The 230,686-nt window shown below is 70.6% G+C and carries 178 protein-coding genes, 3 tRNA genes and 2 pseudogenes (1 of these 183 only partly in view); 95 read left to right on the top strand and 88 right to left on the bottom strand.

The features are described from left to right. The first annotated feature begins 549 nt into the window (after positions 1 to 549). The 3 genes from ACG83_RS26395 to ACG83_RS26385 all read left to right on the top strand — a co-directional run bounded on the left by ACG83_RS26395 (position 550) and on the right by ACG83_RS26385 (position 4,138). Entirely contained in the window at positions 550 to 1,419 is an 870-nt protein-coding gene (locus tag ACG83_RS26395; protein WP_235498191.1) for a LuxR C-terminal-related transcriptional regulator, read from the top strand. Between the two features lie 334 nt (positions 1,420 to 1,753). Beyond that, a complete protein-coding gene (gene groL / locus ACG83_RS26390; RefSeq protein ID WP_054568931.1) occupies positions 1,754 to 3,376 on the top strand; it encodes a chaperonin GroEL in 1,623 nt (540 codons plus the stop codon). Positions 3,377 to 3,544: 168 nt separating this feature from the next. Next, a complete protein-coding gene (locus tag ACG83_RS26385; RefSeq protein WP_054568930.1) occupies positions 3,545 to 4,138 on the top strand; it encodes a Uma2 family endonuclease in 594 nt (197 codons plus the stop codon). A 98-nt stretch (positions 4,139 to 4,236) separates the two neighbouring features. On the opposite strand, the gene ACG83_RS26380 is transcribed toward ACG83_RS26385, so the two are convergent. The 7 genes from ACG83_RS26380 to ACG83_RS26345 form a co-directional block, all read right to left on the bottom strand. Beyond that, on the bottom strand, positions 4,237 to 5,874 hold the full coding sequence (locus ACG83_RS26380) for a DNA repair helicase XPB (RefSeq protein ID WP_054568929.1): 1,638 nt from the start codon (positions 5,872 to 5,874) through the stop codon (positions 4,237 to 4,239). A 162-nt stretch (positions 5,875 to 6,036) separates the two neighbouring features. Next, positions 6,037 to 8,595: a helicase C-terminal domain-containing protein gene (locus ACG83_RS26375; protein WP_054568928.1), complete on the bottom strand. Its 2,559-nt coding sequence runs from the start codon at positions 8,593 to 8,595 to the stop codon at positions 6,037 to 6,039. A gap of 44 nt (positions 8,596 to 8,639) precedes the next feature. Beyond that, positions 8,640 to 8,870 carry a hypothetical protein gene (locus ACG83_RS26370; protein ID WP_076828926.1) on the bottom strand — a complete coding sequence of 77 codons (231 nt, stop codon included), beginning with the start codon at positions 8,868 to 8,870 and terminating at the stop codon, positions 8,640 to 8,642. A gap of 755 nt (positions 8,871 to 9,625) precedes the next feature. Next, positions 9,626 to 10,063, bottom strand: a complete 438-nt coding sequence (locus tag ACG83_RS26360) for a DUF3180 domain-containing protein (protein ID WP_035953157.1) — start codon at positions 10,061 to 10,063, stop codon at positions 9,626 to 9,628. Next, a complete protein-coding gene (gene folK / locus ACG83_RS41660; RefSeq protein WP_063793220.1) occupies positions 10,060 to 11,109 on the bottom strand; it encodes a 2-amino-4-hydroxy-6-hydroxymethyldihydropteridine diphosphokinase in 1,050 nt (349 codons plus the stop codon). The genes ACG83_RS26360 and folK overlap by 4 nt, the downstream gene beginning before the upstream one ends. Before the next feature lie 37 nt (positions 11,110 to 11,146). Beyond that, positions 11,147 to 12,046 carry a dihydropteroate synthase gene (gene folP, locus ACG83_RS26350; protein WP_054568925.1) on the bottom strand — a complete coding sequence of 300 codons (900 nt, stop codon included), beginning with the start codon at positions 12,044 to 12,046 and terminating at the stop codon, positions 11,147 to 11,149. Beyond that, positions 12,043 to 12,966: a GNAT family N-acetyltransferase gene (locus ACG83_RS26345; RefSeq protein ID WP_054568924.1), complete on the bottom strand. Its 924-nt coding sequence runs from the start codon at positions 12,964 to 12,966 to the stop codon at positions 12,043 to 12,045. The genes folP and ACG83_RS26345 overlap by 4 nt, the downstream gene beginning before the upstream one ends. Positions 12,967 to 13,597: 631 nt before the next feature. On the opposite strand from ACG83_RS26345, the gene ACG83_RS26340 reads away from it, so the two are divergent. The 4 genes from ACG83_RS26340 (at position 13,598) to ACG83_RS26325 (ending at position 19,145) form a co-directional block, all read left to right on the top strand. Continuing rightward, the gene (locus ACG83_RS26340) at positions 13,598 to 14,836 is read left to right on the top strand and encodes a hypothetical protein (RefSeq protein ID WP_054568923.1); all 1,239 of its coding nucleotides are present in this window, start codon (positions 13,598 to 13,600) and stop codon (positions 14,834 to 14,836) included. 40 nt (positions 14,837 to 14,876) lie between these two features. Then, a complete protein-coding gene (locus ACG83_RS26335; RefSeq protein WP_054568922.1) occupies positions 14,877 to 15,860 on the top strand; it encodes an aminoglycoside phosphotransferase family protein in 984 nt (327 codons plus the stop codon). Positions 15,861 to 15,955: 95 nt separating this feature from the next. Next, a complete protein-coding gene (gene larB, locus ACG83_RS26330; RefSeq protein WP_054568921.1) occupies positions 15,956 to 16,807 on the top strand; it encodes a nickel pincer cofactor biosynthesis protein LarB in 852 nt (283 codons plus the stop codon). A 190-nt stretch (positions 16,808 to 16,997) separates the two neighbouring features. Beyond that, positions 16,998 to 19,145, top strand: coding sequence for a MinD/ParA family protein (locus ACG83_RS26325; RefSeq protein ID WP_054568920.1), 2,148 nt, complete (start codon positions 16,998 to 17,000; stop codon positions 19,143 to 19,145). Positions 19,146 to 19,203: 58 nt separating this feature from the next. Here ACG83_RS26325 and ACG83_RS26320 read toward each other — a convergent pair whose 3' ends face one another. Beyond that, the gene (locus ACG83_RS26320; protein WP_054568919.1) at positions 19,204 to 20,397 is read right to left on the bottom strand and encodes a geranylgeranyl reductase family protein; all 1,194 of its coding nucleotides are present in this window, start codon (positions 20,395 to 20,397) and stop codon (positions 19,204 to 19,206) included. A gap of 7 nt (positions 20,398 to 20,404) precedes the next feature. After that, entirely contained in the window at positions 20,405 to 21,472 is a 1,068-nt protein-coding gene (locus ACG83_RS26315) for a DUF5926 family protein (RefSeq protein WP_369812923.1), read from the bottom strand. Positions 21,473 to 21,892: 420 nt separating this feature from the next. On the opposite strand from ACG83_RS26315, the gene ACG83_RS26310 reads away from it, so the two are divergent. The 5 genes from ACG83_RS26310 to purL all read left to right on the top strand — a co-directional run bounded on the left by ACG83_RS26310 (position 21,893) and on the right by purL (position 27,757). Further along, entirely contained in the window at positions 21,893 to 22,852 is a 960-nt protein-coding gene (locus ACG83_RS26310) for an NAD(P)/FAD-dependent oxidoreductase (RefSeq protein WP_054568917.1), read from the top strand. Between the two features lie 145 nt (positions 22,853 to 22,997). Then, complete coding sequence (locus ACG83_RS26305) at positions 22,998 to 23,543, top strand: ATP-binding protein (protein ID WP_054568916.1); 546 nt, start codon at positions 22,998 to 23,000, stop codon at positions 23,541 to 23,543. A 186-nt stretch (positions 23,544 to 23,729) separates the two neighbouring features. Further along, positions 23,730 to 24,449, top strand: coding sequence for a phosphoribosylformylglycinamidine synthase subunit PurQ (gene purQ / locus ACG83_RS26300; RefSeq protein ID WP_054568915.1), 720 nt, complete (start codon positions 23,730 to 23,732; stop codon positions 24,447 to 24,449). A 5-nt stretch (positions 24,450 to 24,454) separates the two neighbouring features. Then, the gene (locus ACG83_RS26295) at positions 24,455 to 25,426 is read left to right on the top strand and encodes an ABC transporter substrate-binding protein (protein WP_200931379.1); all 972 of its coding nucleotides are present in this window, start codon (positions 24,455 to 24,457) and stop codon (positions 25,424 to 25,426) included. A gap of 72 nt (positions 25,427 to 25,498) precedes the next feature. Further along, the gene (gene purL / locus ACG83_RS26290) at positions 25,499 to 27,757 is read left to right on the top strand and encodes a phosphoribosylformylglycinamidine synthase subunit PurL (RefSeq protein ID WP_054568913.1); all 2,259 of its coding nucleotides are present in this window, start codon (positions 25,499 to 25,501) and stop codon (positions 27,755 to 27,757) included. Between the two features lie 180 nt (positions 27,758 to 27,937). Here purL and ACG83_RS26285 read toward each other — a convergent pair whose 3' ends face one another. Next, complete coding sequence (locus ACG83_RS26285) at positions 27,938 to 28,918, bottom strand: DUF3027 domain-containing protein (RefSeq protein ID WP_369812912.1); 981 nt, start codon at positions 28,916 to 28,918, stop codon at positions 27,938 to 27,940. A gap of 486 nt (positions 28,919 to 29,404) precedes the next feature. On the opposite strand from ACG83_RS26285, the gene ACG83_RS26280 reads away from it, so the two are divergent. The 5 genes from ACG83_RS26280 (at position 29,405) to ACG83_RS26260 (ending at position 34,811) form a co-directional block, all read left to right on the top strand. Then, positions 29,405 to 31,219 carry an MFS transporter gene (locus tag ACG83_RS26280; RefSeq protein ID WP_235498190.1) on the top strand — a complete coding sequence of 605 codons (1,815 nt, stop codon included), beginning with the start codon at positions 29,405 to 29,407 and terminating at the stop codon, positions 31,217 to 31,219. Between the two features lie 339 nt (positions 31,220 to 31,558). Then, positions 31,559 to 32,479: a futalosine hydrolase gene (gene mqnB / locus ACG83_RS26275; RefSeq protein ID WP_054568911.1), complete on the top strand. Its 921-nt coding sequence runs from the start codon at positions 31,559 to 31,561 to the stop codon at positions 32,477 to 32,479. 132 nt (positions 32,480 to 32,611) lie between these two features. Next, positions 32,612 to 33,499: a 1,4-dihydroxy-6-naphthoate synthase gene (locus ACG83_RS26270; protein ID WP_076828936.1), complete on the top strand. Its 888-nt coding sequence runs from the start codon at positions 32,612 to 32,614 to the stop codon at positions 33,497 to 33,499. Positions 33,500 to 33,533: 34 nt separating this feature from the next. Further along, positions 33,534 to 34,412, top strand: a complete 879-nt coding sequence (locus tag ACG83_RS26265) for an Fpg/Nei family DNA glycosylase (RefSeq protein ID WP_054568910.1) — start codon at positions 33,534 to 33,536, stop codon at positions 34,410 to 34,412. Positions 34,413 to 34,460: 48 nt separating this feature from the next. After that, positions 34,461 to 34,811, top strand: a complete 351-nt coding sequence (locus tag ACG83_RS26260) for a rhodanese-like domain-containing protein (protein ID WP_054568909.1) — start codon at positions 34,461 to 34,463, stop codon at positions 34,809 to 34,811. Positions 34,812 to 34,955: 144 nt separating this feature from the next. Here the strand turns inward: ACG83_RS26260 and purS are convergent, their stop codons facing one another. Next, on the bottom strand, positions 34,956 to 35,207 hold the full coding sequence (gene purS / locus ACG83_RS26255; RefSeq protein ID WP_035954139.1) for a phosphoribosylformylglycinamidine synthase subunit PurS: 252 nt from the start codon (positions 35,205 to 35,207) through the stop codon (positions 34,956 to 34,958). Between the two features lie 58 nt (positions 35,208 to 35,265). Here purS and larE point away from each other — a divergent pair, with 58 nt between their 5' ends. Continuing rightward, the gene (larE, locus tag ACG83_RS26250; protein ID WP_255354777.1) at positions 35,266 to 36,708 is read left to right on the top strand and encodes an ATP-dependent sacrificial sulfur transferase LarE; all 1,443 of its coding nucleotides are present in this window, start codon (positions 35,266 to 35,268) and stop codon (positions 36,706 to 36,708) included. 89 nt (positions 36,709 to 36,797) lie between these two features. Here larE and ACG83_RS26245 read toward each other — a convergent pair whose 3' ends face one another. Next, entirely contained in the window at positions 36,798 to 37,025 is a 228-nt protein-coding gene (locus ACG83_RS26245) for a hypothetical protein (protein WP_006543786.1), read from the bottom strand. A 316-nt stretch (positions 37,026 to 37,341) separates the two neighbouring features. On the opposite strand from ACG83_RS26245, the gene ACG83_RS26240 reads away from it, so the two are divergent. Further along, positions 37,342 to 37,737 (top strand): cold-shock protein, encoded by a 396-nt coding sequence (locus tag ACG83_RS26240; RefSeq protein ID WP_006543787.1) that lies wholly within the window; start codon positions 37,342 to 37,344, stop codon positions 37,735 to 37,737. A 246-nt stretch (positions 37,738 to 37,983) separates the two neighbouring features. On the opposite strand, the gene ACG83_RS46180 is transcribed toward ACG83_RS26240, so the two are convergent. Next, positions 37,984 to 38,157: a hypothetical protein gene (locus ACG83_RS46180; protein ID WP_006543788.1), complete on the bottom strand. Its 174-nt coding sequence runs from the start codon at positions 38,155 to 38,157 to the stop codon at positions 37,984 to 37,986. Between the two features lie 493 nt (positions 38,158 to 38,650). On the opposite strand from ACG83_RS46180, the gene ACG83_RS26235 reads away from it, so the two are divergent. Beyond that, the gene (locus tag ACG83_RS26235) at positions 38,651 to 40,582 is read left to right on the top strand and encodes a DUF4352 domain-containing protein (RefSeq protein WP_054568908.1); all 1,932 of its coding nucleotides are present in this window, start codon (positions 38,651 to 38,653) and stop codon (positions 40,580 to 40,582) included. Positions 40,583 to 40,756: 174 nt separating this feature from the next. Next, on the top strand, positions 40,757 to 41,554 hold the full coding sequence (locus tag ACG83_RS26230) for an HNH endonuclease family protein (protein WP_054568907.1): 798 nt from the start codon (positions 40,757 to 40,759) through the stop codon (positions 41,552 to 41,554). Between the two features lie 1,054 nt (positions 41,555 to 42,608). On the opposite strand, the gene ACG83_RS26220 is transcribed toward ACG83_RS26230, so the two are convergent. Then, positions 42,609 to 42,691, bottom strand: a tRNA-Leu gene (locus ACG83_RS26220). 160 nt (positions 42,692 to 42,851) lie between these two features. Between ACG83_RS26220 and ACG83_RS26215 the strand changes: the two genes are divergently transcribed. The 7 genes from ACG83_RS26215 to pknB are packed head-to-tail and all read left to right on the top strand — an operon-like array spanning position 42,852 to position 52,981. After that, positions 42,852 to 44,348: an FhaA domain-containing protein gene (locus ACG83_RS26215; protein WP_054568905.1), complete on the top strand. Its 1,497-nt coding sequence runs from the start codon at positions 42,852 to 42,854 to the stop codon at positions 44,346 to 44,348. A 2-nt stretch (positions 44,349 to 44,350) separates the two neighbouring features. Then, positions 44,351 to 44,893 (top strand): FHA domain-containing protein, encoded by a 543-nt coding sequence (locus ACG83_RS26210; protein ID WP_054568904.1) that lies wholly within the window; start codon positions 44,351 to 44,353, stop codon positions 44,891 to 44,893. After that, positions 44,890 to 46,296, top strand: coding sequence for a PP2C family serine/threonine-protein phosphatase (locus tag ACG83_RS26205; protein WP_054568903.1), 1,407 nt, complete (start codon positions 44,890 to 44,892; stop codon positions 46,294 to 46,296). The genes ACG83_RS26210 and ACG83_RS26205 overlap by 4 nt, the downstream gene beginning before the upstream one ends. A 13-nt stretch (positions 46,297 to 46,309) precedes the next feature. Next, entirely contained in the window at positions 46,310 to 47,791 is a 1,482-nt protein-coding gene (locus ACG83_RS26200) for an FtsW/RodA/SpoVE family cell cycle protein (RefSeq protein ID WP_054568902.1), read from the top strand. Between the two features lie 32 nt (positions 47,792 to 47,823). Beyond that, on the top strand, positions 47,824 to 49,239 hold the full coding sequence (locus ACG83_RS26195) for a peptidoglycan D,D-transpeptidase FtsI family protein (RefSeq protein ID WP_369812922.1): 1,416 nt from the start codon (positions 47,824 to 47,826) through the stop codon (positions 49,237 to 49,239). Next, entirely contained in the window at positions 49,236 to 50,897 is a 1,662-nt protein-coding gene (locus ACG83_RS26190) for a serine/threonine-protein kinase (RefSeq protein ID WP_054568900.1), read from the top strand. The genes ACG83_RS26195 and ACG83_RS26190 overlap by 4 nt, the downstream gene beginning before the upstream one ends. Continuing rightward, positions 50,894 to 52,981 carry a Stk1 family PASTA domain-containing Ser/Thr kinase gene (pknB, locus tag ACG83_RS26185; RefSeq protein ID WP_054568899.1) on the top strand — a complete coding sequence of 696 codons (2,088 nt, stop codon included), beginning with the start codon at positions 50,894 to 50,896 and terminating at the stop codon, positions 52,979 to 52,981. The genes ACG83_RS26190 and pknB overlap by 4 nt, the downstream gene beginning before the upstream one ends. Before the next feature lie 63 nt (positions 52,982 to 53,044). On the opposite strand, the gene ACG83_RS26180 is transcribed toward pknB, so the two are convergent. After that, the gene (locus tag ACG83_RS26180; protein ID WP_054568898.1) at positions 53,045 to 53,713 is read right to left on the bottom strand and encodes an aminodeoxychorismate/anthranilate synthase component II; all 669 of its coding nucleotides are present in this window, start codon (positions 53,711 to 53,713) and stop codon (positions 53,045 to 53,047) included. A 115-nt stretch (positions 53,714 to 53,828) separates the two neighbouring features. Further along, positions 53,829 to 54,848, bottom strand: a complete 1,020-nt coding sequence (locus tag ACG83_RS26175; RefSeq protein WP_054568897.1) for a DUF881 domain-containing protein — start codon at positions 54,846 to 54,848, stop codon at positions 53,829 to 53,831. Between the two features lie 333 nt (positions 54,849 to 55,181). On the opposite strand from ACG83_RS26175, the gene ACG83_RS26170 reads away from it, so the two are divergent. Then, complete coding sequence (locus ACG83_RS26170) at positions 55,182 to 55,448, top strand: cell division protein CrgA (RefSeq protein WP_006538545.1); 267 nt, start codon at positions 55,182 to 55,184, stop codon at positions 55,446 to 55,448. Between the two features lie 161 nt (positions 55,449 to 55,609). Here ACG83_RS26170 and ACG83_RS26165 read toward each other — a convergent pair whose 3' ends face one another. Further along, positions 55,610 to 57,532, bottom strand: a complete 1,923-nt coding sequence (locus ACG83_RS26165; protein WP_054568896.1) for a glycoside hydrolase family 15 protein — start codon at positions 57,530 to 57,532, stop codon at positions 55,610 to 55,612. Positions 57,533 to 57,732: 200 nt separating this feature from the next. Here ACG83_RS26165 and ACG83_RS26160 point away from each other — a divergent pair, with 200 nt between their 5' ends. Continuing rightward, positions 57,733 to 58,179 carry a PH domain-containing protein gene (locus ACG83_RS26160; RefSeq protein WP_054568895.1) on the top strand — a complete coding sequence of 149 codons (447 nt, stop codon included), beginning with the start codon at positions 57,733 to 57,735 and terminating at the stop codon, positions 58,177 to 58,179. A gap of 46 nt (positions 58,180 to 58,225) precedes the next feature. On the opposite strand, the gene ACG83_RS26155 is transcribed toward ACG83_RS26160, so the two are convergent. Continuing rightward, positions 58,226 to 58,999: a rhomboid family intramembrane serine protease gene (locus ACG83_RS26155; protein WP_054568894.1), complete on the bottom strand. Its 774-nt coding sequence runs from the start codon at positions 58,997 to 58,999 to the stop codon at positions 58,226 to 58,228. A gap of 60 nt (positions 59,000 to 59,059) precedes the next feature. Between ACG83_RS26155 and ACG83_RS26150 the strand changes: the two genes are divergently transcribed. Continuing rightward, complete coding sequence (locus ACG83_RS26150) at positions 59,060 to 59,500, top strand: hypothetical protein (RefSeq protein WP_152991523.1); 441 nt, start codon at positions 59,060 to 59,062, stop codon at positions 59,498 to 59,500. Here the strand turns inward: ACG83_RS26150 and ACG83_RS26145 are convergent. Next, positions 59,478 to 60,005: a peptidylprolyl isomerase gene (locus tag ACG83_RS26145; RefSeq protein WP_054568892.1), complete on the bottom strand. Its 528-nt coding sequence runs from the start codon at positions 60,003 to 60,005 to the stop codon at positions 59,478 to 59,480. The two genes, ACG83_RS26150 and ACG83_RS26145, sit on opposite strands and share 23 nt — an antisense overlap. Before the next feature lie 347 nt (positions 60,006 to 60,352). Here ACG83_RS26145 and ACG83_RS26140 point away from each other — a divergent pair, with 347 nt between their 5' ends. Then, a complete protein-coding gene (locus tag ACG83_RS26140) occupies positions 60,353 to 61,063 on the top strand; it encodes a hypothetical protein (RefSeq protein ID WP_054568891.1) in 711 nt (236 codons plus the stop codon). A gap of 71 nt (positions 61,064 to 61,134) precedes the next feature. Here ACG83_RS26140 and ACG83_RS26135 read toward each other — a convergent pair whose 3' ends face one another. Together ACG83_RS26135 and ACG83_RS26130 are read right to left on the bottom strand one after the other, a co-directional pair. Then, positions 61,135 to 62,889: an FAD-dependent oxidoreductase gene (locus ACG83_RS26135; RefSeq protein ID WP_235498189.1), complete on the bottom strand. Its 1,755-nt coding sequence runs from the start codon at positions 62,887 to 62,889 to the stop codon at positions 61,135 to 61,137. Positions 62,890 to 63,019: 130 nt separating this feature from the next. Further along, the gene (locus ACG83_RS26130) at positions 63,020 to 65,239 is read right to left on the bottom strand and encodes a hypothetical protein (RefSeq protein WP_054568890.1); all 2,220 of its coding nucleotides are present in this window, start codon (positions 65,237 to 65,239) and stop codon (positions 63,020 to 63,022) included. A gap of 1,004 nt (positions 65,240 to 66,243) precedes the next feature. Here ACG83_RS26130 and ACG83_RS26125 point away from each other — a divergent pair. Further along, positions 66,244 to 67,317, top strand: a complete 1,074-nt coding sequence (locus ACG83_RS26125) for a universal stress protein (RefSeq protein ID WP_054568889.1) — start codon at positions 66,244 to 66,246, stop codon at positions 67,315 to 67,317. 1 nt (position 67,318) lies between these two features. On the opposite strand, the gene ACG83_RS26120 is transcribed toward ACG83_RS26125, so the two are convergent. The 3 genes from ACG83_RS26120 to ACG83_RS26110 all read right to left on the bottom strand — a co-directional run bounded on the left by ACG83_RS26120 (position 67,319) and on the right by ACG83_RS26110 (position 71,654). After that, positions 67,319 to 69,058 (bottom strand): C2 family cysteine protease, encoded by a 1,740-nt coding sequence (locus ACG83_RS26120; protein ID WP_054568888.1) that lies wholly within the window; start codon positions 69,056 to 69,058, stop codon positions 67,319 to 67,321. Between the two features lie 110 nt (positions 69,059 to 69,168). Next, positions 69,169 to 70,359 carry a phosphotransferase family protein gene (locus ACG83_RS26115; protein ID WP_235498188.1) on the bottom strand — a complete coding sequence of 397 codons (1,191 nt, stop codon included), beginning with the start codon at positions 70,357 to 70,359 and terminating at the stop codon, positions 69,169 to 69,171. Between the two features lie 107 nt (positions 70,360 to 70,466). Further along, complete coding sequence (locus ACG83_RS26110) at positions 70,467 to 71,654, bottom strand: phosphatase PAP2 family protein (protein WP_054568887.1); 1,188 nt, start codon at positions 71,652 to 71,654, stop codon at positions 70,467 to 70,469. 790 nt (positions 71,655 to 72,444) lie between these two features. Here ACG83_RS26110 and ACG83_RS26105 point away from each other — a divergent pair. The 3 genes from ACG83_RS26105 (at position 72,445) to ahcY (ending at position 77,444) form a co-directional block, all read left to right on the top strand. Further along, the gene (locus ACG83_RS26105) at positions 72,445 to 72,651 is read left to right on the top strand and encodes a DUF1918 domain-containing protein (protein ID WP_054568886.1); all 207 of its coding nucleotides are present in this window, start codon (positions 72,445 to 72,447) and stop codon (positions 72,649 to 72,651) included. 406 nt (positions 72,652 to 73,057) lie between these two features. Then, on the top strand, positions 73,058 to 75,766 hold the full coding sequence (locus tag ACG83_RS26100) for an RND family transporter (protein ID WP_054568885.1): 2,709 nt from the start codon (positions 73,058 to 73,060) through the stop codon (positions 75,764 to 75,766). Between the two features lie 241 nt (positions 75,767 to 76,007). Continuing rightward, positions 76,008 to 77,444, top strand: coding sequence for an adenosylhomocysteinase (gene ahcY / locus ACG83_RS26095; RefSeq protein WP_054568884.1), 1,437 nt, complete (start codon positions 76,008 to 76,010; stop codon positions 77,442 to 77,444). A 142-nt stretch (positions 77,445 to 77,586) separates the two neighbouring features. Here the strand turns inward: ahcY and ACG83_RS26090 are convergent, their stop codons facing one another. Next, positions 77,587 to 78,171 (bottom strand): hypothetical protein, encoded by a 585-nt coding sequence (locus ACG83_RS26090; protein ID WP_152991521.1) that lies wholly within the window; start codon positions 78,169 to 78,171, stop codon positions 77,587 to 77,589. Positions 78,172 to 78,622: 451 nt separating this feature from the next. On the opposite strand from ACG83_RS26090, the gene ACG83_RS26085 reads away from it, so the two are divergent. Next, positions 78,623 to 79,417: an N-acetylmuramoyl-L-alanine amidase gene (locus ACG83_RS26085; protein WP_054568883.1), complete on the top strand. Its 795-nt coding sequence runs from the start codon at positions 78,623 to 78,625 to the stop codon at positions 79,415 to 79,417. A gap of 85 nt (positions 79,418 to 79,502) precedes the next feature. Here the strand turns inward: ACG83_RS26085 and ACG83_RS26080 are convergent, their stop codons facing one another. From ACG83_RS26080 to ACG83_RS26070, 3 genes are all read right to left on the bottom strand, one after another. Next, a complete protein-coding gene (locus ACG83_RS26080) occupies positions 79,503 to 80,864 on the bottom strand; it encodes an ABC transporter permease (RefSeq protein WP_083473571.1) in 1,362 nt (453 codons plus the stop codon). After that, on the bottom strand, positions 80,861 to 81,949 hold the full coding sequence (locus ACG83_RS26075; protein WP_054568882.1) for an ABC transporter ATP-binding protein: 1,089 nt from the start codon (positions 81,947 to 81,949) through the stop codon (positions 80,861 to 80,863). Before ACG83_RS26075 ends, ACG83_RS26080 begins: the two co-directional genes overlap by 4 nt. A gap of 405 nt (positions 81,950 to 82,354) precedes the next feature. After that, positions 82,355 to 83,191 (bottom strand): undecaprenyl-diphosphate phosphatase, encoded by an 837-nt coding sequence (locus ACG83_RS26070; RefSeq protein WP_054568881.1) that lies wholly within the window; start codon positions 83,189 to 83,191, stop codon positions 82,355 to 82,357. Between the two features lie 348 nt (positions 83,192 to 83,539). Between ACG83_RS26070 and ACG83_RS26065 the strand changes: the two genes are divergently transcribed. Then, positions 83,540 to 84,202: a TetR/AcrR family transcriptional regulator gene (locus ACG83_RS26065; RefSeq protein ID WP_054568880.1), complete on the top strand. Its 663-nt coding sequence runs from the start codon at positions 83,540 to 83,542 to the stop codon at positions 84,200 to 84,202. A 79-nt stretch (positions 84,203 to 84,281) separates the two neighbouring features. Here ACG83_RS26065 and ACG83_RS26060 read toward each other — a convergent pair whose 3' ends face one another. From ACG83_RS26060 to ACG83_RS26040, 5 genes are all read right to left on the bottom strand, one after another. Continuing rightward, the gene (locus ACG83_RS26060) at positions 84,282 to 85,274 is read right to left on the bottom strand and encodes an NADPH:quinone oxidoreductase family protein (RefSeq protein WP_054568879.1); all 993 of its coding nucleotides are present in this window, start codon (positions 85,272 to 85,274) and stop codon (positions 84,282 to 84,284) included. Between the two features lie 123 nt (positions 85,275 to 85,397). Beyond that, positions 85,398 to 86,189 carry an enoyl-CoA hydratase-related protein gene (locus tag ACG83_RS26055; RefSeq protein ID WP_054568878.1) on the bottom strand — a complete coding sequence of 264 codons (792 nt, stop codon included), beginning with the start codon at positions 86,187 to 86,189 and terminating at the stop codon, positions 85,398 to 85,400. After that, positions 86,186 to 87,208 carry a phosphotransferase family protein gene (locus tag ACG83_RS26050; RefSeq protein ID WP_054568877.1) on the bottom strand — a complete coding sequence of 341 codons (1,023 nt, stop codon included), beginning with the start codon at positions 87,206 to 87,208 and terminating at the stop codon, positions 86,186 to 86,188. The genes ACG83_RS26055 and ACG83_RS26050 overlap by 4 nt, the downstream gene beginning before the upstream one ends. Beyond that, complete coding sequence (locus ACG83_RS26045) at positions 87,205 to 88,506, bottom strand: acyl-CoA dehydrogenase family protein (RefSeq protein ID WP_054568876.1); 1,302 nt, start codon at positions 88,504 to 88,506, stop codon at positions 87,205 to 87,207. Before ACG83_RS26045 ends, ACG83_RS26050 begins: the two co-directional genes overlap by 4 nt. A 305-nt stretch (positions 88,507 to 88,811) precedes the next feature. Next, positions 88,812 to 90,074, bottom strand: coding sequence for an amidohydrolase family protein (locus ACG83_RS26040; RefSeq protein ID WP_054568875.1), 1,263 nt, complete (start codon positions 90,072 to 90,074; stop codon positions 88,812 to 88,814). Between the two features lie 436 nt (positions 90,075 to 90,510). Between ACG83_RS26040 and ACG83_RS26035 the strand changes: the two genes are divergently transcribed. From ACG83_RS26035 to ACG83_RS26025, 3 genes are all read left to right on the top strand, one after another. Then, a complete protein-coding gene (locus ACG83_RS26035) occupies positions 90,511 to 90,942 on the top strand; it encodes a nitroreductase/quinone reductase family protein (protein WP_054568874.1) in 432 nt (143 codons plus the stop codon). 252 nt (positions 90,943 to 91,194) lie between these two features. Next, on the top strand, positions 91,195 to 92,676 hold the full coding sequence (locus tag ACG83_RS26030) for an MFS transporter (RefSeq protein ID WP_235498187.1): 1,482 nt from the start codon (positions 91,195 to 91,197) through the stop codon (positions 92,674 to 92,676). Positions 92,677 to 92,769: 93 nt separating this feature from the next. Then, complete coding sequence (locus ACG83_RS26025) at positions 92,770 to 93,249, top strand: MarR family winged helix-turn-helix transcriptional regulator (RefSeq protein WP_054568872.1); 480 nt, start codon at positions 92,770 to 92,772, stop codon at positions 93,247 to 93,249. Positions 93,250 to 93,316: 67 nt separating this feature from the next. On the opposite strand, the gene ACG83_RS26020 is transcribed toward ACG83_RS26025, so the two are convergent. Genes ACG83_RS26020 through ACG83_RS26005 form a run of 4 tightly spaced genes read right to left on the bottom strand, consistent with a single transcriptional unit; the run spans position 93,317 to position 97,038 of the window. Next, positions 93,317 to 94,618: an ABC transporter permease gene (locus ACG83_RS26020; RefSeq protein WP_369812911.1), complete on the bottom strand. Its 1,302-nt coding sequence runs from the start codon at positions 94,616 to 94,618 to the stop codon at positions 93,317 to 93,319. Beyond that, positions 94,615 to 95,322, bottom strand: coding sequence for an ABC transporter ATP-binding protein (locus ACG83_RS26015; protein ID WP_083473570.1), 708 nt, complete (start codon positions 95,320 to 95,322; stop codon positions 94,615 to 94,617). The genes ACG83_RS26020 and ACG83_RS26015 overlap by 4 nt, the downstream gene beginning before the upstream one ends. Further along, a complete protein-coding gene (locus tag ACG83_RS26010) occupies positions 95,319 to 96,488 on the bottom strand; it encodes a peptidoglycan-binding protein (RefSeq protein ID WP_235498186.1) in 1,170 nt (389 codons plus the stop codon). The genes ACG83_RS26015 and ACG83_RS26010 overlap by 4 nt, the downstream gene beginning before the upstream one ends. A gap of 46 nt (positions 96,489 to 96,534) precedes the next feature. Then, positions 96,535 to 97,038, bottom strand: a complete 504-nt coding sequence (locus ACG83_RS26005) for a hypothetical protein (protein ID WP_054568870.1) — start codon at positions 97,036 to 97,038, stop codon at positions 96,535 to 96,537. A 170-nt stretch (positions 97,039 to 97,208) separates the two neighbouring features. Between ACG83_RS26005 and ACG83_RS26000 the strand changes: the two genes are divergently transcribed. After that, a complete protein-coding gene (locus tag ACG83_RS26000; protein WP_116437496.1) occupies positions 97,209 to 97,868 on the top strand; it encodes a response regulator transcription factor in 660 nt (219 codons plus the stop codon). Then, complete coding sequence (locus tag ACG83_RS25995) at positions 97,865 to 99,118, top strand: cell wall metabolism sensor histidine kinase WalK (RefSeq protein ID WP_054568869.1); 1,254 nt, start codon at positions 97,865 to 97,867, stop codon at positions 99,116 to 99,118. Before ACG83_RS26000 ends, ACG83_RS25995 begins: the two co-directional genes overlap by 4 nt. 340 nt (positions 99,119 to 99,458) lie before the next feature. Here the strand turns inward: ACG83_RS25995 and ACG83_RS25990 are convergent, their stop codons facing one another. Continuing rightward, positions 99,459 to 100,013 carry an NYN domain-containing protein gene (locus ACG83_RS25990; protein WP_235498185.1) on the bottom strand — a complete coding sequence of 185 codons (555 nt, stop codon included), beginning with the start codon at positions 100,011 to 100,013 and terminating at the stop codon, positions 99,459 to 99,461. A gap of 2 nt (positions 100,014 to 100,015) precedes the next feature. Here ACG83_RS25990 and ACG83_RS42905 point away from each other — a divergent pair, with 2 nt between their 5' ends. The 11 genes from ACG83_RS42905 (at position 100,016) to ACG83_RS25965 (ending at position 108,825) form a co-directional block, all read left to right on the top strand. After that, on the top strand, positions 100,016 to 100,408 hold the full coding sequence (locus ACG83_RS42905; protein WP_083473569.1) for a tyrosine-type recombinase/integrase: 393 nt from the start codon (positions 100,016 to 100,018) through the stop codon (positions 100,406 to 100,408). A 492-nt stretch (positions 100,409 to 100,900) separates the two neighbouring features. Continuing rightward, the gene (locus ACG83_RS42900; protein ID WP_083473568.1) at positions 100,901 to 101,641 is read left to right on the top strand and encodes a GntR family transcriptional regulator; all 741 of its coding nucleotides are present in this window, start codon (positions 100,901 to 100,903) and stop codon (positions 101,639 to 101,641) included. Between the two features lie 118 nt (positions 101,642 to 101,759). After that, on the top strand, positions 101,760 to 102,167 hold the full coding sequence (locus tag ACG83_RS25985) for a hypothetical protein (protein WP_054568067.1): 408 nt from the start codon (positions 101,760 to 101,762) through the stop codon (positions 102,165 to 102,167). A gap of 100 nt (positions 102,168 to 102,267) precedes the next feature. Next, entirely contained in the window at positions 102,268 to 102,432 is a 165-nt protein-coding gene (locus tag ACG83_RS45525; protein ID WP_161934795.1) for a hypothetical protein, read from the top strand. Between the two features lie 235 nt (positions 102,433 to 102,667). Further along, entirely contained in the window at positions 102,668 to 102,838 is a 171-nt protein-coding gene (locus ACG83_RS45520) for a hypothetical protein (RefSeq protein WP_161934794.1), read from the top strand. A gap of 47 nt (positions 102,839 to 102,885) precedes the next feature. After that, complete coding sequence (locus ACG83_RS44550; RefSeq protein WP_152991520.1) at positions 102,886 to 103,089, top strand: hypothetical protein; 204 nt, start codon at positions 102,886 to 102,888, stop codon at positions 103,087 to 103,089. 372 nt (positions 103,090 to 103,461) lie between these two features. After that, positions 103,462 to 103,698: a hypothetical protein gene (locus ACG83_RS25980; RefSeq protein ID WP_054568066.1), complete on the top strand. Its 237-nt coding sequence runs from the start codon at positions 103,462 to 103,464 to the stop codon at positions 103,696 to 103,698. After that, positions 103,695 to 105,332, top strand: coding sequence for an FtsK/SpoIIIE domain-containing protein (locus ACG83_RS25975; protein ID WP_054568867.1), 1,638 nt, complete (start codon positions 103,695 to 103,697; stop codon positions 105,330 to 105,332). Before ACG83_RS25980 ends, ACG83_RS25975 begins: the two co-directional genes overlap by 4 nt. A gap of 692 nt (positions 105,333 to 106,024) precedes the next feature. Next, positions 106,025 to 107,533, top strand: a complete 1,509-nt coding sequence (locus ACG83_RS25970) for a replication initiator (RefSeq protein WP_054568866.1) — start codon at positions 106,025 to 106,027, stop codon at positions 107,531 to 107,533. Positions 107,534 to 107,557: 24 nt separating this feature from the next. Then, positions 107,558 to 107,755, top strand: a complete 198-nt coding sequence (locus tag ACG83_RS47640) for a helix-turn-helix domain-containing protein (RefSeq protein ID WP_083473566.1) — start codon at positions 107,558 to 107,560, stop codon at positions 107,753 to 107,755. After that, positions 107,755 to 108,825 (top strand): site-specific integrase, encoded by a 1,071-nt coding sequence (locus ACG83_RS25965; protein ID WP_054568865.1) that lies wholly within the window; start codon positions 107,755 to 107,757, stop codon positions 108,823 to 108,825. The genes ACG83_RS47640 and ACG83_RS25965 overlap by 1 nt, the downstream gene beginning before the upstream one ends. A gap of 52 nt (positions 108,826 to 108,877) precedes the next feature. Here ACG83_RS25965 and ACG83_RS25960 read toward each other — a convergent pair. The 4 genes from ACG83_RS25960 to ACG83_RS25945 all read right to left on the bottom strand — a co-directional run bounded on the left by ACG83_RS25960 (position 108,878) and on the right by ACG83_RS25945 (position 113,069). Then, a tRNA-Ala gene (locus ACG83_RS25960) sits at positions 108,878 to 108,953 on the bottom strand. A 2,262-nt stretch (positions 108,954 to 111,215) separates the two neighbouring features. Next, on the bottom strand, positions 111,216 to 112,022 hold the full coding sequence (locus tag ACG83_RS25955; RefSeq protein WP_083473565.1) for a maleylpyruvate isomerase N-terminal domain-containing protein: 807 nt from the start codon (positions 112,020 to 112,022) through the stop codon (positions 111,216 to 111,218). Positions 112,023 to 112,121: 99 nt separating this feature from the next. After that, positions 112,122 to 112,250, bottom strand: a complete 129-nt coding sequence (locus tag ACG83_RS25950) for a DLW-39 family protein (RefSeq protein WP_006538600.1) — start codon at positions 112,248 to 112,250, stop codon at positions 112,122 to 112,124. 276 nt (positions 112,251 to 112,526) lie between these two features. Continuing rightward, a complete protein-coding gene (locus tag ACG83_RS25945) occupies positions 112,527 to 113,069 on the bottom strand; it encodes a YbhB/YbcL family Raf kinase inhibitor-like protein (RefSeq protein WP_006538601.1) in 543 nt (180 codons plus the stop codon). A gap of 149 nt (positions 113,070 to 113,218) precedes the next feature. Between ACG83_RS25945 and ACG83_RS25940 the strand changes: the two genes are divergently transcribed. Beyond that, positions 113,219 to 113,557: a P-II family nitrogen regulator gene (locus ACG83_RS25940; RefSeq protein WP_054568864.1), complete on the top strand. Its 339-nt coding sequence runs from the start codon at positions 113,219 to 113,221 to the stop codon at positions 113,555 to 113,557. Between the two features lie 340 nt (positions 113,558 to 113,897). Here ACG83_RS25940 and ACG83_RS25935 read toward each other — a convergent pair whose 3' ends face one another. Beyond that, positions 113,898 to 114,737, bottom strand: coding sequence for a DedA family protein (locus ACG83_RS25935; RefSeq protein ID WP_054568863.1), 840 nt, complete (start codon positions 114,735 to 114,737; stop codon positions 113,898 to 113,900). Positions 114,738 to 114,974: 237 nt separating this feature from the next. Between ACG83_RS25935 and ACG83_RS25930 the strand changes: the two genes are divergently transcribed. After that, positions 114,975 to 116,318 (top strand): lipase family protein, encoded by a 1,344-nt coding sequence (locus tag ACG83_RS25930; protein ID WP_054568862.1) that lies wholly within the window; start codon positions 114,975 to 114,977, stop codon positions 116,316 to 116,318. 71 nt (positions 116,319 to 116,389) lie between these two features. Here the strand turns inward: ACG83_RS25930 and ACG83_RS25925 are convergent, their stop codons facing one another. Beyond that, positions 116,390 to 117,229, bottom strand: a complete 840-nt coding sequence (locus ACG83_RS25925; RefSeq protein ID WP_054568861.1) for a TetR/AcrR family transcriptional regulator — start codon at positions 117,227 to 117,229, stop codon at positions 116,390 to 116,392. Between the two features lie 345 nt (positions 117,230 to 117,574). On the opposite strand from ACG83_RS25925, the gene ACG83_RS25920 reads away from it, so the two are divergent. The 3 genes from ACG83_RS25920 to ACG83_RS25910 are packed head-to-tail and all read left to right on the top strand — an operon-like array spanning position 117,575 to position 120,892. Continuing rightward, positions 117,575 to 118,936 carry a glycosyltransferase family 4 protein gene (locus ACG83_RS25920; protein WP_054568860.1) on the top strand — a complete coding sequence of 454 codons (1,362 nt, stop codon included), beginning with the start codon at positions 117,575 to 117,577 and terminating at the stop codon, positions 118,934 to 118,936. Next, the gene (locus ACG83_RS25915; RefSeq protein ID WP_054568859.1) at positions 118,930 to 119,718 is read left to right on the top strand and encodes a class I SAM-dependent methyltransferase; all 789 of its coding nucleotides are present in this window, start codon (positions 118,930 to 118,932) and stop codon (positions 119,716 to 119,718) included. The genes ACG83_RS25920 and ACG83_RS25915 overlap by 7 nt, the downstream gene beginning before the upstream one ends. After that, positions 119,705 to 120,892 (top strand): hypothetical protein, encoded by a 1,188-nt coding sequence (locus tag ACG83_RS25910; protein ID WP_083473564.1) that lies wholly within the window; start codon positions 119,705 to 119,707, stop codon positions 120,890 to 120,892. Before ACG83_RS25915 ends, ACG83_RS25910 begins: the two co-directional genes overlap by 14 nt. Before the next feature lie 74 nt (positions 120,893 to 120,966). Here ACG83_RS25910 and ACG83_RS25905 read toward each other — a convergent pair whose 3' ends face one another. From ACG83_RS25905 to ACG83_RS46980, 4 genes are all read right to left on the bottom strand, one after another. Further along, positions 120,967 to 121,584, bottom strand: a complete 618-nt coding sequence (locus tag ACG83_RS25905; RefSeq protein ID WP_054568858.1) for a class I SAM-dependent methyltransferase — start codon at positions 121,582 to 121,584, stop codon at positions 120,967 to 120,969. 332 nt (positions 121,585 to 121,916) lie between these two features. After that, positions 121,917 to 122,405 (bottom strand): NUDIX hydrolase, encoded by a 489-nt coding sequence (locus ACG83_RS25900; protein WP_235498184.1) that lies wholly within the window; start codon positions 122,403 to 122,405, stop codon positions 121,917 to 121,919. A gap of 1,090 nt (positions 122,406 to 123,495) precedes the next feature. After that, positions 123,496 to 123,969: an NUDIX domain-containing protein gene (locus tag ACG83_RS25895; protein ID WP_054568857.1), complete on the bottom strand. Its 474-nt coding sequence runs from the start codon at positions 123,967 to 123,969 to the stop codon at positions 123,496 to 123,498. Next, on the bottom strand, positions 123,969 to 124,724 hold the full coding sequence (locus ACG83_RS46980) for a hypothetical protein (protein WP_054568856.1): 756 nt from the start codon (positions 124,722 to 124,724) through the stop codon (positions 123,969 to 123,971). Before ACG83_RS46980 ends, ACG83_RS25895 begins: the two co-directional genes overlap by 1 nt. Before the next feature lie 259 nt (positions 124,725 to 124,983). Here ACG83_RS46980 and ACG83_RS25885 point away from each other — a divergent pair, with 259 nt between their 5' ends. The 4 genes from ACG83_RS25885 (at position 124,984) to ACG83_RS25865 (ending at position 128,188) form a co-directional block, all read left to right on the top strand. After that, the gene (locus ACG83_RS25885; RefSeq protein ID WP_054568855.1) at positions 124,984 to 125,232 is read left to right on the top strand and encodes a hypothetical protein; all 249 of its coding nucleotides are present in this window, start codon (positions 124,984 to 124,986) and stop codon (positions 125,230 to 125,232) included. A gap of 720 nt (positions 125,233 to 125,952) precedes the next feature. Then, positions 125,953 to 126,096, top strand: a complete 144-nt coding sequence (locus ACG83_RS46170) for a hypothetical protein (protein WP_200931378.1) — start codon at positions 125,953 to 125,955, stop codon at positions 126,094 to 126,096. Positions 126,097 to 126,152: 56 nt separating this feature from the next. Beyond that, a complete protein-coding gene (locus tag ACG83_RS25870; RefSeq protein ID WP_054568852.1) occupies positions 126,153 to 127,367 on the top strand; it encodes a JmjC domain-containing protein in 1,215 nt (404 codons plus the stop codon). After that, positions 127,301 to 128,188, top strand: a complete 888-nt coding sequence (locus tag ACG83_RS25865) for an aldo/keto reductase (protein WP_054568851.1) — start codon at positions 127,301 to 127,303, stop codon at positions 128,186 to 128,188. Before ACG83_RS25870 ends, ACG83_RS25865 begins: the two co-directional genes overlap by 67 nt. Here ACG83_RS25865 and ACG83_RS25860 read toward each other — a convergent pair. The 4 genes from ACG83_RS25860 to ACG83_RS42880 all read right to left on the bottom strand — a co-directional run bounded on the left by ACG83_RS25860 (position 128,174) and on the right by ACG83_RS42880 (position 131,406). Continuing rightward, positions 128,174 to 129,274, bottom strand: coding sequence for a hypothetical protein (locus ACG83_RS25860; RefSeq protein WP_152991519.1), 1,101 nt, complete (start codon positions 129,272 to 129,274; stop codon positions 128,174 to 128,176). The two genes, ACG83_RS25865 and ACG83_RS25860, sit on opposite strands and share 15 nt — an antisense overlap. Before the next feature lie 428 nt (positions 129,275 to 129,702). Continuing rightward, complete coding sequence (locus ACG83_RS48070; RefSeq protein ID WP_083473563.1) at positions 129,703 to 130,050, bottom strand: HNH endonuclease; 348 nt, start codon at positions 130,048 to 130,050, stop codon at positions 129,703 to 129,705. A gap of 724 nt (positions 130,051 to 130,774) precedes the next feature. After that, positions 130,775 to 131,233, bottom strand: coding sequence for a hypothetical protein (locus ACG83_RS25855; RefSeq protein ID WP_054568849.1), 459 nt, complete (start codon positions 131,231 to 131,233; stop codon positions 130,775 to 130,777). Then, positions 131,230 to 131,406: a helix-turn-helix domain-containing protein gene (locus ACG83_RS42880; RefSeq protein WP_161934792.1), complete on the bottom strand. Its 177-nt coding sequence runs from the start codon at positions 131,404 to 131,406 to the stop codon at positions 131,230 to 131,232. Before ACG83_RS42880 ends, ACG83_RS25855 begins: the two co-directional genes overlap by 4 nt. A gap of 139 nt (positions 131,407 to 131,545) precedes the next feature. On the opposite strand from ACG83_RS42880, the gene ACG83_RS25850 reads away from it, so the two are divergent. Further along, on the top strand, positions 131,546 to 132,142 hold the full coding sequence (locus ACG83_RS25850) for a hypothetical protein (RefSeq protein WP_054568848.1): 597 nt from the start codon (positions 131,546 to 131,548) through the stop codon (positions 132,140 to 132,142). Next, a complete protein-coding gene (locus tag ACG83_RS25845; RefSeq protein WP_054568847.1) occupies positions 132,126 to 133,319 on the top strand; it encodes a site-specific integrase in 1,194 nt (397 codons plus the stop codon). Before ACG83_RS25850 ends, ACG83_RS25845 begins: the two co-directional genes overlap by 17 nt. A gap of 87 nt (positions 133,320 to 133,406) precedes the next feature. Here the strand turns inward: ACG83_RS25845 and ACG83_RS25840 are convergent. The 8 genes from ACG83_RS25840 to dnaA form a co-directional block, all read right to left on the bottom strand. Next, a tRNA-Ile gene (locus tag ACG83_RS25840) sits at positions 133,407 to 133,480 on the bottom strand. A gap of 73 nt (positions 133,481 to 133,553) precedes the next feature. Then, the gene (locus ACG83_RS47785; protein WP_304438444.1) at positions 133,554 to 135,245 is read right to left on the bottom strand and encodes a DUF3566 domain-containing protein; all 1,692 of its coding nucleotides are present in this window, start codon (positions 135,243 to 135,245) and stop codon (positions 133,554 to 133,556) included. A 106-nt stretch (positions 135,246 to 135,351) separates the two neighbouring features. Next, positions 135,352 to 137,865 (bottom strand): DNA gyrase subunit A, encoded by a 2,514-nt coding sequence (gene gyrA / locus ACG83_RS25830; protein ID WP_054568846.1) that lies wholly within the window; start codon positions 137,863 to 137,865, stop codon positions 135,352 to 135,354. Positions 137,866 to 138,111: 246 nt separating this feature from the next. Next, positions 138,112 to 140,190 (bottom strand): DNA topoisomerase (ATP-hydrolyzing) subunit B, encoded by a 2,079-nt coding sequence (gyrB, locus tag ACG83_RS25825; RefSeq protein ID WP_054568845.1) that lies wholly within the window; start codon positions 140,188 to 140,190, stop codon positions 138,112 to 138,114. A gap of 323 nt (positions 140,191 to 140,513) precedes the next feature. Continuing rightward, entirely contained in the window at positions 140,514 to 141,083 is a 570-nt protein-coding gene (locus ACG83_RS48065; RefSeq protein WP_054568844.1) for a DUF721 domain-containing protein, read from the bottom strand. Positions 141,084 to 141,237: 154 nt separating this feature from the next. Further along, a complete protein-coding gene (gene recF, locus ACG83_RS25815) occupies positions 141,238 to 142,539 on the bottom strand; it encodes a DNA replication/repair protein RecF (RefSeq protein ID WP_054568843.1) in 1,302 nt (433 codons plus the stop codon). 1 nt (position 142,540) lies between these two features. Continuing rightward, the gene (gene dnaN, locus ACG83_RS25810) at positions 142,541 to 143,701 is read right to left on the bottom strand and encodes a DNA polymerase III subunit beta (RefSeq protein WP_054568842.1); all 1,161 of its coding nucleotides are present in this window, start codon (positions 143,699 to 143,701) and stop codon (positions 142,541 to 142,543) included. Positions 143,702 to 145,568: 1,867 nt separating this feature from the next. After that, a complete protein-coding gene (gene dnaA, locus ACG83_RS25800; RefSeq protein ID WP_054568840.1) occupies positions 145,569 to 147,116 on the bottom strand; it encodes a chromosomal replication initiator protein DnaA in 1,548 nt (515 codons plus the stop codon). Positions 147,117 to 147,996: 880 nt separating this feature from the next. Here dnaA and rpmH point away from each other — a divergent pair. From rpmH to ACG83_RS25760, 9 genes and pseudogenes are all read left to right on the top strand, one after another. Continuing rightward, positions 147,997 to 148,134, top strand: a complete 138-nt coding sequence (gene rpmH, locus ACG83_RS25795) for a 50S ribosomal protein L34 (protein ID WP_006538619.1) — start codon at positions 147,997 to 147,999, stop codon at positions 148,132 to 148,134. A 33-nt stretch (positions 148,135 to 148,167) separates the two neighbouring features. Then, positions 148,168 to 148,533, top strand: coding sequence for a ribonuclease P protein component (rnpA, locus tag ACG83_RS42875; RefSeq protein ID WP_076829903.1), 366 nt, complete (start codon positions 148,168 to 148,170; stop codon positions 148,531 to 148,533). After that, positions 148,530 to 149,063, top strand: coding sequence for a membrane protein insertion efficiency factor YidD (yidD, locus tag ACG83_RS25790; RefSeq protein WP_054568839.1), 534 nt, complete (start codon positions 148,530 to 148,532; stop codon positions 149,061 to 149,063). Before rnpA ends, yidD begins: the two co-directional genes overlap by 4 nt. 12 nt (positions 149,064 to 149,075) lie before the next feature. Next, on the top strand, positions 149,076 to 150,518 hold the full coding sequence (gene yidC, locus ACG83_RS25785; protein ID WP_054568838.1) for a membrane protein insertase YidC: 1,443 nt from the start codon (positions 149,076 to 149,078) through the stop codon (positions 150,516 to 150,518). A 228-nt stretch (positions 150,519 to 150,746) separates the two neighbouring features. Then, entirely contained in the window at positions 150,747 to 151,346 is a 600-nt protein-coding gene (locus ACG83_RS25780) for a R3H domain-containing nucleic acid-binding protein (protein WP_054568837.1), read from the top strand. A gap of 398 nt (positions 151,347 to 151,744) precedes the next feature. Beyond that, positions 151,745 to 153,646, top strand: coding sequence for a hypothetical protein (locus tag ACG83_RS25775; RefSeq protein ID WP_235498182.1), 1,902 nt, complete (start codon positions 151,745 to 151,747; stop codon positions 153,644 to 153,646). A 454-nt stretch (positions 153,647 to 154,100) separates the two neighbouring features. Continuing rightward, positions 154,101 to 154,916 (top strand): 16S rRNA (guanine(527)-N(7))-methyltransferase RsmG, encoded by an 816-nt coding sequence (gene rsmG, locus ACG83_RS25770; RefSeq protein ID WP_054569148.1) that lies wholly within the window; start codon positions 154,101 to 154,103, stop codon positions 154,914 to 154,916. 7 nt (positions 154,917 to 154,923) lie between these two features. Further along, a pseudogene (locus ACG83_RS25765) lies at positions 154,924 to 155,883 on the top strand (ParA family protein); the annotation flags it as partial. A 341-nt stretch (positions 155,884 to 156,224) separates the two neighbouring features. Continuing rightward, positions 156,225 to 157,148: a ParB/RepB/Spo0J family partition protein gene (locus tag ACG83_RS25760; RefSeq protein WP_054568834.1), complete on the top strand. Its 924-nt coding sequence runs from the start codon at positions 156,225 to 156,227 to the stop codon at positions 157,146 to 157,148. Between the two features lie 161 nt (positions 157,149 to 157,309). On the opposite strand, the gene ACG83_RS25755 is transcribed toward ACG83_RS25760, so the two are convergent. The 10 genes from ACG83_RS25755 to ACG83_RS25710 all read right to left on the bottom strand — a co-directional run bounded on the left by ACG83_RS25755 (position 157,310) and on the right by ACG83_RS25710 (position 174,536). Continuing rightward, a complete protein-coding gene (locus ACG83_RS25755) occupies positions 157,310 to 157,951 on the bottom strand; it encodes a GNAT family N-acetyltransferase (protein ID WP_054568833.1) in 642 nt (213 codons plus the stop codon). Between the two features lie 696 nt (positions 157,952 to 158,647). Continuing rightward, positions 158,648 to 159,916: an N-acetylmuramoyl-L-alanine amidase gene (locus tag ACG83_RS25750; RefSeq protein ID WP_054568832.1), complete on the bottom strand. Its 1,269-nt coding sequence runs from the start codon at positions 159,914 to 159,916 to the stop codon at positions 158,648 to 158,650. Between the two features lie 534 nt (positions 159,917 to 160,450). Then, positions 160,451 to 160,777, bottom strand: coding sequence for a thioredoxin (trxA, locus tag ACG83_RS25745; protein ID WP_054568831.1), 327 nt, complete (start codon positions 160,775 to 160,777; stop codon positions 160,451 to 160,453). Between the two features lie 234 nt (positions 160,778 to 161,011). Continuing rightward, positions 161,012 to 162,052, bottom strand: a complete 1,041-nt coding sequence (trxB, locus tag ACG83_RS25740) for a thioredoxin-disulfide reductase (RefSeq protein WP_054568830.1) — start codon at positions 162,050 to 162,052, stop codon at positions 161,012 to 161,014. Positions 162,053 to 162,326: 274 nt separating this feature from the next. Continuing rightward, on the bottom strand, positions 162,327 to 163,742 hold the full coding sequence (locus ACG83_RS25735; RefSeq protein ID WP_054568829.1) for a hypothetical protein: 1,416 nt from the start codon (positions 163,740 to 163,742) through the stop codon (positions 162,327 to 162,329). 9 nt (positions 163,743 to 163,751) lie between these two features. Continuing rightward, on the bottom strand, positions 163,752 to 164,576 hold the full coding sequence (gene sigM / locus ACG83_RS25730; protein ID WP_054568828.1) for an RNA polymerase sigma factor SigM: 825 nt from the start codon (positions 164,574 to 164,576) through the stop codon (positions 163,752 to 163,754). Between the two features lie 30 nt (positions 164,577 to 164,606). Then, positions 164,607 to 166,793: a protein kinase family protein gene (locus tag ACG83_RS25725; protein ID WP_054568827.1), complete on the bottom strand. Its 2,187-nt coding sequence runs from the start codon at positions 166,791 to 166,793 to the stop codon at positions 164,607 to 164,609. 863 nt (positions 166,794 to 167,656) lie between these two features. Then, on the bottom strand, positions 167,657 to 171,256 hold the full coding sequence (gene murJ, locus ACG83_RS42870; protein WP_083473610.1) for a murein biosynthesis integral membrane protein MurJ: 3,600 nt from the start codon (positions 171,254 to 171,256) through the stop codon (positions 167,657 to 167,659). After that, positions 171,256 to 174,021: a DUF6049 family protein gene (locus ACG83_RS25715; RefSeq protein WP_369812921.1), complete on the bottom strand. Its 2,766-nt coding sequence runs from the start codon at positions 174,019 to 174,021 to the stop codon at positions 171,256 to 171,258. Before ACG83_RS25715 ends, murJ begins: the two co-directional genes overlap by 1 nt. 41 nt (positions 174,022 to 174,062) lie before the next feature. Continuing rightward, positions 174,063 to 174,536 carry an NUDIX hydrolase gene (locus ACG83_RS25710; protein ID WP_006543049.1) on the bottom strand — a complete coding sequence of 158 codons (474 nt, stop codon included), beginning with the start codon at positions 174,534 to 174,536 and terminating at the stop codon, positions 174,063 to 174,065. 162 nt (positions 174,537 to 174,698) lie between these two features. Here ACG83_RS25710 and ACG83_RS25705 point away from each other — a divergent pair, with 162 nt between their 5' ends. Further along, positions 174,699 to 176,180: a CCA tRNA nucleotidyltransferase gene (locus ACG83_RS25705; RefSeq protein WP_054568825.1), complete on the top strand. Its 1,482-nt coding sequence runs from the start codon at positions 174,699 to 174,701 to the stop codon at positions 176,178 to 176,180. 1,228 nt (positions 176,181 to 177,408) lie between these two features. Here ACG83_RS25705 and ACG83_RS25700 read toward each other — a convergent pair. Continuing rightward, positions 177,409 to 178,937: pseudogene (locus tag ACG83_RS25700) on the bottom strand (MFS transporter). Between the two features lie 247 nt (positions 178,938 to 179,184). On the opposite strand from ACG83_RS25700, the gene ACG83_RS25695 reads away from it, so the two are divergent. Then, positions 179,185 to 181,053: a substrate-binding and VWA domain-containing protein gene (locus ACG83_RS25695; RefSeq protein WP_054568824.1), complete on the top strand. Its 1,869-nt coding sequence runs from the start codon at positions 179,185 to 179,187 to the stop codon at positions 181,051 to 181,053. A 168-nt stretch (positions 181,054 to 181,221) separates the two neighbouring features. Here ACG83_RS25695 and ACG83_RS25690 read toward each other — a convergent pair whose 3' ends face one another. After that, entirely contained in the window at positions 181,222 to 182,295 is a 1,074-nt protein-coding gene (locus ACG83_RS25690) for an inositol-3-phosphate synthase (protein WP_054568823.1), read from the bottom strand. Positions 182,296 to 182,496: 201 nt separating this feature from the next. Continuing rightward, positions 182,497 to 183,192, bottom strand: coding sequence for a PadR family transcriptional regulator (locus ACG83_RS25685; RefSeq protein WP_054568822.1), 696 nt, complete (start codon positions 183,190 to 183,192; stop codon positions 182,497 to 182,499). A gap of 433 nt (positions 183,193 to 183,625) precedes the next feature. Between ACG83_RS25685 and ACG83_RS25680 the strand changes: the two genes are divergently transcribed. From ACG83_RS25680 to ilvD, 13 genes are all read left to right on the top strand, one after another. Then, on the top strand, positions 183,626 to 184,033 hold the full coding sequence (locus ACG83_RS25680) for a DUF5318 family protein (protein WP_054569146.1): 408 nt from the start codon (positions 183,626 to 183,628) through the stop codon (positions 184,031 to 184,033). Positions 184,034 to 184,426: 393 nt separating this feature from the next. Beyond that, complete coding sequence (locus tag ACG83_RS25675; protein WP_369812910.1) at positions 184,427 to 187,672, top strand: transglycosylase domain-containing protein; 3,246 nt, start codon at positions 184,427 to 184,429, stop codon at positions 187,670 to 187,672. A 138-nt stretch (positions 187,673 to 187,810) separates the two neighbouring features. Continuing rightward, the gene (locus ACG83_RS25670; protein WP_054568820.1) at positions 187,811 to 189,871 is read left to right on the top strand and encodes a glycosyltransferase family 87 protein; all 2,061 of its coding nucleotides are present in this window, start codon (positions 187,811 to 187,813) and stop codon (positions 189,869 to 189,871) included. Continuing rightward, positions 189,868 to 191,070: a hypothetical protein gene (locus ACG83_RS25665; RefSeq protein ID WP_054568819.1), complete on the top strand. Its 1,203-nt coding sequence runs from the start codon at positions 189,868 to 189,870 to the stop codon at positions 191,068 to 191,070. Before ACG83_RS25670 ends, ACG83_RS25665 begins: the two co-directional genes overlap by 4 nt. 125 nt (positions 191,071 to 191,195) lie before the next feature. Further along, entirely contained in the window at positions 191,196 to 191,468 is a 273-nt protein-coding gene (locus ACG83_RS25660; RefSeq protein WP_054568818.1) for a hypothetical protein, read from the top strand. Positions 191,469 to 191,597: 129 nt separating this feature from the next. After that, positions 191,598 to 191,924, top strand: a complete 327-nt coding sequence (rpsF, locus tag ACG83_RS25655; protein ID WP_255354775.1) for a 30S ribosomal protein S6 — start codon at positions 191,598 to 191,600, stop codon at positions 191,922 to 191,924. A 63-nt stretch (positions 191,925 to 191,987) separates the two neighbouring features. Beyond that, positions 191,988 to 192,590, top strand: a complete 603-nt coding sequence (locus ACG83_RS25650; protein ID WP_054568816.1) for a single-stranded DNA-binding protein — start codon at positions 191,988 to 191,990, stop codon at positions 192,588 to 192,590. Positions 192,591 to 192,653: 63 nt separating this feature from the next. Continuing rightward, the gene (rpsR, locus tag ACG83_RS25645; protein WP_006543269.1) at positions 192,654 to 192,890 is read left to right on the top strand and encodes a 30S ribosomal protein S18; all 237 of its coding nucleotides are present in this window, start codon (positions 192,654 to 192,656) and stop codon (positions 192,888 to 192,890) included. 10 nt (positions 192,891 to 192,900) lie between these two features. Beyond that, positions 192,901 to 193,347: a 50S ribosomal protein L9 gene (rplI, locus tag ACG83_RS25640; RefSeq protein ID WP_006543270.1), complete on the top strand. Its 447-nt coding sequence runs from the start codon at positions 192,901 to 192,903 to the stop codon at positions 193,345 to 193,347. 749 nt (positions 193,348 to 194,096) lie between these two features. After that, complete coding sequence (gene dnaB, locus ACG83_RS25635; protein ID WP_054568815.1) at positions 194,097 to 195,455, top strand: replicative DNA helicase; 1,359 nt, start codon at positions 194,097 to 194,099, stop codon at positions 195,453 to 195,455. Between the two features lie 108 nt (positions 195,456 to 195,563). Then, positions 195,564 to 195,923: an antibiotic biosynthesis monooxygenase gene (locus ACG83_RS25630; RefSeq protein ID WP_054569145.1), complete on the top strand. Its 360-nt coding sequence runs from the start codon at positions 195,564 to 195,566 to the stop codon at positions 195,921 to 195,923. A 24-nt stretch (positions 195,924 to 195,947) separates the two neighbouring features. Next, a complete protein-coding gene (locus tag ACG83_RS45505) occupies positions 195,948 to 197,153 on the top strand; it encodes a hypothetical protein (protein ID WP_054568814.1) in 1,206 nt (401 codons plus the stop codon). A 249-nt stretch (positions 197,154 to 197,402) separates the two neighbouring features. Beyond that, on the top strand, positions 197,403 to 199,256 hold the full coding sequence (gene ilvD, locus ACG83_RS25620; RefSeq protein WP_054568813.1) for a dihydroxy-acid dehydratase: 1,854 nt from the start codon (positions 197,403 to 197,405) through the stop codon (positions 199,254 to 199,256). 43 nt (positions 199,257 to 199,299) lie between these two features. On the opposite strand, the gene egtD is transcribed toward ilvD, so the two are convergent. Genes egtD through egtA form a run of 4 tightly spaced genes read right to left on the bottom strand, consistent with a single transcriptional unit; the run spans position 199,300 to position 204,453 of the window. Beyond that, complete coding sequence (gene egtD / locus ACG83_RS25615) at positions 199,300 to 200,457, bottom strand: L-histidine N(alpha)-methyltransferase (RefSeq protein WP_054568812.1); 1,158 nt, start codon at positions 200,455 to 200,457, stop codon at positions 199,300 to 199,302. A 41-nt stretch (positions 200,458 to 200,498) separates the two neighbouring features. Beyond that, positions 200,499 to 201,332, bottom strand: a complete 834-nt coding sequence (egtC, locus tag ACG83_RS25610; protein ID WP_054568811.1) for an ergothioneine biosynthesis protein EgtC — start codon at positions 201,330 to 201,332, stop codon at positions 200,499 to 200,501. Positions 201,333 to 201,346: 14 nt separating this feature from the next. Then, positions 201,347 to 202,813, bottom strand: coding sequence for an ergothioneine biosynthesis protein EgtB (gene egtB, locus ACG83_RS25605; RefSeq protein WP_054568810.1), 1,467 nt, complete (start codon positions 202,811 to 202,813; stop codon positions 201,347 to 201,349). Next, positions 202,795 to 204,453 carry an ergothioneine biosynthesis glutamate--cysteine ligase EgtA gene (gene egtA / locus ACG83_RS25600; protein ID WP_054568809.1) on the bottom strand — a complete coding sequence of 553 codons (1,659 nt, stop codon included), beginning with the start codon at positions 204,451 to 204,453 and terminating at the stop codon, positions 202,795 to 202,797. The genes egtB and egtA overlap by 19 nt, the downstream gene beginning before the upstream one ends. 423 nt (positions 204,454 to 204,876) lie before the next feature. Here egtA and ACG83_RS25595 point away from each other — a divergent pair, with 423 nt between their 5' ends. The 3 genes from ACG83_RS25595 to ACG83_RS25585 all read left to right on the top strand — a co-directional run bounded on the left by ACG83_RS25595 (position 204,877) and on the right by ACG83_RS25585 (position 208,374). After that, positions 204,877 to 205,665, top strand: coding sequence for a nuclease-related domain-containing protein (locus ACG83_RS25595; RefSeq protein ID WP_054569144.1), 789 nt, complete (start codon positions 204,877 to 204,879; stop codon positions 205,663 to 205,665). Between the two features lie 93 nt (positions 205,666 to 205,758). Further along, positions 205,759 to 206,598 (top strand): toll/interleukin-1 receptor domain-containing protein, encoded by an 840-nt coding sequence (locus ACG83_RS42860; protein ID WP_076829961.1) that lies wholly within the window; start codon positions 205,759 to 205,761, stop codon positions 206,596 to 206,598. Positions 206,599 to 206,778: 180 nt separating this feature from the next. Further along, the gene (locus ACG83_RS25585; RefSeq protein WP_054568807.1) at positions 206,779 to 208,374 is read left to right on the top strand and encodes a DUF4407 domain-containing protein; all 1,596 of its coding nucleotides are present in this window, start codon (positions 206,779 to 206,781) and stop codon (positions 208,372 to 208,374) included. Here the strand turns inward: ACG83_RS25585 and ACG83_RS25580 are convergent. The 7 genes from ACG83_RS25580 to ACG83_RS42850 form a co-directional block, all read right to left on the bottom strand. Continuing rightward, positions 208,272 to 212,375: a hypothetical protein gene (locus tag ACG83_RS25580; protein ID WP_054568806.1), complete on the bottom strand. Its 4,104-nt coding sequence runs from the start codon at positions 212,373 to 212,375 to the stop codon at positions 208,272 to 208,274. The genes ACG83_RS25585 and ACG83_RS25580 overlap by 103 nt on opposite strands. A 172-nt stretch (positions 212,376 to 212,547) precedes the next feature. Continuing rightward, entirely contained in the window at positions 212,548 to 214,455 is a 1,908-nt protein-coding gene (locus ACG83_RS25575) for a conjugal transfer protein TraC (protein WP_054568805.1), read from the bottom strand. Beyond that, on the bottom strand, positions 214,452 to 215,954 hold the full coding sequence (locus ACG83_RS25570) for a PrgI family protein (RefSeq protein ID WP_054568804.1): 1,503 nt from the start codon (positions 215,952 to 215,954) through the stop codon (positions 214,452 to 214,454). The genes ACG83_RS25575 and ACG83_RS25570 overlap by 4 nt, the downstream gene beginning before the upstream one ends. Positions 215,955 to 215,957: 3 nt before the next feature. Then, the gene (locus ACG83_RS25565) at positions 215,958 to 217,382 is read right to left on the bottom strand and encodes a hypothetical protein (RefSeq protein WP_054568803.1); all 1,425 of its coding nucleotides are present in this window, start codon (positions 217,380 to 217,382) and stop codon (positions 215,958 to 215,960) included. Beyond that, the gene (locus ACG83_RS42855) at positions 217,379 to 218,164 is read right to left on the bottom strand and encodes a hypothetical protein (protein ID WP_083473557.1); all 786 of its coding nucleotides are present in this window, start codon (positions 218,162 to 218,164) and stop codon (positions 217,379 to 217,381) included. The genes ACG83_RS25565 and ACG83_RS42855 overlap by 4 nt, the downstream gene beginning before the upstream one ends. A 69-nt stretch (positions 218,165 to 218,233) precedes the next feature. After that, entirely contained in the window at positions 218,234 to 218,674 is a 441-nt protein-coding gene (locus tag ACG83_RS25560) for a DUF6112 family protein (RefSeq protein ID WP_054568802.1), read from the bottom strand. Continuing rightward, positions 218,671 to 221,685 (bottom strand): hypothetical protein, encoded by a 3,015-nt coding sequence (locus ACG83_RS42850; RefSeq protein WP_152991518.1) that lies wholly within the window; start codon positions 221,683 to 221,685, stop codon positions 218,671 to 218,673. The genes ACG83_RS25560 and ACG83_RS42850 overlap by 4 nt, the downstream gene beginning before the upstream one ends. Positions 221,686 to 222,353: 668 nt before the next feature. Here ACG83_RS42850 and ACG83_RS25550 point away from each other — a divergent pair. From ACG83_RS25550 to ACG83_RS25540, 3 genes are all read left to right on the top strand, one after another. Further along, on the top strand, positions 222,354 to 222,548 hold the full coding sequence (locus tag ACG83_RS25550; RefSeq protein WP_006542858.1) for a helix-turn-helix domain-containing protein: 195 nt from the start codon (positions 222,354 to 222,356) through the stop codon (positions 222,546 to 222,548). A gap of 263 nt (positions 222,549 to 222,811) precedes the next feature. Then, positions 222,812 to 223,255: a hypothetical protein gene (locus ACG83_RS25545; protein WP_235498180.1), complete on the top strand. Its 444-nt coding sequence runs from the start codon at positions 222,812 to 222,814 to the stop codon at positions 223,253 to 223,255. Positions 223,256 to 223,287: 32 nt separating this feature from the next. Further along, a complete protein-coding gene (locus ACG83_RS25540; RefSeq protein ID WP_054568799.1) occupies positions 223,288 to 224,286 on the top strand; it encodes a bifunctional lytic transglycosylase/C40 family peptidase in 999 nt (332 codons plus the stop codon). Between the two features lie 82 nt (positions 224,287 to 224,368). Here ACG83_RS25540 and ACG83_RS46165 read toward each other — a convergent pair whose 3' ends face one another. The 4 genes from ACG83_RS46165 to ACG83_RS25525 form a co-directional block, all read right to left on the bottom strand. Then, entirely contained in the window at positions 224,369 to 224,527 is a 159-nt protein-coding gene (locus ACG83_RS46165; protein WP_165615683.1) for a hypothetical protein, read from the bottom strand. 487 nt (positions 224,528 to 225,014) lie between these two features. Further along, a complete protein-coding gene (locus ACG83_RS25535; protein WP_054568798.1) occupies positions 225,015 to 226,772 on the bottom strand; it encodes an FAD-binding oxidoreductase in 1,758 nt (585 codons plus the stop codon). 31 nt (positions 226,773 to 226,803) lie between these two features. Further along, a complete protein-coding gene (locus ACG83_RS25530) occupies positions 226,804 to 229,209 on the bottom strand; it encodes a serine/threonine-protein kinase (RefSeq protein WP_054568797.1) in 2,406 nt (801 codons plus the stop codon). A 57-nt stretch (positions 229,210 to 229,266) separates the two neighbouring features. Continuing rightward, on the bottom strand, positions 229,267 to 230,686 hold the 3' portion of the coding sequence (locus tag ACG83_RS25525) for a serine/threonine-protein kinase (RefSeq protein ID WP_054568796.1). The gene runs 1,247 nt beyond the window's last position; the window shows 1,420 of its 2,667 coding nt (coding positions 1,248-2,667); the start codon falls outside the window, past its right edge; it ends in the stop codon at positions 229,267 to 229,269.

Genomic DNA, 230,686 nt, shown 5'->3' with positions numbered 1-230,686 from the left:
ACACCCCTTCCGCCGACTATCCGTTCAGTACACTTCTGATATCAGTCGACTGATATCTCTGACATTTCATCGGAGGGATTACCCGACCTCCGCCGGAGTTCGTTCCCTCCACAACCAACGCATCCGCGCAGGCACATCCATCCATCCAGAGTGATTCAGATGCTCGCGCAGGAGGATTCGTAGTCTCGGGAAGTTGAGCCCGTTTTAATACCCCCTTTTTGGGGTACCTGGAGAAGCCCTAAAACACGTAGGTTCTGGCCTCGTTCGTCTTGCTTCCCAACAAAAAGGTTCATGGGTTGACGAGCGGCGAACCGCTCCGCCCCGCAGACCGGTACGACACAGCACAGATCAGGTCACGGTTTTAGCGACGCCAGAAGCGGATTGTTATGCTTTGACCGTTTCTAGATGTTGATCAATCTCGGTTCCGAACACCGTCCGGAACACGGCGTGAGCGAATCCGGCGGCTCCGCACGGTCACTTGTCCCGGTTGTTGGGGCCCTGCGCCACCCGATCGACCAGCCGTCCGATCGACCGAGGAGCAGGTACAAGGTGACCGTCAGGACAGGCAACGAGAGAACCGGCGACGATGGTCGAGACACCCAGAGTGCCCGGCGCGACCAGTTCCTGACCCAGGTCGTCACCAGGCTGCGGGCCCGGACCGGCGTGGACCTGGTGGCAGGCGGACACGTCGAGCCGCATACCCGGAACATCAGCATCCGCTGCGTCAACGGCGCAAGAAGCTGCAGGCTCCCTGCTGCCACGATCCCGCCGAACGAGGGGGTCAGTGGGCGGGCCGTGGCGCTTGGCCGGTACACCCTGGTCGAAGGCGGCAGATGGGTGATGCCGGCTCTCGCCGATGACGTGGACCTCACGGCCTGCGGAGGCATGCGCTCGGTGCTGGCCGTTCCCCTGCGGTTCGACGGCCGTGTGCTGTTCGTGTTCTACCTGGCCCGACGATCCGGTCAGATCGGGGCCGCGACCACCAGAACAGCGCTGTCGTTCATAAGCCGCCTGGCGGCTCTGATCGCCCAGTTCACGCAGACAGACCGGCTCGGTGGGCTGCTCCGCCTGAAGATGGAGATCCAGGCTCTGTGGGAGATCGGCGTCCACCTGGACGAACTCGCCAAGCAGGCCAGCACGCCGCTGGCCCGGGAGCGGATTGCCATCATTCAGCAGCTGCTCGAAGACAGCCTGTTCGAAACGGTGACGGCGGACCAGACCGCGTTCAGCCTCACCCGACGGGAGGTCGAAGTGCTCGACCTGGTGGCGCAGGGCCTTTCCAATGCCGAGATCGCCACCCGGCTGGTCGTCAGCCCGGAAACCGTCAAGGCCTACCTGCGGAGCATCCGTAACAAGCTGGGCGTACGGAATCGGACAGCGGCGGTGGATGTCGGCCGTAGATCAGGGCTGCTGGGCTGACCGCACGGCCAGTCCGAGCGGAGCCCGCCGACGGTCAGAGCGGAGCCGGCGGCGGCCCCGCGCCGAGCCGGACACAGAGCCCGGAAGCGGGCTGGCCGGGCCCCGCCGGCGTGCCCGCGCCACACCGTCACGCGGAGCGGCACGCGCTTGCACTCTCCCATGGCGAGTGCTAAACAGGACCTGGCACTCTCCCCACGGGAGTGCCAAAGGCTGAAACGACGAGGCTTCCTGGTCGTCCTCCCGTTCAGGCGGGGAGCCGGGTCGGGCCGTCCGTCGCGGGCGTCGTTGTGGCCAGGCCATCGAACTGCCATCCCCCTGGGAGGACCCAGACACCATGCCGAAGATCATTGCCTTCGACGAGGAGGCACGGCGCGGCCTGGAGCGCGGCATGAACCAGCTGGCCGACGCTGTCAAGGTCACGCTCGGCCCCAAGGGTCGCAACGTTGTCCTGGAGAAGAAGTGGGGCGTCCCCACGATCACCAACGACGGCGTCAGCATCGCCAAGGAGATCGAGCTCGAGGACCCGTACGAGAAGATCGGCGCGGAACTCGTCAAGGAAGTAGCGAAGAAGACCAACGACGTCGCGGGTGACGGCACCACCACCGCGACGATCCTGGCCCAGGCACTCGTCCGCGAGGGCCTGCGCAACGTCGCCGCCGGCGCGAACCCGATGGGCCTGAAGAAGGGCATCGAGGCCGCCGTCGAGCGCGTCTCCGAGGAGCTCATCAGCGTCGCCAAGGACGTTGAGACCAAGGAGCAGATCGCCTCCACCGCCTCCATCTCCGCCGGTGACCCGGCCATCGGCAGCATGATCGCCGAGGCGATGGACAAGGTCGGCAAGGAAGGCGTCATCACCGTCGAGGAGAGCAACACCTTCGGCCTGGAGCTCGAGCTCACCGAGGGTATGCGCTTCGACAAGGGCTACATCTCGCCGTACTTCGTCACGGACACCGACCGCATGGAAGCTGTCCTCGACGACCCGTACATCCTCATCGCCAACAGCAAGATCTCGGCGGTCAAGGACCTCCTCCCGATCCTGGAGAAGGTCATGCAGGCCGGCAAGCCGCTGGCGATCATCTCCGAGGACGTCGAGGGCGAGGCCCTGGCCACCCTGGTCGTCAACAAGATCCGCGGCACCTTCAAGAGCACCGCGGTGAAGGCCCCCGGCTTCGGTGACCGCCGCAAGGCCATGCTGACCGACATCGCCGTGCTGACCGGCGGCCAGGTCATCTCCGAGGACGTCGGCCTCAAGCTCGAGGGCACCACCGTCGACCTGCTGGGCCGCGCCCGCAAGGTCGTCATCACCAAGGACGAGACCACCATCGTTGAGGGTGCTGGCGACGCGGACCAGATCGCGGGCCGGGTCAACCAGATCCGCAACGAGATCGAGAAGTCCGACTCGGACTACGACCGCGAGAAGCTGCAGGAGCGGCTGGCGAAGCTCGCCGGCGGTGTCGCGGTCATCAAGGTCGGCGCGGCCACCGAGGTCGAGCTCAAGGAGAAGAAGCACCGCATCGAGGACGCTGTCTCGAACGCGAAGGCCGCGGTCGAGGAGGGCATCGTCGCCGGCGGTGGCGTCGCTCTCCTGCAGGCGTCCACCAGCGCCTTCGAGAAGCTCGAGCTCACCGGTGACGAGGCGACCGGGGCGAACATCGTCCGGCTCGCGCTCGAGGCGCCCATCAAGCAGATCGCGTTCAACAGCGGTCTCGAGGGCGGCGTCGTGGTCGAGAAGGTGCGCAACCTCCCGACCGGCCACGGCCTGAACGCGGCCACCGGCGACTACGTCGACATGGTCGCCACCGGCATCATCGACCCGGCGAAGGTCACCCGCTCGGCGCTGCAGAACGCCGCGTCGATCGCCGGCCTCTTCCTCACCACCGAGGCCGTCATCGCCGACAAGCCGGAGAAGGACAAGGCCCCGGCCATGCCGGGCGGCGGCGGCGAGATGGACTTCTGAGTCCAGTTCCCGCGCTCTGACGAGCAGAAGGGGCGGTTCCGGCTTCGGCCGGGCCGCCCCTTTCGCATTCCTCTGAACGGCCTGCCATCAAGTTACCGAACGGTAGTAAGATCGGCGTCCGCGGGTCGCGACCGTAAGACTTCGACAGTGGACGGAGCAACAGGCACGATGAAAAGCGTGGTACAAGCTCCCGCTCCGCTACGAGCCCATCGCCCAGGTCTCGTGCTGCCGTCGCCGCCGGTCACCGTCGCCGACCTCGACAAGATCGTCCACGATGCCGCGCGAGTCGAGATCCTGGACGGGCTCCTGGTCGCCCGGCCGTGGCCGACGCCGCTGCGCGCACGGGTGACGGACCGGCTCAGGACCCTGCTCACCGACACGGCGACCTCCGGCGCGCAGGTGTTCACCAGCGTCCAGGTGGAGCTGTCCCCGCGGTGCCTGCTGGTGCCGGACATCGCCGTCGTCGCGGTCGGCGACCCGGCGCGGCGGCGGATCGCCGAGACACCTTTCGCGGTGGTCGAGATCGCCGACGCGAGCACCCGCCGCTACGACCGAACCCTGAAGCTCGACCTCTACCGCGAGTTCCGGATCCCGGTGTGCTGGCTGGTCGACCCCGACTCGGCGACCATCGAGGCCTTCGAGCTGGTCGGGGCCGACTACGTCCCGGCCGGTGTCGTGCGCGGTGACGACAGGCTGGTCGCCACCCGGCCGTTCCCGGTCACGGTCACACCGGCAGCGCTCATCGACCCGCCGGAAGACTGAGCCGGCGGTCAGCTGAGCCCGCCGGAGAGCTGAGCCCGCCGGAGAGCTGAGCCCGCCGGAGAGCTGAGCCGGCGGGCGGCGCCGAGGGGTCCCGGCCCTCAGCCGATGTCGTCCGCGTCGACGATCGTGTAGGCGTAGCCCTGCTCGGCCAGGAAGCGCTGGCGGTGCGCCGCGTACTCCTGGTCGAGGGTGTCCCGCGAGACCACGGTGTAGAAGTGCGCCGACCGGCCGTCCGACTTCGGGCGGAGCACCCGGCCGAGCCGCTGGGCCTCCTCCTGCCGGGAGCCGAAGGTGCCGCTGACCTGGATCGCCACCCCGGCCTCGGGAAGGTCAATCGACACGTTGGCCACCTTGGAGACCACAAGGGTCGTGATCTCACCGCTGCGGAAGGCGTCGAAGAGCCGCTCCCGCTCCTTGTTGCGGGTCGAGCCCTGGATGACCGGTGCGTCGAGCAGGCGCCCGAGCTCGTCGAGCTGATCCAGGTAGGCGCCGATGATCAGAACCCGGTCATCCGCGTGTCGTTCGGCGAGCCGGCGCACCACCGCGCTCTTGCTGTGCGCGGTGGAGCACATCCGGTACCGCTCCTCCGGCTCGGCGACCGCGTAGGTCATCCGCTCGTCATCGGTGAGCGTGACCCGGACCTCCGTGCACTCGGCGGGCGCGATCCAGCCCTGGGCCTCGATCTCGCGCCACGGCGCGTCGTAGCGCTTCGGGCCGATCAGGGAGAACACGTCGCCCTCCCGGCCGTCCTCACGGATGAGGGTCGCGGTGAGCCCCAGCCTGCGGCGCGACTGGATGTCAGCCGTCATCCGGAACACCGGCGCCGGCAGCAGATGGACCTCGTCGTACACGATGAGACCCCAGTCGCGCGCCCCGAACAGCTCCAGGTGCAGGTACTCGCCCTTCCGGCGGGCCGTCATCACCTGGTAGGTGGCGATGGTGACCGGCCGGATCTCCTTGCGCTCGCCGGAGTACTCGCCGATCTCGTCCTCGGTCAGGGACGTCCGCCGCAGCAGCTCGTTACGCCACTGGCGGCCCGCGACGGTGTTGGTGACCAGGATCAGCGTGGTCGCGCCGACCTGGGCCATCGCGGCGGCGCCGACTACCGTCTTGCCCGCGCCGCTGGGCAGCACCACGACGCCCGAGCCGCCCTCCCAGAAGCCGGCGACCGCGCCCTTCTGGTATTCGCGCAGCTCCCAGCCGTCCTGGCGCAGCTCGATGGGGTGCTTCTCGCCGTCGACATACCCGGCGAGGTCCTCGGCGGGCCAGCCGACCTTCAGCAGGGCCTGCTTGAGCCGGCCGCGCTCGGACGGATGGACCACAACCGTGTCGTCGTCGATGCGCGCGCCGAGCATGGGCGCGACCCGCTTCGCCCTGGTGACCTCGGTCAGGACCGCGCGGTCCAACGCCCGCAGCACCAGGCCGTGCACCGGGTCCTTCTCCAGCCGGAGCCGGCCGTAGCGGTCCATCGTGTCGGCGATGTCGACGAGCACCGCGTTGGGGACGGCATAGCGTGAGTAGCGGACGAGGGCGTCCACCACCTGCTCCGCGTCATGGCCGGCCGCGCGGGCGTTCCACAGCGCGAGCGGCGTGACCCGGTAGGTGTGCACGTGCTCGGGGGAACGCTCCAGCTCGGCGAAGGGCGCGATCGACGCACGGGCCCGCCCGGCGAGCGGGTGATCGACCTCCAGGAGCAGGGTCTTGTCCGACTGGACGATCAGGGGCCCATCCGGCAAAGCCCGCCACCGCCTTCCGCTGTTGTCACATCCACCGCACTCGACGGTACAACCAGCGGCAACCAACACCCACTCCCCGCCCGTCCGCCCGCCGGCGCCGGCGCCGGCGCCGATCCGATCCAGTCCAGTCCGGTCCGGTCCGGTCCAGTCCCGTCGGGAAGGTCAGGCCGGCTCGTCGTCGGCTGGGTCGGCGTCGGCATCGGCATCGGCATCGGCAACCGGCGGAACCACCCAGTCGCCGGTCTCCGGCGCCGGTGGCCTCGGCGGTCCTTCGAACGAGCCGTCGAGGTCCGCGACCCGGGTGATCCGATGCAGTGCGAAGCGGCGGGGGGCCGCGCTGCGTTCGTCCCAGGCGGTCAGCCAGCCGCCGTCCAGCGACGACGGACGGACGATCCGGTCGCTGGGTGTTCCCTGCTGGTCGACGTACCCGAGCAGGACACGCCGGCCATCGCGCACCGCACCCTGCAGTGTCACCAGGATGAGCGGAGCGGAGCGGACCGACGCGAGCTCCTCACCGGCCAGCTCCCGCGCCGCCTGAGCGGCCCGCGCGCTCTCGTCACCGCGCCGCACCAGCCGGACGACGTCCCGCAGCTGGTTGCCCCGGTTCCCGGTCGGCCCGGCGGTGGCGACCCGGATGCGGGCCGGCGTCCGGTGGATTTCGGGGCGGGGCAGCACGATCCGCCCGTCCGGCCCCTCGGCGACCGGGGCGAAACCGGCCGCGCGCAGCCCGTCCAGCAGCTCGGCCACCGGCAGGGCGGAGATGACGATCGTCGGTGCCACCCGGCGCATCGCCAGTGCCTGGGTGTGGCGCGACGCGACCACCTCGGTGAGCAGCGCCGTATCGTCGCAGCGCAGGTAGGACGCCGCCGGCCCGGAACGCAGCCGCCCATGCCGGCGGGCCGTGTCGTCGATGAGGTAGGTCAGCGTCTGCGGGACGCCACCGCGGGCGAGCTGGCCGAGCAGGAAATGCAGGTCCTCGGCGGAGCTTCCGGCGTCCAGCGCCCGGCGCAGCGAGCTCTCGGTGAAGCGGTAGACGGTCGCCGCGCCCGCCGACTCGATGTCGGCCATCCGGGCCAGCTCGGCCGCCACCCGGGGGACCAGCGGGCCGGGCGCGACGGCGGTCAGATCCGCCTGGATGAGCAGCTCCTCCACCGGCTCCGGCAGCAACGGGGCCATCGCGTCCGCGAGCAGGTGGCTGAGGTCGTCCTGGGATGCGTCACGGGTCGCGACCAGCCGCCCGAGCGTGCTCGGCGCACCGCGCCCGGTGAACCCGAACAGCTCCGCCTCGACGAGTGTCCCGTCCACCACGCCGTCGAACAGCGCGCCGGTCCGGCGGGGCGAATGCCAGCCGAGCCGAGCGCGGACCGCCTCGGGGGTCGGCGCGATCCCGTCCGGTGCCGCGAGAACGGCGCGCAGCACCTCGGCGCGCAGCTCGGCGACACCGGGGCGGCGGGTGTCGAACGACATCGCCGCGTACTGGCGACCACGGTCGTCACGCCCGCCCACCAGCCAGGACGCCGACGGCGAACGCAGCCAGCCGTCGGCCAGGATGGCCCAGCGCATCGCGACCGGCTCGGTGCACCACCGGTCGTAGGTGTTCGTCGGTACGAACTGGACGTCGGTTCCGGGCGTGGCGTCCACCAGGCCGGCGGCGGCCGCCGTCTCGATGACGACCGCCGCGTGCGGCTCCGGGAGATCCATCAGCCTCGCGCTGTTGCGCAGGTCACGGACACTGAGACCACCCGAGCGCAGCGGCGTCACCGGTGTGCTTCCCCAGGCCGTCAGCAGGGTCGTCACAGCACGCACCAGGGCGTCGGCGGCCAGCGCCGCGGACGGGTCGACGGAGTCCGCGCTCACGGCCCGGCCGCCCACCTCGGGCGGCGCCGGATGCAGCTCCCCCGCCGGCCGGTCCCCGCGCAGCAGCAGGCCGACCTCCCTGGGAAGCTCGACGGTGCCGGGCTCGACACCGACGATCAGCCCGCGGGCCAGCAGCTCCTCGACCGGGGTGCGGGCGGCGCCGACGTCGAGCAGCCGCTCGGCATCGTTCGTGGCGCCGAGCGCAGGGCCGCCCGCCAGCCGTTCGGCGACGTGGCGGGCCCGCGGGGAGCACTGGTCTAGCAGCGCGGACACCCGAGCGGGATCAGCCAGGACCGCGGAGATCATTTCGATCAGGGCGTCTCGCCGGCTCTGCTCCACGGACTGCCCCAGGTTCCGGCCGTTCGCCCCGGCCGAGACCGCCTCGGGCAGGCCGACCGCGCCGGCGAGCCGCGCGAGCTGCGGCAGCCGGTAGGCGGCCAGGCACCTGCGCGCCGGGTGGCCCAGCCCGAGCGGCCGCCCGCCGAGCAGGTCCACGGCCACCCCGACCAGCCGGATCGCCTCGTCCGGGCCCCACACGACAGCGCGTTCCCGCAGACTGTCGATCGTCTCCCGCAGGTCGAGGCCGCCGCAGAACTCGGTCAGAGCACGGAAGGACACCGGGCTGGGCAGCACCGTCAGCGCCTCGACGACCTCGAGCGTGAACGTGTCCATCCGTTCCAGCGCACGGCTCACGCTGCCACGGATCTCCAGCCGGGCAGCCAGAATGTCGAAGTCGGGCGGCGGGGGCGTGGCAAGATCCGGCCGAAGCCTGAACAGCCAGACCAGGGCCTCGTCCGGCAGTTCGCGAAGCCAGGCGGCCAGCGCTCCGGGCGGGCCCGAAACCCGGCCTGTCGACGGGGACACCCTGATGACGGTAACCGCAGGCGCTACTGGAGGGTCCCAGCTGGTCAACGAAGCTCTTTGACCTTGTCCACCACGACGGAGAGATGGTTGTCCCGAGCCCAGTCGGCCAGCTTGGAGGGAACACCCTGGTCCCCGGGCTGAGCCAGCGCCCGGCCGATCGAGACACCGACCACGAGCACCACGCAGACCAGCACGGCCTTGAAAACGGTCAGCGCCCGCCGGGGTCGGGCCCGAGCCGCGGGACGAGGCCGGTCCACGGGACGATCACGGTCCATGGAGCGATCACGGCCCATGGGGCGTGGCTGGTCCATGGGGCGTGGCTGGTCCACGACGGGTCGGCGGGACCGGGGCCGTTCCGGCTGGCCCGGGTACGGCCATCCCGGAGGCGGCTCATCGGCCACACGATCGTGGTAGCCGGTGGTGCTGACACTTTCCAGCCCGGCCGCTCGGGGTGGCCCCTGGGATGGCCCGGCGGGGCCGGGCCGCGGAGTGGGACCGGGCCGCCCGGCAGGACCCGGCCGCGCAGTGGAGCCGGGACTCGGAGCAGGACCGGGCCGCGGGGCAGGACCCGGACGCGGGGTAGGACCAGGCCGTGCGGCGGAACCCGGCCGCACGGTGGGCTCGTCCTCGTCCTGGCCTGGGTGGTAGGCGCCCGGCGCCGGTTCGGTGACCAGCTCGGCCGGATCGAAGCCCGCCCGCCCCGGGCGCGCACCGCCCGGGGGCTCCCTGACCGGAGCGGTCCGGAGGTTGCCGAAGCTGACCAGGCGCGATCCGGCCTGGCGCGGGCGCCCCACATCCACCGGCTGGCCGGCCCCGTCGCCAGGACCGCCGGCGGTGCCGCCGCGCCCGGAGAACGTGTCCTGGCCTTGAGAGACCACGCCCGTCCCCTTCCGGTCAGGGGCGCCGCCCTCCTGCAGCCGCATCTCCGGCTACACACCATGACCAACGACGCACCATGACCGACGAGACGTCACGGTCAACGAGGCATCATGACCAACGAGGGCACACCCGACCAAAGGGTAGCCTGCCGTCAGCGGTCGCGGATCCGGCAGGCACGTTCGAGGACGAGCCCACCAGCCAGGAGAACGGCCGTGGCCGCCAGGCCGAGACCCGCGGCGAGAGCGTCCCCGCCGGCCGTTCCGAAGTCACCCGTGCGCGGGGCGGTGTAGGCGAGCAGGGCCGTCCAGCCTCCGATCAGCGCCGCGGCGACGACCGAGGTCGCCTTGGCCAGGGCGGCGAGCCGGGCGACGGTCAGCGGCAGGATCGGGCGGGTCCCCGGGCGCCCGGCGAGGCGCCGTTTCGTCAGCGACGCGGTCTGCAGCTCGATCAGCCCGACCAGCAGGACGGACAGCGACGTCGTCGGCGGGATCTGCGGCAGCGACTGGTAGCGCCACCACAACAGCAGGTAGACCGCCGCGCCGACGACGACCGCGACTGAGAGGAGGTCCCACACCCGGGTCGGCCTCACCGCTCCGGTCCCGGCAGGTCGTGGGGTGTGAGCAGGCCGTGGGATGTCCGTCGGGGCGCGACGGCGCCGGGAACCGCGCTCAGCGCCGCCACGAGATCGGCCACCCGGCCGTGCCCGACCAGGGTGGCGCCAGGGTCGACGTCCAGCCAGGGAACGCAGACGAACAGGCGGTCCTGCGCACGCGGGTGCGGCAGCAGGATGTCGGGGTCGTCGCTGCGGAGGTCGCCGCAGGCGATGATGTCCACGTCGAGGGTCCGCGGCCCCCAGCGGACGGTGCGTTCCCGGGCGGCGGCCTGTTCGGCGGCCCGCGCCGCAGCGAGCAGCTCCCCGGGCGGGGCGGCCGCGACCAGCACGACCGCGTTGAGGTAGTCGTCCTGCTCGGGGCCGCCGACCGGGTCGGTCTCGTACACGGGCGACACCGCGAGCACACCGAGCCTGGCGTCGAGCTCCCGCACCGCGCCGCGCAGGAAGCCGAGCCGGTCACCGATGTTGGAACCGATCGCCACCACCGCGTGCCCGTGTGTGTGCTCCTGGATGTGCCTGCCCTCCTGGGCGTGCAGCTCTCGGTCGCGCAGCTCCCGGTCGCGCAGCTCCCGGTCCTGCGACTCCTGGCCGTGCAGCTCCTGGTCGTGCCGGGAGCGCGCGACGGTCACGGCGACGTCCGCGAAGGGAACCGAGATCGGTGCCGCGGGCTTGTGCACGGTGACCTCGGCCGCGCTGACCAGCGGCTGGGCCAGGCAGGCCCGGACCAGCCGGTGCGCCAGGGTCTCCAGCAGGTCGACCGGCTCACCCGCGACGATTCCGGCCAGCGCCTCGGCCAGCTCGCCGTAGTGCACGGTCAGCGAGAGGTCGTCGGTCGCCGCCGCCGGCCCGGTGTCCAGCCAGAGAGTGGCGTCGATGACGAAGAACTGCCCGAGCTCGCGTTCCGCGGGGAGCACCCCGTGGCGGCCGTGCACCCGCAGACCGGCCAGCGTGATCCGGTCGTGGTGGACGCCGCCGCCGGAGCGGTCGCGTCCCGGCGGCCCGCCGGCTGGCTGACCCGTCATCGTGACCCCCACAGTCCTCGTTGAAGACGGAAAAGGCTCAATGGAACGGCGCCGCCGGTCGGCCGACACTCGCTGCCGCCGTCGCTGCGGCGGCGGCGGCGCTACGCCATGCCCGTTCCACCCGAATGCCGTCCACCGCGGGCCGGACCGCGTGCACCCGCACCGCCCAGACCCCCGCGGCGGCCAGCAGAACGGTCGTGGCCTGGGTGGCGTCGTCACGTTCCACCGGCGGGCGCACCGGTTTGCCCGGCTCGTGCAGCACCGCGCCGAGGAAGGTCTTGCGGGAGGTGCCGACCAGCAGGGGCCGGCCGAGGGCGGCCAGCGGTCCGAGATCCGCCAGCAGTGCCCAGTTGTGGGCCGCGGTCTTGGCGAACCCGATGCCGGGATCGATGATCACCTTGTCCTCGGCGATGCCGGCGGCCAGCACGACCTCCAGCCGGGCGGCGAGCTCGCTCACCACGTCGGTGACGACATCGTCGTAGACGGCGAGCTCGCCCATCTGCGCGCTGGACCCGCGCGAGTGCATGAGGACGTAGTGCACGCCCCGGTCCGCGACGATGCGCAACAGCTCGGCGTTCATCCCGCAGGAGACGTCGTTCACCAGCACCGCGCCGGAGTCCACGGCGGCGGCGGCCACCGACGCCCGGCTCGTGTCGATGCTCACCGGAACACCGGCGGCGGCCAGCGTGGCGACCACTGGAAGCACCCGCCGCAGCTCCTCACTGGCGACCACCCGGGGCGCACCCGGGCGGGTCGACTCGCCGCCGACGTCCACGAGATCGGCGCCCTGCTCGACCATGAGCTGGCCGGCACGCACCGCGTCGGTGGGGTCCGGATAGGCCCCACCGTCCGAGAAGGAGTCGGGGGTGACGTTGACGATGCCCATCACCCGGGTCGGCCCGCCGGCGGCGAACAGTTCCGTGAGTGGCTCGCTCATGCTTCGCCACCCGAGCCAGCAGCCGATCCAGCACCTGACCCCGTGCCGGAGCCGACGGCTGATCCGACGCCGTGCCCGGCCGCGGCCGGTACGGGCAGCCGCCGGTAGCTGTACTCGTAGACCGGGCGGAAGCCGCGCCGGGTGTAGAGCCCCCGGGCGTCAGCGCTGTCCCGCTCCACCTGCAGGTACGCCTGGTCGGCCCCACCCTCGCGAGCCCAGCGTGCGAGCTCCGCGAGCACTCGCCCCGCGACGCCGAGGCCTCGCGCGACGGGCAGCGTCGCCATGCTGTAGATGCCCAGCCAGCCGCGGTCGAGCACGCCGCGCCCGACGCCGACCGGGTTGCCGTCAAGGAGCAGCGTGAGGTAGCGCTGCGGCAGCCTCATCGCCGTCAGAACGGCGAGTGAGCCGGTGAGCTGCGCGGCGAAGGTCGTGAGCACCTGGCCGGCCACCCCGATCCATCGCGCGTCGGGACGATCGGCACAGGTGATCTCGAGACGGGCACCCGCCGGATCGGGCCTGGTCACAAGCAGGCCGGTGAGCGGTGCGACGCAGACATCGGTGGGCCCGGCATCGTCGTAGCCGGCGTCGTCGAGTGCGTCCAGCAGGCCGGCGGGGCGAGCAACCGGGGTTACCTGGAACGTGGCCGGCAGGCCCGCGGCCTCGTAGAAGGATCGGACCACACGAAGACCATCCGCGAGGTCGGGAACATCGCCGCGGGCCCACACCGAGTTCCCCCGGCGCGACGAACCGGCGGACTCGCGCAGAACCCAGCCCGCGAAGTTCCGTTCCCGCAGCGGCGGCCACGCCCGATGCGCGAGGCCCTCAAGGTCACGGGCCAGCTCGATGTCACTCGTTGGCAGCGCCCGCCGTGGGGCCACCAGCGCGTCGCCGCCAGCGAGACTCGCCGAATCAGCGACCACGGAGCCCCCGGTGGCACCGCGCGGACAGTTCGACGACCACGGGACTGAGGCTACCGACCCGGCTCCCCCGATCGCCGGCAACGGCGCCACATGTGCAGCTCGCCTCGCCCGGCCGCCAGACCGGGGCCGGGCCCGCCGCAGCGGCATCCCTGGACGACCCACATCCATCCAACCCATCCACCCTCGAATCGGGAGTTTTACCACCCGCAGACTGGCGATATAGAGACCAACGACCTGGTCAAACGTTACATATGCCGCAGAGGGCGAACGGCTCGGAGCGGGCAGGGGATCACCAGGAGATCACCCAAAAACTCCACTCCAACACCATTGACACAACCCCCGACAGGCCACATTGCTGTGACACAAGCCCGTCACTGTCGGACACCTGCGACCCGTAGCATCGAGCCGTGCACGCGACACTCGCACCCGCCGTCCGGCGATGGCGTCCGCACGGGCGTCAGCAACGGCACGGGGAGCGGCCGCCGGCAACAGCGCGGCGACGCGAGCAGGCGATCAACGTGGTCTACCCGGTGGCCGTCCATCGGTGAGCCGGCGGGCAGCCGTTTCTGTCACCTAGCTTGACGGAGCAAGGTCACGAAGGCGCCTCGTGGCACACAGGAAGGACAAGGTCATGCCGCAGTCGGACGGACCCCCGCCGCCGGCAGCGCCGGCACACGACGAGATCTTCATTCCCCCGGCCCGAACTCCCCCCGACGACAGGCCCGAGGACTACCCGGCCCAGCCCCCCGGCCGCCAGGCCCCCGAGGATCTCGCCGCCGGCCCCCCGGCGGGTGACGGCACCAACCCGGACCGCAGACAGCTTCACCTGGGCGCGGGCGCGGCCATCGTGAGCGCGCTGCTGACCCAGAGCCCGATCATGGAGGTGGCGGACGTGCTCGCGGCCAGCCCCGTACAGCTTGCCCTCGAGCGCGCGAACGACGCCCTGGGCGAGCTCATGGACACCCACGAGGTCGTACCGCCCGCCCACGTTCGGGCCCGGACAGCCCGGCTGCGGCGCGGCCTGGAACGCCTCGGCCGGCGCTCGATGGCGACGGAGGACTCCCACCAGCTGCTCGTGCTCGCCGGCCGGGTCGCGGTGCTGGGCGCCGACGCCGCCTTCAAACAGGGCGATGTCGCCTCCGCCCGCGCCCTCGCCAGCGAGGGCTACCTGGCCGGTGTCGAGGCGGGCGACGGCCCGCTGTGCGGCTCCTCCCGTGAGGTCGGTGCCGTGAACGAGTTCTACGGGGGGCGCCCGAACGAGGCGCTGCGCCTGGCCCGGGACGGCCTGCGCCACGTCGGGCCCGGGCCGGTGCGGGCCCGCCTGGTCTGCCAGGAGGCGCGTGCGCTCGCGGCCATGGGCGACCTGCGCGGCGCCGCGGCCAGTCTGGAGCAGGCCTACGACCTCGCGGACACGATCCCGGCGGAGCGCTGGGGCCGCCCAGGGCCCAGCTTCGACACCTTCCACCCGGTGGAGGTCTCCTACAACGCCACGACGGCGCTCTGCCTGCTGGGGCGGCCGCGCGCGGCCCAGGAACACGCCGATATCGCGCTGCCCAGCCTGGACAGCATGGACGCCCCCGGCTTCCGCTCGGTCATCCGGTTCGACCTGGCGCTGGCGCTGGCCCGCCAGGGCAGGCTGGAGCTCGACGGCGTCTGCGAGCTCGCGACCGAGGCGATCCGGATCTCCTGGGGTCGCACGGTCGCCTCGGTCTCCAGCCGGGCGGATCAGCTGCTGGCGGCCACCGCCCCACACGGCGAGGTGCGCCAGGTACGGGAGCTGGCCGCCCTGATCCGGGACTGGCAGCGCTCGGCGGCCAGGCAACGGCCGGAGCCCGGTGTGGTCCCGGCAGCCCCCACACCGGACGTCTGACCCATCGCGGACATCTGACCCCACCACGCCCGCGGCACCGATGCAGCGTCCGGAGCGGTCCGATGGTCGCTTCACCGCGGCGCGCTCCCGGCAGGCGCTGCACCGCGTCTGCGCCAGTGTCGGGATCGATGACCGTGACGCCGAACCGATCAAGCTGACCGTCAACGCGGTCTACCGGCTGCCGCACGCCGGGGCGATCGTGCGGATCGCCACCTCCAGCGCGATGCACCACCGGGTCGAGAAGGTCGTCCAGGTCGCACGCTGGCTGGCCGACCACGGGATGCCCGTCGTGCGGCTGCTGCCCGGCGTGCCCGCACCGGTCCGGGTGGACGACTACGTGGCCACGATCTGGTGCGACGCCGGCGCGGGCGACGCCAATCCGGTCGATGCCGGTCCGCGTGGCGCCGATCGGGTCGACGCCGATCGGGTCGACGCCGATCAGGGTGCGGTGCGCTCCGCCCACGCGCTGGCCACGATCCTGCGCCGCCTGCACGCGCTGGAACCACCCGAGCCGCCGCTGCCGGCCTGGGATCCGCTGGACGACGTCCGCCGGCGCCTGGACGACGCGGAGGGCCTCGCGCCCCGGGACCGGACGTTCCTCGAAGGCCTCGTCAGCCGGGTGGAGGAGGCGCTCGGCGCCGTCAGGTACGAGTTACCGCGGTCCGTCATCCACGGGGACGCGCACCTGGGCAATCTGATCCACTCGGCCTCCGGCGAAATCGTGATCTGCGACTTCGACGCGACCTGCCACGGGCCGGCCGAGTGGGATCTGGTGCCGGTGGCGTTGGGCCCGTTGCGGTTCGGGCGCCCGCCCGCCGCCTCGGCGGAGCTCGCCCGCGCCTACGGCTTCGACGTGACCGCCTGGGACGGATTCCCGGCGCTGCGGGCGGTGCGGGAGCTGAAGCTCGTCACGAGCGTGGTCCCGATGCTCGCCAGCCGCCCGAGCGCCGCGGCCCAGTTCGCGGTCCGGCTCGACAGCCTGCGCTCGGGCGCCGATCACGCGGTATGGACTCTCTACCGCTGAGTCTCGTCCCTCGCTGACTCGTGCCCACGGCCCCCCGACCGCATCGGCTCGAATGATCACTCACCGATCTCGGCAACAGTGGCAGCATCGGCGCCATGGACCCCGAAAGTCTGCGGAACCTGTTGAAGGCCGTCTCCACCGGACAGGTCGACCCCGAGGCCGCGGCGGCCGAGCTGGCCGCCGGCCCGCTGGGCGCCGACGGCTCGGGCTTCCGCGATCTCGGCTACGCCCGCGTCGACACCCACCGGGGGATCCGCACCGGTGATCCTGAAGTGGTCTTCGGGGCGGGCAAGACCGCGGCGGAGACCGTCGGCATCGTCGATGCGCTGCGCCGGGCCTCGGGCGTCACCCGGCCCACCCTGGTGACCCGCGCGGATCATGTCACGGTCGCGGCCCTACGCGAACGCTGGCCGGATGCCCAGGTCAGCTCCGGCGCAGAGCCGCCGACCACGAACCAGCTCGCGGGCAGCCCGCTCGCGGGCGATCGACGTCCGGCGACGGTGGTCGTCGGTCCGCTGCCCGAGCCTCGTGGACTGGTCGTGGTGGTCGCCGCCGGCACCTCGGACGCCCCTGTCGCCGAGGAGGCCGCGATGACCGCCGCCGCCGCGGGAGCCGGCGTCGAGATGGTGCGCGATGTCGGGGTGGCCGGGCTGCACCGCGTACTGGCCGCGCGCCCGGCGCTGGAGCGCGCCGACTGCCTGGTCGTGGTGGCGGGGATGGAAGGCGCACTGCCCAGCGTCATCGGCGGCCTGGTCGGCACTCCGCTGGTCGCTGTGCCGACCAGCGTGGGGTACGGGGCGAGCTTCGGTGGGCTCTCCGCCCTGCTCGGCATGCTCACCTCGTGCGCGCCGGGAATTGTCGTCTGCAACATCGACAATGGCTTCGGCGCGGGCCTCTTCGCCGCCCGGGTCGCCCGCCTGGCGCGCAGCGAGTCCACCCACCGTTGACGCGGCATGGTCCGGTGGCCACGGACCGTGCCGTGTCAGGGCGTGGAGAGTCGTGTCATCCTGGATGAGCGTCCGTTGTTGACCGCCCGAACGGAGGATCAAGGCTGGACAGTGTGCCGAGTCAGGCGCAACCGTGTGATTTCGTCACAGGGCGGCCGTACATCTCAGGCAGGATCATGAGCAGGCGACCATGAACAGGACCGACGACATCGGTGGCGGGAGCCACCCGTCGCCTTCCGGTGGCATGTCCGTGGAGGTGACCGGGGCGTACGACATCCGCATGCCTGACCGGCCCAGGAACGACCGCGACGCGATCGACGTGGGCGGCGTGCAGGTCGGCGGGGTGGACGTCGGCGGGATCGACGTCGGTGGCGTGCATGGTGCCGGCGTGCATGGTGCCGGCGTGAATGGTGCCGGCCTCGGTGTCGGGTCAACCGCGGTAACGGCCGCGGGCAGTGGCCTCGGCGGCATCGAGGTAGGCGGAATCGAGGTTGGTGGCCCGGACCGTCCGAGCGAACCGGGCTGGTCGCAACCGCCCGTCTGGTCGCAGTCCCCGAGCTGGTCGCAGGCCGCGGACCCGCCGCAACCAACCGCCCTCGCCGGGCCGGCCGCTCTGCCGAACCCGAACGCAGCCCAGCCGAACCCGAGCTCCGCCCATCCCAGCCCGACTTCCGCTCTGCCGGCGCCGCCGCAGCCGCTCTACTCGCCACCACCACCACCCGCGCGGCCGGGAGTGGACACCTGGCCGTCGCTGCGGCCCGGATACCACGACACGGCCTACAACGACACGGCGATCCCGCCTGCTCCGCCGGCAAAACCGGCTCGCCTGATCGACGGAGTGCCGACGCGGACGTTCGATCCGCTTCTCGATCACGGCCTGCCGCCGGGAGCCACGGGCGAGTACCGGCCGTCCACGCTCTATCCCGCGCCGCCTCCGCCGCTGTCGCCGCCTCAGTCGTCGCCGCCGCTGTCGCCCCCTCCGCCGCTGTCGCCCCCCGGCTACGCGGCGCCGCCACCGCCTCCACCACTGCTTCCGCCCCCGCCCCCTCCGCTCCCGCCGCCGGGCTATGCCGCCCCACCGCCGCCACCCGGGTCCACCGGGGCCTCGACCGCGCCGAGAACCGATCCCTACCGCTCCGGGCGGGTGGCGTCCTGGCTGCGCGAGCCCCCACCGGCGGAGCCGGCCGGCTCGACGGAGCCGCCCGATCACCAGGCGGATCGACCTGGCTACGCGACCTCGACGGGGCGGCCCGGTTACTCGACAGAGCCACACGACTACCCCATCGTCGCCGCGGGCCGGCATCCCCGCAGCGATCTGCCTCACGACGAGCCGCAGGCGCGGGAGCAGGACTGGGACCAGCCTTCGCCACGTTTCGAGCCGTATGACGAGCCGTACGACGAGCCCTATGGTGATCATCCGGCCGACCCCTACGGCGGGCTGCCCGCGGACGCGCTGCTGCCCGCCGGGCCGGACACCGCGTCCCGTGGGTGGCGCCGGCTGCTTTACCAGGTGTCCGCGGGCACGCTCAATCCAGGCCCGTCCCCCGAGGAGGCTCGCTACCGGCGGCTGATCGGCCGGGTCCGCACGCCCCTGGACGACTGTCACCGCATCGCTGTGCTTTCCCTCAAGGGCGGCGTCGGCAAGACCACGACCACGGCCGCGGTCGGATCCACGCTGGCGAGCCTGCGCGGCGACCGGGTTGTGGCGATCGACGCGAACCCCGACCGCGGAACGCTGGGGACGCGCCTGTCGCGAACGACCCGCCACACCGTCCGCGACCTGCTCGCGGACGCCGATCGACTACACCGTTACGTGGATGTCCGTCGGTATCTTTCGCAGTCCGAGTCGCGGCTGGAGGTGCTGGCCTCGGCCAGCGACCCGGAGATCTCCGACGCCTTCTCCGACGAGGACTACCGGGCGATCGACGATCTGCTCCAGCGGCACTACTCGATCCTGCTCACGGACTGCGGCACCGGCATGGTGCACAGCGCGATGCGCCCGGTCCTGGAGCTCGCCGACACCCTGGTGATCGTCAGCAACGCGAGCGCGGACGGTGGCGCCAGTGCCAGCGGCACCCTCGACTGGCTGGACGCGCATGGGCACCACGCCCACGTGAGCGAGGCCATCACCGTGATCACCATGTTTCCGCAGGCCGGTGAGGCGGTGGACGTCGACGCGCTCGAGGAGCACTTCGCGGCGCGGACCCGCCAGGTGGTCCGGGTGCCGTTCGACCCGCATCTCGCCGCCGGCGGTCCCATCGTTCTCGACCTCCTCCGGCGGGAGACCCGCCGGGCCTACGAGGAGATCGCGGGAGCGGTGGCCGAACGCTTCCACTGACGCGCCCGCCCGGCCATCCCGACCATCCCGACCGTGTCGGCCATCCCGACCATCCCGGTCACCTCGCGAGCGCGGCCACCGCGGCGGCCACACCGGGACGACGCAGCTGGCGCGCCACGGTGGAACGGCCCTCGACGATTCGGCTGAACAGGCCGAAGGTGCCGGGCACGCCGACCATCATCGCGTGCATCAACGCGGGACGCCGGGCGAAGGCAGCCAGCACCGAACGGCCGGCGGTGATCTCGGGGCCGAGGACGTCCCCGATCCGGGCCGGATAGCGCTCGAGCGCGCCCAGGTCGCCGGCGGCGCCCGCGGCGGCGCTGGTACCGGCGAGCCGACCGGAGCGGAGTGCGAAGGAGATGCCCTCCCGCGTCCACGGATCGAGCAGGCCGGCGGCGTCGCCGGCGACGATCACCCGGCCGCGCCGGAGCGGGGAGCTCTCGGACCGCACTCGGGTGAGGTGGCCGGAGTCGTGCAACCTGGGCGCGTCGGTGAGGCCGAGCCGGTCGACGAACGCCTGGTAGTAGCTGCGCAGCGCCGGGCCTTCGTCCCGGCTGCCGATGACGCCGACCGTGAGCACCCGGCCTTTGGGGAAGACCCAGCCGTACGACCCCGGTACCGGCCCCCAGTCGAGCAGCATGCGCCCGGACCATTCGGCGGCCACGGCGGCGGACACCTCGAACTCGCCTTCGAGACCGACATCCACCTGGTCGCAGGTGACGCCGACGAAGGTGCCGGCCCGGCCGGAGGTGCCGTCCGCCCCGACGACGACCCGCCCGTGGATCGCCGGTCCGGAGCGGACCTGCACCGTCACCGCGGGGCTCCCCGGCCCGGTGTCGTCCTCACGCAGGCCGGTGACGTGCGTGCCGGTGCGGACCTCGACACCGGCCGCCTTCGCCGCGTCGAGCAGCGCCGCGTCCAGCTCGGAACGCATCACCATCGACAGCAGCGGCTGGCCGTCACGGCGGCGCCGGGTGAAGGTGCGGTGTCCGTCCAGGGTCATGGTGAGCGCGTCCACCCGCGCGCGGACCAGCGGGGCGAGGTCGATCCGAGCGTGGTCCATCGACAGGCCGACGAGCCCACCACCGCACGTCTTGTAACGCGGGACGTCCATGCGTTCGAGCAGGCAGACGCGGGCGCCCGCCTCGGCGGCCGCCCGCGCGGCGGTCGTGCCCGCCGGTCCGGCGCCCAGCACGACCACGTCGAAGAGGCCGCTCGGCGATTCCCCGCCGAGCGGTTCCGAGAACGCCACCGCCGGCCTAGCGGAGGGTGAGCGTGCGCCCGACCACGCCGGCGCGGACCCGCCGCTCCTGCGGCGTGAGGGCGCGCGCGTCGGCGACGGTCTCCCGCAGCGCCACCCAGAGCGCTGCCGCGGGCTTCTCGCAGGATTCGGCGTCCGCGCCGGGAGCCAGGTCCCAGACCGGCACGACCAGACCGTCCGCGCGGAAGGATCCCACGAAACGTGACCCTTCACCAACGCTGAGCTGGCCGGCGGCGGACAGCCGGGCCAGTGCGTCGAGCAGCGCCTCCTCGGTGAGATCACGCGAGGATGACAGCGCCCGCGACGACTCGCCGCCGCCATCCCCATCGCCACCGCTGCCGAGCGGCAGTGCCCACCGCAGGTGCAGCCGGTCGCCCGGGTTGCACCAGTAGGCCGCCGGCACGGACTCCAGCCGTGTGGTCGGGACGACGGTCGCGTTGGCCCGGTCCAGGCTCGCGGCGACCTCCGCGTTGGGCTCCGCCCCCTCCGACGAGGGAATCCACCAGGTGAAACCTGAGTGGACGGTCACCTCCAGCGGGGCCGGGTCGAGCAGGTCGGCGAGCCGGGGCAGCTCGGCGAGGCCCCCGGGCAGCTGTTCCACAGCCGCCAGCGCGGAGGCCGGCGGGCCCTCCACCACCGTTCCGGGCTTCGCGTCGAGGGCCGCGAGCAGCGCGCCGGCGAGATCGGCCGCCGGGTCCAGACCACTGACCAGGGTCTGCATCGCGAGCAGGATCTCGCCGTCGTCACGGACCACCGCGGGCGCGGCCTGCGGGAGCAGCGTGCCCAGGATGATCCGCCGGTCCGCATGATCGGGGTGGGCGTTGAGGTGCTCCGCCGACAGCGTCAGCGGGGCGGTCGCGCTGGGGACGAACTCCCGCAACGCGACCAGGTCGGGCTCGTCCTGCCGGCCCTGGAACGGGCGCAGCACCGGCGCCGGACGGGTCCGCTCGCCATGGCACGCCTTGTACCGCCGGCCGGAGCCACACGGGCAGGGCTGGCGCGGTCCGACGGCCGGCACCTGGTCGGAACGGGATTCGGGACGGCTGGGCGTCGTACGGCGGGCGATCGGGGAGCCTCCGCGGCCGGGCCCGCGCAGCGCCGGACGCCGCGCGGGCAGATGAGCAAAGATCGGGTTCCGCGGACCGCGAGCGGCTCGGTGGAACGCGACAGGGCTAGGCGGTAAGGCTAGGGCATCAGCGCGTCGGGGCACCTCCCGACATGCGCCACCGCCCGCATGCCGATCGCGGGTCGATCACGGGTCGATGGCGGGCCGATCACGGTCCGACGGGGCGCCGGCCGCGTCGTCGTCACCCGGCACGCGGGGTTCCCCCCTTCCGTACGGGTGTTTTCCCTCCGATCGGCACCCAAGCGCCCGCCGGGGACGTCCCGCGGCTGCCGGTCGGGGCACGATGACGTCGCGGCCCGCCCGCTCCACACCAGCTTCGGGTCGCTTCGGAGAGGAAGATCTACCCAGGACGGTTGGAACGTGTCAAAAGTCGTCGTCGCAGGTGGTGGGATCGCGGGGATCGCCTGTGCGCGGGAGCTTCGGGCCCACGGCATCGAGGTCGAGGTACGTGACCGCGGCCGGGTGGTCGGCGGCCGGATGGCGTCCCGGTGGATCGACGGCCGGATCGTCGACTCCGGCGCGTCGTACTTCACCGCCCGCGGCCCCGACTTCCTGGAGATCGTCGACGACTGGCTCACCCGCGGCCTCGTTCGGCCCTGGACGACGCGATTCCCCGTGATCGACGGCCCGTCCCGCACGATCTCCGCCGCGGTGCCGGGCCCGCTGCGGTACGCGGCCCCTCGCGGCATTCGTTCCCTGGTGGCCGACCTGGCCGCCCGCGGTGGGGTCCGAGTGTCGCACTCGTCCCCGGTCACCACGGTGGAGCCGGGGCCGATGGTGGACGGCGAGCCGGTGGACGCCGTCGTCCTGGCGATGCCCGACCCACAGGCCCTGCGCCATCTCGCTCCCGAGCTACCCGCCGAACGCGCCGCCCTGCTCGGACGGGCCTGGACGCCGGTTCTCGCCCTGCTCGCCGGCTGGTCCACCCGGCGGTGGTCACCGATCGACGGCGCCTTCGTCCACCGGGATCCGACCATCGAGTGGATCGCCGACGACGGACGCCGCCGCGGCGACAACGCGCCCGTGCTGGTCGCGCACTCGACCGCCCAGTTCGCCGCCGGCCGGCTCACTGACCCACCGGCGGCCGCGCCGGCGCTCACCGAGGCGTTGCGGCGGCTGCTCGGCATACCGGCCGAACCCGACTGGACCTACGTGCAGCGCTGGACGTTCGCCCGCCCGGCCGCACCCCGGGAGGAGACGTACTTCTTCGGCGCGGCCCGGGTGGGCCTGGCCGGCGACGGCTGGGGCGAACCCCGGGTGGAGTCGGCCTGGCGCTCGGGGACGGATCTCGCGCGGGCGATCATCAGCGCACTGACCTGACATCCTCGTCCCCGGCGCGCTCGTCGTCAGCGCGCTCGTCGTCAGCGCGCTCGTCGTCAGCGCGCTCGTCGTCGTTGACGTCGATGTGGTCGTCGTCGCAGTCGTCGCTGGTTGCTGACGGACCGCCGGGGGTACACCGAGCGACGTGGAGATCAAGCTGGGTCTGTCGCTGCCCCGGGACGAGATCTCCATTCCGATCGTCCGGAGAATCTGTGCGCAGGCGCTCACCGTGCTCGGTGTCTCGCCGGACTGCATCGCCGATGTCGAGCTCGCGTTGACCGAGGCCTGCGCGAACGTGCTCGCGCACGCGACCGCGGACGACGACTACGAGGTCCGCGTCGGTGTGGACAACGGGCTCGCCGTGATCGAGGTCGTCGACCACGGCGGCGGTTTCGATGTGGCCAAGGCCCTCGAAGGCGGCGGAGCGAGCCCCAACGGCGACGGCCCGGCCGACAGCGACAGCAGCGACGGCGAGGGTGAGGGTGAGGGCGACGGCGACGGCGCGGCCGAGCACCTTTCGGAAGGCGGCCGCGGGATTCTCCTGATGCGCGCGCTCATGGACCGGGTCCGGTTCGACGCCGTCGAGGGACCACACCAGGGCACCAGGGTGCATCTGGAGAAGGTTCTGACCTGGAATGACCGCTCCCCCGGCGCGCAGCTCATCCGGGCTCGTGCTGGCGGGGACCCCTGATCGGCCCCCTCCGGGGTGATTTCGCCCCTGCTCGGGGGACGCCACAGGTCCGAGTCGACGATGGCCACAGGTCCGAGTCGACGATGGAAAAGGCTCAGATCATGGTTCATCCCGTGGCAGGCCGGTAGGTTGAGGCCGGTTACGCCTCGGATCGAGGTCACGGGCGAAGACGGTGGTGGGGACAAGATGCCGGAAGTTCCGCTGGGCGACGCAGGCACGCCAGGGGCGCCCAGGGTCGGCGTGGTGACCTTTCCCGGTTCGCTGGACGACCGGGACGCCGCCGCGGCCGTCCGGCTCGCAGGCGCCGACCCGATCCCGCTCTGGCACGGCGACAGCGATCTGCGCGGCGTCGACGCCGTTGTCCTTCCCGGTGGCTTCTCCTACGGCGACTATCTGCGCGCGGGGGCGATCGCCCGGTTCTCCCCCGTCGTCGGCGCGGTCGTCGCGGCGGCGCGCAACGGTCTGCCGGTGCTCGGGATCTGCAACGGCTTCCAGGTCCTGTGCGAGGCCGGGCTGCTGCCCGGCGCGCTGACCCGCAACTCGGGGCTGCACTTCATCTGCCGGGACCAGCGGCTTCGCGTCGAGACCAGCAGCACCGCCTGGACCAGCGCCTACACCGCCGGCGAGGAGATCCTCATCCCGGTCAAGCACGGGGAGGGCCGGTACGTGGTCGACGCGTCGACCCTGGCCGAGCTGACCGCGCAGGATCGGGTGGTCGTCCGCTATGTGGGTGGGAACCCCAACGGGTCGGTCGACGACATCGCCGGGGTGTGCAGCGAGAACCGGCGGGTGGTCGGCCTGATGCCGCATCCGGAGCATGCGGTGGAGGAGCTGACCGGGCCCGGCACGGACGGGCTGCGGATGTTCACCTCCGTGCTGGGTGACCTGCTTCGCGCGGCGCTCTGACCTTGATGAGAAGGAGCTCGGCGAGGCGAGGCGGAGCGAGGCGGGGCTCGGCACTGCGGGGCTCGGTGGCGGCGACGCTGCTCGCCGTGACTCTGGCGGCGGTCGCCGCCTGCGGTGGCGGTGGGGAGCCCGAAGGCGGTGACCTCGGCTCGCTCACGGTCGCGGACGCCGGGTTCACCGAGAGCACGATCCTCGCCGACATGTACGGCGAACTGCTCGACCAGGCCGGCTACCAGGTCGAACGGACCTCGCTGTCGACCACGGAGGACGGCCAGTCCGCGCTCGAGAGCGGCGAGATCGACGCGATGCCGCAGTATGTCGCCACCTATGCCAACCTCCTCAGCTCCCAGGGCAACGGCGGCGATCTCCAGCCCGGCACGGCGTCCGATCTGGACGCCGCACTGGCCAGGCTCCGCACGCTCGCGGCGGCGCGGGGGCTGAGCGTCCTCGAACCGGCCGACGCCGTCGACCAGAACGCCTTCGCGGTGAGCCGGTCGTTCGCCGACGAGCACAACCTGAGGACGCTGTCCGACCTCGGGGCGAGCGGGCTCGCCGTCGAGCTCGCGGCCGGCGCCGAATGCGTGAACCGCCCGTTCTGCGCGCCCGGCCTGGAGAAGGTGTACGGCATCGAGATCAGCGGAATCCTCGAGACCGGGGTCGCGACCAGGCAGACCAAGGCCGCCGTTCGGGACGACGAAGCGCAGCTCGGGCTGGTGCTCACCACCGACGCGACCGTCACCGACTACGGCCTGGTCGTGCTCACGGATGACAAGAAGCTCCAGAACGCCGACAACCTGGTGCCCGTTGTGAACTCCGCCTCACTCACCCCGCAGATAACGTCCGCGCTGAACGCGCTGGCACCGGTGCTCACCACGGCGGATCTGGCTGAGCTCAACAAGAAGGTGGACGCCGAGCAGCAGAAGACCGAGGACGTCGCCCGCGACTACCTCGCCGACAAGGGCCTGCTCGAGGGCTGACCCCTGCGCACGGAGGCGGACGGCCCGGGCGTCGCCGACACCCTGCGCCCGCGGATCCGCCAGGATGGGGCGGTGACCGGAACACCCTCCGCCCCCACCACCAGCCAGCCCTACCGCGAGCTCGGCCTCACCGACGACGAGTACGAACGGATCGTCGCGACCCTCGGCCGGGTCCCGACCGACGCCGAACTGGCCATGTATTCGGTGATGTGGAGCGAGCACTGCTCCTACAAGTCCTCCAAGGTGCATCTGCGCCAGTTCCGGGACACCCCGGCCACCGACCGGCTCCTGGTCGGGATGGGCGAGAACGCGGGTGTCGTGGACGTCGGCGAAGGCCTGGCCGTCACCTTCAAGGTCGAGTCACACAACCATCCCAGCTTCGTGGAGCCCTACCAGGGAGCGGCCACCGGTGTCGGTGGCATCGTCCGCGACATCCTGACCATGGGGGCCCGGCCGATCGGCGTCCTCGACCCGCTCCGCTTCGGTGCCGCGGACGCCCCCGACACCTCCCGGGTGCTGCCCGGTGTGGTCGCCGGAATCGGTGGCTACGGCAACTGCCTGGGCCTGCCGAACATCGGCGGCGAGGTCGTCTTCGACCCGGTCTACGCGGGTAACCCGCTGGTCAACGCGCTGTGCGTGGGCGTCATGCCGGTCGGCCGGGTGCAGACCTCCGCGGCCACCGGCGTAGGCAACGCCGTGGTCCTGCTCGGCGCGAAGACGGGCCGGGACGGCATCGGCGGGGTGTCCGTCCTGGCATCGGCGACGTTCGACGCGGAAGGCGGCCCGGCCCGGCGCCCGTCGGTGCAGGTCGGCGACCCGTTCATCGAGAAGATCCTCATCGAGTGCTGCCTGGAGCTCTTCGACCGCGGGCTGGTCGTCGGCATCCAGGACCTCGGCGGCGCCGGCCTCACCTGCGCGCTCACCGAGACGACGGCCGCCGGCATCGCGACCGGCCAGCCCGGCGGCATGGACGTCGACCTCGACCTCGTCCCGCTGCGCGAGGCGTCGATGGAGGCCCATGAGGTGCTGGCCAGCGAGTCGCAGGAGCGGATGCTGGCCGTCGTCACCCCCGACGTGCTGCCCGAGGTGCTGGCGCTGGCCGAGCGCTGGGGCGTGCACGCCACCCGGATCGGCACGGTGACCGACAGCGGCCGCCTCATCGTCCGCTGGCACGGCGAGGTCGTGGTGGACGTCCCGCCCGGCTCGCTGGCCGACGACGGGCCCGTCTACGAGCGCCCGCTGCGGCGCCCGGCCGATCTGGACCTGCTGCACGCGGACGCACCGACTGCCCTGGTACGTCCCGGAACAGGTGCCGAGCTGCGGGAGACGCTGCTGCGGATGGTCGCCTCGCCGAACCTGTGCTCACGGGCCTGGGTGACCGAGCAGTACGACCGGTATGTGCAGGCCAACACGGTGCTGGCCCAGCCCGAGGACGCCGGTGTGCTGCGGCTGTCAGCCTCCGGGCTCGGCATCGCGCTGGCCACCGACGGCAACGGCCGCTATGCCCGGCTGGACCCGTTCGCCGGCGCCCAGCTCGCCCTCGCCGAGGCGTGCCGCAACGTCGCCGCCGTCGGCGCCGAGCCGATCGCGGTGACCAACTGCCTGAACTTCGGCTCGCCCGAGGACCCGGAGGTCATGTGGCAGTTCGCCCAGGCCTGCGCGGGCCTCGCCGAGGCGTGCCGGCGTCTGGGCCTGCCGGTCACCGGCGGCAACGTCTCCTTCTACAACCAGACCGGGGCGACTCCGATCCATCCGACCCCGGTCGTCGGCGTGCTCGGGCTGCTGCCGGACGTGGGCCGCCGCACCGCCATGGCCTTCACCGGCGCGGGCGACACCGTCGTCCTGCTGGGTGAGACACGGGACGAGCTCGGCGGCTCCGAGTGGGCCTGGGTCACCCACGGACATCTCGGCGGCACGCCACCGGCCGTCGACCTGGCCCAGGAGAAGGCACTCGCCGAGGTGCTCGTCGCCGGCGGGCGCGACGGCGTGCTCACCGCGGCGCACGACCTCTCCGAGGGCGGGTTGGCGCAGGCCCTGGTCGAGTCCTGCCTGCGAGGCGGGCACGGTGCGCGCCTCGAGCTCCCCGCGGACGCCGACCCGTTCGTCGAGCTGTTCAGCGAGTCAGCCGGGCGCGCGGTGGTGACCGTCGCCGGCGGCGACCTGGATCGGCTCGCGGCCCTGTGCGCCTCACATGGTCTGCCGTGGCGGCCGATCGGCGCCGTGACGGCGGCAGCCGACCTCGAGGTCGCCGGCCAGTTCGGCATTGCGCTGGACGAGCTGCGGACGGCACACGAGGGGACGCTGCCTCGCCTGTTCGGCAGCACCTCCTGACGACGCACGCCTGACGACGCACGCCTGACGGCGGACGCCTGACGACGTCTGCTGGCCGGTGTGCCTGGCGCGCCCGGTGCTGGCCCGGGTCACCCGTGGCCGGCGCCGGGTGACCCGGGCCGGCCGAGCGGTCAGGCGATCTGGTCAGACGTCAGCGGTCATGCGCGGGGCGGTCCGGTGTCAGGAGTGCCCGTACGGCTCGGGGTCCGCGGAGTCGGCGCCAGGTGTCCTCGTGCTGTCCGGCACCGACCCCGGGGCATGCGCGGCCACGCCGACGAGCTCGATGTCCGTCGGCACCAGATCCGAGGGGTCCTCGTCGAACGGCACCGGCTCGGGATGGGCCGACGGCGCCACCAGGGCCTCCGAGTGCGCGCCGCAGCCGTGGTCGATCGCCGTCACGCGGCCGTCGTCGGGCGCGAACTCGTTGGCACAGACACCGAACATCCGGCCCAGCACGCCGGCCAGGCGGACATGGAAACCACAGGTCAGGCAGGACGCCGGCGCGACCTTGGCGATGGAGGCCTCCGGGCCCGCCTCGCCCCCGTACCAGCGCTGTGCCGTGTCCTCACGGCCCGCCGGCGACAGGATCCGCGGGCGGCCGAGCCCCAGTTCCATCCAGACGTCGGCGTCGTCCAGCTCAAGGGCGTCGCCGGCCCGCAGGGTGAGACGGGCGTCGTCCACCGCGGTCGGCAGCAGGTCGCCCACGCCGACATCTCCCGGCCGCAGACGCTCTGACCAGGGAACCCAGGCCGGTGCGAGCAGCGCGCCCTCGCCGGGCATCAGCACGACGTCGTTGACGGTCGGCTTGCGGATCCTGGAGGCGCGCGCGACGGCGACCGTCCAGGCCCAGCCCGCGTAGGCCGGCGAGAGGCACGCGAACCGGTGCAGCACCAGCCGCTCCGCCTCCGCCTCGACCCCGAGGTGCTCGCCGACCGCGCCCGCGTCGCCGGCCTCTTCCTCGGCCGCGGCGCGCGCGAGGTCGACCGCCGTGGCGCACACAGCATCGGGCGCCAGCTCCCGGGCGGTGCGGGACGCCCGACCGGCCCGTGGCTGCGGCGGCGCCGCCTCCGCGCCCGCGTCGCCGACCGCCACAGTCTCACCGGCCGCCACAGCCTCACCGGCCGCTCCGGACTCCACGGCCGCCGGGGATTCGGCCTTCACGGCCGGCTCGCCCTTCGCGGCGGCTTCGGTTTTGGGCTTCTCAGCCGGTTTGGCTTTCACGGCCGGTTTGGGCTTCTCGGCCCGTTTGGGCTTCTCGGCCCGTTTGGGCTTCTCGGCCGGCTCGGCCTCCACAGCCGCGGCGGTAACGCCTGCGGCCGGCTCGACAGCCGGCTCGGTGCCGGCCGCGTCAGACGCCGCACGGGCACGACGGGGCGACCGGCGGCGCGTGGGCCGCGTCGGTGCCGAGTCCGTCGAGCCGGTCGAATCCATCGAGCCCGATGCAGCCGGCCCAGTGGCCTCACTGTGATCCGCCGCGGTGTCGGCTGCCGGCCCGTCGGCGCCTGACGACGGGGCCCGAGATGCACGAGTCCCAGCCGACTCGGAGCGAACGTCGAGTGTTTCCACGCACGTATTCTCACTCACCGACTGCCGCCCCGCCCGATGTGGTCGTGGTCTCGGGCGGTGACGGCGAGCAGACTCGTCAGGGTGAAGTTCGGAAGCACGCTCACCCAGGGAGTGAACCGCCTGCGTGCGACCATTCGCCGCGACGGCGCGCAACAGTCCGGGCTCTCCTCGTTGACCGAGCTGTCGTTCGTCAACGCGGCCGGTGATGCGCTTGTCACAGTCGCACTGGCCGGATCGTTGTTCTTCGCGGTACCGACCGGTGAGGCCCGTTCCAAGGTCGCGCTGTACCTGTTGATCACCATGGTTCCGTTCGCCCTGCTGGCGCCGATCGTGGGTCCGCTGCTGGACCGGGTCGCCTACGGCCGGCGCACCGCGCTCGCGGCCATCTGCCTGGGGCGCTGTCTGCTGGCCTGGCAGCTCGCCGGTGCCCTCGACGGTCTCGCCGTCTACCCGCTCGCGCTGGGTCTTCTCGTGCTCTCCCGGGCCTTCGGTGTCGCTCGCAGCGCTGTTGTTCCGCGCGTCACGCCGTCGGAACTGACCCTGGTGAAAGTCAACTCGCGGATCTCACTGGTCAACATCGTGGCCGGCGCGATCGTCGCCCCGCTGGGCCTTGGCTTGGCCAACATCCCATTCGTCGGCTATCCGTGGGTTCTACGGGTCTGCGCACTGGTCTACATGGCCGGCGTTCTGCTCGCCTTCAACCTGCCCGGTCATGTCGACTCCGCCGCCGGCGAGCGGACGCTGCGCGAGCTGACCGGTCCGCGCCGCCGAGGCAGCCTGCGGAACCGGGTCGTGGCGGTGCTCGGTGCTCTTCCGGTAGCGCTGCGGGCGACGCTCGTGTTGCGCGGCCTGGTGGGCTTTCTCACCTTTTATCTGGCTTTCCTGCTGCGAACGAACGGCGGCAACAACCTCTGGCTCGGCGCCCTGGCGGCGACCGCCGGTGTCGGTAGCGGCATCGGCGTGCTGATCGGTGGCCGGCTCGGCCGCCGCCGCCCGGAGGGCATCCTGGTGCTGAGCCTGCTGCTGCCGACCAGCGGCTGCCTGCTGGCCGCGGTGACCTACACCCGGCTGACTTCGCTGGTGGCGGCGCTGGCGGCGATGACCGCCGGCTCAATGGCCAAGCTCGCCCTGGACGCGATCATCCAGCGCGACATCGTGGAGGACACCCGCGGCTCCGCCTTCGCCCGCTCGGAGACAGCGCTGCAGCTCGGCTGGGTCCTCGGCGGAGCGCTGGGGCTGATCGAGATGCCTGGAGCGCTCGGTTTCGCCCTCGCGGCCGCAGCCGTCGGGCTGACGCTGATCCTGCAGGCCCGTGCCCTGCGCCAGGCCAGGGCGTACGCCCGCGAGCGGCAGGTGCGGACTGCGTCGGCCGCCGCCCCGGCGGGCCCGCCGGCCCCACCAGACCTCCTGGCACCACCGGCCACACCGGACTTCCCTGTCCCACCGGCCGTACCGCGCCCAACGGCCACGCCGCACCCGCCAGCAACCCCATACCCGGCAGGCGCCCCGCACCCGACCGGCGGGCCCCTGCCACCGACCGGCCACGACGGGTACGCCGTGGCGGCCATGGCCGATCCCGGCCCGGTCGGGGTCGCCCCCGACCAGCGCGCCGACGTCCCGGTCGGGTGGCATGATCCGCGGGGCCGGCCGCGGGGCGCACGATCGCCGGCCGGAAACCCGACGCTTCCCGATCTCACCGTGCCTGATCTCACGGTTCCCGATCGCACCGTTCCAGATCTCAGTCTGCCCGACTGCACCGTGCCCGATCACACCGTTCCGGATCTCGGCGTGCCGGCGGCGGACCCGCCCGGCCCCGAACCCGTGGCGCCGGATCCGCCGCGGCCGGTAGGCGACCACCCGGGACGTGGCCGCGCACGCCGTGGTCGCCATCGCTAGGCACCGGGGCCTTCGTTCACGGCGCCGTCGGTATCACCGATACACAGAATGCGATCGACACCCGTGGCGGCCCTGCACCCGCCCGACGGTCCGGCCGACAGCGCGGATCGGCCACCAGCACGTATCGCACACTTTTCGTAATAGGAAAATCACATAACGTACACAGAACCACGGAGGGTCGATCGCGGTGCTAGGGTCCGTCAACTAGTCCGGTTTGCACCACCTCCCAGGCATCGTGGCGTTACTTCGCCGTCCGGCACGGTCGCCTGCCCGCAGCCGGCAGCCCATCGGCACGACGGCACACGAAGGACACATCCACAACATGATCTTGAACGGGTCATGACCCGCACCCTCATCGTCACCGCGGTGAACGCCGAGGCGGACGCGGTGTGCGCCGGTCTGATGGGGAGCTGGTCGCGCAGCCGCGCACGTACCCCGTCCGGCCCCGGGGGGCTCGTCTCTCCGGACTGGGACCGGCAGCTGCTGACCACCTCGACCCTCGGCCCGTATGTCGGCCGGCGGCGTGGCCCGGTGACCGTGCTCGCGGCCGGTCCGGCCGGTGCGGCGGCCGCCGCCGGAACCGCGGTGGCGCTGTCCGTCGCGAGCGCGGCGGGCGAGCCGTTCGGGCTGGTCATCGCGATGGGGGTCGCGGGCGGGTTCCGCGGCTGGGCCGAGATCGGCGACCTGGTCATCGCCGACCAGATGGTCGCGGCCGACCTGGGCGCCGAGTCCGGGCTCGACGAGCCGGCCGAAGTCATCCCCCCGGTCAGGATCAGTGAGATGGACCGCAACCTGGGATTCCATCCCGCCGGAGCACCGGCGGCCCAGCCGGGTCCACCGGCCAGCTCGGCTCCGACCGGCGCCTTCCTGACCATGGATGATCTGGGGCTGGGATCGTCGACGGTGCGGCCCGACCCGGGCCTGGTGCGGCGGATGACATCGGTGCTGGGCGTCACGGGGCGCAGAATTGTCAGCGGCACCGTCATCACCGTGTCGACGGTCACCGGAACCGAGCGGCGAGCCGCCACCTTCACCGCGCGGCTGGATCCGATCGCGGAGGCGATGGAAGGCCACGCTGTGGGCGTCGCGGCCGGGGCCTTCGGAGTGCCGGTGATCGAGATCCGGGCGATCAGCAATCTGGTCGGCCGCCGGGACCGGGCGTCCTGGAACATGCAGGCGGCGCTGGGCAGCCTGCGCACGGCGGCCGCGGCGCTCGTCGCGCACCCGGAGGGCCTGGTGCCCGTCGTGGACGCCGAGTAAGGACGGTCCCAGCAGCGCTGGACCCGTCGGCGACGGGTCCAGCGGCACTACAGGCCCGACGGGCCCGACGGACCCGGCGCGGGCACAACGGGGCAGGGGAACAACGGGCAGGACGGATCGAGGAGGCTCGGCATGGGTACGTCATCCGCCGCGGCAACGGCCAGTTCCGCGGGCGGCTCACCGGCCGCCGACACGCTGGCGCTCGCGATCTCCCCCTGCCCGAACGACACCTTCGCCTTCCACGCGCTGATCCACGGCCTGGTGCCCGCGGCGCCCGCGGTGTCGACGACCTTCGCCGACATCGACGTGCTGAACGCCCGTGCCGCCCAGGGCCTGGACGACCTGGTCAAGGTGTCGTACGCGGCGCTGCCGTGGCTGCTCGACAAGTACAGCCTGCTCCGGGCGGGCAGCGCGCTGGGCCGCGGGTGTGGTCCGCTCGTCCTGACCGCAGGGCGGACGGACCTGCGCGGCGCCTCGGTCGTCATCCCGGGCACCCGCACCACGGCCTACCTGCTGTTCCGGCTGTGGGCGGAGAAGCTCGGCGTCGGCTCGATCGAGGTCCTGCCCTTCGAGCAGATCATGCCCGCGGTGCGCGACGGTCGGTTCGACGCGGGGCTCGTCATCCACGAGTCCCGGTTCACCTACCCGTCCTACGGTCTGACGGCGGTGGCCGATCTCGGCGACTGGTGGGAGGGCCACACCGGGCTGCCGATCCCGCTCGGCGGCATCCTGGGCCGCCGCGGGCTGGACCCGGCCGCGCTCTCCGAGATGGTCCGGGCGAGCGTCGCGGCCGCCTTCGCCGACCGGTCCGCGAGCGCCTCCTTCGTGATCGAACACGCGCAGGAGATGGCACCGGACGTCGTCAACGCGCACATCGAGCTCTATGTGAACGACTTCTCGCTCGATCTCGGCGACGAGGGCATGGCCGCCGTCGGTGAGCTTCTCGGGCGGGCGGTGGCCGCCGGCCTCGTGCCCGCGCTCCCGCCCGGGTCCCTCGACACGTGGCCCCCGCGAATCTGACCCGGCTGTCCGCTCCGGTGCGACACTGGCGTTCATGCCGGAGCTTCCCGAGGTCGAGGCGTTGGCGGCCTTCCTGCGGGAGACCGCTGCCGACCTGACCGTGGCTCGCGTCGAGCCGGTCGCGGTGAACGCCCTGAAGACGTTCGACCCACCCTTCTCCACACTGGTCGGCGCGGCGCTGGTGACCGTGCAGCGGCACGGCAAGTTCCTCGACCTCGTGTTCGCCGCCGCCGACGGCGAGCGGCTCGACCTGATCACCCATCTCGCCCGCGCCGGGTGGCTGCAGTGGAAGGCGAAGCAGCCGCGGACCCCGGCCCGGCCGGGCCGGGGTCCGCTGGCACTGCGCGTGGTCTTCACCGATGGTTCCGGTTTCGACCTCACCGAGGCCGGCACGCAGAAGCGGCTGGCCGTCTATCTGGTGCGCGACCCGGCGCAGGTCGACGGCATCAGCCGGCTCGGCGTCGACCCGCTCTCCCCCGAGTTCACCCGGGACGTCCTCGCCGCGCTGCTCGCCGAGTCGGGGCGGGCGCAGATCAAGGGCGTCATCACCGACCAGTCGAAGATCGCCGGGGTGGGCAACGCCTACTCGGACGAGGCCCTCTGGGTCGCCCGGCTCTCGCCGTTCCGGCCCGCCGCGGCGCTGACCGCCACCGAGGTCGACCAGCTGCACGCGGCCGTCACCGGGGTGCTGCGCGACGCGGCGGACGCCGCCCGCGGCCTCGCCGCCGCCGACCTCAAGGCGGAGAAGAAGCTGGGGCTGAAGGTGCATGGCCAGACCGGGCTACCCTGCCCGCGGTGCGCGGACACCATCCGGGAGGTCTCCTTCTCCGACCGCTCGCTGCAGTACTGCCCGACCTGCCAGACAGATGGACGTCCGCTGGCCGACCGGCGGTTGTCGAAGCTGCTCAAGTAGCGTGACGGCACATCAACTGTTCGCCGCGCCGGGTGGCAGGATGGCGCTGTGAGCCCCCAGCAGATACCAACGGTCACCGTGCCGGAGCTTCCCGTCCAGCTGCCCGCCGAGGGCGGCCCGCTGCTCGTCGACGTGCGTGAGCCGGACGAATGGGCCGCCGGTCACATCGACGGCGCGATCCACATCCCCATGGGCGACTTCCTGGCTCGCATCAACGAGGTCCCCCAGGATCGGGATGTCGTCGTCGTCTGCCGCTCCGGGCGGCGGTCCGCCGAGGTCACCGCCTACCTGGCCCGCGGCGGGTGGCAGGCGCGCAACCTCGAGGACGGAATGCTCGCCTGGCAGGCCGCCGGGCGCCCGATGATCAGTGAGACACCCCTCGCGCCCACCGTTCGCTAGCACCGGGTGCCGGCCACCCCGGACGGGGCGGCCGGCGACCGGCGTGGGCGACGACGTTCGTTCTACGCAAAGCCGTCCGTTCTACGCAAAGCCGTCCGTTCTGCGCAAAGCCGTCCGTTCCCGGCCACGACGTCCATTCCCGGGCTATGACGTCTGTTCCACCCGGACGACGTAGTCCTCGATCACCGGATTGGCGAGCAGCGTCGACGCGAGGTGCTCGATGCGGGCGAGCACCTCGGCGTCGGCCTCACCGTCCAGGTCGAGCTCGAACCGCTTCCCCTGGCGAACCCCGCTGATCCCGCTCACGCCGAGCCGGGGCAGCGCGGTAAGCACCGCCTGGCCCTGCGGGTCAAGGATCTCCGGCTTGAGCATCACATCCACCACAACCCTGGTCACACTCGCGGACCCTACCGGCTTCGGGCGGTGCGCCCATGACGCTGGTTAGGCTCACCGAGTGTCCCCCTGGAGAACATCCACCCTGGTCGTCGGCTTCGACCTGGACATGACGCTGCTGGACGCCCGGCGCGGGATCGTCGCGGCCTTCGCCGCGCTGGCCACCGAGACCGGCGTCACGATCGACGGCGAGGCCGCGGTCCGGCGGCTCGGCCCACCACTTGAAGACGAGCTCGCCCGCTGGTTCCCGGCGGACGAGGTGGCGCGCCAGGCAGTCCGCTATCGCGAGCTCTATCCGGTGCACGCGGTCCCGGTGTCCGTCGCGATGCCGCACGCGGCGGCGGCCGTCGCGGCCGTGCGGGCGGCCGGCGGGCGGGCCGTCGTGGTCACCGCCAAGAGCGGTCCGCTGGCCGAGGCCAGCCTGGCGCACATCGGGCTCACCGTGGACGACGTCGCAGGGTGGCTGTTCGCGGAGGCCAAGGGCGAGGCGATCCGCGAGCACGGAGTCGACATCTTCGTCGGCGACCACGTCGGGGACGTCCGCGGGGCGCACAGCGGCGGTGCGACGGCGGTGGCGGTCGCAACCGGCCCCTGCCCGCCCGACGAGCTCTCCGCGGCCGGCGCGGACGTCGTGCTGGACGACCTGGCCACCTTCCCGGCCTGGCTCGACGGCGAGATCCTGCAGCGACGTCTGGAAGCGCTGCGGACGCGGCTGGAGGAGCTCGGCTCGGTGCTGGTCGCCTTCTCCGGCGGCGCCGACTCGGCGCTGCTGCTGGCCGCGGCGGTGCGTGCGCTGGGGCCCGCCTCGGTGATCGCCGCCACCGCCGTCTCCGCTTCGCTGCCGGCGGACGAGCTGGCTGCGGCCCGCCGGTTCGCCGCCGACCTCGGCGTGCGCCACCTCCTGCCCCGAACCGACGAGATGAGCAACCCGGCGTACCGGGCCAACGACGCCAACCGCTGCTATTTCTGCAAGTCCGAGCTGATCGCCACGCTCGCCCCGCTGGCCACCGAGCTGGGTCTGGCACACGTGGTGACAGGCACGAACGCCGATGACGCGGTCGCCGGGTTCCGTCCCGGTATCAGTGCCGCCGCGAGCCGGGGAGCGCGTACCCCGCTGCTCGACGCCGGCCTCACGAAGGCCCAGGTCCGTGCGGCGTCCCGGCAGTGGGAGCTGCCCACCTGGGACAAGCCGGCGGCGGCCTGCCTGGCGAGCCGGATCGCCTACGGCGTGCAGGTCAGCCCGGCCCGGCTGGCAAGGGTTGAGCGGGCCGAGTCGGCCCTGCGCCTGGCCATCGCCGAGGCGGGCCTGAAGATCCGCGACCTGCGGGTGCGCGATCTGGGTGAGCTGGCCCGGATCGAGGTCGATCCCGAGCGGACCGCCGATCTGGCGGCCCACCCCGAGCTGCTGGCCCTGGTGGTCGACGCCGGGTTCGCTCGTGCGGAGGTGGATCCGCGCGGATTCCGCTCCGGTTCGATGAACGAGGTGCTGTCGCCGGGCGGGTAGTCCGCGCCCGGACTGCCGGGCGCCATGGAGACTGTGCGGTGCTGTGCGCCGGCTGTGCGGCGGCTGTGCGGCGCAGGCCCCTCGTGAGGTCAGAAGATCGGCGCGCCCTCGCCCTGCTGGCGGGCGCCCCGTTCCACGTGCTCCCGGTAGGCGGCCGCCTCCTCGGCGGACACGGTGAGACCGTCGGCGTGCCGCATCGCCTCGGGATCAACGGGACCTCCGCTGGCGTGCGCCTTCGCATCTCGACGACGGCTGTCCTCGGCCTCGGAGAATGCGCCGGCGTCACGGAAGTCGAGGTCGTGGCCAAGCTTCGGCATCACAATCACACTCCTCAAAAAGATCGGACGGATCCGGCCCGCCCTACGCCCGGCGTCCTGCCCCGGGCACGCCTTCCGTAACGTCCACAGGGGCAGGAAGAACCGATTAATAGGGTCAATTCGCCGGTATTCCGCGATCCCACACACGTCGGACCTGCAGGTACGTCCCAGTGCCTCCAGCAGGGGCGGCCCGGCCGCTCCGACCACGCAGTGTCATCGTCCGCGAAGCGACTACACCTGGCGCAGAGGCCCGATAGCCTGGGACTTCGTCACCGCGTGTCAACCCACCGATCCGCAACGCAGAACGAGGTCGCCCGTGCCCACCGGCAAAGTCAAGTGGTTCGACGTTGACAGGGGTTTCGGTTTTCTCAGCCGTGACGACGGCGACGACGTCTTCGTCCACAAGGCGGCCCTGCCAGCCGGCGTCGACCGGCTCAAGCCCGGCGACCGGGTCGAGTTCGGCGTGGCCGCCGGGCGCCGCGGGGACCAGGCCCTGTCGGTACGGATTCTGGCTGCTCCCCCGTCCGTCGCCAAGGCCGCCGCGAACGCGGCTCGGCGCAGCCCGGACGAACTGCACAGCATGGTCGAAGACATGATCAAGATCCTGGACGACGTCCAGCGCGATCTCCGCCGGGGCCGCTATCCGGACCGGAGGGCGGCGCAGAAGGTCGCCAAGGTCGTCCACGCGGTGGCCAACGAGCTCGAACGCTGACGGCCTGCCGACCGGCCGGCCAGGAACGTAACCTGCCGGCTGGCCGGCCAGTCACGCCAGGCCATCCAGTCACGCCAGGCCATCCAGTCACGCCAGGCCATCCAGGCACGCCAGGCCATCCAGGCACGCCAAGACGTCTGGGCACGCCAAGCCGTCTGGGCCGACCTGGCCGCCACGCCGGCTCAGGCTCGGGGGCCTGGCCCAGCCCGAATGCTCCGGCCGGTTCATCGGCTCCGTGCGCGGACGTCAGCGCGCCGGGGCGAAGGGGTCGTCCGGCGGCGTGATGGTCACCCGCCGCCGGCATTCCGTGCAGACCCCGGCAGCGGCGCCGGGCTCCTCGTCCGACGGGGCGAGGTAGGCCAGCGGCACCCGGCCGCCGCACCACGGGCAGTCGAGCCACGGGCCGTGGGTGTCGATCATCCGCACGCTCTCCCACTTCCGGGGCCTGGCCGGCCGCCAACGGCATCGGCTCCCGGGACGGACCGCCCCGAGCAGTCAGCCGCGGTCCGGATCGTCCCGAACCGGACTGCCCATGGTTTCACGCCCGCGCATCGTTGATCGCGCCCTGCCCCGCAGGACACCGTGGTCTCCCGCAGGACACCGCGGTCTGCCACGGCGGACGATCCGTCCCAGCGCGGCCGTGCGGCACGGATACGCCCTGGCAGGCGGCGCGCGCGACGGGGCATCGGCGAACCTGTCGGATCAACGACTACGAGATTCCGGCAGAGCGCCCATCTGGTCGTGTATCGACGACAGTGACGGCAGTTCCGTCCACTCCACCCGGACGGTGCCCCGCCGCGTAGTCGGAAAATCCGGCCATAGCTTCGGGCCGGCCGGAGCCGCCCACGTGTTGGTGCAGACTGCGGACAGACCATAGACGCCGCTACCCCGGCACCGAAGGTGGAACGTCATAGTGGATCACAACGGGGAACACGCCCCGGCGGCGCGCGGACAACCGGAAGGCCTGACGCCTCCCGGCGAGACCCTGCACCCGCACGAGCCCCGAGTGATCGGCCCGTACCGCCTGCTGCGCCGCCTCGGCGCGGGTGGCATGGGCACGGTCTACCTCTCCGAGACCGCGGGCAGGCGGGTCGCCGTCAAGATCGTCCGACCTGACCTCGCGGCCGATGAGGAGTTCCGTCGGCGGTTCCGCCAGGAGGTCGACGCCGCCCGCCGAGTCGCGCCATTCTGCACCGCCGAGGTGCTCGACGCTGATCCCGACGCCGCGGCCCCCTACCTGGTGACCGAGTTCATCGACGGTGTCCGGCTGGACCACGCCGTGGAGAACGGCCCGATCAGCGGGTCGACCCTCACTGGGCTCGCCGTCGGCGTGGCGACGGCGCTCACCGCCATTCACAGCGCCGGCCTCGTGCATCGCGACCTCAAGCCGAGCAACGTCCTGCTGTCGATGTCCGGCCCACGGGTCATCGACTTCGGCATCGCGCAGGCCCTGGAGGGGGCGAAGGCCAAGCCGACCGCCTGGGGCTTCGGCTCCGCCGGCTGGATGGCACCCGAGCAGGTCAACGGTCAGCCGATCGGGCCGGAGGCGGACGTCTTCACCTGGGGCATCCTGGTGGCCTTCGCGGGCACCGGCCGCCATCCGTTCGGCACCGGAACCGACCTCGAGCTGAGCACCCGCATCGTCGGCCGGGAGCCGGATCTCGTCGGGCTGTCACCGAGCCTGAAACCCCTGGTTGCCGCCGCCCTCGCCAAGAACCCCGACGCCCGGCCGAGCGCGCGCGACCTGCTGTTGAGCCTCATCGCGCTACCGCCCACGCAGCCTTCGGAGAGCGGCGAGGACCGGGCGTGGCGGCCGAGTCCCACCGCTGTCGACGAGGCCGAGGAACTGCTGCACCTGACCCAGGGCGTGAGCCTGCCGAACGTGTCGCTGCGCCGGGCCGAACCGTCGGAGTCCATCGACAGGCGGATCGGGGTGGGCCCGGGTGCCCCACCGCCACCGCCGCCGCCACGCGGTCGGGGGGACCGCTGGCGGGCCGCGCGCCCGGGCAGGTGGCAACCACCTGTGGCCCGACCACCCAGCCAGTTGGGACCGCATGGCCGACCGGGCGGCGCGGCCGCCGGCGCCGCCCGTCCGAACGCCGGCCCGGCGCCGGCCGGCCCGCAGCCGGGGGGGCTGCCGGTTCCCGTCCCGGCCGGGGCACCGCCGTTCTCCGGAGCCGCAGGCGCGGGGCAGCCCGCCGGAGGCTGGCCCGCGGCGCGCTCACCGGGCGGTGGCCCACACCATCCCCCCGGCCCTGACGCGTTTCCTGATCAGTCACGTCCGCCGCGCTTCACCCCGCAGCGCCTCCTCGGGTTCGCCGCCGTGGCCCTCGTTGTGGTCCTCGCGGCGTGGTTCATCAGCTCGATCACCGGTGCAGACTCCGACGGCGGGGCGAATGACCTCCGGTCCGGAGACCGGAGCGAGTCCGCCCAGGCGCCGACCGCGCCCAGGACGGCGAAGGTGGGTTCACCGGTCCGCGACGACCAGCTGGAATTTCGCGCAAACAAGATCAAATGCGGTGAGCAGCAGATCGGCGAATCGTTTCTCGCGCGCCGGGCCACCGGGCAGTTCTGTCTGGTGGATATCACGGTCACAAACAGGGGAACGACCGCCCGCCTGTTGGACAGCTCGAAGCAGTATCTGACCACATCGGCCGGTGAACGCCATTCCGCCGATTTTGTTGCGCGGTTCTACCCGAGCCTGAACGGCGGTATCTGGGACACCATCAAACCCGGCGACACGGTCACCGGCACGTTTGTCTTCGACATCCCGGCCGACGAGAAGGCGAAGTCGCTGGAGCTACACGAACGGCCCGAGAGCCTCGGCGTCGTGATCACTCCCTGACGCCACCGCCGCCGGCTGGCCGAAGCACCTCCCTGTCCGGCTCCAGGTCCGTCCGGCCGTGGGGTCTGCCACACCGCAGGTTACGGTGATCTCCACGAGGGAAAGTCGACCATCACGTCCCGCAGACGGGCGCAGCAGGCATACCGCCGGGCCACAGGCAGATCGGGGACATGAGTGGAAACGCAGCCAACCGCTGCTGTGCAGGGCGGCCGATCGGCATCCGGCCTGCTGCCACGGGGAGCCGGCGTCCTGGTCGCGGTTCTCCTCGCGTTTCTGGCCAGCGGCTGCGGCGAGGTACTCGACGTCGCCTCGGGAACACCCACCACCTCCGCCACCCCGGGCACGGCCGGCTTCGGTGACGAAAACGCACCGGGGGCGGGGGCCGGATCGGCGCTGGAACTGCTCGGCACACTGTCCGTCCGAGCGGCCGACAACTCGCCCGCCTATCGGCGCGACAAGTTCGGTACCGCCTGGTCAGACGTCGATCAGAACGGGTGCGACACCCGCAACGACATCCTTCACCGCGATCTTCGCAGCATCACCACCCGCCGGTCGGATGACTGCATCGTCCTGACTGGCGAGCTCAGGGATCCGTATACAACTCGCACGATACGTTTCAACCGCGAACGCAACGCTTCGGCGGTGCAGATCGATCATGTCGTAGCGCTGGCCGACGCCTGGCGGACGGGGGCGCTGGAATGGTCCGACCAGGAACGGCTGGCCTTCGCGAACGACCCGGAGAACCTGTTGGCGGTCGACGGCCCGACCAACCAGGCCAAGAGCGACCAGGACGCATCCGAGTGGCTGCCGCCGAGCCCGGGGGCGCGCTGCGCATATGTGGCCCGCCAGGTCGGGCTGAAGGCCCGTTACGGTCTCTGGGTCGAGCAGCCTGAGGCCATCGCGATGCGCGAGGTCCTGCAGTCCTGCCCCGACCAGCCACCTCTCGGCCTGACCACGACAACCGCCCGCTGACCCGACCGACACCCGCCGATTCGACGGAGGTCTCGAATCGCCCGGTGCACGCGAGAGCTCGGGCCCGAACGGCGTACGGCCACCCGGGTCGTCACGCTATGGGACGGGTGTGTCCAGGACGGCAGCGGCAGCCCGGTCCACGTCGGTGAGATCGCGCGCCCGGACCGGGGTGACAAACGTCCAGTGGTGGCCCACCGGGCAACGCTGGTACCGCAGCCAACCGAGACGAATCGCCTTCAGTGACACTCCGGGGATCCACACGGTTGTGAAGACGTGGCCCTGACGGCAGCGGACGATCGTCCGGCCACCGACGGCATATCCGCGGCGGCGTGCGATCACGGTTCCGCCGACGGAAACGGCAACAGCGAGAGCGACCAGCACGCGACTGCGCGGAGCCACCGATGCTCTCATGACGTTCCCCCCAGGGCCTCCGCCATCATCGCGCAGAAAAGGCCCGCCGGCACACCCACCAAAAATCGCCGATCAACACCAACGAGCCACCGGAGCACCGCACTGCTCGGACGCCTGGGCTGGAAGGTTCTGGTAGGCCTCAGGCAACCAGCCCCCGACAGACATCGCGCCTACCGGCAAACCACCCAAAGACCCGCGACCACAATGACCCCGCAAGACCGTGGGGCCCTCGGGGGCCGCCCCCCGAAAAAATCGCGGCCCGCCGGGAAGCCGAACAAAGTCCGACGACCACGACAGGCCCAGAACCACCGCCGCTCACCCAAACCAGGTGGTCAGCCCCACCACACCGACCCCGAACCGCACACTGGTCGAGCGAAGCGAGACACTCGGGGGGTCTCGGGGGGTCGCCCCCCGAAAAAATCGCGGCCCGCCGGGAAGCCGAACAAAGTCCGACGACCACGACAGGCCCAGAACCACCGCCGCTCACCCAAACCAGGTGGTCAGCCCCACCACACCGACCCCGAACCGCACACTGGTCGAGCGAAGCGAGACACTCGGGGGGTCTCGGGGGGCCGCCCCCCCGAAAAAATCGCGGCCCGCCGGGAAGCCGAACAAAGTTCGACGACCACGACGAGCCAGCTCGTGGGCGAGGGGGGAGTTGAACCCCCACGTCCTTTCGGACACACGGACCTGAACCGTGCGCGTCTGCCATTCCGCCACTCGCCCGAGTGGGACTATCAACTTGTCGTGGCACACGCTATCACGTGGGCGGTGCACTCGGGCAACGCCCCCCGGCTGACCGGGTTGCCATGTCAAGCTGCCGAGCCGTGGGACGGACCCGTCGGTGGGCATACGATCTCACAGACCGGGAGAAGGGAGGTCGGGCATGGGCGTGCTCCAGCGCTTCGAGCGGCGCCTGGGCGGCCTCGTCGAGGGTGCGTTCGCGAAGGTCTTCAAGGGCGGGGTCGAACCTGTCGAGATCGCCAGCGCGCTCGCTCGGGAGACCGACGATCGGCGCGCGCAGAGCTCCAACCGGGTTCTGGTCCCGAACGAGTTCGCCGTCGAGCTGGCGGGGGGCGACTTCGCCCGGCTGGCCCCTTATACCCGCGAGCTTTGCGACGGGCTGGCCGAGATGGTCCGCGAGCACGCCGCGGAGCAGCGCTACACCTTCGTCGGCCCGGTGACCGTTCGGCTCGCGGAGGCCGACGATCTCGACATCGGTGTCTTCCGTATCCGCAGCAGTGTCGCCTCGGCCGATCCGGCGGTGGTCAGTGGTCGCCGGGCAGGTCCCCGCCGCCCGGCCGCGCCGGGCACTCCGCATCTGCTGATCACGACGCGGGCTGCCGGTGGCGCCAGCGGCGAGCGGGAGTATCCGCTGGACGCCGAGATCACAGTGATCGGCCGCAGCGTCGAGTGCGACATCCGGCTCAACGACACCGGGGTGTCCCGCCGGCACGGGGAGATCCGCCGGCTGCCGGACGGGCAGTTCCTCTACGTGGACGCGGGCTCCACCAACGGCAGCCTCGTGAACGGGCGCGCGGCGACCCAGGTGAAGCTGATGAACGGCGACCGCATCGAGCTCGGCACCGCGATCGTGGAGTTCCGCCGGGAGGAGTCCCGCGGCGGCGGTCCACGGGGCGCGCGCACGCCGCCGCCGGCCGCCCGTGCGTCCAACCCGCCGGGCCGCCCCGGGCTCGCGCCGGCCGACCAGCGGACGCCGCCGCCGTTCGATCCGCACCAGCCGACCTCGCCAGGTCGGCGCAGTGCGACTCCACCGCCCGGTGGCCGTGGGCCGGGGTTCGCCGACCGTCCGGGGCGTGGTGGGGACGAGTACCGCGAGGGCCCGTCCGCCCGGTTCCGCGACGACTCCGGCCCTCGACCGGCCCGACGTGACGGCGGCCCACGCCCCGACAGCTACGGAGCCGACGAGTACCGCGAAGGCCCATCGGCCCGGTTCCGCGACGACTCCGGCCCTCGACCGGCCCGACGTGACGGCGGCCCACGCCCCGACAGCTACGGAGCCGACGAGTACCGCGAAGGCCCGTCCGCCCGCTTCCGCGACGACGGTCCGCCGTCGCCGCGTGGCGGTGACCGTGGTGGCTGGCCGGGTGCCGGGCCGGATCGGGGCCCGGGTCATGGGCGTGATCCGCAACGTGAACGCGGCCGCGGCTATCGTGCCGAGTCATCCGTTGGCGGCGCGAGAGACGCGGGTGGTGATGAGATGTACCGCTCCCAGCCGGATCCCCGGCAGCGTCCGGCCGCTCGATCCGACGACGGCCTGGAGGCCCTGGAGCCGGTCGACGACGCCGGTTCCTACGGTTCCCGCCGCGCTGGCGGGCCGGCGGAGCGTTACGGTGACGACGGCCGCCGTGGGGGCTGGTAGCTGTGGATCCCACCGAACCCAGCGAGCTTGTCCTCCTGCTGGTGAAGATCGGCTTCCTGGCTCTGCTCTGGGGCTTCGTCCTGGTCGCGGTTCGTGCTGTGCGGCTGGACATGTTCGGCCCGACGCAACGCCAGCGCCGCCGCCAGCCGGTCGCGGCCCGTGCACCGGCGCCGGCGGGGCGGCCACCGGTCCGCGTCCGGCCGCCCCGGCAGGACCCGCGGCCGCCACCGCCCGCTCCGCCGGCCGCCGATGCGACCCCGACCCGCCTCGTGGTCACAAAGGGACACCTTGCAGGCACAACAATCCCACTGGGTCCCGAGGGAATCACCATCGGACGGGCACCGGACTCGACTCTGGTCCTCGAGGATGACTTCGCGTCAGGACGGCATGCGAGACTCGTTCCTCACGACGGGCAGTGGTTCGTCGAGGATCTTGGCTCCACCAATGGCACATTCCTCAACCGCACGAAGGTGACGAGTCCCATGCCGGTACCTCTCGGCGCGCCGGTCAGGATCGGGAAGACCGTCCTGGAGCTTCACCGGTGAGCCTCAGGCTTCACTTCGCCGTCCGCTCGGACATCGGGCATGTCCGAGAAGGGAACGAGGACTCCGCCTATGCGGGAGTCCGCCTGCTCGCGGTTGCCGACGGCATGGGTGGTCATGCCGCGGGCGAGGTCGCGAGCTCGACCGTCATCTCCCGGCTGGCCGAGCTCGACGGTTACGTCGAGCCCGCGAGCCTGCTCGAGGAGCTGTCCGAGGCGGTCCGGGATGCCAACAGGCGTCTGCGTGACATGGCGATCGAGAACAGTGCGCTCGACGGGATGGGCACGACGGTCACGGCGATGCTCTCCTCCGGAGATCATCTCGGGCTGCTGCACGTCGGCGACTCCCGCGCCTACCTGCTGCGCGACGGAGAGCTCTCACAGATCACCCACGACCACACCCTCGTCCAGGATCTGGTCGACCAGGGCCGCATCACGCCGGAGCAGGCGAACACCCATCCACAGCGGTCCCTGCTGATGCGGGCGCTTGACGGCCGCGAGGTCGACCCGGACCTCTCCATCCGCCAGGCGGTCGCCGGGGACAGGTACCTGCTGTGCACCGACGGGCTCTCCGGTGTGGTCAGCGAGGAGACCATCCTGGAGGCGCTGCTGCTCCCCGAGCCGCAGGACGCGGTGGACCGGCTGGTCGAGCTGGCGCTCAAGGGCGGCGGGCCGGACAACATCACCGTGGTCGTCGCGGACGTCCTGGACGACACGCTGGAGGACGACTCACCGCTCGTGGCGGGCGCGGCGGCGGAGAAGCGGGTGGTGCCCGGCGCCGCGGCGGCCCGGTCCGGCCCGAACCCGCGCAACGCCGACGGTGAGTCGGCGGCGGCGAAGGCCGCCCGCATCGGCCGCACCGGCTTTCACCGGCGTGGTTCCGACGACGGCGGCGACGAGGCCGACGAGGACCCTGAACGAGCCCTGGCGAGCGGTGGGGGCCGGCGCCGGCTCTTCGTGTCGACGGTGGTGCTGGTGCTGGTGGTCGCGGGAGCGGCCGCCGGCTGGACCTATGTGCGGGGCCAGTACTACGTCGGCGTCGATGACGACCGCGTGGCGGTGTTCCAGGGGCTCAAGGGCAGCATCGTCGGCATCTCGCTGTCGACGGTGCGGTCCCACCACCAGCCGCTGTCCGAGGTCTCCGCGCCGTTTCAGGAAGAGCTGCGCCACGGCATAGCCGCCGACGACCTCGACGATGCCGAAAAGATCGTCTCCGAGCTGGCCAGGCCAGCCAGCGCGGAGGACGACGGGAACTCGGCCGTGAAGCCGTCCCCGTCCCCGACCGCGACGCCCGAGACGAAGAACGCCGGGCCCAATCCGTCCCCCACTGTGGTCCTCACCTGCCCGTCCGCGGTTACCCAGGCCCTGGCGAGCTGCCCGTCGCTGGCCGTGCCCACCTCCCCGTGAGCACGCATACGCGATGACCCTCCCCCCACTCCGCAGGCCCAGGTCGGCTGACCTGACAGCCACGTTCGCCGGCTTCCCGCTACCGAGTGGGCTCGAACTTCCGCCGTACCGCCGCCGTGAGCTGTTTCTGCTCGGCTACGCGGGGATCCTCGCCACCGCGGCGTTAGCGGCGCTGACGCTCGCCCGGGACGGGACGATCGGCTTCCAGGTCTTCACCTACGGCCTCGGCTTCTTCTCGCTGTGGGCGCTGGCACACCTCGCCGTCCGCCGCTTCGCGCCCGCCGCCGACCCCGTGTTGCTGCCGGTGGTCGCCGCGCTCAACGGCATCGGCCTGGTCATGATCTATCGGCTCGATCTGGCGAAGGCCGACGCCGCCCGGCGCGCGGGCGGGGAGGTACCCACCGGGGCGGCGCAGACCCAGCTCGTGTGGACACTGCTCGCGGTCGTGGTGTTCATCCTGGTCCTGGCGGTCGTGCGGGACCACCGCAGCCTCGCCCGGTACGGGTACACCGCGGGGCTGGTCGGTCTGGTGTTCCTCGTGCTGCCGATCGCGCCCGGCATCGGCGCCACGATCAACGGCGCCCGGCTGTGGCTGAAGGTCGGCCCGTTCTCGTTCCAGCCCAGCGAGGTCTCGAAGATCATTCTTATGATCTTCTTCGCCGCCTATCTGGTGAACAAGCGGGACGTGCTGTCGGTGGCGTCGCGGTCCTTCCTCGGCATGAAGGTCCCGCGCGCCCGCGATCTGGGGCCCGTCCTCGTCGCCTGGGCGGCCAGCCTCGGCGTCCTGGTCGTCCAGAAGGACCTCGGCTCGTCGCTGCTGTTCTTCGGGATGTTCCTGGTGATCCTGTATGTGGCGACCCAGCGGGCTTCCTGGGTGGCCATCGGGCTCGCGCTGTTCATGCTCGGCGCGGTGGTGGCGCACAGCCTGTTCGGCCATGTCCAGATCCGCGTCGACGGCTGGCTGCACGCCTTCGACGGGGACAACCCGTCCAGCACGTCCTATCAGCTCGTCCAGGGCCTCTACGGCTTCGCGGCGGGTGGCATCACCGGCACCGGTATCGGCCAGGGCAGCCCGCAGCGGGTGCCCTTCGCCAACACCGACTTCATCATGGCCAGCCTGGGCGAGGAGCTCGGGCTGACCGGTGTGATGGCGATCCTGCTGCTGTACGCGCTCGTCGCGGCGCGTGGGATCCGGGCCGCGCTCGGGGCCAAGGACCCGTTCGGCAAGCTGCTCGCCACCGGCCTGTCCGCGACCCTGGCACTTCAGGTGTTCGTGCAGGTCGGCGGCGTGATGCGGCTTATCCCACTGACCGGTCTGACGCTGCCGTTCGTCTCCTACGGTGGATCGTCGATAGTTGCCAACGCCGCGATCATCGCGCTGTTGCTGCGGATCAGCGACGCTGCCCGGCGGCTGGAGGAACCCGTCCCGGATGCCCCGCTGTTCGACCCGAGCGCAGTCTCCGAAAGCCCGACGCAGGTGGTGAAGACCACGTGAGCAGCCCTATTCGCCGGGTCGCCATCGCCTGCATGATCTTGTTTGCCGCCCTGCTGGTGAACGCGAACTGGATTCAGGTCGGTCAGGTCAACCGGCTCAAGAAGGAGCCGACCAACGCCCGCCAGATCACCGAACGGCTCGAACGGCAGCGCGGCGGGATCATCGCCGGCGACGAGGAGCTCGCGATCTCGGTGCCGGTCGACGACGAGTACAAGTACCAGCGCCAGTACCCCGCCGGTCAGCTCTACGCCAACGTCACCGGCTACTACACCCTGTTCACCGCCGCAGGCCTGGAGCGATCCGAGGACGTCTTCCTCTCCGGCGACGACGACCGCCTCCTCGCCAGCCGGGTCACCGACCTGTTCACCGGCGAGGAGCGGCGCGGCGGCACCGTCGTGACCACGATCGTCCCCCGCCTGCAGCAGGTGGCGACCGAGGCACTGGCGGGGCGCAAGGGCGCCGTCGTCGCGCTTGATCCCCGCACCGGCGCCATCCTGGCCATGGTCACCAGCCCGACCTACGACCCCAACACGCTCGCATCCCACGACGAGTCCGCCGCGACCGACTCGTACCAGGGGCTGTCCACCGACAAGAACCAGCCGCTGCTGAACCGGCCGGCACAGCAGACCTATCCACCCGGTTCGACGTTCAAGCTCATCACCGCCGCCGCGGCGTTGTCGTCCGGCCGCTACGAACCGGACACCCGGGTTCCCGCGCCCGATGAGCTCACACTTCCGCAGAGCACCACGGTGCTACCCAACTTCGACGGGGAAACCTGTGGGGACGGCGAGACCGATACTCTGATCCACGCACTGACCATCTCCTGCAACACAGCATTCGGCGAGCTGGGGATCGAACTGGGTGACGACGCGGTGCGGGCCCAGGCCGAGGCCTTCGGCTTCAACTCGACGATCGAGGACTTCCCTCTCCAGCAGGCACGCAGTATCTTCCCGAACGACCTGGACGGGGCCCAGACGGCACAGTCAGCGATCGGCCAGTTCAACGTCCAGGCGACGCCGTTGCAGATGGCGGAGGTGGCCGCGGCGATCGGCAACGGGGGTGTCCGCATGAAGCCGTATCTCGTCTCCGAGCTGCGCGGTCCGGATACGAAACGGATCAGCCGCACCGAGCCGACCGTGCTCAGCAAACCGATCACTCCCGAGGTCGCGGCCAAGCTCACCACGATGATGCAAAGTGTCGTGACCTCCGGCACTGGGCGTAAGGCCCAGATCAGCGGTGTCAATGTCGCGGGTAAGACAGGTACCGCCGAACACGGTGACGGCGAGGATCCGCACGCCTGGTTCGTCGGTTTCGCCCCGGCCAGCGCGCCGGAGGTCGCCGTGGCGGTGATCGTCGAGGACGGAGGCGGGGAGCTCGGAACCGGCGGCGCTGTCGCAGCGCCCGTTGCCCAGAAAGTCATGCAGGCCGCATTGGACACGCAACGATGAGCACATCTGCCAACAGTCCGTCTCCGTCGCAGCCGTTCGCCGGCGCAGCGTCTCCCAACACCGTGCTCGACAACCGCTACCGGCTCGACGGCCGTATCGCGACCGGCGGCATGGGCGAGGTGTGGCGCGGCCTCGACCAGACGCTGGGCCGGCCCGTGGCCGTGAAGCTGCTGCGCCCCGAGTACGCCAGCGACGAGTCCTTCCTGGTCCGCTTCCGGGGCGAGGCCCGGCACGCGGCCCGGCTCTCCCACCCCGGTGTCGCCTCCGTGTACGACTACGGCGAGGTGTCGACAGCCGACGACTACCCCACCGCCTACCTGGTGATGGAGCTGGTCGAGGGCGAGCCGCTCTCCGCCGTGCTGCACCGGGAGAAGCGCCTCACTCCCGACCGGATGCTCGACATCCTCGGGCAGTCCGCCGACGCACTGCAGGCTGCGCACGCGCTCGGCGTCGTCCACCGTGACGTCAAGCCCGGCAACCTGCTGATCCGCCATGACGGCGCGGTCAAGGTGACCGACTTCGGGATCGCCCGCGCGGTCGACGCGGCCCCGCTCACCGCGACCGGGATCATGATGGGGACGGCCTACTACGTCTCCCCCGAGCAGGCGTCCGGCCGCCCCGTCACACCGGCGAGTGACGTCTACTCGCTTGGGGTCGTGGCCTACGAGTGTCTGGCCGGGCGACGGCCCTTCGACGACCGGAACCCGATCGTCGTCGTGATGGCCCACCAGCAGGACACTCCGCCGCCGCTGCCCAACGACATCCCCTACCAGGTAAGGGCGCTGGTCGAGTCGGCGATGTCGAAGGACGCCTCGCGGCGGCCGAGCTCCGCGGGCGCGTTCGCGCGGTCCGCCGCGAGCATCCGGCGCAACCTGTGGAATGCCGAGGCCGGGCGGTGGAACGGTGGCCCGAGCACACCGGACATGACCGCACGCCACCCCGCTCCGTCGGCGCCGCCGGCCTTCGGGCCCGGGCACTCGCGCGCCCCGAGCGTGCCGCGGACACCCTCGTGGAACCGGCCCAACAACGGCGCCGCGTGGCCGCAGCAGCCGCCGATGCCGGACCCCGCGGGCGTCGGCCCCGGCGGCATGCCGGCCACGGCGCTGCACCCGAGCCCCGGCCCGGCCGGCCCCGGCCCCGGATCGGGCCCCGGATCGGGCTATGGACCCGGATCCGGTGGGCCCGGCGGGTCACGCGGAGGCACCGGGCGCCTGTACAGCCCCGGCGAATTCGCCGACTATGCGGCCAACTACTCCTCCGGCGGCGACCGTGGCTCACGGGCTCCGGGCGACCGGGGGGACGGCGGGCGGCCTGACCCGGCGAGCACGCTCTACCAGCCGTCCGCGCCGGCCTGGCAGAACGACCCGGGTGATCCGGTGGGTGGCCGCTCAGGCCGGCGGCGGGGCGCAGCCCCGGCGGGCCGGCGCAGGCTTCCACTGCCCGTCCTCATCGCGCTGCTGATCCTCACCGTGCTGGTGGTCGCCGTTATCACCCGCACCTTCGCGAATGCGGGCAACTCCGATAACGACACGGCGGCAGCCACCCAACATGTGCTATATCTCACACCCGAAGCGGGAAAGATCGCCGCTGCGGGCGGTGAGGCGGCTGGCACCGTGGTGGCCGGCGGTACCCAGCCGACGACGGGTGACAATCTGTGACCGATGTAACTGAGAGATACGACGCTCAGCCGAGACTTGTCGGCGAGCGGTACGAGCTCGGCGGCTGCATCGGTTACGGCGGCATGGCCGAGGTCTACCGGGGGCGCGACATCCGGCTGGGCCGCGAGGTGGCGGTGAAGACGCTGCGCGCCGACCTGGCGCGTGACCCGACCTTCCTCGCCCGCTTCCGCCGCGAGGCCCAGTCGTCGGCCTCACTGAACCACCCGGCGATCGTCTCGGTGTACGACACCGGTGAGGACGTCATCAACGGGACGCAGCTCCCGTACATCGTGATGGAGTACGTCGAGGGCCAGACCCTGCGGGACCTGCTCCAGGCCCGCGGCCCGTTCGATGAGCGCTACGCCCTGCAGGTCACCGCGGAGGTCTGCGCGGCGCTGGACTACAGCCACCGCATGGGCATCATCCACCGCGACATCAAGCCGGCGAACGTGATGGTTGGCGCGGACGGCGCGGCCAAGGTCATGGACTTCGGCATCGCCCGGGCGACCACCGCGACGTCCTCCACCATGACGGCGACGTCCGCTGTGATCGGGACGGCGCAGTACCTCTCCCCGGAGCAGGCCCGTGGCGCGCGGGTGGACTCGCGCAGCGACGTCTACTCCACCGGGGTGCTCCTCTACGAGCTGCTCACCGGAGAGCCACCGTTCCGCGGTGACAACCCGGTGGCGGTCGCCTACCAGCACGTGCGGGAGATCCCGCCGCCGCCGTCCAGCCACGACCCGCGCATCTCCCCCGAGGCCGACGCCATCGTGCTCAAGGCCATGGAGAAGGAGCCCGACGACCGGTACGCCACCGCCGGCGAGATGCGCGACGACCTGGAGCGGGCGCTGAGCGGGCAACGGGTGCACGCCATGCTGATGGGCGGCGCCGACCAGACGATGCTTGGCGCACAGAGCGCGGCGACAGCCGGCACCGCGCTGCTCGGCCGGTCGGGCGGCGGCTACGACGACCGCTACGACGACCGCGGCCGTTACCAGGGCGACGACTACGACGACCGCACGCAGGTGGGCCGCGCGCCCTACGACCGCTACGAGCAGACCGGCCCCTACGACCGCTACGACCAGCCTGGCCGGTTCGACGACGACGACCGCTACGCCGACCCCGGGCAGGGGAACGGACGCGGGCACCGCGACGACGACCGCTCCGGCGGTTCACCCGTCTGGAAGTTCGTGCTCGCCGGGCTCGGCGCCGTCGTGGTGTTCGTGGTGGTGGCGCTGCTCGCCTCGTCCATGTTCAGCGGCGGCGGCGACGACAAGGACACGGTCTCCTCAAAGGAGATCACGATCCCGAGCGGTCTACTCGGCCAGGACTACACCACTGCGGTCAATCGTCTGAAGGCCGGCGGGTGGACGGGGCAGCCCCAGCAGAAGGCCCAGGAGAGCGACCAGGCGGCCAATACCGTCCTGGCGGTCGATCCCACAGAAGGATCGAAGATCGCCTCCGACGCCGCGGTCACCTTCACAGTCGCGGCGGCTCCGAATCAGGTACTCGTCCCCGCCAACCTGATCGGCATGACTGAGCAGAAGGCGAGGGACGCCCTCAGCGCGCTCGGCCTCGAAGCCAGCGTCATGCCCTACTACGAGGCCGCAAAGCAGGACGTGGGCGAGGTCGAGCAGTCCGAGCCGGCGGCCGGGTCCTCCGTTCCCAAGAACTCCACGGTGACGATCTCGGTGGTCAACAAGAACGTCAACGTGCCGGACGTGCGGAACCTGGACGTCCAGACGGCCACCGTGAGGCTCGAGTCGTACGGGCTCAAGGTCGAGAAGACGCTGCGGCCGGATCCGTCCAGGCAGGCCGGCACGGTCGCCAACCAGAACCCGGTCGGCAGCGCTGTCCCCCGCGGCAGCACGGTGCAGATCATCGTCGTGTCGGCGAGCCAACAGACGACCTCACCGACCCCGACCAGCGACTCGGGTGAGCCTGAGGAGACGCCGTCTCCCGAGCACACGACTCCCCCGGCCAGCACCACGCCGCCGACGAGCACCACTCCGACGACAACGGCGACAGCAGGGTCGGGCCTGGGGGGCTTGGGCCTGGGCGGCGGCCGGCCCGGCAACGGCTGACGGCAGCCAACCGTCTGACCTGATCCGAGCCGGCGGCGGCCACCGCCGCCGGCTCGGCCGTTCTCAGGCGAAGGCGGCCAGACGCAGCGTCTCGACCTCCGCCGAAAGGGCCGGGGCGAGCCGCCGGGCCGCCCCGCCGTCACCGCAGGTCTCCAGCCAGCGGGCGAGCATGAGATGACCGCCCTGGGTCAGCACCGACTCGGGATGGAACTGGACGCCTTCCAGCGGCAGCTCGCGGTGCCGCATGGCCATGACCACGCCGCTTTCGGTGCGCGCCGTCACCTGGATCTGCGCGGGCAGGGTGTGCTCCTCCACCGCCAGCGAGTGGTAGCGCGTCGCGGTGAACGGCGAGGGCAGGTCCGCCAGCACACCGACCTGCTCGTGATGTACCACCGAGGTCTTGCCGTGCAGCAGCTCCGGCGCCCGGTCGACCGTGGCGCCGTAGGCCACCGCGAGCGCCTGGTGCCCCAGGCAGACGCCGAGCAGCGGAAGGCGACGCTCGGCACAGGCGCGCACCATCGGGATGCTGACCCCGGCCGCCTCGGGTGTCCCCGGGCCCGGGGAGAGGAGCACGCCGTCGATACCGAGCCCGTCGAGGCCGTCCAGCCCGTCGAGGGCGGCCGGGTCGATCTCGTCGTTGCGGCGCACCACGCACTCCGTCTCCAGCTGGCCCAGGTACTGGACCAGGTTGAACACGAACGAGTCGTAGTTGTCGACGACCAGGATCCGCATCGGACCTCCCACAGGCACCGCACCGCGCAAGACATCGCATCGCACCGCGCCGCCAGCCGGCAGGTGCTGGATCCATCCTGCCGCACGCTCGGCGCGTCCAGCCCCCGCCGGCGGCTCAGGGTCCGGTCAGCGATCCGCCGGTGTACGCGGGCAGCACCAGATCCGCCTCGGAGGTGACGCGGTAGCCCAGGCCGTAGGCAGCTACGTAGTCCCGGTAGAGCGCCACCCCCGGATCCGTGTCCAGCACGTTCCGCAGGGCGCCCGGATCACCGATCGCGCTGATGCGGAACGGGGGTGAATAGACCTGGTCCTCCAGCAGGAGGGTGTTCCCCACGCAGCGCACCGCCGTCCGGGGGGTCACCCGCTGGCCCATGATGGCCATCGCCTCCGCACCGCCCGACCACAGCGCGTTCACCACGGCCTGGACGTCCTGCTGATGCACGACGAGATCGTTCGGGCCGGGGGAGGGAACACCGGCGGGCAGCGGCCCGCCTCGGCTCTCCCGCGGCGCGTCGTCCAGCTCCACGGTCACCGCCGGCCCGCGCACGGCCGTGAGACCGACCTGCGCCGCGAGATCCGCGCGCCGAAGCAGCGGGTCCACCGGCGCGGCCGGGGCGGTACCGGGGACGGGAGCAGGGACGGTGACGGAGGGCTCCGGCTGGCCCCCGACCGGCGCCGGGGACCGCGTCGGTGCCGGCTCGGACGGCGCCGACGCTGGCGACCCCGGCGCGGACTCCAGCGCCTCCCGGTCGGCCCGGACCCGTTCGGACTCCTCGTCCAGGCGACGGCGCTCCGCCGCCACGAAACCCGCGGCGTTCAGCACCCCCGTTCCCCCGGGCCGGCCGCTCCGGGGCGCGCTGACCGCCTCCGCGACCACGACGGCGACCACGACGGCGACCAGCGCCGCCGCCAGGACCCGCCACCCGGCCACGGCGCGCGCGTTCCCACCGCGCTGGCCTGAGCTGCCGCTCTCACCCCCGCCGCCGCTCTCATCCGGGTCTCTGCTCTCATCCGGGTCGCCGTGCTCGCCCGGGTCGCCGTGCTCGCCCGAGCTGTCACTCTCGCCCGAGCTGCTGGCCTCCCCCGGGCTACTGCTCTCGTCCACGCCGCCGCTCTCGTCCGCGCCGCCTGTCATGTCGTCCGTCGCGTTTCGGGCCTTTCTGTGTGGCGCCGCCGGGAACCGGCCGCAGCTGGCAGGACGTCAACCACCGCGATTCCCCGCCGCAGGTTACGCCGCGTGCCACACCTCGCACACCGGCAGGACCACGCCGGGCATGGCGCTGGATGCTGCAGTGCCAGGGCCTGCCGGGCTACGGCGGCGGCATCATGACATCTGGCGCAGACATGTCGGCCGTGCCCACAGCTTCCGCACGGTCACCCTGTCTACCCTGGTGACGAACTTCGGAGATGACGTCGACCAAGCGACCCGGTCGGCGCGCCGTGTGAACCTGGTCACGAGGAGCTCGCAGTGCCCGAATCCCGATCCCGGAAGCCGAAGAAGTCGACGGCGACTGCCCCCGGGGGCAGTACCCGCGCGCCCAAGCGCAAGCCGCCGTCGCCGCCCTGGTTCGGCGCGATGATTCTGGCGTTCTTCCTGATCGGGATCGCCTACCTGCTCGTCTACTACTTCTCCAACGGCGGCGTGCTGGGGATGGAGAGCCTCGGCGGCTGGAACATCCTCATCGGGTTCGGGTTCGTGGTCATCGGCCTCGCCGTGTCGACCCAGTGGCGCTGACCACCCGACGACTGCCCGCTGTGCCAACGGTGTGACTTCCACGCGTGTTGTTCGTCCACAACCGTTGTCCACAATGTGGATATCCAGTGCCTCGAGCCCTTATGCCCGATGTGCCGGCCCCTCCCGGTGCCCGGACCCGCTGCGTCCGGAGCTGCTGATGGTCAGCCGGCGGAGGACGGCCGTGTGTACGAATCGCCGTCCTCCGCCCTGATCACATACATGACAGCGTTGATCAACGCCAGGTGGGTGAAGGCCTGCGGGAAGTTTCCCAGGTGCCGGCCGTCGGCCGGGTCGATCTCCTCGGCGTAGAGATCCAGCGGGCTCGCCAGGCTCAGCAGCCGTTCGCAGAGCTGGCGGGCCCGGGTCACCTCGCCGATCTCCACCAGGGCCGAGACCAACCAGAACGAGCAGATGAGGAACGCGCCTTCCTCGCCTGCGACGCCGTCGTCGGTCTGGTCCGTCCGGTAGCGCAGCACCAGGCCGTCGACGGTCAGCTCGTCCGCGATGGCGAGCACGGTCGCCTTGACCCGGTCGTCCGTCGGCGGCAGGAAGCCAAGCAGGGGCATCAGCAGCACGGAGGCGTCCAGCGCGGCCGAACCGTAGTACTGGGTGAACACACCGCGGTCGTCGACGCCCTTGGCCAGCACGTCCGCGTGGATCTCCGCGGCGATCTCGCTCCAGCGCTCGGCGGTGGTGTAGTCACCGCGCATCTGGGCGAGGCGCCGCCCACGGTCCAATGCCACCCAGCACAGCATCTTGGACACGGTGAAGTGCTGCGGCTTGCCGCGGACCTCCCACATGCCCCGATCGGGCTCCCGCCAGTGCTCCGCGGCAGCCTCGACCAGCCGGACGAGCACCGGCCACAGCCGCTCCGACAGGTAGTCCCGCGAACGTGTGTGCAGGTAGACCGAATCGAGGATGACACCCCACACGTCGTGCTGGCGCTGCTTCGCCGCCTCGTTGCCGATCCGGACGGGCGTGGCACCGTCATACCCGGACAGATGTCCGAGGATCTCCTCGTCGATCCGGGGCTCCCCACCCACCCGGTACATCACCTGGATGTCGTCGGCGTTCTCGGCGACGTCCGCGATGAAGGAGAAGAAGTCGTTGGCCTCGGAGTCGAGGCCGAGGGTGTAGAGACCCCAAAGCGCGAACGTCGAGTCCCGGATCCAGCTGTACCGGTAGTCCCAGTTCCGTTCCCCCTGCGGGGTCTCCGGCAGCGACGTCGTCGCGGCGGCGAGCAGCGCGCCGGTGGGGGCGTAGGTGAGGCCCTTGAGCGCCAGGGCGCTGCGCTGCAGGTGCTGGCGCCACGGGTGGTCCGGGAACGTCCCGCGCGAGAGCCACTGCCGCCAGAACTCGGTGGTGCGCTCGACGGCCGCGCAGGCCTGCTGGTAGCTGTCGGGCAGCATCGGGTCCTCCGCGCGCCAGGTCAGCGCGACGAAGGCGGTGTCCCCCTCCCGCAGGGTCGTCCTGGCCAGGGCCCGCCGGCCGTCGAAGCCCAGCCGCAGGTCGGTGCGCAGCCGCAGGGAGAGCAGCGAGGACGGATCGGGGTCCGAACCGGCGTGGGAGATGACCCCTGTGGAGTAGTCATTTCCTTCGTAGCGCCATGACTCGGGGCTTCTGCCGTAGTCGAAGTTGGGTTCGCAGACGAGGCTCAGATCGACCTCTCCGTGCTCGCAGCGGGCCAGCCGCAGCAGGACGTGGGCGGCGTCCCAGTCACCCGGTGTGCGGCGGTGCGTCTTGGAGCGCCGGTGGGTTCGATGCCACCGATCGACCACCAGGCAGTCCGTGACGATGAGCCAGCCCGTCGGTGTCTGCCATGTGGTCTCCAGGACGTTGGTGCCCGGCAGGTACCGCCGCCCGGCCGGGATGAACGTCCGATCCGGACCGAAGCGAAAACCGCCCGCGGCACGGTCCAGCACGGCACCGAACATGCTCGGCGCGTCCGGTCTGGGCACGCACATCCACTCGACGTTGCCGCTCGGGGCCACCAGGCAGTTCGACTCGCAGTCGGAGAGGAACCCGTACTCGGCGATCGGCGGGAAGGGACTGCCCCCACCTCGTCGCATCGGTATCTTCGCCACCGTTCCCCCTTCACCGGTCCGGACACCCGGAACGACCGTCGCAAAACGGCCGCAACTTTCAGTAAGGCTAAGAACGCGAATGGTAATCACGGCGTCATGCGGCGCAAGCGCACGTGCCGGGACGTCGGCAAACTGACACCGTCACCGGGCACCCTGAGCGAAGGACGCTGAGCGAAGGGCACCGGCGAAGGGAGCGACCGATGACGCCGGCCGAGCTGTCCTGGTCCCCTCCCCTGCTGCGCTGCGCCGGGTACGCCGTGGGAGGCCTCGTGCTGCTCGTCGTGGCGGCGGTGGCCGACCTCGCCTGGCGGGTCGCGTCGCTGGACAACGCGGGGCGCCTGCTCGTCGGCCTGGTAGGCCTGGGCCTGGTGGGCCTGGCCGTGCGCGACGCGGTGGCGCGGCCGGCGCTGCGGCTGACGTCCGGCGGCCTCGACCTCGTGGACGGGCTACGCCGGCGGCACCTGCCCTGGGCGGCGATCACCGGTGTGCACGCGTCGGCCCTGAGTCACGGCCGGCGCCTCGTGCACGTGCGCACGCTGGAGATCGAGACACTTGACGGCCCGGTGTTCCTCAGCCGCCGCCAGCTCGGCACGGACCCCACGCCGATCGCGACCATCATCGAGGAGCACCGCGCGCGCCTCGGCTGACCTCCACCGCGCGCGGCGAGCGTCCCGGGCGCACGCGGCGAGTGCCCTAGACCGGCAGCCCCAGCGAGGACGTCTTCACGACCGCCGCCACGAAGAGAACACCGATGAGTGTCAGCACCGCGGCCGCCTGGGCGCCCCCGCGGCGCGCCGGCAGGTAGGCGTAGATCGCGCCGACGATGGTCCCGGCCACCAGCCCACCGATGTGGCCCCAGCGGTCGATGCTGCTGAGCGAGAACGTGATCGCGAAGTTCAGCACGATCAGGATCAGGATCTGGGTGGTGTCAGCCCGCATCCGGCGGGCGATCACATAGAACGCGCCGAAGAAACCGAAGATCGCGGTCGATGCGCCGAGCGAGCTCGTCTCCAGGCCGTTCACGACATAGCTCAGGACGTTCCCCCCGACCGCGCCGGCGAGAAACAGCCCGATCAGCCGAAGTCGCCCGACGACCGCTTCCAGCTGGTGACCCATGATGAACAGCGCGTACAGGTTCACCAGGATGTGCAGGAAGTTCCCGTGCAGGAAGGCGGCCGTGACAATCCGGTAGTACTGGTCGTAGAAGGCGATGTCGACGCCGCTGAGCAGGAAGTCCTGGCTGAACTGGTTGAGGTTGTTCCCGCTCCGGTCGAGCCCGGGCAGGCCCTGCAGGACGTAGGCGACCGCGCACAGGCCCATGAGCACCTGGGTGACCAGCCCCTGCCGGCCCCGCCCGACCCGGCTCCCGAAACCCGGCCTGCTCCGGCTGCCGGACCGAGCCGTGCCAGCGCGCCCGGAGCCGCCGGATTCCTCCGGGCAGTGAAAGCCGACGGCCGCCGGCCGCATGCAGTCCGGGCAGATCGGTCGCCCGCATCGCTGGCAGGAGACGTACGTTTCGCGCTCCGGATGCCGGTAGCAGTGCGGCTGCTCCAAGGAGCCGGGCTGACCAGCCTGACCCGGCTGACCGGACTGACCGGGCTGGCTCCAGGAGCCGGGCTGACCAGGTTGGCCCGCAGGGCCGGGCTGGCCCCAGGGCCCGGGCTGACCGGACAGACCGGGCTGACCGGGCTGACCGGGCTGACCGGGCTCGTTCGACGGAGTCGGCTGGCCAGGCAGAACGGCGCCCCCGGGCGGGATGGGCCCACCCCACCGACCCGGCTGATCAGGCGCGGGAACAGCGCCGGGCGAGACCTCCCCGGAGGATCCCGCCGTGACCGGGCCCGACTCGACACCGCCACCGCCGGGCGGCGACGGAGTCACATCCCGCGGGCCGGCCGGGGCACGGCCGCCGTCACCCGCCGACGGTTCGGTCACGGCCGGACCCTCAGACGGACCGACGGTCGATGACGATCTCCTGGATCACGACGTCCGTCTTCGGACGGTCCTGCGCGCCCGTCTCCACCTTGCCGATCGCGTCGACGACCTCGGTGCCCCGGGTGACCTCGCCGAAGATCGTGTGCTTGCGGTTCAGCCAGTCGGTGGCAGCCGTCGTGATGAAGAACTGGGAGCCGTTGGTGCCGGGCCCCGCGTTCGCCATCGCGAGCAGGTAGGGCTTGTTGAACTGCAGGTCGGGGTGGAACTCGTCCGCGAACTTGTAGCCGGGGCCGCCACGGCCGCTGCCCAGCGGATCCCCACCCTGGATCATGAAGTTCGGGATCACGCGGTGGAAGATGGTCCCGCTGTACAGCGAAACTCCGTTCTTCTTCTCACCGGTGTTCGGGTCGGTCCACTCCCGGCTTCCGGTGGCGAGCCCGACGAAGTTCTTGACCGTCTTCGGCGCGTGATCGGGGAACAACCTGATCTCGATGTCGCCCTGAGTCGTGCGCAGCGTCGCGTACAGCTCCTCGGCCATGGCCTGCCTTCTCTCCGTCTTCGTCTTTCATCACGTACCGCTTGTCTCGCCCGATCGTATGCCGCCCCACCGAGCCGCATCGGGCACGTGGCGTGCCAGCTCCGGGCAGTGAGGCACCATCCGCCCGACGGGTCCACCGGGGACAGCACCGGGCATGTGTCGCAAGCGTAGGTGACACGGCACGGTGGGCCGCCGCGGTTGTAAGAGCCGGCGCACGGGGTACGGGAGACTGCACAGATCTTGACGGAGCGCTTCACCCGGTGGGGCTCCCACCACGCGCACGCCCTCACCTCCGATCGCGACACCCGACGACGCAGTCAGACGACGCAGTCAGCGGAAGGGAACCCATGAGCACAACACTCAAGGACAGACTGGCGCACGTGACGGACAGTGCGCCGGTGAGCGGGCTCCCGGGCGCCGCGCGCACCGTGGCCGACCGCGCCGGTGTCGCCGCGACGAAGGCCGCTTACAAGGCAGGCAGTACGGCCGGTTCCGCGGCGCATGCGACACGCGGTGTGGGCAGCACCCTCGCGCACCGGGTCACCGACGTCTCCTCCACCGGCGGCGCCGCGGCCAGCAAGGCGGCGGGGCTCGCGGCCGGCAAGGCCTCCGACGTCTCGGGGCGGACCTCGCGGCGCATCGAGAAGGCACGTACCAGCGCGGAGATCTCCGCGGAGCGCGCCCGGATGGCCACCGAGCTGCGGCTCGAGAAGTCGCGCTCACGACGCGCGATCCGCTCGGAGTCGAAGGCCCGCGAGCGGGCCGACCGTGCGCAGGAGCTGCTCGAGAAGCGGCTGGAGAAGGCGGAGGCACGGCTCGCGCGGGTGCACCGGCGGCGGCGGCGCGAGTTCGTCGCCCTGTTCCTGCTCGCCGGGGGTGCGGTCGCCGCTGTCGCGGCGCGCCGCTACCTTTCGTCCGGCGACGAGGCGACGATCACCGCCGAGCCCGTTCCGCCGGTGCGCAGCAACATCACGGACGGGGTCGGGCCGGAGGCGACCTCCGGGCTGGAGGAGATGCCGGGTGTGGACGCGATGACCGAAGCCGGCCGCCGCGTCTGAGCCTTTTCCATCTCACGGTCAACGGCACAGAAGCCGCAGGTCCCGAGTCGACGATGGAAAAAGCTCGCTGATCACCCGACGTCGTAGCGTCCTGGCGCGCCCGCCGGGACAGCCGGGTGGGCCGGTGCGACCGGGGCGATCCGCCGATATGGTGCGCCCAGCTCCGGGCGCGGGTCGGGTTCGCCCCGGTTCGGCCAGCAGGCCACGGCCCGCTCGGCCATGGCCGTGATGGTCAGGGACGGGTTGACCCCCAGGTTCGCCGGCACCGCGGCACCGTCCACCACGTGCAGGCCCGGATAGCCGAACACTCGATGATACGGATCGACCACGCCACGCGAGGGATCGGTGGAAAGTACCGCGCCGCCGAGAATGTGCGCGGTGATGGGGATGTCCGCGAGCTCGGTGATCGCGGTGCCGGGCTGGCCGCCCATCCGCTCAGCGACCAGCCGGGTGGCGCGGTTGCCCTCCGGAATCCAGGTCGGGCTCGGCTCGCCGTGCCCCGGCCGGCTGGTCAGCCATGAGATCCCGAACGGACCACGGCGCCGGCGGACCGTCAACGAGTTGTCCCGGGACTGCATGACGAGAGCGATCATGGTTCGCTCCGACCAGCGCCAGGGCAGGGTGAGCAGGAGCCGCTGGGGGCGGCGGGCCACGGTCAGCAGGAACTTCACCCAGCGGGGCGTCCGCCCACCGCCGTCGGTCATGGCGGTGGACAGCAGCGCCATGAGGTTGCTGCCCCGGCCGTAGCGCACCGGCTCCACATGAGTGTGATCGTTGGGATAGAAGGACGAGGTGATCGCGACACCGCGGGGAATCCGGCTGTCCGGCCGCATCTTGCTCGCGCCCAGGATCGCCTCGGAGTTCGTCCTGGTCAGATAGCCCAGCCGCGCGGAGAGCGCAGGCAGTTGCCCCTCGTCCCGCATGGCCAGCAGCAGGCGTTGGGTACCCAGGGCGCCGGCGGCGAACACCACCTGCCGCGCTCTGAATCGGCGGACGTCGTCCCGGCGGCGACGACCGCCGCCGGTGCGCACGGCCTCGATCTCGTAGCCACCGTGGCCGTCCGGACGAACAGCGCGCACGGTGGTGTCGGGCACGATCCGAGCGCCGAGACGCTCGGCCAGGTACAGGTAGTTGTGGTCCAAGGTGTTCTTGGCGCCGCGGCGGCACCCGGTCATGCACTCGCCGCACTCGACGCAGCCTGTGCGGCTGGGCCCGGCGCCACCGAAGTAGGGATCGGGGACTGTCACCCCCGGCTCACGCCGGCCATCTCGCCCGAAGAACACACCGACGTCGGTCAGACGGAAGGTGTCCGCGACGCCCAGATCACCCGCGACCGCCTGGAACACCTCGTCCGCCAGGGTCGTCGACGGGTTCCGGGTGGCACCGAGCATCCGCTCGGCCTGGTCGTAGAACGGCGCGAGCTCTGACCGCCAGTCAGTGACGTCGGCCCACTGTGGATCGCGGTAGAAGGCCTCCAGCGGGCGGTAGAGCGTGTTCGCGTAGACGACGGAACCGCCGCCGACAGCCGCCCCGGACAGCACCAGCACCTTGCCGAGCAGGGTGATCCGCTGGATGCCGCGGCATCCGAGCCGGGGCATCCACAGGTAGCTACGGAGGTCCCAGCTCGTCTTCGGCAGGGTCGCGGGGCTGAACCGCTGACCGGCCTCGACCACGGTGACCTGGTAGCCCTTTTCCGCGAGCCGAAGTGCGGCGACGCTGCCCCCGAAGCCGCTGCCGATCACCAGGACATCGCAGTCAGCCGAATCCGGGACGCCGCCCGGCCCCTCGACGGCCGCCCCTGCACGTTCGGTCCCGTCACCGCCCATGTGCCCCATCATGCCGCCGGAGTGCTGAACGTCGCTGGGAACCCGCCGAGGAGGCCCGCGCCGCCCTCAGCGCCGCGCCGCCCTCAGCTGCGCGACGTCATGGGGACCGCCGGCCTCGACAGCCATCCGCTCAGGGTTCCTGAGCGGGGTCCTCCAGCGGCTCCATCGCCGACTCAAGATCGAGCGCCGGTTGTTCCTGCCGCTCCGCTACCTCCCACTTCTCCTGCGCCTGCTGTTGCTCCTGCTGCTCGCGCTGCTCCTGTGCCTGCTGTTTTTCCAGCGCTTCCTGCGCCCCGGCCTCCGCCGCGGCCACGATCGCCGCCAGATCCGGCGGCGGCGGCAACGCCTGCGGCGTCGGTAACGGAAGCGGATCCGCGGGGGCGCTGGAGTTCACCGACGTCGACACGGGTGGGGCACCCGAGCCCCGCGCACCCGTCCTGCGTGTGCCCGCCTGGCCGCCCTGGGCCGAGGGCCGCCGAGGCGGTGCGGCGGAGCCGGGAGAGCCTCCGGCCGGGCTGCCGGCGGACGCCGCCGCCGGCCTGGTGGTCGCCGAGGTCGTGACCGCTCGCACCGGACCAGGCGGTGAGCCCGTACCACTTCCGCTTCCACCCGCCGCGGACGCACCTGCTGAACGTGGCGCGGGCCGAGCGGACGACTTCGGCTTCGATGGCCGGTCCGGCATGGCTCGCCAGCCGAGGCACGACTTGCAACTGCATTCGGTCACGCCCAGCGGCAGGCGGTCCATACGCCACCGAATGTTGTCCACAACCCCGCCGTCGTTCACCCAGACACCGTTGGCGACGAAGTTCACCAGATGGGTGGCCAGCTCGACCGGCGCCCAGTTGCTCTCGCAGAGCACGTCGAACACCTTCTTGTGCAGCTCGGCGAAGTCCTCGGCCGGGCAGCGCAGCATGTTCGCGAGGATGTCGATCACCTGGCGGGTGGCTGTACGGATCTCCTCCATGGCGGGATCCGGTTCGGGTTCGGGCTCGGGCTCGGGCTCGGGCTCGCAATCAGCCTCGGCCTCCGGCTCGCGATCGGTCTCCGGCTCGCGATCGGTCTCCGGCTCGGGCGCGGGAGTCGGCTCCCCGGGGGTCGGCTCGGGGTCCGGTTCCAGCCTGCCTGCCGACCCGGGCGGCTGCCCGCCCGACTCGATCGACGACCCGAGTGCCACCGGGCCGGATACCAGCGCTGCACTGCCGCCGTCTTCGGCTCGCTGGGTCTCCGCCGCTCGCGGCACGTCGGCCAACAGCGACGTCGGACCGGCGAGCGGCGAACCAGCATTGGTTCGTGGCTCGGTGTCTGCTCCCGCGCCGAACGTCACCGCGCCGGCCGACGAACCGCCGGCCGTGACCGCCGGCGTCGTGTCCCCCACGACCGGCGAACCGCCGGTCGACGCCGCATAGCCGGTCAGGCCGGCCGAGCCGGAGACCGCGTGCAGGTGCCCGGCCGCAGCAGGCCCGGGCTGGCTCCCCGGCGCCGGGACCACAGTGGAGCCCGCCGAGCCGAAGGGCACGTAGGCGGTCTCGCCGACAGCGGCGGCGCGCTCGTCGTAGTTGGTCTCGGGCCCCGCCGCCGAACCGGTGGGAGCGGCAGCACCACGCCCCATGGCGGCGGGCGACTGCATGGCCGCCGCACGCGGGTCCGTCACAGCCGCCGGCTCGAGGTTTCGCGGCTTGCGACGGACCCGGACGACCCCACGGCCGGCCGAACTGTACGTCGCACGCTTGCGACGCCGTAGCAGCGCCGGCCGCTCGGCCGCCGTGCCCGTGGGGAAGTCATCTTCCAGGGGCGGCGCAGCCTGGATCGAAGGCCGAGGCGACGCCGCAGCCTGACCCGACGGCGTGGGCGACTCCGCCCGGCCGGGATCCGCGAGGCCCTCAGCCGGACCGGGCTCGCCAGCCGCGCGGAGGTCGGCACCCGAACCGGATCCGACAACCGGACCGGCGAGGGCGATCTCCCCTGCCTGCGCGACCGTGCTCGGAACGCTCAGCAGGTACCGTGCAGGCCGGCCCGCCGCAGGACGGATGATCGTCACCAGCCAGCCCTTGGCACGCAGGGCCGACAGCTGGCGCTGGGAGTGGGTGCGGCTGAAGTTGGTCATCCCGCACAGGTCCGGCAGGCCTGGCGACGCGATGTAGGACCCGCTGGGCGCAGGCGGACCCGCCGGGCTGGCAAGGTTGGCGACCAAGGTGGCGACGAGCCGCATCGCCGGTGTCACGCCCGAGTTGGCGTTGAGGACGGCCTTTTCCCAGGCCTCCACGTCCGCGACGGGTACTCCTCGGTCAGGAGTGCAGACCATCACCAGCGCGCCGGGAATGAGCAACTGGGTCGTGGCGTCGGATTCCACGGTTCCTCCTTCCCTCCTTCCTGGTGGCCTGTGGTCGCCTGGTGCGCGGGGCACTGATGCCCCGCCAACTCCCGTGCCCGCGACCGGGTGGTCACGCAGCGACGACTGCCGGTCGGCGCGTTCGATGGTCTTTGCTATCAGTCGCGGAGGGCCTCCATGGCGGCTAGATCGCGTTGTTCTGAGGTCTCACCGTTGTCCGATCGAATTTTCGAGCAATTGACTGTCGCGTGCGTATGACTCCGGGCACGCAACACCATCACCCGAGAGCGGGTCTCGTCGAATGCAGCATTGTCATCCGTAACCAGCCGGGGCTTCTCAGTCAGCCCCGAGGGAAGAGACAACGATACGCGGGCCCTCGGCCGGACCCGCACGCTACTCCGCCGCACCACGGGACACGCCGGCCGCAGTCACCCCCCGCCCACACGGGGAACACAGTCTGTTCATCACGCTCACGGCCAGCCACGATGCCAGCGCGCCAAAATGCCGGGCCGGCAGCCTGAGAAGGCAACTGGAAGTACACAATGAGCACACAGCCGCCGGCATCCCAATGGACGCGGATGGCCCGGAAAGCTGCACCCCGGATGACTCCCGCGCAGCACACCGGTGCGGAACGCGCAGTGCGCGCGGACACAGAGAGATCACAAAGCGGAGCGCGCACGGCCGCACACGCCCGGCGGCGGTACGCCTGATCCGAGGCGGTTTTCTCCGATAATCGCCACTCGAGAGTACACACGTAACACAACGATGAAGATCTAAATACGCAATCATCGACACACACCCGTGGTGCCACTCACCACAAAAGCGACAACCGATTGACGCTCGGCCCGGTTGCTGCGCCCAGGCCGAAGCGTCACTGGCCACAGCCACCGGCCAGAGCGGCCAGAGCGCAGCATCGCCCGCAGGTTCCACTCAGGCAGGCCGGGTAGGTCCGCCACAGGGACCGTGCCGGCTCGGGGTCAGCCCTGTGTGCCGGCCCCCGTCATGTCATCGCGGGAGGGAGCTCCATGACCGACGACATCCGAAGCAGCCGGCGCGTCGGCGGCGTCGCCTCCACCCGTGACAGCAGCGCTTCCAGCGGTACCGCCAAGACCGACATCGTCGTCGGGATCGACGGTTCACCGGGATCCGAGTCCGCGCTGCGGTGGGCGATCGACGAGGCCGTCCGGCGGGGCGCGCGGATCCGCGCGGTTCTCGGGTCATGCGCCGGGGAGCAGCCACCCACGGTTCGCCGCTCTGCCGAGGCAGTCGCCGGCCCGCATGACAAGGAGGCGCTGGCCTGGGCCGCCAGCCAGATCCTGCATGAGGAACTCGACGCCGTGCCGATCCCGACGGGACTCGACATCGTCGAGGAGGTCGTCGACGCTTCGGGCACCGAGGCGCTGCTCACCTCCGGCCGGGACGCCGCGATGATCGTTGTCGGTACGCGAGGCCGTGGGCTGCTTCATCGCCTCCGGATCGGGTCGGTGAGCGCCTCCGTCGCCGTGCACTCACCGGTGCCTGTCGTCGTCGCCCGCACACGCCGGCCGTCGGATGACGCCGAAGCGGGCCGCGCTGACTCCTCCGACAGCGGGCCCACCGGACCCGCCGGCCCAGCGCCCGCCGGCTCAGCATCCGAGACCGAGGCGGACGCAGTGCACCCGGTGGTCGTCGGGGTCGACGGCTCGCCGAACTCTCTCGCGGCACTGCGTTGGGCGGCGAGCGAGGCAGCGCTGCGCGGCGCACCGCTGCATGTCGTGCACGCCTGGCTCGCGGCGATCCCGCTTCCGTTCGCCGAGAGCTCGGCCGAGATCCTGCCGGCGCTCGAGGATCAGGCTCGGCATGTACTGGACGAATCGATCGAGGCAGCCCTCGGCACCAGCGAGACCACGGACACGCGGAAGGTACGGGAGATCGACGTTCACAAGCTGCTGGTGGCGGCCTCCGCGACTCGAGCCCTGCTTGATGCGAGCCGGGACGCCGATCTGCTGGTCGTCGGGGCACGTGGCAAGGGCGGGTTCGCCGAGCTCCTCCTGGGCTCGGTCAGCCATCAGACGATGCTGCACTCGGCCGCGCCGGTCGCCATCGTCCGGGACGTCTGACCTACCCGCCGGCCTGCCCGCGGCCGGTCGCGCCGAGCTGGACTGTTCGGACGTCCGGGCGCAGGCTCGCCCACTGGCGCCAGACCAGCCGGTCGTCGGAGGCGGTCTGATCCCACGGGCTCCGGACGAGGACCCGCCCCGTGGGAGGGTCCGCGGCGAGGATCGCGTAGGCGTGCCCAGGGACAAGACCCGACGAGCCGGTCGGACGAGCGCGGGTCGACAGGGTCACCACGTCACCTGCCGCAAGCCTGGCGGCTATGCCCTCGACCGAGACCTGGTCTGGATCGACCCGATCCGGCTCCACTCCGGTCAGCTGTCGCATCGCGACCGCCGGATCACCGCCGTCGGTGCCCGCGTAGCTTCCGGCCAGCCGCGCGTACGCCTTCTCGTACAGGGCGACCCACAGCTCCGGATCACCGTCGGCGTTCTCCGCACCCGCGCCGATCTCCCGCCGGGTCTCCGCCTCCTCGGGCAGGCTCCTGGTGATCGTCACCGCGATTGGGCCCGGGGTTGAGCCCGCCCCGCCCGGAAAGGTGACGGTGACCGTGCCGTTCGGGTTCTCGCGAAGATTGCGGCGCAGGAGCCCTGGATCCGCGCGAACGATGCCGATGAGAGCGGCGAGCAGGTAGCAGTCACCCACTCGGCCCTGCCGGACGTCCGACGGGGTCGCGCCCCGGACCCAGACCGGCTCGCCGGTGTGGTCGCGGAGGACGAGCCCGGCGGCGGCGCCGCGGGCCGGGCTCCCCGCCCGGTGCCAAGGCCCGTAGCCGGCACCCGGGGGCGGGTCGAGCCACGGGAACAGCTGCACGATCTCGCCGAGCATCGACGACGGCGCGACCCGAAGGATCACGTCAGCGATCGAGACAACTGTCGGTAGAAGGCTCAGCGTGCCGAGATCGAGCCGGGCAGGGGCCAGGGCCACCGCGGTGGCCAGCACCTGGAGCGGACGCCCCCGCAACCCGCTGATCACCTGCGACGCGACGCCCGCCTCCAGCCGTGCCAGCTGCTCGGCGATGGCCCGCAGCTCACGAACACCCAGTTTCAACGGGTTGGTGCCGATGGACGTGACCAGCTCGGCGACGGCGGAGCTCGCTTCCCCTGCACGCGGCCGGGCCGGCGACGCATGCGGCCGGACCAGGATGCTCCCAGCCCCACCCCAGCCGGGCGACGAGGCCTCCGCAGCAGCGGAGGCGGCGAGTCGGCGGTCGATCGCCGCAGCCATGACCCCGGCCTCGGCACGCACCAGATCGAGGCCCTGGCAGGCTCCGGCGGCCCGCCCCAGCGGGCCCATGTCGCCGGCGAGACGGGCCGCCTGGCGCTCGGCGACCCGTAATCGGCGAGCCAGCTCCGCGAGCCGCTCCGGTTCGAAACAGACGGCGTCATCAACGGCGACAGCCACCCCCGGGCCGCCGCCCAGGCCGGCGGCTGCAGCCACACCAGCCGCGGCGACACCGGCGACACCGGAAGCCTGCTCCCCCACGCCAGCAGGAAAGGGCTCCGGGCGGGAATCCAGCGCGTCGGCCCGCTCCCGGGCCCGGCGGGCACCGATGACCAGTGCCAGCCACCAGGCACCGATACAGGCGTGGCACCGCCGCTGCCAGGGCGACCGCCAGGTGCTGTCGTTGTCGAGAGCGATCACCGGCACAAGCAGCAGAAGGCTCTCCGCTGCCGCGCGACGCAGGGCAGCGGCCAGGCCGCGACGCGACGCGACGTCTCCCTCACCGACAGCAGCCACGTTCATCACGCTAGATGGTCATCAGCCCACCGTGACGGGGCGTTCAGCGAGAGACAACAACGAGTTCCGGTTTGCCCGCCCCGGTCCCGGGCCGGGCCGGAGCCTCCGACCCTGATCTAGAGTCCGGCTGCCGCCATCACCTGAAGGCAGCGGGTCTCCAGGTGGCAGACCATCTTCCAGTAGTCACGGAACGCCGGGTTCGTGGTCTGTCCGTGGTGGTAGCGGAAGTAGATCTGTTGCGCGATCACCGCCAGCCGGAACAGCCCGAACACCTGGTAGAAGGGCCACCGGCCGATGTCGACGCCGCGGCGCGCCCCGTAGTACTCGACTATCTCGGCCCGGGTGGGCATCCCGGGGCTGTGGCTGGGCTGACGCCGGGTGAGGCGGTAGATCTCGTCGTCGTCCGCCTGGACCCAGTAGGCGAGCGCGCCCCCGAGGTCCATCAGTGGATCGCCGATCGTCGCCATCTCCCAGTCCAGCACTCCGCTGATCCGCGGTAGGCCATCTGCGGTCGGATGGGACACGTCGAAGACCACGTTGTCCAGCCGGAAGTCGTTGTGAATCAGACAGGAGGCGACGTCCTCCGGCGCGTACTCGGCGAGCCAGCTCATGATCGCCTCGTAGGACGGGACGTTCGGCGTACGCGCATCCCGGTAGCGACGCGTCCATCCGCGGATCTGCCGGTCCACGTAGCCGACGCCACGCCCGAGGTCCGAGAGCCCGTGGGCGGCCGGGTCGATGTCGTGCAGCTCGACCAGCAGATCCACAACCTTGAAGGCGAGCTGGCGGGTCCGGACAGGATCCAGCGTGAGCGAGCGCGGGAACTCCGATCGGGGGATGACGCCGGGCACCTTCTCCATGACGTAGAAGTCCGAGCCGATCACCGTCGGGTCATCGCAGAAGGCGACCATGCGGGGCACGTAACGGAACGCCGGCCGCAGCCGGGTCTGCACCCGGAACTCACGTGCCATGTCGTGCGCGCCGGTCGCCTTGCGCCCCTGCGGCGGACGACGCAGAACAAGATCCCGATCCTGGTAGCGAAGCAGATAGGTGAGGTTGGAGGCGCCGCCCGAGAACTGCCGGACCTCGGGACGGCCAGCAGGCGGGACAGTCTGGACCTCGCTCGCGGCCTCATAGCCCGCCTGTGTGCCGAGGCCCTCTGCAACGGCGGCCGGCACCGCGGCGCCGGCGGTCTCTGGATCGGTCTGTTTCCGAAGGTACTGGCGCAACCAGTCGTCCACTGCGGGTATGTCGAGCGCGTCCTCGTCCCGCACCGGGCGTGACCCCGCCAGATCATCCACGGCCATCGGTAGAGCCTAGTGCTCAGGCTGGCGTTCGGGGAGCCCGGACGGCCCCGGGAAAAATCCAGAATCCCTTGTACGACAGACGATTGTCGGGTGCGGCGAGCGAGTGGTCAGCCAGCCAGCCCGCTGGCAGGCTCCGCGCCCGGCGGCTCCACCAGGTCGAGGGACGGGCCGCTCAGGTCGCCAGACGGGCTGCCGTCCACGAGCGCTCGCTGATCGGGCAGGCCGATGGACGTCGCCTCGGTTCCGCCAGGCTTGTTCCGAGCGGCCGGAACCGAGAGGGGGCCTTCCGTCGCCACCGCCGCAGCACCCCGGTCGGGCTGTCCCTCCGGCCCTGACTGGGCCCCCACCTGCAGCTGTCCTGCCCCTGCCGGCGCCTGAGCCACGACCGGCACCTGGGCCACGACCGGCACCCGAACCGCCACCGGGACCTGAGCGCCGGACCGTACCCCGGCCCAGGCCGTGCGGGACACGGAGCGCAGCCGGGTCTGCACTTCCGGCCTGGTCATGAAGACCGCGAGCGCGACCAGGCCACCACCGATGACGCCATCCATCCAGTAGTGGTTCGCCGTGATCACGACAACGATGACGGTCAGTACCGGATGCAGGATCATCAACCAGCGCGCCCGGGCCCGCAGGATGGTGACCGTCCCCCACGCAACGATGATCGACCAGCCGACGTGCAGGCTCGGCATCGCGGCGTACTGGTTCGCCACCTTGTCGCCGCCCGAGTAGGGCGACGGGCCGAAGACCGCGCCGGTGTCGACGAGCGACACATGCGGCAGCACCTGCGGCAGGAAACGCGGCGGCGCCAGCGGGTACAGCATGTGGATCACCAGCGCGGCACCCGTCGAGGCGAGGATGACCATCCGCACCCGCGGCCACGCGTCCCGATGCCGGAGCATGACCCACAGCAGGAACGCGACAGAGGCCGGGAAGTGCACGCCGATGTAGAAGCGGTTCGCGAGCTCCAGCAGCTCCGTCGAGTGCAGCGCGAGGCGTTGCAGCGCGGATTCGTCGGGCAGGTCGATGAGCCGCTCGAAGCTCCAGACGTCCCGGGCGTTGGCCAGCGCCTGCGGCTCCCGGCCGACGGCGAGCTGGCGGCCGAGCCGGTAGACCATGAACAACGCGGCCATGAGCAGCACCTGGCCGCCGTAGAACAGCGCCGAGGATGTCGCCCGACCCAGCCGGGTGGCGTGCAGCCAGGACGTCCGCAAGGTCACCGCCAGCGGCGGCACCGCCACCGGCCCGGTCGCGGACCGTGCCTGGTCACGCGAAGGAATCGGAATGCTCACCATGAGCCCTCCCGGCGCGTCTCACGCCCTCCCGACGACATGCCCTGTTAACCCTCCCGTTCCTACCGGCCGATCGGTAAGCAGAGCAAGGATCGAATCCCTGTGATGCCCCACTCATCCCACAACACGGCCGGGTACTGACACTCCGTCACCACCCCCGGCGGATCACCCGGTCAGGGTCACCGCGGTGACTCGCCGACATGTCGCACCGGTCGGCAGTGAAGTGACAGTGAGATAAACCAACAGCGAACAACCCTCGGCTATTTCCACCACATGGGCACGCTTGTCCCGTCGCTCTGTCAGACGGGCGACACCGAACGGTCACCCCCGCGCAAGGCCTGCGCGGTCGCCAGCGGCTGCCAACGTGCCACTCCGCGCCTTCCCTGGCAACAGGCGCACCCCGGCGCAGCCACCGTCGCCCCATCCGAAGCCGCAGGAGACGTCGCTCTCACGACCCACACCAACCGGGCCGATCGTGGCCTATATCACATGGGTTGCCAGCAGCGGGGACGCAGGAACATCCCTCGATCAACCCACACGCCCGGCGAAGCACGCAAAATTGATGAAGCGGACCTTTACGGCATGCGTCCCTTCCGACCTGCCGGTGGCCGCGAACCGTGTTACCCCGGAACTACCGCTCCGCCCGAACGGCCCAGGGTGCCACGTCCCAGGACGCCATGACCCCGGGAGGCCGCGACCGGCGGAGCCGCCGGGCGATGGTGGCGGGACGGCTGCTCCGGGCGTGCCACCTCGATCGCTGGCATCGCGCACCGAGGCCGAAGGGAGAAACATCATGTACGCATCGGTAGGCGACCGCTTCGTCGTCCACGGCCGGACGGTGGGGGACCCCGAGCGTCACGGCGTGATCATCGAGGTCCGCGGGGCAGCCGGCGGGCCGCCGTTCATGGTCCGCTGGGACGACGGCCACGAGGGCCTTTTCTTCCCTGGCGCCGACTCGAACATCGAGCTGCGGCCGGCACGTGAGCATGTGACCGTCTGAGAGCTGGCCCCGGCGCCCCACGGCACACTTCCCCCAGCACCCGCTCATGGCCGCTGGGGCGCCGGCGGCCCGCCCACGCGCAGTCCGTCACGGGCTGGACGTCCGCCCGCCTCCGGGCGGCCCGGACGTCGGTTCAGCCAGATCAATCGCCCGATCGGGGCGCCGGCCCCACCACCGCCACAGGTAATTGTGCCCGCCCGGACCAAACCACCACGGTGCGCGACAGAAACGACTACCTGCTGGCACGTACGGTCTGTCCGGGTCCCGGTTCGACTCCGGTCCGGAAGGATTGCCGTACGCCAGGGGTCGGCTCCTGGATGTGATGTGCGTTATACACCATGGAAACCGTCTCGGGTGTTCCCCTATGGGGGTGCACCGAGCGCAACGCTGATCCCGGAGCAACTTGATGCCAAGTTCGTCAGTGCCGTCTGACAGGTCTTCCCGACCAGGCGGCACGGCCCGTTTCTGGTTCGGCGTCGGGCGGGTGGTCGGCAGCCGTACCGGCCTGGTCGCAGCCGTCACCGCGATCGTCACGGTGGCACTCGGACTTGGCCTGACCAGGCTGGAGTTCACCACCGGTCAGGAGAACTACCTCAACGCGGACTCGCAGGTCGCGAAGGACAACGTCGCCTACCAGGACCTCTTCGGCGGCCAGGCGATGATCACGCTCTTCACGACGAAGCCCGACGCCGACCTGGTCGATCTCTTCACCGCCGCCAATGTCAAGAAGTTCCGGGATCTGTCGGCCACCCTGGAGAAGGACCCTCGCATCGAGAGCGTGATCACGCCGCTCACGGCGCTCCAGTTCACCGCGAATCTCGTGACCAGCTCGGACGGTCAAATCATCAACAGCGCGGCCGGGAAGATCCTCCTGGCGGCGCAGCAGCGTGATCCCGACCCGAAGTCCCAGGCAGTTCGGCTCGCCGACTCGCTGCGGACGCTGGAGCGGGCGAACGCGATTCCCCAGGATCAGCGCACGTTCGACGATCCGGCCTGGGTCGATTTCTTGCTGCACGACAACTCCGGGGCCATCCGCAAGTCACTGCAGTCTTTCTTCCCGACCGACAAGAACGCGCAGATGATCGTGCGGCTGACCGGAAACGCCTCGATCAAGGAGGAGGGCAAGGGCGCCACCGCGGTCGAGAACGCCATGAACGGGCTGGCCTTCGACAACGCCGACGTCATGACCACCGGCGCATCGGTCCTGCTCCGTGACATCAACGACTACCTGCGCGGCGGCTTCCTCACTCTGGGTGGAATTTCGCTCCTCATCATGGCCGCGCTGCTGCTGGTCGCGTTCGCCGTCCGCTGGCGGCTGCTGCCCCTGGCGGTCGTGGGCATCGGGCTGGTGTGGGCCTTCGGGCTGGCCGGCTACCTGGACATCCCGCTCTCGGTGGTCACCATCGCCGGCATGCCCGTCCTGCTCGGCGTCGGCATCGACTTCGCCGTTCAGCTACACAGCCGGGTCCAGGAGGAAGCGCAGCTCGACCGGGCCCGGGAACCCGTCGCGGCGGCGCTGGGCCACCTCATGCCGGCGCTGGCGCTGGCCACCGTCGCCGGTATCGTCGCCTTCCTCGCGCTGGAGTTCAGCGAGGTCCCGATGATCCGTGACTTCGGTGTCCTGCTCGCCATCGGACTGCCGGTCATCGTCCTCGCGACCGTGCTGCTCAGCACCGCCTCGCTCGGCTTCCGGGAGCGCCGCTCCCCCACCGCGCCGAAGGACGCCTCACGCGGCGCGCTCGGCCACACCGTCGTCTGGCTCGGATCCCTGCCCCGGCTGGCCGCGATCCCGCTCGTCGTCATCGCCGCCGGCATCTTCGCCGGCGGGCTCGTCGTCGAAGGTGACCTCAAGGTCCAGACGGACCCGGAGAAGTGGGTCAACCAGAACTCCCAGGTCGTGCACGACATCCAGTACCTCAAGGCGCAGACCGGTTCGAGCAGCGAGCTGGGCATCTTCATCCAGTCGGACGACATCTTCGACGACAGGACCGTCAAGTTCGTCCACGACCTCGCCTACCAGCAGCTCGACGAGCACCCCAACGAGCTGCTGACGGCGTCGAGCCTGGTGACCACGGTCAGCTTCCTCATGGAGGTGCCGAACACCACCCTGCTCGCGCCGACCGGCAAAGACATCCAGCTGGCGTATGACGTCACACCGGAACCGATCAGGAAGAGCACCGTCGACATCGACGGGAAGGCACTCAACCTGATCTTCCGCACCGGGCCGGGAGCGCTGGAGGAACGCGCCGTCGTCGTGAACGACATCCGGGACACGGTCACCCCCCCGGAGGGAATCCGCGCGACACCGTCGGGTCTCGCCGTCGTCGGCACGGGGCTGCTGGAGAACTTCGAGAAGAACCGCGTGGAGCTGACCTACTTCGCGTTGATCGGCGTCTTCATCATCCTGCTGCTGCGCCACCTGAACATCGTCCGCGCGGTGGTGTCGGTGGTTCCGGTGCTGATCGCGGTGGGTCTGACGGCCATCATCTCCCGGCTCGCGGGCTTCGAGCTCAGCCCGCTCACCGCGGTCGGCGGACCACTCGTGATCGCGCTCTGCACCGAGTTCACCACGCTGATCGTCATGCGGCACGTCGAAGAACGACAGCGTGGACGGGACCCGCTGGCAGCCACCGAGGAGGCGGCGGCCCGGACCGGAGTCGCCTTCATGGTCTCGGCGCTCGCCGCCGTGATCGGAATCGTGGTCCTGGCGTTCAGCTCGCTGCCGCTGCTGCGCGACTTCGGCCTCGTGGTGGCTCTCAACGTCGGGGTGGCCCTGCTCTCGGCGCTGATCGTGCTGCCGCCGCTGCTGCTGTGGGCGGACGAACGCGGCTGGGTCTACCGCGGCCCGCAGCTGGTGCCCGCGGGCACCAGCCCCGCCGCGCCGGTGCCGGCCTCCGTGGTGCCGGCCTCCGTGGTGCCGAACGCCCCCGCACCGGCCTCCGCGGCACCGGCGGCCGTGGCACCGGCGGCCGTGGTGCCGGCAGCCGCCGCGCCGGCCGACGACGTGGCCGGCCCCAGTGCCAGCCCCAGTGCCGACGCCAGTGCCGGTGGCACAGCCGAGCCCAATGCTGGTGACACAGCCAGGCCCACGGCTGGTGACACAGCCGAGAGCTGAGACATTCGAGCGCGCGAAACAGTGCGGCGGCTCGCTCCGCGTGACGCGGGACAACGCGCTATCCGGTGAAGACCCGGCCCGATGTGACGCGACCGGGCCGGGTCTTCGCGGTTCCTCACGCCTATGGCACGCTCAAAGCTCACACCGCCGTCTGCCTATGACGGTCACAGAGCCGGCCGGCAGCGGAACGTGACACCGCCACAGAGGCTCGGCAGCCATCCGAGCGCAACGAGGAGAAGGCATGACTTTCGACTTCAAGGTCGCGGATCTCGCGCTGGCCGAGTTCGGCCGCAAGGAGATCCGGCTTGCCGAGCACGAGATGCCCGGGCTGATGGCTACCCGCGCGGAGTACGCCGCCAGCCAGCCCCTGAAGGGCGCCCGGATCATGGGTTCCCTGCACATGACCATCCAGACCGCTGTGCTGATCGAGACGCTGGTCGCGCTTGGCGCCGACGTCCGCTGGGTTTCCTGCAACATCTTCTCCACCCAGGACCACGCGGCCGCCGCGATCGTCGTCGGGCCGAACGGCACCAAGGACGACCCGCAGGGCGTGCCCGTCTTCGCCTGGAAGGGCGAGACCCTCGAGGAGTACTGGTGGTGCACCGACCAGGCGCTGGCCTGGCCGGATGGCGGCGCCCCGAACATGATCCTCGACGACGGCGGTGACGCGACCCTGCTCGTCCACAAGGGCGCCGAGTTCGAGCTGGCGGGCGCCGTGCCGGCGACCGACACCGCGGACTCCGAGGAGTACGCGATCATCCTGGAGACGCTGCGCCAGACGATCGCCGCGAAGCCGGGCCGCTGGACCGAGGCCGCCGCCTCGATCAAGGGCGTCACGGAGGAGACCACGACCGGCGTCCACCGGCTGTACGAGATGGCGAAGGCGGGCACGCTGGCCTTCCCCGCGATCAACGTGAACGACTCGGTCACCAAGTCGAAGTTCGACAACAAGTACGGCTGCCGCCACTCCGTCATCGACGGTCTGAACCGGGCGACCGACGTGCTCATCGGCGGCAAGGTCGCGGTCGTCGCCGGCTACGGCGACGTCGGCAAGGGCTGCGCGGACGCACTGCGCGGCCAGGGTGCCCGCGTCATCGTCACCGAGATCGACCCGATCTGCGCCCTGCAGGCCGCGATGGACGGCTTCCAGGTCGCCACCCTCGAGGACGTCGTCTCGATCGCCGACATCTTCGTGACGACCACCGGAAACTTCAACATCATCATGGCCAGCCACATGGCCGCGATGAAGCACCAGGCGATCGTCTCCAACATCGGCCACTTCGACAACGAGATCGACATGGCCGGCCTGGTGAAGGTCGAAGGCATCGAGAAGGTCAACATCAAGCCGCAGGTCGACGAGTGGGTGTTCCCGGACGGGCACTCGATCATCGTGCTGGCCGAAGGCCGGCTGATGAACCTCGGCTGCGCGACCGGCCACCCGAGCTTCGTGATGTCGAACAGCTTCACCAACCAGGTGATCGCGCAGATCGAGCTGTTCACCAAGACCGACCAGTACCCGGTCGGCGTCTACATCCTGCCCAAGCACCTCGATGAGAAGGTCGCCCGGCTGCACCTGGACGCACTCGGCGTCAAGCTCACGACGCTGACCAAGCAGCAGGCGGACTACATCGGTGTCCCGGTGGAGGGCCCCTACAAGGCGGACCACTACCGCTACTGATCTTCCAGGCTCCACGACGAGGGCCGTCCCCGTTCCCGGGGGGCGGCCCTCGTCGCGTCACCCCACGTCAGGCTGCACGGCGTCAGGCTTCGCCGCCTCCGGCCTCGCTGCCTCCGGCTCCGCCGCCTCCGGCTTCACAGCGTCAGGCTTCGCTGGGGTCAGGCGTAGCGGCGGGCGGGGCCGTGCGGTACCAGCACACCGCCGTCCAGGTGATCTTCGAGTGTCGATGTGACGGTGCGTGCGCCGACCGCGCGGTGCCGGCACTGCCAGCGGCCTGCGCGTCCAGCTCCGACGCGTCCAGCTCTGCGGCAAGCGTGTACCAGCCCGCGGGCAGGTAGGCCCCGGAGCGCGCCACCTCCGCGGACTCGAAGCCGGCCGGAATCTCGTCGGGTACCAGCAGTTCGCGGGCCCCACTGCCGCAGCCCACGTCGTTGGACCCGGCCACCCCCGCGCTCGGCTGGGCCCGGCCCGAGCCCGTCTCGCACAGGATGGCGGACCGCGGCGGCCAGAAGGAGGCCGTCTGCGCGTAGTACCCGGCGGCGAGTTGCACCGGTGCGCCGGCATCCGGCTCATCGCCCGGGGCGCTCACCGTGTACTCCCGCCCGCCGGGGCATTCGGCTGCCGGCGTGCCGCCCGCCTGGGCGGCCGGCTGACCGGCCACCGCGAGCGCGCCCACGACGGTCAGAACAGCGGCGAGCCCCATCCTGCCGATCCGAACTGATCGCATGACTGTCACCGTGAACACCTCTCCCTGCACAGGGAGTCAGACAAACATGTCGGACGGACGTCGACGCCCAGCTGCCCGGCAACACACACGCTGTCGTCTTGACGACAGCAGCCCCGACACCCCGTCACCCGGCTCCGCCGCCGGCACGCGCCGCGGAACCACCTGGCAAGCATGACAATCCTCATAATCTGTCAGAAATAGGATGTCGGTGCTCACTTACGGGCGGCATCCACCTCATGACGTGAATGACCCAGATGCGGCGCGCCTGAAGCGTAGCGGTAGGAATCCCTCAGAGCCATGCAGGCCAGGCCGGGCAGGCGCCACGCGTGCCGGCAGACATCTGGGGAACAAGAGGAAACGTGACTCGCCAAGACCCACGGCAGTTGGAACCGGCAATGCCGACCGGCCCGAGAACCCAGGAAGCGACGCCGACGGACAGCCGGGACTGACGATGGCGACCACCCTTTACCCACCTGCGGCCTACCGCCCGGTCCGGAACACCTCGGGCACCATGACGCAGCCGACCCGCGGCCTGATTCCGCACGTCCAGGTCGGCAACGGATCGTTGTTCGGATGGTTCGACAACCCGGCCAGCGAGGTGAGCGCACATCTGTGGCTGGCGAAGACGGGCGAGTTCGAGCAGTACGTCCCGTTCGACCGCCGGGCCTGGGCGCAGGCCGCGGGAAACTCGTTCTGGATCAGTGTCGAGTGCGAGGGGTACGACACCGAGGACTACACACCGATCCAGATCACCCGGCTCGGCGAGTTCTTCGCGTGGGGAATCCGCGAATTCGGCTGGCGGGCTGAGATCACCGATTCGGTGAACGGCTACGGGCTCGGCACCCACCGCATGGGCGGCGCGGCGTGGGGAGCGCATTCCTGCCCCGGGGAGATCCGGGCCAACCGCAGAGGAGACATCCTGGCGGCCGCGCTGGGCCCCGCAACGCTGGCGGACCCCCGCCAGCGCTACGCGGGCATGCCGACCCTGCGGGAGAAGTCCCGCGGGCCCGAGGTCGTCACCCTCCAGAACGCACTGAACATCATCTTCGGTCACGAGGCGACATCCGGCGACCCTTACCGGCTCGTCCCCGACGGGGTGTACGGCCCACTGACGACCGCGCGGGTGGCGGCCGTGCAGCGCTATGCCACGCCATGGTTCGGACGCATTCCCGACGACGGCGTCTGCGGCCCCAACACCTGGCGCAAGATCGGATATGTGCTCACCGGCATGAACCGCCAGGTTTAGCGGACTGCGGGAAGACGAGAATCCTCTGCTCTTCGAACGGCCTGGGGACCCCGGGGACACGACGGACTCCGGGGACACAGGCCGCTCAGGCCCGGCGCACGGCCTCCTTGAACGCGACGCGGGCACCGGTTCGGAGGACCGCGTTGTGGTAGATCCGGCCGGTGATCCGGATGAGCAGGCCGATCAGGGCCAGGGCCAGGAACACGGACAGGACGAGCTGCCAGAGCGGCGCCACCCCGAGCGCGATACGCATCGGCATGAGCAGCGGAGAGAACAACGGAACCAGGGAGAGGATCTCGACCAGGCCGTTGTCGGGATCACCGGGCACAATCGAGACCCCGACCACCCAGGGGACGATGAGCGCCAGCACGATGGGGCTGGAGATTCCGCCGAGATCCTCCTGCCTGGACACCATCGCGCCGACCGCGGCGAACGGCAGCGCGTACAGGAAGAATCCGATCACGTACCAGGCCACGGACCAGACGACGGTGCCGGTCGCCTCGCTGGACGGCAGCTCGAGCGCGCCGGTGGTCAGCGCGGCGACAAGCCCACCGCCGGCGATCACGACCATCTGGATCAGCGCGACCAGCCCGATGCCCAGGACCTTGCCCGCCATGAGCGTCCACGGCCGGACCGTCGACAACAGCAGCTCCACGACCCGGCTCGACTTCTCCTCGACGACGCCCTGCGAGACCGCCGGTCCGAAGAGCATCAGGCCCATGTAGATCAGGAACGCCGATGCCAGCCCCAGGAAGAGCCGTTCGTCCTGGTCATCCGGTACGGGGTCGAGCTCCGCGACGTCCAGGCCGGCGGCGGCGACGGTCTCGTTGACCCGGGCCGGGTCCCCGCCGAGCACGCTGATCTCGTTGTCGAGCACCTGTTGCCGGGCCAGCACCGCGAGCACCCCGCGCAGGTCTTCGCTCAGCTCCTCCTTGACCGCGACCCGCAGACCGCTCGGAGCGGCGGTCACCAGCACGTCGAGATCACCGTCGGAGACCTCACGCAGACCGGTGGCCTCGTCGGGCACCTCACGGGTCGCGACGTCGACCCCCAGGCCGTCGGCGACGGCCTCAAGCGGATCGGCGAGCACGGACTCCGCCGCGATGAGACCGACCGACTTCGCGGACTCGTGCCCACCCAGCATGCTGATCACCACCGAAGCGCCGACCAGCAGCACGAGGAACGCGGCCGTCGTGATCACGAAGACCTTCGAGCGCAGCCGGATGGCCAGCTCCCGCCCGGCGACGAGGCGCACCACCACCCAGGCGGCCAAGGGCGGGAACCCGCCGTGCTCGGGCGGCTCGGCGGCCGCCCGTCCGGACGCCGAGGCGGCCGGCGGCCCGGTCACCCACGCCCCACGGTCGTCCGGCGGCGTGCCACCCTGCGTCGGGACGCTGGGGAGCTGTCCCCTGTCTCCGCCGGACCCGCCGTCGGCTCCGGTGCTCATACCGCCGTCTCCTCATCCGCCGCCCGCACGTCGTTGCCGGAGCTCGCCAGCCCGGCAGGCCCAGCCCGCCCGGCTGGCCCAGTCAGCCCAGCTGGCCCCGCCCGCCCAGCAGGGCTCGGGACGTCACCCGGCCCGCCGGCGGAGCCACCGGCCGCAGCGGGGACGGTGGCCACGGTGGCCGCGGCGGGGACAGTGGTCACCGAGCGGAACAGCTCCGCCAGCGTCGGCCTGCGGCGGCGGAACTCGCGCACCGGCCCGGCCGCCAGCGCCCGGCGCAACAGATCCTGATCGTCCGCTCCCGGGGCGAGATCGACGGTCGTCCGGTCGCCCTCGGTGTGGCGGACGGTGATCCCTGGCAGGTCGAGCGCCCACCCGGCGGGCGCGCCGGGCACCTCCACCACGATCTGCTCGGTCCCGGCCCTGCGCAGCTCATCCACCGTGCCGCAGGCGACCATGCGGCCCGACGCGACGATGCCGACCCGGTCACAGAGCCGCTCGACGAGCTCCAGCTGGTGGCTGGAGAACACCACGGGGACCCCGGCCGCGCTGCGTTCGCGCAGCACCTGGCTCATCACGTCGACCGCGACCGGGTCCAGGCCGGAGAACGGCTCGTCGAGCACGAGGACCTCCGGGTCGTGGACGAGCGCCGCGGCGAGCTGAACCCGCTGCTGGTTGCCGAGGCTGAGGTTCTGGACCTCGTCGTCGCGCCGTGCCGCCACACCGAGCCGCTCCAGCCACGCCTCGGCGCTGCGTCGGGCGGCCCCGGCCGGCATCCCGTGCAGCCGGGCCAGGTAGACGATCTGGTCCCGGACCTTCATCTTGGGGTAAAGACCCCGCTCTTCCGGCATGTAGCCGATCCGGCGACGGACGGCGAGGTCGACCGGCCGACCGGCCCAGCGGACCTCACCCGCGTCGGCCGCGAGCACCCCGAGCACGATCCGCATCGTCGTCGTCTTGCCAGCGCCGTTACTGCCGACGAAACCGAAAAGCTCCCCGGCGCGCACCTCAAAGGTCATGCCGTCCAGAGCGGTCACCTCGCCGTAGCGTTTGCGAACGCCGTCGATCTCCAGACGTCTGTTCGCCATCAGCCACCTCCGGATCGCCCCCGACGCGCGGTCGATGACATCGTAACGGCAGAAAGTTCTGCCACTTTGATATCGAATCGCCGCTCGACCGGTCGTGCGCCGCAGGCGCGGATGGCCGCCGAGACAGCGTCGAACCAGGCCTATCCGCTCATTCATCCATTCACTGGCCCGAGCTGGGCAGTCGTTCGTGGAATCAGCCCGTGTTTCGTTTGACCGCCCACCAGAACCGATCGAAACGCGGGTGTGCCGGCTGCCCGCCACCGCTGGGCAGGCAGCGGGCGAGCGGTGTCGCGAAGACCTGAGGATTCTCGTCGCACCGGCCACCACGCCCCGCCGGCCTCGCTCGGCGGCAGCGGCAGCGCCCGCCACCCCGCCGCGGGCCGCCCCGCCGTCAGGTGGCCGAGATCAGGTGGCCGAGATGAGGCCGGTTCCCAGCAGGAAGAGCAGCACGCTGCCGAGGGCGAGCCGGTAGATGATGAAGACGCTGTAGCTGTGCCGCGCGACGAACTTGAGCAGCCAGGAGATGGCGAAATAGGCGGTCACGAAACTCACCGCCGTCGCGGTGATGGTCATGGTCCAGCCGACACCGTTCGAGATGTTGGCCGACTCGGTGACGACCTGGAGCAGCGCCGCGGCGAAAAGCGCGGGGATGGAGAGGAAGAACGACAGCCGGGTCACCGTGACGCGGTCGATCCCGCGCAGCAGACCGGCCGACATCGTCGAGCCGGAACGCGAGATCCCGGGAATCAGGGCCATGCACTGGACGACCCCGATGACCAGGGTGTCCTTCCAGGTGACGTCGTCCTCGTGGCGCTTCTGGGTGGCAACGCGGTCGGCATAGGCCATGACCCCGCTCCACCCGACCAGCGCGAGGCTGACGAACCACAGACTCCGCAGAGTCGTCTCGATCTGGTCCTTGAACAGAAGCCCGACGATCCCGATCGGAATTGACCCCACGATCACGGCCACACCGAACCGGAAGTCCGGATGATCCCGGTACGCCGGGCGCGTCGCCCCGCGGCCCAGGGCCGCGATGATGCGCCGGAAATCGTGCCGGAGATACAACAGCGTGGCAAAGACCGCACCAACCTGGATGATCGCGGTGAAGGCGGTGATGTCCGGGCTGTCGATCTCGTAACCGAGCGCCTTCTCCATGATCGTCAGATGACCGGTGCTGGAGATCGGGAGAAACTCGGTCAGCCCTTCGACCGCACCGAAGAAAACCGCTTCGACGATATTCATCCAAGTCCTTCCTCGGTGCCCACCTCCGGCCAGCGGACGGCAGAAGTGTATGCCGGGAAAGATCAGCTATTCGCACCGGGTCCGCCACGGGCTGCTTCCACGGGCTGGTCTCAGCGGACAGCCAGGCCGACGACCAGCCACGACAAGCAGCAGACGCCCGCGAGCAGCGGCATCAGCGCGGACAGCGACCACCACGGCCGGCAGCGCCGCGGCCTGTCGTGCGGCCTGCGCCCACCTGCCGCTCCCAACCCGCGGGAGGCCCTCCGCCGGCGCGGCGCAGAATATACTTCTGCGTGGAACAGAAGAAAATTCCGCGCCTGTTCCATCCCGCATCCAAAGGACGGCGACGTGAGCGACACTACCGGAGTGGAATGGCACGATGTGCCGACGTCGGTGCGTGCCGCGGTCGACCGTGCGCTGAACCGCCACCAGCGGGATGCGTTGAGTGAGGTCGAACAGATCCTCAACGCCGCGCTGCGGGTCGCGGTACGTGTTTCGCCCGCCGAGCCGAAAGTCGCCGACATCGTCGCCGAGGCCGGCACGTCCAACCAGACCTTCTACCGGTACTTCGCCGGCAAGAACGAGCTGATGCACGCCGTGCTGGAGCGCGGGATCATGCTCGTGAACTCCTATCTGCGCCACCAGATGGCGAAGCATTCCGAGCCGGTCGACCAGCTGACCGCCTGGGTCGAAGGCATGATCGCGCAGATCACCCGGCCGACCGTGGCCCAGCAGGGCACCACGGTGAACCGGCTCCTCGCCCGCGCCGGCGAGTCCGCTCCGGGGCGCGCCACCCTGGACGGGCAGCTCGGCGACCTGCTCATCGCTCCGCTGACCGCGGCCGGCCGCCCACGGCCGGACCTCGACGCCCGGGTGATCCAGGACGCGGTGCTCGGCACGATGCAGCGGCATGTGGAGCCCGGCACGATCCCCGACGAGGACGAGCAGCGCCACCTCGTCGACTTCTGCGTCGCGGTCATCGAACACCCACCGGCAGCCCGCGGCGAGTGATGTCCGGCCAGGGCGGTTCCGCTGGCGCTGACCCCGGCCGTTGCCGGGGCCAGCGCAGGTTGGAGTCGGTCAGCCCTGGTCAGCCCTGGCCGTCGTTGCCGGCGATGCGGAGAACCGTCTTTCCGATCGCATGACCGTCGGCCACGTAGCGCAGAGCGGCGGCGCTCTCCTCGAAGGCGAAGGTCGCGCCGATGTGCGGACTGACCTTGCCGGCGGCGAAGAGCTCGATGAGCTCCCGCTCGTTGCGCCGCATCTCCTCCGGGGCGTGGGTTCCGAAGTCGCGCAGCTGCATCCCGGTGACCTGGATGCCCTTGAGCAGCACCAGATTGAGCGGAATCCGCGGAATCGTGCCCGCGGCGAAGCCGACCGTGACGAACCGGCCGCGCCACCGCAGGCAACGCAGCGCCGGCTCGGCCAGGTCGCCTCCGACCGGGTCGATCACGACGTCGGCCCCGTCGGGAAGCGTCTTCTTCAGCGCCGCGCGCAGGTCCGTCGAACGATGATCGATGAGGTTGGTGGCTCCGTTGGCCGCGGCCACCTCCAGCTTCCGCGCCGAGGACGCCACCGCCGTCACCGTCGCTCCCAGCGCCACGCCGAGCTGCACCGCGGCCAGCCCCACACCGCCACCGGCGCCGAGCACGACGAGCTGATCGCCCGGCGCCAGGGCGGCCGCCGACCGGAGCATGTGGTAGGAGGTGCGGTGCGCGACCCCGAAGGCGGCGGCGACGTCGTCGGAGACCGCGTCCGGGGTGCGGGTGACACCCTCGGCGCGGCCGATGGCCACCTCGCCGAACCCGCCGACGATGCCGGTACCGAAGACGCGGTCGCCGACGGCCAGGCCGGTGACGCCCTCCCCGACCGTTTCGACCACCCCGGCGAACTCACTACCCGGCACGAACGGCGGCGGCACCTTGATCTGGTATTCACCGGCGACCAGCAGCACGTCGGAGAAGTTCACGGCCGCCGCGTGCACCCGCACGGCGACCTGGCCCGCCTCGGGAACCGGGGTCGGGAACTCCTCGACCCGTACGACGTCCGGCGGGCCGTACTCACGGCAGACAGCGGCCCGCATCTCAGCGGCCCCAGCCCCAGCCCCGGCCCCGGGCCCGGCCGCGAGCGGCGGCGGGGGCTGGGGCGGGTGCGGGTGCGGGGGCGGCTGGGATGCATGGGATGCGGGCGAAGGCCTCCGGCAAGGTCAGCGTCCCTTCCACTGGGGCTCGCGCTTCTCGATGAACGCCATCGCGCCCTCCTTGGCGTCCTCGCTGGCGAAGACGGCCGGTGAGAGCTGCGCCATCCGCTCCTGGCCACGGGCGGGATCGGCCGCGGCGGCGCGGACGATCTCCTTCGTCGCCGCGACGGCAAGCGGACCGTTGGCGGCGACGCGCCCCGCGAGCGCGAGCGCCGCCTCGAGCACCTGTGCCGGCTCGACCACCGTGTTGACGAGCCCGAGCTGCTGCGCGCGGGCCGCGTCGAACAGGTCCCCGGTGAGGGTCAGCTCGAGCGCGAGCGCCAACGGCAGCCGGCTGCCGATCGCGACGGCGCCGCCACCGGCGGCCAGCAGCCCCCGCTTCACCTCGGGCAGGCCGAACTTCGCCGCGGACGAGGCCACAACCAGGTCACAGGAGAGCAGCAGCTCGAAGCCGCCACCGACCGCTGTGCCGTTCGCCGCGCCGATGAGGGGGACCGTCACCTCCCCCTTCGTCAGCCGGCCGAAGGCCTCCATGCCCTTCTTGTCCTCCTCCGAGCCGCCGCCGTAGCTGGCGCCCTTGGTGAAGGCCTTCAGGTCCATGCCCACGCAGAACGCCCGGTCGCCGGTGGCGGTGAGGATCGCCGCCCGGATCTCGGGGTCGGACTCGGCCTCGATGACCGCCAGGCCGATCGCGCTCAGGAGCGAGGGCGTCAGCGCGTTGCGCGCCTCCGGCCGGTTGAGCCGGATGACCAGGACGGCGCCGACGCGCTCCAGCAGGATCTCGGATGTGTCGCTCATGACCGGTAGTCTGTCGTCTCGGCCAGGTCTGCCGCCTCTTTCATCGCGCCCAGCACGACAGGCCCGAACGACTGCAGCTTCACGTCGTCACCCGCCCGCTGGAAGCCCTGCTCCAGCACGATGGCGATCTTGAACTTGGCGAGGATCAGGTAGTAGTCGAAGTCGTCGACCTGCCGGCCGGAAACCTCCGCGTAGTGCGCGAGAAGCTGCGACCTCGTCGGCATGGCGTAGAGGTCCGCGTAGCCCTTGCCGGTCAGCTCGCGTGAGCTGGTGTCTTCCGGCCAGCTCTGCAGCATCCAGGCCAAGTCGAGCTTGGGGTCGCCGACCGTCCCCATCTCCCAGTCGACGATCGCGGCCAGCTTCGCCGGCGCGCCGTGCCGGAACATGACGTTCGCGAACTGGTAGTCGCCGTGCATGAGCCCGGGGACGAAGTCGATCGGCCGGTGGGTGCGCAGCCAGTTCGCGGCGACGTCGAAGCCGGGCAGCTCCCGCTTCTTGATCCGATCGAGGAAGGCCGTCCAGCGGTCGACCTGCCGCTCGTGGAAACCGTCGGGCCGGCCGAGGTCGTGCAGGCCCTTGGCCCGCCAGTCCACCTTGGACAGCAGCGCGATGCCCTCGGCGAGCTGGTAGGACAGGCCCTTGCGGGCTTCGATGTCGGAGGCGAACGGCTCCGGCCAGGCGCCGCGGGTGTCCATCGGCGACCAGCCGTCGACGAAGCCCATCAGGTAGAAGGTGCGGCCGAGAACCGCGGGATCGTCGCACATGCCGAGGGCCTCGGTGTGCGGGACGTCCGTCCCGTCGAGGGCCTCGATGATGCGCCACTCCCGCAGGATGCCGGCGTCGCGGCTGGCGGGCGCCGTCGCCGGCGGGATCCGCAGCGCGCCGTGCAGCTCACCGCGCCGGATCTCGTAGATCTCGTTCTGGGTGCCGCCGGAGACGTACCGGGCCTCGGTCGGCTCACCCTTGCCGGGCAGGCCGGTCTCGTCGAGCCAGGTCGCGAGGCGGTCGATGTCGATCACAGGTTCCCCACTTCGTGGTCCAGGAACTCGGCGTACTTCTCCTTGGCCGCGGCGAGGCGCTTCGGCAGGTGCTGGGTGGGCCAGATGTCGTCGCTGGGCTTGTAGTCCCGCAGGACCTGCTTGGCGACGGTGACCTTGTGCACCTCGGTCGGCCCGTCGGCGAGGCCCATGACGTACGAGCCCATCACCATCTGGTGGAACGGCATCTCGTTGCTGGCACCCAGCGCGCCGTGGACCTGCAGCGAACGCGACGCGATGTCGTGCAGGACCGCGGGCATCACGACCTTCACGGCGGCGATGTCCTTGCGGACCTTGCGGTAGTCGTTGTGCTTGTCGATCGCCCACGCGGTGTGGATCACGAGCAGCCGGAACTGCTTGAGCTGGGCGTACGAGTCGGCGATGAAGCCCTGGACGAACTGCTTGTCGGCCAGCAGGCTGCCCTGGGTGCGCCGGCTCAGCGCCCGCTCGCACATCATGTCCAGCGCCTTCTGCGCCAGGCCGATCGTGCGCATGGCGTGATGGATCCGCCCGCCACCGAGGCGGGTCTGGGCGATCGCGAACGCCTGGCCCTCGCCGCCGAGCAGCGCGTCGTCGGGAACCCGCACGTTCTCGTAGTGGATGAGAGCGTGATGCCCCTCGCCCAGCGGCTCGCCCGGCAGCCCGACATTGCGGACGATGTTGATGCCCGGCGTGTCCGTCGGGATCAGGAACATCGACATGCCCCGGTAGGCGCCCGCGTCGGGGTTGGTGACCACCATGACGATGACGAACCGGGCCGTGCTGGCGTTCGAGGAGAAGAACTTCCAGCCGTTGATGACCCAGCCGTCGCCGTCCTTCTCCGCCCGGCAGGTGAACTGGGTCGGGTCCGAACCGGCCTGCGGCTCGGTCATCGAGTAGGACGAGAAGCACTCACCGTCCAGCAGGGGCTGCAGGTACTGCTTCTTCTGCGCCTCCGTGCCGTAGTGCGCGATGATCTCGGCGTTACCGGTGTCCGGCGCCTGGCAGCCGAAGATCAGCGGCGCCCAGCTGGAGCGGCCCAGGATCTCGTTGAGCAGCGACAGCTTCAGCTGCCCATGCCCCTGACCGCCCAGCGCGGGGCCGAGATGCGTGGCCCACAGGCCCCGCTCTCTGACCTGCGCCCGCAGTGGATCGATGACCCGCCGCAGGTTCTCGTCCGGCGGTACGAACTGCAGGTTCGGCCAGGCAAGATCCAGGGGCTCGACCTCCTCGCGGACGAACTCGTCCGCCCAGTCGAGCTGGGCCTGGTACTCGGGCTCCGTCTCGAAATCCCACGCCATCGTCGGCACTCCTCTCGGCGCCCTCAGAATAGCGTTCTCGCAGTACAGAACACAACTTCCGAGGTTCTGGAACTTCGATCCTCCACGACGTCCCGCCAGCCGGCCAGCCGGCCCGCCGGCGATCGGGCATGCGGGTGGCCGGGCATGCGGGTGGCCGGGCATGCGGGTGGCCGGGCATGCGGGTGGCCGGGCATGCGGGTGGCCGGGCATGCGAAAGGGGGCCGCCGGTCAACCGGCGACCCCCTGCACTCGCTGCCTCGCCAGGGCGCTGGGCGCTTACCTCGCCCAGGCGCTCTGGCCCTGGCTCAGGCGCTCTGGCCCTGCTTCTCCGCGAAGAGGCGTGCCCACTCCTTGCGGGAGCGGATGGCGGTGTCGACGTCCGTCGCGATGGCGCGCCGGGCACCGACGGTGGCCCGCTCGCGGGGGATCTCGGCGAACGGGTCCCAGTTGAAGAACCGGCAGGCGTTCTCCCAGGTGATCTTGTTGATCTCCTCGTCGGTCGCCCCGGCCCCGTTCAGCTCGTTGAGGACGAACTCGGGCGCGTCCGGCCAGATCGAGTCGGAGTGCGGGTAGTCGCATTCCCAGGCGATGTTGTCGATGCCGATCTCGCGGCGCAGCTTCAGGGAGGTCGGGTCGGTGACGTAGCAGGCCAGTGAGTGCTCGCGGAACACCTCGCTGGGCAGCCGGCCACCGAAGTCGCGGCGCAGCCACTTCTGGTTGGTGTAGTGGCGGTCGCAGCGGTCGAGGTAGAACGGGATCCAGCCGATGCCGCCCTCGGAGAAGGCGAACTTCAGGCCCGGGTAGTTGCGCATCGCCGGGCCCCACAGCAGGTCCTGCACGGCCAGCGAGGAGATCTGGCAGGCCAGGATGATCAGGTTGTCGATCGGGCCGTCGGGTGCCAGCTTCAGCGCACCGAACCCGGTGCCGATGTGCAGGCACATCACCATGTCCGTGTCCACCAGCGCCTTGAACACCGGCGCCCAGAACTCCTCGTTGTGGTAGCTGGGCAGCCCTTCCAGGTGCGGCAGCTCCGGCATGGTGACCGCGCGGCAGCCCTTGGCGGCGACGCGGCGGATCTCGTTCACCATCAGCTGCGGGTCCCAGGTGGGCAGCAGCGCGAGCGGGATGAACCGGCCCGGGTAGGTGCCGGCCCACTCGTCGATGTGCCAGTTGTTGTACGCCTGGATCATGGTGACGGTGGTGTCGGTCTTGTAGTGGTTCAGGTGCCCGGCCGAGAACCCCGCGAAGGTCGGGAAGCACATCGAGGCCAGAATGCCGTTGCGGTCCATGTCCCGCACCCGGTCATGGATGTCGTACACACCCGGGCGCATCTCCGCGAACCCGGCCGGGTCCTTGCCCCACTCCTCGGCGGGCCAGGAGACGACGGCGTTCAGGCCGCTGACACCGGTGACCCGACCCTGGTAGATCCACTGGTCGACGCCCTTGTCGTTGCGCACGACATGCGGCGCCTGGTCGGCGAGCTTCGCCGGAACGTGGTTCTTGAACATGTCGGGCGGCTCGACCACGTGGTCGTCGATGCTCACCAGGATCATGTCGTCGATGTTCATGGGCCTCCTCGACCTCCCGTCCGGGAGTGTGCTCCCGACCACACCATTACTTCTACGCTCCCCGCTCCTGACCGTCTCCGCACAGTCGGCCAGGAAACCCGCGAAACCGGCCAGCACCGGCATGGAATATGCGTCCCGTAGTCGCATTGTGTCGATGCGTCATGCCAGCCCGGCGCGACGGAAAGCCGACCGATTCCCCCGCCGATCCCCGTCCGGCCGGCCGGCCAGGTCGCCATCCATCTCCAACAGTGACCCACCGGCCGCGCGGGCGCCATCGATCAGGCGCCGTAAAGGCACCGCCGAGGCGCCGTGCGCCGCGCCCACCACGTGAAGAACGTCGCACGGTGGTGGCCTGGGTCCGGGACGTAACCAGGGTGCTTTTCTCCGAAGATCCCGACACCGCGTCAGGGATCGGCATCCACGCAGAGGCGGGCTGATGAGCAGGAAGATGTACAGCGCGCAGGAGATCAAGGAATTCATCGAGGAGTTCCGGGCCAACGGGGGCCGACCTGCGGGCCTCTTCGAGGGCGCCACACTGCTGCTCCTGGACAGCGGCCCCGAGCCGGACGGGTCACCGCACGTGTGCCCGCTGAACTTCTACCTCGACAAGGGCCGCTACTACGTCTTCGCCGCCAACGACGGCGCCGACGAGGATCCCAGCTGGCTGGGCCAGTTGCGGGCCAACCCGGCCGCCACCATCGAGGTCGACGGCCAGGTGCTGCAGGTGACCGCCATCGAGCTGCACGGCGGCGAGCGCAGCTCGATCTACAAGCGCCAGGCGGCGCGTAACCCGCAGTTCGAGCACTACCAGGAGCTGACGTCCCGGGTCATACCGGTCGTCGCGCTCGTCCCCACCAAGGGCGCCTGACCGGACGGCGGCCCCACCCAGCCCCACCCCAGAACCAGCTCCACTTCAGAACCGGCTCCACGCCGAACTGAACCCGGTGCCCCGTCAGCTTCGGCGGGGCACCGCACCTGGACTCGACGTCGGCAGCACATGCGTGTCGCACGACACATGCACAATGCACGGCACCTGCACTCTGCGCTACTCATGCATAGTGCACATCCGCGCACAGGCACCGCGTCCATGGTCAGGGTCATACGAACGGAGCTGGTCCCGGTGAGCACTCCTGCCAGCACGCCCCCGGTCGGCCGCGGTGTCGTGGGCGTCCTCGCCGGCGCCGGAATCATGGTCTCGCTGATGCAGACCCTGGTCATACCGCTGATCCCACGGCTGCCGGAGCTGCTCGACACCAGCGTCTCCAACACCTCCTGGGTGATCACCGCGACGCTGCTCACCTCGGCCGTCGCGACCCCGCTGCTCGGCCGGCTCGGCGATCTCTACGGCAAGCGCCGGCTGATGCTGGTCGCCCTGCTGTCCGTGTCGGCGGGCTCCCTGGTGTGCGCGCTGAGCTCGTCACTGGCACCCGTGATCGTCGGACGAGTTCTGCAGGGCCTGGGTATCTCGCTCATCCCGCTCGGCATGAGCATCATGCGGGACGTCCTGCCACCCGAACGGCTCGGGCGAGCGGTCGCGCTGATGAGCTCGTCGCTCGGTGTGGGTGGCGCGCTGGGCCTGCCGCTGTCCGCGGTCATCGCCCAGCATCTGGGCTGGCACGCGCTGTTCTGGTTCGCCGCCGCGCTGTCGGCCCTCGTCGCGGTACTGATCGCCAGGGTGGTGCCCGAGTCCCCCGTCCGCGTTCGGCAGCGGTTCGACGCCAAGGGGGCCGTCGGCCTGTCCGTGGGGCTGGTCGCGTTGCTGCTCGCGATCTCCAAGGGCGCCGAGTGGGGCTGGACGAGCGCAACCGTCCTGTGCCTCTTCGTCGGCTCACTGACCGTACTGGTGCTCTGGGGCACCTGGGAGCTGCGTGCCCCGTCACCCATCGTGGACCTGCGCACCAGCGCCCGCCGCCCGGTGCTGATGACCAACCTCGCGACCATCGTCGTCGGCTTCGCGATGTACTCCACGAGTCTGCTCGGGCCTCAGATGCTTCAGCTGCCCACCGCCACCGGCTACGGGCAGGGGCTGTCCATGCTCGAGGCCGGGCTGCTGATGGCGCCCGGAGGCCTGGCGATGATGACGGTCTCACCGTTCGCCGCGCGGCTGGCGCAGGCCCGCGGGCCCAGGACCTGCCTGCTGCTGGGCACTATGATCATCTGCTTCGGCAACGTCCTGGCGCAGCTTCTCATCGGCACCGCCTGGGGCGTCACGCTGTTCGGCATCGTGAACAGCGCCGGCGTCGGCTTCGCCTACGCCGCCACACCGACCCTGATCATGAGGTCGGTGCCCCGGTCGGCGACGGCCGCGGCCAACGGCCTCAACTCCCTGGCCCGCTCGCTGGGGACGTCCACCGCCAGCACGGTGGTGGGCCTCGTTCTCGGCCAGATGACGATCAGGATCGGCACGACTGCCGTCCCGGCGGAGAACGGCATCCGGGTGTGCCTGGCGATCTGCGCCGGCAGCGCGGCCCTGGCCGCGCTCGTGGAGCTGGCCATCCCGAGGCTGCAAGCCCCCGTCCCCGAAACCCCCGTCCCGGCCGCCGCCGCAGCTTCCGCTCCGGCCGCGGCCCCGGTGGCGGCGCCTGCTCCGATCACCCGTTAAGCGGCGCATTGAATCGCCTGTGAAGCGGCACATTGATAGGAAGGCGGCACACCTGCGGGTGGCCTGTCTGTCGGCCGAAGGAGGAGACGGGAATTGAGTGAACGGGAGATCGCCCAGCTCGAACACGAGCTTGTGCTCCTGACGCGTCACCCGTCGATGGGAGCGTTCGCCGGTGGCTGGGATCCGGGCAGCCAACAGCTGGAACGCAGTGCGTATCTCCTCATGGGCCGGCTCGAGAGCGCGGGCCCACAGTCCATCGGGCAGCTGGCCGAGACCTTCCGGCTCAACGCGTCCACCGTGAACCGGCAGACCGCGGCCATGCTGCGCGCCGGGCTCGTCGAGCGCATCCTCGACCCCGCCGGTGGAATGGCGCGGATGTTCCGGCTCACCCCGCACGGCAGGGAACGGCTTGACCAGCACCGCTCATGGTCGGTACGCGGCCTGGAGCGGGTCCTCACCGACTGGGACCCCACCGAGATCAGCGAACTCGTCCGCTCGTTGAGCCGCCTCAACCGCAGCATCCAGCACCGGATCGAGAATTCGCTGCCCGACCGGGCCGGCGCCACCAGGTAGTCGGCGCCGCCAGGTAGGCGGCCCTGCGACGCGGCGCCGTTCGTCAGCGTCCCGGTGCCCTGGTGTCTCAGGGCGCGGTGAGTGCTTCGGTGGGTTGGAGGCGGGAGGCGCGGGTGGCGGGGTAGATCCCGGCGGCCGCGCCGATGACGATGGTGGCGCTGACGGCGAGGAGCATCGCCCAGGACGGGACGACGGTAGGCCAGGCTTGAATGGTGGCGTAGCACGTGGTGACGCCGGTGCCGAGGATGAGACCCGTGATCCCGCCGAGGGCGGACAGGAGAAGCGCCTCGGCGAGGAACTGGTTTCGGATGTCCCCGCGGGTGGCGCCGAGCGCGCGGCGAAGTCCTATCTCGCCTCGTCGTTCGAGTACTGAGATGACCATGGTGTTCGCGACCCCGATGCCGCCGACGAGCAGTGCGACTGACCCGAGGCCGAGCAGGAGCCCGCCGAGGGTGGAGTCGGCCGCGTGCTGTGCGGCGAGGGCGTCGGAAGGACGTGAGACGTCGACCTCGTTGGGGGCGGTCGGGTTGGCGGTACGGGCGAGCAACGTCTGTACGGCCTCGACGTTCCCGGGGTCTGTGCGGGTGTACAGGGTGGTCGGGAAGCTGTCGAAGCCGAGCAGGTCGGCGGCGACGGGCCAGCCGACGAGGGCGGCGCGGTCGAGTTCGGGGGCGAGGCCGACGGGGGCGAGGATGCCGACGACGGTGAAACACTGGCCACCGAGGTGGATCTGCTGGTCCGGTCCGGTCGAGTCGACGCCCAGGTGGGCTGCTGCGTCCGATCCGAGGACCACGGCGGGATAGTGCTGGGTCGCCTCGTTGAGGTAGGTGCCGGCGACGATGTCGGCCCCGACGGTGTGAGGCAGGTCCAGCCTGGTTGCCAGCACGGCGATACCGCCGGATTCCGCGGCCGGGATGTGGTCGTTGCGATAGACCTTGGCGTCCGGCACCAGGCCGGTGGCACTGATCGACTCGACGTGGCCGATCGCGCCGATCATCGCGACTGCCTCGGTCGGGAGGTGCGCCTGGTCGCCGAAGAGGCTCTGGCCGGGACTGACAGTGAGCAGGTTGGTACCAAGTGCGGCGATCTGGCGGTGGAAGGCCTCCCGGCTCGAGGAGGAGATACCGATTACCGAGATCATGGCCGCGATGCCGATCGCGATGCCCAGGGCGGACAGTGCGACACGCATCGGTCGGGAGCGAAGTCCGGAGGAGCCGACGCGGATGAGGTCCGGCGCGGTGAGCCGGACCGGGCGCAGGACCAGGGTGGCGTCCGGCACCAGCCCCCGGTGGGTCACATGTCCGGTCCTGTCCGTCGCCAGGATGCCGCCCCGGGTAGACGCATCAGTCGTTGATCGGGTGGCGGTCATGCACGGGCTCCCTGAGGTGTCCGGATGTCTCCGCTGTCGCCGACTTTGTGGCCGTCCCGCATCTCGATGCGTCGTGGCAGGGCGGCGGCGATGTCGCGGTCATGCGTGATGATCACGACGGTGGTTCCGGCGGAGCGGAGCTGTTGTAGCAGGGCCATCACCTCTGATCCGGACGAGGAGTCGAGGTTGCCGGTGGGTTCGTCGGCAAGCAGCAGTGCGGGCTCGCCGACGACAGCGCGGGCGATTGCGACACGTTGGCGTTCGCCGCCGGACAGTTGGTGCGGCCGGTGGTGGACCCGGTGGCCGAGACCAACCCGGTCAAGGGCGGCGCGTGCACGTTCGAGCCGTTCCGGACGGCGCACGCCGGTGTACAACAGCCCATCAGCCACGTTGTCCAGCGCCGGCACGCCCGAGGCGAGGTGGAACTGCTGGAAGATGAACCCGATGCGTTGCGCGCGTAGCGCCGAACGCTGGTCGTCACTCAGCGCGTGGACCGGTTGGCCGTCGACGGTCACGGTTCCCGTCGTCGGCCGGTCGAGGGTGCCGAGCAGGTGGAGCATCGTCGACTTGCCCGACCCGGACGGCCCGACGATCCCGACAAGCTCGCCCTCGTTGATCCGCAGGCTGACGTCGGCCAGCGCGCTGACCGTGCCAAAGGACCTGGACACCCGGTCGAGGACGACGATGGCAACCACGGCGCTCACTGGGCGACCCGCACGGTGAGGCCTTCGCTGATCTCGGCTCCGCTGATCTCGACCTTGCCGCCCGCGAACATGCCGATCGTCACTGGCACGAACGTCAGCCGTCCGTCCCGGACCGCCTGGACGGCGTACCCGCCATCGGGGTTCGCCAGGAGCGCGGTAATCGGAACAGTCAGCACGTTCGCCCGCTGCCCGGTGACGATTGCCAATGTCACCGGCGACGAGTCGAAGCCTCCGGCGAGCGCGGAGGGATCGTCGAACGACACGATCACGGTGATGAAGGTCTTGTCCTGCTCCTCGATGGTCTGTGCGACGGCGCCGACGCTTCTGACCGTGCCGTCGAGACGCTGGCCCGTCGGAAGGGTGACGGTCGCCGGATCTCCGGTGTGGACGAGATGTTGCAGCGAAACGTCCAGTGGGATCGATGCCACCTGTGTGGCGCCGCTGTAGGTGATGACCTGCTGATTGGGTTGCAGGCCCAGGCGGCTGCCGGCCGGGATGACCTGGAGGGCGACTCGGATGTCGCCGTCGTGGACGAAGATCTGGTCAGGCGGGACGGTGCCTGTGACAGGCAGACCACTTTTGGCCTGCCACACCCGCACAGCCGAGGCGGTGGCGGCGTCGAAGGTTTCGTCGACGGTGAAACCGGTGTAGCCCAGGTTCTTCAGGCTGGTCTCGAGCTCCTTCACATCCGGGCCCAAGGTGCCCGTGGCCAGTGTCCGGTACGGCGTCGCGGTGCCGTGCAGGAGAATGACCGGCCTGCTGTCGACCGTGTACACGGGTTGGCCGATCTTCACCGTCGTGCCCGGGGCAGCGATCCAGGTGAGGACTCCGGACTGTTGCTGCGCGACGAGTCCGACCGGCTCGCCGTAGGAGATCAGACCACCGACCTGCTGGGTCTGGGTCAGGGTCGTGCGTAGGACCACCGCGGTCGCCGCGGGAAGCGGCCCGGTCGGCGGCGACGAGCTGCCACCGAAGCCCACCGCGGCAGCGGCGATCAGCGTGACGGCCCCCGCCCCCGCCCCTGCCAGGGCGAGCAGGTGCCGGCGGCGCCGCAGGCGCCGTAGCGATCTCCTAGCCAGCGGTGCGACCACCGCCCGTGTCCAAGCCCCGCTGGGCACATCCGGGCCGCCCGCCCTGCGCCCGACAGCCGCCGGCGGGGCGGTCACGGAAGTCTCACTGGTTCTGGTCTCTCCTGGCCCGGTCCCGGCCATGTCACGCGCCTGCGTTGTCGAGGATGTCCTGGCACTGCTGGGCCGCCTGCTGGAACGCCGGGTCGTCGCGGTCGACGTCCGCGCCGGCGAACAGACCGCCGGCCGAGCCGGGCTGGGGGTCGGGGAAGCCCGGCAGGCCGTTGTCGCGCATGCACTGCGCAAAGGCCACATAGGCGCCGAGGTCGGCGTCGTTCGGTTCTCCCCGGCTGCCGGCGGGCAGCCGATCCTGGCAGGCGGCCAGCGCCTGCTTCACGGCCGGACTGTTCGGGTCGACGCCCTCCCCGAACTGCGGAACTCCCGTGGACGGGTCCGGGTCAGCCATGTCGACGTCGTGGTCGCGCATGCACTGTGCATACGTCTGTACCGTCGGTGCCCCAGTGCCACCGGCACCGGACACCGTCCCGACCGGCGCCGCGCCACCGCCGGAGCCGCAACCGGCCAACCCCATGACCACCAGGCTCAGGCCGGTGGCCACCACTGCCAGCGGAAGTGTGGTCCTGATCATCCGTGTCCTCCGTCGTGGTTGAGCGATATCGACTACGGCGCTCAGTGGACGGCATCGCGGATAACCAGGCCGTAACGTCGGCGGCCGCTCGTTATCCGACGGTTATGCCCGCGGCGCCATGCTGAACGGGCACCGCACCGGGGCGCAGACGAGGCGAAGGGGGAAACCAGATGGTTCGGGTGATGGTCGTGGAGGACGAACCAGAGCTCGCCGGTGCGCTCTGCGAGGCGTTGACACGCGAGTCGTTCGCCGTCGACGTGGCCTACGACGGCGAAGAGGCGCTGGAGAAATGCGCCACTCACGACTACGACGTCGTCGTTCTGGACCGGGACCTGCCCGTCGTGCACGGCGATGAGGTCTGCCGCGCGATCGTCGCCGCCCGACGATCAACGCGGGTCCTGATGCTTACCGCCGCCTCGGCGGTCCGCGCCCGGGTCGAAGGGCTCGCGATCGGCGCCGACGACTACCTCGTGAAGCCGTTCGCGCTGGCCGAGTTGTCCGCCCGCGTGCACGCTCTCGCCCGCCGCACCGCGCCGGCCGCCGCTCCGATTCTCGAACGCGCCGGCCTACGTGTGGATCAGGCCAGCCGGACCGTCACTCGAGACGGCCATTTCGTCACTCTGACGAACAAGGAGTACGCGGTCCTGGTCGAACTGCTCCGCGCCGCCGGCGGTGTTCTGTCCGCTGAGCAACTGCTGGAGAAGGTCTGGGACGAGAACATCGATCCCTTCACCAACACCGTCCGCATGACGGTGATGAAACTGCGCCGCAAGCTCGGCACACCACAACTGATCGAAACACTGCCGGCGGCCGGTTACCGCATACCGTGAACAGCCTGAGCCTGCGCGCCCGTCTCACCATTCTCTACGGCGCGCTGTCGATCCTCGCCGGAGCGGTCATCCTCACGCTGCTCTACCTGGTCGTCCAGGCCCGCCTCGACGCCGAGCTCACCGGGGACTCCGACTTCCGCATCGCCGCTCTTCGACAGCGGGCCGGCCAGGCGGGCGAAGCGACCATCACCGCACCCAGCGGGAGCCGAATCAGCCTCGACGACCTCGCCGAGCAGATCAGAGGCAACGAGGAAAGGATCAGGAATGCCGCCCTCGACACACTGCTCGTTCGGGGAAGCGGCATCGTCCTCGCCATAGGCCTCGCCACCGCGGGCACCGGCTGGATCATCGCCGGCCGCGGCCTGCGACCACTCGATGCCATCACCGCCACCGCCGAGCAGATCGCACGGTCCACCGGCCGGCACCGCGACCTTAGCCAGCGGATCGCGCTGACCGGACACAGCGACGACATCAGACGGCTAGCCAATGCCTTCGACGCCATGCTCGAAACCCTCGACCACGCCTTCGATGGCCAGCGCCGCTTCGTCGCAAGCGCCTCCCACGAACTGCGGACCCCGCTCGCGCTGGAACGTGCCGTGATCGAGCTCGAAGCGACCAAGGCGACCGCTCACCCCGACATCGTCCACTTCGCCGACCGCCTGCTGGCCATCAACACCAGGAACACCGATCTCGTCGACCGGCTCCTGACCCTCGCCGACGGAGGCAACGAACTCACCGAACCGATCCCCGTCGATCTAGCCGACGTCGCGGCCGACGTTCTCGCCCACACCAACACGGACACCCTGACCAGCGCCCGGATCACCGCCGACCTGGCTACCGCTCCGGTGCTCGGCGATCCCATCCTGCTCCACCAACTCGTCCGCAATCTGGTCGAGAACGCGGTCAATCACAATGTTCCGGGCGGCTGGATCGAGATCGGCACCGGCACCGGCACCGGCACCGGCACCGGCACCGGCCAGATGTACCTGGCCATCGCGAACAGCGGCCCGCTGCTGCTCGCCCATGACGTGAACGGCCTCTTCGAACCCTTCCGGCGCGGACGGCCCGACCGAACACGGGACGCAGGCCGTCGGGGGTTCGGCCTCGGTCTCACGATCGTCAAGGCCATCGCCGACAGCCATCACGCACGGATCATCGCTCTCCCCAGGCAGGACGGCGGACTGGACCTGCGCATCACATTCCCGGCAGCATCTACATCCGGTGATGGCCCAGCCGGGACAACGCCGTGATCCTCCGATGCACTGAGCACCTAAGCGCCTGGTCACCTCGCCGTGCCCGCACATCCGACCGAGGCAGCACCACATCGGCGCATGCCTGCCGCAGGCGGGCATGCCTGACCTACGCGAGGAGGCGGCCCGGCGGTCAGGTCGTTCGCTCGTTCTCGCACGCGGAGCGATCAATGGGAGGTTGGCTGGGGGACACGTCCTCGGAGGCGACAGTCCAGGCTATGAGGTCGTAGAGCCGGCCCGCGCACGAAAAAACCCGGCCCGCGAGGGGGCCGGGTGGGCTAGACGCCTAGGCTCGCATGCGGTAGGCCCGGTGTCAAAGCCGGGCCCACCATCGCCGTGTCTACCAACCGGGAGGTCGGCTGATCGTGCCGATCTGGACCGGCAGCTGCGCCACGGTGAGGTCGACCGCGCGCAGATTGTACCACCAGTGCCGGCCAACACCGGTGTCCGGCACTCCTCGCAGCGCACCGGCGGTGTAGCCCTTGCTGGGGTTGATGACTCCGACGGGTACGAGGTCGCGGGCCTGCGCCACAGGAAAGGCGAGATCGCTGTCGTTGCTGATCACGATGGCGGCGGCGATCCGCTTGTGCAGCAGGTCGAGCAGGAGGTGGGAGGCAACATTGACGTCGGATCCCTTCTCCTCCCGCTGAGCGACCGAGACCAGGAAGACAGCGTCGCGAACCGGCTGACCAGCCGAGTCCTGGATCATCACCGGCCATCCCGACCTGGTCAGGTTCGCCTGGCCGTTCGGGCCGGCCACCGCCAGCGGCGCCCGGACGACCTTGGTGATGTACCGGCCCTTCGTGATCTCGTCGACGGCGCCGCCGGCGCGCAGCGCCCGCAGGTAGATCTCCTGGTCGCGTCGAACAGTTCCGCGGTCGGGCTGACCTCCCATGGCTGCGGCTTCACGATCTTCGCCACGCCTGCGCGACGTTCCTCCTCGCCGCCGGCGTCGAACCTCGGACCGCAATGGAGATCCTCGGGCACACAACATCCCAGATGACGATGGAGCGCTACGGCCACACGCTCCCCGAACGTCTGCACGCCGCCGCCGAGGCCATAGACGACTTCCTCCGCAGGACGGCTGTGGACACCAGGCGGGGAGCACCGCTGAAGCGGCTTGGCTACACGGTTGGCCACATAACGATCATCCCGGCCCCGCCAGGTCGGGCGAAGCCCGACACTCGGGGGTCCGGGGGTCGCCCCCCGGGCAGACATCCAACCTCGGCGAAGCCGACCAGAGGCCGGCGAGCAGCCAGCGAGTGGAGACGAGGGGACTTGAACCCCTAACCCCTGCCTTGCAAACACTGCGCTTCCGCGACATGTGGGCGTTTTGCGTGACTTCCGGTGTCGCCTGGCGTGGTCTTCATGTGGTCCCGTGTCGACCGGTGACGGCTGGTGCTGACGGTCGTGCTGACGATCGGCTGACTTCGATCATGGCTCGTTCGCGGGTGCCCTGCGACGTGCCGACGCGCCGAATGGGGTCGGCGGTCGACGCGCCACGGGGTGCCGACCGGAGGGAGGCGGGGCCCCGTGTCGCGCGGCGAACCGACTGGGGCCCTGCTCGGCGCGGCGTGCGCGGCGCGGGGCTCCTGCGGGGGGGCGTCAGCCCCCCGCCTTGAACAAGTAAGGAAAGTTGGCACACCCCCCGGTTGACATGTGGGGTGGCGCAGAGTGACATGACGGTGACGTCGCAGGTGATCGCATGGTGATTGGTGTCCTAGGGCACGGTGTAGTATGGGAGGTACTGGGTACTGGTCTAGTCCAAGGGAGGTGGGACGGATGGCTCCGGAAGTTCGGCGTGAGCTGCCGCCTTTTCGTCAAGTGGCAGAAGATATCAAGGCAAGAATCGTGTCCGGCGAACTAGGGGAGGGGGATCCGGTTCCATCTGTTCGGAAGATTTCTCAGGAGTGGCGAATCTCGAACGCGACGGCCACTAAGGTGATTGCCACCCTTCAGTCGGAAGGGCTCGTTCGAACGATTCCCGGGATTGGAACTGTTGTGAGTACACTGGCTGGAAGTGGTCCGCGCGATCGATTTATCGCAATGAGGGTGGCCGGCAAGATCTATCCTCAAAACGAGTATGCGCGCATCGTCGCTGCGACCGTGGTTCCGGCTCCCGCTCGGGTCGCTAGTGCGCTAGGCCTTTCGGAGGGGTCGGACGCCATTAGGCGTGAACGTGTTACGTATCGTGATGACGTTCCAGTGGAGACTTCGGTCTCGTGGTTCGATGGCGGCTTGGCTGCTACCGCTCCGAAGCTTCTTGAGTCGGAGCGTATCCAGGGTGGAACACCTGCCTATATCGAGAGTATGGCAGGACGGACGGTCGTGTCCGGCAAGGAGCTGGTTGACGCTAGGGCGGCCACCTCGGGCGAAGCTGCAGCCCTTGGGGTTGATGGTGGCTCTCCCGTTCGGGCGGGCGAAAACTGGCTGTTTGACCAGAGCGGTGAGGTGATTGAGTACGGAGAGTACGTTTCCGTACCCGGTCGACCGGCTGCGTACGAGTACGATCTTCCTGCATAGGCGGCACGGAGGGTAGTCGAGAGGCTACCCTCCAACTATGTTGACAGTGTACTAGAGCACCGTGTACTATTACGGTACCGAGCGAGACAGTCGCTCTCTTTCGAAGGGTCCTCGGATCATGGCTGTGCCGATGAGGATCCCCGTGAGCTTCGGGGACGTGTTCCCCCACGGGGCGTTCGTGCTGGGCGTGGAAGCGGAGAACGACTTTGACAAGGTCCGCGACAAGGTCCCCAATCCTCAGGTCCGCGACAAGGACACTGGGATGCTGGTGTGGATCGTGCGGGTGTTGGATGCATCGCCGGACCTGCGGGCCGGGCAGGCTGAGGTGAAAGTGAAGATCTCGGCGGAGCATCAGCCGGTCCCGCCTGAGGCGATGCCGGGTACGCCGTTCCGGCCGGTGGAGTTCGACGGGCTGACGGTCACCGCGTACGTCGATCAGTCGCGGAAGACCCCCCGTGTCGGCTTCAGCCTGCGTGCCCGTGAGATGCGTGCTCCGGCTGCGGCGCGATCCGGAAAGGCTGCCTAACCTTCTGGCATTCGGGTGCGTGTATCTGAGTTGCCCGCTCCTGCGCGCACCCGACGTTCGTAAGTCCCGGTAATTCCCTGCGACGAAAGGTGTATTCGGCATGCGCTCGAACAAGGAGATCCAGCGTGCGGCTGCGCTGGCTGCGGCGGACGGCGCTCGGGATCGAGTGTCGACCCTCAAGGTGAACGGTGCCTCGGGTGAGGCGCTCCGCGCGGCGGAAAAGGCGGAGCACGCGGCGTGGTCGCGGTACCGCGACAGTTCCTGACCAGCTGAGCTGAGGTGGCGTCCCGGAACGGGGCTGAGTTTGCCCGCTCCTCCCGTTCCCGGGGCGCCACGTGTCCGGTTTCCCCTGCGACAGAGAAAGGACTCTCCATGTCTACCACACAGGCGTCCAGTCAACCCGGGGCGCGGCGATGCCACTGCGGTCCGGGGATGGCCTGCCGACACCGGGACCCGCTCCCCGGTGACCGTGCCGTACGGCGACCGGCGAGGCTCGGCCGGTGAGCGAGGTGCACTCCTACTCCTGTGACCGGTGTGGCCTGGCCTCGCAGCCGGTGGCCTCGATCGCGGAAATGAGCGGCCTGCGGGACACGCATGACCGGCTCGTGCACGGTCACATGTCCGGCGGCGACTCCGACCGGAAAGGCCGTGCCCGTAAGGCGCGTTCCTGACCCGAAAAAACGATGGCGATATCGCGTCGCCAGTGGAAGGACACGGCATGTCTGCTGAGAACAAGCCCAAGGGTCGCCGCGCGATGGTCGCTCCGGGCGCCGCTTCTACATTCCGCTCGGGAATTCCCGTCACAGTCCTCAAGGTCGATGAGGAAAAGCAGTCGGCGAAGATTCGGCTGGACAACGGTCGGGAGTGCTCGGTCTATTCGAAGCGGATCTATCGCTACCTCGACGATGAAGGCGGGTCATGATGGCTCGTCGGCGTAAGAATCAGGCGGACGGGCAGATGCCGCTGCCGTTCGACGGGGACGGTCCGCCAGCACCGGCACCGTTCGCGATTCCGCTGGTCCCGGCACGTGAGGCGGCGGAACCGATTCCGCTCGAACCACGACGCCGGCGACGGTCACGGGGCTGATGCCCCTTCTGGATTGGGGAACGGGCCCTCCGGGGTCCCGTGGAAGCGTCGGCGATCCTGAGCCGTGCGTGCTCTGCGGGAAACAGGCGATGGTCCGTTCCCCTGCCGGGAAACCGGTTCACAAGGTATGCGCCGAATCCTGGTACGACAGGAATCCGGGCGCCTACACGGAACACGAAGGTACCAATCACGGGAAGGTGAACGGCTGATGCGTAGAGACAGGTTGTCGGGGTGGATGACGGGTGAGGCGGTCGCGCGTATCCGCAGTGCGCAGAAGTCGGCGCGGGATTCCTGGCCACCGCTGGAACGGCTCGCCTCGACGTTCAACGACGTCAACGACGACGATTTCCGTGCGCTGGTGAAGCGGGTCGCCGTGGCCATGGACGACCTGGATCGCTATTTCGTACTGCTGCTGATGGAAGCGAGGAGGAGGGGAGTCGGATGACCTCATCACACCTTCGCTTCCTGCTCGCGGACGCTGATCCGGCGCGGCGGGTCCTGGTCTCACGCCGGGTCCCGCTCGCGGTGTCCTCGGACGACACGATCGGGCAGACCCTCTGGGCGCTGGCGGGGTGGGCGGTGCGTGCCGGCCTGTCGGGTGCGCTGCGGCTGGTCCTGCGGTTCCCCCGGACGATGTTCGCGGTGCTGTCGGCGCTGCTGCTGGTGGATCGGGTCGGCTGGGTCCTGCCGCTGCTGCTGGCCTGTCTGCTGGCGCTGTCGGCGCTGGTCTGGCGGTTGGCGCATCCGGGGTCGTACCGGATGTGGCTGGGCCTGCGGCTGCGGTCGTGGTGGCTGCGCTGGACCCGCTACTCGCCGCGCTGGGGGCGGCTGATGCGCGCGCATGCCCTGACGGTCAAGCCGACAGAGGAAGTGGAGGCGTGGCCTCGGATCCTGCGGGTGCGGTCAACGGGGGCGGCGGATTCGCTGCTGCTGCGCCTGCGGGACGGGCAGGCACCCGAGGATCTGGAAGCGAAGGTGATTCCTCTGGCCCATGCGTTGGGTTCGGAGGATGTGCGGGTCCGCACGGTGGCTCCGGGGCGGCTGTGGCTCGATATCCGCCGTCGTGACCTGCTCGCCGCGACGATTCCCGCTCTGCCGGTCCCCGCGGCTCCGGACCTGTCCCGGTTGGAGATCGGCCGGTGTGACGACGGGTCGCCGTGGCTGCTGCGCCTGCTCGGGACGCATGTCCTGGTGGCGGGTGCGACCGGTGCGGGGAAGGGGTCGGTGCTGCAGAGCATCCTGCGTGCGCTGGCTCCGCTGATCGCGTCGGGGGTGGTGGAGGTGTGGGCGATCGACCCGAAGGGCGGGATGGAGCTGTACCCGGTGCGGTCGCTGTTCACCCGCTACGCGGATGAGAGCACGAAGGAGATGGCGGGCCTGCTGACCGACTTCGCGCGTGTCACCCGTGAGCGCTCGACCGCGTTGAAGGGCCACGGACGGAAGTTCGTGCCGAGTGTCGCCACGCCGTTCCGGCTGTGCGTCGTGGATGAGTTCGCGTTCCTGTCCGCTTACCAGCCCGATCACACCCTCGCGCGGGAGGTGGACTCCGCCGTTCAGATCATCTGCTCGCAAGGTCGTGCTCCGGGCTCGGCGCTGCTCGTCGCGGTCCAGGACCCGAGCAAGGAAGTCGTGCCCTACCGGCAGCTGTTCCCCACCCGTATCGCACTGCGGCTCGACGAACCGACGCAGGTCGGCATGGTGCTGGGGCCTGGCGCGTGGGAACGGGGCGCACGCTGCGAGGAAATCCCGACCTGGGCGCACGGCACCGGCTATGTGAAGCTCGACGGTCGCCGTGAACCGGTCCGGGTCCGCGCCGCCTACCCGGATGACGACGACGTCGCCGCCCTGGCGGCGGCCTACCCCGCTCCGCTCGCTGCCTCGCGAAGCCTGCCGGTGGCGTCGTCCGTGGCGGCAACACGTCCCCTGACCGACTTGTCCTCGGCGATCGACGGGGCATTCACCTCGGAAACCCCTCTCGGTGACGGCGCCTACCTCGACGATGACGAACTCGATGCGGCCTGGGTGGAGTTCTCCCGCGACTTCCAACGGCGAAACCAGACCTCGAACTCCGACCTGTGAAAGGGATGATTCCATGCCTCGACGGAACATCAACTCTGGGAATGCTCGACGCTCCTGCCGTGCCTGTGAAGGGCAGGGTGCAGGTGGGTGCCGTGCGTGCCGTGGACAGGGCACGGTGACCGTGTCTCGCCGTTCCCGGCGCGGATGAGCGGTTTAACGGCGGCGTTGATCTGTCCGGTGTGCCGGGGGCTTGCGGTGCGTAAGCCCCCGGCGTCGCTGACCGACTACGCCCACTCCGGACCGCTCCTCGTGCAGTTCACCCACACCAACGGCGAACCGCTCTGCCTGACCACAGGACCAACCGGATACCGACCCACCCAACCGGTATGGTCCCAACCCCTTTCATTTTTTTCCCGGCTCCGGGCGCCTTTCCAAACTATCGGTCGGTGGTTCTGTCAAGGGCGTTCACGTAGTGCCCTTGATAGGGCCGCTGTCCGATAGACAATTCTGCGCCCCCGGAACGGGAAACCGGTGAGTCGCCGCTGCGACCGTCCACCCACAGCAATCCGAGACGTCACGCACCCAGCATCGTCAGCCTGTTCTTGTCCGGGTTCGGTCCGGGTCTCGTCCGGGTTCTGTCTACCCGGGTCCCACGTGTCCGGGGTTTGTCCGGGAAACCGCACGCTTTCGGACCTGGGAATGTCCGGGTCCAAAGGTCCACGCTGAAAGCGCACCGAGAAAGGAGGGGGGCGATGCTTCCCGACTCATTGACCGCGATGCGGGAACGCATCGAAGATGGCACCCTGCCGGCGTTCCTCACCCAGCTCGACAGGGTGGCGGGCTGCACCAGCCCGATCCGGCTGGTCGGCGCTGTCGATCACGTCGACGTCGCGACCGGTGAGGTTCGCCGTGTCCTCGACAGCGCCACCATGCCGGACGGCACCATTCTCGTTCCCTGCGGGAACCGACGGGCCTCGGTCTGCCCGTCCTGCTCCTACCTTTACCAGGGCGACGCTTGGCAGATCGTCCACGCGGGCCTGTCCGGCGGCCCGGACGTACCCGCCACGGTCGGCTCACACCCGGGCCTGTTCGTCACGCTGACGGCTCCCTCATTCGGTCCGGTGCACTCCCGCCGTTCCAACCACGGACCTGCCCAGGTCTGCCGGCCACGCCGGGGCCGCTGCCCCCACGGCCGTTCCCGCGGCTGCTTCCGCGTACACGGCGACGGTGACCCGCTGCTCGGGCAGGCGCTCTGCCCGGAGTGCTTCGACTACCCGGCGGCGGTCGTGTGGAACGCCTGCGTCTCCAGGCTGTGGAAGCGCACCGTGGATCTCACCTACCGCAAGCTCGCCACCCACCTGAGCACCTCGGAGCGGGCGGTACGCACCGCGCTACGCATCTCGTACGTCAAGGTCGCGGAAATGCAAGCGCGGGGCCTGGTCCATCTGCACGCGATTCTCCGGCTCGACCGTGGCTCCACCCGAGACGGCGAGTGGATCACTCCACCGGACTGGGCGACCGGCGAGCTGGTGGGGCGCTGCCTGCGACAGGCGGCGGAAACGGTGCGGGTGCCCTGCCCTGACCCGCACCTGCACGCCCCGATCACCATGGAACAGGCACTCGCCACCCTCGCTGGCGCTGGCCTGACCGACACCGCTCCGGCGACCGGCCCGACACCGGTCCACGGGGCGGAAGTCCGCTGGGGCGCACAGCTCGACATCCGACGCATCCATGTCGAGACCGGTGACCTCACACCGGCGACGGTCGGGAACTATCTCGCGAAGTACATCACGAAATCGACCACAGATTCCGGCAGGCTCGACCGGCGGATACGCGACGGTGAGGAACTCTCGGCACTGCTGCCGTTCCTCACGGAGCATCAGGCGGCGCTCGTGAAAGCGGCGTGGCGGCTCGGTGTCTGGCCCGAATTCGATGACCTACGCCTGCACACCCATGCTCACGAGTTCGGATTCCGTGGGCATTGGCTCACCAAATCGCGGCGCTACTCGACCACCTTCGGCAAGCGGCGGGAGGCACGCCGAATCTGGCAACGCACCCACACACCGAACGGCCAGGAACGGGTACCACTCGACGCATTCGGCAGGCCAGACGACTCCGACGAAACCGTGATCGTCGCTACCTGGCGGTTCCACTCCGTCGGCTACCGACGCGATGGCGACCGATGGCTCGCACTCCAAGCGGCAGACCAAGCCCGGTCACGACGCGAGGAAGCACACCTGGCTCGGAACGTTGCCGCATGAATTCTGCTGAGGAGGTTTGACGTCGTGGCCGAAAGTGCCGCTCTGAAGCGGCTTACCTACACCGTCGATGAGGTGGCGGTACTTCTGGGGGTGAGTCGTGGCGTGGCTTACGCCATGGCGAGATCGGGTGAAATTCCGGCGATCCGTGCCGGTGAGCGCCGCTGGGTAGTCCCTCGGGCGCGTTTCGAAGCGTGGATTTCCGGGCGAATGGAGGTGGCCTGATGGGGCACGTGGTAAGGACTCCAGCGGGAACCTGGCGGGCAAACTGGCGCGACCCGTCCGGCGCGCAGAAGGCCAAAACCTTCCGCACGAAAAAAGACGCTTCCGGATTCCTGGCGACGGTGGAAGCGGAGAAGTCGCGGGGAACCTACCTCGATCCGTCGGCGGGTCGGGTGCTGTTTCGCGACCACGCCTGCCGGTGGGAGGGAAGTCGTCGGGTGGAGCTGACCACGGCAGATGCCGCGAAGTCGCGGATGCGCTGCCACATCGTTCCGCAGTGGGGAGATTGGCCGTTGAACAAGATCTCATTTCTCGATGTCCAGGCGTGGGTAACTCGCCTGGCGGGCAAGCTTGCGGCACAGACGGTGGTCTCCTGCTTCGGCTTGATGTCCTCGATCATGAAGGCTGCCGTCCGGGACCGACTGATTGCGATCAACCCGTGTGAGGGCGTCCGGCTGCCCGCGCGCCGCAAGGGTGCGTCGTCCGATGAGCTGATCACTCGCGAGGAGTTGACGGGGAAGCTCCTGGTGGAGGTGCCGGAACGGTACCGGGCGCTCGTCCTGGCGGCGGGCTACGCGGGGCTCCGGTGGGGTGAGTGCGTCGGTCTCCACTGGCGGAACGTCGACCTGGCGGCCGGACGGATCGTCGTCGTGGAAACGGCGGTGGAGGTCTCAGGGCGGATCAGTATGAAGCCCTACCCGAAGAGTGAGGCCGGACGGCGGATCGTGCCCGTTCCGTCCCTACTCGGGGCTGCGCTCCGGCGACAAGCTGAGATCGTCACCGCGGGGTCGGATGATCTCGTTTTCCCGGACTCGGTCGGACACCACCTGCGGCGCTCGAACTTCCGGCGGAACGTGTGGGTGCCGGCGCGTGACGCTGCCGGCCTGCCGTCGTCGCTGACCTTCCACAGGCTCCGGCACTGCTACGCGACGTGGCTGGTCTCTGAGGGCGTACCGGTGAACCTGGTCCAGGCGGCGCTGGGGCACGAACACGCGAGTACGACCCTCGACCGGTACACCCACCGGCCGGCGGACTACGAAGATCGGTTGCGGTCGGCGTTCGATGACTGCTGACGATCTGCTGACGATCGTCAGCTAGTGACGATCGTCGATCATGCAAACCTGCTGGTGGAGACGAGGGGACTTGAACCCCTAACCCCTGCCTTGCAAAGGCAGTGCTCTGCCAGTTGAGCTACGCCCCCGTGGGTCTGGCCGCCAGGACGCGAGATCCGGGTGACCAACGTCCCCAGACTACGGCATCGCTCACCGCTGGGACGCCTGCCGCCGAGGTTTCTTCACCCTTGATCTTCGGCGGCGGGGGTCGCGGCGTGGGCGGCAACCACCGCGTTGTCCACAGCCAGTACCCCCAGCCCGCCGAGGCGGCAGCCCCTTCGATCGGCTCCACCGGCCCGCCACCCACGGCTCTCCGTAGATCAGAGTTGTGATCATCTTGGCAGTTCTGCCAGCTCAGGCCGGGTTCAACGATGCAAGGCCGACCAGAGTGCACCCCTCGTGTCAGCGTGGGTCGAGATTGTGGATAACCCGACCCCTCTCGGCGCACGCTGCCCATATATGGAGTGCGTTCAAGTTCTCGGCGCCATTCCGTGCCGAGGTACAGACATAAAGCGAGCAATGTGCCATGATTGCCACAACGCACGTTGTCTGGAAATATGTCTGGAACACGCCACGCCATCGGCGATGAGTCGGCCTGAGTCCCACCGGGCCGCGACGACATCGATGGCGCTTGTGTGTTGGTAGTGACGTCGTCAGGTCGGTCTCGGTCGTGCTGCCGCTCCGCGGCGGGGGGCTCGGTTCGGTTCGACAGCTGTGGAAAGCCCGCCGGAGCTCGGCCTCGCCGTGGGTGAACGAGACCCATGGGTGGAAATCGTTAGCTGTTCTCCGCCTGTGTGGCTGGTTCGCGCGGGATCTTCGTTGCTCCGTCGGCCAGCTGCGAGGGCACGCGCCGCAGCGAACCCGGGTTGGCGGCCTGTGCGCAGGCGCCGGCCGGCAGGCAGAAACGGTCCAGACTTATCCACACGATGCCCACCAGCGGTCATCGTTCCCGCCGTGGACCACCGAACTGTGGACAGCGTGGCCCCGCGCTCCAGCGCACGTTGACCACAGGCCTCGCGCAGCAGGCCTCGGCCCCACGACGACAGGTCCACGCGCAACCCGAATCCGGTGCGGAGGCTTCTCCGTGGCAGTGGCGACACATCCGATTCGCGCGACCGCTCCGGCGGGATGGTCACGTCGTCCGCGTGGGCCGCACGGCCGATGCGGGACGCCCAAGGCACGGCTGCGACTGCGGCTGCGACGACAAGGTGCCTGCGGCGGCAGCCCCTGGGCGATGGGAGTCACTGCAGCTACGGGAGTTCCGCAGGGGCACCGACCCTGCTCGCGGCCAGCACGCGGGTACTCCCGGCGACGATGGCCCGAGCCCAGTTTGGAGTCCGCCATCTTTTGCTAATAAGCAAACGTTCTACACTCACGCCATTGACGAGCGCGACGACAAGGAGCTGGCGTAAGCCATCACGCCCGTAGATCGCCGGGACCATCTCGGAATTCGTTCCCGTCGGCGACACTCTCCGTCGATGGCTTCCAAGCAAAAATTTGACAGAAACCCCACCGGGAGTCAGTCAAATTTTGTCAATCAGCAAACGTTGTAAACTAACTCCCTGGGCGGTCGGCGCGCAAATCGTCCACCGGATTCCCTCGATGGTCAAAGATGCCGGTTGATGCCAAGCAAACTCATCGAACTTCTGCGACAGTCACCGCGGAGGATCAAGGTGCCCTCGTACAGCCAAAACTGCAGGTGGGTACTGTTGAATTTTGCGCATGAGCAAAATAATCCGACAGAAACCCGGGGTGGTAGGGGTTCGCATCACCGACCCTTTTCACGACCGGCGATCGACGACGTTTGCTGACTAGCAAAATGGTTTCACCATGACCACCGCCGGCCGTCGTCAGCGTCGCCAACCATGACCATCCCTGGAGTGTGCGTTATTTTGTTGCAAAGCAAAATAAGTGAACGTTCACCGGATCTGGAAATCGTCGGACGATGTACCGATCGCCACGCAAGGTGAACGACAGATTTTTCTTTGAAGAAAAATGATTCGACAGTCACCGTGGGCAGTTTTCGTACGCGGATTCGGGCAGCCACAGACAGGGGCAACGTCGACCTTTTGCGACAAGCAAATATCGTGCACGGTCACCATCACAGGGATGCCTGCGGGCTGCCGCACAATCGAGTCCCGGCTCCCACGCCGCGGTACCTGAGCCGGGGTGAACGAGGCGCTGCGGTCCGCGCAGAGGGACTGTTGGCCGCGAGCTACCGCTGTTGTCGACGGCGAAGCGGCAGACAGACTGCGCGGGGAAGGACGAAGCGACGAGACACGGACGGACCACAGTGGGCGAAGCCGGGGACGGACGCGGAACAGGCCTGACCGAGGCTGGCCGCCGGTTCCTCAGGTCCAGGCGGCCAAGGTAGGCCAGGCAGGGTCGCCTTCGGCCCGGCCGGCCATCCAGCGCAGCGCTGCCCCGGCGGGGAGATCGACCCGGACGATCCGGGCGCCCCTCCCGGCGGCGAGCGACGGGCGATCCCCTGGTGTGAGGTGGAGCGTGACGTCCGACGGAAGCCGTTCCACCAGGCGGCGGGTGGACCAGGCCCATTCGGCCTCGATGTAGGCCGGGCTCAGGTCGCCCCAGTTCGGGCCGCCGAGATCGGTGAGGCCCAGATCGACCAGGTGGACCTCGATCTCACGCCATCGCAGGAACACGAGATCCGCGAGGCTGGTGCTGCCCTGGGTGCTCGTCCGGCCGAGGCCGCCGCGCCAGGTGTTGACGTGGGTGTCGTCCCAGGCCCGTTCGAGGCGCCGCACCGAATCGGCGACGTCGGCGACCAGCTGCTGCGCCGGGCGGCCGGCGCCGGCCTCGATCGCGGTGTTCCGCTGCTCCGGGCCACCCGGGTACTGATCCTCGACGTACCCGTCGCGCGCCGCGTCGAGCATGTCGGCGTGGCTGTCGGCGTTTCGTGCGAGATGGGTGATCAGATGCCCGACGGTCCAGCCGGGAAGTAGTGAGGGGCGACGCGCGACGGCGTCGTCAACGCGGGCCAGCAGCTCCAGCAGCCGCGCATGGGCCCGTGCGCAGCCCAGCAGCCGGTCGAGCGGCACCGCGGACGGCGTGTACTCGGGAGGCTGCGGCGGCTCCGAGAGGACGACAGAGGAGGACACCGGCTGCGAGTCCGAATGCGGCGCGCTGGGAGTGGCCATGGGGACCAGACTCCCCCCTCGCTCGCCGCGAGCGCCACTTCGCCACCCCGGCAGGGTGCCCGGCGGGATGAGGAAGCGGCACTCGCCGCTACGGATGGGTCAGCGGGTGCCCTGCGCGGCCGTCGCCTCGCGCCAAAGGTCGATCTCGTCCTTGTTGCGGCGGCGGCGGACGGCGGTGAGGAGAGCCCCGGCGCTCGCCGCCACGGCGATGAGAGTGAACTTGCGCATACCGACTCCCCTTGGTCGACTGCCACTACCCGCTCACCGTATCGCGCGTGAAACCGCTGCGCCGACGCCGAACGCTGTCGGATCACCGTCCAGACACAGGCACAGGAAAGTCAGCGCCGACGAACAGGTCGGCGCCGACCGTGGGCGACCAGGTAACCGGCGACCGGGGCGACATCCGCGGGAGCCCGTCCTGCGAGGACGGGCGTCCGGCCACCGTGTTCGGGGTGGCCGGCAGCGGCTGCCGGGGTCGCGCCCTGGGGTGGGGGCGGCTGAGGTTCAGCGCTGGTAGGTCGCCCGCAGGACGCCCCGAGCCAGGGTGTGGAAGGTGAGGTTGAAGCCGACGACGGCCGGGGCCACGCTCGCGTCGATCTCGAGCTTCGGCACGTCGACGGCATGGACCACAAAGACGTAACGGTGCGGGCGGTCGCCCTCGGGGGGAGCGGCACCGCCGTAGTTCGGCGTCCCCCAGTCGCTGCGGACGTGGTACGAGCCCGCGGGAAGACCGGACAGGTCACCGCTGGCGGCACCGGTGGCCAGCTCCGTGACGTCCGCCGGGATGTCGACGAGCACCCAGTGCCAGAAACCGCTGCCGGTGGGCGCGTCGGGGTCGAAGCAGGTTACGGCGAAGCTCTTGGTCTCTGCCGGGAAGCCGCTCCAGGACAGCTGCGGCGACAGGTCCGCGCCGCCCGCACCCCCGTACACCTGGTCCAGGCCGAGCGGGCTGCCATCCGTTATGTCGCTGCTGGTCAGGGCGAACGAGGGCAGGGCGGGCAGCAGGTCGAGCGGGTCCGGTGCGGTGTTCCGGTCCAGCAGGGACATCGGTCGGTCCTCTCGTCGAGATCGGATGACGCCCGCATTGACGGGCATCCGCCGGATTGGATGACAATCGCGAGACCGCGTTGTCATCTGTGGGCTTTACGCTTCTCCGCGATGAAACATCATTACGCCACCAGAGGTGGAGCCGGGTCTTGAAGCTCGTGACGGCGATCCTGCGCCCGCACCGCGTGGATGATGTCCGCGCCGCACTGACGACGTTCGGGGTACAAGGAATGACCCTGAGTCAGGTTACGGGCTTCGGCCTCGAGCTCTGGCGTACACAGGCGTATCGAGGCAACGTCTTCCATGACGAATCCGTGAGCAACGTCCGGCTTGAGCTGATCGTGCCCGACGTCGACGCGACTGATGTGGTGAACGTCATCCGGCGGGCGGCGGCGTCGGCAAGCAGCGGGGCCGGCAAGATCTGGGTCCTGCCGGTGGAGGGTCTTGTCCGGATCCGTACCGGGGAGCGAGGCATGGACGCTCTCTGATCGCCACCCAACGTCACCCAGGGCAACCAGAATGTGGACTTTCAGACACGGAAAGTAACCGCACTATGCCCGTCTTGCGCTAGTTCATCATCTTTTCGGGGATAATTGGGCCGTGGGCGCGACGTAGGGCCGACCGGGCGGATACGGTAGCTGTGTTCCGGCGGGTGTCTCCCACTGAATCCCCCCGTATCAGTGGGTCGCCCGCCGGAACCCTTTTCGTTTCCGGCCTTCGCGCCCGGCTGTCGGCTCGGGTGGCCCCTCGGCACAGCGGCCCGGCACAGTTGCGCGGGCCGATCCCGAGCGAGGCAGGCTCGCCGGCGACCAGCCCGCGCGACGACGCTCAGCGGTTCCGGGGCGCCGAATGCCTGCCGCCACCTCCACGCCGCGGGTTCCGCTCGATTCGCATCGTCTGCTCACTCTCGCCCGGCCCCGCCGGTGTGCCCGCAAGCTGGTCGGCGTAGGTCCGACCGCCCGCGACCGGATCGTGCGCACCACTCGCGCCCGTGCCCGTGGGCTGGCCCCCGGTACTGCCGGTGGCCGCGGTGGCGGCCTTTCTGCGACGAGCCCGCAGATACTCCACGCCGATCGGCAGCACCGAGACCAGCACAAGCAGGATGAGCATCGCCTCGACGTTGTCCCGAACGAAGGCGATCTTCCCGAGGTAATAGCCGAGAACGGTGACGCCGCAGCCCCAGAGCAGCCCGCCGATCACATTGAAGGTCACGAAGGTCCGGTAGTGCATGCGGCCCACGCCGGCGATCACCGGGGTGAACGTCCGCACGATCGGGACGAACCTGGCCAGCACGATCGACCGGGGGCCGTGCTTCTCGAAGAACTCCTGTGCCTGGTCGACGTACTCCTGTTTGAACAACCGCGAGTCCTGGCGCCGGAACAGTGCCGGCCCGACCTTTCGGCCGAAGAGATAGCCGACCTGGTCACCCGCGATGGCGGCGACGGCGATCAGCGCACAGGCCAGCCACAGCGGCGTGGACACCTCATCCCGCGAGATCAGTAGACCCAGCGTGAACAGCATGGAGTCGCCGGGGAGGAAGAACCCCACCAACAGCCCGGATTCGGCGAAGACGATCAGCAGGACCATGACGAGGCCAGCCTTGGCCAGGCTGTCAGCGCTGATTGCGTCCGGCCCGAGGGCCAGGGTGTTCGACGCGAACGTGGTCACTGTCGAGGGCCTCCTGGGGATCGAACGGACCGCGCGCGGCAGCGCCGTAGGTAAATCCAGGGTCTCACGTCCACGGGGCGGCTCCGCTCCGGCCTCGGGCCGGGCCCGAAACCCACCGGGACAGCGGGCGGACGGCAGGTGCACGGCAGACGGGCAGCGGGCGGGCAGCGGGACAGCGGAAACACAGCTGACGCTCAGATGGTGCCGACCCTGGCAAAGCACCCATAACCTTTCGGGGTGACGAGACCCCGGATCCGTCTCCTCTGCCTCACCCTCGGCGTCACCGCTCTGGCCACGCCACTCGCGGCCTGCACCGCGCGCTCGACCTCCGCCACAGCCCTGCGTCCAACAGCACCGACAGTGGCGTCGGCCACCGCGCCGACGAGGACGTCCAAAACGACGAATCAGCCCAGGGCAACCGGAACGGCGCCCTCCACCGCCAGCTACCAGCTGAGCGGCTACGGCCTGAAGGACCTCACCGTCAACGGCCGCACCGGATCCGAGGACCTCGCCGACCTGCCCGCCGGGAAGCCCGGTGAGCTGGTGTCGACCGCCCCGGTGACCGCGCCGGACGGCCTGCGGGCCTGGCGGATGCTGTACCACTCCACCGGTCCGGACGGGGAGGACCGGCTCGTCACGGGTCTCGTGGTGGCCCCGGCGGCAGGCACGCCCGTTCCGCCCGCTGGCCGCCAGCTGGTCGCGTTCGGCCACGGGACCACCGGGATCAACGACAGCTGCGCCCCGTCGAGAGCGGACTCGCCGCTGTCCACCGTCGGCGGGACGCTCCAGCTCGCCAGGGATGGGAACGTCCTGGCCATCACCGACTACACCGGCCTCGGCGGGCCCGGTGAGCATCCGATCTACGTGGCCGACGTCGAGGGGAAGGCAGTTCTGGACGCCGCCCGGGCCGCGCGCTCCCTCACCGCCGCCCAGGTGGGCCGTGATGTCGTCCTCTGGGGGTATTCGCAGGGCGGCCAGGCGGTGCTCGCCGCCAGTGGTCTCGCCGCCGCCTACGCGCCTGACCTGCGGGTTCGTGGGGTAGCGGCGACCGCGCCCCTGGCCGATGTGCGGACGTCCCTGCGTGAGCTGCTGGCGACGCCGGGGGGCGTCGGCTACCTGCTGCTCGCGGTGCTGGGTGTCACCGCCGCCGATCCGGCTGTCAACCCGGCGGGCCTGCTCACCGCCACCGGCCGGAGGCTGAGCGCCGTGGCGCACAACCGGTGCGCGATCGACCTTCTGCAGGCGAGCACCGGTGAGTCCGTCACCAGTGTGTTCACCAGCGATCCACTGCGCACGGAGCCGTTCGCCGGCGCCCTGGAACGTCAGTGGCAGCAGCTGGAGAAGCCTGGGCCGCCGAAGCTCGTGCTCCAGGGCGATCTGGACACCGTGATCCGCCAGCCCACCACGGACAACGTGGTCCGCGCGCTGTGCGCGGCTGGCGGCCCGGTGGAGTACCGCCGCTACCAGCTGGCCGATCACCTCACGGTCGTCAACGCGTCCATGCGGGACCTCTCCGCCTGGATCAACGCGCGCTTCGCCACCGACGGCACGGCCGAGCCGGACAGCTGTTCGCGGCTCTGACCGCGCCGCCCCCCACAACCGTGCAATCGCGACCGCGGCCGTGACCGCAGCCGCTGGCCAGGACGTCCACGTCACCCACCCACGGGCAGGGTGGGGGCGGAATCCCGGGCTGCGGCGAGGGAGTATTCGACGAGCCTGCGGTGGAAGGCGGTCACCGGCCCAGCAGCGTCCGGCCCACCTGCGTCCGGACCACCTGTGCCGTCCGGGCGATCGGGGTCCGGCCCATCGGGGCCCGGGCTGCCGGGGTCCGGGCTGCCGGGGTCCGGGCTGCCGGGGTCCGGGCTGCCGGGGTCCGGGCTGCCGGGGTCCGGGCTGCCGGGGTCCGGGCTGCCGGGGTCCGGGCTGCCGGGTGGGCTGCCGTAGCCGAACGCCTGCCGTCCGAACGCCTGCCGGGTCAGCAGCACGCCCAGGAAGGCACTGGCGGCCAGATCGGTGTCCAGGTCCGGCCGGGTCTCGCCGCGCAGCCGGGCGTCGTGGAAGGCATCCTGGACAGCTGCCGCGCACCGGTCCACCGACTCCCGCCGGAAGGCCGCGTACAGGTCGGGATAACGCGAGAGCTCGGCCAGGCAGCGGGCGAGGATCGACATCCGCGGCTCGGTGAAGACGGCGTCGACCTGCGGTGCCAGTCTGAGCAGGTCCGCGCGCAGCGAGCCGGTCCGGGGTGGCACGAGACCGGCGGCCAACGTGCCCAGGGCGGCGAGCACCAGTCCGTCACGGGTGGGCCAGCGGGCGTAGATGCCGCGTTTCGCCACTCCCGCGCGGGCCGCGACGCTGTTGACGCTGAATCCGCCGACACCCTGGTCGGCCAGCTCCTCGACGGCGGCCCGCAGGACCCGATCGTCGATCGTGGCGTCCCGGGGGCGGCCCCGACGCGGCCGCGAACAGTCCTCGGCCGGATCATCGGGAGCCATCCGTCCAGGGTAGGCGTCTGACCGCAGCCCAGCGGAAACCACACAGCGTAGCCGCAGGACGTGGGAGGTGGACCGGGTCCCGGCCGGGGGCGCGGCCTGGGTCGCCGGACCTGCTCCAGGACGGGACTTGGCAGGTCGCGGATGGTTCGTACCCGAAGGAACCGGCTGCCCAATGTACGGACAACGACGTCCGGACCGGCCGTGGCACCAACTACGCTAAGTAGCCGGATTTGCCCGAAAGCAGCCGAAAGTATCCGGATTCCGTGAAGATCGGCGCCTAATGTCCTAGTGTTCCAGCAACGGCGCTGTCCACGGGCTCGCGGGACCCGCAGGAGGCCGCGAGCGATGGAGGGCGCACCGTTGCGGATTGCGTTGTTGTCGTACCGAAGTCTGCCTACCTGTGGTGGCCAGGGAGTGTACGTACGGCACCTCTCGCGTGAACTGGTTACGCTAGGTCACCAGGTCCACGTTGTGAGTGGGCCGCCCTACCCGGTGCTCGACCCGGGCGTGGAACTCACCGAACTGCCGAGCCTCGACCTCTACCGCGACGGCGATCCGTTCCGCTGGCCGGGGTTCCGGGAGTTCAGGTCCCTGGCGGACGTGGCCGAGTTCGGCATGATGCGCACCGGGCAGTTCTCCGAGCCGCTGGCGTTCTCGATCCGGGCGTTCGAGGCACTGCGCCCGCGGCGCGGGCAAGGCCGGCCGGACTTCGACATCGTCCACGACAACCAGACGCTGGGCTACGGCCTGTTGCCGCTGCGCCGGGCACTGCGCCCCTACGGGATCCCGGTCGTCTCCACGATCCACCACCCGATCACCGTCGACCGCCGTCTGCACCTGGCCGCGACGACCGGCCGACGAGCCCGGCTCGGTGTTCGTCGCTGGTACTCGTTCCTGCCCATGCAGGGACGGGTAGCCCGTGGTCTCGACGGTGTGGTCGTGCCGTCGGAGAGCTCGCGGCACGAGATCGTCGCCGACATGAACGTGCCGCTTGATCTGATGCACACCGTTCCGCTCGGCGTCGAGTCCGACGTGTTCACCCCGAGCCCGGCCGGACCCACTGGCGACCAGGACGGCCAGGGCGACCAGGCCGCCGCTGCCAGCACCCGGGTCCCGGGACGGATCGTGGTGGTCACCAGCGCGGACGTCCCCCTCAAGGGCCTGATGGTGCTGTTGGAGGCGCTGGCGAAGCTGCGGGTCGAGCGCCCGGCGCACCTGGTGTGCATCGGGAAGGTCCGGGAGGGCGGGGCGGCGCAGCGCCGAGTCGTCGAGCTCGGGCTCACCGAGGCGGTCACCTTCCGGTCCAATGTGCCCCAGCCCGAGATGGTCGAGCTGCTGCGCACCGCCGAGGTCGCCGTGGTGCCCTCGCTCTACGAGGGCTTCAGCCTCCCCGCGGTGGAGGAGATGGCCTGCGGGCTGCCGCTGGTCGCGACGACCGCCGGCGCGCTGCCCGAGGTGGCCGGGCCGAGCGGGGAGGCCGCGCTGCTGGTGCCCCCGGGCGACGCCGACGCGCTCGCGGGCGCGATCAGGACACTGCAGGACGACCCCGAGCTGCGCGCGCGGATGGGTGCCGCCGGCCGGCGCCGGGTCGAGGAGCTGTTCTCCTGGAAGGCCGCTGCGGCCGGCACCGCCGCCTGGTACGAGAAGGTGCTCCGCGAGGCCAGGCCGGCCGCCGGCCACGACAACCAGGCATCCGCCGCATGCTGACCGTCGATTTCGACCGCTTTCCCGTCCCGGGGAAGGCCCTCGTCCTCGACCTCGGCTGCGGTGCCGGCCGGCACTCGTTCGAGGCGCTGCGCCGCGGTGCCCGGGTCATCGCACTCGACTACTCGGCCGACGAGGTGGCCGGGGTGAACGCGATGTTCGGCGCGATGGCCGCCGAGGACCAGGTGCCCCCGGGCGGGCAGGCGGGGGCGGTGCGCGGTGACGCGCTGTCGCTGCCCTTCGCGGACGGCACCTTCGACCGGATCATCGCGGCCGAGGTGCTGGAGCACCTCCCCGCGGACGCCGGCGCGATCGCCGAGCTGGCCCGCGTGCTGCGCCCCGGCGGACTCGCCGCGGTCACCGTGCCCGCGCGTTTCCCCGAGCGGATCTGCTGGGCGCTGTCGGACGACTACCACAACGTCGAGGGCGGCCACGTCCGCATCTACCGCCAGGACGACCTCGTCACGAAGCTGCGCGCGGGTGGCCTGGACCTGATCGGCCAGCACCGCGCGCACGCGCTGCACGCCCCGTACTGGTGGCTGCGGTGCCTGGTCGGTGTGCACGACGACAACCATCGGGCCACAAAGCTCTACCACCGGCTGCTGGTCTGGGACATGATGCGCCAGCCGGCGATCACCCGCCGGACGGAACAGCTGCTCGACCCGGTCCTGGGCAAGAGCCTGGTGCTGTACCTGCGCAAACCACGAGTGCAACCACCGGCCCGGACGTCCGATCGCTCGGCAGGTGATCACCTCACCGTGGGGGGCCCGCGTGCCGGCGAGTGACGCCTCGCCTGACGCCTCGCCTGATGCCTCGCCGACCGGACCGATCCTCGACGCCGCGCAGCTACGTGCCACCGCGGACGCCATAGCGGCCGCCCAGGAGCCCGACGGGGCCATCCCGTGGTTCCCGGGCGGGCACACCGACGCCTGGGACCATCTGGAATGCGCGATGGCACTGCTGATCGCCGGGCGCCTCGACGCCGCCGACGCCGCCTGGGACTGGCTGCGCCGCAAGCAGCGCCCGGACGGCTCCTGGCCGGCCAAGACCGTCGGCGGCGTCATCACGGAGGACTTCGCCGACAACAACCAGTGCGCCTACGTGGCGACCGCGCTCTGGCACCGCTGGCTCGCCACCGGCGACCGGGCATTCGTCGACCAGCTGTGGCCGGTCGCCCGGGCCGCGCTCGACTTCGTCGTGGACATGCAGGCGCCCGCCGGCCAGATCTGGTGGGCCCGCGACGCCGCCGGGAACGACTACCCCGAGGCGCTGCTGACGGGATGTTCGTCCACCCTGCACAGCCTGCGCTGCGGGCTCGGGCTGGCAGCGCTCGTCGACGATCCGCAACCTGACTGGGAGCTGGCCGCGGGCCGGCTGTGGCACGCCCTGCGCCACCACCCGGAGAACTTCATCTCCCGGGATCGCTGGTCGATGGACTGGTACTACCCGGTGATCGGCGGCGCGCTGCACGGCACGGAGGCGCGAGCCCGGCTACGCAGCCGCTGGGACGACTTCGTGGTGGACGACCTGGGCATCCGCTGTGTCGACGACGAGCCGTGGGTCACCGGTGCGGAGACCTGCGAGCTGGCCATCGCGCTGCACCTCGCCGGCGAGTCCGACGAGGCCGCCCGGATGGTGCGCAACATGCAGCATCTGCGCACCGCGGACGGCGCCTACTGGACCGGCTGGCAGTTCGTGGCCCAGTGCCACTGGCCGGAGGAGCAGTCGACCTGGACCGCGGCCGCGGTCATCCTCGCCGTCGACACGCTCGCCGGCGGGCCCACCGAGCGGGCCTTCCGCGGCGACGGCCTGCCCGAGGCCCTGCAGCCCGCTTCGGCAGCGCACGGGGCGTCCGCACCGCACGCCGACCTGCCCGGACCCCGCCGGGCCCCCGATTCCCCGGAGCGCGGGTCCCAGAGCCCCCACCAGCAGCCCGCGGACGAGTCGCCGCGGGCCTGATCCGGACCTGACCCGGGCCTGCTGCCCAGGGGCCTAGGGCAGGGGCCTGCTGAGCGGGGCCTGCTGAGCGGGGCTCAGAACAGCCGGCGGAGTACCCGCAGGGATCCCGTCCGCGACATCTCGGTGAATCCGTCCCGGACGGCGCGGAGCAGCACGTGGTACGGCGCCTGGCCGCCATCCGCCGGGTCGGGGAACACGTCGTGGATGACCAGCCGGCCGCCGGGACGCACATGGCGGGCCCAGGCCTCGTAGTCGGCCTGGGCCTGCTTCTCGGTGTGCCCGCCGTCCAGGAAAAGCAGGTCGATCGGCGTCGACCACCAGCGGCCGACCATCTCCGAGCGCCCGATGACGGGTGTGACGACGTCCTCGACGCCGGCGGCCTCCAGCGTGGAGCGCAGGGTCGGCAGCGTGTCCATCCGCCCGCTCCGCTCGTCGACGAGCGTGGTGTCGTGGTACTCCCAGCCCGCCTGGTTCTCCTCCGAGCCGCGGTGGTGGTCGACGGTGACCACCACGGCACCGACGAGCCGGGCCGCCGAGGCGAGGTAGAGGGTGGACTTGCCGCAGTAGGTGCCGATCTCGCAGATGAGCCCACCGCCGGGAAGCTCGGCGGCGGCCGCATGCAGCGCCTGTCCTTCCTCGGGTGGCATGAAGCCCTTGGCAGCCTCGGCCGCCTGCCGCAACGCCACGTCCACGTCGTCGTCTCCTCGTCCCAGGTGGGGGATCCGGGTGGGATCCGGGGTCCGCGACCAGCGGGATGACCCGCTCGGCTCCCCGCCCCGTAGCCGATGCCGCCTGCTCGTCTTACCAGAACTGGCAAAGCGCATGCATGGGATGCGGGCCGGCACTTCGCCCACCGGTGCGCGGCTCGCACCCATCCACCCGTGGCGTTCGTGTCGGCTTCCAGACACCACTCACCACGATTGGCACCCACATAGCGGCCTATCCACAGGATCATCCACAGCTTTATCCACAGCCCTGTGCACAGACCCGTGGACAACCACAGGACCACAAGGACCAGACCACGCTAAGCCCCCCGCACCCCACCGGCGGTACCCGTGCGGATGAACCCGAGGGCGATATCCACAAGACTGAGCCGGTACAGGCCGACGACGTCCGTCAGCGGGATCCAGGCGGCCAGGTCGGTGGTGCCGCCCACCTCGGACCGCAGCTCACCGCCGACGACGTGGCCCGAGTACACGATCCGCAGCCCGTGGAAGTCGGTGTTCCTGTCGGCCCAGAACTCGCGGATGGAGTCGACGCCGAGCAGACCGGTGATCTCGACGTCGAGGCCGGTCTCCTCCTCGACCTCCCGAACGGCGCCCGCCTCCGGCTGCTCACCGTGGTCCAGCCCACCCCCTGGCAGCGTCCACCGCGCCGCGTCCGCGGCCACGCTCGGACCCGTCCGGACCAGCAGCAACCGCTCATCCTGGACGCAGACCACATAGGCGGCGATCCGCTGGTACTTCCGGGCGCCCCCACCACCCCCAGCAAGCCGCACAAGCCCTCCCAGCACCGATTCGTCCACCCAGGCCGATTCTGGTGCCGCCAGGCCCCCACAGACCACCAAACCCCACAACCACCCGACCGCCCCGCCGCCGTGGGCGGCCCCGGCGGACGCCCGGGTGGCTCAGCCCCACATCAGCCGGATCTCGCCCGAACGGCCACCCTTCGGGGATCCCACCCCGCCCCGGCGCACCGACAATTCATCTCAAAAGCGGGCAAAAAGGGGTACGGGTTGCCTGGCAACCCGCAAGAAAGAAGGATTTCGGTCGTCGGAGCGACCAAAATCGTTCACTCTTGCGACTCACCACACCGGGCCACCGGGCGACCGGGTGCTCGGAGGTCCGGCCGCGTTCGTGGGGTGCGGACCTCCCCGCCCACCATCCAGCGATCTTGATCGGCGCCAGCCTGCGCCAGGCTCCCAACGACCAAAATCCTCAGATCGTGCCAGGCACCAATAGCTCCATCGCCCGAAGCCACACCGCAGGACCCGGGAGGAACCGACCAAGCAAACCCAATCAACCAGGCAATGCCGGCTAAGACCCCCCGAAGCCCCAGGCCCCAGGCCCCAGGCCCCCGCTGATCTTCGAGGATTCCCGTGGGGGTTCGGCCCCCCGACCAACATCCCGCGGGCCCCAGGGAGCCCCCGAGCAGAGGGACGAACACACAAAGCCGACCAACCAGGCAAACCCTGCGAACCAGAAAACCCCCGAAGCCCCAGACCCCCACCATCTCCGGGGGGTTCCCGTGGGGGGTCCCGGGGGGCTCGGCCCCCCGACCAACATCCCGCGGGAGCCAGGGAGCCCCCCACCAGGGGGGCGAACACGCAAAGCCGATCGCGTGGACCTAGGTGGACTTGAACCACCGGCCTCTTCCTTATCAGGGCAAACCAGACAGTAGGCACGAAGGGGGACGCATGATCGGCTAGTCGAGGCCCCTGGCGCCCCAGGCGTTCGGATGTCGCCCGGAGTCGGCCGTTCCGGACCGTTCGGACCTCCGGGTGGGCACGTTCCTGGGCACGCCACGGCAGCCAGCCGACAACCACACGCAGCAGCACGAAGGGCACCTCGAAGCCGGGGTGCCCTTCGGTATTTCAGGTCCTGTCAGCCGAGGTGAGGCTCTCCGGGGTGGCCGAGGTAGTGGGTCACCCGTAGCAACATCGACGGGTGGATGTTCAGGCCGTCGAGTTCAGCCACGGTGAAGAACCGGGCGTCCTTCGCTTCGCTCCCGTCCGCCATCAGCGTGCCCCCGACGATCCGGGCCTCGTAGCAGATGGCGAACTGCTGCCGAACCTCTCCGTCGTCGTAGGCGATCACATGGCGCGGGTCGGTGAAGGTGCCGACGATCCCCACCACCTCGACGTCGAGCCCGGTTTCCTCCTTGACCTCCCGCACGGCGGTGCCGGGCAGCGACTCGCCCACGTCCATCGTCCCGCCCGGCAGGGCCCACAGGCCGTTGTCAGACCGGCGAATCAGCAGGACTCGCCGCTCATCGTCCGGAACCACGACGGTCGTAGCCGGGACGAGAGAGTTGGGCTTTGGCGCGGTCGGGTCGTCGTAGAAATCTCGACGGGCCATCAGGCAGCACCTTTCCCGGTCGCGGGAGCCGATTGGCTCCACACCTTTTCAAAACTGGTCAGGTAGTGGTCGAACAGGCGTCCGCCAGGAACCCGCTGTATGTGGATCACCGGGGACTGCGAGGCTGGTGCGCCGTAGACATGGCTGTTCGCAAGCAGGGTGTCATCGAATCGATAAATCGAGTTGTAGAGGGTCGCCGACTGTAGCCGGATATCGATCCCCGGCTGGTTCATCGCGCCCTGAAGGTGGGTCAGGCTCAGCCTCACGCGGGCAGCGACCCCATCGAATACCCCTTCCTCGGCGCCACGCAGGGCCACGGCTTCCGAGTTCGGATCTCCCAGCACCAGCCGTACCCGCGTCCCATCCTCACCTTTGCGTATCAGGGTCTTCGCGATGTCCGGTGTGCCGTCCATAAAAAAGAGACCGGCGTAGATGAGGATGTCGACGCAGTCCCGAGCCTGCTCAAGGAGGGACGACCAGAGGTGAATCGGCACGGCGCCGCGATGGGGGTAAAGGGCGACGAACTCGGCGATGCTCGCCGACTTCTCCCGGGTGTCGTCGAGTAGTCCAGGCCAGAGATACAGCTCATCAGCTTTGAGGACTGAGGCCGTGGCCGCCCTGTGCGCACGCCTGGGAATGCGGTCCTTGCTCACCCACCGCTCGACGGTCTTCGGGTCCACTCCCACGATTTCGGCCAGTCGATCCACCGTGAGGCCAGCACTCGCGAGGCTCCCCCGTAGGCGCTCGTTCGGCATCTTCCTCGACTCCTGTTGAGCTGGGACGTCTCGGGACGGTCACGGGACGCAACGATCATAGCCCGGACGTCCCTTACCGTCCGCGACAAGCGGTAACCGCGTCCCTCGGTATCTGTCATGGTCTGACCTGGGCGCCCCGGGATCACTGACCGGATCGCACACGACCGGGGTGCCCACCCGAACGCCCCCGGGTGTGCTGCCGCCACCGATGCCGGTATGCCCGGGGGCCCTACGGCGGCAGGCAGGGGAGGGCAGTCCGATGCCGTACGTCATGGTGAGCCGTACGGGGGCCAAACCGAAGGAGATCTTCCTACCGTGGTCCCGAGTCATGGCGACCGGCATAGACACGCTGGTCAGGCAGCAGCTGGTGAAGACCGGCGTGACCGCCGTCGAGCTGGTGGACGATGCCCGCTCGCGGGTGGCCGTCGTCGAGAAACCGGTTGCGGTGGCCAGGGCTCAGAGACGCGCCGTGTTGGGGTACGCCGCTGCTGAACTGCGCCAATGCTGACCGTCGTCGTTCACTACGGGGACAGTCCCACACCGGCCATGACCATGACCGGGTCCGACCTGTTCGGCGACTCCGACCTTCCCGCCCTTGCCGCGCGCCTAGCGCTGATGCTGCCGGCCGCCGAGCGAGTGCAGATCTTCGACGATGCAAGCCTCGTAGCTGACACAGACACGGACCCTCCCGAGACGAGACCTCCCGCCACCGGTAACGCGCTCGTTCTGCCCCGTGGGGCAGGGACGACCCGATGACGCCGTATCTACGACTCGTCTCCGGGGCCGAAGGGGTGCCTTTTCCTCGTACGGCCAGCGGCCTACCGGTCCGGGTCCGACCCGCCGATACCCATCCCGAGATAGAGGTGTTCGACATCAGCAGTGTTGATCTCGCCGATTTGCGGCGGATCGTTGAGCGTCTTCACGCCCTGGACTGACAGGGCGAGCAGTGCCGTATGTCGTCGTGGAACGCGACAACCAAAGACCTATCGAGCACTACCTACCGCAGAGTTCCGTGGAGGGTCTCACCTTAAGGGCCATCGCGGAAGAGGCACTGGCGGAGCATTCGGCCTGTTGCGTGACGATCCTCAACGAGCACCGGGACTCCATCTACGAAATCAAACACCATGAACCGAAGGCCACGGCAAGGGTGGGCCTGCCATATTTCCACTTCACCAAATAGGCCCCATACTGCGGCAATGGTTGCCGCAGGGCGATTGTAGGAGTGTGTATGCAGCCAATCGACGATCTGGTGGTGGCCGTCGAGGCCCTTACCCAGATTCAGGACCGGTACGACGCCGAGCACTCCGACGGCGGCGGCACCGGCCGGAGCGACGGCGGGGGCGGCGACGGCCTGAACCTGCCGGAGGACTGACCGAAGAACTCCGCCCGGCCCAACGTCCCACGAATCATCGAGATCAGGAGGTCAGCATGACCCTCGCGAACCACCTTTTGGTCCAGGGGATTCAGAAGGCGTTGGGCTGGTCGGACGTCTCGCCCCTCGGCGTCTCGTTCAGCCGAGGCCACCTGCCAGACCCGTCTATCTGCCGACGGCTGATGACCTCGACACGGCTCCTCGACATCGTGACCCGGCGCAGCCTTGAACCGCCTCAGCTCCGGTGCTTCAAGAACGGCGCCGAACTACATCCCAGTGACTATCTGCGATCGGCGCCGAACCGGCGACGGCAGACCATCCGGGTCGTAGATCAGACCGCGGTGACATGGCTCCTCGACACCGGGGCCACGCTCGTGCTCGACGCCCTCGACACGTTCGACCCGACCATGGACGTCGCGACCCGTGCCCTTCAGTGGTGGTCCCACGAACTCGTCCAGGTCAACGCCTACCTGACCACCCGATCGAGTGCCGGGTTCCCGATCCACTGGGATGACCACGACGTCATCGTGGTCCAGCTCGCCGGGGCCAAGACCTGGGATGTCCGCAGCTACTCCCGTCGGGTCCCGATGTACCGGGACGCCGACCCGAACTCCGAGGTCTCCGACGACATCGTTTGGCAGGGGACGATGGAACCGGGCGACGTGATGCACATCCCGCGCGGCTACTGGCATCAGGCGACCCGCGACGGCAGTCAGGACCCGCTGAGCCTTCACCTGACCTTCGGCTTCGTGAAGCGCACCGGGGTTGACTGGCTCGCCTCGCTCGCCGATCGAGCCCGGGAAGTCGAGCTGTTCCGCCAGGACCTCACCCGCTCGCCGGAGGACCGGGAGTCCGAACGGCAGCGGCTCGAAGCCGCCGCGATCGACCTTCTCAGGACCTACCCGCCCGGGGCCTACCTCCGGTCTCGGGAGGTCTCGCAGCCACCGGCCCGGCAGGCGCCCCACTTCCCGCCCGGGGAACTCCCGACGTCGGTGGTGTGCGTGACGGAGTTCGCCCCGGAGCTACAGCGCGGGGAGGACGCGGTCACGGTCCATGCCGCAGGCAAGCGGCTCACGGTCAAGGGCAAGGCCGAAGGGGCGCTGTCCGTCCTGCTCTCCGGGCGCCCGGTCGATGTTCTCGCTCTGAACGAGGCCAGTGGCCTCGACGTCCGGCCGCTCGCCGGAACGCTAGTCGAAGAGGGGATATGCGCCCACCTGACCGACGAATCACGCTCGGGCTATACCGGACTCGTCACAGCCGAGGCATCCTAGAAGCCGCTCTGGACCTGGGCATCAGAGATCTTGACACCGCGCACAACTACGCCGACTTCGCGTCGCTCACCCTGCTTGCAGGGGTAGCCGCTGACCTGCTGCCGCAGTTCTTCTTGTCCACCAAGGTCGGGTTCTTCCCGTCGCCCACCGGCCACACCGAGCACTCCCTAGACCCGGCTCGGCTGCGTGAGGCGATGGAGACCACCGCGGAGTCCCTCGGGCGCGCCCCTGACGTCGTGTTCCTCCACAACCCCGAACGCAGCATCCGTCAGGGCCCGCACCGGGCCGCCCATGACCTGCTCGCCGCAGCCTGCGACGTCATGCGGGACGCCGCCCGGTCCGGACTGTGTGTCGAGTGGGGCATCTCGACCTGGGACCCTCGAAGCCTCGTCCGGGTCCTCGACCACGGCCGGGGACTACCCGCCTCACCCGCCCATCTGATGCACCGCTCCGGCGTGCTCGCCGGTGCCGCTGTCGTCGAGGCCTCCGAGACCCTCGCGGACCTGCTCGACGTGGCCCCGGAACAACGGTGGGGCATGAGCCCCTTCGCGGGCGACACCCGCGCGCCGTTCTGGGACACGGTCAACCTCGCCCCGCTGCTGAGCAGCCCGGGGCACCACAGCACCGTCGAGACGGCCTTCCGCCTGGCGTACGAACTCCCGCAGGTCGGGCGAGTCGCGGTCAGCGCCAACGACCCGGAGCACCTTCGCCAACTGGTCGAAGCCACACGCCTCGACGTCGACCGCGCCGCAGCCGACCGGTACCGATCTCTCCTACGGGCCCGGCGACTACCCAAGCCGAAGGCGCTACTTTCGCGCTGACAACTCGATCACGAGCCGGTCAGCCTCGCGGGCCAGCGGCTCGGCAAGGTCCGGATGATCGCCGAAGTTGCGGCACATCCTCAGCAGCTCGACACACATGAACAACCGGGCCAGAGCGCCGGACCGGCACGCCAGGTCATCGGCGAACAGGTCGGCCACCTGCCCGGCGACGGCCGGGACAAGCAGCGAGAACGCCCACAGGGTCGCGCCGTCGAGCCCACGCGGCCCCAGGCCCCACCCTTCCCAGTCCAGGAGCACCATGCGCGGGGCGGTCAGGTTCGCCCAATGCACGTCGGCGTGAGCCGGTAGCCACTCGTCCACGGCGGGGTCCACCGCCGGACCGGCGTACTCACGAACCCGCCGACTGATCAGGTCCTGCCGGACGGCAACACGGGTCGTCTTCGCCTCGGCGAGCGCGCCGAGCGAGCCACGCAGGGACTCCCACCACTCGACGGTCAGGCCCGGCGGTTCCTCCCGGATCTCCGGCGTGGAGCTGACGGCAGGCGCCTCGACGCGAGTCGTCTCGTCCGCCCGCCATACCAGGCCCCGCGCGTCGTCGAGCCAGCACACCGAGCCGAGAAGCCGCGGCTTCGATACGCCCGTGAGCACCGAGGCACATTCCTCCCCGGTCCAGATGCGTTCGTTGATCTGCGAAGCGGGACGGAACAGGATCTTGACCCAGGTCCCCCGGCTCGTCCCGAACCCCATCGACTTGCCACCCCATCCGAAGGCCGGGTGTTCGATGTCGAGATCGACGGAGAGAGCCGCCACACAGCGATCGATCACATCCGGCACCGGAGTCTCTCGCAGGTCGAGCACCGTGATCCTCTCCGACAGTATGGATCTTGAGAGCGACCCTACTGCACCGAAGTCGCTCCTCTGGCATCGTCCGGGAAGGGCGGACAGCGGAACCCCTTGCTCGATATGAGCAACACCAAGAGGATAGAACACGCCGGAGACGCAATAAACCAATAAAGGAACCATCGAACGTTCCTGGATTCTTCGGAACGTTCCAGGAATCCGCACAGCGGATCGCAAAAAGTACTTTTTAGGAACGCCGAAAGTACTTTCCACGACGAACTGCAAACACTTAACCGGAAGCGGTGTAACGTAGCGGAACCCCCATGGCGTAGCTTCCTGCCCGTGGTCCTAGAGCTTCTTTCTGCCCCTGCTGCGGCAGCCGCTGTCTCTGCGGCATGCGGGGCGCTTGCGACTTGGGTCAGCCGACGGCCGCCCCGTGAGCGCACGCCGTCTGCCGACGACGCAGCAGCTGTACCTTCGATCCGAGCGACCTACCAGGGGCGGGCGCTCGTGATCCTTGTACCCTGCCTGACGGTGATCGTTCTCGCCTGTATCGTGACCTACGCCTACCTGAAGGCGACCGGCGGAAGCCGCCCCGGTCCATGACCAACGGGGTGACCGCTCGCCCCCGTCGCCCGTGTGACTGATTGGCTGATGTGTAGACACGCACGCCGGAGGAATGCGGCGGATATCAGCTACCGTCACCCAGACTTTCACGCCTCCCAGTCGAGGCGGTTGGCACGGCTCGCATTGTGGCGCCGGCACGCGGGCCGTAGGTTATCTAGTTCGTTGGTGCCTCCGAGCGACAGCGGCAGGATGTGATCCACCGTGGTAGCTGCGGCTGTGCAGCCCTCGACGAAGCAGCACGGGCCATCCGCTAGGACGATGGCCCGGTTTCGCCGGTATTCGGCGTTGTAGCCACGCTGATAGGGGCTAGGGCGATGAGCCGCGCGTTGGCGTTCCTTGGAACGTCTTCGGGCGGTAGCGCAGGCAGGGCAGCGTGAGCCCTGCGAGAGCTTCCCGCAGTCCAGGCAGGCGAGTGACGGCAAAGGTGATCCCATGGGCTGGTTGACGGGCGCATGCCGTAGAAGGGCTTTGGCGCCCCTGTGGGTCGTTTAGAGAATTACCAGGGGTGCCATCCGGGCACCCTTCCTAGGACAGGAGGATTAGAGGGCCACCGGGCCCTCGATCGGAATCTATTCGCCACGGCCAGGAGATGAGCCGTGGCCAGGAAGTACACCAACGGCACGACGAACGTAGGCCGAGATCTTCCCCATCGGCCGGAGTGAGGAGTCAAACGACGAACTAGCACACCGGCCTGCCGTGGCCGGTGTGAAGCAATGGCCGAACGGCAGTGAGGCGTGTGCCCTTCTGCGTAGGCCGAAGCTTCCGGCGTAGGCCGAAGCGTAAGAAATAGTACGGACGGCCCCCGGATAGGGGCCGCCGTCAGACTGATGGTCTGGCCTGTGGTGGATTAGGTCCGGAGGCCTTCCGGAGGACCGTAGTCGGGTTCTTCTCTATCTCTGCCCTACCCCCCGCTTCGCCGATGGCGGCTACGCGGGGATCAACAGCTTTTGGTCATTTGGGTTCTTGGGCTGCCGGCCCGGCAGCGGTGCCGGACCGGTCCCGACTTACTCAGCCCGGGACTCGCCGTTAGGCTCGCCCCGTCGCAGGGGCATCAAGGGCATGGAAACTCTCCCCCCACCTGCCCTCACTCACGTTCGGGTCCCCCCTCTCTTATTAGTGGCCCTCGTGTACCCAGGTGCTGACGCTCCGCGGTTCCCCTTAGAACACAGGGGAAACCGACCCAGGAATGAGATCATCCTCGCCATTGGCGACAATAACCCCGTACCGATGGAAGATTGCCACGTCGGGGTATCCGACCGTGGCGCTTCCCGACAGGGCAAGGTCGTCTACCAGCACTTCCACGGGTAGCGTCTCGACGACCACTGCCGGCAGAGTCAGAAGCCGTACATGGGAGCGGCTCTTCATTTCGCCCGTGCGGGCCAGGAAGCCCCCGCGTTCGGCCGCAGCGATGATCCCTCGGGCTTCCTTCCGGGACATCAGCTGTCGGCTGGCAAGCCTCTCCACGCCAACGAAGGTCTCTCCGTCGCTGTCGGCATGGCACATCAGATCAACGAGGAGTTGGTAGGCACCCTCTCCGATCGCCTCTCCGGCCCTGGCCGGCTGAAGGTAGAAGTCGTACCAGGTCGATGGGGAAACCCGCGCATGATCTGCCGTCACGCGGCTTCGCGTCGAGCCGCCATCCACTCGTCAAGGTCAGACGCCTTGAACCTCAGCCCCTGGCCGACCCGGTAGGCCGGGATGCCCAGACGTCGCCAGTTGTCGTACAGCCACGACTCCTTGACGCACAGGTGGTTAGCAGCTTCGCCGATCAAGATGTAGGGCTCCCGCATGTGTGCTCCGTTCCGCCGGTCCGGCCGCCCGCTGGCGAGCCGTGGCGAGAACCATAACATGCTTGTCGACCGTGGTAGGCGGTCGTGTTATGGTGCCGTGGTCGGGTGACGTGGTGCAGGGAGGAGGTAGGTTCAGATCATGACCAAGGACCAGCAGACCGACGTGATCCAGCCCTTCGACCGGGCCACCAGTGCAGGCGACCGGATGAGCCTCACGAAGGATCTCGACGGCGGCGTGACGCTGACGGTCACGCTCGATCGGGACGAGGAGGGCCGGCTGTGCCCGCGCGGCATAGAGATCGGTACACCGCTCGGATCGCTCGCAGACTCCGCCCCCATCACTGCAGCCGCAGGGAGCGCACAGCACTACTGGGACGAGGCTGCCCGGATCGCTCGTGCGCTCGAAGGCATCGCCGAACGGCTCGACTGGCGCGGCATGCTGCGAACGACGCTCGCGGACAGGCCGTCCACAGGCCGGTATGAGGACGACTTCTATGCGCTGATCGCCCTTGGGTTCATGAGCCTGACCACCGGTGGGTCACGTCGGCCGATGAAGGACCTGGCGGAAGCCGTCGACATCAACCCCCACACCGTCCATCGGTGGCTGAACGAGGCGCGGCGGCGCGCCCTGCTCACCAGCCCGGAACGCGGGCAGATGGGCGGCAGGTTGACGACCACGGCGCAAGAACTGATCGACAAACTAGGGAGAGGGTCACAAAATGCCGAAGCGGAGTAACACCCGTCAGCTTCCGTCTGGACGCTGGCAGGGCCGGTACGTCGGCCCGGACGGCAAGCGTCATCAGAAGACCTTCGACACGGACGCCGAGGCCTCGGCGTGGGTCAAGACTGAGCAGGTGGCGGCCAACGAGGGCGATTGGGTCAGCCCGATCAGCGGCAAGGCGATGTTCGGCCCGTGGGCCGAAGGCTGGCTGACGACTCGTGTAAACGTGCGCGCCTCGACGATGGCGCGGGACGAGTCGGTGATCAGGTGCTACGTCCTCCCCAGCTTCGAAGAGCGGGAGGTCTCCAGCATCGAAGAGGCCGAGGTCCGCGAGTGGGTGACCTCTCTCGTGAAGAGCGGGAAGTCAGCCGCTACGACGATCAAGGCGTACCAGCTCCTGGCCAACATCATGAGCGCCGCTGTCGACGCGAAGCTCATCCGCCGGTCGCCCTGCTACAACGTGCCGCTCCCGAAGATCGAGCACCAGGAGCAGCGGTTCCTCACGGTCTCGGAGGTCCACCGGCTCGCCGAGGCGGTGCCGGCCCGGTATCGGGCGCTCGTGCTCGTCTGCTGCTACGGCGGGCTACGGATCGGTGAAGCGGCGGGCCTGGACCGTCGTCACGTCGAGGGCGACAAACTGAAGATCTCTCAGGGCGCCGTCGAGGTGCGTGGCGTTCTCACGGTGGGGCCGCTGAAGACCAGGAAGGCCCGGCGGACGGTCAGCCTGCCCCCGGCGGTCGCCGAGGTGCTTCGGGCACACATGGACGAGTACGTGGAGACGGAGCCGGATGCGCCGGTGTTTCCCACTCCGTGGAACACCCGCCTTCGGCCGAACGGCTTCCGCTCCCGGGTGTGGGCGAAGGCCGTCAAGGATGCTGGTCTCGCCCGCCTGCGAGTTCATGACATGCGTCACACCGCGGTGGCCATCTGGATCTCTACCGGTGCGCCGGTGCTGCTGGTCAGCCGTCGTGCCGGCCACGCCTCGGTCAGCTTCACCCTGGACCGCTACGGCCACCTGTACGAGGAGGCGGACGACGCCCTTGTAGCGGGTCTCAGCGCCGCGTACGAGCGCGCCACGCCTGCGGTGCCGGCCAGCCCAACCACGGAGGCCAGGCCAGCGGCTGAGGCGGGCTCAGAGCCTTCGAGCGGGGCGGGGCTCGCCCCGGTTATCCCGCTGAAGCGGGCAAGTTGAACCAACTCGGAAGCTTGCTGGGCACGTGGTGGGCACGTGACCTCAGCGGATGATCTAGCGAAGCTTGGAAGATGCTGCGCCATAGGGTGGACCTAGGTGGACTTGAACCACCGGCCTCTTCCTTATCAGGGAAGCGCTCTAACCGACTGAGCTATAGGTCCTTGGCTGTTGATGAGAGTACAGGATGGCGACAGCTGCGTGACGGCTGCCGCCATCCGAATTCTGGGAGATCTTCTACTGGTCGCTCAAGGTCACTTCGAGGCCGCCGATCATCTCGGCGCAGAGGTTGTAGAGGAGGGCGCCGAGGGTCGCGAGCGCGGTCATCAGCACCACGTTGATGGCGCCTACGAGCAGGCTGATCTGCATGGCGCGGCCGAAGGACAGCCAGTTGGACACGTCGGCGTTGGTGCCGTTGGTGAGCGTGTCGGCGGCGTCGGTGACGCTGTCGAAGACGCCGATCGAGTTGAGCACGAACCACAGCACCGCGACGGCGACCATCATGATCAGGAAGACGCACAGCGAGAACGCGAACGAGAGCTTGGTCACCGACAGCGGTTCGACCCGGGACAGGCGTAGCCGGGCGCGCCGGCCGCTGGCGGGGGGGCGCCGTTCGGCTGGTTCCGCCCGGTCGCTCCGGAGCGGCTCGTAGCCGCCATGGTCGCGGCCGCCCTGCGGAGGGCTCTGGGCACCTCGGGGGCCGGCCTGGGGGCCGGGAGGACCGAGCGGCCCCGGGCGGGACTGCATCGGGCCGTCAGGGGGGCCCAGCGGCTCGGTGGACAGCGCGCCCGGGCCGAGGCGGCCGGGGGGCGGCTGTACGCCTGGCGGCGTGCCAGGGCGGTCGTAGGGCGCGGTGCGGTCGGCCGCGGGGGCGGGCCGCCCGGCCCCTGAACCGGCCCGTACGGGCTCGGGGGTGGGTCGGCGTTCCGCGGGCATCCGCTCGGTGACGGCGGCGCGGTCGGTCTTCTTCATGCTGTCGCCGCCGCGGTCGGTCGTGCTGCCGGTTCCGCGCCTGGGCAGGTTGGGGCGCACCAGGGAGATCGTGTCGGTGTCCCGCGGCCCGTCCAGTGCCGATGTGGGTCGGGCCGCGGGGGTCGCGACGGTGCTCTGCGCATCGTGCTTTCTGGTGGTGTCGGATCTGGACCCGTCTGTTCGGGCGGTGTTCGGCCCGGCCGCCGTGGCGGGGGTACGGGTGTCGGTGCCGGTCCGGGTCTTGGCCACGGAGGGCTTGCGGGGGTCGCCGCTGCCCGGGTCCGCTGGGTCGCCGTCCCGGGTGGCGGCCGTGGCCGTGGTCTTGGATGTGGTCTTGTCTGTGCTCTTGACTGTGGTCTTGGCGGTGGTGGTCCGCGCCCCGGCGCCGCGGTCGGCGTCGCTGCCGCGGGGAGCCGGAGTGGCACGGTCGGTGCCGCCGGGCTTCCTCGCGGCCGAGGTACCGGAACCCGACGCGGATCCCGAAGTACCGGAGCCGGAACCAGCGGACGAGTTGCCCTCCTTGGTGGGCTCTCCCGCTGCGGCGGCGCCGGAACGCGCCTCGCTCCTGGCAGCCCCCGGCGCCTTGCCCCGGTCGTTCGAGGAGCTGGAGTCGCGCCCGTTCCGCTGGAAGAAGGGACTGGACGCGCCTCCCGAACCGGCGGCCGAGCCCGAGCCCGAGCCCGCCGAGCCCGCCGAGCCCGCCGCTGATCCCGAGGGGCCACCGCCCGCGGGGCGGCCGTCATCGGCCCGGCTCTCGCCCCGGCCGGTCCCCGGCAGGGAGGAGCGCCTCGGCGCGTCGCTGCCGCCGTCGGCGGCGGCAGCGCTCGCGGCATCCCCGGGCCGCCGCGTCAGGTCGGGATCGTCCAACCGGCCGGCACCCACGGGTGACTCCTGGCGGCCCGGGGATGCGCGGTGGACGGCCGACCGGGCTGGCCGGTCACTCTGACTGTCGCTCACGGATACTCCCCGTCCACTCCTGGTCGCACGTGGGACCTGCCCGTCGGCAGTCCTGGCTGGCGCCGACGACGCGCGACGTGGCCGTCAGGCCGCCGGATCGCCGAACTCAGGTGGCCGGCCCGTCCGACCCCGCATTCTCGCCGCTTCCGTCACTGTCGTTGGCATCAGCATTGCGCGCCACACCGACGACCTGCACACCGGCCTCCAGGTCGATGAGCCGTACGCCCATGGTCTGCCGCTGTGCCCGACGGACATCCTTCGCTACGGTACGCAACACACCGCCGTTGGATGTGATGGCGTAGAGCTGGTCGTCCGGTGCGACGACGAGCGCTCCGACCAGACCACCCCGAGTTGATACGATCTTGGCGGTCAGAACCCCCTTGCCGCCCCGCCCCTGAACGGGGTATTCGGCGAGCGGTGTCCGCTTCGCGTAGCCACCGCTGGTGGCGACCAGCAGGTCCGCGGTGGTCTCCGGCACGACGACGTCCATCGAGAGCAGTTCGTCCGAGTCGTCGAACCGCATGCCGATCACGCCGGACGTAGCCCGCCCCATCGGGCGGAGCTGCTCGTCGTCGGCGTGGAACCGGATCGACTGCGCGTTGCGGCTGACCAGCAGAAGGTCGTCGCCCGGTGCCACGAGACGCGCGGCGATCAGCTCGTCGTCGTCGCGCAGGTTGATGGCGACCAGGCCGCCGGCGCGGTTGGAGTCGAAGTCGGTCAGCGCCGTCTTCTTGCACAGGCCCCGCTTGGTCGCGAGCACCAGGTAGGGGGCGGCCTCGTAGTCCTGGATCGCCATCACCTCGGCGATCCGCTCGTCCTGGCTGAACGCGAGGATGTTCGCGACGTGCTGCCCCTTGGCGCTGCGGGCCTGCTCGGGCAGCTCGTGCGCCTTCGCCCGGTAGACCCGCCCCTTGTTCGTGAAGAACAGCAGCCAGTGGTGGGTGGTGGTGACGAAGAAGTGCTCGACGATGTCGTCCTCGCGCAGCGCCGCGCCCTGCACGCCCTTGCCGCCGCGCTTCTGCGAGCGGTAGAGGTCGGTCTTGGTGCGCTTGGCGTAGCCGCCACGGGTGACGGTGACGACGACGTCCTCGCGGGCGATGAGGTCCTCGACGGACATGTCGCCCTCGAACGGGACGAGGCGGGTGCGCCGCTCGTCGCCGTACTTCTCGACGATCTCCGCCAGCTCCTGGCCGATGATCTCGCGCTGCCGGGCCGGTGAGGCCAGGATGGCCTCGAGCTCGGAGACCTTCGCCCGCAGCTCCGCGGCCTCGTCGATGATCCGCTGCCGCTCCAGGGCGGCCAGGCGGCGCAGCTGCATGTCGAGGATCGCGGTGGCCTGGATCTCGGAGAGGGAGAACCGCTCCATGAGCTGGCCGCGGGCGACGTCCGCCGACTCGGCGTTGCGGATGAGGGCGATGACCTCGTCCAGGTGGTCGAGCGCGATGAGCAGGCCGTCGAGGACGTGCAGCCGCTCGCGCGCCTTGCGCAGCTGGTAGCGCGTCCGCCGGACGATGACCTCGATCTGGTGCTCGACGTAGTACGAGATGATCTGGTCGAGCCGCAGCGTGCGGGGCACGCCGTCGACGATCGCCAGCATGTTGACGCCGAAGGTGTCCTGCAGCTGGGTGTGCTTGTAGAGGTTGTTCAGCACGACCTTGGCGACGGCGTCGCGCTTGAGGTCGATGACGAGCCGCTGCCCGATGCGCGCGGACGTCTCGTCGCGGACGTCCGAGATGCCGGTGATCTTGTTGTCGCGGACCAGCTCGGCGATCTTCTCGGCGAGGTTGTCCGGGTTGACCTGGTACGGCAGCTCGGTGACGACGAGCTGGGTGCGGCCCTTGTTCTCCTCGACGTTGACGACCGCGCGCATCCGGATGCTGCCGCGACCGGTGCGGTAGGCGTCCTCGATGCCGTTGCGGCCGACGATCAGGCCGTAGGTCGGGAAGTCCGGGCCCTTGATGATGCCGATCAGGGCTTCGAGCAGCTCCTCGGGGGTGGCGTCCGGGTGGTCGAGCGCCCACTGCACGCCCTTGGAGACCTCCACCAGGTTGTGCGGCGGAATGTTCGTCGCCATGCCCACCGCGATGCCGCCGGCGCCGTTGACGAGCAGGTTCGGGAACCGGCTCGGCAGGACCAGCGGCTCCTGCGAACGGCCGTCGTAGTTCGGCGCGAAGTCGACCGTCTCCTGGTCGATGTCGCGCAGCATCTCCATGGCCAGCGGGGCCATCCGGGCCTCGGTGTACCGCATGGCGGCCGGCGGGTCGTTGCCCGGCGAACCGAAGTTGCCGTTGCCGTCGACCAGCGGGTAACGCAGCGACCAGGACTGGGCCAGCCGGACGAGCGTGTCGTAGATCGCCGAGTCACCGTGCGGGTGGTAGTTACCCATGACGTCACCGACGACGCGGGAGCACTTGAAGTACCCCCGGTCCGGCCGGTAACCGCCGTCGTACATGGCGTACAGAACCCTGCGGTGGACGGGCTTCAGCCCGTCACGCACCTCCGGCAGGGCACGGCCGACGATGACGGACATGGCGTAGTCGAGGTACGACCGCTGCATCTCGACTTCGATGCCGATGGGCTCGATGCGGTCGCCGGGGGGCGGGGGTAGGACGTCGACCACGGGGTCCTTCCAGGCAGTGGGAGCGATGAGTCGGCGGGTGCGGGCCGGGCGCCGGGCCGCGGGGAGTGGCCCGGTCCGTCCCCTGGCGTCCGCGGGCCGCTCACTCGCGGATCCGCCGGGATCAGATCGGTTTCAGATCGGTCCAGCTCAGTGCGGGAGTCCCAGCTCAGTGCCGGATCAGTGCCACCAGCCGCCGGACGGGGTCGGCGGGCCCGGCCAGCGCCCGGACCCCACCGGCGAACTGGCCTAGATGTCCAGGAAACGCACGTCCTTCGCGTTGCGCTGGATGAAGCTGCGGCGCGCGTCGACGTCCTCGCCCATGAGGACGGAGAACAGCTCGTCGGCGACGGCGGCGTCGTCCAGGGTCACCTGGAGCAGGATCCGCCGGTCCGGGTCCATGGTGGTGTCCCAGAGCTCGGTGGCGTTCATCTCGCCGAGACCCTTGAAGCGCTGGATCGCGTCCTTGGGCAGCTTGCGCCCGGCCTCGGTACCCCGCTCCAGCAGGCCGTCACGCTCGCGGTCGGAGTAGGCGTACTCCCAGTCCTCACGACCCCACTTGATCTTGTAGAGCGGGGGCTGCGCCAGGAAGACATGGCCGGCTTCGACCAGCGGGCGCATGAACCGGAACAGCAGGGTGAGCAGCAGGGTGCGGATGTGCTGGCCGTCGACGTCGGCGTCCGCCATCAGCACGATCTTGTGGTAGCGCAGCTTGGCGATGTCGAAGTCGTCGTGGATGCCGGTGCCCAGCGCCTGGATGAGCGCCTGGACCTCGGTGTTCTTCAGAACCCGGTCGATACGGGCCTTCTCGACGTTCAGGATCTTGCCACGCAGCGGCAGGATGGCCTGGAACTTCGAGTCCCGCCCACCCTTGGCCGAGCCGCCGGCCGAGTCACCCTCGACGATGTAGAGCTCGCACCGCTCCGGGTCGGTGTACTGGCAGTCCGAGAGCTTGCCGGGCAGGCCGGTCCCGCCGAGCAGGCCCTTGCGGCGGGTCAGATCGCGGGCCTGCCGTGCGGCGATGCGAGCCCGCTGCGCGTCCAGCGCCTTGCTGACGATGGCGCGGGCCTCGGTCCGGTTGACCTCGAACCAGTCCTTGAGCGCCGCGTAGCACATCTCCTGGACGAACTTCTTGGCCTCGGTGTTGCCGAGCTTCGTCTTGGTCTGGCCCTCGAACTGGGGCTGCGCGAGCTTCACCGAGATGATCGCGGTGAGGCCCTCCCGGATGTCGTCGCCGGAGAGCCGCTCGTCGGTGTTCTTGGAGCCGGCCTTGACCGGCTTCAGGAGGTTCTGATCCTTCGCGTAGGCGTTGACCGCGCTGGTGAGCGCCGCCCGGAACCCCTCTTCGTGGGTTCCGCCCTCGTGGGTGTTGATCGTGTTCGCGAAGGTGTAGACCGACTCGTTGTAGCCGGAGTTCCACTGCATCGCGAGCTCGGCCTCGATGCCCGTGCCCTTGGACTCCAGCGAGATCACGCTGCGGTGGACGGCGTCCTTGGTCGCGTTGAGGTGACCGACGAAGTCGACCAGGCCGTTGTCGTACTTGAAGGTGACCTCGACCGGCTCGGTCACCTCCTCCGCCGCCGCGGTCTGGGCGCTGCTCGCCTCCACGGAGCCGGTCTCGGCCGCGGATGCCTCGGCCTCACCTGCCGCGGCCGCTGCCTCGGCGGCCTCAGCGGCCTTCGCGGCCAGCGCCGGGTTCTTGGCGGCCGCACTCCGCTCGTCGCGCAGGGTGATGGACAGGCCCTTGTTCAGGAAGGCCATCTCCTGCAGGCGCCGGTAAAGCGTCTCGTACTTGTACGTGGTGGTCTCGAAGATCGTCGGGTCGGCCCAGAACGAGATCGTCGTGCCGGTCTTCTTCGAGGTTCCGGTCTTCGCCAGCGGCGCCGCGGGGCGGGATGCCACGTAGGGCTGGAACCAGGAGTGGCCGTCGGTCTCGACGGCGACGTCGAGCCGGGTGGAGAGGGCGTTCACGACGCTGACACCCACACCGTGCAGGCCACCGGAGACCGCGTACGCCTGGCCGTCGAACTTTCCTCCGGCGTGCAGGGTGGTCAGCACGAGTTCCACAGTGGGAATCTTCTTGACGGGGTGCTCACCGACCGGGATGCCTCGGCCGTTGTCGGTGACACGTACGCCGCCGTCGGCCAGCAGGGTCACGGTGATCGTGTCGCAGTAGCCGGCGAGGGCCTCGTCCACCGCGTTGTCCACAACCTCGTAGACAAGGTGGTGCAGGCCCCGCTCCCCGGTGGAACCGATGTACATGCCGGGGCGCTTGCGTACTGCGTCGAGACCCTCGAGAACCTTGATCGAACTAGCGTCGTAGGCCACGCGGCAGGTCCCCTCGCTCTGACGGAAGTATTCCTCAGTCTACCCGGCAACCCGTCGTAACGGACGCAAGGTGCCGTCTCAGCTGTGCGCTGGGCCCCGAACTCGGGTCGGCTGTGGCCCCCTACCAGCTCCACGCACCCTGAGGCCTTGCGTCCATCTGCGACCGGTCACCGAGGTCACCGCGACAGTCACTCTGATCCGTTCGCCGACCGGAGGTCTCGTTGCCGCGGCCCGCGAGGCCCGATTCGGCGGGACGTCCGGGGGTGCGCGGGATACAGAGACAGCACAGGATTACAGAGAGAGACCGGGCGGGGTATGAGGTGTCATCCGTATGTATCCCGCGGGCCGCGCCCACCGCTGGTGGACATACCGCCGTGATTCCAGGAGGGCGCGGCCGGGCCCCGCACCGTGATCCGGCGGACGACGTGCGGTCCCAGCTCCTTGCGAAGGATCCCGAGAATCTGCCTGGAAAGCATCCGCAGCTGGGTGGCCCAGGCCGTCGACTCCGCGACCAGTTCCAGCTCTCCGTCACGCAGCGAGACCGGCGAGCAGTGCGCGGCGATGTCCGGGCCGACGAGGACATCCCACCGGGCCAGCACCGATGCGTCCGTGGCCCGGCTCTGCCAGCCACGTTCCGCGACAAGGCGGGCGATCGACGAACCGACCACCATCGGCGTCCGCCAGTCGCGACCAGGTGCTGCGATACCTGGCAGCCGCGGGCGCGGCGGCGGATCACCAGAACTTTCCCGCCCCCGCCGACCGGGGTCGTGCCCGCCGGCACCCGCACCGGTCTCCGCATCGGCACCAGCGCCGGTGCCGGCGCCTCGACCCGACGACGTGCCCGGGCGACCCTGGCCACGCGCGCGGGCGTCCCGCTTCGCCCGGGCCAGCATCTCGCGCGCGAGATCGGCGCCCCGCGCCCCCGAAGCCGGCGCGGTGGACGGGTCCGCCCCCGAAGCCGTGGCCGGACCCGATGCCGGCGCCGGACCCGCGGGCGGCTCTGCCGGTGAAGGCGGCGGCGATGACGACCCTGCCGCACCGAACTGGTCAGCCGACACGACGCACCTCCCCGGAGCTCACCTCGAACCGCACCCCGGCCAGCTCGGCGGGGACGTCCGCCTCAACCGCCGCGGTCACCAGAACCTGCTCGGCCGGCGCGACGAGGGCGGCGAGCCGGGCCCGTCGTCGGACGTCCAGCTCGGCGAAAACGTCGTCCAGCAGCAGCACAGGCTCCCGGTCGTCGGCTCGGAGCAGGTCATAGGAGGCCAGCCGCAGCGCCAGCGCCAGCGACCAGGACTCGCCATGGCTCGCGTAGCCCCGGGCCGGCCGCCCCTTCACCGACAGCAGGAGGTCGTCGCGATGCGGCCCGACCAGGGTGACCCCGCGTTCGATCTCCTGGGAGCGGACCGCGGCCAGCCCGGTCAGGATGGCTTCGGCCAGCTCGGCCCGCAGATCCGAACGGCTGGGCCGGCCGCCGGGCCGCGTCTCGTCCGAGCCTTCGGCGCCTTCGGCCTGCCCTGCGCTCGGAGCCGGCCCGGCCGCCTGATCCGTCGGCGCGGACGAGACGTCGGGAGCACCCGGAGCGAGCTCGGTGCCCGAGTCGGTGTGGCCGGCGGCTGCCGTCCGGTCGGGTATCGCCCGGTATGGGACCGTCGAGCGATAGTCGACGTCGGTGGGCGAGTCCTCGCCGGCGACCGCCGCGTAGGCGCTGCGCACCCGTGGCCTGAGCTCCTCGACCAGCGCGAGACGGGCCGCAAGCAGCTCCGCGCCGTGGTCTGCGAGATGACCGTCCCAGACGTCAAGGGTCCTCAGATCGCCCCGGCCGCCGGATCGACGCGCCGCACCGGCGGTTCGCAGCAGCGCGGACCGTTGCTTCAGCACCCGTTCGTAGTCCGCCTGGACGGCGGCCATGCGCGGCGAGCGGGCGACAAGCAGTTCGTCGAGGAACCGACGCCGTTCGGCCGGATCGCCCTTCACCAGGGCGAGGTCCTCCGGGGCGAAGAGCACCGTGGCCAGCAGCCCGGCGACGTCACGAGCCCGTGGCACCGGCGCCCGGTTCAGCCGCACCCGGTTCGCCTTCCCCGGCACGATCTGGATCTCCACCAACGCCGCCCGGTCACCGCGCACGATGCGTGACCGGACGACCGCCTGCGTGGTTCCCTCTCGCACAAGCGGAGCATCCGTCGCCACCCGATGACTACCCAGCGTGGCGACGAATCCGATCGCTTCGATCAGATTCGTCTTTCCCTGGCCGTTCGAACCAACGAACGTCGTGACTCCCGGCTCCAGAACCAGATCGAGCCGTGGGTAGGACCGGAAGTCAGTCAGGGACAGGTGAGTTAGATGCACGTCACCCGTTGAGGCGAATGGGCATCAGCAGGTAGCGATAGTCGGGGATCTCGGTCTGGTCGTCGCCGCCCTTACCCGTGAGGATCGCGGGCTTGTTCGCCGCCAGCGCGGGGTCCTCGTCGCTGGCGAAACCGATCCGGACGATGTCGGACTCCAGCGCGCCGAGTGCGTCCAGCAGGTACGTCGGGTTGAACGCGACCGTGAGCTCAGGCCCGTCGTAGGTCACCGGCAGCGTCTCGGACGCCTGGGCCTCGCCGCCCGTGCCCGCCTCGAGTACGAGGTGATCAGGCGTGAACGTGAGCTGCACCGGAGCGGTGCGGGGCGCCACGAGGGCCACCCGCTTCACGGCCTCGGTCAGCGGCGCGATCTCCAGCTGGGCGATCAGCGGTGAGCTGTCGGGAAGCAGCTTGCGGTAGGGCGGGAACGTTCCCTCGAGCAGCCGGGTGGTGGTCTGGCGGGTGTTACCCGCGAAGCCGGCCAGGGTCTCCCCCGACGGACCGGTTCCCAGCGCGATCGCCACCTCGACGCCGGTGCCGGACAGCGACTTCGCGGTGTCGAGCAGGGTACGAGCCGGAACCAGCGCGACGCCGGACGCCTCCGGCGTCGCCGGACGCCACTTGAGCGTGCGGACGGCGAGGCGGTACCGGTCGGTCGCGGCGAGGGTGAGCGTGTCCCCGTCGATCTCGAGCCGGACGCCGGTGAGGACCGGCAGCGTGTCGTCGCGCCCGGCGGCGACCGCGACCTGCGCGACCGCGCTCCCGAACGCGGCGCCCTCGATGTGGCCGGTGATCTCCGGCATCGGGGGCAGGGTCGGGTAGTCGTCGACGGGCAGCATCGGCAGCGCGAACCGTGCGTTGCCGCAGGCGACGACGAGCCTCGTCCCATCCACGCTGACGTCGACCGGGGCTGCCGGCAGCGAGCGGGTGATGTCCGCCAGCATCTTGCCGTTGACCAGGCCACGGCCCTCTTCGGTGACGGTGGCGTCGACCTCGCCCTGTGCGGCGACCTCGTAGTCGAAGGCGGCCACCTTCAGCGCCGGACCAGTTGCGTCGAGCAACAGGCCGGCAAGCACCTGCAGCTGGGTGGTTGCCCGGCTCGGCAGGGTTCGCGCCGTCCAGGCCACCGCATCGGTGAATTCGTCCCGTTCCACGCGGAACTTCATGGACACGTCCTCCCGTCGTTCCACGCCTGCCGTAGCCACGGCGAGCCGCGGAACCTGACATCACCGGTTGAGCCACCCAGCGCCGGCCGCCCGGATCGCGCCGCACCCGGAGACGGGTGCCGAACGACCACGGTGTCGGGCCTGAGCCCATCCAGCATCCCAGAGCCGGACCGGCGGATGACGAGCGGTCTGTGTTCCGAGGGTGGCACACCTGGCCGAGCACCGAAGACGGGTGTCGGCCAGGACGCATCCCGTCATCACGCGTCACCACCTGCGCACTCGATCGGTGAGAGCAGCCCGGTGGCGCTGGTGGCTGGTTTCGGCGGTCGAGGGTCAGGGCAGATCCGACTTGCGGTTCGGCACCGAGACGCTACCTCGTTCGACCCGGGCACTTTCCGTGACGACCACGTCCGCGTCGTGCGTGCGCATGCGTGCCCTGAAGGTCGGGGGCCACATCAAGATCGCTTCTGGGCGTTCATCCCCAGGCCCTACTGCTTCGAGCTTTGATCTCTCCTGGAAGAAATTTGGTTCGTCGTAGTAGTAGGGGCTGTGGAAACTGTGGAAAACCGCCGTTTTCCCAGCTCAGAGCCCCTGAGGCCCTGTGCGCATCCTGGGGGTGGAGGTGTGGATGATCAAGGTACTTATCCCCAGGGCCCGATCGACTCCACAGCTGTCCCTCAGCTACACACAGTCTGTACACATGTTCATCCACTGGCTACCCACAGGTTAGGAGGCCACTGTCCCCAGGCTTCTGGCGCCCATGGACATCCCGACGGCCGCTCCCGGCCTGTGCACAGAGGCGGGAATTGCTACTTATCCACAGCCTTCTCCACAAGGTGTGGGTAAAGGCCACAGTGGTCCCTTGAGTCGATCGATGCGGAGTCGGCCCGGGAAGACCACGGTGCCTGCAGGGTCGAACCCGACATCGCAGGAGAGGGACCCGTTCAGGTGCCTCTGATCTGATTCACCCGATATAGGGAATTAACACTTCATTGGTGAGTTGTTTCCACTTGGGTAACCAGTGGATGCCTCGCGCGCGGACGATGACAACCGAGCAGGTGGCGACGGCACCCGAGCAGGTGGAGGCGCGGCGGAGCAGAGGGCGGTGCGGCGGGGCCATGGCGCACCCACATCCGCATCCCGAGCGGCGGTCTCTGAGCACCCGGCTGGCCCGCCGTCCCGGACGCATCGGTCGCAGCGCGCGCCCGGGGCGCGCAGCGCTCGAAAGCCGGTAGCAACCCGGACATCGGCCGACTGGTCTACCCGGCAGGGACGTTCGTGCATGGCCTGAGTAGGCCGCGTGCCGGGGCGGAGGGACGGCTGCGAGGGATGCGGTGCAGACGAACATGTTGGTATGGACATGCGCAGAAGAACGTGTGAGTCGACCGTAGTCGTTCAGCCGGTGACGACCGGGGTCGTCACATTTCAAGGAACCGACCTCGTGGGGCCAGAGATCCGGTTCCGGGAATCAATCCCGGTGGCCCAGGTCCTGCCCGATGGCGATTGGTCCGAAGTGCAGGCGCATTGGGTCGTTCGCCTGAGTGGCGAGGCGTCCGCCGACCGGCCCACCCCAATGGTTGGAGCGCGGAGGTCGGACGGTGAGAAATTCAGGATTTCGGTCGTTGAAGAGCCTTTGGCGTAGCCCGAGCCTCGGGCTACGGTTGCTGCCGGGCAAAAGCGGAGGATTTTGGTCGTTGGGACGACCAAAATCCTCCACTCCTCGAGCCGCGAGCCGCGAGCCGCCGGTGGCGCCACCGGCGCCGAGCAAGATCCGAAGATCGTGGCTGCCAGGACGGCCGAAATCCTCAGGATCCCGCCAACGAGGGCAGGAGCGGACACGGTGCCACCGCGGCCGGCGGACAGCGGATCAGGCGTGCCGAGCCTGCGCGCGGATCCGGTTGGTCAGCTCGGTGACCTGGTTGTAGATGGCGCGTCGTTCGGCCATCAGACCGCGGATCTTTCGGTCCGCGTGCATGACGGTGGTGTGGTCGCGCCCGCCGAAGTGCTGGCCGATCTTGGGCAGTGACAGGTCGGTCAGCTCCCGGCACAGGTACATCGCGATCTGCCGGGCCGTGACCAGCACCCGGCTGCGTGAAGTACCGCAGAGGTCATCCATCGAGATCCCGAAGTACGCGGCGGTGGCGTTCATGATCGCCGCTGCGGTGATCTCGGGGTTCGCCGCGTCGGGGATGAGATCGCGCAGGACGATCTCGGCCAGCGTGCGGTCGACGTGCGACTTGTTCAGACTGGCGAACGCCGCGACCCGGATGAGCGCGCCCTCGAGCTCGCGGATGTTCCGCTCGATGTGGGTCGCGATGTACTCGAGGACGTCCGGCGGCACCGGCAGCCGCTCGGTCGCCGCCTTCTTGGAGAGAATCGCGATGCGGGTCTCCAGGTCGGGCGGGGTGACGTCGGTGATCAGCCCCCACTCGAACCGGCTGCGCAGCCTGTCCTCCAGTGCCGCCAGCTGCTTGGGCGAGCGGTCGGAGCTGATGACGATCTGCTTCTCGGTGTCGTGCAGGACGTTGAAGGTGTGGAAGAACTCCTCCTGCGTCCGCTCCTTGTTCTCCAGGAACTGGATGTCGTCGACGAGGAGGACGTCGATATCCCGGTAACGACGTTGGAAGGCGAGCTGCCGGTCGTCGCGGATCGAGGCGATGAAGTCGTTGGTGAACTCCTCCATGCTCACATATTTGATCCTGCTCTCCGGGTAGAGCTTGACCGTGTAGTGACCGATCGCATGCAGCAGGTGAGTCTTGCCGAGCCCGGAGTCACCGTAGATGAACAGCGGGTTGTAGGCCTTCGCGGGAGCCTCCGCGACCGCGACCGCGGCGGCGTGAGGAAACCGGTTGCTGTCACCGATGACGAAGGTCTCGAACAGATAGCGCGGATTGAGCCTGGCTGGTTCGGACGGCCTCGGGGACGGATCACGGCCAAGACCTGGCGAAACCCTGCCGGGCGCGGGCCCGTCGACCCGGACACCGTCGACGCTCTCGGCACCCTCGTCCAGTGCGGTGCCGGACCCCCCGCCCATCAGGTGCTGGGTCAGGTCCGCGGTGGTGGCGGGCCGGATGAGTGGTCCGGTCATCGGCTCGGGGTCCGGTGTGTGCTCCACGGTGACCGCGACCCGGATCTCGCGTCCATAGGCTCTGGACAGGGCCGTGGACAGGAACGGCCGCAGCCGCGAGTCGAGCAGGTCCTTGGTGAACTCGTTCGGAGCGGCGAGCAGCGCCGTGTCCTGCACCAGGCCGAGTGGGCGGGTCAGCCTCAGCCACGCCCGCTGCTGTGCCGACAGCGCACCGTCCGCAACGCCCGCCACAGCCTGCTCCCACACCGCCGACAGGTCGGGATCTGACGGCGGTGTGGCTCCCCGGGACGGCAGACCTGCGACGGAATCGGCGCTGAGGTCGGTCACTGCGGGGCTCCTCGTGGTTCTTCGTGGCTGTTCGGAGGGATGACACGACCGTAGGTAGCCGAAGTCGCTGACTGACTCTGACTGGCAGTGTGACCCGTGGTGTCTCTGGTAGCCGTCCTGTGTGGGTAATCGTCGGAAGTGTCGGCAGGACGACCCCGCCGAGGTGATCGGCGGGCGTGGATCCCGGCAGCGACGCGGTCGGTTCGCTCCCCGGGCCGACCGCGCCCGGGTCGGCCGTACCCGGGTCTGCGTCGCCCCTGGCGGCGATGCGGCGTCCACTGCCGGCGGCACACAGCATCCTCCGAGAAGAGTTCTCCACATCGTCGTCCACAACCTGTGCATGGACATGACACCGCATCGGGCGTGGCATCGCCGGCAGGGCCACAAACTGGACGACAGCCGGGAAGCCACGGAGTGCGTTGCGCCGACGAGCGGGTGGTGACGGTGCTGCCACCTACAGCCTCCGCGCGCTTCGTGGAGGGCAGGCGGTTCGCGGACGGAGGTGACGGCGGCACGGACAGAGCACCAAACGTTAACAGCCCGGTCCCTGGGGCGGGATTCGGGCCTCCCTGCGATCCCCCCGCGACTGCCCGGCGGCGACGGGACCGTGGCCTACGGTCAGGACGGACCCGGCGATGGTGGCATCGTGTGTAGGCTAGGGAGAACCACGGCGACGGTCGGCTCCCATGTACCTCGGTGACATCACGTACCTCGGTGCCATGGGGCCTGGCTTCCCGGATGTTGGGATTTGGCGAAAGGCACCCTCCGCACAGGGGGTCCGGCCGGTCGGCGACCCAGGTCCGCGCCCCGTAGCCGAGGCGTCAGTCATGACCGGCAATCCACGCCGGTGTCCCGCCGTCTGTGTCTCCGGAGTCCTCACGTGAGCAAGCGCACCTTCCAGCCGAACAACCGCCGGCGGGCCCGCACCCACGGGTTCCGGCTCCGGATGCGGACCCGCGCCGGCCGCGCCATCCTGTCCGGTCGCCGCCGTAAGGGCCGCAACGAGCTCTCCGCCTGACGGCGGAACCAACGCGCCTGCCGCCGTCCAGCCATGCTCCCCCGGGGCTCGCGAGTACGTACGAAATCGGACCACGCCATCCTCGGGCGGTCCGGCCGGCGTATTCGGGCGGGGTCAATCGTTGTCCACAGCATGCACACCGATGTGGACAGTCCACCCCGGGCGGGCTTTGTCGTAGGGCGGCGTGTCGGTAACGCGGTGGTTCGTAACCGTGTCCGTCGGCGTCTTCGCGAACAGACCCGGTCCCGGCTGCCTCTGCTACCGCCGGGAACCGCGGTTCTGGTTCGAGCGTTGCCTGAAGCGGCGACCGCGACGTCGGCAGATCTGGGCCGATCGCTCGACTCGGCCTTCGGCGCGGTTCGTTCCGGCCGGTCCCCACGATCGGCGCGCTTCGGATGAGCGTGGCCCGGTACGCGGGGATCCTGGTGGTCCTGATGGCACTCGTCGACCTCGTGTTCGCCGCGCCGATCACCGCCAGGAGATTTCCCACCCTGGCCCGGACCTCCGACCAGGCGGTCCGTGGGCCTCTTGCGTGGGCTCTCACGGCGCTGGTCCGGCTGTACCGCGCCGGCTGGTCGGCGCGGAACGCGGGCTGCTGCCGGTTTGAACCGTCCTGTAGCGCCTATGCCCTGACCGCTCTGCGGCGGCACGGTGGCGTCGTCGGTGGTTTGTTGGCTCTCCGTCGGCTGTTGCGTTGCCAGCCGCTGTCGGCTGGCGGCTACGACCCGGTGCCAGGTGTCGGGTCCGGTGTCGCTGGCAGCCCTGGCAGGGGTCCTGCGGCCCCGAGCCCGACGGGCATCGACCGGGCAACGGGCATCGGCCGGGCGGATGCCGCCCGGGCCGCTGCCGGGCCCGGGCATCGCACCGCGTCCCCGCTCGGGGGGACGCGTTCCGAGATCGTCGGTTCCCGTCGCGGAACGCGGGTGTGAGGAGACAGACAGGTGTTGGATCCGCTTTACCATCTCGCGGCAAACGCGATCGTCTTCTTCCACAAGGGCTTCGGGCCGATCTTCGGCAGGGACAGCTTCTTCGCCTGGGCGCTGTCGGTCATCCTGCTCGTCATCTGCGTCCGCATCCTGATCTTCCCGCTGTTCGTCAAGCAGGTGAAGTCCCAGCGGACGATGCAGATGATGCAGCCGCGCATCAAGGAGATCAAGGAGAAGTACGGGCACGACAAGCAGCAGATGCAGCTGGAGATCATGAAGCTCCAGAAGGAGCACGGAAATCCACTGCTCGGCTGTCTGCCCATCCTCCTGCAGATCCCGCTGTTCATCTCGCTGTTCCACGTCTTCACGCACCTGGCGCCGATGAACGAGGGCCCGGGCGGCTCTCTGGTCTGGCGGCCCCGGGTCGGCCTGTCCGCCGATCAGGTCGAACAGATCGCCACGGCGAAGCTGTGGGGCATTTCGCTGTCGAGCAAGTTCACGTCGTCACCGGACTTCCTGGACTTCCTCGGCGCCAACGGGATGCACACGAAGATCCTCGCGGTCGTGCTGATCGTCACGATGGGCGTGACGACCTTCCTGACCCAGCGCCAGATCATGAACCGTGCCGGCACCGCGGTCGACCCGCAGCAGGCGATGGTCCAGAAGATCCTGCTGTACGGTTCGCCGCTCATGCTGGCGATCTTCGGATTCCGGTTCCCGATCGCCGTCCTGCTGTACTGGCTGACCACCAACCTGTGGAGCCTCGGCCAGCAGTTCTTCGTCATCAGGAAGATGCCGCCGATCCAGCCGCTCGCCGCCGGCGGCCGGGTTCCCGGGGCACGCACGGCCACCACGGACGGCACGACGGTTTCCCGTCCGGCGCCCGGTGCGCGGCCGGCCCCCGGCGCCCGCGCGGGAGCGAAGTCGAAGAGCCTCGGGGCCCGGGCAGCGCAGTCCACGGCGGACACGGCGGCAAGCGGCTCGGGTGCTGGCACCGACGCGCCTCGGCCGGGCAGCCGCCCGTCGAAGGCTCCCCCCGGAACCCGCTCCAGGTCCGGTGCCGCGGCCGGCAACGACTCGGCGAAACCCGCTGCCGCCAAGGGCGGCCAGACGAAGGCTGATTCGTCCGGTGCCGGTGCCGGTGGAGGCAGTGGCAAGGGCCGCCTGACGAAGGGCGGTGCGGCGGGCACCGGTGGGGCCATCTCGTCGCCGACCGCGGCCGCAGCCGGCGAGACGTCGGGCGCGAAGAACGGCATCGCCGACGGCGTGGGCGACAGCAAGTCTGGTTCGGCGTCGGCGTCGGCGGGAACCTCTCGTAACGGTGTCGCCGACTCGGATGCCGCCGCCGCTTCCCGGTCGTCCCAGGCCCCCGTCCCCGCCGGCGCGCGGCGGGCTCCCGGCGGATCTCGCCCCGCCAAGCGTCGCGGGAAGGGCAAGCGGCCGGGCGGGCGTCGCTGATGGGCCGGTGGTCGGCGCTAGTGCGTGCGCATCCGGTCGCGGCCGCCGCTGGGCGACCTGGCCGGGTACCGGCCCCGCGCCCACCCCTGAGCATCGTCCGGGCAGTCAGGCCGGGACGACACGGAACGTCCGAAGCGGCAGCGCCCCGCCACCGTCGCGTTGACCCCGCGGCGGTCGGACGTGCCGTACTGTCGGCATCGCCGCCCACTTTCCCCTGGAGTAACGCTGATGACCGGTTCGGCACCTGACCTCGCCGTGGAAGAACCCGAGGCCAACGAGGACAGCCCTGCGGCCGGGGCCGACGAGGCCGTGACCGACTCGGCCGCGGCGACCGGAGGGTCGGGGTCCGCGGGTGGCGGCGAGCGCCGCGTCGCCGACCTGGAGCAGGAAGGCGAGATCGCCGCGGACTACATCGAGGGTCTGCTCGACATCGTCGACATGGACGGCGACCTCGACCTCGACGTCGAAGGCGGGCGTGCGGTCGTCGCCGTCGTCGGGGACGGCCTGGACAAGCTGATCGGCACCGGCGGCGAGACCCTTGAGGCTCTACAGGAGCTGACCCGGCTCGCGGTGCTGCAGAAGACCGGTGTCCGCAGCCGGCTCATGCTCGACGTGGGCGGGCATCGCGCTCGTCGGCGGGTGGAGCTGCGCAAGGTCGCGACCTCGGCGGCACGTAAGGTCCTCGACACCGGCGAGCCTCGGAAGCTGGCCGCGATGACCCCGTTCGAGCGCAAGGTCGTGCACGACGTGATCGCCACGATCGATGGTGTGCACAGCGAGTCCGAGGGCGAGGAGCCCAGCCGTCGGGTCGTGGTCCTGCCCGACTGACCTCGCGTGTAGCGTCGGCTGGGCTTTCCCGGGCTCGGCCGCGTGATCCCTGCGTGACGTGACGCCCGCGCGCGGCCTGATTCGTGCGCGGGCGTGGAACGGCTAACCTGCGGCACACGCCGGCAGGTCAGCGGATTCCCGATCCCGGCTGCGCAGCGAGGCGATCGGGAGGCGCACGGGTGGTTCCGCCACGGGCACAGGCACCGGCCATCTCGCCCAAGGCGGTGAAGCCGTCGGCGCCGGCCAGTCCTCCCGCTGCCGCGACGGCTCCTCCCACGGCGTCGCCGTCGCCGTCGTCCGCAACGGCCGCGGCACCTCCCGCCGCTGACAACACGGCCGACGCCCCCTCTCAGCACCCGCGGTTCTCGCGGTTCTCGCGAGCCTGGCTGATCGGGTGTGTGGTGCTCCTGCTGACGGGGCCCGTCGCACTGCTCGCCGCCTACCTGCGCCGACCGTTCTGGTACGACGAGATCTGGCGTGGTCATTTCGTCAGTGAGCCTCTGAGCTCGGTGTGGTCCGAGCTGGCGGTTGCCAACACCCCGTCCGCGCTCGGGTGGTTCGGACTCGTCCGGCTGTCCGGGGAGGCGTTCGGCTGGCATACCTGGGCACTGCGACTGCCCGGCCTGCTCGCGCTTCCCGTGCTGGGCGTGGCGGTCGCGGTTCTCGTTCGCCGGTTCGCCGGGTCGGTGGCGGCTGCCTTCGCGGTCTGCTGGCTGTGCCTGAACGCCACCTTTCTCGACCTCGCGACCCAGCTCAAGCCGTACACGGTCGAGACCGTCGCGACCGTCGCGGTGGTGCTGCTGTGGCTGGGGCCGGTGCGAGGCGACGACACGCGTGGCCGGGGTTCCCGCAGGATGGCCGCCGGGGTGGTCGCCCTGTGCTCCGTTCCAGCGGTGTTCGTGATCGTGCCGCTCGCGGCGATGGACGTCCTGGGCGGTGGCGTCGGCGGTGGTGGCGGCGGAGGCCGAAGCCTGCTGCGCCGAGGCCAGTTGCGCCGAAGCCAACTGGGCCGGCGTCTGCGTGAGACGTTGCCGGCCGTCGTGCTGGTGACGGTGCACACCCTGGTCTTCCTCGGCCACCAGTCCGCCCAGCGCGCGGGGGACTACTGGGACACGCAGTTCCTCGCCGGACGGGATCCGTGGCAGGCCGTGTGTTTCGTCGGCGATCAGCTCTGGCGGATCCTCGCCGGCTCGCCGCCGGGAATCGACCAGTTCGATCCGAGCCTCGTGCCGGGGTACCTGCACCTGCCGCACTATCTGCCGTGGCTGCTCGCCCCGCTGACCGGGGTGTTCGGCGCGGTCGGCATCGCCGCGCTGGCCCGCCGGGCGGACGGGCGGCGGGTCCTGGCCGCGCTCGTCGGAGCCGAGGTGCTGATGCTCGGCGCGAGTGCGGTGCGCTTCTGGCCGTTCGGGCCGACGAGGACGAACCAGTTCGTCGTTCCGCTGCTGCTGCTTGTCGTGGTTGTCGGCGTGGATCGAGTGGTCCGTCAGGTGGTCCGACGGGTGACCCGCGACCGGGCTGATGCTGCGCCCCGTGACCGACTGCTTTCGGCGCTGGGGGTGACATCCGGGGCGATGGTGCTGCTGATGGTCGCGGGTGTGGCGCTGGCGGGCGGCCTGTCCGGGGACCGGCTCCTGTGGGAGCGGCGGGACCGCCTGCGCGGACTGGATCTGATGGTCGATGCCACGGTGGCCACCCGGCGTCTGGTCCGTCCGGGCGATGTCGTCGTGGTCGGCGGGCGCCTTGCCCGTCCGGGCTGGATCTACGCCATGGAGGTCAGCGATGACCTGCCACGTCAGCCGGAGGCGCTCCCCCCGGTGCCGGCGGGGACCGCTGCCGGGGTGGAGGCACCGCGGGTCGCGCGAGCTGACACGGTGTTCGTCGTCCCGGGCCTCCTGCGTCGCGCCGAGCTCGCGGCGTCCATCGCGACCGCCTCGGCAGACTCGGCCGCGGCAGCTGATTCGGCCGCGGCAGCTGATTCGGCCGCGGCAGCTGACTCCGGCATCGCGGTGGACAAGGCGGCTGCCACTTTGGCGGACACGGCCGTCACCGGCTCCACCGCCGACTCCGATTCCGTCGGCGCGGACAACGCGGCTGATGTCGCCACGGTGGCTCACCTCCAGCGATCGGAGCGGCTCATCGTCTTCGTCTTCGACATCGAGGAGAAGGCGATGGCCTCCGACCTCGCGGCGCTGCGGCAGGACGGCTGGTGCCCAGGCGAAGAATGGTCGTTCCGGCTCACCGGCTCGGTGACGGTCTACGAGCGGTGCGTGGCACGAACGGCGCAGAGCGCGAAATGATTCACGGGAAACATTTCCCGTAGGGCGATCGTCCCCGGCCTGATTCCCGACACAACGACAATCCGAAGCAGTACCTGACGCGCGTGCGCCGGTTCACCGGGGATGCTGGGTCCGTGCCTTCATGCCCGACCAGTCCCCGTCATCCCGGGCGCCCGGCTTCGCCTGGATGCCACTCCCCTGCCGGCCGGAGTCCGTCCGCCGTTCCCGGGAGGGCGGTCAGTTCCAGCCTCTCTCGAGGTGAACCGGTCCAATCGGCCCTCCTCGCGCCCTTCCAGGCAGCCCACCGGAGCGGTCTCCCGAACCTGTTGGGCCAGTCCGGCTTTCGTGGCACCACCCGCTCGGGGGGCGCGGCTCGCCGCGCCGCAACGGAGGCCGGGCGGTGAGTACTCCCCCGACGGACTCCGCCGACGGTCTCCTGGACTCCGGCACCGCCGCGGACGTTCGGTCCGAGGCGATCGAGGAGAGCCAGGAGACCGAAGTCGTCCCCGATGCCGCGACCCGCGTCTTCGGTGATCGGTTGGAGCTGGCCGTCCAGTACGCGGAGCTGCTGGCGACGGCGGGCGTGGAACGAGGCCTGATCGGCCCGCGTGAGACCGGCCGGTTGTGGTCCCGGCATCTGCTGAACTCCGCAGTGCTCGCCGAGGCCGTTCCCGCCGCCGCCGAGCTCCCCGGCGCATCCGGACGGGTGCCTGAGGTCGTGGACGTCGGCAGCGGCGCCGGGCTGCCCGGTGTTCCCCTCGCCCTGGCCCGGCCGGACCTGCGGGTCACCCTGCTCGAACCAATGGAACGAAGGTGTCGCTTCCTGAGCGAAGTTGTGGCACAACTTGGCCTGGAAGAACAGATTGAAGTGGTGCGTGGTCGGGCACCGGACCTCGCACAGCGTCCGCCACACCGTGATTTCGACGTATCCGTGGCCCGTGCGGTGGCTCCACTCGGCCGCCTTGGCGCGGTACTGCTGCCGATGACCCGTTCAGGCGGTGTCATGCTTGCACTACGCGGCTCGCGAATCCTTGAGGAATTGCAGGCGGCGCGTAGTGATCTCGATTCCCAGGGTTGGCGCGAGGTGGACGTCGTGACGTGCGGAGCTGACCTGGTGGAGGAACCCACCCGCGTGCTTCGTGCGACGCGTACCGTCGCGGCGGCCCGCGGGGACGGCGGGAGGGGACGGCGCGGCACGGATGACCGGCAGGCCAGACGGGCGACACAGCCACGGCGAGTACGGGAGGGAACTCCTGATCGACCGGCACGTGGGCGGTCACGTTCCACGTGAAACAGAGATGCCTTACCAGACGGCGATGGCACCTGAAGCAGCGTCGACGGATCGAGGAGGCCTGACCTATGGGACGTCACCGGGCGGTGGGTCCGGATTCCCGGGGCTGGACCCTCTCGATTCATCGACCCCGATCGGAGCGGCGGCAGCAGCGGCGGTGGAAGCACTGACGATGGAACGACGACGACCCTTCCCGCGACCCAACCGGCGGCGCATCATCACCGTCGCGAACCAGAAAGGTGGCGTCGGCAAGACGACGACCACCGTCAATCTCGCGGCCGCACTGGCCATGCACGGCATCCGGGTGCTCGTGGTGGACCTGGATCCCCAGGGCAACGCCTCGACCGCGCTGGGAGTGGACCACCGCTCCGGGACACCCTCGATCTACGAGGTGCTGGTCGGCGACCGTCCGCTTGACGAGATCGTCGTGCAGTCGGGAGAGGCCGAAGGGCTCTTCTGCGCGCCGGCCACCATCGACCTCGCGGGTGCGGAGATCGAGCTGGTCTCCCTGGTCGCGCGGGAGACCCGGCTGCGGCGGGCCATCGAGGGCATGCGCAACGAGGTCGACTACGTCCTCATCGACTGTCCGCCATCACTCGGCCTGCTCACGGTCAACGCGCTGGTCGCGGCCCGTGAGCTCCTGATACCGATCCAGTGCGAGTACTACGCGCTGGAGGGCCTCGGCCAGCTACTGCGTAACGTCGAGCTGGTCCAGGCACATCTCAATCAGGAGCTCCGGCTGTCGACCATCCTGCTGACCATGTACGACTCGCGCACCCGGCTCGCCGACCAGGTTGTGCACGAGGTCAAAGAGCATTTCGGGGATCGGGTCCTGAACACCACGATCCCACGTAACGTGCGGCTGGCCGAAGCGCCTAGCTACGGGCAGTCCGCCCTCACCTACGACCCGGCGTCCCGTGGGTCGCTGTCCTACCTCGCGGCGGCGCGGGAGCTCGCCGAGCGGGGGGCCGACCGCGGGCCGCGTGGCGGTGGGCTGGCCGGCGGAGCTCCGCCGGTGGGCGATGCCCGGGCCGCGGCCGAATCCGTGCCTCGGGCCGATCACGGGCCAGGGGCCGGCGCGGGCGTGCCCGCTGCGGCCGCCCCGAACGCCGCTGGGGCGACGAGTGGCCACTCCCCCGCCGGACATCCCGGTGCCGGTGGTTTCGTTGCGCACGGGCCGGCTGAGCGGCACGCGACGGGCGCACCCTACGGTCCCGCGGACCGTCGCGGCGGCCCGGCTGACGGCTACGGCCCGGCTGACGGCTATGAGGCGGCGGACGGCTACGGCGCCCCGAACGGAGCCCGTCGATGACAGCGCGGCGAGGCGGCCTCGGCCGTGGGCTCGGAGCGCTCATTCCCGCGGCTGCCGAAAGCGCGGACGCCTACCAGTCGATGTCCGCCGACCGCGGCTACGCCCCCGCTCCGGTCGCGGGGGCGGTCTTCCGTGAGATCCCGCTGGACTCGGTCACGCCCAACCCGCGCCAGCCTCGCAACCACTTCGACGAGGACGCGCTCGCGGAGCTGGCCGAGAGCCTCAAGGAAGTCGGCCTGCTACAGCCGATCGTGGTGCGTGAGCTGCTTCCAGGCCGGTACGAGCTCGTCATGGGCGAGCGCCGTTGGCGCGCGTCGAGGCTGGCCGGGCTCGACCAGGTCCCCGCCATCGTGCGGGAGACCGCGGACGACGCCATGCTGCGCGACGCGCTCCTGGAGAACCTGCATCGCCAGCAGCTCAATCCGCTGGAGGAAGCGGCTGCCTACGAGCAGCTGCTGCGGGACTTCGGCGCGACCCACGAGGAGCTCGCCGGGCGGCTGGGGCGTTCCCGTTCGCATGTCACGAACACCATCCGCCTGCTGGGCCTGCCGCCGGCGGTCCAGCGGCGGGTCGCGGCCGGGGTGCTGTCGGCCGGGCACGCCCGCGCCCTGCTCTCCCTGGACGATGCCGACGCCCAGGATCGGCTGGCGACCCGGATCGTCGCGGAGGGCCTGTCCGTCCGGGCGGTCGAGGAGATCGTGGCTCTCGGCGAGGAGGGGCCGCGCAAGCGTGCTCCGCGCAAGCCGCGCTCCCCTGTCCCGGCGCTGACCCAGATCGCCGATCGGCTCGCCGACCGGCTGGAGACCCGGGTCAAGGTGGACATGGGCCGCAACAAGGGCCGGATCACCGTTGAGTTCGCCACGCTGGAAGACCTTGAACGCATCGTCGAGGCCATGTCCCCCGACTCGACGATCTCCTGACTGGACGGGGGCCCTCGGAGTCATCACCACGGCCCGGATCCCGGCTGGACCGGATTCGGCCACGAGACTCCGAGCGGCCCGCCCACGCTGGGCCCGCCCACGCCGGCTTCGAGAAGCCGGCCCACGCCCGACGCCGGCCCTGACGGGCGGCGGAAGTCGGCTCAGATCGCCCCGGGAACGGGGTTCACCTGGCCGCGTAGCACGCCTTCGGGACTCATGGACCCCAGGAGACGCTCCAGGGCCACCTCGACGTCCTCCCGCCAGCTCACCGCGTTCTTGACCTCGAGGCGCAGGCGGGGCCAGCGATGATGCGGCCGGACGGTCTTGAACCCGACGGCGAGCAGGTAGTCGGCCGGCACCACGCAGCGGGTGTCGGAACCCTTCAGATCCCCGAAGGCCTCGATCGCCCGGTAGCCGCGTCGGGTGATCTCCTTCGCGACCGCCTGGACCAGCACCCGGCCCAGACCCTGGCCGGTGAACTCCTCGACGATCTGGGCCGTCATCAGCAGCACCGCGTCCGGGCTGACCGGACTTGTCGGAAACGCCACCGAGCGGGGTACGTGCGCCGGCGGCGCGAACATCACAAAGCCGGCCGGGACGTCGTCGACATAAGCGATTTTTCCGCAGCTGCCCCATTCGAGGAGGGCGGCGGAGACCCAGGCTTCCTTCTCGATGTCCGTGGCGCCGGCCTCTTCTGCGCGGCTGCGGGCGACCGGATCGAGTTCCCAGAAGACGCATCGCCGACATGGGAGCGGTATGTCGTCGATGTTGTCGAGCGTGATGTTCGCGATCCGTCGACTCATCGAGCTACGCCTCCCAGCGGTTCGGACAGCCTTGTCCGGCCGGAACTATCGCCTACTTCCGACAGCCTAGGGCGCCTGCCGGCATTGATGGCGACGGGCACGCCGTGAGGTGTTCCACGTGAAACTTTGCCGGGTGGGCGTTGCGGACCGAGGCACGGCGTGCGTTGCAGGGGAGCGGCGTCCGCTACCCGGCAGCGGCGCGGTTCGGGGGTGGCGCCGAGCACTGGAAGCAGGCGCTGAGCAGCGGAGCGGCTGCGGGCCGCCGAGGGGTATCGGACAGCGGAACGGCGTCGGATGGCCGAGGGCGTCGGGCAGCAGAGCGGTGTCGGGTGGTCCACGGGTGTCGGACAGCAGAGCGATGCCGGGCAGCAGAGCGATGCCGGGTGACCGAGGGGTGTCGGGCAGCAGAACGGTGCTGGGCGGGATGGATCGGCACGATCGGCGGCACGGCGAAGCGTTCGAACGGCGAAGTCAGCGGGGCAGCCGAGTAGGCCGAGCAGGGGAGTCGCCGCGGCGCAGGTGGTTCTGTGTGGTGGCCCGCCTCGGGCCGCCGGGGCCACTGCCGGAGCTGTCGCCACTAGCCGGACAGGATCTGAGGATCGTGGTCGGCAGGACGACGACAATCCTCAGATCTTCGGTCCGCCGCTCACCCGGCCGCGGCGCGTTCCGGCCTGTCGGCCAGGTTCGGCCCGTCGGTCAGGTTCGAGCTGCGATGCGTGGCACCCGCAGCTGGCCCGTCGGCGGGTCCTGCTCCGGCGGGAGGAACAGCCGCTGCGTGGCGGCGAGCAGCGCCTCCGCCACCGCGGCCCGGAACTCGGTGGACGCCAGGGCGGCCACGTCGTGGGCGTTGGTGAGATAGCCGAGATCGATCTGCACCGCGGGCATGCGGGTACGGCGCAGCAGCTCCCAGGTCTTGGGGTGGGCCCGGCAGTCGACCATGTCGGTCCGCGAGATGATCTCTCGCTGGACCAGCAGGGCGAAGCGCTCACCGACGGCCGACGACCCGCGTGCATGCCCGTAGTAGTAGGTCGAGACGCCCTGCGCCTGGCTCGAGCCGCTCGCATCGACGTGTAGCGAGACGAGGAGGTCGGCGCCGATCTCGTTCGCGCGCGCGGCGCGCTCCGCCTCGGACGGAGACTCGTGCGGGCCGTGGACCAGATGCGCCTCGAGTCCGGAGGCGAGCAGGCGCGCCTCCAGCCGGGACGCCAGATCCGCCATCAGATCGCGCTCGCACAGCGGACCGCTCGTCACACCGGGGTCGTCGCCGCCATGGCCGGGGTCGATCGCGACGACCATGCCGAGCAGGGACGGACCACGGGCCAGCAGACGCACCGACTCACGCAGGACGTCCGGGCGGCCGCCGGTGACGGTGCGCTCCAGCCGCTTGAGCTCACGAAGCGTCCGCGGGCCGCACAGGCCGTCCGGGTCGAGCCCACGGTTGCGCTGGAAGTCGCGGACGGCGACGTCGGTGCGGGCGCCGAAGATTCCGTCGGCACGGCCGACGTCGAAGCCCATGTTCGACAGTCGCTCCTGCAACGCGGTGACGTCGTCGCCGACGAAGGGGTGCGTCACGCTGAAGTAGAGGAGCCGGTCACCCAGGCGGCGCCGAGCCTCCTCGATGGCCCGGAACGTGTCGGGGCCGATGATCCCGTCGACGGAGAGCCCCCGGCTCTGCTGAAAGGCCCGGACCGCGTTGTCGAGCTCGCGGTCGAACAGATCAGCCGTCACAGCCGGCTCGGTCGCCGCGGCCGACCGCTCCGCCTCGGTGGCCCCGGTCTGCCCGCCAGGCTCCGCAGGCTCGGCGGCCCCGGCGGTGGTAGCGGTGGCCGGCCCGGTCGCGGTGACAGGCGCGTTGTCCGCCACGGCGGCCTGGCGTGGTGCGACCGGCAGGAAACCGAGGTGGATGAAAGCTGCCCGTGCCTCGGCTACGGAGGGATCACGGTCACCAAGGCGCAGCAGCTTCACGAATGAGCACCTTTCGAATGTGCGTTCATCGAACCGTCAACCAGCGTCGAACCGGTTCGGCCGCCGAATCCCGCCATCAGATTAGGGCATCGCCGCTGGTCCGCGAGGGCTGCGATCCCCAACGTCCGGTTTTCCCGCTCCGCGACGGCTTTCGCCGGCCCGCGACGGATTCGCCGGCCCACGTGACGACGTCCGCGCGGTGTGACGGTTGCCTGTCACCGGCCGTGAGCGAGGGTAACGGGCCGGGCCCAGGTACCGGGCTGCATCCATCAATCGATCATGTCCACGGCCCGTACAGCCCCGTGGAGGGCACTTGCCGGTCCGGGCCACCTCCAGTGGCGGGCTGCGTCCACCAGGAGTGCCGAGGATGTCACCGGTGGTCGCGGAACCTGCCGCAACAGCAACGGCCCGCTCCACAGGGAACGGGCCGTTGCTGTTGGTGCGGCCGGTGCGTGCCGGTGTTGCTGCTGACGCGGGATCAACGGCTCCGCGGAACCGTCATGCCCGCGGCGAAGCGGCGCGGCGAGGCACCGCTCAGACGTAGGCCGCCAGATCGCGCAGCAGCGCCGCCTTCGGCTTCGCCCCGACGATGGTCCGGTCGACCTCGCCGTTGACGAACACTGCCATGGTCGGAATCGACATGATCTGGTACTCGCGGGCGACCTGCGGGTTCTCGTCGATGTTGAGCTTGACGATCCGCAGCTTCTCGCCGTGCTCCTTGGCGATCTCCTCGAGCACCGGGGCGACCATCTTGCACGGGCCGCACCACTCGGCCCAGAAGTCGACCAGCACCGGCTTGTCGCTCTTCAGTACCTCGGTGGCGAACGTGTCGTCCGTCACCACACCGGTTGCACCTGCCATGGGGTTCTCCTCGGGTCGTTCCTGGTCTTCGCTGTCTCTAGCTGCCTGGGTGTGGCGGCCGCCGGTAGCTGGCGGCCCGCCTGCTGCTCGACGGGGGTGGCGCTCCTCCCCCGTCGGCCAGCCAATTGTCTGGCCAAACCGGGCGGATGGGGTACTCCGCCGCCCGGATGGCCCGCCCTTCCGAGCGACCAGCCCGGGCCGAGCGACCAGCGCAGGCCGGGTGGTCAGCGCGGTTCAGCTCGCCAGCGCGGGATCCGGCACCCGCGCCGCGACGGCGGTCGGGTCGGCGACGCCCTCACTGCCGGCGATGTAGCGCTCGGCGTCCAGTGCCGCCGAGCAGCCGGTACCGGCGGCCGTGATCGCCTGGCGGTAGGTGTGGTCGACCACGTCGCCACAGGCGAACACGCCGGGGATGTTGGTCGCCGTGGTCGGGTGGGCCACCTTGACGTAACCCTCCTTGTCGAGCTCGAGCTGGTCGGCGACCAGCTCTGTCCGGGGCGTGTGGCCGATCGCCACGAACAGGCCCGTCACGGGAATCTCGTCGGTCTCGCCGGTGACCGTGTCGCGCAGCCGGACGCCCGTCAGCTTGTCGTCGCCGAGGACCTCCGCGACCTCCGAGTTCCACCGGAACCTGATCTTCGGGTCGGCGAAGGCGCGCTCCTGCATGATCACGCTCGCGCGCAGCTTGTCGCGCCGATGCACGATCGTCACCGACTTCGCGAACCGGGTGAGGAACGTCGCCTCCTCCATCGCGGAGTCGCCGCCGCCGACGACCACGATGTCGTGGTCCCGGAAGAAGAAGCCGTCACAGGTCGCGCAGGCGGACACACCGCGGCCGAGCAGCCGGTCCTCGTGCTCGATCCCGAGCTTCTTGTAGGCCGAGCCGGTGGCGACGATGACGGACCGGGTGAGGTAGGTCTCCTCACCGACCTTGACCACCTTCGGGTTGGCGGCCAGGTCGACCTCGGTGACATCGTCGGGGATGAGCTCTGCGCCGAAACGCTCCGCCTGGGCGCGCAGGTTGCCCATGAGCTCCGGTCCCTGGATGCCCTCGGGGAAACCGGGGAAGTTCTCGACCTCGGTCGTGGTCATCAGCGCGCCACCGGAGGTGACCGCACCCTCGAACACCACCGGCCGCAGGTTCGCCCTGGCGGTGTAGATCGCCGCCGTGTACCCGGCCGGGCCGGATCCGATGATGACGACGTCCAGGACCCGCTCCCCGGAACGTTCGGTCCCGGCGGTCGGGACCGCCTGGTCCTTGCCCTGGGCTGCCACACCCGCTCCCTTCATGATCGTCGACGGCCTGCCGCCGACGTCCCTCGCCTCGCCTGGTTTGGTTCGACTTCTCTTCGGTTCTTCGATACTGCGGTTCTTCAGATCCTTCAGGTACTGACGTCTGCCCGCATAACCGCGCGCGCCTGTCGCTGATTCCAGCAGTGGATCACAGTGGCCCGCCACCTACATGTGACGTCGGCACGCCGGGCCGGCTGGATGGTTGGCGGCTCACCCGCCTGCCGGGCGTCCGGGCTGTTCGGCGGCGCTCGACCCGCTAGCCACGGCTCGCGTTCACGCTGTACCAGACGGCACCCGGAATCGGGACGGATCCGCAGTGCGCGTCGATGACGACGAGGTGGGCGGTGGTCGGCTGCCCGGCGACCGAGAGCACGAGCATGATCGCCTGCTGGTCGTCGAAACGCACCCGGTCGAGCGCGATGACGGAACCGCCGGTCTGCGCGGAGAGGGTTTCGTAGCACATCCGTAGCTGCGGGGTGTCGTAAACCCGGGCCAGCGACTCAGGCGTCGTCGCCAACACCTGGTCGGCACCGGCGGCCTGGTCGGCGGAGGCGGCGCCGGCGCCGGCGGATGGAGGAGAGGAAGCGGCGGTCGCGGCCCCGTTGGTGGCGGCGGATGTGGGCGCCGCGGCCTCCGTCGCGCCGGAGCGGCTGCCCAGGGCGGACCAGGCAAGCCGTGTCATCGCGAGCTGGCCCGCGAGCAGCTGCTGGCCGTGGGCGACGACGCCGGCGGGGCGCAGGACCTTGTCGGTGTCGGCGACGAGCACCCAGCCACTGCCGGCAGCCGACGTTCCACCGGCGGCAGCCGCCTCGTTCGCCGCGGACGAGGCGGCTGTGGGCAGTGCCTCGCGCTGCGGTTGGGCAGCTGCGCCGAAGGTGCCCGCCTCCGCCGGGTTGGCAGCGGCGACGGCGGCGTCAGCCGTGGTCTCCGCGCTGGTTCCGGAGGTGAGCCCGCGCACCGCGAGAACCGCGGCGCCGAAGGCGACCAGCGCGACGCACGCGGCCGCGATGGAGATCCAGTCCCGAGCACCGCTGCTGCGGTTCCCCGCTGGCCGGCCGCGGCGCCCACCGGCATCGTGCTGCCGGGATCCGGACCGGGGCCGGGGTCCGGATCCGGGCCGGGAGCCTGAGGCCCCGTCCACGAGGCTCATCCGCCGGATACCCGCGGGCGTGATGTCGGCTGCCGGGACGTCAGCGGCGTCGTCGAGGCCGTCAGCGGGGTCGGTGCCGAGCGGACGGCCCGCGGGCCTGCCGCCGGCGGCCGAGGCGCCGGAGCGGGCGGCGAGGGCCGCCTGGATCCGCTCGGCGACGTCGTCCGGCATCGTCATGCTGGCCAGCCGGGCGAGCTCGGCCCGGACCCGGCGCAGCGCGCTCAGCGTGTCCTGGCAGGCGAGGCAGGAACGGAGATGGCGGTCAACCCGGCTCGCGGTCACGCCCGGGGATGCGCCGGGGCCCGGTGGATCAGGATGGGTGTCGAGGTAGGCGTCGAGCACCTCGATGTCGGGATGGGCGTCCCGCCGCCAGGCTCGCCCCTGGCCGGCCTGGCCCGGCCCGCCGGTACCGATACCGCCAGCACCGTCAGCGAGTTCGGAACAACCGGAATCATCGGAATCGCCGGGGCCCGTGAGGTGCCAGCCCGGATCAGAGTCCTGGGTGCCGTGCTCGTCCGTCATCACCGTCGATCACCTCCTCCGGCGAGTCAGTCGACCGGCCCTGCGGGCGGTCGGGTTCGTGTTGTCGCCCGCCCCTGAGCCTGCGGCCTGGCCTTTGGATCCGTCCGGCGCGTCACGCCGTCCCACATCTGAGACGGAAGGGGACGCCGGCTGGTTCCCGCCAGGGGGCTGGGGTGCCCTTTCGGGGGCGAGATGTCCGAGATGAACGGCGAGTTGGGCCCGGGCCCGCGCGCAGCGGCTTTTGACCGTTCCGACCGGTATATCCAGGAGCTGGGCAACCTCGGCGACCGGTCGGCCCTCGACGTCCACCAGCACGACCGGGGCGCGCAGTGTGACGGGAAGCATGCCGAGCGCGGTCTGGATGTCCATCCGGGTGTCGTGGTCGGTGATCGCGTCGCGGACGTCCACCGGCTCGCGGGGAAGACCGTCGGGAGACGACGGAAGAGGCACGGTCGGGCGCGCCGCCCGGCGGCGCAGGCGGTCCAGGGCCGCGTTGGTGACGATGCGGTGCAGCCACGTCCCGACGGCCGCCTCGCCGCGGAAGTCGGCGGCCCGGCGGTGCGCCGAGAGCATCGCCTCCTGGACGGCGTCCGCCGCCTCCTCCGCGTCGCTCAGCAGGTTGAACGCGACCGCCCACAGCCGGTCCGCGTGCGCGCGGAACAGTTCGCCGAACGCCTCCGGATCACCGGCCACATGCCGACGAAGCGCGTCGGCGTCCGCCGCCACACCAGCGTTCGGGGCCGCCGCCGCCGCTGCGGCCCCGGCCCCGTTCCCGCGCGTGCCGTGTCGGCTGTCAGGCGGGGACTCCGCCCGCCCCGCTGCAGACGGGTTCACCGTCTCCCCAGCCCCGCCGCCGCGACCCGATCAGCGCTTGAACTCGACCTCGGCGATCGAGCCCTTGAGCTTCCCGTCCGCACCCGCGGGCAGCTCAGTCAGCCAGACCACCCAGTACTTGTGCTTCTGTTGGTCGGACGGCATCGTGATCGAAACCTTGCCGGACTTGCCCTGCTGCGCCACGCCGACGAGCGGATAGGTGTTGATGTCGTTGGCCTCGGTGTCGCCAGCCCGCAGCTCGAACGAGACTGGAGCCAGGGAGCCAATGGTGACCGCCACCTCGCTGGGTGCGACGGGCTCGTTGAAGGTGAACCGAAGACCGACACCTTCCTTCAACCCACCGAACTGCCGAGGCGGCGCGTAGCCACTGGTGGTCCACTCCGTCGACGTGTTCCCGTCGGCCGCCTTCGAGACCGAGTCGTTGTTCTCCTCGCCGTCACCCGGCGGAGGGTCGAAGGCGGTGACGCCCGCGATATCGATCTTCTGTCCCGTCGAGAGCATCGTCGTCGACGACGGGCTGGTGCCGGGGTCCGTCCCCGGAGTTTGGTCGTCCTTGTTCTGCAGTGCGATCACGGCGACGATGGCGACGAGGACGACGACCACGGCGAGCGCCAGCCAGGGCAGGACGCGCCGGGCGGTCGAGCCGCCGCGGACCCCGTCGGGCGGCGGGATCCGGTTGTCGTCCGGGTGCCGCCGAGTCTCGGACGGACCACGCTGCGCCGGATAGCCGTCGTAGCCACGCTCGCGCTCGTCGCCGCGGTCGTAACCGCCCCCGCCCGCGCCCCCACCTGCGCCGTACCCGCGCTCCTCGTAGGCGGTCTGGTCGTAGCCGCCGCGGCCCATGTAGGCGGTCTGGTCGTAGCCCCGGCGGTCGTAGCCGCTGCCCGTAGCACCAGCAGCACTGCCCGCACCGCCGTAACCGCCGCCGCCCGGGCCGGGGTAGCCGCCACGGTTGTCGTAGTCACCCCGGCTGCCGTAACCGCCACGGTTGTCGTAATCACCCCGGTTGTCGTAGCCGCCGCGACCGTCATAGTCGCCCCGGCCGCCGTAGCCATCTCGGTTGCCGTAGCTGTTCGGGCCGCTGTCGTAGCCGCCGTAGCCGCCCCGGTCCTGGAAGTCGCCGGTGGCCGGGCCGTAGCCGTCCACCGGCATCGCCTCGGTGCTGGCCGGGCCCTCGTCGCCGAGGCTCATCAGACCGGTGTCGAGCACCTGATCGACGGGGCTGACCGCCTCCAGCTCGGCGACCAGCTCGGCGGCGGTGGTGATGGGTGCGCCGGCCCGCTCGTCGCCGAGGGTCGCCAGCGCGATCGCGTCGAGGTCGCGGGGGACCGCGGCGTTGACCTGCCTGGGCGTCCGCAGCCGACCGTTGGCCGTCGGGGCCGCCGGCAGCGCGTGCTCGCCGAGCAGCGGCCACGCGCCGGTCAGGCCCGCGTAGAGCAGCGCGCCGAGGGCACGGACGTCCGCCAGGTCGCCGGCGGCGCCGGCACCCGCCCCGTCGCCGCCGTTCGCCTCCGAGCTCGAGCCCGCGTCGCCGTCCGCACCCGCACCCGAGTCCGTGCCGGCGCCGACGGTCGGCTCGGCGCCGGTGGCCGAACCGTCCAGCCCGGCCAGGATCCCGCCGATCTCAAGATCGACGACCTTCACGGTGCCGTGGCCGGAGACGATGACATCGCCCGGGTTGAGCCCGCCGTGGTGGATCCCGCGCTCGTGCGCCGCGGCGAGGACCCGGGCGGCGGCGAGCACGATGGCCCCCGCCTGCTCGGGGCGCGGCGGGCCCTCGGCGGCGAGCTGGCGCAGCGTGCGCCCTTCCACCCACTCCGAGACGACGTAGGAGATGCGGGTCGACCCGGTGGTGGTCGTCGTCGCGTCATAGGTGGACGCGGCACCGGGATGAACCAGCCGGCCCGAGCTGATCGCGGCCTTCAGCAACGACTCGGCGACCTCCTCGAGGGCAGCCTGGTCGGCCTCGGACCCGGGATCGCCGGAGCCGTCCGGGTGTTCGACGATGCGCACCGCCACCGGCCGGGCGAGAACGTTGTCGTCGCCCCGCCAAAGTGTGACCGGGCCGCGGGTGTTCAGCGGCGCGAGCAGCCGGTAACGCCGGTCGAGAACGGATTCGGCGAGGACGGCGGTGCTGGCGGGCAGGTGCGCCGGCGCATCGTTGGTCACGTTGTTATCGACGTCCGCGCCCTGCGGTCGGTTGCTTCCGTCGACCACAGTGCCTCCGTCGTCCGCATACCCGCCGGTGGGTCACCCCACCCGAACCGGGCAGAGGATCCGCCCAGCGTTCCACCACTGCGAACGAACACCCGGGCACCCTCCGTCGCCTTGTCAGACGTAGGGCGCCCAAGGTGCCCCAAGCCTGGGTGCTGCGCCTGGTTCACCGGCGACGTTGGGCGGGGCCCGCGCACAGCGTGTTCAGTGTACGAGGCCAGCCCTGACATCTTGCGGATGTCTCCAGACAAGCCAGGTTGACGCACCGAGTGACTGCGTCCGCCCAGGTAACGGCCACGGAAACCGGGACCGGTGTGACCGGGTCGAGAACAGGCCCTCCACTCGTAACGGGCGAGGCTTCTGGCGTTTCCGGTTGGCTTCTCTTGGTGTCTGATCCTCGCTGGCGGCCGGCAAATTTTCGACAGATAGTCACGCGAGAACTACCTTTAGTTGTTTCGCGGGCGGGGTTGTCATCATCGGAGGTCGCGGAAGGGGGCGGCGGCCACGTGGCTGCTTCTCCGGACCCACCTGGTCGAGGTCGCCGCCACGCTCACACTGGCCAGACGTATCGGGCGTATCGGACGGATCGGTCTGGCTGGTCCTGATTCGTCCGTCGGGGCGAAGGCGGCCTGTCGGTGTGTCGTTCGCGGCCGCGCGAGCGGAGCCGGCCACCTTCCGTTGCTTTTGAGCAAGACCGAACGATCGTGGTCGCCGGGACGACCAGAATCCTTCAGTCTTCGAGTCTCCACCGCCGCTGCCCCGCTCGTGCGACCGCTGCCGACTCGCGCGGGACATGCCCGGCCGGTCCGCGGCAGCGGGCACCCGACCAGCACCCGACCAGCACCCGACCAGCGCGGGATTCGAGCTCAGCGGGGGCGACGCCGCGGGTCGGGGGGTCCGCCGCGGCCTCCGGACGAACCCCGCGATCCACGTTCGCCGCTGCCGCGTCCACCGCGTCCGCTGTTGTCAGCGCCGCTGCCGCGGCCACGTCCGCCACCGCTGCGGCTACCGCCGGGACCTCGCCCGCCGGGGTCGCGCCCGCCGGCATCACGTCCGCGCTGTTCGCGCTGTTCGCGCTGTTCGCGCGGTTCGCGCGGTTCCCGCCGCTCCCGCGGTTCACGGGCGCGATCCTGATCCGCCGGGACCCTGGGCGGCCCCGACGACCGGCTGGCCGCGGGACGTGCGCCCGAGGACGTCCCGCCCTTGCCCGCGCCGCCCTTGCCCGAGCTGCCCGGGGACGCCTCGCTCTGGCGGGCCGGTCCGCGCCGGCCCGCGCCGAGCTTGCCGCCGACCATCCGCATCAGTGCCGTCATCTCGTAGAGCCCGCTGCGCACCGAGATCACGACGAAGGCGAGACCGCCGACGACGAGCCCGATGACGACCGCGATCCCCGATCCGAGCCAGCCGTGCCCGAGCACGTCGCGGACGACGTCCGCGATGACGCTGGCCAGCACGGCGCCGATGCCGGCGGTCACGCTCACCCGGGTCGTCACCCGGGCGACGCGGTTGCCGTCGATGCCGCCGAGCTTGCGCCGCAGCAGGACGGTCGTCGCGACCAGGCCGCTCATGTAGGCGAGCGCGAAGCCGAGCGGCAGCACGACCGCGCGATGCTCCGGCGCCGCCAGGTGGGACAGCACGAGGGCGGCGACGATGTTCGTCGCGACCACGCCGATGTTGACCAGCGCGGGGGTGCGGCTGTCCCGGTAGGCGTAGAAGGCCCGCAGCTGCACCTGGAACAGGGCGAAGGGCACGAGCGCGATGGCGAAGGCGCTCAGGGAGTCGCCGATCCGCACCGCGCCGGCGACGTCGACCGCGCCGTGGTTGAAGATCGTCACGGCGATCGGGCGGCCCAGCGCCAGCAGGAACAGGGCGGACGGAACGATCGCGGTGACCGTCATCCGGGTCGCGGTCGACAGGTCCTCGCGGACGAGCGCGGTCTTGCCGGCGGCCGCGTGGTTGCTCATCCGGGGGAGCAGCGCGGTGACCACCGAGACGCCGATGATCGCGTAGGGGAGCTGGAAGAGCTGGTAGGCGTTCTGGTAGATCGTGGTGACTTCGCTGTGCTTGTCGTTCGTCAGGTTGGTGATCACCGCGAAGCCGAGCTGGCTGACCAGGACGTAGAGCAGCGTCCAGCCCGCTAGCTGGTAGGCCGACCGCAGCCCCGGGTGGCGCAGGTCGAGGCGGGGCCGGTAGCGGAAGCCGACGGCACGCACGGTCGGGAGCAGCGCGACGGTCATGATGATCACGCCGAGGGTGGTTCCGCCGGCCAGGACGAAGGTCTGGGCGCCGGTGATCCCGTCCACCGTCGGCGGGCGGTCGCCCGGGACGAGGAAGAACGCCACACAGGTCGCGATGACCACCAGGTTGTTCAGCACCGGCGCGAACATGGGCGCGGCGAAGGACTGCCTGGTGTTGAGGATCGCCCCGAGCACCGCGCCGACCCCGTAGAAGAGCACCTGGGGCATGAACCAGCGCAGCAGGTCCGTCGCCAGTGCCTTCTTGGCGGGATCGTTGCCGTGCATGTAGATGCCGATGATCTCGGGCGCGAGGATCATCCCGAGCACCACGGCGGCGCCGAGGCCGAGCACCGTCAGGGTGACCAGGGACGACGCGAAGCCGTCCCCGCCGTCCGGATCCTCCTTCGAGGCACGGACCAGCACCGGGACGACGGCGCTGGTGAGGATGCCGCCGAGCAGCAGGTCGTAGAGGACGTTCGGGGTCGTGTTCGCGGTGGTGTACGCGTTGCTCACCACACCGACGCCGATCGCCGCCGAGATCGCGACGGTGCGCAGGAAGCCGGTGGCCCGCGAGGCGATGGTGCCGATCGCCATGATGCCGCTGGCCCGGCCCAGGCCGGCGCTCTTCGCCGGCGCCTTCTTGCGGCTACCGGTGCCGGTGCTGGTGCCCCGGCCGGTCTGCGTGGACGTCGTCCGCCGGCCGGCCGGGGCCGGTGGCTGCCGCGGCGGGCCTTTCCGGGCCGGTGCCGCCGGCCGCGGGGTCCTGGCTTTGGGCGGCGCCGCGCTCGGCGGTGGCAGCCGAGCGGTGCGATCGTCGTAGGCGTCCTCGTAGGCCTCTTCGTAGGGACCCTCGTGGACGTCCTCGAAGGGCTCCTCGTAGGCCGCGTCCTGGATCGGCTCGTAGGGCGGCTCGTCGAGGTCCTCGAACGGCTGGACGGGCGGCTGCGCGGGCGGGCGGTTCCGGGGCGGCCCGGTGTGCCGCGTCGGCTCACTGAGGTACGCGGGCTCGCCGTGCCGCATCGGCCCGCTGTGGTGTGAGGGCTCGCCGTGGTGTGTCGGCTCGCCGTGGTGCACCGGGTGGCCGCGGGGGGCGGTGCCTGGGGCCGGTGTGCGGGCACGCGCCGCCCGCGTCGCGGGCCCCCCTTCGGACGGGGGCGGGACGGGCGGGGCGCTCGGGAGCCTGCGGGTCTGCTCACCCCGCTCGACAGGCCCCCGCGGGTCGGCGGGGTACCCGCTGATCCGCTCGTCGTCCACCTGGTAAGACTTAGGCGACATGCCCGGGTACGGGGTGATACGGCCGGCTCCGCTGTCGTACGGGTTTCCGGTGTTGTGGTGGCCGGCTACCGGTGATGGTGGCCGTGCCGGCGCCGGTGGGGTCGGTGGACCGCCCGGATAGGCGGAGCCGGACGGCACCCGGCTGGTAGGCGATGATCCGTCCGGATACCGGGCCTGGCCGGGGTCGGTCGACGGGCGTGCCTGGTCGCCGCGACGGCTCCGTTCGTATGCGTCGTATTCGGCGCGGTTGATGTAGCCCGCGCGGCCTGGGTGGCCGGCGTGGCCGGCGTTCTGATCGGGTACCGGCCGGCCGTACCCGGCATCGTCGTCGTAACCTGGTGCGCCTGGGCCGTAGCCGCGCTGGTCGCGGAGCCGCCGCTGGTCACTGTGGCCACGCTGGTCGCTGATTCGGCGCTGATCGCCGTAGCCGTCGCCAGCGCCGTGCCCATGCTGGTTGCTGCGCCGACGCGGGTCGTCGTAGTCCTGCTGATCGCGGTAGTCCTGCGGGACGTCGTAGCCGTGCTGGTCGCTGTGCCGGGGCGGGTCGTAGGGTGCCGCCGACTCGTAACCGCCCTGCCCGTACGTGCCATGGTGGTCCTGGGAAGACCGTGACCGGGTAGTCGGCGGCAGGTGACCGTCGGATGGCCCCCACCCGTCGCGCTGCTGCTCATACGGGGGCTGGGTCGCGCGGCCCCGGTGCTGGGCGGGGTCGTCCCAGTGCGCTGCGGAGTCTCCGGCGGGTCGGGCCACGTTCGGACGGTAGCTGTCCGGGCGCTCGCGGGCATCGGGAAACGGTGGTGCTTCCGTGCCCGGCTCGGGTGCGTTCACGTACTGGTCGTCTCCGTGGCCGGTGTACCGCTCGACCACATACGGATCGTCGGCCGCGGGGCGGTAGGGCCGATCATCATGATGATCGTCGGAAGGCCGCCGGCCATGACCGTCGTACGGTCCCATCACCGGCCATCCGGGTGCTGGGGCTGGGGCTGGGCTGTCGACCCTGCCGGTGCCGCCGGGCGGCCGAAGCTCCACGGCCCGGCGCGGCCGAGATCCGGGCCGCCGGCATGGTGCGGGTCGCGGGCGCGGCCCGGGTCGCGACCATGGTCCAGGCCGCCAGCGTGGTCCAGGCCGCCGGCATGGCGTGGGTCGTGCGCATGGCGCGGGTCACCGGCATGGTGCGGATCACTGGGGTGGTGCGGTCCCCCGGCGTGATGCGGGAACCAGTCCGGCGGCGGGGGCGGAGCTGGATAAGGGGCCCCGCCCGCACCGGCGGAGGGGTACTTCCTGAGCGGGAGGGTCGCCCGTTCTGCCACCTGGGGTGCCGGTGCGGGCGGGCCAGCGGAGTCAGCCTGCCCCGGTCCCGGTCCGCCCGGGAGGTCGTCGGGGGGCGCGCCCTGGGAACGCGAACGGGCCCGGAGCCGGCGGACGAGGCGGATCAGCACGGCGGCGAAGAGCACGCCGACCGCCCCGACCGTGATGCCGATGGCGATGGCCCCGTAGACGGTCGAATGGACCAGCACCCGCGCGGACGCCTCCGGGCCGATGGCCTGGCCGTCGACGGTCTCCAGCCGGATGTCGACCGGGAAGGTGCCGGCGCTCTCCGCGTCGACCTCGATCTCGATCTGGTCCTTCTGGCCAGCCTTGAGCACGCGGGTGATCTTGGTGGCGGAGATGAGCCGGCCGCGGTCGCTGGACGACAGCTTCACGACCACGGTCGCGTCCCAGTCGGAGCTGTTCTCCAGGGTGACGGGTACCCGGCCGCGGCTGCTGGTGAGGTTGACCATCTGTGATCCGACGACCCGGATGCTGGACTGCTTCTCCTGCACGGCGCCGTCGGCCTGCTGGACGAGCGAGGTTCCGCCCGCGCTGTCCGTGCGCCAGGCCGCCGACAATCCCGTGATCAAAGTATTGATCACGGGATCGCGCCTGGTCCTCAGACAGGTCTCGGTCGCCAGGGCCGGGGTCGCGTCCGGCTGGCAGAAGACGGACCCGAGGACGTAGGCCTTGCCCCGGATCTCCTCGACCCGGTTGACGTACTCGGCCGGCAGCTCCTTCGCCTGCGCCGCCTCGCCGTAGGTCAGCGCGGACCGCTGCCGGGTGGCGTCCAGCCTGGCGTCGGCGGTCGCGTCGCCCAGACTGATCCCGGTCGAATAGGTGCTCGTCGTGACGGTGTCGAGAATGACCCGAAGCCAGCTGGCGGAGACGGCTGCGTACCGGGGGAGCGCGAGCACGACGAGGCGCCGCCGGTCCGGCGCCTGATCCGTGATCATCGCGAGCTCCGCCTGGAAGCGGGCGAGGGCGGGATCGTTCTGGCTGCCGTCAACGATGCCGTCGGGGTCGGCGACGAGGCCGGCCAGCACGTGGTCGGCGGCCAGCAGGCGGACCTGGCCGGTCGCGGTCGCCATCGTGGTGGCTGCCGACGGTGTGTACGTCAGGCCCCTGGCGGCGGGGAGGAGCTGGTCGTCGACGATCACTGTGCCGTAGCCGTTGGCGCTCAGCGCGTTCACGGTGCCGGCGTCGGCGAGCCCGTCCGCGGGGAAGGCGGTCCAGCTCCCCTCCTGGGCCAGTACCGGCTTCTCCAGGAGCTCGGCGATCACCTGCTGGCCGGTGTTGACCGAGTACTTCAGCGCGTCGAGCTGGTCGGCGTGGACGAGCGCGGGCAGGTCGGTGTCCCCGTACGGCAGCGCGAAGACGGTGCCGCCCCGGCGCGCGTAATCCCTGATCATTTCCAGGTACGCGATCGCGTCAGTGCTCTCGGTGGTCGTCGGCTCCCCGGACGGTGTCGCGTAGGAGTACCGCGTACTCATCCGAGTCAGGGCCTGCACCAGGGTGGGGTCGACGCCGAGTGCGACGGCCGTTGTGTGGGACTGGATCACTCCCTTCAGCAGCTCCCGGAGCCGGCCGCCCTCCGCGACGTCCTGGGCCAGCGTGTTGTCGGTGAGCAGGCCGTCGGAGCGCAGCCGCGGCTTGCTCGCCAGCGGTACCACGGTCAGCACCGGCGTCCGCTGCGACTGCGCCACCCGGGGAGCGGACAGGACCACGAAGGTCGTCAGCGTCGCCAGCCTGCTGTCCAGGGCGCCTCCGTTGACCCGGCCGACGACGCGGACCTGAACCGGGCGCACCTCCAGACCGCTGGCCGGTATCAGCTCGGCTACCGGGACATCGGCGGTGAACCCGCCGGTCGGATCGACCGTGGCACTGGCGGCCGCCGAGGAGCTGGGAGAGGCTCCCGCACCGCCGGCGGCCACCTTCTGTAGCTGGCTGCGGGAGGTCAGGGCGGCGCCGAGGTCGACCCGGACGCCGAGCCCCGTGATCGAAGCGCCGCCCTGGGTGACTACCGAGCCGGAGATCCGTAGCACGGTCGAGCCGTTGCCGGGCGGGGTGACCTCGGTGACGGTGAGCTGGACGGCCTGGTTCGTGCCGGCGGAACTGGACGCGCCACCAGAGCTGCCCGAAGTGCCGCTTGTGTCCGGAGATGTCCTGGTGACCGGCTGGATTGTTGCGGTCGTTCCAGCCGCGATACCCACAGATGAGGCCGATCCTGTGGACAACTCTGTGGACAGCCCTGTGGAAACTGTGGATGAAGCTGTGGTCGCGGCGTTGTCCAGCGACGATCCCGCCACCGAGCGTGTGGTAGCGCTCGCCGGTTGCCCGCCGGTGACCCCCACGGCCAGGCTGAGAGCTGCCACCACACCGGCGGCGAGCCGCGTCGGGAACCGCACGCGGCTCGCCCGGCGCCGCCGCCGGGACGGGTAGGCCACGCTCACGACGCTTCGGCGAGGATCGTCGGGATCTCGTCGAGCAGCCGCCGTTCGTCCGCGTAGGCGAGGCGGTCGGCGACCTCGGCGAGCGGCACCCAGGCGACCTCCTCGACCTCGATGTCGTCGTCGGAGAGCGCGCCCCCGGTGCGCACCAGGAGGAAGTGGTGCACGGTCTTGTGCACCCGGGCCTCCCCGGCGACGAACCAGAAGTCGATGGTGCCCAGCGGGGCCAGCACCGCCCCGGTCACCCCGGTCTCCTCGGCGACCTCCCGGACGGCTGCCTCCTCCGTGGTCTCGTCGGCCTCCACATGCCCCTTCGGCAGTGACCACAACAGTCGCCCACGTCTGTCCCTACGGGCGATCAGGGCCGCGTTCGCCCCGGCTGACGGCGTGTCGAGCACCAGGCCACCCGCCGAGGTCTCCTCCACCCGGCGCAGCGGCCGGCGGCCGGGCGTCGTCCTGGGCGGGGAGGGCATGCCCTGATCGTACGAGCAGCGGCCGAATCGGCCTCGTTGTGTGTCCGGTTCGTCCGCGTGAATCGGCTCAGTTCCTGGTTCGGGACGTCCCGAGCGTGACGGGCCGGGCCATGGACCGGCTGTGGACGTCCCGGTGGGGCCGGGCACCCGTAATCTGAACGTGTGGCTGTAATCAGTCTTGACAATCCCCGGGATTCGGCGGAGCAGGTGGTGAGCGAACTGCTGCGGGTGCCCGCGCCCGCGGATGAGCTGGGCCGGATCTTCGCCGACCATGGGCATGCCCTGTACCTGGTCGGCGGCTCCGTCCGGGACTCGCTGCTGGGCCGGGCCAAGAGCGCCCCAGACCTCGACTTCACCACGGACGCCCGCCCCGAGCGGGTCCTGGAGATCACCCGGGGCTGGGCTGAGGCGACCTGGGAAGCGGGCATCGCCTTCGGCACGGTCGGCCTGGCCCGCCGCGGGGTGCGGTTCGAGGTCACCACCTACCGCAGCGAGACCTACGACCGGACGTCCCGCAACCCGACCGTGACCTACGGTGACGGGCTGCATGATGACCTGGTCCGGCGGGACTTCACCGTCAACGCGATGGCGGTGTCCGTCCCGGGGCATGACTTCGTCGACCTGTTCGGCGGCATGGCGGACCTGGCTCGCGGGGTTCTGCGTACCCCCGGCGCGCCGGAGGCGTCCTTCGACGACGATCCGCTGCGGATCCTGCGCGCCGCCCGGTTCGAGGCGGCACTCGGGCTCACCCCGGAGCCCGAGCTGGTGGCGGCGATGCGGTCGCGGGCCGCGCGCATCAAGATCGTCTCCCCGGAGCGGGTGCGCGACGAGCTGCGCAAGCTGATCGCCAGCCCGAACCCGATCGCCGGGCTGGAGCGGCTCGTCGAGGTCGGCATCGCCGACATCGTGCTGCCCGAGCTCGGCGCGATGCGGATGGAGATCGACGAGCACCACCAGCACAAGGACGTCTACGCGCACACGATGACCGTGCTGAGCCAGGCGATGGCGCTGGAGGACGACGGCCCGGACGAGATCCTGCGCTGGGCCGCGCTGCTGCACGACATCGGCAAGCCGCGCACCCGCCGGCACATCCCCGGCGGGCGGGTGTCCTTCCACCACCACGAGGTCGTCGGGCGCGACATGACGCGCCGGCGCCTCACCGCGCTGCGCTTCCCGAAGGACGTCACCGACGCGATCTGCTCGCTGGTCTTCCTGCACCTGCGCTTCCACGGTTACGGCTCCGGTGAGTGGACGGACTCCGCGGTGCGACGGTACGTCCACGACGCCGGCCCGCAGCTGAACCGCCTCCACAAGCTGGTCCGCTCGGACTGCACGACCCGCAACCGCCGCAAGGCCGAAAGTCTGGCCCGGACCTACGACTCGCTGGAGGAGCGGATCGCCGACCTCGCCGCGAGCGAGGAGATCGCCTCCATCCGGCCGGAGCTCTCCGGCGACGACATCATGGCGCTGCTGGCGCTGCCGCCGTCGCGGCTCGTCGGGAAGGCACGCGAGCACATGCTCGACGTCCGGTTCGAGCGCGGGCTGCTGGGCCGCGAGGCCGCCGAGGCGGAGCTGCTCCGGTGGGCGCAGGAGAACGGCATACCCGTCCCCGTTCCCGGAGACGAACCGGGCAGCGACGTCTAGTGCGGCGCCTCCAGTAGTTCCTTGCCGTCGGCGGCCAGCGCGGCCCTCGGGGCCCAGCCAAAACCGCTCCTCCCTGCCCGAAAGCAGCCGCAACGGCGGCAGCAGCGGCAGCAGCGGCAGCGGCGTGAAGAGTGAAGGGTTTTGGTCGTTCCGGCGACCAGAATCCTTCACTCTTACTCGGAAGCAGCCACGTCCGTCCGGCTATCGGTCTTTGGTGGAGCGTTTTCAGGACCGCGAGACGGGCTGCTTCAGCCAGGCCCGGACGAACGTCCGGAATCCCTGGTGGATGCCCCGTGGCTCGCACCCGGAAAAGTGACAGAGGCGTCTGAAACCTGAATCGTTCCCATCTGTTGAATGAATGGCGGGCGGGCCGCGACCAGTGATCACGGGCTCACGGCGGCCGCGGGCGGCCCGCGGCCGCGGCCGCCGTTGGCCCGGCGCGGTGTCGGAGCGGCCGGCATGACCTCAACAACCCCTGTGACCAGCGGCTCAAGGGCCCATCAGCGGCGCCCGCGGCTCGCTGGACGCACGAGATCCCACCGCCGCGGGGCTCGGCGAGGTTCGCTGGAACGACGATCAAGGGGCTCTTTGTGGCTCTTCCGATAACCGCTCATCGAAGCCTTGTAAAACCGGCGACGAAATGGATGTCAAGAGATCCGGAGGAAGGGAAACGAGGAGCCCTCTAGTCTCGTGAATGGAAAAGGCGCGCCCGCGTCGAAAGCTGGCCAGTGCTGTCAGAAACCAAATAGATCGACCAGGCGCACAGCTCGCCGCCGGCGCGGCCCGCCGCCCGCGCGGTCCGTTGCCCGCGCGGTCTGCCGCGCCGATCGGCGGCTGTGGCTGTAACGGCTGCTTCCGGGCAGGCTCGAGACGCTGGGGGTGCTGCTGCCAAGCAGAACCTGAGAATCTTGGCCTGCGGGAGCGGCTGTCGCAGAATCGCGAGCTTCGAGCTTCTGCTGTCGCTGCTTCCGAGCGTGAAATGAGAATTTTGGTCGCTACAGGAACCGAAATCCTCGCCTCTTGCGGATCACCAGGTGACCCTTTGCCGCTTTTTGCTGCTATTGACACTAATTGCTGGCGGTGGCGGTGGCGGTGCGGGATCCCGGTGGGTCGCCGTGCGGAGGGAGGGTGGGCACGGACGGCCAGGTCGATATCGGGGGCCAGATCCGCCACTTCTCACTGAGGCGCACCGCCAGGGTGCTGAGGCGCACCGCCAGGGCGGGCGATGTCAGCTTGTGAGCGGCGTGCTCGTCGACGGTGACGTGCTGGCCGCGTTCGTCACCGTCGACGAGCCGGCGCCGCTCGGGCCGTCGATCGCCTGGTTGTCGATCGCCGGGTTGTCGACGACCGGCGCGCCGATCGACGGCCCGTCGATCGACGGCCCGGCGGCGAGTGGGCTGTCGGTGATCGGGCTGTCGGCGGCCCGGTTGTGGGCCGCTCCGACGCCGCGGATCACCCGGTCCTCGGGGTGGCGCATCGCGGCCTGGTAGTAGACGAGGCCCGCGAGGCAGTAGCCGACCCCGGCGACGATGATGGTCGGCGCGGAGCGGCCGTCCTCGGGCACGATGAGGGCGGCGACCGCGGCGGCCGCTACGAAGGCCAGGTTGAACAGCAGGTCGTAGAGCGAGAACGCCCGGCCGCGGTAGGCGTCCTCCGTCTCCTCCTGCACGATCGTGTCGACGCAGATCTTGCTGGCCTGGGCGGAGAAGCCGAGCAGCAGGCCGGCGACGACGAACAGCAGCGACTGGAACGGCAGCCCCAGCGCGATCTCGACGACACCGCCCCCGACGAGGACGGTCGCGATCCAGCGCGCCTTCGGCATCCGCTGCGTCACCCGGGGGTGACCACGGCGGCCAGCACCGTCCCGATCCCGCTGGCGGCGACCACCTGGGCGAGGCCGGCGAGGCCGCCCGTGGCGCCGGTGAAGTGGTTGCGGTAGAGCAGCACCGTCAGCACCAGCACCAGCCCGTAGGCGGCCCGGGACGCCGTCAGCGCCGCCAGGGCGCGCCGCGCCGGACCGTGATGCCACAGGTAGCGCACGCCGTCGGCCAGGTCGGCGGCCACGCTGCGGGCCTGTGACCAGGCGCCCTGCCAGGGTGCCGCCTCGACCGGGCCGAAGGCGAGCCGGGCCGGGCGTGACGCTGTCACGGCGGCGGCCACATAGGCGAGCGCCGCGAGGCCCGCGACCAGCGCGACCTCCTTGTCGTCACCGCCGGTGAGCCCGCGCAGACCGCTGCCGATGCCGGCGCCCAGCAGCGTGGCGACGGTGCCCGAGGTGACGGACAGCGCGTTGGCGGTGACGAGGCGGTCGACGTCCACGACCATCGGCAGGCCCGCGGACAGGGCGGCCAGCACGAACCGGTTCACGCTGACCGCGGCGAGCGCCGTCGCGTAGAAGTCGGCACCGGTGCGCCCGCCGAGGATCAGCCCGACGAGCACGACCATCAGCAGTGCGCGGATCACGGAGGAGACCACGAGGACCCGCTGCCGGGAGACGCGGTCGAGCACGATGCCGGCGAACGGGCCGATCACGCTGAAGGGCAGCACCACCACGGCGAGGGACGCCGCGAGCGCGCCGGCGGACGTCGCGCGCTCCGGCGAGAACAGGACGTAGCTGACCAGGCTTGCCTGGAAGACACCGTCCGCGGCCTGCGATGACAGCCGGGCGGCGTAGAGCTGGCGGAACCCGCGGCCGAGAAGCAGGGTACGCAGATCACCGGTCCACTGCTTGCCGGGCGAGTTGCCGGTCGAGGCCACCTCGTCAGCCTACGAAGTGCACGGCCCGATCGGAATGGCGGGCCACCGCAGGAGCGCCCACGAAATGAAGGGTGATCTCTCCGGGGAGACTTCCGTTTCCGGGTCATCGCAATGGCGCCACCATGCTCGCGCGGGTCTTTGGGGGTGCATCAATGCAGACACTGCGGTCGTCTGTGGTGGCGCCGGGTCGAGGAGGGTCCGCTACGGTCACCTCGCGTAGATCGACCGTTTCGGAGGTCCCGGTCTGATGTCTGGTGCCCGGCACCGGTACCGCCGCACCGGCCCGTCCGTCCGCCGGATCACGGCGCTGGCCGCGATCCCGGTGCTCGCCGCAGCCCTGACCAGCGGCTGGGTGTTCCTCCGCGGCAGTCCGGCGGTCGCCACCTGCGCCGGCACCGTGACGCTGACGGTCGCCGTGGCCCCGTCGTTGGCCGACCCGATGGAGGAGCTCGCGACGGCCTACCACGACGAGCATCCCGCCGTCTTCGGGTACTGCGCGTCCATCCAGGTGGACGCCGTCGACAGCGGCCGGGCCGCGGCGTACCTGCGCGGCGGCTGGAGCGACCCGGGCGCCGGGGAGATCCCCGACATCTGGGTGCCGGACTCCGCCGACTGGCTGGCCCTGGCGCGAACCACCGAACCGGCCAACCGGCTGCTGACCGACACCGGTCAGCTGATCGCCACGTCGCCCGTCGTCATCGCGATGCCGCGGCCGATGGCGGTGGCGCTCGGGTGGCCCGGGCATCAGCTCTCCTGGGCCGACCTGGGTAGGCAGCTGGCGGAGCCGGGCGATGACGACTACTGGACCGCGCACGGGAACGCGGCCTGGGGCGATTTCACGATCGGCCTGCCCGACCCGCGCACCACGACGTCCGGCCTGTCCGCGCTGACCGTCCTCGTCGCCCAGGCCCTGGACCGGCCGGCCGCGCGGCTCATCGAGAAGGACATCACCGACGACCTCACTGACGATCTCACGACCGACAGCGCCATCCTGCGGCTCGAACGTGCGGCGAGCCTGCTCCCGGGCTCCGACGCGAGCCTGCTCGCGACGCTGCGCGGCACCGGCCTCGACGATCCGGGCGCGTCGCGCCTGTCCGCGATCCCGCTTTCCGAGAGCCTCGTCTACCAGTACAACGCCGGGGTCGGGCTCGGCGCGCGGCTGCCGGACGGGGACGGGCCCGAGCTCGTCGCGTCCTACCCGTCCGACGGGCTCATGCTGGACGAGATCCGCTACGTCCAGCTGAGCCGGGTCTCGTCCGACCCGGTGAAAAGCCAGGTGGCCGCGGACCTGCTGGCGCTGCTGAGGTCGGGGCGGGGCGTGGCGGCGCTGGCCGGTCACGGTTTCCGAACCGTCGACGGGGCCGCCGACTCCCTCGGACCCGAGACCGGGCTCGCGGCCCGGCCGCAGGAGCTGGGCAGGAAGCCGGTGATGGTGCCGACGGTCATGACCGCGCTGCAGGCGACCTTCGTCGGGGTGCATCAGCAGACCAACACGCTGATGGTCCTGGACAGTTCGGGCTCCATGGCCGAGCCGGTGCCCGCCAGCGGAGACCGCAGCCGGCTGGCGGTGGCCCTGGACGCCGCGAAGGCCGCCCTGCCGATGTTCGCGGACGGCAGCAACCTCGGGCTGTGGCGGTTCTCCTCCCGGCTGCACGGCGCCGACGACTGGGACGAACTCGTCGGGCTCGGCCCGGTGGAGGAACGGGTCGGCGGGGCAGACGGGGCTGGCGGGGTACCCCGACGGCAGGCCGTCATCGACGAGATGAGCCGGATCGAACCTCGCGGTGACACCGGGCTGTACGAGACCACGCTCGCCGCGTTCCGGCATCTGAACCAGCACTATGAGGATGGCTGGCCCAACCAGGTGGTGCTGCTGACCGACGGCCGCAACTCCGACCCGGGCAGCATGTCGCTCGACGAGCTGGTCCGGACGCTGCGCCGCGAGTACTCGCCGCTGCATCCGGTGCGGATCATCACGATCGGCTATGGCGAGGACGCCGACCTGGAGGCGCTGGCCCGGATCTCCGACGCGACCGGCGCCCAGAGCTACCCGGCCCTCGACCCGAACAGCATCTTCGTGGTGCTCGTCGGAGCGTTCACCGAGATTCCCGGCTGACCGCCTCCGGACGCCGGTCCGCCTCTCGACGCCAGCCTGCCTCCGGATGCCAGCCGCCTGCCTCCGGACGCGGCGATGGCCCCGGGACAGACGTCCTCGGGGCCATCGCCGTCATCTTCAGTGCGGCGCGATCAGCGTCGTGCGATCACGCGCGGTGGTGCCGCTCGCTCAGCCCTCGCCGCGGATGAAGGACTCGACCTTGTCGCGGGCCTCGCTGTCGCGGTACTGCTCCGGCGGGGACTTCATGAAGTAGGAGGACGCCGAGAGGATCGGCCCACCGATGCCGCGGTCCAGCGCGACCTTCGCGCAGCGGACGGCGTCGATGACCACGCCGGCGCTGTTGGGGGAGTCCCAGACCTCGAGCTTGTACTCCAGGTTCAGCGGGACGTCACCGAACGCGCGGCCCTCGAGGCGGACGTAGGCCCACTTGCGGTCGTCGAGCCAGGCGACGTAGTCGGACGGGCCGATGTGCACGTTGTCCTTGCCCAGGTCGTGGGAGACCTGGGAGGTCACAGCCTGGGTCTTGGAGATCTTCTTGGACTCCAGCCGCTCCCGCTCGAGCATGTTCTTGAAGTCCATGTTGCCGCCGACGTTCAGCTGCATCGTGCGGTCGAGGATGACGCCGCGGTCCTCGAACAGCTTCGCCAGCACCCGGTGCGTGATGGTGGCGCCGACCTGCGACTTGATGTCGTCGCCGACGATCGGCACACCCGCGGCGCGGAACTTCTCGGCCCACTCGGGGACACCCGCGATGAAGACCGGGAGGCAGTTGATGAAGGCGACGCCGGCGTCGATGGCGCACTGGGCGTAGAACTTCGCCGCGTCGTCGGAGCCGACCGGGAGGTAGCAGACGAGGACGTCGGCGCGGGCCTCACGCAGCGCGGCGACGACGTCGACCGGGGCCTCGTCGGACTCCTCGATCGTCTCGCGGTAGTAGCGGCCGAGGCCGTCGAGGGTGTGCCCACGGGCGACGGTGACGCCGAGCGGGGGCACATCGGCGATCTTGATGGTGTTGTTCTCGCTGGCCACGATGGCCTCGGAGAGGTCGCGGCCGACCTTCTTCGCGTCGACGTCGAACGCGGCGACGAAGGTGAGGTCGGAGACGTGGTAGTCGCCGAGCGTCACATGCATCAGACCAGGGACCTGGGCCGACGGGTCGGCGTCGCGGTAGTACTCGACCCCTTGGACGAGAGATGCGGCGCAGTTGCCCACACCGACGATGGCGACACGAACCGAACCCATGACGGATGCGCTCCTTAGCTGGTGAATGGGATGCTGGCGTTGCTGGCGGCCTGGAACTGCTGAAGGCCTGGCGTTGCTGGGTGGCAAGGTGCGGGACCTGGCTGGACGGTGACTACCTGCGTCAACCGTGCGAGCCCGACCACGCGCCGAACCAGACCCCTGCCGTGATGCCCGGGGCCGCACTGCCGGTGGTGCGCTGCGCTAGGTGCCGGGGGCTGGGGACGGGGCCGCGTCGCTGGGGCCTTCGCCACGGATCCGCGTGTCTGCCGGCGGGGCCGTTGGCTCCACCGACTCCACGTCAGCTGTGGACGAACCTGTGGACAACTCTGTGGATGATGTGGACAACACCTGCGGCCCTGGCCTGGGCGCAGGCGCCTGGGCCCGCTCGGTCTCGATCAGCTCGTTGAGCCACCGAACCTCGCGCTCGACCGATTCGAGGCCGTGGCGCTGCAGCTCGAGGGTGTAGGAGTCGAGCCGCTTCTGGGTGCGGGTCAGCGCCGAGCGAACCTTCTCGCCACGCTCCTCGAGTCGGCCGCGCCGCCCCTCGAGGATCCGCAGCCGCACCGCCGCGTCCGTCTTGGAGAAGAAGGCGAAGCGGACGCCGAACATCTCGTCCTCCCAGGAGGACGGCCCACCTTCACCCAGCAGATCGGAGAGCTTCTCCTTGCCCTCGGCGGTGAGGGTGTAGACGACCCGGCTGCGCCCGCCGATCCGGGCGGCCGCGCCGGCGTCGTCCGCGGTCACGAAACCGGACGCCTGTAGCCGGCGCAGGCAGGGATACAGCGAACCATAGCTGAAGCGGTGGAAGGACCCGAGCACGGCGGCGAGTCGCTTGCGCAGCTCGTAGCCATGCATGGGGCACTCCGACAGGAGCGCGAGCACCGCCAGCTCCAACATGCGCGCTCACCTCCCGCGGCAGCTACCAGGCCCGCACCGGCCCGGTGGCCCGGACCTGTGTATCGGCTCCGTGTGTATCGGCTGTGTGTATCGGAGCTGTGTATCGACTAGTACTGTCGCACCGACATATCGATGCGATACATCGAGGATAGACGCCTCGGTACGCCCACGGCAACACCGGATTGCGTACTGGCGACCGGACGATGACAGATCGAGGATTCGCCGCAGGTCAGAAGCACTGCGGTGGATGGACACGAGGGTTCGGCGCCGGCTCGTGCGACGCCGCTGCCGGGTGACATCCGCGCCAGGCACGGTCCGGGCCCGCCAGGCCGGGTCGGGCGCCCGGGAGCCGCCGCCGGCGAAAGGCGTGGAGCGCGTCAACTTCTGTCGTTACCGTCTGCCCGGCGACCGCCGTCGGCGTACCGTGGCAGGCATGCGTCCACGGTCGGTCATCGACTATGCGCTCGCCCGCAGGGCGACGCTGGGCGACCTGTTCGCGGGCCGGGTCTCCTCGGCCGACGTGTGCGACGCACATCCCTACCTGGTACGGGCGGCCAGGTACCACGGCGAGCCGACGAAGAAGCGGTGCCCGGTCTGCCGCGGCGCCGACCCGCTCATCAACGTCACCTATACCTATGGTGACGAACTGGGGCCCAGCTCGGGCCGGGTGCGAGCCACCAAGGAACTGCCCGGCCTGGCCACCCGCTACAGCGAGCTGAACGTCTACGTGGTCGAGGTCTGTCCGCCCTGTGGCTGGAACCATCTGATCACGTCGTACGTGATCGGTACCGGTGAGCCACCGGCCAGGAAGCAGTCACGCCGACGGGCCGCCGACACCTGAGAGCCTCGGCCGAGCTCCGTCGCCTTGATCGGCCTGTGTCGGTCCAGGCCGCCTACACTTCGGTGCCCTCTCGTGGGTGGTCGAATCTGGCATGAGATTCTGGTCTGCCATGTGGGCTTCCACGTGGGTGCGGCCGACTTCGGCGCGGTGGCGCGGGTTCGGGGAGCGCTGGCCGGATCATGGCCTCAGCACAGTGACCGGGGGGCACACGGCGAACGGACGGGGTAGCTGGTGAGTACTCCCTATAGCCAGGGTGCACGGCCGAACAGCCAGGGTGCACGGCCGGCAGGCACTCGTGCCGGCGACGGGCAGCCATCGCCTGACGGCCCGCGGCCGGCCGGTGGGCCACCGGACCGACGCTTCGACTCCGCCGGGGACCCGGCCGCGACCTCGGTGAGCAACCCCGAGCCCGCCGGCTGGGCGCCCGATCCCGGTGCCGCGGCTCGCCGCCGGGCCGCTGCCGGCCGTGACGGTGGCGACTCCACCGCCGGCCGTCGAGCCGCCGGCCCCAGCGGCCCTGACTCCAGGGGCCCTGACTCCAGGGGGCAGGGCTCAAGCGGCCCGGGCTCCAGCGGGTCGGGCGACCAGCGGGCCGCCTCCGGTCAGCCCGCGCGGCCCACGACGGGGCCGCGCAACGCGGGTGCGGGTGCGGGAACCGGTCCGGCGTCCGGCGGGCGGGGCTTCTCCGACCGTGCGGAGGGCAGCCGATCCGGTTCCCGGCAGACCGGTGCGGAGCGCACCGGGTCCGGGCGGGTCCTCAACCCCCGCAGCACCAACCCGCGCAGCACCAGCCCCCGCAACACGTCGGCCGGCCGCACCCCGCCCACGGGCGGACCTGCCCGCGGCGACGTCGCCGGGCCCGGCCCGGCTGGCGGGCCCGGCGGTCGCGGCGGCTCCGGCCGCCCGCAGGCCGGCGGCGCGGGTGCCGACTCCACCGCCCTGCTCAACGGGGGGCCGGCCGCGGATCGCCCGTCACGACCGGTGGCGGGCCGTGCCGCCGCCGCACGTGCCCGGGCCACCGGCGCCACCGGCGCCGCGGGAGGAGCGGGAGGAGCGGGAGCCACGGCGGGAGCTGGCGGCAGCCGGAGCGAACGACTCTCCGGCGCCACCACCCGGCTGCGTGCCTACCGCCCGGGCGGGGGGCGTCAGTCGCCGGCCGACCAGCCACCCGGCCAGGTGAACGCCCTCTACGACACCGTCGACCAGGCCGCGCTGCGGCGGGTCGACGTGCACGAGCGCACCGCGGACGCGACTGTCTACCGCAAGGTGGCACGCGGCGGCGCTGCTGTCGACGGGATCGACTCGCTGGACTCCCTGGACCGCGACGGGCGCTCCGGCATGTCGGCGTCCCGGATGGGCGGCGCCGATGGGCGGCGTCCCGGTGGCCCTCAGGGCCCGGGTGGGCGGACCGGACCACGTTCCGCCACGAACCCCACCGGGGCACGCGCCGCCGTCGGTGGCCGCGGGAACCCCCGGCGCAACGTGGGCCGGCATGGCCCGAGATGGTGGCGTAACCGCCCGCGCTGGTTCCGCCGCCTGGTGCTGGCCAGCTTCCTGTCCGGCTCGCTGCTGTTCGTCGCCGGCCTCGCGGTGATCTATGCGGCCACCCGCATCCCGCTGCCCGACGAGGTCAAGACCGACCAGACCTCGATCATCACCTGGGCGGGCGGTGGCGAGATCACCCGGATCGGGACGGTGAACCGTACCGACGTCCCGCTCTCGCAGGTGTCGAAGGACGTCCAGCACGCGGTGCTGGCCGCCGAGAACAAGGACTTCTACAGCGAGCCCGGGATCTCCCCGAAGGGCATCGCGCGAGCGATGTGGGTGAACGTCACCGGCGGTGAGATCGCCCAGGGTGGCTCGACCATCACCCAGCAGTACGTGAAGAACGCGTATCTCACCCAGGACCGCACGTTCACCCGGAAGATGCGGGAGATCGTGATGGCGGTGAAGATCTCCAGGAAGTACTCCAAGGACCAGATCCTGGAGTTCTACCTGAACACGATCTACTTCGGCCGCGGCGCCTACGGCATCGAGGCGGCGTCCAAGGCGTACTTCAACAAACCGGCGTCCCAGCTGACCGCGGGTGAGGGTGCGGTGATCGCCGGGCTCATCCGGTCGCCGAACTACCTGGACCCGAAGGAGAACCCGAAAGACGCGGAGGCGCGGTGGAAGGACGTCGTGGCCACGATGGTCGCCGAGGGCTGGGCGCCGGCCTCGCTGGCGAACGAGAAGCCACCGGCGGTGATCGACAAGAACGAGGGCTCCTCCTACACGTCCTCCGACCAGGTCGGCTACATCCGCGATCAGGTCCTGAAGGAGCTGGACGACAAGGGCATCACCGAGGACCAGATCAACCGGGGTGGCCTGCGCATCACCACGACGCTGGACGAGGCCAAGCAGACCGCGGCCTTCCAGGCGGTCAGCAAGGAGATCGGGACGGCCTACGCGGCCGTGCCCGAACTGCGCACCGGCCTGGTGGCGGTGAAACCGGGGACCGGTGAGGTGCTCGCCTGGTACGGCGGCTCCCTGTACGGCAAGGGTGAGAACGGCCAGGAGCAGTACGAGGACAACGTCGGGACCGCGGAGGTCCAGCCCGGCTCCACCTTCAAGACCATCACGTTGGTGGCAGCCCTGAAGGCGGGCATCAGCCTCAAATCGACCTACCACGCCCCCGCTCATATGAACATCGGCACCTACGAGTTCAGTAATGACGAGAGCGAACCGGGTGATCTCGGCTATCCGGATCTGATCGAGTCGACCGCCGAGTCGATCAACACCGTGTATGTCCCGCTGGGTAACGACATCGGTGTCAACAACATCATCGAGACCGCTCATGACATGGGGATCGACGCGGACACCAAGCTGGAGGACGTCGCCGGTGTCACCCTCGGCAAGGACGGCGTCACGGCGCTGGAGATGACCGACGTCTACAGCACCCTGGCCAGCGGGGGCTACCAGGCGACCCCGCACATCGTCGCGACGGTCGAGGACAACTCCGGCGAGGTCATCCTGCGCGGCGGGGACAGCGCGCAGACCTCCAAGGACCCGGTGATCCCGCCGAGTGTCGCGCGGGACGCGACCTACGCGCTGCAGGCCGTGATCGACCACGGCACCGGCACGAAGGCGAAGCTCGCGGACAACCGGCCGGCGGCCGGAAAGACCGGCACCACGGACAACTTCCGCTCCGCCTGGTTCTGCGGGTACACGAAGGAGATCGCCTCCTGCGTGAACATGTTCCGCGGCCAGGGCAGGGAATCGGACCAGCTCAGGGGGATCCCCGGCGTTACGAACGGCGTCGTCTACGGCGGGACCTACCCGGCGAGGATCTGGAAGACGTTCATGGACGCGGCCCTGAAGGGCGAGCCGATCAAGCAGTTCGACCCGCCGGCCTACGGCGGGTCCGTCACGCTGCGCAGCCCGTCGCCGACGCCGGAGCCGACACCGTCCGACCTGCCGAGCCAGACGCCGGTCGGTGGCACCGACGACTGGGACATCTTCGGGGACAACGAGAACCGCACCAGCCAGTCCCGGCAGACCAACCGGGCCACCTCGGGCACCAGCGGCCAACAGACGACACGCCCACAACCGACGAGGTCGCCGACAGGCATCGTCGGCGACATCTTCGGCGGGCATTAGCTGCCGCCGCTGCCGGACAGGATCTGAGGACCGTGGTCGTGACAACGACCGCGGTCCTCAGATCTTCCGGCGGTGGCACGGGGCCCCACGGGCGCCTGATCAGTGTCGTCGAACGGGCACTCAGGTCCGTGTACCAGAATGACCCGCATGGCCACGACCCCGGCGTTGCCCACCCGGTCCAGCCCGGCGCAGAACGACCCCGTGGTCGCGGGCGCCAGCGAGCTGATCGGGGGGCCGCCCGGGCGGCACGCCGTCGTCGGTACCACGCGGACCTGGTGGAGCCCGCTACGGGTGCTGATGCTCTTCGTGGTCATCACCTGCGTGCTCGGCTACGCGCAGAAGTCCGGCTGCCGCGACACCCGTAACTGGACGGACGAGTACCAGTACACCCGGATGTGCTACTCGGACGTGGTCGCCCTCTACAGCCAGGAGGGCCTGGTAGACGGCAAGATCCCCTACCTGGACTACCCCACCGAGTACCCGCCGCTCATCGGCGCGGCGATGCAGCTCGTCTCCTCGTTCGCCGGCCTCGGCTCCGCGCCCGTCGCCGTCTTCCGCACCGAGGGCGGGCCGCCCGGCGCCCAGGTCTTCGACCACTACTCGATGGACACCCGCTCGGCGCTGTTCTACGACTTCACCGCGCTGCTGTTCCTGATCGCCGCCTGCGTGGCCGTCGCCTGCACCGCGATGACGGCCGGCCAGCGCCGGGTGTGGGACGCGGCCCTGCTCGCGCTGGCGCCGATGCTCGCGCTGCACCTGCTGACCAACTGGGACATCCTCGCCGTGGCCTTCGCCGCCGGCGGCCTGCTCGCCTGGTCACGCCGAGCGCCGCGACTCGCCGGCATCCTGTTCGGCCTCGGCATCGTCACGAAGCTCTACCCGGTGTTCTTCCTGGTCGGCCTGGCGGCGCTGTGCCTGCGCGCCGGGCGGCTGCGCCCGCTGGTGCGCAGCGTGCTCTACGCGGCCGGCACCGTGGTCGGTGTGTTGCTGCCGGTGTGGCTCACCGCCGGCTACTTCAACGGGACGGACAAGGTCAGCGACGGCATCTGGTCCACCTTCTGGGGCGGCGGGAACTGGACCGCGCTGCTCGACGGCGAGTACGCGGGCGGGCACAACGGCCTGCAGCGCTTCTTCGAGCTCAACTCCGAGCGCGGCGCCGACTGGGACTCGCTGGCCTTCGCCCTGTCCTGGGCCGCCGGGAAGTACGACACCCGCTGGTTCGCGCCGGCGCACCTCGTCGTGATGCTCCTCGGCCTCGCCGCCGTCGGGGCGCTCGCCGCGGTGGCGCTGCGCAACTGGCCCTGGCGGGCCCCGCGGATCATCGGTGCGGCGGCGGTGTGCTGGCTGCTGGTCGCCATCGCCACGCCGCTGCTGCTCACCGCGGTGCACAAGCACGGCATTCCCGTCGGAACCCTGAACGCGGTGACCGCGGTGGCGCTGATCCTGGCCGTCGCCGGGGTGATCGCCCTGGCGCTGCTGGCACCGCGCCGCCCGCGGGTGCCACAGGTCGTGCTGCTCCTCGTCATCGCGTTCCTGCTGACCAACAAGGTCTTCTCGCCGCAGTACACGATCTGGCTGCTGCCCCTGGTCGCGCTGGCCAGGCCCCGCTGGCGGCTGTTCCTGCTCTGGCAGGCCTGCGAGATCTGGGTGCTGTTCACCAGGTTTATGCACTTCATCTTCAACGACACCTCCGGCGCCGACGGAATCGACCGGGGCTGGTTCGTCGGCGCGGTCGTGCTGCGCGACCTCGTCCTGTGCGTGCTCGCGGCGTTCGTCGTGTCGGAGATCCTGCGGCCCGAGCGCGACGTCGTCCGCGCCGACGGACTGGACGACCCGGCCGGGGGCGTGCTCGACGGGGCACCCGACGTGCGCGGTGGGCGCCTCGGGGCTCGGACCCTGCTGCCGCTGCGCAGGGGGGCCTGGGCCGACAGCGCGGCCCCGTCCGGGCCGGAAGATCCGGCCGGAGCGGCCCGCCCAGCCGAGGCTGCCGACGTGGCCGGGTCCATCACGTCCGTCCATGCCGTCCATGCCGTCCACGCTGTGCACGACGCGCCGTCCGCTCGTTCGGTCCTGTCTGCTGAGTCCGTCCTGTCCACCGAGTCCGTCCAGTCCGGCCTGGCTGCTCCGTCCGTCCAGTCCGTCCGGCGTGCTTTGCCGCGGCTTCCATCGATCCTCCGCCCGCGGGGGGATGCAGGGTGACCTCGGAGACCCGGGAGGTCGTCGCGGCGGAGCCGGGGAAGCCGGGCGGCTGGGGCGGCTTCGGCGCGGTGCGCACCGCCTGGGCCCGGCTTCCCGCGTGCGTGCAGGCGACCCTGCCGCTGTGGGTGGCGAGCCGGGTCGCGGTGGCCCTCGCGTCGCTCGCCGGGGCGCGCCTGCTCTCCAACGGCCCGGCCCGGGACGTCCCCGGGCTGACGACGCTGTGGGACCGCTGGGATGTCGGCCTGTTCACCAAGGTGGCTCGCTACGGCTACCTCTCGCCGTCCTACTCGGACCGCACCGAGGTCGACTTCCCTGGACTGCCGCTGGCCATCCGGGCTGTGCACGTGGTCGTTCCCGACTGGATCGGCGCCGGTCTGGTGGTCTCGTTCGTGGTCGGCGCGATCGGTGTGGCCGCACTGTGGCGGCTGGCGGCCGACGAGGTGGACGACGGCGACGCGCGGTTCGCGGTCCTCGCGCTGGTGTGCTTCCCGTACGCGGTGTTCCTCTTCGCCGCGTACTCCGAAGGCTTCTTCCTCGGCTTCGCGACCGCCTCCTGGCTGGCCGCGCGCCGTGACCGATGGCTGCTCGCCGGCCTGCTGGGAGCGGCGGCGGCCTCCGCGCGGGTGACCGGCATCGCGTTCTGCGCCGCGCTCATCGTCCAGTACGTGCTGGTGCGGCGTGCCGCTGGACGTCCGCTGATCGCGAGGCCGGCGCTGGCACTTGCCATCCCGCCGCTGCCGATCGCCGGCTACCTCGTCTACCTGCGGGTCCGCAGCGGGCGGTGGGACTCCTACACCGACGCCATGCACGACGGCTGGCATCGTGCCGTCGACTGGCCCTGGAACGGCTGGTCGCGGACCTGGGGCTCGGCCTTCGACGGCGACGGGGCGTCGACGTTCGTCTGGTTCTGGCGCGGCGAGCTGCTCGCGGTCGTCATCGGTGTGCTGCTCACCGGTGCCCTGATCTGGGGCAGGCGGTGGGGGGAGGCGACGTTCGTCGGGCTCATGACGGTGATCATGAGCTTCACGAACTACTACGCGTCCGGGATCCGTGGCATTCTCGTCGCCTTCCCGCTGTATCTGCTGCTCGCGCGGGCCGGTGCACGCTGGCCATGGGTGCGGGGCGCCTACGTCTGGGTGTGCGGACCGCTCATGGTGATCTTCGTCGTGGCCTTCACCCAGGGCTACTGGGTGGACTGACGCCGTGCTGTGGCGTGCCTCGTCGTGCCGTGGCGTCGTCCGGCCGGGGTGCGGGTGTGGGTGCGACACGGCCAAGCTGATCGGATGCGTGCCCGGCCGGCCGGACATACGCGAGGATGTGAGCCGTGACGGGCGACGACCGACAGGGTGGCAGCGCGGGGCCGACCGTGGCGCCCGCGCGCGCGAACGTGCCGCAGCGGCTGGTGGTACCGGCGGCCGCCGCCGGCGTGCTGGCCCTGCTCTTCCTGATCCTGGCGATCGTGGCGGCCGACCCGTCCCGGCACGCCCGCGGGCTGCTGGTCGTCATCGACCTGGTCGGGGTCGTCGGGGTCGGTGTCGCGTGGGTCCGGGTCAGCCGGCTGCTGAGCCTCGCCGACCACACCGGGCGGGTCGAGTAATCTCGACCAGACATACCGTGTGCCGACGGTGCGCGCGCCTGTAGACGGCGCTCCGCTCACCGGCGCCTGGTTTCCTCCTGCCACGGGTGATTCCGTGGCCGTTAGAGTCCACAGGAGGTGGGTTCAACCTTGCCACGCCACTATGAACTGATGGTGATCCTCGACCCCGAGCTCGAGGAGCGCACCGTCGCTCCCTCGCTCGACCAGTACCTCAACGTCGTCCGCCAGGGCGGCGGGGTCGTCGAGAAGGTCGACGTCTGGGGCCGCCGCAGGCTCTCCTACGAGATCGCGAAGAGCTACGAGGGCATCTACGCGGTCATCGACCTGCACACCGAGCCGGCCATCGTCGCCGAGCTGGACCGCCAGCTCGTGCTGAACGAGTCGGTCATCCGCACCAAGGTGATCCGGCTGCCCGAGCCGAAGGCTCCGCGGGCCCCCCGCCGGGCAGCGGCGTGACGCGAGCCGCCCGTTCGGCGCGTAGCGCGCCGGCACGGGCCGTCCAGCGAGGGGAGTGTGATCATGGCCGGTGAGACGGTGATCACGGTCGTCGGCAACCTGACCGGCGATCCCGAACTGCGTTTCACGCCGAACGGCGCCGCGGTCGCGAGCTTCACGGTCGCGGCGACCCCGCGCACACTCGATCGCAACACGAACGAGTGGAAGGACGGCGAGGCGCTCTTCCTGCGTTGCTCGATCTGGCGCCAGGCGGCCGAGAATGTCGCCGAATCCCTCACCAAGGGTTCGCGCGTGATTGTTCAGGGCCGTCTCAAGCAGCGCTCCTTCGAGACCCGCGAGGGCGAGAAGCGCACCGTCATCGAGCTTGACGTTGACGAGATCGGCCCGTCGCTGCGCTACGCCACCACGAAGGTCACCAAGGCTTCCCGCGGTGGCGGGGGCGGTGGCTTCGGCGGCCAGGGCGGCGGTTTCGGTGGTGGCCAGGGTGGTCCTGGCGGTCCAGGTGGTCAGGGCGGCGGCGGCTACGGCGGCGGCCAGGGCGGCCCCGGCGGCGGCTACGGCGGTGGTCAGGGCGGTGGTGGCGGCGGCGGTTACGCCGGCGGCGGCCCCGCAGACGACCCGTGGTCACAGCCAGCTGGCGGCTATTCCGACGAGCCCCCGTTCTAAGGCGGTCGAATGTCTTCAACGCGCGATCGGAACTCGCGTAACCAAAGAGGTAGGAGCACATCCATGGCCAAGGCGGCCGTGCGCAAGCCCAAGAAGAAGGTTTGCGTCTTCTGTAAGGACAAGGTTCACTACATCGATTACAAGGACACCTCGCTGCTCCGCAAGTTCATCTCGGACCGCGGGAAGATCCGCGCCCGTCGGGTGACCGGTAACTGCAGCCAGCACCAGCGTGACGTGGCGACCGCGGTGAAGAACAGCCGCGAGATGGCGCTGCTTCCGTACACCTCGACGGCTCGCTGAGGGGGATGAGATGAAGCTCGTCCTCACCCAGGAGGTCCCCGGCCTCGGTAGCCCGGGGGACATCGTCGACGTGGCTGACGGCTACGGCCGCAACTACCTGGTGCCGCGCAAGTACGCGATCCTCGCGACCCGCGGCGCCGAGCGTCAGGTCGCGCAGATCAAGCGGGCGCGGGACGCGCGCGCTGTGCGTGACCTCGACCACGCCAAGGAGATCGCCGGCCAGCTGGCCGGTCTGTCCGTGCGGCTGACCGGCCGCGCGGGCAAGGAGGGCCGGCTGTTCGGCTCGGTGACCGCGGCTGACGTCGTCGCCGCCGTCACCAACGCCGGGGGCCCGGAGCTGGACCGTCGCCGCGTCGAGCTGAGCACGCCGATCAAGGCGCTTGGCTCGCACTCCGTCTCGGTCCACCTGCACCCGGAGATCACCGCGAAGCTGACCGTCCAGGTCGTCTCCGCCTGACTTCGCCACCGGTGTCGCGGCTGCCCCCTCGCCGGGGGCGCCGCGGCACCGGTGACGGTCCACCCGCGGCGCCGCGCCTTGTCGTCGGCGCCGCGTTTCTTTGCCGCTGCCACGCGTAGATCACTGTGGATCGGTGTCCGGTCGGCGTGTGCGCCCAGGAAGCGGAAGCGGCAGCGGGACACTTGAGGCGAACGGGATCGGCGTCCACTGGGGCGTTCGGTCCGTCTGGTGGTGTGGTGGCGTGGTGGCGGGGCCAGCTGCGGAGGGTGAGATCGGACGTTAGGGCGATATAGCCCGAATGGGCCAGCCTGCGCAGTAGCCCGAAAGTCGGCTGAACTATTTTCCGTCCACAGGTTGGATCGGGCCGCTGGCCGTTGCGCGCTGCGGGTTCGCGTCAGGATCGCAGGGCCCTGTCCACAACCGGTCGGGGCACTATCCCGAGGTGGTCCCCAGATCTTCCGCAGTTACCAACAGGTTGTCCACAGGGTGCTGTGGACAACTTTTTGGAGCCTCCCTGTGTCTGCGCCTACTGTCGGACCCTCCACACTGGCTAGCTATCCCCTGGATCGGGATAGTCCGTACGGGCGGGGGGTTAATGATCTTGAGGTGGTCGGGCGGACGGGCGAGTTGACAGGTCCCGCAGGCCAATCGAACATAGGTTCGATTTCGGTGGCTGGGGCGGGCCTGCGTCGGATGGGCCCGCCGTTGACGGGCCGGGTTCGGGTGGGCCCAGGGCGGGGGGGTAGGGCGTGAGCGTCACCGATATCAATCGCGGGTCCGGAGCGCCGGTCGAGTTCGACCGGACCCCGCCGCACGATCTTCCGGCCGAGCAGAGCGTGCTCGGCGGGATGCTGCTCTCGAAGGACGCGATCGCCGACGTCGTCGAGGTGCTCACCGCGAACGACTTCTACCGGCCGGCACACGCGACCGTGTTCGAGACGATCGGTGATCTCTACGGGCGGGGTGAGCCGGCCGACGTCATCAGCGTCGCCGCCGAGCTCGGCCGGCAGAACCTGCTGGAGCGGGTCGGTGGGCCCGCCTACATGCACACGCTGATCTCCAGCGTCCCGACCGCGGCGAACGCCGGCTACTACGCCCGGATCGTCGCGGAGAAGGCCGTCCTGCGCCGGCTGGCCGAAGCCGGTACCCGCATCGTCCAGCTCGCCTTCGGCCCCGCACCCGACGTGAGCGAGGTCGTCGACCGGGCCCAGGCCGCCGTGTACGAGGTGACGGAGCGGCGGTCCAGTGATGACTACACCCCCCTCGGGGAGCTGCTCAACCCGGCGCTGGAGGAGATCGAGGCCATCCAGGGCCATGACGGGGCGCTCACCGGCGTCCCGACCGGCTTCACCGACCTCGACGAGCTCACCAACGGCCTGCACGGCGGCCAGCTCTGGATCGTCGCGGCCCGGCCCGCGGTCGGAAAGTCCACCCTTGGCCTGGACTTCGCCCGGGCCGCGTCCATCAAGAACGGGATGACCTCGGTCATCTTCTCGCTGGAGATGAGCCGTATGGAGATCACCATGCGGCTGCTCTCCGCGGAGGCTCGGGTGTCGCTGCAGAACATCCGCACCGGTCGGCTCACGGACGACGACTGGGGCCGGCTCGCCCGGCGGATGGGCGAGGTCGCGGAGGCGCCGCTGTACATCGATGACAGCCCGAACCTGACGATGATGGAGATCCGGGCCAAGGCCCGGCGCCTCAAGCAGCGCAACGACCTGCGCCTGGTCATCCTCGACTACCTGCAGCTCATGTCGTCGCCGAAGAAGGTGGAGAGCCGCCAGCAGGAGGTCAGCGAGATCTCGCGGTCACTGAAGCTGCTGGCGAAGGAGCTGGAGGTTCCGGTCGTGGCGATCTCGCAGCTCAACCGTGCCTCCGAGCAGCGGGCCGACAAGCGCCCGCAGGTGTCCGACCTGCGTGAGTCCGGAAGCCTCGAGCAGGACGCCGACGCGGTCATCCTGCTGTACCGCGAGGACGCGGTGGAGAAGGAGTCCGCCCGCGCCGGCGAGGCCGACCTCATCATCGCCAAGCACCGTAACGGCCCCACCGGCACGGTCACGGTCGCGTTCCAGGGCCACTACTCGCGCTTCGTCGACATGGCCAACTGATCGTCGGTCGCGTCACAACCACATCGCAGCGTCGGACCACGGGCAAACGTGCCACTGGTCGTGGCAGCCGGCCTGAAGTCCCCGGTCCTCGGTGACAGACTGGACGCCATGAGCGTTTCCGGTGTTCCCCCGCGCGACTCCGGGGTGGTCGAGGTCGCGAGGTTCGAAGTCAGGCCTGGCAGCGAGGACGACTTCGCGGCGGCCTATCGGCTTGTCCGCCATGAGCTGGTCAGCACCCCTGGATGTCGGTCCGTCCGGATGACGCGGGGTGTCGAGTCGCCGTCCCGGTTCGTGCTGCTCGTCGACTGGGACAGCCTGGAGGCACACACCGAGACGTTCCGCGGCTCCGACCGGTTCACCCGGTGGCGGGCGGCGCTGTCGCCGTTCTTCGCCGGCGACCCGTCGGTGGAGCACGTCGTGGCGATCGCGGACCGCCCGGAGCCGGCCGCGCCGGGCTCGTCGGCCTAGCGCGCCCCGGGCCAGCCTGAACCGATGGCCACGTTCTTCGAGTACCTCGTCTTCGCTCCGCTCACCGCCGTCTTCTTCGGTTTCCTTCTGTGGCTTTTCGTCGCGATCGTGCTGCGCAGGGTGGTCGAGCGGGTGAGGTTCCGCCCGATCGTCTTCTTCGTGACCGGCTACGCCTTCATCGGCGTGCTGAGCGTCTACCAGCTGATCGGGTACGAGGACCATGACGTCGCTCCGCTGCTGGGCACCGTCGCCTCGTTGGTCCTCGTGGTGCTGATCAACCGGTGGTGGCGAGGCCGGCAAGGGTCGAGGACGGTCGCGCGCTTCAACCGGGCGACGGGGCCACAGCCGGGTTCGCGGCTGCTCGGAGGCCCGGTCGGGTACGGCACCGCCCAGCCGGGGGGTGCGCCCGGCGTTCCCGGAGCACCGGGAGCGCCCGGAACGCCGGGTGCGCCGGGAGTGCCGGGAGTGCCCGGAGCACCGGGGGCGGCTGGCCCGTATGGGCCGTACGGTCCGCCGGGGTACCCGCACTACCCGGGGAGCGGTCCGGGCGTCCCGGGGTATCAGGGGTATCCACCCCACTACCCGGGGTACCCGGGGAACGCGGGTCAGGTCGCCCATCCGGGCTACCCCGGAGCCGCGACGCCAGCCGGTGAGCCGTTCGTCCCGCCGCACGGCCGGCCTGATGAGCCGGGCTGGACGCCTGCCCCTCAGCCGCCGCCGGGCGCCGGCCGTCGGGCCGGGTACCCGTTCGCGGCACCGCCGCCGGAAGGAAGCACCGGTCTGCCCGGGACTCCCCCACCCGGTTCCGCGGAACCGGCCCGCGGTTCCGCGGAACCGGCGCCCGGGGACGCCGCCCATGGGAATCCGTCAACGCCAGGCCCGTTCCCCGCAGCCGACGCGCCGGCGCCGGAGACGCCGGGGCCGGATCCCGACCGGCCGGATCCGAACACGCAAGCGGATATCGATCCGACCTGGCTGGAGTTCCTGGCCACCGAATCCGGCGGTTCCGGTCTCGGCCCCGACTCCGGCTCAGGGTCCGGTCCTGGCCGGCCCAGCGGGCCCGACAGGCCACCGGGGCCGGGCGGGCCTGACCGGCCTGGCCGCACCGGTCGGCGAGGCACGTCCGGGCCGCCCTCGGCGCCGAACGGACCGACGGGTCCGTCGGGCATCGATGACACCGACGGGACCGACGACCCGGGTTTCGGCCCGGGCCGAGGCTGGACGCCCTGACCGGCACCGTCGCCGTCCCGACGGCGTCCCGACGACGTCCCGACGGATGCAGGGCGTAGCCTGAGCGGTGGCGAGCCTCCGGACCGGGGCGCGCCTGGAGTGTCTGCGGTCGGCTCGGGAACCTCGGTGTCGGCCCCGCTGTGCGGGCGACGCGGACGATGTGGATCGGCGCCCACCCGCCCGAGCCCAGGTCTGGCGTCCCGAGCACACCGTCCGTTCGTGCCCCGAAATTCCAGCCCAGAGGTCGAGATGCCCGCTCTGCGTTCCCGCACCACCACCCACGGCCGCAACATGGCCGGTGCCCGCGCTCTCTGGCGGGCCACCGGCATGACGGATGACGACTTCGGCAAGCCGATCATCGCGATCGCGAACAGCTTCACCCAGTTCGTCCCAGGCCACGTCCACCTGCGCGATCTGGGGACGATCGTCGCGGATGCCGTGGTCGGCTCGGGCGGTGTGGCCAAGGAGTTCAACACGATCGCCGTGGACGACGGGATCGCGATGGGCCACGGCGGCATGCTGTACTCCCTGCCGTCCCGGGAGATCATCGCGGACAGCGTCGAGTACATGGTCAACGCGCACTGCGCCGACGCGCTGGTCTGCATCTCCAACTGTGACAAAATCACCCCGGGCATGCTGCTGGCCGCGCTGCGGCTGAACATCCCCACCGTGTTCGTGTCCGGCGGGGCGATGGAGTCGGGGCAGGCCGTCATCACCGGCGGGGTGGCCCGCTCCCGGCTGGACCTGATCGACGCGATGATCGCCGCGGTGAACCCGGCGGTGAGTGACGAGCAGCTCGACACCATCGAGCGTTCCGCCTGCCCGACCTGCGGCTCCTGTTCCGGGATGTTCACCGCGAACTCGATGAACTGCCTGACCGAGGCGCTGGGCCTGGCGCTGCCGGGCAACGGGTCGGCGCTGGCGACCTCCGCGGCGCGCCGCGGCCTGTTCGTCGAGGCCGGCCGCCTGGTCGTCGACCTGGCCCGGCGCTACTACGAGAAGGACGACGAGGCCGTCCTGCCGCGCTCGATCGCGACCGCGGCCGCGTTCCGCAACGCCTTCACGGTGGACGTCGCGATGGGCGGCTCCACGAACACGGTGCTGCACCTGCTCGCCGCCGCCGTCGAGGCCGGTGTCGACGTCACGCTCGACGACATCGACCAGATCTCCCGGTCGGTGGCCTGCCTGTGCAAGGTGGCGCCGAGCTCGACCGACTACTACATGGAGGACGTCCACCGGGCCGGCGGGATCCCGGCGATCCTCGGTGAGCTCGACCGCGGTGGGCTGCTCGACCCGAACGTGCACAGTGTGCACGCGGCGAGCCTGCGCGAGTTCCTCGATCGCTGGGACGTGCGCGGCGCGGATCCGTCCCCGGACGCGGTCGAGCTGTTCCACGCGGCGCCCGGCGGGGTGCGTACCGTCGAGCCGTTCAGCTCGACGAACCGGTGGGACACCCTCGACACCGACGCGGAGAAGGGCTGCATCCGCTCGGTGGCGCACGCCTACTCGGCCGACGGTGGTCTCGCTGTGCTCCGTGGCAACCTGGCGCCCGACGGCGCCGTGGTGAAGACCGCCGGCGTCCCCGAAAGCCAGTGGTCGTTCCGCGGTCCGGCTGTGGTGGTGGAAAGCCAGGAGGCCGCGGTCGACGCGATCCTGAACAAGGTCGTCAAGGCCGGCGATGTGATCATCGTCCGCTACGAGGGCCCGCGCGGCGGCCCGGGCATGCAGGAGATGCTCTACCCGACCGCGTTCCTCAAGGGCCGTGGGCTCGGCCCGCAGTGCGCTCTGATCACCGACGGCCGTTTCTCCGGCGGCAGCTCGGGCCTGTCGATCGGCCATGTCTCGCCGGAGGCGGCGCACGGCGGGCCGATCGCGCTGGTGCGTGACGGCGACATCGTCGAGATCGACATCCCGACCCGGCGGCTGGAGCTGCTGGTGTCGGAGGAGGAGCTCGCTGCGCGGCGGGCGGAGATCGAGGCCGGTGCCGGCTACCGCCCGGTGGGCCGGGAGCGCCAGGTGTCGGCCGCGTTGCGCGCGTACGCGGCGATGGCGACCTCGGCGTCGACCGGCGCCGCCCGCGACGTCGGGCTGATCACCGGCTGATCACCGGCTCAGTCCTGACCACCGGCCTGGCGGCCGTCCCGGCTCAGGCCGGGACGGCCAGCGTCAGCGCGAAGTCGCCGTCCGGGTCGGTCCACTGCGCGCTGGTGCCGAGGCCGGCCGCCGCGAGCTCGGCCCGGATGCCTTCGAGCGTGAACTTGGCGCTGATCTCGGTGCGCATCTGCTCGTCCGCGCCGAAGCGGGTGACCAGGCCGAGGGCGCGCACGCTGACCTCCTGCTCGCGGACGCTGCGCAGCCGCATCTCGATCCAGGAGTTCTCCGGATCCCAGGTCGCGACGTGCGCGAAGCCGCGCAGGTCGAAGTCGGCGTCGAGCTCCCGGTTGATCACGGAGAGCACGTTGCGGTTGAAGGCTGCCGTCACACCGGCGCTGTCGTCGTACGCCGCGACCAGGCGGGCGGGGTCCTTGACGAGGTCGGTGCCGAGCAGCAGCGCGTCGCCGTCGTGGAACTGGTCCCGCAGGGCGCGCAGGAACGTCCCGCGGGTCTCGGGACGCAGGTTCCCGATCGTGCCGCCGAGGAAGGCGACGAGCCGCCGGTCGCCCGCCATGCCGCCCGCGCTCCCGCTGTCGCCGCCCGCGGAGCCGGGGAGGAAGGCCAGGTGGCGTTCGAAGTCGCCGACGACGGCGTGCACGGAGGTGCCCGGGTAGGAGCGGAGGATGTCCTGGCCCGCCCGCAACAGGGTCTCCTCGTCGACGTCGAACGGGACGAAGCGACGGAGCACCCCGGCGTTGCGCAGCGCGTCCAGGAGCAGACGGGTCTTCTCCGACGTGCCCGAACCCAGTTCGATCAGCGTCGTCGCCGGGCAGGCCGCGGCGATCCGCGCGGCGTTGGCGGCGAGCACCGCGTGTTCGCGCCGGGTCGGGTAGTACTCGGGCAGCCGGGTGATCCGGTCGAACAGCAGGCTGCCGGTGGCGTCGTAGAACCACTTGGGCGGCAGCTCGCGCGGATTCGCGGTCAGCCCGGTGCGGACGTCGGCGGCGAGGGACGCGTGCCGTTCGGCGGACGCAAGGTGGCGTGTGACAGTGATACCGGTGCCCGGCACGGACCCCGACCCCAATCCGTTGGCTGTTGCGTCCTGCGGTCGGGTGGGCTCGTCGCGGATGCCGCTCGGGTCGCCGCCGCTGGCTCCGGCGAAGGCGGACCCGCGCGCTCCCGTGGCAGTTGCGGGTGTCCTGGATGTCAACGTGGGCCCTCCGTCTACTCGTGCGACTCACAGTAGCCGTTCTAAGAGATCAAACTACTAAGAGTGACTTTGCGTGTGTCGGCCACCAGGAGATGTAGGTCGGGTACGTCGATCCAGCCCGAACTGTCGCCGTTGTTGCTGTTGCCGCTGCCGTCGCTGTCACCTTTGTCGTCGCTGTCGCTGTCATCGCTGGCGCTGGCGCTGTCATCGCTGTCGTCGTCGTCCGGCTCGCTTGCGACGAGAACGCCGTCCGGCCCCGCCCGGTAGCTGAGGGTGTCCCGCCAGGTGGTGGCCACGATCTGGGTGCCATCCGTGACCAGGAGGTTGAGCCGGGCCGGAGTCCCGTCCGGTTCGGTGAGCTCACTCAGGGTCAGTACGACATCCGCCACGGCCTTCGGTAGCGGCAGCCGGGACGTGCTCTCCCAGAGCAGCGCGGCCACGATGGCCGAGTCGCAGCGGGAGTCCGGCACCGGTGCGCCGGGCCGGGCCAGCAGCTCACTCATCGCGGCCTCGGCATTCACCCGGCCGTTGTGGCTCATCAGCAGCGTGCCGTGGGTGAACGGCGCCGTCGCGGTCTCCTCCACCGGCATGCCGACAGTCGCGCTGCGCACGGCGGCGAGCACACAGGACGAACTGATCGTTCCTGCGATCGATTCGTACGAGGCATCCGTCCACATGGGCACGGCGCGCCGGTAACGCGCCGGTTCCGGGCGCAGCGCCGGCGCGTACCAGCCGACTCCGAAACCGTCTGCGTTGATGGTTCCGTGCCGCATCCGGCGTGGCGCCCAGGACTGGCGCAGCAGGCCGAACGGCGGGTCGACGGTGAGCGCCGCGAGCGTGCGAGGAGCCCCGAGCCAGGCCAGATGGCGGCACACAGGTGCCCCCTTCCTCAGGATGGCCCGGCGTCGCGCGCGAGCCGGAACCCGGCGAAGATCTGCCTGCGGATCGGAAAGTCCCAGTTGCGGAAGGTGGACCGGACCGCACTGGAGTGGGTCGCCCAGGAACCGCCCCGCAACACCCGATAACCGGCGGACTCGCCGCCCTGAGGATAGAAGACCTCGCTGTACTCCCGATACGGGAACGAGGCGAATCCGGGATACGGAGTGAATCCGCTCGCGGTCCACTCCCATACGTCCCCGATCATCTGTTCGGCTCCGCACGGGCTGGCCCCGGCCGGCCGGCTACCGACCGGCGCGGGCCTGGCCCGCCCGTGCCCCAGGTTCGCAAGCTCGGACGTCGGGTCGGTGTCGCCCCATGGATACCGCCGTGAACGCCCGGTGACAGGGTCGTGCGCGCAGGCCTTCTCCCACTCGGCCTCCGTGGGCAGCCGCCGCCCGGCCCAGCGGGCGTGCGCCTCGGCCTCATACCAGCACACATGCTGCACCGGCTCGTCCGGCGGGACAGGCTCGACCCGCCCGAAGCGCTGTCGCGTCCACACATCGCCGTCGCGGGACCAGAACAGCGGCGCGCTCAGGTCCTCCTTGCAGCGCCAGGCCCAGCCGTCGGCCGACCAGAGCCGCTCGTCGTCATAGCCGCCGTCGGCGATGAACTCCATCTGCGCCTGGTTCGTGACCGGGAACCGGCCGATGTGGAAGGCGGGCAGGTGGACGGTGTGCGCGGGCCGTTCGTTGTCGTAGGCCCACGGTTCGGTCGACGTCCCCATCGTGAACTCGCCGGCCGGGACCAGGACCTCGTCCGTGTCGCCCGCCGCCCGTGCCGAGATGCCGGCCGTCTCTCCGCCCGGGCCCTGTCCACCTCGGCCCTGTACACCCGGGCCCTGTACACCCGGGCCGTCTGCGTCCGCGGGGTCCGCCAGGACGGGCGGCCCCGTGCGTAGCTGCAGCGTGGCGAGCATCGTCTCGTCGTGCTGGTGCTCGTGCTGGATGACCATGCCGTACACGAACGAGTCGGCCAGCAGCCGGTTCCGCGGAACCGCCTCCGCCCCCGCCCCTGCCTCGGCCCGCGCCCCCGCCTCGGCGCCGGGACGTGGCAGCAGCAGATCGGGCTCCAGCGCGGCGAGGACGTCCAGCACCCGGGCGCGGACGTCCCGCAGGTAGCCGCGGGCCTCGGCCGGGCCGAGCAGCGGCAGGGACGTCCGGGTGGCCCGCTTGTGCCGGAAGGCGTCGTAGATGTCGTCCAGCCCGGCGTGCAGCTCCCTGGCCTCGGTCAGCGCGCGCAGCAGCCAGATCTCCTCGTAGTTGCCGACGTGGGCGAGGTCCCACACCAGCGGCGACATCAGGGGAGAGTGCTGGCGCAGCAGATCGTCGTCGGTGAGGTCGGTGTAGGCGAGGGAGCGGCGCCGGGCGGCGTCGAGCTCGCCGGCCACCGCCGCCGCGGTCAGGGGACCAGGACGCACTGGGACGCCTCCTCGCGTAGCAGCTCCGCCGGCCCGCGGGCGGCCAGGCGCAGGCTCAGGTCATCGGCCGGCGAGCGTCGCCGCCGGGTGTAGCGATCCGCGAAGGCCTCGACGGCGAGGCGCAGCTCCGGATCACCGCCGGCGCGACTGAGCGCCTCCACGGCGAGGTCGACGCACCGCACCGCCGCGCGGTGCAGCGCCGGGTCCCGCAGCCCCAGCCGGGCCGCCAGCCGGGCCCGGCCGGCGACCGCCACACTGGCCGCGAGGGCCTCGCGGGCGGCGAGCGGATCGTCGAACAGGACCGACGCGACGGCCACCGGGACCGGCCAGAGCTCCGACGGCTGCGCGTCCAGGTAACGCAGCTCCAGCCAGCCGCGTGGACGGACCGGCGGGAAGAGGGTCGTCGCATGCCAGCCGAGGTCCTGGCGCGTCGGCCGGCGGGTGCTCGGCGCGGCCCGCCCGCCCGCCAGCCAGTCGCCGAAGGTCGCCCGGTACCCGACGGCCTGATACTCGCCGTCGTCCCCCGCGATCATCATGAGGTGGGCGTCGTGCAGGTACCGCGCCCACAGCCAGGCCAGATGGTCGGTTCCGCCGCGCGGGTTCCATTCGGTCGGCGGCACCGTCGGGTCGGGCAGGACGGGGCCGGTGCGGCTCGGGTCGATCCTGGCCCAGACCTCCTGCCGGCCGGACTGCCAGGTGAGCGGCTGGCCGGCCGGCATCGGCGACGCGGCGAACATCGCGATCAGCACCGGCTCCAGGGCGTGGGCGAGCCGGAAACGCTCGACGGTCTGCGTGACGTCGGCACCGCTGTCCAGGTTGACCTGGACAGACGCGGTGGAGCACATCATCGTCAGCCCGGCCTCACCGCCGACGGCGCGGAAATGCTCCTCCATCGCCACGTACCGGGAGGCGGCCGTGTGGCGGCGCGGTGGCCGCAGCGGGTCCACCCCGAGGCCGGCCAGACCGAGGCCGTGGCGGGCGAGCGCGCCGCGGACGAGCGTGAGGTCGCCGCGCATCGCGGCGACGGCGTCCGCCAGGGCGAGCGGCGGACCGGACAGCTCGAGCTGCCCGCCCGGTTCGAAGGTGAGCCGGCTGCCGCCGGGCAGCGAGGGCAGTGAGGGCGGCGCTCCGGCCCCCGCCCCCGGCCCTGGTTCCGGCCGGCCCGACCGGACGGATGCCCCTGCGGCTCCGGATGCCCCTGCGGTTCCGGGCGCCCCTGCGGTTCCGGGCGCCCCGGTGGTTCCGAGCGCCTCGACGAGGGCCGCAGCCGTCTCGTCCGGCGGGACGGAGCGGGATGGACGTGCGACGTCGACGACGAGCCACTCGAGCTCGATGCCGACCCGGCGGGTGTCCGCCCGTCCGGTGGCGCCTTCTCCGGCCGGGGCTCCCGCTCCTGCTCCGGACCCGGCCGAGCCCTCGGCTGTGGCATCGGTGCTGGTGACGTCGTGGGTGGCGAGTTCGACGAGGTCGTCGAACGACCGCAGCTCCGCCGCGGCGGACTCAGCGGAGGAAGCAGACGCGGATGTGATCTTTATGTGGGCCGCCTCGTCGGTCGTCTCGGGCTGACCGGTCGGGCCGTTGGGGCTGGTCCGACCCGTTTGCCTGCGTCCAGAAGCCTCAGGTGTCACGCGAAGTGGCATCGAGTGGCTCCTCTCCCTGCGCCTCGGCCACGTCGACAGGCGCCTATCGTGAGGGCGTTCTCCCCACAGTGGCGGCTCGGCTACCCCTCGTCGGGCAGCGGGCGCAGCGCCGTGGGTTGTGGGCTGTCTCCACCTGACACTCTCCACCTGACACAAGGCGTGGGGGCAGCCACCACTTCCCAGACGGGGGCGTGTACATCTTCGGTAGTTCTTTCGGTTATTCCACGCTTCCGGGCTGTTGCGGTCGCGTTTTCGATGGAAGTGTGATCCTCACGATGAAGATTGCTGGTAGCGCCCGGTGACCGGATCGCGGCAGACTCGCGGTACCCACCTGCGGTCCCCCGAAGCGCGGCGGCGGTACCGAGCTGACAGGAGGTGGTGACCGCGGATACTCATGATCGCGTGCCGGCTGGCCGGTCGGCCATGGCCGAGTACCAGCGTCGACGGCAGCTGTACGCGGCGGAGCGCGGCGACAGATCACGACGGGTGGCCGTCGTGGCGGCTGTCGGCGCTGCCGGCGCGGGTGCGCTCGCCGGGTTTCTCTGCGGTCTGGGCGGGTTACCGGCCGTACGGGTGGCGCAGGCCGCGGTGCTCGGCGCGCTCGTGGTCCTCGGTGCGTTCGCCATCCGCTACTACCGCGTTCCACCGGAGATCGAGGCCTGGCGAGTGGATGCCGAGGCCGAGCGCCGCACCGCCCGCTCCCTGGACCGGCTCGGCCGCGCCGGCTACACCGTGCTCCACGACCGGCAGCTCGCGGACTCCGCGGGCAACATCGACCACCTGGTCATCGGCCCGTCCGGAGCCTGGGTGATCGAGACCGACACCCACGGCGGTCCGATCAGGCAGAACCCGGCGGGTGTGTGGGCTGGCAAGGTGCCGCTGCGCGCCATGCTCGGTCTGGTCGCGTGGATGGGCGAGGAGGCCACCAGCCAGCTCGTCGCCGAGCTGCCCGCCGGCTGGCAGCTCGAGGCACAGTCGGTCGTCGCGTTCGCGCGGGCGGAGGTGCCGGATGGCCTCGCACTGGTCGATGGTGTCCTGCTGTTGCCCGTGGCCGGGGTCGCGGACTACATCCTGGCCGCCGGCGTGGTGCTGCGCCCGATCGACGTCGCGCTGCTCGTCGACGTGGCGCAGCGGGTCCTGCCGGGGTACGAGGTCGCCGGGCCGCAGTCCTGGCCCACCCGCTCACGGCTGCGGGGGATGCTGCGCAGATAGCCGACACAGTGCCAGACGGTACGATCACCGTCTTCGGTAGCGGGCACGACGGACACACCGTGCCGACTCGGTTCGGGGGTTCGGGGAGCTGGGATGTGCGGGGGGTTCACCGAGACGGAACTCAGGGCTTTCATCAATGTTTACGAAAGCCCGGTGGAAGCTCGGGACTTTCTCAGGAGGGCTGGCTTTCCGAAGGACAGCCTGCCAGAGGTCAGCCAGGTAAATGCCAAAAAGTACTGGTGGATGATCAATGATCTCCTGGAGAAAGGAATACTCAGGGGCGGCCGGAAGCTGCTGCTGGCCGCAGCCCATGACGATTGGCCGGCCAACCCGGCTTTTGAGCCGAGTATGTTCCCGGACATCGACGACACGCCGGCCGAGAGCGTGTCACCGGCCGGTGGTTTTCCGTCTCCCGGCCCGACCGTTCCCGTGCGTGCGGCTGGTCGCCCCGAGCCGCGCGAGCCCGCGGCGGAGGAGTATGGATTTTTCGTCAGCTATGTGACGGGGGACGAGAAGGACCGGGCCTGGGCAAGATGGATCGCCGGTGAGCTTGCACAGTTGGGCCAATCGTCTCGAGTACCGCCTTCGGTCTGTCTTCCCGATGCGGATGCCCCCCTCGCCTCGGGAATGGTGGACCGGACGAAGCAGGATGCGCCGCGGTCGGCGTGGGTGGTCGCGGTGTTGTCTCCGGCCTACCTCGGACCGGACGATGACGGTGCCACCGAGTGGGGTGCGGTGCTCAACGCGACCCGCCGCCATACCGACCGGGTGTTCACTGTCATAGTCGCCGACTGTGCGCCGGCCGGAGTGTTGGCTGAACTGCCCTGGATCAACCTCGTCGGCCTCGACAAGGACACGGCGAGTCGCACGCTCCACCGAGAAGTCCTCCAGATTGTCAACGTGGCCACCAAGTGCCCACCGGAGCGCCGCTGACCGCGCACGACACCCCGTCGATTTCCGGCGGCGGACATCTGTGCGCGAGCCGCGCCGTATGGTGCCGGAAACGGCTCCCGACGTTCCCGGGTGCCATACCGGCCCGGGTATCGCGCTGCCCGCCGGGGAGGCATCCGAGCACGCGGTCGCTCGTATGCAGCCAACAGCCACGGGGGGAACATGGCTGGCGAGATCTCGTCGGGTTCTCGGGACCGGCGGCGAATATCCGACCTGCTCATCGCCCTTGTCGGCGCCCAGCGGTCGGTGCTGAACCGGTTTCCGGGAGACCGGCCGAAGTACGTCGGTACAGGCGGCGTCATTCTGGGGACCTCGGTCATCGCCGGGTTGTCGCTCGCTTTCGCGATGCGGATCGCCCTCGATGCCAGCCTCCCGGTCTGCGCCGTGCTCGGATTCGGCTGGGGCCTGTTCATCGCCAACCTCGACCGTTGGCTGGTCTCGTTCCCCCGGCAGGAGACGTTCTGGCAGAACGTGGGCTACCTGGTCCCCCGCCTCTGCCTCGCCGTCGTGATCAGCGTCGTGATCTCGACCCCGCTCGTCCTCACGATTTTCGACGACGAGGTGCGAGCGAAGGTGACCGAGATCCAGAGCGAGCGTGAGGCCGAGTTCCTGGCGGATCGGCGTACCGACCCGACGGGCCTGCGGATCGCCGATCTCAGGGCGGAGATAGCCGGCCTCGCGGAGGATGTCGAGGCCGCGAGCCAGACGCCCGACGCCAGCGAACTTCGGCAGACCACAAAGAATCTGGAAGATGATCTGACATCAATCGATAACCAGATCACCGCGGCCAAGACCGAGCTCTCCGACGAAATCAGCGGCAGGGGGCGTACCGGCGCCCCGGGAAAAGGTGACACCGCGGCCTCGATCCAGAGCAAGATCGATCAACTGGTCGCCAACCGCACCGAGAAGAAAGCCGAACTGGACAAGGCGAGGTCGGCGGAGACCGCCGCCGACGGCGTCCGTACCCGTGGTAGGCCGGCGAGCATCACCACCGCAGAAGACAAAAAAGAACTGGCCCGCCTGGAGGCGGACGAAGCCAGGAACGTGGCGGAGTTCCAGGCGCGGAACACCAACAACGACGGCATGCTGATACGGCTCGATGCGCTCCACAAGATCACATTCAGCAGTGGTTCGGGGTTCGCGGCCCACGGCGCCGTCGCCGCGCTGGCGTTGCTGATCGAATGCCTGCCGATTTTCATCAAGTTCCTGATGTCGCTGGGGAAGGAGAGCGCGTACGAAACGACGGCCGCCGCCGACGAGGCGACCGTGCTGCACGAGGCCGGGCTTCGGCGGAAGCTCAGGGAGGAGATCGCCGGTCGCGATGCTGAGAAGGAACTGTTCCTGGCCGAGCTCGACCACGACCTGGAGCTGGATCGGGCACAACGCTGGTCAGAGCGGCTTCGGGAGGTCTACTCCCAGGTGGACGCCGCGCATGCGGACGAGATCCGACGCCGGCTGACGCAGGAGGTCCAGGCGGACCCGTTCCGGCCGCACGACGGGGACCACCAGGGCGCGCCCAGGCCTCGCCGGCTCGCGGAAACGGACGGGGGTCCGGGCCCGGGCCCACGCACCGAGGCTGTCGCCCGTCGCAAGGAGGCCAGCAGAAGGCCGTGGCCCGTGCTGGCCGGGTGGCGTGGCAGGATCAGCGGCCCGCCTCACCCGAACGGTTCGGGCGGTTCGGGCGGTTCGGGTGAGGATGTGCCACCCGAAGACCCGGCGGCGAGTGGCGGCCCGCCCAAGGACCTCGGCTCGGCCTGATCAGGCGCATCCCGTTTCAGGAGCCAGGAGCCAGGAGACCGGCGACGTGAGGAAGACCGCGGACGGCCGTTGAGGTCCTCGTTGACCTTCGCCCGCATCACCAGGACACGTGCCTCGGTGAGCTTTCGCAGGTAGGCCTCCCGGTTGTACGGAATGAGCGTCTCGTAGCCGGCCACAGCCTCGTTCGCCAGCGCAAGCGCCACGGCCGGATCGGACCGCATCCGAACCCTGGCCAGGTTGACCTGGACGTCGGCCCGGTCGTGCGTGAACTCGTCGCCTGACCCGTACTTCTCCAGGACCTCGTCGTACAAGGTCCCGGCCGCCGAAGGATCTCGGGCGAAGACGAGGTCGGCGAGATAGTGCAGCTCCTGGGCCAGACGGCGGACCCTGATCGGGTCTTCCGGCCGGAGCCGGGCTCGTTTCTCCTGCACAACACGTTTTTGGAGTGCCAACTCGACCTCGGCCTGACTGTTCCGTGCCGACGGCCGCGACCGCTGGCCACCGGTCCAGCTGGTCCGGCCGGTCCCGGAGCCCTGTGCGTCGGTGCCCTCGGCGACCAGCCTCCCGACACTGCTTCGCACGGCGTCGCGATGGAACGAGCGCCGCAGCTCGTCGTACATCCAGTCCTCAGCAGCCTCAGCCTCTTCCGGCGTCAGGACGGCTGTCCCGGTACCCGTCCCGGTCGCGGTGTGCGCCAGGACGGCCATGATCCCTTCCGTGAGATCCTTCAGGTGATCGACGACCGAGCCTTCGGCATGCCAGCTGTCAACGAGTGTCTGACCGGCGGTCTCGGCGAGCAGTTGCTCGGCCAGCAGATCGGGGCGCAGCGGTTCGACGCCGCCGGCGCGGCGCGGGTGGAGGTCGCACAGCCAGGCCGTCAGCGCGGCGCGGTCGGGTGCGGCCGCGTCCTCGCCCAACGCGGGAACCGCGGCTACCAGTACGTCAGCCGCACGCCTGCTGATCGGGCTGGTCAGTGTGGTGACGGCGACGGCGAGGCTCGCCATTCCGTCGTGCGTCGTCGTGCCCTCGTGCAGGTCATCAGTCCGCGGGAAGCGACCGCTCGGCCGGCCGTCGGCCACGTGATCCCTCAGCGACCGGCGCCAGTGCAGGCGTTCCACCATCAGCAGCTCACGCAGCACGAGGTCGCGGCCGGCGTCGGGAGGCAGCTTCCTGGCCTCCGGATGACGTTCGAGCAACATCCGAGCCTGGAGTACCAGCGGGAGGCCGAGGTCACCGCTGGACAGCACGTGGGTCAGGACGTCACTTGCCACGCCGTCGGTCGACGAAGCTCGGGGGCTCGGCAGGACCTCGCCGTATGCCACGTGCGCGTCGCCGGCCAACTGCCGCCGTGCGTCGGATGCCAACGGGATCTCGCCGAGCACGAGGTCCTTCGACTCGTCCAGTCCCGGGAGGCGATCGGCGGCCGAGCCCGAGCTGGTGGCGAACCGCCGCCACCACCAGGACTGCCGGTGCCTGGCGAGCAGCAACAGCCGGGTGCGGTTGCCCGACCGGTCGAGGGTCAGCCTGCGGAGCAACTGCCCGGCCTGCTCGGCGTTCAGGTCGACGTCGTCGACGACGATGAGTGCCGGGGGTGTCGTGGAACCAGGGTCGCCTGCCGGGCGGAAACCCGCGCCGGGGCCTGGTGAAGGCTCTCCCAGGCTGGCGAAGCCCGCCGACCAGCCTGCGTTCTCGAGCCTTCGGCACAGTTCTGCGGCCAGCCGGGACTTCCCGGACCCGCCCGGCCCGGTAACCAGACGGGCGGCAATCGCGCCCGGCCCCTCCCGACACCAGACGACCAGCTGGCGGAGTTCGTCGTCCCGGCCCGTGAACGAGACGACCTCGTGGGCCGAGTCCAACAGCAGCCCTGGGCTGGAACGGCTGCTGTCGTCGTCCGGCAACAGCCTGAAGGCCGGCTCGACTCGGACCACCTCCCCTGTTCTGACCACCTCGGTGTGCTCGGTCAGCACGACGGACCTGATCTCGGGAACGTCGTCCGGATCGTCGAGCAGAGTGCGGAAGGCCTCGTCGTTCTCGGCGCCGGCTCCGGGTTCGTCGCCGTGGCGGGCCGCCCGACGTTCTCGTGACAGCCGCCGGAGAACTGCCAGCGCGGCTGACGGCGGGCTGACCAGCAGTTGCCGCCTCGGCCGTCCCGAGCCAGTGCCGGGGGAGAGGTCCGATCCCCACGCGTCGACCACTGTTCCCGCGTACCCGCCGTTGACGAACACGGGGGCGCCACGCAGGGACGCCCAGTCGCTGTCGCTGTCGGTGCCGCGACCGCTGTCACGGGCACGGGCACCGTCGGCACCGTCAGGCCCGACGTCGGCGCCGGGAGCATCGTACGAGGCCTCCACCGCGAGCAGGAGTCGAGGCGGTGCCGCTGCCCCCGGACGGCCGTTGGCAGAGCCGTCCTGCCCCGGCACCGCCGTCACCTTGCCCTCGACCCGCAGGTGAGAGGACCGCGCGATCCCGTAGAACGCCCGACCGACCCGTTGCGGAGGCAGCGTGACGAACGGCGGGTCCTCGCCGTGCCGGTCCGGTCCGGGTTCCAGCAGCTCCAGCAACGCCAGCCCGGAGCGCTCGTCGGCCCATCGGATGCCTGCTGCGACCGGAAGCTGGCCGACGTCGCCGGACGAAGGTTCTGGACGGGGCGGCTCGGCACCGCCGCGCGGAAGCTCCGGGCGGCCATCGGCCCGGCGCCGTGACAACAGCTCGACCCCGGCGCCGGCGGAGCCGCCCGATGGGTCCTCGCCGCGCAGGACCAGCGGGACGGTGACGGCGAACTCCCGGTCCGCCGTCGCGAGGGCAGCGTCCAACGCCCTCCTCGCGGTGATCAGCCCATCTCGGATACGCCGGTCTTCGTCCGCCGCGGTTCTGGTCAGTTCGCGAACGGCGGCAACCCTGGTGACCGTGGGGAACCGCCGCGGCGGCGAACCGGACTCGGCGCCATCCGCGCTGTTCAGGAGGTGAGTGTCGACGTCATCGGCGACCGTGTGTACCAGATCGATCAGGCGCCGAGAGGGAGCGCTTTCCTTGATCCTGCTGTCCACGCGGTCAGACGTCTCGTCGGCGACCTCACTTACCCGGGCGCGTAGTTCCGCGGCGCTCACCGCGATCCGCCGGACCAGACCTTCGTATCGGGGTTCCGCGGCGCCGGCCCCGGTGGCGTCACCGAGTTCTGGTCGGTCTGGCGAGGGTGCCCTGGTCGCCATCCGGCGGCTCGCCCTCAGTTCATCTCGGAACCCTCGAACGACCAGATCGGTCTCGGTCACCGGAACCAGCGAAATCTCGCCGCACTCGTGCTCGCTCGCCGCGAGCGAGGAGCCGATCGCAAACTGCTCCTCACGGATGCGCTGGTCCATGGAGCGGACCTCAGGGTCGTCAGCCGGGGCCGACGGCCCGTCCGAGACCAGCTCTCTCACCCGGGTTCGCACTTTCCGGGCGAGGGTCGCGGTCTCATCCTCCCAGCGTCTGAAATAGGCGTCGCACAGTTCCGCGACAACGGTGGCGAAATCGTCGGCGGCGGCCTGCACCTGTGAGGCGTAGTCCTCCGCGGCGTCCAGCGCCACGTCGAGTTGTCGGCGTGCGACAGCGGCATCGGTTTCGAGCTGGGTTGACGATGGGCCGGCCCGCGTCGGGAAAGGTGCGGTTTCGGCGCGCGCGCCTCCGGCCGCAACCGCCCCAGCCGCACCGACCCCAGCCGCACCGACCGCCTCGACCACACCGAACTCGACGGACAGCGAAACCGCGGAGCCGAACCGCGTGACCGCTTCTGCCGTCAGGACCAATCCGGAGGCCACGAGGTAACCGGCGACGACGACGGAGACCGACGGTGTGCCGTCCGGAGTGTCGTCGTTCGGTCGCACGACGGCTCGGACCCTGACGACGCGTTCGGGATCCGGACCGCCGGCGAATCCCGCGGTGACCGTACTCTGGCCGTTGTCGCCGCCGCGGTCACCGCGGCCGTCCCCGGCGTCGAAATCGGGCGGCCCGCTGCGCGTCACTGTGTCTCCGCCCCGTCGCGCCTCGCACTATCTGCCGCATTTCTACCGCTGTCCGGGCAGGACCGCTATGGCCTCGGTCGCGAGCCGGGTAGCCGCCGGTGTAGCCAGGGCCGCCGCCGGCCTGGCTGTTCACCGCGCCGCGTGAACCTCACTGCCGTCCTCAGCTGGGCGCTCAGTTGGGCGGCGCGTCCACGATCTGCGGGTCGCCGACCTGGATGTGGTGGACGCCGTCCCGTACGAGGGGTGGTGCCGCCCAGTGCGCCCTTGCGACGAGGTTCTCCTCGTCCTCCTCGGCCGGGTCGTGGCCCCGCTCGTCGTGGTAGGTGTGGGTCAGCTGACCCGCCGCGGGCACCGGCATCGGTGCGGGCACGCTGAAGGCCACACCGGGCGGATCGGATGTCAGCCGGGGGTTGAGCTCGGGCGGGTCGAGCTCGCTGGGGTCGAGATCGTCGGGGACGAGGTTGGTGTCGTCGACCTCGCCGTGCATCTTCGAGCCGTTGAGCACGACCGGGATCTCCAGGTCTCCGACCACATGCTCAACGTAGAAGGCACGGTGCTGGATCAGCCAGAGGGCGTAGCCGGGGTCCAGCCGGGGCAGCAGGTCGGCGGCGACGTCTGTGAGGCCGAGCGCCTCCTTGGTGTCGGCGATCTGGTCCGATGCCTGCTTGTAGAGAATCCGGATCGCCGTCTCGGCGAGCAGGCCCTTGGCGATCTCCACCGAGTCGGGGGAGGCCGAGAGCAGGTCCGAGATGCGGTGCGCCACGATGGCGTTCGCGCAGCCCCACTGCCGCGCCAGCTTCTGCTGGGCGGACAGCCGGCGGACCAGCCCCGCGAACCGCATCAGCCGCCAGCACTCGTCGTAGACGACGTAGCGCTGCACGCCGTCCTGGCGCATCAGCGCCGCTTCCATCCAGGCCTGCGCGCAGGTCATGATCAGCGCGATCATCTCGTCGCTGCCCTGGACCCGCTCCAGGTTCAGCACGGCGATCGGCTGATCGAAGTCCAGCGGCGAGGTCGTCGGGCCGTCGAAGAGACCACCGAGGGCACCGTGCGTGAGCCGCCGCAGCGTCAGGGTCGCGTCCCGGGACGCGTCACGCAGCTCCATGGCGGTCATCGGCAGGGCCGAGCAGTCCTCCTCAGACGGGTCGGTCATCGCCTCCAGCACGTGGGGGAGCAGCGGGGTGGCCCAGCGATCCGGGTCGGCGCCGGTGATCTGCCGGGTGACGACGTCGAGCGCGAGGTCGACGGCGGTGTGCTCGGCCGGTGTCAGCGGCACGCCCTTGGCCGTTTCGATCAGCGAGGACAGCAGCGCCGAGCGGGCGCGTTTCACCTCCCGGGCCCAGTCCGCGTCCGCGATGCCCCGGGGGCGCGGTGGGGCGTCCAGGGGGTTGAGCCTGGTCGACAGGCCCGGCCCGATGTAGGTCGGCTCGCAGCCGAGGCGGCGCGCCAGCCGGGTGTACTCGCCCTTCGGGTCACAGGGGACGGCGGCCTGGTAGCCGAACGCGGAGCCGCGCGAGATCAGCGTCTTGAGCAGCGCGGACTTGCGCGAGCCGACGGCGCCGAACACCGCGAAGTTCGGGTTCTCGATCACCTGCTGCCGGTAAAGCTCGAAGACGTCGAAGTCGAAGGAGTTGCCCGACCATACGTGCCGGCCGATGTACATGCCCGGGGCGTCGAGCCCGGAGTCGACCACGAACGGGTAGATCCCGGCGATCTGCGCCGTGGTCTCCATGTGTGCCGGCAGGCGCAGCTTGTGGAAGGCGCGGCCGGCGAAGGGGCCGAGCAGCCGTGGCGGCTGGGCGCCGCGGCGCAGCGACGACTGGGCCCGGCGCATGGAGGCCCGTTCCGCGTTGGCCGCGGCCCGCTCGGCCCGCCGGGACCGCCGCTCGTGGGCCGCCTGTGCCTTCGCCTGCCGGCGGCGGCTGCGCTGGCTGCCACCGAGATCGACGTACCCGCTGGCCTGGTAGCCGGGGTCCTCGCCGGTGTCGTGGTAACCGGTACCGTCGTAGTCATAGCCATAGTCGTCACCGGCGCCGGCGCCGTAGACGTCGCGGTCGGCGGCACCGTGGTCGTAACTCATGCCACCCCCACCGCGAGCGGCAGCGCACCGACGCTGAAGCCCTGGTCCTGCTCGCCGACGAGACGCACCATCTCCAACCGGCTGCGCGACGCCAGGGTCTCCGCCTCACCGCAGGCGTCGGCGAGGGATTCCAGGTCGTCCGCGGAGACGGTGACGAACCCGTGGAAGCGGAACGCGCCGAAACCGGCGATCAGCTCCTGCTCGCGCCGTTCGACCTCGTCGGCCTCGGTGACGTCCCGCTGCGTCGTCACCTTGCCGACCTTGTCACGCATCTGCTGTTCGCCGATGTGCGCCATGCGACGCCGGTTCACGGCCTTCTCCGCCTTGCGACCGGGCAGCGGTTCCACCACGAGCGAGACGGTGCGCCGGCAGGTGGTCTCCATCAGCAGCGGCGCGAGGAAGGCAGCCGGGGACGGGACTCGCGGCCAGCCGTTGATCCAGTAGGTGGTGTGGAAGCCCGAGTCGGTGCGGTAGTGATCCCAGGCGTTCACCGTGCGGATGGGCCCGGCGATGGCCGGGTTGATGCCCGACGGCAGACCCTTGAGACCACCGGCGAGGTCGGTGCTCGCGCCACCCCGGGCGTCGATCATCTCGATCGAGTAGGGGTCGTAGGTGGTGCGGATGACCGCGGCGAGCGCGCGGGGCGGGAGCCAGCCGACAGTGTTGATCGACGCCCGCGCCAGTGCGGCCTCCATCGTCCGCAGCTCGCTGAGCAGCACCGCGCAGGCCGCTTCGTCGCCGCCACCGGCCCGCTGGATGGCACGGCGCGCGTCCTTCGCCCGGAGCTGGAAGGACAGGTAGGTCTCATGCCGTTGCGCGACCGGGCCGGCCGCGTCGATGACCTGTTCGTAGGCCTGCGCGGCCCAGGAGTCGTCGTGGTGGCCGCGGACCCGCCAGTGCCGCTGAAGCTGGTCACCGGAGTCCGGCAGGGTCCGTTCCAGCCACTGGATGCGGGAGAGCTTGCCGCCACCACCGGTCAGGCCGGCGAGCAGTTCGCCCCAGGCGTCGACCCGGGACTGCTGATCCCCGGACTCGAGCAGGGCGAACTGGCTGCCCTTCACCTGCAGCACCGCCGTGTAGGTCTGCTTCTTCGCGTCCTTCACCACGGCCACGTACCGGCCGCCACCCACCGGGAACGACAGGATGACCAGGCCCGACAGCGGCCCCGGCAGGACCGTCCTGGAAATCCGGTCCTCGGTGGGACCGAGTCGGAAGTAGCCTCCACGGAACACCGTCTCGCCCGTCACCTTCTGCATCGCGAAGCCGAACATGATCGGCACCCACTGGTCGAGGTTACGATCCTCCACCCGGACGAACGCGACGAAGGCGAACCCCGCGGCCAGCAGCACCCACAGGGGAACGAGTATCAACGGCGAACGCAGCGCGCCCAGCACCGACAGCATGACGCCGATGAGGAGCGCCAGCTGGGGCCAGCGCATGCCGAGGAGTACCCCGCCGCGCTCCAGGGGCCCGAATCGATAGCTGCGTTCGGATACCACGGGCTACTCGCCACCTCCTGTGCGCGCCGGCGGCGTGACTCGCGGTGCGGCCTGCGGAGTCACCGGCGGCCTGGCCACGGTGTTGCCTGAGACGTGCGCGGCCGGGGCGGCGGTCCGGGCCACCGGGGTGCGCGCCGGCGCGGCGGCCGCCGCCCGGCCGCCGCCCCCGCTCGGAGCTCCCGCCCTGGCGGGGACGGCTCGCGTCGCAGCGGCCGCGCCGACGGTGTTCCGGCCGGACCTCGTCCCGGCCGGGGCCGCGCCGACGCCGACACCCGAACCCTCCGAGCGGTTCACCCTGGCGCGTACAGTCCCGGCGGCACCCGCACGGGCAGGCGTTCCGACCGGCGCCGGGGAACCGGACCCTCCGCGGCCGGGCCGCACCGCCGGACGGGCCGCGGGAACGGTCGGGCCGCCGAAGGCACCCGCGTCGCCGAGCATTCCCCGGTTTCTGGTCTGGAGCCGTGAACCGATTCCGCGGAACGTCTCCCGGGACGTCGAACCGAGCAGCGCGCCGGCACCGTGCCCGAACGACGCCGCACTGCGCTGCCCGGCGGACCCGACCGCGCGCATGAGCTGGACGTCGGCGAATCCGAGCAGGTGCATCAGCATGAACGGCGAGAGGACGGCCGCGATCATCACTACGACACCACTGAGAATGCTCAGTGTCTGGTCAACCGTGGATCCACCGGTGTCCTGGGCGATGCCGGCGCCGAGCGCGAAAATCGCGTAGATGACGGGCTTCGCGAAAATCAGCGCCACCAGCGTCTCGGTGGCGCGCTTCATCCATGCGCTGGTCGTCATCGTGGGCTGCCCCGCCAGATACAACGGGATGAACACCGCCACCACGATGATCGCGACCTTGCGGATGTAGAGCACGACGAAAAGCGTGAAGGCGAAGATCGCCACCAGGAGGGACAGCACCAGATCTAGCGCGAAATTTCCCTGTTCGGGTAGCTCTCGGAGCTGCGCTACGAGGTCCGCTCCCAGGGCCTTGTCATTGCCGAAGGCCTCGGCCATGCCGTCCGAGGCGGCCAGGACCATCTGTAGCAGTGTCAGGGCGATGAACGAGCCGATGATCGCCGTGCCGGTGGTGGCCAGGGCCCGGACGAACACGTGCGGATCGCCCCGTAGTGCCGCTACGGTGCACGAACAGAGGAAGAGCCCGGTGACGATGAGCACCGATACGCCGAAGACGATGTTGTAGTTGTCGACGACATACTGCGCGTTGAGATCTACAGCGGTCTTCTGTGCCGCAAAGCTGAAGACGGACGACGAAAGGTCCGCCGCCATGTTACAGAACGCTTTGCCGACAGAGTCCAAGAAGTCGTCGGCGGCTCCGCCGGCGAGATCTTTTAGTGGCGTCAAAGGAGTCCACGCAAGGACTACACTCTGATCTGCTGGCGCGGAGGCCACCATGCCACCCGTCATGATTGCGGACCTCCAGCCACTACGAACTCTTTGAAGTCTCCGGCGCTACGACTGTGAAGTAGCGGACCATCTGGACCGTCGTCTGCGTTTATCAGCTTCCAGTCGTCCTGCTGCCAGCGAACTTGACAGACTTCGGAGCCCCAACGAACTTGCGCTTGCTTAACCGGGTCAGCCGAGTCGTAAACGCCTAGTGAAATTGCACCCCAGACCAGTATCTTTGCCTCGGAATCGGAGCTGGCCTCTATTTGATATCCGAGCGGCCGAGCATCGAAGTTAACCAGAGGATCCTGAATTGATGGAACGCCGAGGATGGCGGCATTTTCCTGATCAACTCGCAAGATGCCGCTAGCGAGCGTTTCGACTGACCTTGGATCTGCAATTGAAGAAAAGAACTCGCGGATTTTTTCCTGTGATCTATTGGCGCGGTTATTGTACGCGGTGTAGTAGTTTCCGCAGGCGCTTATGGCGCCGGAGCTTGTATGGGGGTAGCCGACCGGGACCCCGAACTCGTTGACCCGCGTGGGGGCGCCGACCGGACCGGCTTCGCCTGTGGGCGTGGGCACATCGTCGGGTGTCGGGACCACGGCTGTCGGCGCTGCCGAAGCCTGTGCCGAGGGCACGACGGGGTTCGGCTCGGCGCTGGCCGATGCCTCAGGGCTGGTGTCCACCGATTGCCGTCCGATGAAGAAGGCCACGGTGCCGACTCCGACCGCGGTCACCGTTGACGCTGCGACGATGACAACGATCAGACGTCCGAATGCCCACTCTGCGAGGCTTACCAACGCCTACTCCCCTCCGTTGCCGGCAGGGTCATCATCGCAATGTCGGAGGCCAGATACCTCCGGAACCGCCTAGAAGTCTGCGGACGGCGGTGCATGGACCACGTCGGGATCATCGACGATGTCTTCGGCGGGGGCTGGGGTGATGGTCAGGACCACGGCGGGCGGACGCATGCTGTTGGTGTTGTCGGTGGCATCGTCCGCGCTGCTGCCGGTGGCGATGAAGAAGTTGACGAAGGTGGCGGCGGCACCGACCAGGAAGGCGAGGCCGAAGCCCGCGAGGACTCCGCTCTTGCCGACCGCCGAAGCGCGGTCCAGCCCCATCCGCTCACCGAGAGCCCACGCGATTCCGCCCAACAACACGGAGGCCACGGCGGCGACGACCGCATACGCGGCCAGCCCGTTGACCAGGTCTTTCAGCGCGTTGATGCCGGGCGCCTTGGCGTCGTCCGGGTTGACCTCTACGTTGGCGAGAAAGGCTGTTGCTGAGGCGGTTGCCGCAACCACGATCATCTTGGTTCCCCTCCCGCAGGCGGTTGACCGCCCGGACGATCCGGCCCGGACACCCGCGTGGGTTTGCTTCCGGGCCGCAGGTCGCCAAATGATACGCCGGGCACCTCGGGGTGATCGGCATCGCCGGTGTGTAGCCGCGTCGAACCGTTGGGAATCGCTAGCGGCGACGGTGGGCCCAGGAGTGGGCGATCCGCCGGAACGGGCGCGCTGACCTCGGCGTCTGCCATTGCGGCCAACGCGTCCACGGTCTCGGCGGCCAGCCGCAGATAGGACCGCCGGGTCGCCCAGCGCAGCCTCGGAATCCGGACCGGGGTTCCGCGGCTGGGGTCGAGGCGCGGATCGTAGGGGACCCGCACGATTGCGTCGACATAGCGGGCCAGCTGGGCCGTGGCGGTCCTGGTCCGGGGTGAGGGCCGGCCTCGCCGCGGTGACACCACGGCGGCGATGACGGCGGGGCCGGGCTGGGCTCCGGCTTCTTCGCGGCGAAGCCGTTCCCGGCTGTTCACCCCGACGCCGGCCAGCGCGCCCTGCGGGTCGAGCAGGTCGGCGAGGGTGGTCTCCAGATCCGAGGCGGTCGCCAGCGTCACGAGAATCACCGCGTCCGCGGAGCGGATCGCCGTCGGAGTGAGCGGGGCCGCCGCCGGTGCGTCCAGGAGAATCAGCGGATAGGCGTGGGCCAGCGCGCCGAGCACGGTTCGGAGCGTTCCCGGCGTTACCGGCTCGTCCACCGGCACCAGTGCGCCCGCGCCCGCGTTCGTATCCGCGTCCATTCCCGCGGGGCGCTCGATGGGCAGTACGTCGAGGTCGAACATGGCGCCCGAGCGACGGGCGCCGATGAGGGCCTGAACCTCCTCGGGTGGCATCGCGACGCCGGATCCGCGCTGCCGCGCGATGTCCGAGACGGTGGTGACACCCCGGCTGCCCACGCGGCTCACCAGGTTGTCACCGCGTGATTCGTCGATCTCGATGCTGTCGGCGGTGGGGGGCACGAAGCCGGGGGTGGTCGTCCCCGGATGGAGATCGACACCGAGCACCGGCTCCGCGCGGACACCGGCCAGGGTCAGACCGACGACGCCGGCCAGCGTCGTGGTGCCCGAGTACGGGAAGAGCGAGGTCACCGCGATCCGCCACGAGCCCGGCAGGACGGCTGCGGCGCGGTCCATGAGAGTGATCCGCAGCGGGATCTCCTCCCAGGGCTCGTCGTCGTCCGCGTCGGCCCAGGTCTCCTGCCCCGGCCAGGCGCTCCGGGACGAGGCTCGGTTCGCGACCGCCGACGGGTGCTCCTGGGCATGGTCGGGTTCGAGGCCTGACCTGCGATGCCGGCCCGATGGCAGCAGCGCCGTCGACGGACGCCGCCGGCGCCCGTCCTCGGACGACACCGGGGACGCCGGGGACACCGACGACAGTGGGGCATCGTCATCGCCCCACATGTCGACATCGCTCTGCGGATAGCCGGTGCTCTCCTCCGCGTCCGGATCAGGACCAAGCAGGGAGACCTGGTCGGCTGCCTCGGTCGCGAGCTCGCCGTCGACCTGGTCGACGTGATCCGCCCCGGCGACGCCGTGCGGTGCGACGGAGCCGGGGCGGTCACCCGACTCGACGGGCAGCGCCGGGATCTCGGGCTGGAGCGCCGTGGCGGCCTCGGTGACACCGGGCTCCTGGGACCACCCGTCGACGTCGCCCCAGGCGGAGGCCGCAGCGGCGGCGGTGTCGCCGAGGGCGTCACCGGCGGTGTCTGCGGCGCCCGGCGTGGACTCGACCACCGGCCAGGCCTGACCGTCGGCTGGCCAGGCCTGATCGGCCGACGGCCACGCCTGACCCACCGCGGGCCAGGCGGGGTCGGCAGTCGGCCAGGCCGGGTCCACCGCGGGCCAGGCCTGGCCGGCGGAAGCCGCCGGTGTGGCCGGATGGGCTTCGGCTGGGTGGATCTCGGCCGGGTAGGTGGGCTCCGTGCCACTGACTTCGCTCTGACCGGGGTAGCTGGGCACTTCCGGCGGCGCGTATGAATCGACCGGCCGGGCCGCTGCCTCCTCCGCGCCCGCTGGTGCCTGGGCTGGCCAGCCGGGCTGCTCCCAGGCTGTCGGCGGCGCGGGCGCCGGGTCGCCTGTGGGCGCCGGATCGGCTACGGGAGCTGGGCCGGTTACGGGCGTTGGGCCGGTAACGGGTGCCGGGTCGGTCGAGGGTGTCCTGGGTGCGAGCGCCGACGGCCGGCCGGGCCGGCGCGGGCCGGCCGTCGTGGGCCGGCGGCCCGGCGGCGGCGCGCTGGTGCCGCCCTGGTATCCGCCGCGACGCGCCGACGGCTCCGCGGGCTCGGGACGCTGGCCCGGCGAGGTCGTCAAGGCACCGGAGCCGCTGATCGTTCCTCTGCCACCTGAGGCCCCGGAAGCCCCGGAAGCACCGCGGCCGGAACCGGACCCGGCGCGCCCGCGGGGCGTTCCGGCGGGGCCTGGTGCCGCTGTGCCGCCGGGGCTGCCGGTGGCACCGGGACCGGCGGCGACGCCGGTGCTGGAGCTGCCGGTGTTGGCCAGGGCGCCCGAGGTGGCCGGCGGGAAGCTGGGGTCCTTGCGGCCCATCGGCGCCGGCGGCGGGACGGCGCGAGGCGTGGCGGCCCGACGGAGCACGGGGCGGCGGTTCAGGGTGTCGTCCGCAGCCGTGTCCGGTGCGGTGCCCTGGTCGTTGGTTGCCGTGACTCGTGGCAGCGACGGGGTCGCCGCGAACCGGCCGGGCGGCACCGGTGCGGGAACCCGGGCCACCTCGACCCGCCGGGGCGGCTCGCCCGCGACGGGCGGCTCCGGGCGGGCCGCGCGTGGCGCGATGGCACGCCGCCCGCCGCCGCTCACCTCACCACCGGCCGTGGCCGAGGTGTCGCGGCCGGCGCTCGGGGGTGTGCGTGGAAGGCGCCGGCCGCGCCGCTGGGCCTGGCCGCGCGGCTCCTGGTCGCTGCCATCGCCACCGTCATGGCCGCTGTGGCCGCCGGCGCGTGGCGGGTCGGCCCGGCCTGGCTCCGGCATGCCGGTTCGGCCTGAGCCCGACATGCCGGACCGGCCTGTGGGCCTGGCGCCGCCGGGTGCCGCATCCTCCAGATGGAACGCCTGGTCCTGCCACGATCCGTCACCAGTGCCGGTGGCGGCGGGCTCGTCCGTGTCACCGCGCCTGCGGTGCCTGCGGCGGGCAGCCCGGGTGGCGGAACGGTCGTCGCTCTCGCCGTCGCGAGCCGGGAGCTCGGCCGCGTAAGGCGTGGATGAAGGGATTCGGGCGCCAATCAGCGAAACGGGCCGCGCGTCCCCCTCCTCGCCGTACGGTGCCTGTGGCACATCGCTCACGCGCCGTCGCCCTCCTGGCAGGTCTGACTGGTTCCTCGATCTGGTGTTGGTGGTGGCCAATTGGTGCCAGTTACGGTTACTTACTGTTACTTGCTCTCGGCTGCGGTCGGATCGATGTAACACGAGCCGTTCAAGTATGACAAGCGATAGTTGGGACTCGCCAGGGTCGGCATTGCGGTGTTAGCCTCCCTCGCCGACGCGTAACGGCTGTCGGTTGTCGGCCGAGAAGGGGGCCCTGGGTGGTGCAGGATCGCTTTCCGACGGCCTCGTCACGCCCGCCGCGAATGCCCGCCCGGCCCGTGGCCAGGACGGCGGAGCCGCCGGCCGCGCCGGTGGCTGCAGGCGCGTCACCTGCGATGTCGCCTCGTCCAGCGCTCCATTCGGACGACGACGACGTGCTCACTGTCGACGAACTGGTGACCTGGTTGCGGCTGTCGGAGAGCACGGTTCTGAAGCTCCTGTCGGAGCGCGCGATCCCCGCGCGCAAGGTCGGTCATCAGTGGCGCATTCGTCGTGGCCGGGTCCGTGACTGGCTGGACGGCCACGAGTGAGACCACGCGGACACGCGAGAAGAACACCGCACCACCGCCTTGATCGCGCCCGGTTCCGCGTTGCTGTTGGATTCGTGACATTGATCTCGCTGCTACTTGTTACGGCGGCGGGCTGTGCAGCGCTCGATGGCACCTCTGACCAGCCATCGGCTGCCCCGACCACGACCGGGCCTCCGCCGGGAGCCAGTCAGGCGCCGGGTCCGCCGCTCGCCACCGCCACCGCTGAAAATCAGGCCACGGTTGATCCCACGGATCCCGCTGCGGTGGCTCGTGACTGCTTCACGAAATGGCAGTCGTTCGACGCCCGCACCGACGCCGGCCCGGCAGCCGGCGTCGAACGGGCCCGCGACTGCCTGACCCCGGACTTCGCCGCCAAGCTCGCCGGAGCCGGCACCGGCGGCTCTGACGGCACCGCCGGGGGAGACAACGGCTCTCAGGCCGGTCGTGCCTGGGACGAGCTGCGCGCCGCCGGCACTCGCTCCACGGTCTCGGTGCTCGCGGTCACACCCGTCGGGGGCGTCGACACCAGCACGTCCGGGCAGGTGGCGCTCCTGCTCAATGTGCGCCGAGAGACGATCTCCGGTGCCGGGCCCGCCGAGATCACGGTTTCGACACCGGCGGTCACGATGCTGGTCGGGACGGACGGCACCTGGCGGATCGCCGGCGCCGATCTTGAGAACGCCGCCGGCGACGCGCCGGGCCGGTAGTACGGACGCGACGAGCAGAGGCGGCGGCTGGGATGGCGAGGACGTCGCGCGGCACGGTCCGGGGCGGGCGCCTGCTGGTCTGGCTCGGCGTCGGCGGCTTCGTGACCATCGGCGGAATCTTTCTGCTGATCTCCGTGCTGATTCTGCTGATCGCCGCGCCCTTTCTCGACGAGCAGAACGTCGGCGGGCGCGCGATCACGAACTCCGAGGGGATTCCGACGGAGTACGTGCAGCTGATCACGGATGCGGCGAACGCCGCCGGCTGCCCCGAGGTGACGCCCTCGCTGCTCGCCGCCCAGCTGCGCCAGGAATCCGGATTCAATCCCCGTGCCCAGTCGCAGGTCGGCGCGATGGGAATAGCCCAGTTCATGCCGGGGACCTGGGCCGCCCACGGCAGCGGAGATGTGTGGAACCCGGCGGACGCCATTCCCGCGGCGGCGCGCTACGACTGCGCGGTCGCGGCGGCCGTCGCCTCCGTGCCCGGTTCAGGGCAGGAGAAGATGCTGGCCGCCTACAACGCCGGACCGGGTGCGGTGCTGGCCTTTGCCGGTGTGCCGCCCTATCCGGAAACGCGCAACTATGTCCGTACGATCCTGGCGCAGGCCCAGGTGTACGGCGATTCGCTCGACACCGGCGTCGAGGTGTCGGTCGAGACACTTCAGCCGGTGATCGATTTCATGTGGTCGCAGATCGGAAAGCCCTACGTCTGGGGGGCGACGGGTCCGGGTGCCTGGGACTGCTCGTCGCTGGTGCAGGCCGCCTACCGGGAGATCGGCGTCTCGCTCCCGCGGGTCACGACCGAGCAGGTGGCCTACGGTCCCCGTGTCAGCGGGGTCGAGCCCCAGCCGGGTGACCTGCTGTTCATCCCCGGCTCCGACGGGACGGCCATCGCGCCGGGCCACGTCGGCATGTACGTCGGGAACGGTCAGGTCATCGCCGCGAAGGGCGCCCGCTGGGGGGTCGTGCTCTCGGAGCTCTCCGACTGGACGACTGTCGTCGCGGTGACCCGACCGCTGGCTCGAAGCTTCTGATCGATGATTGTCGGTGTCGGTGTCGGTGTCGGTGCCGGTGCCGTTGGCGGTGCCGTTGGCGGTGTCGGTCGTCGCGCCGCTGTCAGACGGCGACGTCGGAGACGAAGCTGCTGAGCCCGTCGGCCACCGTGCCCAGCGCACCGAAGGCGCTGTGGACCACATCGGCGGCGTCTCCCGGCGAGGTGACCATGAAGAAGATGATGAAGATGGTCACTCCCCACGGCCAGATCAACTGCTTCATGTGGACCTCCTGAACTGCGATTGGCGAGCCGGTGCCTGCCGGGACCGGCGCCGGTGGTGACTGTCGGTGGTTGCCGACAGCACGTGTGTACTGACTTTGAGTAGTGGTCGCAAGGGGAACCGCCGTGCCACAACCGGGTCCACGCGCGGCCTTCCGGTGGTCCTCGTGATGCCGCAGGGAACCACGCGGCCGCGCTGTCGCCTCCCTGACCGGCCAGCGCGGGGAGGTGTTCGCCCTCGCCGGGCGATCAGTGCCGCTCGGGCCGGGAACGCCTGCTATCGCGGAGACATCGCCAGGTGTCGGCGGACATGGAACGGACAGTGGTTGGACTAGAAGCAGCCAGTAGTCGGAGGTGGGGATCAACCGATGTACTGATCCACACCGCTCCGGGCAGGTGACGTCGACTCCCTGTCCGGAGCGGCGACAGCCTGTAGTTGTCGCTACTGTCGGTGATTTCGATCTGCGCTGGCGGGCGGGTGAGAATGCGTCACGCGGGGCGGATGCTCTGGGCGAAGGCGAAGACGTTGTCCGGGTCGTAGGCGCGCTTCACCGAGCGCAGGCGCGCCAGATTCGAGCCGTAGTAGGCCTTCTCCCAGCTTCTGAGCTCCGGGTCGATGTAGTTCTGGTACGCCGACTCCGCCACGTACGGGCTCATCCGGACCGTGGTCGCCCGCAGCCACTCGGCGTTGCGGGCCTTGAGCTCCGCGCTGTCCCCGATGTCGTAGCCGGCGACGTACTGGGCGCTCGCCAGCACGTCGCGGTGCACGAACGCGGTGTCCTGCGGGCCAACCTGCCCGATGGCACCGCCCCAGCTGTCGAGAATGACACCGCCGGACCGAAGCCCGGTCTCGCGTTGCCTGGCCTCGACGGCGGCGAGCACGGCCTCGGTCCCGGCGGCCGGCAGCCGCGCGGTGAGGAAGTTCGAGGCCGCCAGCTGGGCGGCCCGCTGCAGGGTTCCGTCTGGATGGCGCCCGGCGAGGTGGCACTGCGCCACGCTCCGCCCCGAGCAGCCGCCTTCGATCAGCATGGCCTCCAGCGGCCCACGCTGGGCCGCGAAGGTGGACGCCGGCCGGCTGCCCACCGCGTCGACCAGGTGGGCGAGCAGGTCCCGCGCCGGCGCGGCCACGGTGCTGCCCGCGCTGCCGCCGAGCGCGGTCCGCGAACCGGCCCCGCCGCCGGTGCCGGTGGCGCCACTGCTGGTGCCGGTGCCGGTGGTCGAGCCGCCCGGCTCGCTGAGCACCCCGCTGACCCGGATCGCGGGTGTGCCCTTCCCATCGGAGCCGGTGGTCGTCGTGACGACACACGTGGACCACAGCTCGTCAGGCGCGTCGGCGCCGAGATTCCAGTCCTGCCAGGCGGCCACCACCTCGGCGGCGACGTCCCAGGGCCAGCGGTAGCTGAACACCGTCAGCGGTGTGGCCGGATGCGTGGCGAACGTGAAGGAGGTGACGACCCCGAAGTTGCCGCCGCCACCACCACGCAGCGCCCAGAAGAGGTCGGCGTCCCGTTCGGCGTCCACCTGGACGATCTCCCCCGACGCCAGGACGACCTCGGCGGCCAGCAGCTGGTCGCAGGTCAGCCCGTGGCGCCGGCCGAGGACGCCGATGCCGCCGCCGAGGGTCAGCCCGGCGATGCCGACGGTCGGGCAGGAGCCGGCCGCGATCATCGCGCCGGCCTGGATGAGCTGGTCGTAGACATCGACGAGCGGGGCCCCGGCGCCGACGGTGGCGACCCCCGATCCCGCGGTGGCCCCGCCGCTCGCGGCGACACCGAGGCCCGACCGGTTGCCCGGACGCACCTCGTTCAGCGTCGAGACGTCGATGACCAGGCCGGTCGTCGTCGAATAGCCGCCATAGCTGTGCCCGCCGGAGCGAGCGGCGAGGGCGATGCCCGCGGAACGCGCGAAGCCCACGGCGAGGGCCACATCCGAGGCAGACGCGCAGTAGGCGACCGCCTGCGGCTGGATCCTGTCGAAGGCGGGGTCGAACAGCTGGAGCGCGGTGCTGTACTCGTCGGATCCAGGCCGGACCAGGCGGCCCGAGAGCTGCTCCGACAGCCGCTGCCAGTCGCGCTCGCTCGGCGTTCCCTCGTCGACTCCGCCCGGCCGGCCGGGGCCGTCGTCGTCATCGCCACCGCAGCCGGCGAGACCACCGGCGGCGAGCCCGCCGGCACCGAGCACGGCCAGCCCCCTGCCGGCCAGGCGAAGCACCTCGCGACGGTCGAAGGACTCCCGCCGATCGAACATGCAGCTCCTCGCTCGGTGCCTGCGGTGTGATCTAGTCGGCCGCCTTTCGCAGGACGGTCGTCACGAACTTGTCCGGACCAATCCGTCGGACGGTACCCCGGTCGGGCTCACTCACGTACACCGCGCCGGAGGCGTCGATCGCGAGCCCGGAGGGATAACTGAACTCGGTCTCGGTCGCGATGGCACCGTCAGCGGTGTTCGCGTTGACGTCATCCGTGCCGGCGAACGTGTTGATCTTACCGTCCGTGGTGACCACGCGAATCACGTCGTTGTAGGTGTCGGCGATGTAGAGCTCGCCCTCCGGCCCGACCGCGAGGCCGTGCGGGTTGTAGAGCTTCGCCGACGTCGCGGCGCCACCGTCACCGGAGTAGCCGTAGGCACCGGGCGTACCGGCGACCAGCGTGATCTTCCCGTCGGTCGAGATCTTGCGAACCGTGTGCGCGCTGCTGTCCGCGACATAGAGCGTTCCGTCGTCGGCGAGAGCAAGCCCGGACGGGCTGGTGAGCGTCGCCTCCACCGCCGGGCCGTTGTCGCCGGTGGTGCCGGAGTCGCTGGTGCCGGCGATCACCCTGATGATGCCGTCCGACGTCACCTTGCGGACGCGGTAGCCGGAGGCGATGTAGAGGTCGCCCTCATCGGAGACGGCCAATGCTCGGGGGTCGGAAAGCTTGGCACCGACGGCCTTGCCGGAGGTTCCGCTGAACCCCTCACCCGGCCCGGCGCCGGCGGCGGTGGTGATCTTCCCGTTGGCGACGCGGCGGATCCGGCCGTCGTCGCTGTCCGCGACGTAGACGTCGTCGTCGGGGCCGACGGCGACCGCGACCGGGGCGATCAGGTCCGCACGTGTGGCCGGCCCCCCCTCGCCGAGCACCGGCGTCGGTGACGGGGTCGGTGACGGTGAGCTCGACGGGGACGAGGCCGCTGCGTCTGTGCTTTCGGCGGTGGGGCTCGGCGTGGTCGCGGGCGGGCCGACCCCGGCGAGGTGGGTGAGCGTCCCGTCGGGGCTCAGTCGCAGGACCTGGCCCTGCCATTGCCCGGACGAGCCGCTGTCGGCGAGGTACAGCGAACCGTCGGGGCCGATGCCGATCCCGTCCGCTCTGTAGAGGCCGCTGACCTCGACCGCCTCACTGCCCGCATAGGCCGGTCCCTCGGGGTCGGAGCCGCCGGCGGTGAGCCAGATCCCCAGCCCGAGTGCCACCGCGAGCACGGCCGCGGCCGTCGCCGACGCAGTGATGATCTTCGCGCGCCGCGAACGGCCTCCCGGGCCGGTCGACTGGCGATGCCCGTGGGGGCCGCTGGGCCCGTTGGGCCCGTTGGGCCCGCGGTGCCCGGTCGATGGGCCGACGGTCTCATCCGCGTAGCCCTCGACCCTGGTCGGGGCTAACCCCGCGGTACCCGCGTACGGAGCGGTACCCGCGTACGGAGCGGCACCCGCGTATGGAACGGCGCCCGCGTACGGCGGGCGGCCGGCGGATCCGTCGCCCCCGAGCTGCCTGGCGATCTCGGCGGGCCTCGGCGTGGTGCCCTGGGTGTGGCCGGCGGCGGCGAGCACGTCGTCGGCCAACCGCACCGGGACGCCGCTGGCGGCGAGCCAGCCGGGTCCGAACACGGAGGTGGCCGCGGAGGCGAGGGACAGGGCGAAGTCGTGCGCCGTCGGCGGGCGCCAGGCCGGCTCCTTCGCGAGCGCGGTGAGGAGCACCGCCGCCAGCGGCGGCGGAGCCTCGTCGAGCGGCAGCGGCGGCACCGACATGTGGTGGTGCAGCAGCGCCGGGACGGTCAGGCCGGCGGGGAACGGGGTCCGCCCCGCGAGCAGCTCGTACAGGACGACACCGAGGGAGTACAGGTCGGTGCCCGGCCCGAGCCGGGAGCCGGTGATCTGCTCCGGGGCCATGTACCGCGGAGTGCCGACGAGGCCGGTGGTGGTCGCCGCCGTCGTCTCAAGGATCTTGGCGATGCCGAAGTCGGTGACCTTGGGCATGCCGTCTCCGGCGAACATCAGGTTGTCGGGCTTGACGTCCCGGTGCAGGACACCGCGATCATGGGCGGCGGCCAGCGCCGCCGCGGCGGCCAGCCCGACGGCGCAGGCGGCGCGCGGGTCGCGCAGGCCCGGCCCGTGCGTCTTCAGGCTGCCGCCGGTGAGCTGCTCCATGACCAGCAGGCACAGGCCGTCCTGCTCGACGTAGTCGTAGATGCGCACGACATGCGGGTGGTCCAGGCCGGCCAGGACGCGGGCCTCGGAGAGGAACCGGTCCCGCAGGTCGCTGTCGCCCCCGCCGTGGGCGCCGGCCGGCTCCAGCAGGACCTTGACCGCGACATCCCGGTCAATCAGGCGATGGCGCCCGGCCAGCACGGCGCCGAAACCGCCGCGCCCGAGCTCCGCTCCGAGCTCGTAGCCGGTCAGCGCGCCGGCGACTCGCCCCAGGTCGATGGAAGTCACCGGGCCATTCTCCGCACGCTGCTGTTCCGATTCGTTCGGGGCATGTCCTTTTCCGGCTTACTCGGCGATCGTCGTGATCGTGCCGTCGGGGGCTATGCGTCGGATCCGGTTGTTGCCCGAATCGGCGATGTAGAGCGCCCCGGTGGAGTCCTCGACCACCGAGCTCGGATCGGTGAACTTGGCCTCCGTCGCCGGGCCGCCGTCACCGGAGCTGCCTTCGGATCCGGTGCCGGCGATGGTGGTGATCGTGCCGTTCGCGTCCACCTTGCGGATCCGGTTGTTGCCGTAGTCGGCGATGTAGAGCGTGCCGTTGCTGCCGAGGGAGACCGACGGAATGGAGAGCTGGGCCTTGGTCGCCGGGCCGCCGTCGCCGGAATAGCCCTGCTCGCCGGTTCCGGCCACGGTGTGGATGGTTCCGTCCGTGTTGATCTTCTGGACGGTGTCGCTGCCGAGATTGGCGATGTAGAGGGTGCCGTCGCTGGCCACCTCGACATCGTTCGGGCCGTTCAGCGTGGCGGCCGTGGCCAGGCCACCCTCTCCGGAGTAGCCGTCGACGCCCGTGCCGGCGATCGTGGTGATGATTCCGTCCGTGCCGATCTTCCGGATGCGGTGGTTCTCGTAGTCCGCGACGTAGATCGATCCGTCCGGGGCGACAGCCAGCTTTTCCGCGCTTTTGAGCTGCGCGGCGGTCGCCGGGCCGCCGTCACCCGAATAGCCGGCGACGCCGGTGCCCGCGATCGTGCTGATGGTCCCGTCCGAGGCGATCTTCCGGATGCGGTAGTTCCGCGCGTCGGGAATGTAGATGTTGCCTTTCCCGTCGGTCACCGCGGAACCCGGACCGTCGAGTTTCGCGGCGGTCGCGGGCCCGCCGTCGCCGCTGAACCCGCCCGAGCCGGTGCCGGCGAGGTCGGACACCGCACCGGTGGCGGAGATCTTCTGCAGCCGGTCGGTCGCGAGGCTGGTGATCAGCAGCGCGCCCTGGTCGTCGATCGAGAGGCTGTAGGGGCTCAGACCCTGCACCGTGACAGCCGCTCCGCTGTAGGCGACTGCGTTCGCCGGGCTGGAGCGGACCTCGTCGCCTCCGTCGTCCTTGCCGCCGCCGGACAGGGCCACGACGAGGCCAACCGTCAGCGCGACGACCAGAACGAAGACGACCGCCGCGATGATCAGGGTACGGCTGTTGTCGTTGCTGTCCTGGTTGCGGTGGCCGGGCGGCCGCTGGCTCCCCGGCGGAACGTTCTGCGCCGGGGGGCGGTGGGTCGGCGCTGCGTTCGCGCCGCCCCAGCCCTGGCCGCCGAAGTTCGACCCGCCCTGGCCCGGCTGGCCGGGGAAGGGACGGGTCGGCCCGGGACGCCCCAGCGGCGCCGGCTGTGGTGTCGAGCCTGGTGGCAGCCCCACCGGGCGTGGCTGTGGTGTCGAGCCTGGCGGCGTGAGCGGGCCGGGCGCGGGCGTCGTGCTCGGTGGGCCCTGCAGTGGC

Origin of the sequence: Frankia sp. R43 (assembly GCF_001306465.1) — a bacterium.
In the GTDB taxonomy this organism is placed as follows: domain Bacteria; phylum Actinomycetota; class Actinomycetes; order Frankiales; family Frankiaceae; genus Parafrankia; species Parafrankia irregularis.
Note: the sequence above shows the minus strand (reverse complement) of the source record. Positions and strands in the feature narration are given on the sequence as shown.

Excerpts from the sequence above, each read along its gene's own strand:
- ACG83_RS26145 (WP_054568892.1), bottom strand. The coding sequence starts at position 60,005 with ATGGCCGAGGAGCTGTACGCGACGCTGCGCACGACTCAGGGCGACATC.
- ACG83_RS45525 (WP_161934795.1), top strand. The coding sequence starts at position 102,268 with ATGCGCTCGAACAAGGAGATCCAGCGTGCGGCTGCGCTGGCTGCGGCG.
- ACG83_RS25980 (WP_054568066.1), top strand. The coding sequence starts at position 103,462 with ATGCGTAGAGACAGGTTGTCGGGGTGGATGACGGGTGAGGCGGTCGCG.
- ACG83_RS26110 (WP_054568887.1), bottom strand. The coding sequence starts at position 71,654 with ATGGTGAGCATTCCGATTCCTTCGCGTGACCAGGCACGGTCCGCGACC.
- ACG83_RS25925 (WP_054568861.1), bottom strand. The coding sequence starts at position 117,229 with ATGGCTCCCGATGATCCGGCCGAGGACTGTTCGCGGCCGCGTCGGGGC.
- ACG83_RS26385 (WP_054568930.1), top strand. The coding sequence starts at position 3,545 with ATGAAAAGCGTGGTACAAGCTCCCGCTCCGCTACGAGCCCATCGCCCA.
- ACG83_RS26055 (WP_054568878.1), bottom strand. The coding sequence starts at position 86,189 with ATGAGCGACACATCCGAGATCCTGCTGGAGCGCGTCGGCGCCGTCCTG.
- egtA (WP_054568809.1), bottom strand. The coding sequence starts at position 204,453 with ATGCCACTTCGCGTGACACCTGAGGCTTCTGGACGCAGGCAAACGGGT.
- ACG83_RS25865 (WP_054568851.1), top strand. The coding sequence starts at position 127,301 with ATGCGCCCACCTGACCGACGAATCACGCTCGGGCTATACCGGACTCGT.
- ACG83_RS26195 (WP_369812922.1), top strand. The coding sequence starts at position 47,824 with ATGATCTTGTTTGCCGCCCTGCTGGTGAACGCGAACTGGATTCAGGTC.
- ACG83_RS26020 (WP_369812911.1), bottom strand. The coding sequence starts at position 94,618 with ATGACCGCCACCCGATCAACGACTGATGCGTCTACCCGGGGCGGCATC.
- mqnB (WP_054568911.1), top strand. The coding sequence starts at position 31,559 with ATGACCCGCACCCTCATCGTCACCGCGGTGAACGCCGAGGCGGACGCG.
- ACG83_RS25710 (WP_006543049.1), bottom strand. The coding sequence starts at position 174,536 with ATGCCCTCCCCGCCCAGGACGACGCCCGGCCGCCGGCCGCTGCGCCGG.
- ACG83_RS26075 (WP_054568882.1), bottom strand. The coding sequence starts at position 81,949 with ATGGCGAACAGACGTCTGGAGATCGACGGCGTTCGCAAACGCTACGGC.
- ACG83_RS45505 (WP_054568814.1), top strand. The coding sequence starts at position 195,948 with ATGGCCACGTTCTTCGAGTACCTCGTCTTCGCTCCGCTCACCGCCGTC.
- ACG83_RS25945 (WP_006538601.1), bottom strand. The coding sequence starts at position 113,069 with ATGTCCCTGCTGGACCGGAACACCGCACCGGACCCGCTCGACCTGCTG.
- ACG83_RS25630 (WP_054569145.1), top strand. The coding sequence starts at position 195,564 with ATGAGCGTTTCCGGTGTTCCCCCGCGCGACTCCGGGGTGGTCGAGGTC.
- ACG83_RS25985 (WP_054568067.1), top strand. The coding sequence starts at position 101,760 with ATGGCTGTGCCGATGAGGATCCCCGTGAGCTTCGGGGACGTGTTCCCC.
- ACG83_RS25780 (WP_054568837.1), top strand. The coding sequence starts at position 150,747 with ATGACCGGTTCGGCACCTGACCTCGCCGTGGAAGAACCCGAGGCCAAC.
- ACG83_RS26090 (WP_152991521.1), bottom strand. The coding sequence starts at position 78,171 with ATGCGATCAGTTCGGATCGGCAGGATGGGGCTCGCCGCTGTTCTGACC.
- ACG83_RS25550 (WP_006542858.1), top strand. The coding sequence starts at position 222,354 with ATGTCGCCTCGTCCAGCGCTCCATTCGGACGACGACGACGTGCTCACT.
- ACG83_RS25680 (WP_054569146.1), top strand. The coding sequence starts at position 183,626 with ATGCGTCCACGGTCGGTCATCGACTATGCGCTCGCCCGCAGGGCGACG.
- ACG83_RS26180 (WP_054568898.1), bottom strand. The coding sequence starts at position 53,713 with ATGCGGATCCTGGTCGTCGACAACTACGACTCGTTCGTGTTCAACCTG.
- ACG83_RS26190 (WP_054568900.1), top strand. The coding sequence starts at position 49,236 with ATGAGCACATCTGCCAACAGTCCGTCTCCGTCGCAGCCGTTCGCCGGC.
- ACG83_RS42850 (WP_152991518.1), bottom strand. The coding sequence starts at position 221,685 with ATGCCGGAGCCAGGCCGGGCCGACCCGCCACGCGCCGGCGGCCACAGC.
- ACG83_RS26155 (WP_054568894.1), bottom strand. The coding sequence starts at position 58,999 with ATGCGGCCGGCGGCCGTCGGCTTTCACTGCCCGGAGGAATCCGGCGGC.
- ACG83_RS26085 (WP_054568883.1), top strand. The coding sequence starts at position 78,623 with ATGGCGACCACCCTTTACCCACCTGCGGCCTACCGCCCGGTCCGGAAC.
- ACG83_RS25970 (WP_054568866.1), top strand. The coding sequence starts at position 106,025 with ATGCTTCCCGACTCATTGACCGCGATGCGGGAACGCATCGAAGATGGC.
- ACG83_RS26160 (WP_054568895.1), top strand. The coding sequence starts at position 57,733 with ATGACGCCGGCCGAGCTGTCCTGGTCCCCTCCCCTGCTGCGCTGCGCC.
- ACG83_RS26265 (WP_054568910.1), top strand. The coding sequence starts at position 33,534 with ATGCCGGAGCTTCCCGAGGTCGAGGCGTTGGCGGCCTTCCTGCGGGAG.
- ACG83_RS48070 (WP_083473563.1), bottom strand. The coding sequence starts at position 130,050 with ATGGGATCACCTTTGCCGTCACTCGCCTGCCTGGACTGCGGGAAGCTC.
- ACG83_RS25685 (WP_054568822.1), bottom strand. The coding sequence starts at position 183,192 with ATGTTGGAGCTGGCGGTGCTCGCGCTCCTGTCGGAGTGCCCCATGCAT.
- ACG83_RS26140 (WP_054568891.1), top strand. The coding sequence starts at position 60,353 with ATGAGCACAACACTCAAGGACAGACTGGCGCACGTGACGGACAGTGCG.
- ACG83_RS25845 (WP_054568847.1), top strand. The coding sequence starts at position 132,126 with ATGCCGAAGCGGAGTAACACCCGTCAGCTTCCGTCTGGACGCTGGCAG.
- ACG83_RS25565 (WP_054568803.1), bottom strand. The coding sequence starts at position 217,382 with ATGACGGGTGGCATGGTGGCCTCCGCGCCAGCAGATCAGAGTGTAGTC.
- ACG83_RS25755 (WP_054568833.1), bottom strand. The coding sequence starts at position 157,951 with ATGAGTCGACGGATCGCGAACATCACGCTCGACAACATCGACGACATA.
- ACG83_RS25760 (WP_054568834.1), top strand. The coding sequence starts at position 156,225 with ATGACAGCGCGGCGAGGCGGCCTCGGCCGTGGGCTCGGAGCGCTCATT.
- rnpA (WP_076829903.1), top strand. The coding sequence starts at position 148,168 with ATGCTCCCCCGGGGCTCGCGAGTACGTACGAAATCGGACCACGCCATC.
- ilvD (WP_054568813.1), top strand. The coding sequence starts at position 197,403 with ATGCCCGCTCTGCGTTCCCGCACCACCACCCACGGCCGCAACATGGCC.
- ACG83_RS26215 (WP_054568905.1), top strand. The coding sequence starts at position 42,852 with ATGGGCGTGCTCCAGCGCTTCGAGCGGCGCCTGGGCGGCCTCGTCGAG.
- ACG83_RS26120 (WP_054568888.1), bottom strand. The coding sequence starts at position 69,058 with ATGAACGTGGCTGCTGTCGGTGAGGGAGACGTCGCGTCGCGTCGCGGC.
- murJ (WP_083473610.1), bottom strand. The coding sequence starts at position 171,256 with ATGGGACCGTACGACGGTCATGGCCGGCGGCCTTCCGACGATCATCAT.
- ACG83_RS26100 (WP_054568885.1), top strand. The coding sequence starts at position 73,058 with ATGCCAAGTTCGTCAGTGCCGTCTGACAGGTCTTCCCGACCAGGCGGC.
- ACG83_RS25650 (WP_054568816.1), top strand. The coding sequence starts at position 191,988 with ATGGCCGGTGAGACGGTGATCACGGTCGTCGGCAACCTGACCGGCGAT.
- folK (WP_063793220.1), bottom strand. The coding sequence starts at position 11,109 with ATGACGGGTCAGCCAGCCGGCGGGCCGCCGGGACGCGACCGCTCCGGC.
- ACG83_RS26060 (WP_054568879.1), bottom strand. The coding sequence starts at position 85,274 with ATGCGGGCCGCTGTCTGCCGTGAGTACGGCCCGCCGGACGTCGTACGG.
- ACG83_RS26045 (WP_054568876.1), bottom strand. The coding sequence starts at position 88,506 with ATGGCGTGGGATTTCGAGACGGAGCCCGAGTACCAGGCCCAGCTCGAC.
- ACG83_RS46170 (WP_200931378.1), top strand. The coding sequence starts at position 125,953 with ATGCAGCCAATCGACGATCTGGTGGTGGCCGTCGAGGCCCTTACCCAG.
- ACG83_RS26040 (WP_054568875.1), bottom strand. The coding sequence starts at position 90,074 with ATGAACATCGACGACATGATCCTGGTGAGCATCGACGACCACGTGGTC.
- ACG83_RS46980 (WP_054568856.1), bottom strand. The coding sequence starts at position 124,724 with ATGCCGAACGAGCGCCTACGGGGGAGCCTCGCGAGTGCTGGCCTCACG.
- ACG83_RS25535 (WP_054568798.1), bottom strand. The coding sequence starts at position 226,772 with ATGTTCGATCGGCGGGAGTCCTTCGACCGTCGCGAGGTGCTTCGCCTG.
- trxA (WP_054568831.1), bottom strand. The coding sequence starts at position 160,777 with ATGGCAGGTGCAACCGGTGTGGTGACGGACGACACGTTCGCCACCGAG.
- ACG83_RS26270 (WP_076828936.1), top strand. The coding sequence starts at position 32,612 with ATGGGTACGTCATCCGCCGCGGCAACGGCCAGTTCCGCGGGCGGCTCA.
- ACG83_RS26005 (WP_054568870.1), bottom strand. The coding sequence starts at position 97,038 with ATGATCAGGACCACACTTCCGCTGGCAGTGGTGGCCACCGGCCTGAGC.
- ACG83_RS25540 (WP_054568799.1), top strand. The coding sequence starts at position 223,288 with ATGGCGAGGACGTCGCGCGGCACGGTCCGGGGCGGGCGCCTGCTGGTC.
- ACG83_RS25850 (WP_054568848.1), top strand. The coding sequence starts at position 131,546 with ATGACCAAGGACCAGCAGACCGACGTGATCCAGCCCTTCGACCGGGCC.
- purQ (WP_054568915.1), top strand. The coding sequence starts at position 23,730 with ATGCCGGAAGTTCCGCTGGGCGACGCAGGCACGCCAGGGGCGCCCAGG.
- folP (WP_054568925.1), bottom strand. The coding sequence starts at position 12,046 with ATGAGCGAGCCACTCACGGAACTGTTCGCCGCCGGCGGGCCGACCCGG.
- ACG83_RS25690 (WP_054568823.1), bottom strand. The coding sequence starts at position 182,295 with ATGGGTTCGGTTCGTGTCGCCATCGTCGGTGTGGGCAACTGCGCCGCA.
- ACG83_RS48065 (WP_054568844.1), bottom strand. The coding sequence starts at position 141,083 with ATGCTGGCCCGGGCGAAGCGGGACGCCCGCGCGCGTGGCCAGGGTCGC.
- ACG83_RS26295 (WP_200931379.1), top strand. The coding sequence starts at position 24,455 with ATGAGAAGGAGCTCGGCGAGGCGAGGCGGAGCGAGGCGGGGCTCGGCA.
- ACG83_RS26245 (WP_006543786.1), bottom strand. The coding sequence starts at position 37,025 with ATGCCGAAGCTTGGCCACGACCTCGACTTCCGTGACGCCGGCGCATTC.
- ACG83_RS25560 (WP_054568802.1), bottom strand. The coding sequence starts at position 218,674 with ATGATCGTGGTTGCGGCAACCGCCTCAGCAACAGCCTTTCTCGCCAAC.
- ACG83_RS26125 (WP_054568889.1), top strand. The coding sequence starts at position 66,244 with ATGACCGACGACATCCGAAGCAGCCGGCGCGTCGGCGGCGTCGCCTCC.
- ACG83_RS44550 (WP_152991520.1), top strand. The coding sequence starts at position 102,886 with ATGTCTGCTGAGAACAAGCCCAAGGGTCGCCGCGCGATGGTCGCTCCG.
- ACG83_RS25585 (WP_054568807.1), top strand. The coding sequence starts at position 206,779 with ATGGCTGGCGAGATCTCGTCGGGTTCTCGGGACCGGCGGCGAATATCC.
- ACG83_RS25870 (WP_054568852.1), top strand. The coding sequence starts at position 126,153 with ATGACCCTCGCGAACCACCTTTTGGTCCAGGGGATTCAGAAGGCGTTG.
- larB (WP_054568921.1), top strand. The coding sequence starts at position 15,956 with ATGGACCCCGAAAGTCTGCGGAACCTGTTGAAGGCCGTCTCCACCGGA.
- ACG83_RS25735 (WP_054568829.1), bottom strand. The coding sequence starts at position 163,742 with ATGACGGACGAGCACGGCACCCAGGACTCTGATCCGGGCTGGCACCTC.
- ACG83_RS26175 (WP_054568897.1), bottom strand. The coding sequence starts at position 54,848 with ATGACAGGCGGCGCGGACGAGAGCGGCGGCGTGGACGAGAGCAGTAGC.
- ahcY (WP_054568884.1), top strand. The coding sequence starts at position 76,008 with ATGACTTTCGACTTCAAGGTCGCGGATCTCGCGCTGGCCGAGTTCGGC.
- ACG83_RS25955 (WP_083473565.1), bottom strand. The coding sequence starts at position 112,022 with ATGGCCACTCCCAGCGCGCCGCATTCGGACTCGCAGCCGGTGTCCTCC.
- ACG83_RS25670 (WP_054568820.1), top strand. The coding sequence starts at position 187,811 with ATGACCCGCATGGCCACGACCCCGGCGTTGCCCACCCGGTCCAGCCCG.
- ACG83_RS25950 (WP_006538600.1), bottom strand. The coding sequence starts at position 112,250 with ATGCGCAAGTTCACTCTCATCGCCGTGGCGGCGAGCGCCGGGGCTCTC.
- ACG83_RS26340 (WP_054568923.1), top strand. The coding sequence starts at position 13,598 with ATGCCGCAGTCGGACGGACCCCCGCCGCCGGCAGCGCCGGCACACGAC.
- ACG83_RS46180 (WP_006543788.1), bottom strand. The coding sequence starts at position 38,157 with ATGATCGACACCCACGGCCCGTGGCTCGACTGCCCGTGGTGCGGCGGC.
- rplI (WP_006543270.1), top strand. The coding sequence starts at position 192,901 with ATGAAGCTCGTCCTCACCCAGGAGGTCCCCGGCCTCGGTAGCCCGGGG.
- ACG83_RS26000 (WP_116437496.1), top strand. The coding sequence starts at position 97,209 with ATGGTTCGGGTGATGGTCGTGGAGGACGAACCAGAGCTCGCCGGTGCG.
- ACG83_RS26335 (WP_054568922.1), top strand. The coding sequence starts at position 14,877 with ATGCAGCGTCCGGAGCGGTCCGATGGTCGCTTCACCGCGGCGCGCTCC.
- ACG83_RS42880 (WP_161934792.1), bottom strand. The coding sequence starts at position 131,406 with ATGCGGGAGCCCTACATCTTGATCGGCGAAGCTGCTAACCACCTGTGC.
- ACG83_RS26070 (WP_054568881.1), bottom strand. The coding sequence starts at position 83,191 with ATGAATATCGTCGAAGCGGTTTTCTTCGGTGCGGTCGAAGGGCTGACC.
- ACG83_RS46165 (WP_165615683.1), bottom strand. The coding sequence starts at position 224,527 with ATGAAGCAGTTGATCTGGCCGTGGGGAGTGACCATCTTCATCATCTTC.
- ACG83_RS26150 (WP_152991523.1), top strand. The coding sequence starts at position 59,060 with ATGCCGGTAGCAGTGCGGCTGCTCCAAGGAGCCGGGCTGACCAGCCTG.
- ACG83_RS25915 (WP_054568859.1), top strand. The coding sequence starts at position 118,930 with ATGCTGACCGTCGATTTCGACCGCTTTCCCGTCCCGGGGAAGGCCCTC.
- ACG83_RS25965 (WP_054568865.1), top strand. The coding sequence starts at position 107,755 with ATGGGGCACGTGGTAAGGACTCCAGCGGGAACCTGGCGGGCAAACTGG.
- ACG83_RS25695 (WP_054568824.1), top strand. The coding sequence starts at position 179,185 with ATGTCTGGTGCCCGGCACCGGTACCGCCGCACCGGCCCGTCCGTCCGC.
- ACG83_RS26080 (WP_083473571.1), bottom strand. The coding sequence starts at position 80,864 with ATGAGCACCGGAGCCGACGGCGGGTCCGGCGGAGACAGGGGACAGCTC.
- ACG83_RS25975 (WP_054568867.1), top strand. The coding sequence starts at position 103,695 with ATGACCTCATCACACCTTCGCTTCCTGCTCGCGGACGCTGATCCGGCG.
- rpsR (WP_006543269.1), top strand. The coding sequence starts at position 192,654 with ATGGCCAAGGCGGCCGTGCGCAAGCCCAAGAAGAAGGTTTGCGTCTTC.
- dnaN (WP_054568842.1), bottom strand. The coding sequence starts at position 143,701 with ATGAAGTTCCGCGTGGAACGGGACGAATTCACCGATGCGGTGGCCTGG.
- ACG83_RS26115 (WP_235498188.1), bottom strand. The coding sequence starts at position 70,359 with ATGGCCGTGGATGATCTGGCGGGGTCACGCCCGGTGCGGGACGAGGAC.
- ACG83_RS26325 (WP_054568920.1), top strand. The coding sequence starts at position 16,998 with ATGAACAGGACCGACGACATCGGTGGCGGGAGCCACCCGTCGCCTTCC.
- ACG83_RS25595 (WP_054569144.1), top strand. The coding sequence starts at position 204,877 with ATGGCCGAGTACCAGCGTCGACGGCAGCTGTACGCGGCGGAGCGCGGC.
- ACG83_RS26200 (WP_054568902.1), top strand. The coding sequence starts at position 46,310 with ATGACCCTCCCCCCACTCCGCAGGCCCAGGTCGGCTGACCTGACAGCC.
- ACG83_RS25575 (WP_054568805.1), bottom strand. The coding sequence starts at position 214,455 with ATGAGTTACGACCACGGTGCCGCCGACCGCGACGTCTACGGCGCCGGC.
- ACG83_RS26135 (WP_235498189.1), bottom strand. The coding sequence starts at position 62,889 with ATGGGCGGTGACGGGACCGAACGTGCAGGGGCGGCCGTCGAGGGGCCG.
- groL (WP_054568931.1), top strand. The coding sequence starts at position 1,754 with ATGCCGAAGATCATTGCCTTCGACGAGGAGGCACGGCGCGGCCTGGAG.
- ACG83_RS42860 (WP_076829961.1), top strand. The coding sequence starts at position 205,759 with ATGTGCGGGGGGTTCACCGAGACGGAACTCAGGGCTTTCATCAATGTT.
- ACG83_RS25895 (WP_054568857.1), bottom strand. The coding sequence starts at position 123,969 with ATGGCCCGTCGAGATTTCTACGACGACCCGACCGCGCCAAAGCCCAAC.
- ACG83_RS42900 (WP_083473568.1), top strand. The coding sequence starts at position 100,901 with ATGGCTCCGGAAGTTCGGCGTGAGCTGCCGCCTTTTCGTCAAGTGGCA.
- ACG83_RS25990 (WP_235498185.1), bottom strand. The coding sequence starts at position 100,013 with ATGGGAGGTCAGCCCGACCGCGGAACTGTTCGACGCGACCAGGAGATC.
- yidD (WP_054568839.1), top strand. The coding sequence starts at position 148,530 with ATGAGCGTGGCCCGGTACGCGGGGATCCTGGTGGTCCTGATGGCACTC.
- ACG83_RS26370 (WP_076828926.1), bottom strand. The coding sequence starts at position 8,870 with ATGGACCGTGATCGTCCCGTGGACCGGCCTCGTCCCGCGGCTCGGGCC.
- ACG83_RS25920 (WP_054568860.1), top strand. The coding sequence starts at position 117,575 with ATGGAGGGCGCACCGTTGCGGATTGCGTTGTTGTCGTACCGAAGTCTG.
- ACG83_RS26105 (WP_054568886.1), top strand. The coding sequence starts at position 72,445 with ATGTACGCATCGGTAGGCGACCGCTTCGTCGTCCACGGCCGGACGGTG.
- ACG83_RS25885 (WP_054568855.1), top strand. The coding sequence starts at position 124,984 with ATGCCGTACGTCATGGTGAGCCGTACGGGGGCCAAACCGAAGGAGATC.
- ACG83_RS26035 (WP_054568874.1), top strand. The coding sequence starts at position 90,511 with ATGAGCAGGAAGATGTACAGCGCGCAGGAGATCAAGGAATTCATCGAG.